The sequence below is a fragment of the Novosphingobium sp. BL-S-32 genome, from assembly GCF_056857055.1.
The window spans coordinates 958380-1189065 of record NZ_CM166477.1 but is presented as its reverse complement, the minus strand read 5'-3'; the positions used below and the strand labels follow the sequence as shown (position 1 = coordinate 1189065).

Below are 230686 nucleotides of genomic sequence, written 5' to 3'. Positions count from 1 at the left end.
TGCCGGAGGGTAGTGCTGTCGCGCCGTCCTTGCGAAGACCCATGAGCCAGGCGACGCCGAGACTGGCATCGGTTTCCCGCAGCGAAGGTACGCCAAGGCGCGGAATGCCGTGGACGTAGCCCGCGCCGATGACGGCATCGGCGGGCAGGTTCATCGGCCCCATGATCGGGACCGCCATCTGCCCGTGCGTCAGGACGGTCTTCTCCTCGGCCGACATCTGCCGAAGCGTGTTTTCGGCCCGAGCCTCCGCACTCTTAACTTCAGCATCACCACTCGGTGCCGGAGCCGCCGCTGCCCCGGTTTGGCAGGCCAGCGCCAGAGCCAACACCGAACTCAACGTCCGCAGATTATTCGCGCGCATGAGCCTCCCCCCTTTTCTTCAGACCAGTTCGAGCAACGCCACGCCTTCGGGCGGCAAGTCCACCGAGACCGAGGCATTGCGGTCCAGCCGCAGCGTCACCGGCGCGGCGATCGAGGATGCCTTGCGCAAGGTCTCGATCTGCGCAGGCGTCGGCAGGCGCGGCGACCCCATCGCGCGCCATGCCGGCATCGGCGACCCGCGCTCCTGATCGACGAAGCTAACCTTTACTTTCTGCCCCTCTCGCGCCCCGGCAAACCGCACGTCGAACCGCTTCGGAGACCCGGTGACTTTCCGTTCAGACGTCGCCCCCGGAATACCCGCCGGCTGCAAGGCTTCCGCCAAATTCCAGACGAGCGCGGATACGCCGCCCTCATCCCGCCGAGAGGCCAGCGCGGGCCCGTCCGCTTTGAGCCGCCGCGTGCCCAGACGATGCAGCAGTCGGTACGTGTTGAAGCTGGGGCGGGCGATGCCCTGCACCATCGTCGCCCAGCCCATGTCTCCCTCTTTAAGCAAATAGTCGGGTACGCCCAGTTCCTCATAGGTGCCGGAAAGCACCCAATGCGACATGCCGCGCAGCATCGGCAGGCACTGCGTCACGACTTCGGCGATCATGGCCGGACTGTCCGAAGACCACTCGCTGAGCCAGATGGGCTTGCCCGCGCAGGCCGACGCCTGCACCTGCCCATGCACCTTGCGCACTGTATCGGGAATGACCTGGTTTACCGAGAACCGGGCATCCTTGCCGTAGAGGTCTTTCTGATTTCCCCCGGCATAGGCATGCGTGGAAATGAAATCGACGGGCGCATTGCTCTGGGCGCAGAATCGAGCAAAATCGTCGACCCATTTACCACCCGAAGTCGCGGGGCCGCCCACCGCGATCGCCGGATCGATCGATTTGATCGCCACCGCCGTTGCCTTGTAGAGATCGAAATAGTCCTGCTGCTTGCCGCTCCAGAAGAACGGCAGGTTCGGCTCGTTCCAGACCTCAAAATTCCATCCGCGAACTTTGGTGATGCCGTAGCGGTCGGCAAGGGCGCCAACGAAAGTGCGGATGAAAGCGGCCCAATCCTCCATGGATTTGGGCGGAGTGATGTTCGCCTCGTAAAACCCGAATGTCGATTTTCCCGAAGCCAGCGCGCCGGGCATGAAACCGACTTCAACAAATGGATCGACACCGCGCGCCACCAGTCCGTCGTAGACTTCGAACACGTTGCGGAAGTTGGGGCTGGGCTTGCCGCGGTTGAGAATGGAAGGCGCGAAGACCCCCATCTCGTCCGCGAATATGCCGTGAAACCGCACTCTCTTGAGTCCGCAGTCACCGACCCATCGATCGAGATCGCCGCGCCAGCTTTCGCGCATCGTGATTGCCGCGCGGTCCGATCCGGCACATTCCGACCAGACGTGCTTGAGGTCCCCGGTCGCCTCACGCGTTTCGATCAGGATCGGAACGCGGTCGGACAGCTCGGCCCCCGCCGCCCTGCCCGCAAGCGACATGGCGCCGAGCGCAGCCGCGCCGCCCATGAATTCACGCCGATGCATATGCCCCCCTCAGACCGCGTTCGCGCGGATAATCTGCCGGTAAACTGCTGCGCTCGGCTTCAGCTTGCGCGCGAAGGTCTTGCGATCGACGCTCGCCAGTCCGAATTGCGGCTTGAAGCCTTGCAGCCACTCGAAGTTGTCGATCAGCGACCAGTGCATGTAGCCCATGACCGGTACACCCGCATCGATCGCGTCATGAAGTTGCTTGAGGACTTGCGGAATATACCATTCCCGGCGGCGGTCGTCGGGCGTTTCGAGGCCGTTTTCGGTCACGAAGATCGGTTTGCCCGTTTCCTTGTGGACATATTCGACCGTATTGCGCAGCGCTTCGGGCTGCTTGATCAGTTCTTCCAGATGAGCGCGGTCCACATAGGGCATGTCGGGGAAGTCCGGCAGTTTTGCACCGGCGCCCGGAATGCGGACCTGCCTGTAGGTCTGCACGCCGATGAAATCGCCTGCCCGCGCGGCGACTTCCAGCCAGGGGCCGTAAGCCGCCTTGCGCAGTTCGCCATAAGGCGAGCCCTCATTGGCCGGCTGGAAATCGACCAGATTCAGCGTAACACCCGTCGGCAGGTCTCCGCGCGCGGCCTTGATGGCGGCAAAGCCTTTCTCATGCGCGGCCATAAGCTGCGGCGTCATCCCCTTGATGTCGGGATGGTTCATGGTCACGAACCGATCGCTGCCCATGGCCCGCGCAGCGGCTGCATGCGCCACCTGTTGCGCTTCATCCAGCTTTCCGAAATAGGCTTGGGACTGCGGCATGATCCGGTAGGTCAGGCCGACTTGCGGTTCGTTGATCGTGCAGGCAACGCCGATCTCCCCGGCCAGTTGCCGCGCCGCGCGGTCGCAATAGCGTGCGAAAAGATCGGGCGATTCCGGATTGAGCCAGCCCCCGGCGGCAGCGAACCAACGCGGCGCGGCCACGTGGTAGAAAGTGACCACGGGCTCGATCCCGGCCTCGCGCAAGGCCGCGATGAAGCGGCGGTAGTAATCGAGCTGGGCCTGCGAAAACTCGCCGCGTTCCGGTTCGATCCGCGACCACTCGATCGAAAAGCGGTAGGCGTTGAGCCCGATCGCCTTCATCACCGCAATATCTTCGCGCCAACGGTGGTAGCTATCGTCGGCATCTCCCGACAGTTCGGCGAATGTCTGGGGCTTCACATGCTCCATCACCCAGAGGTCGGCATTCACGCTGTTGCCTTCGATCTGGTAGCCCGCCGTAGAGGCGCCCCAGCGAAAGCCTTTTGGAAACCGGCGGACTGCCGGTGCGGCAAGGGCCGCCGGAGCCGTCAGCCCGACAGTACCTGCCGCCAGAGCAGTGGCCGCAGCCGTGAGTGCCGTGCGGCGATCAAACCGTGTGTTCCGATCGTCCATTCTCTCTCCCCTTCGATATTTGTTGTTTGCAGCGCTGCCTGGTGAAGCGCCGCATCGAAATTCGATCATTTATTCAGCATGATGGCGGCGACGACGGCCTTGCCGCCCGCGCCGGCAAAGTCGAGCTTGAGCGTGCCGCCATGGACCTCGACAGGAAAACTCAAGGCCTTTGCCTTGAGCGCCCCGCCTGCCGACTGGGCGATGTTGAACGCGGGAACGACCACGGTGCCATTGGCCGATACTGTCATCGTTGCGCTGGCAGGAGCGGCAGGAGACGGCTGGAAGGTCAGTACGGTGACCTTCCATTGGCCGTCAGGCACCGGAATCGCGTAAGAAAAGCTTTCGCCCTCGCGCCAGAAATCAAAGAGCTCGGGCGTAGGACCATCCACACGACGCGGGTTGGCAAGCTTGCGCCCGAACCCTTCCATGTTGAGCACCATCGGCGTTCCGCCGGTCACGAAATCGTCGGAGCCGAACTGGCGGCCAGCCACCGTGCGCCCTGCCAGATCGCCCGCATCGATGGCGATGCCGGTCCGCACCGGATCCGGCCCGGTCCAGACCATCTCGTCCTTCACACCCACGCCGTTGACCGCACCTTCGACCACCGCCCGGTTGGCGCCGGGGACCAGCGCAACCGCCGGCCAGACGCAGATCCGATCCGTGCAGGGCACCTCTCCGATTGCCTTCCCATTGATCGTCAAGCGCGCCTTGGTCGCATTGGAATAGGCCTTCACCTCCATCACCGGATAGGCGCGCGACACGTATCGCTTGCCGGTCAGATGCATCATCGGTTCGGGATTCCACTGCGCCTTGTAATAGTAGAATGCATCCTTGCGCGTCTTGCGATCGAAGCTGACGAGGCCCTTGGTATTGAGATCGATCGCATCGCCCTCCTGCCGGAGGTCGCTGGGAAAATCGAACATGTTCCAGATCCAGCTCGCGAACACGAAGTCACGCTCGCGGATGACGGGCCAGGTCTCCTCATGCACGAAGGACTCGAATTCCTCCGGCTGGGGCCGCCCCGCCATGTTGACGAAGCCGGCCCGCACATTGTCGCTATGCTGCGTCAACGCGCCGCCTGCGCCATATTCCGAAACAGACAGCGGCAGGCTCGGATGATCGCCATGCAAGCGGTCCAACGCCTCACCGAACTGCCTGCGCGCGTCGGTCTGATTGGGCATGTACCAGCCGTAGTAGCGGTTGTAGCCGATAAGATCGGTGGTCCCGGCAAGCCCTTCGCCTGCCGTCTTGATCATCGTCAGCCCCTCGCAGCAGTCCGCGAACGTGGTCGGCCGCGAGGGGTCCTCCTGCTTGGCGATTGCATTGAGATGCTTGAGCAAAGCGAGCGGCTGAGGCGGCTCGCCCTGAACCCCGAAGCCTTTTGCCGAATCCACCTCGTTCCCCACCGACCACATCATGATAGAGGGGTGGTTGAAGTTCTGCCGGATCTGCTCGCGCAGTTGCTGTTCGGCATTGGCCCACAGATGCTCGCTGCCCTTGCCTCCCGAGAGCGAAGGCGTGGTGACGTACGGAAGCTCAGCCCACACGACCATTCCGGCCTTGTCCGCTTCGTCCGACCAGGCATCGGCATGCTGATAATGGGCCTGACGCACGGTATTGGCGCCCAGTTCCCTGATCATCGCCATGTCGCGCACATGGTCTTCGTCCGAGAGGGCCCAGCCCTTGCCCATGACGTCCTGATGGCGCGAGACTCCGTGGAGCTTCACGTGCTGCCCATTAAGGGAGAACCCCGCCTTGGGATCGAAGTGAAAGCTGCGCACGCCAAGCGGAACCGAAACCGTCTCTCCGGCTGCCCCTTTCTCGCGCGTTTCGACGGACACCGTATAGAGATAGGGATCGGCGACCCCGTTCCAGAGATGCGGCTTGGCAACCGAGAGGTTCACGTGCCGGGAATCCTGCCCCGGACTGAGTTCGAGGGCCTGCGATTGTTTCGCGACCGGCCTGCCTTGCCCATCCCGGATCACCGTGGTCACAGCCAGACTGCGCTTGACCGTTCCCTGATTGCGAAAGCGAACCAGCACATCGATATCTGCGCGCTCAGGCGAGATTGCATTGGCTTGTGCGTAGACACCGGGCCCGCCGAAATCGAGCAGATCGACCCCGGCATCGCGCGCCGTTACCAGCTTTACGCCTCTGTAAATGCCGCCATTGACGAAAAAGTCTCCGGAGAGCGGGATGACTTGCCCGCTCTCGTTATCGGCGCTCGGCCTCGAATTGTCGGCGCGCACGGCAACGATATTATCCTGTCCCGGCTTCCAGACGGATGTCACGTCGACGCGGAACCGTGCGAATGCGCCTTCGTGCCGGCCGACATGGGTGCCGTTCACCCAGATATCGGCGATCTTCCCCACGCCTGCAAAGTCGAGATACTGGCGATCGCGCGGCCCGGCCTTTGGTGCCGAGACATGGAGCCGGTACCAGCCTGCCCCCTGAACATTGTTCGCAGCCGGGCTTCGTTCGAGCGCATATTCGCCGATGCGGTTCCAGGTATGGGGTACGGACACGGTCTGCCATGCCGTATCCGCAAAGTCCGGCAGCACCGCCGCAGACCGGTCGAGATCTCCGAGATGAAACCGCCACCCGTTCGAAAGATCGAGCACCTCGCGCCCACTCTCGGCAGATGCGCTGCGCGAGACCTCGGCATGTGCCGGGATCGCAATGGCGCCGCAACACAGTAGAGCCGGCAACATGGCGCGAGCACCCTTTGCGAATATCGTCACGCGAGCATCCTCTGTTTTTTGGTCTGACCTCAATGGATCAATTGGACAGATTTCTGTCAGAAGGCTTGGCAATGGTCAATGAGCCTCGCTTTCCTCAACGAGAGATCGCGGTCAGGCGATCATCTTGTATCCAATTAGAAACCGAGTAGCGGCGTGCGAATCAGCCCGCCGCGCCGGACACTGGGGCGGCCGAGACGGCTTTCCCAGAAACATCCTGCTGCTCGGCATAGCTAAGCAGGGCCTTGTGGGTACGGCGGACCTGGATGGCCCAGATACGCTGCGCCAAATCGATATCCTGCTGAAGGATGGCATCGAAAAGCAACTCCCGCTCGGCACACATTGCCCGCAGCCGCCCTTCATCGACGACCGACATGCGCGCGAAAGCAGCGCGATAGCTGTAGGTCGTGTCCCATAGCCATTCGATAACATGCGCAAGCAGCGGCGCCTTGTGTCCACTGAAACACAGGATGTGAAAATCCCGCGTCAAATTCAGGTATTCTTCGTAGTCCAGCGGTCCAGCCAGACGATCTTTCAGGACCCGGAGCTGATCGATGACCTCCCGCGTCAGATTCGGAATGCTTTCGCCGAGCAGCATCGGCTCCAGAACCTCTCGTATACGATAGGAGACATCCATGTCCGCCACGGTCCGGCTGATCACTTTGGCGCTGGCATTCGCGCGCAGGGAAACCATCCCCCTCTTTTCGAGAATCCGCAGCGCATCGCGTACGGGGATCCGGCTGGTGCCAAGTTCGACTGCCAGTTCGTCTTGCTTGATCGGTTCGCCGGCCGCCAGTTCCCCGGTCATAATCCTTTCGGCGATGATCCGCGCCACGCGGTCCCCGGCAAGATCGGATCCATCGTCCATTTCTTCACTCTCCAGAACTATCTACCCTCACCCTAGAACGGGCGGATTTTTGCGGCAAGCCGCAATGACATTTGCAATCGCGCTGAACGCCTGTATGACTTATTGTATACAATCACGAGAAATGGGAGATAGGATATGTCGCTTGAAGGCAAGGCCGCGGCAGTTACCGGCGGTGCGCGCGGCTTGGGTCGTGCGATTGCGCTTCGCCTCGCAAAGGACGGTGTGGCAGTAGCGGTCTGGGACCTGAACGGAGCCGGAGCGCAGGAAACCGCCCAGATGATCATCGATCAAGGTGGCAAGGCCATTGGTCTGGCCGCTGACAGCTCGCTTGCCACCGAGATTGCCGCTGCGGCCAACGAAAGCCGGGCGGCGCTGGGCCCCATTTCGATTCTCGTGAACAATGCTGCGCTTTCGCCCTTCGCGAAGTTCGAGGATCTCGACGAAGAAACCTGGGACCGCCTGATGGCGATCAATCTCAAGGGGCCTTTCCTGTGCGTGAAGGAAATCGTTCCCGACATGCTGGCGCAGGGCTGGGGGCGTATCATCAACATTGCATCGTCTTCTGCCCAGGCAGGAACACCCAATCAGGCTCACTATGCGGCCACCAAGGGCGGTGTTCTGGGCTTCACGAAAGCCCTCGCAATGGAATTCGCGACGCGCGGGATCACGGTCAACGCGGTGCCGCCGGGCTTCGTTAATACCGAAGGACTTCAGGAATCTCCGGTCGACGTCGAGGCCTACGCGCCGATGACACCGATGCGGCGGGCCGGACGCCCCGAGAACATCGCCGCCGCTGTTGCCTTCCTGGCCTCGGAAGATGCCGACTACATCACCGGTCACACGCTCAGCGTGAACGGTGGACGCTATCTCAACTGATCGCTGGCAGGGAATGGAATGACCATGACATCGGCAATCGAGATAACGCCGCTTGGCGGCGGGACCGGCGCTTCGGTTCGGATCGAACCCGCCTGCGCATCCACTCCGCAGGCTGCACGGGCAATCCGCGACGCTCTGGACCGCTACCACGTGCTTATTTTCCCGGAGGCACACTTCTCCGATCAGCATCTTCTCGATCTGAGCAGTGTGCTTGGTTCGCTCCACGCCAACGACGTCACCGATGATGGTACCGCGCCCAGCGGAAAAGGCATCTACCGCATCGCGCTCGACAAGATGGATGCCAACCAGCTCGACTATGTCAAAGGCAATGACTGGTGGCATATGGACGGCACATCATACGACACACCGGGCAAGGCCACGCTCCTCAAGTGCGAGAGTGCGCCCGCAGAAGGCGGAGACACCGGTTTTGCGAACCTGCACGCCGCCTACGCGGCGCTTCCGCACGATCGCCGCGACCAGCTTGAGAGCCTGCGCGTCAGTCATTGCCTTGCCGCCGTCGGCAGGCTGATCCATGCCGAACCGACCGCGGCGGACTTCGCGCGGTGGAACGCAGTGTTCCCGCCGCGTGAACATCCGCTCGTGTGGCATCAGAAGGATGCGAACAGCGTGCTTCTGATCGGTTCGACGGCTGACCATGTCGTCGGAATGGAGGCATCGCAAAGCCGGCGGCTGCTGGACGAACTGCTCGAATGGTGCACGCAGGACCGGTTTACCTATCGCCACACGTGGCGCGCGGGCGATCTGGTCATCTTCAACAATCCGGCGCTCCTGCACCGGTCCTGTCCCTATCCAGCCTCGGCCGGGCGAATATTGCATCGCACGACACTGCGCGGTGAAGAAACGATCGCCTGACGCACAAAAAAGGGGCGGCAATCTGCCGCCCCTTCACATTTCTGCCCGGTCCCGCCGGACCGGGTCCGCCCGTTACTTGGCGGCAGGAATCTTGGCGAGATCGGCATCGATCTGCTTCAGCTTCTCATCCGTAAGCGCATCGCCGGCATAAGACTGAAGCTGACGCAACGTCATCGAGCGCGCCATGTCGATCTGCGGATTGCTGATCATGTCATGAATGTACTTGTCGAGGACCGCCTTGGTCTGCGGATTGTCGAGCAGGGTGCCGAGATCGGTCTGCGTCGAGTAGGCCGGCGTGGCAGGTGTTTCGGCCGCGATCGCAGGTGCGAGCGTAACCGGCACGGACAGCGCTGCGACGCTGGCGAACATGAGTTTGTGAAGAATAGTCATGAGCAATTCCTTTCAGCTTCATCCCCGGTGCCAGACGCCCGTTGTCCCGCACCCGTATCCATCTCTTGTCTTCGCCTTGCACCCGCCGGTGTCACGGACAGAAAGCGGAACCTTTGCGTCCTGTTCCGGCTAATTTGGCGCAGCGATTCAGGCCGTCACTTCAATATACCAACCATTCGGTTGTTCAACTGGATTTCCGCAGAACTCACGCCGTGTGCCAGCGCGTGAATTCTTCAGGTCCTGCACGCTCGGTGATCAGTTGGTTAACCGTGGCCGAGAGATCCTCGTATCCCATCGCCATGCCGGACAGAAGGATCTGATTGTCCGGAATATCGAGGATGCGATGCACGACCGGCCCATAATCGCACCAGGCCTGCTGCGGACATGTTTCCAGCCCCTGCGCGCGGGCCAGGATCATGACGTTCTGCATGAACATTCCGCTATCCAGCCAAGCGCCCAGTCCGTGACTGCGTTCCATCGTAAAGAACAAGCCTACCGGCGCCCCGAAAAAGCGGAAATTGCGCAAGGCCGCAGCTTGCCGTGCAGGATAATCGTCCCGCGCGATCCCGTAGAGGGAAAAGAGGTCATATCCCACCTTGCGTCGCCGCGAGAGGTACGGCTCGTCCATGGAAGGCGCCAGATAGGCATATTCAAGCTCGCGCTCTCCGGCTTCGGCAGCCGCGATGACCGCTTCGGAAAGGCGGTCCCGAGCCTCGCCGGTCACGACATGGACAAGCCAAGGCTGAATATTCGTTCCCGAGGCCGCCCGGGACGCACCCGCCAGAATGGTGCGAACAACTTCGGGATCGACATCATCGGCAAGGAATTGGCGCACGGATCTGCGCCCGACGACCGCTTCCTCGGCCGACATCGGAATGTCCAGGTCCCAACCGGTCACGCGTTCGACCCATTCATCTCTGCAAGCTCCTCCTTGCGGCGCTGCTTGAGCACGAAGCGCTGCACTTTGCCGCTTGGTGTGCGCGGCAGCGCATCGGCGAAATGAACCCGGCGCGGAAAAGCGTGAGCGGCATAGTGTGTCTTTACCCATTGCTGGATTTCACGCTCCAGTTCGGCGGATGGCTGCTTGCCCGGAGCGAGAACAATATAGGCTTCCATCACTTCGCCGCGAACCTGATCCGGCACGGCAATCACTGCCGCTTCAGAAACCGCAGGATGCGATGTCATTGCCGATTCCACTTCGAACGGTCCGATGCGGTACCCCGCCATGATGATGACATCGTCATCGCGCGCCGAGAAATGGAAATAGCCTTCCTCATCCACGCTTCCGGTGTCACCCGTCACGTAATAACGGCCATCGGCAGTAAACTTCTCGGCCGTCTTGGCGGGATCGCCGTCATAGCCGTGGAACCAGAGCAGCGGGCTTTCCTTCACGACCAGAGCCACTCGGCCGACTGTCCCGACGCCGACAGGTTCATCGCTTTCTTCGGCAAGGATCGTCGCGGACCACCCCGGCATGGCGTGCCCCATCGCTCCGGCCTTGATCGGGCGCCGCACCAGCGGATGGTGGTGATTATTGATCACCATACCCGCCTCCGTCTGTCCGTAGTGATCGTGGACTTCAACCCCCAGTGCGCCGACGGCCCATTCGTTCACGTCGGGCGTCAGCGGCTCGCCCGCACTCGATGCGCAGCGAAGATGCAGCGACCGCGCTTCCCCCAAGTCCGCTTGGCAAAGCGCCCGATAGACAGTCGGCGCAGCAGCAAAGTTGGTGACGTGCTCCCTTTCAAGGATCGCCATTGTCGCTTCCGGCGAAAAGCCGCCGGCGTAAAGGATCGATCGTACCCCGGTGGTGAAGGTGGCAAGTACACCGAAATAAAGGCCATAGGCCCAGCCCGGATCGGCCGCGCACCAGAACACGTCGTCCTCGCCAACGCCCTGTCCGAATTCCGCATAAGCCTGAAACGCCGCAAGCGCGCGCTGCGGCACGATCACCGCTTTCGGCTTACCCGTCGTGCCCGATGTATAGATGTGGATGATCGGCGCTTCGCCGCCAAGCCGCACTGCCTCGAATCCCGGAGCGCCCTCGTCCAGCAGTCTGCTGAACGACAGCACACCGCCGCCTCCTGCACCGGTGGATATGACGTGCCAGGTCGCATCTGCGGGCATGTCCTCACCGGGGGCGAGCTTGTGCTGCTGGCCGGCATCGCAGACAACGGCGACGGCACGGCTTCCCTCCAGCCGCATCGCGATCGCAGCCGGCGCGAACGCTGTGAAAAGCGGCACATGGACGGCCCCGAGCCGCCAGATCGCCATCAGAGTGACGAGATATTCCCGGCTCTTCCCCATAAGCGTGGCAACGCGGTCCCCGGGCCGGATCCCGAGTACGCTGAACGCACTGGCAAGCTTTTCGGATTCCAGGCGCAGTTCACCATATGTCAGATCCTGTCCGACAAGATCGCCATCGATGATCCGATAAGCCAGTGCTGATGGATCATGACTGTCGCACAGCAATTGCGCCGCACCGGCAGCAGGATCCCGATAGCGCGCATTCAGGAATTCCACGCGAGCGCAAATGCGATCGTCGTCGGTCTCGCCGGTCATTTCGGTTCCCCGTATTCGCGAGCAGCCTGTTTAAGCTGCGTATAGAGACTTTCCACCGCCAGGAGCGCCTCACGCGCCTGCTCGGCGGGTGACTTGCCCGCGCGTACGCGGGAAAGGCTCGGGCATTCGATACCCACGGTCGCATCGGCAGGTACGGCGCGCAGCATATCCAGTAGCGGAAATTCACCTTCGCCGGGATAGAGGCGGTGTGCAATCGCCTCGCTCGCAGCGATGTCGCTCGAAGCGATCAGGGGGCCATCGCATAGCTGTACATAGCGTATCATCCCGGCCGGAATCTCGGCGATATCGGCAATCGAGCCGCCCGCGCGGATCAGGTGGAAGGGATCGAGCGTTATCCCGACGTCCGCCCCCGAAGCCACGATAAGGTCGCGGGCCTGCTGCAAGGAGCTGGTCTTTCCGCCCGCCACCGGTTCCAGATTGGCGCCGATGCCGTATTCCCCGGCAATCTCGGCAAACTTGCCCAGAAGTTCGGCGGATTGCCCGCGATCGGGATTGGAATAGTTAAGAACCAGCGCCGTCTTACCCCCCAACCGAGCGCCGCGTTCCAGTGCCGGTCGATAGGCTTCGAGCGCATCGAAGGAATGCAGGTCGAACACCTCAAGCGTCTCGACCGCGATCCCGGTGGCCTGCAACCGTTCGGCACAGCCTGCCTCTTTTTCAGCCGTACAAGCCGCCGAAGCGTAGAGCGCCGGCGGCTGAACCCACAGGCTGATCGTCCCGAAACCGGCCTGCGCCGCTGCCTCGATGAGTTCGGTTGGCTCGGTATCGGTCAGGGTTAGGCTATCTAGCGAAAATCGCGGCATCTATCTCTCCTCTTCCCGCCTTTTTCAGGCGCGCTGCCCGGTCACCTTTGCGGAGCCGAACATTCCCATCTTGCATTTGCCCGAGACGATATCGCCTTCAATCAGGAGATCGTACTTGAGCGTGATTTTCATCGGCTTCTCGACCTTAAGGTCGAAGCGAACGCGCCCTTCATCCAGTGTTCCGCCATCGAACGCCTGACTGCCCTCAGCACTGCTGAACTTTCCCGAAACGCCGCCCGCGCCATCGGTTGCGAAAGTCACGACCATGGGTTGAGGCCCCATCGGGGTCTTGAGCACCATGTTCCAGTCGCCGTCGATGCTGCGCGCCTCGGCGGCAGACTGCCCCTGGCTGGTCTCCGGCACATGGGGCGGTGCCTCCGGCTCCTGCACGGCATCGACCACAGGCGCAGTGGCCATTTCGGAATGGCTCGAACCAAATCCGGAAACGTCTCGCTGCTCGACGATATCCAGTATGCGTGCAGGCGTCAGCGGCAGCACGAGCTTCTCGATCTCCCCGAACGGGGAAAGAGCGTCGGCAATCGCGTTCACCAGCGTAGGCGGCCCGATGATGGCCCCGCCCTCACCCACGCCGCGCATGCCTCCGATCGTCTTCGACGGCGTGTTGGCATGAATGAATTCGAACACCGGAACATCGCTGATCGCCGGCAGGAGATAGTCCTTGAACGTCGCAGCAGTGGGATTGCCGCGGGCATCGTAAGGCATTTCCTCAAGCAGAACCATACCGATCGCCTGAGCGAGCCCGCCCGAGATCTGCCCTTCGACCACGCCGGGATTGATCACGGTTCCGCAATCCTCGGACGATATCCAGCGCAGAATTTTCACGAAACCCGTGTCGGTATCGACTTCGACAACGCAAAGATGTGCGGCGCTCGTCAGGGTCATCGGAGGGGGCTGATAGCGGAATTGCGCCTCCAGTCCGGCCTCGAATCCTGGCGGCAAACGGTCCGGCTCCGCATAGGCGATGTTGGCAATCTCCCCCAGAGGCCGTGACATTTCCGGAGCGCCGGCGATGTGGACGATGCCGTCCTCGATCGACACGCTTTCAGGAGATGCGTTGAAGAGGTGCGCAGCAAGGATCTTGACCTGGTCCGCAAGCATTTCGGACGCGCGGATCGCCGCGCCGCCGCCAATAACGCCCTGCCGACTCCCGGCTGCGCCGGGTCCGAAGCCTCCTCGCGAACTGTCCCCTTCGAATACCGTGACATCGTCATAGGCCACGCCAAGCCGGTCCGCGATGCACTGTGCCATGGTCGTGGCGGTGCCGTGGCCCTGCGAATGCGTAGACATCATCGCCGTGACCTTCCCGGTCGGCTCGATCCGAACCTGAGCGAGTTCGCCTGTCATCGTGACCATGCTGCCGGCCGAGCCGGTCGGCTCGATATAAGCGGCAATGCCCACGCCAAGATAGCGGCCCTGCTCGCGCGCCTGCGCCTGCTCCTTTCTGAAAGCCGCGAAGTCGAAATGAGCGACCAGTTTTTCCAGGCATTCTCCAGGCGTGATATCGTCAACCGGAATGCCCATGCAGGAAACCGCAGGCTGGTCCTTCAGGTAGACCAGATTGCGTCTGCGGATTTCCACGGGATCTATCCCAAGCCGGCGCGCAGCCTTGTCGAGCAAGGTCTCCCGGATCAGCGATTCCATGGCCCACGGCCCGCGATAGGCGGCAAGGCCGTTGGTATTCGTGTACCACCCGCGCGAAAGGAACGCATAGGCGGGCATCTTGTAAGCCGCCCACAGGAACATGTGGACCGCAATGTTGTTGTCCGCCCCCTGAGGATAGGCACCATTGTTGCAGTCATAAACGGCGTGGCTGGCGACAAGCCGGCCATTCGCATCAAGCGCCGCAGACAGCCTCATCTGTGCTTCCCGGCACTGGTTCGAGGCAGTCAGCGCCTCGTAGCGATCCTCCGTCCACTTGAGCGGCCGACCGAACAGCATCGCTGCGCAGATGACCGCGCATTCTTCTTTCCAGGGCGTGTTCTTGAGGCCGAACGAGCCGCCGACATCCTTGGCGATGACCCGGATCGCTGTCTGCGGCAGTCCCAGTGCCAAGCTAACCCAGCGGGCAATATTGTGCGGGCTCTGGCAGGTTATGTAGAGCGTCAGTTCTTCGGGGCCCTCCCTGGTTGCAAGGATCGCGCGGTTTTCCATCGGAGCCTGCGAAATGCGCTGATGGACAACCTCCTGCGTCAGCAGGCAGTGCGCACCCTGAAGTGCCTGAGCCAGATCCTCCTCGGGCTCCTCGTCGCCGATTTCCGACGCTACGTTCGTTTCGGTGCCGGGATGGATGGGCGCGGCGGCCATGGCATCGGCAATCGTGACGACCGGGTTCAGTTCCTCATAATCGATCTCGATCAGGGATACCGCATCTTCCGCGATAGCGCGGGTTTCAGCGATCACCATGACGATGGGATCGCCGATATACTGGACAAGCTCACCGGCAAGGGGCGTGATCGGCACCTCGGACGGGGTAAAGAAGAAGCTCATCATGGTGATCGGCTGCGCGGCGAGTTCGCGCGCGGTGTAGATCGCGTGCACCCCCGGCAAATCAGCCGCCACGGACGTCTCAACCCTGGTTATCCGTCCGTGCGCAATTGTACTGCGGGCGAAAGCAACGTGGAGCATGCCCGGCGGCACCACATCGTCGGTATATTGCCCGCGCCCGGTCAGCAGGCGTGCATCCTCCTTGCGTTCCACCCGCTTGCCAATCCAGCGCGCCGCGCCCGATCCCGCCGAAGGAATAAGTGTCTGTTCGCTCATGTGTTGCTACCGGCCGAGCCGACCTCCGCTGCAAGCATGGTGATGGCCCTGCGAATGCCTTGGTAGCCCGTGCACCGGCAGATGTGCCCGCTCATCGCGGCGACCATGGACTGCTCGTCGCAGCGCCGATCCGCACATAGCGAGGCCAAAGTCATGACCACTCCGGGCGTGCAGAACCCGCATTGGAGGCCGTGCGCCTTGCGCATGGCGTCCTGCGCGGGATGAAGCGCATCCTGCGTATCTGCAAGACCTTCGACCGTAAGGACCTCACTGCCTTCGGCCTGGACAGCCAGCATCAAACAGGAACGCACGGCGCGCCCGTCCACCATTATGGTGCAGGCGCCGCACACGCCGTGCTCGCAGCCCATGTGCACGCCGGTGTATCCAAGCTTCAGGCGCAGGAAATCCCCCAGCGAGGTGCGCGCCTCCACCGCTTCGGCGACCCTGCGGCCATTCACCTTCATTTCGACGCGATATTCGCTCATGCCACTTCTCCAAGCGCGAGGGCATCGCCGATGCTTCGCGTAAACATTCGGCCCCCCACGGTTCGCCGATATTCGGCGCTCGCATGATGGTCGTCGAACGGAGCGGCATCGGAAACAGCGAGCCGCGAAAGCGATTTCAGATCGAGCGCATCCGGTGCCTTGCCTTGCAGTTCCGCCTCGACGCGGCGCATCTTCATGGGCGTGGGCCCCATACCGAACCAGGCAAGTCCGACCCTCTGGATGAGGCCACCCTCGATCACGAGGGCACCGACCATGCCAACCAGTGCGAAGTCTCCGGGCCGCTGGGCAAGTTCCTGAAACACCACCAGATGCCCTTGCGGCCAGTCCGGATAAATGATCCCTGTCACCAGTTCGTCGGGTTCGAGCACGGTCATGTAAGGGCCAAGGTAGAACGCCTCCGCGGGCACCCGTCTAGTGCCCCGGATAGACGCGATCTCGATCTCCGCACCAAGCGCCACCGCCGTAGCCGGCATTTCCGCCGCCGGTTCACCCAAGGCAACCGAACCTCCTATGGTGCCGCGGTTGCGGGTCTGATGATGACCGACATGGCTGAGCGCACGCACGAATGTGGGAAGATGCTGCGCAAGGAGCTGATCCTCAAGCGCATCGGCCTGTCGTGTCATTGGTCCCACGCGGATGCAACCGACCACCCTGTCGACGCCCCGCAGCTCCGGTATCGCGCCGATATCGACGAGAACAAAAGGCTGGCTCATCCGCAGATTCAGCAGCGGTAGAAGTGTCTGGCCGCCAGCGATGACCGTTGCCCCTCCCCCTGCCTCTGACAGGATCGTGCAAGCCTCATCAATGGAGGCAGGGCGCACGTAGTCGAAAGGTGCGGGCTTCATCGCATCGCTCCTCGCCGACCTGCCTCGAAGGCCGCTGCCGCCGTGACCACCAGCATGGCCAGAGCGACAATAAACTCGAATTGCAGGTGCGCGGCGCCCAGAACAAAGCCGGCCGTCAATGCCAAAACGAGTGCGGCGACCCACGGCCATGGCGAGCGGGGTGGCGATGTCAGTCCAGGCGTCGGTCCGGGTACCGAACCGGAAGCGGGCTGTGCGCCAGGGCCTGTGTGAACGCCTACTGTGGGCTCCGCGATACGATGATCGGCAGGGCCTTCCGTCATCACTTCCTCGAAGCGGGAAAAGAACTTTGCGGCCAGATTGCGCGCCGTCGCATCGATGATCGGACCGCCGAGTTGGGCCATTCGGCCACCCACTTCCGCGTCCACTGTGTAGGTTATCATCGTGCGTCCGCCGCCGAGGTCTGCAAGACGAACTTTTGCCTCCCCCTTGGCGGATCCCGCAACGCCGCCGTTACCGGTTCCCGTGATCGTATACCCACTCGGCGCGTCGAGATCGGACAAGCGAACGCCACCTTTGAAACGCGCGCCGATCGGTCCAATCTTCACTTCGGCCACCGCTGCGAAACTGTCGCTGCCGTCCCTCGTCAGGCTCTGGCATCCGGGAATGCATTGCGCCAGGATTACCGGATCGTTCAATGCCTGCCAAACGGCATGGCGTTCGGCAGTGACTTCCTGCTTGCCATCCATGCGCATTGTCCAATTCTCCCATTATCGCGCCGGCATGTTCCCGCCCGGCTGTATTTGCACTCAAAGCTGAGGCCCTGGATCTCCCTCTGACTTCGGCGTCATCAAGGCGATCTTTGCGGTGCAAACGGCACCAAAGCGCGGACACCCATTTCGAACTGAGCGGGAAGATCGAACCTGCCGTCCTCCAGCCAGCGGCGGGTCAGCCCCTGCATCAATGCCAGGATAAGCCGTGCCGAAAGTTCGGGAATAGCAGCCCACGGCGCGAAGAGCTTGGCAAACAGGTCTTCAGCTTCGTTCGCGCGGTCGATAAACCAGCCATGAGCGGAATGCCCAGAACTCATCGCATCGGTCTGGAATATAGTGATAAAGCGCGTCAGCTGAGGGGCATCGGACAACCGCTCAGCCATCACCCGAAGCAGCCGAACGGCCTCCTCATACGCGCGTTCATCGTTGGACGATGATCGCTCTATCGCGGCGAGAAGCGGTTCGATCGCTATTTCTTCGCCCTGCTCGATCTCGCCCATCAGAGCCAGCAGCAGATCGTCCTTGGATTGGAAATAATACAGCAGACCGGCATTAGACAGCCCACATCGCCGTGCGAGCCCCTGAATCGTGAAACCGCGTAGCCCACCCTGACCGATCATGCGAATGGCCTCACCCACAATAAGCGCGCGCCGTGCGGCTGCATCTTCCCGGTTCCGGTGGCGATTCGACATGGTCATTCAGCCATGTTACCGAATGGTTGGTAGACATTGCAAGTGCAGTTGATAACTTGCGGGTGGCGCTGATCGCGTCGGCGTCGAGCACGCCTATTGCAGCCTGCGGCCGATCAAATTACCAACCATTTGGTTTATAGAGAGCCAAAAACGAACTCATGATTGCCGCTGAAACAAGGCCAATCTCGCCAGCACAGCGGCTAAACGCACGTCCAATTCAAGTGATGCCGACTTCAAAGGCACATCGGTTACCGGGAGATCACGAATGACTGAAAATGGGCAAATCGCACTTGTCACGGGAGCGAGCCGGGGCGCAGGTCGAGGCATTGCCCGTGCCCTGGGCTCTCACGGGTGCACGGTCTACGTCACCGGACGGACGCTTAACCCCGGCGATGCCGAAGTTCCCGGAACGATCTTTGCGACTGCCCAGGAAGTGACCGAGGCGGGCGGAAAGGGCATTGCCGTAAAATGCGATCATGCAAACGACGCCGAAGTGAAAGCGCTGATCGAACGGATCATCGACGAACAGGGCCGCCTCGACATTCTCGTCAACAATGCCTGCTATCAGAGCCATGCCATCTCCGCGCCTGGACAATTCTGGGAAAAACCCCTCGAAATTGCCGAAATGATGAATGTCGGCCTTCGCAGCGGTTTCGTCGCAAGTTGGTATGCTGCGCCTCATATGGTGAAGCAGGAAAAGGGTCTGATCGTGTTCACGTCCTCACCCGGAGCCGCGCACTATTGCTTCGGACCGTGCTACGGCGCCCAGAAGGCCGGCGTCGACAAGATGGCGCATGACATGGGCGTCGACTTTTCGGATGCCCGAGCAAACGTCGCTGCCGTGTCGATCTGGATGGGGCCTCTCACCACGGAACGCCTGCTCGAAATGATGGAGGCCGCCCCCGACAAATTCAGCCATCTCGAAGGCAAGCTGGAATCGACCGAATATACCGGCCACATCGCGTGGGCCATGTTCAACGACCCTGACCTGATGGACCGCTGGAACGGGAAGGTCGTCATTGGCGCGGAAGTAGGCCGCGAAATCGGCTTGATGGACGTCGGAGACAAGTATCCGCTATCGGTCCGGTCCACGACTGCCACCGACACACCGGTCTTCGCCAAGTACAAGGTAAAATAGGTCCAGCCGGAAAATGCCGGTGAAATCCGAATGCGTGATTGCCGGCACCTTCCCGCGCTCGGATGAGCCCCCTCCCGAATTTTGGTCCATCCTATTGATAAGACCATTTCCACTCTTACCCGAACATTGAGTCAAGCCATTAAGTGTGCGATGGGATGCACATGGCAATTGGCGAAAAGCTGTATCACCGCGTTGCTGGCGCGATCGAGGAGGGAATCTGCAGCGGCCGCTATCCCGAGGGCACTCGCCTTCCGGGGGAGCGCGATCTTGCGGAGGAATTTGGCGTTAGCCGTCCGACTATCCGCGAAGCCATGATCGCCCTTGAAATTCGCGGGCTGGTTTCGGTTCGCCATGGTTCGGGGCTTTTCGTGATGCCGCAGGCCAGTCGCCCGCGCAGCGCTCCTGAACTGGACGTCGGCGCATTCGAGCTTATCGAGGCGCGCATTCTGTTTGAGGGTGAAGCGGCAGCCCTGGCCGCAAACGCAATTGACGCACCCGCGCTGGAGAGGCTCGGCCTCATTCTGGATGAAATGGACTCCGGCAGCGCCGGGCACGCACAACGCATGGATGCCGACCGCGAATTTCACTTGCTGATCGCTGAAGCGACCGGAAACAGCCTTGTTCTGAACACCGTGGAAACGCTCTGGAACGTGCGTGAACAATCGCCGCTATGCGCGCATATGTTCGACAAAGCCCGCCGGGAAGGTGTGACGCCTCGTGTCGATGAACATCGCCTGATAGTGGAAGCGCTGCGCAACAAGGATGCCGACGGCGCCAGACGGGCGATGCGCGCTCACCTCAAGCGTGTTTCCGAAGACGTATTGGAAGCCACAGAGCTGGAATTGATCGAGCAGGCGCGATCGGAGATCGAAGCGCACCGAAACCGGCTCGCTCGGCGGGTCTGAGTCTCGCCCGCGCCAGAAGCGTCAGGCGAGGTCTGACGTCGGGCGGGGACGGAACCAACATGGCCCCACCCCCGCTTGCGACATCAAGGCACAAGATCGGCCGCGTCAAGGCGATGCCCCTCGTACTCAGCGAAACCACGGGTCGCCGGCTGGCCTGAAGCATCAGGCGCAAAAATGAGCGCTGCCGGATGCTCGCCCCCGAGTGGGCCAAATGTCATCTGAAGCTCCATTGCACCAGGTTTGGGTCCCGAGACCCTTAGATCAGCATTGTACGTCGAGCGGCCGGCCGGGTTTATGACCATCGTTTCCTTGCCGCTATAAACGCTGCGCCCGTCATCGCTGAAGTTTTCGTAGATCTTCTCGATGTGTGAGGCGGTTCGGCTAAACAGAATTCGCCCCGAGGCCTGGCCATAGACTTTTACGTCTACGTCGCGATTTGTGGCGGCAAACGAGCGAACCTGCGAGAGTTCGGAACTGGCATACTTTCCCGGCTCAGGCGTGGGAACCGCGGGGACAGGCGGTCCGGGCTTGTAGTCCGGAAGGCGAACGATGCGAATGCGCTTGTCCTGGGCACCTTTCAGGCCCTCGATCCACAGACCCTTCTTGCTGCTCGGATGCCAGGACATCGGCGAGTAAAAGGCCCAATCCCCCTGCTCATTCAGGTTCGCGCCGAGATAACTCGGCGTGCTTTTCGAAACTTCAAGATCGATCAGCGCGGGCCCGATGTTGCCCGCCCGGCCAAGGCGCACGCCGGTAACGCTGTAAGTGTAGGCGAACATGGCAAGATCCATGCCGAGCGCAGTAGGATAAGGTCGCGGCATGAGCCCAAGGATTGCCGGATCGGAAGGCCGGGAGAACCTTGTCGTCATCGTCAGGCCGAGACGGCCATCAGGGGAGACGATCGTGGTCTCGTTGTATCCCGGCGTATCGGTGATCGCCTCGACTTCGCCCGTCGCGATGTCCTGGATAACGGAATCGGGTGTATCCCGCTTCAATCCACCCGCGAGCGACAAAGCCGCTCCACCGGCCACGAACTGCTTGACCTCTCCTCCCTTGATATATTCGGGAACGACACCGTCGGGATGTGCAGGATCCTGGTGGAAGGGATTCATGGTACTGACGATCCGCGGCGAGGCTATGGTGTACGTCTCGCCCGTACGCTTCAGTTCTCCGGTGAAGACAAGCGCGGAGGAAGGGAGGAGGAGCGTGGTCCAAGCGACATGCCGGTTGTCAGGCGCGACCACGATTTCCGACCACCGGTGGGAAACGTGATCCCCACCGGCAACTTCCTGTGGGTAGACGACGGGCAGAAGCTTGGGCTGCTTGCAGGTTTCCAGGCTGGTCGAACACTCCAGAACAAAATCGCCTAGAAATATCCGCTTGTTGTCTGGAAACACCATGAAGCGCAGGCCATTGTCCTATTCCCGCGCCGGGATCACGCCGGAATAGAACGGACGCAAATTCTGGCCACTGTCATCCATCGTTGCCACTGTAATGGCGCGATCATTGCTATGATCTTGTGCGTACACGACCAGAACTTTACCCGAAGGCGTATAGTTCGCCACTCTAAGCCCAAGTCTGGCGTCGAATGGGATCGTCGAGATTTCGGCACGCCCGAAAGCATGCTCCTGGCTGGGTGCTGCATGGCCGGATTGTGACGTCAGGCACATTACCAGAATTGTCAGGAGACCAGTCCTCTTGGTCATCACGCTCTCACTCCCGATGCTATTTTTCGGGTGTTGTCCGCCCCTGCAGCAATTTTGGAAAGTCGCAAAATGTGTCATCGGCCGGGCGATGCGGATTCAGGTATGATTTTCCAGCACCAGACAGAGCGCTCAGAGTCCGTGTTCGCTCTTCAAGTACCTTCATTTTACGCGCCGAAATTTCGCCAATTTTCTCGGAATTTATCGGCAACCGCTCCGCGCGATCCGAGGTTATCGGCACTCACCCTCCCAGGAATGCGGATGGGGTTACCGCGCATAATTCAACAAATTCTCTGCACCAAAGGCGTCCAGATGTGTTGCATAAATTTGGCCTGACCAATATATGACGACCAATCCCTGCGCGCGTGACGCCGTGCATAAAGTTCAGGATCCCAGATTCCCATGCTCATTCAGAACGCCAAGGTCATCGTCACCTGCCCGGGACGCAACTTCGTAACTCTCAAGATATTCACCGATCAGGGCGTGTATGGGATCGGAGACGCAACGCTGAACGGGCGTGAAAAGTCAGTCGTGAGCTATCTCGAAGACCACGTGATCCCGTGCCTGATCGGCATGGATGCCCGCCGGATCGAGGACATCTGGCAATATCTCTATCGCGGGGCGTACTGGCGCCGGGGCCCGGTCACGATGCGGGCAATCGCGGCCGTCGACATGGCGCTCTGGGATATCAAGGCCAAGATGGCCGGCATGCCCCTTTACGATTTGCTCGGGGGCAAGAGCCGCGATCGCGTCATGGTCTATGGTCATGCCAATGGCGGGGACATTGCCGAGACCGTCGATGCCGTTGGCCAGTATATCGATATGGGCTACAAGGCCATCCGCGCGCAGACTGGCGTTCCAGGCATCAAGGACGCCTATGGAGTGGGGCGTGGCAAGCTCTATTACGAGCCGGCCGATGCCGCCCTGCCTTCACAGACGGGGTGGGATACGCGCAAGGCACTCAACTATATTCCCAAGATGTTCGAGAAGCTGCGCGAGACCTACGGCTTCGACCACCATCTCCTCCATGACGGACACCACCGCTATACGCCGCAGGAGGCCGCCAATCTGGGCAAGATGCTGGAACCGTTCCAATTATTCTGGCTGGAGGACGCGACACCGGCCGAAAACCAGGAGGCCTTCCGGCTCGTGCGCCAGCATACGGTCACGCCGCTCGCGGTCGGGGAGATCTTCAATACGATCTGGGATGCCAAGGATCTCATCCAGAACCAGCTGATCGACTACATCCGCTGCACTGTGGTGGGCGCGGGCGGTCTGACGCATCTGCGCCGCATTGCCGACCTTGCCAGCCTCTATCAGGTCCGCACCGGATGCCACGGCGCAACCGACCTCTCACCCATAACGATGGGCTGCGCTCTCCATTTCGATACCTGGGTACCCAACTTCGGCATCCAGGAGTACATGCGGCACAGCGAAGAGACCGACGCGGTGTTCCCGCATGATTATCGCTTTGAAGATGGCCACCTCATCTGCGGCGAAACGCCTGGTCACGGCGTCGATATCGACGAGAAGCTGGCCGCAAAGTATCCGTACAAGCCCGCCTATCTGCCGGTAGCGCGGCTGGAAGACGGCACCATGTGGAACTGGTGAACCGCTCCGCTCAATCTTGGCCAACGCTGAAGGAAGTCCGTCCGCGAGCCCGGCACCTGCCGGGCCGCGACGGGCCCTCACATGCGCTCGGGCGCCAGCCTGCGACGCTTCTCCATGATATCAAGCTTGGCCTTTTCGATCATTTCCAGTTCGGTGACTGCGAGTAGATCCTCGGAAACCCGGCGCAAATGGTCGCGCATGGCGTCCCGAGCCATGGCGCCGTTCCTTGCCTGCAACGCCTCGTAGATGCGGCGGTGCTCGTGTGGCCGCGGATTGATGCCTTCGTGCCGCGCTTGCTCGAACATGTGGCGGCAGAGAGGTGATTGATCCCGAAGATCCCACAAATGCTCTATCGTCTGGGCGACAATGGAGCTCTGGGTACCTTCGGCTATCGCCAAGTGAAATTGCCTGTCGAGGTTGAGTTCCTCGACCGAGGATGGGTCCAGCGCCTCCATTTGGGTCAGGATGTCCCCGATATGCGCGAGTTCCTCGTCGCTCATCACCGTTGCGGCCAGCCCGGCCGCCTCACCTTCGAACATCAATCTGGCTTCGATCAATTCGAAGGCGCCGACATTCAACTCGGCCTCCGGGGGATCGGCAGGTATCTTGCCGCTTACGTAGACGCCGGATCCGTGCCTGACCTCGACAAAATTACGGATCTCCAGCGCGATTACGGCTTCTCGAATGGTGGGGCGGCTAACCTTGAAGATTTGCGCCAAATCGCGCTCCGCAGGCAAGCGGCTTCCGTGCGTGTATACACCTTCGAGGATTTTCTGCTCGATCTGGTGAGCAACGCGCTGGTACAGTTTGGATCGTTCGGTCATCGCAATTCGAATGTCACAGCCGCTTACTGACGGCAAGACGTCATACCAATCGCGAAGCAGCCAAAAAAGACACTTCAAGCCGCAACGGTGCCTAATTGCCGCGAGCAAGAATGCCATCGGCGCGCATTTCTCGTTGTCCGTGGTTCAGCTACCGGCCGGCACCCATACAGACGGGTCGTGTATGATCGCCGTTTGCCCTCCCAGGAGACCAAAAATTCCTCCTCATCACAGCCATGGACGGGGACTGAGCCAATTCACCAGTGATGTTGAACGCCGCGCTTTCATCGCCTTTCTTTCAGATTTTGTCCCTTCCCGACAATCGCATGCAGCCGCCTGCCGGGTGAGCATCACTGGCCATTGCTTGCTCGTGTTCGAGACGGCTTCTCGCCCTCGGCCTACCTTCCACCTGACATGCGGCCGCAATTCACTCCTTCATCAGCAGGCAGATGCCGCCGCCGACCAAAGTTACGATGGCAATACCAATTAACCCGGGCCCGTAGCTGCCGCTCATCTCGTGGGTTTTGGCGATGGCGAAGGGTGCAAAGGCCATGATGGGCAGGAACGCCATCGTCAGACCAAAGGCCCGACCAGAGGCCGCCGCGCCGAATTCGTTGGCAATGGCCGAGGCGATCAGGGGCCAAAGCCCTCCCCCCATGCCCACCAGTACAATACCGCTGGCCAAGCCAATCATCCCCTGCCCCAGCGCCGTGATGATCCCGCCCGTGGCCGCGATAACGGCAAGCATCGCCAAGGGACGACGATTGCCAAATCTATCCGATAGCAATCCCATCAACAGCGTCGAGCCAAGTTGGGCCCCGCTGAAGAGCGACAGGAGCAGACCCACCGCTGACTGATCGAGCCCGCGACTGCTGGCGATTGGCCCAAGGTTCTGGTTGACGCCGCCCCACAGGCCCAGCAGCGGCAAGTACGTGGCGACAACGATCCAAAACGTCCGCCGCCTGAACACCTCGCGCCAGTGAAGCTCGACGTGGGCCGCGGCGCCGGAAACGGGTTGATCGCCCGGCACACTGACGTAGTGCAGTCCATCTTCTTCTGTCGGGCGATCCCGTACCAACCAGAACGCCAGTGGCAGCATGACCAGACCGATGAGCGTCCCTGCACCCATCCAAAGCATCCGCCACTGGAGCAATGGCAGCAGTGCGGCAATGATTGGCGGCAGGACAACACCCGCACCGCTGAGGCCGAACGATGTCACCGCCAGCGCCAGCCCGCGACGCCTGACGAACCAGCGTGAAACCAGGGTATTGGTAATCACCGAGGTGGAAAGCGCCATACCCAAAGGCAGGACAACGCCGTAAAGCGCCAGGAATTGCCATGTCGCAAAGATCGCTCCGATCGCGACATGAAAAAGCGCAACAAGCCCCAATCCCGTCACCAGAAGGGTTCTTGCCGGTACTTTGTCGGCCAGCCCGCCGGCAAATGGTGCCAGGATCGCACTTCCCAAACCCAGCAGGGCAATGGCCAGTTGCAAGGTGCTGACAGGCGTGTTGAGGTTGCTCGACCAGTCGACGACGAACAGCGTAAAGGCGTTAACCGGCATGCCGTTCGATGCGACCTGCGCAAGCGTGGCGATGGCGACGATGGTCCAGCCATGATACCATCCGAATTTGCGCGGCGCTTCTGCTGCCACCGACATCCATTTTTCTCCCAGATTGATTTCGGCCGTTGCCGGCGGCTTCATGCAGGCACGCTCTGTCTGCCACTTTTTGATGGCCGGCCTTCGCTCACCGAATGCTTCACACCCATCAGGCTCGGCGGAAATCGCATTTCGACCTGCCACCGCGAATGTGCGAATGAAAACCCTCTCATTCGGCATGATGGGAAGCGTAAATCACTTCGCCGCCGCACGGGGCGGCGGCGAAGCGTGTTTCGCGGTTGGATCAGAACTGCTTGCTGACACCGAACTGTACGAAACGACCAATGGTGTTGCCGTTGATATAGCCATCCTGCGATGCAGTGATCGATTGCTGGATATAGCGCGGCGGATCCTGGTCGAAGACATTATCCACATTCAGAGAGAACGAGAGGTTCTTGAAGATCCCCTGCCCCGGAACGTCATACTTGAAGAAGAGATTGAAGACATTGAACGATTTGACACGGTCCTGTTCGCCCGCAGAACTCACGGTGGGATCGAGATCGTAGCCAGCCGTGTGGTTCCACGTCACCTGAGCACGCAATCCGCTGATTGTTGTGCCAAGGACCGTGCTGAACTTGAAACGGCTGTTGTTGGCCTCCAGCAAATCGCTGAAGGCAGCGCCCGCGATCGCCTGCTGCTTGCGGTTCAACTCGTAGTTGGCGTTGAAGCCCAGATCGAACGAGGCGAACCCGGCATCGATGCGGTAGTTCAATGCCATATCCAGGCCGTCGAGCTTCACATTGGCGAAATTCCGCTTTCGCGCATCGAGGATGGCATAGCAGCCCGTCGGACCTGTTCCCGCGACCGTACAGCCGGAACCGACGATAGTGTCCGCCTGCGCAAGATAGGAATTGATCTGCGCCTGCGTGGGATTGACGGTGATGACCGATCCGAAGTTCGTCCAGAAATCGACCTGGTTAGTGAAGTTCGGCAAGTTGATCAGATTCTTGAAGTTGATGTTCCAGTACGTGAAGCTGAGATTGAGCCCCGGAACAAACGGCGGCTCGACATCAAAGCCAAGCGACCAAGTCGTCGCCTTCTCCGGCTGGATGTTCGGTGCGCTGCCCAGCACAACTGCCACGTTGCTGTTTTGCGGCGCAGGGTAAGTTCCATTGGCGATAAGGCTGGCTGGTGGCAGCAGGAACGACAACCCATTGACCTGATTGTACGATGTAACATCGGTTTCCGGCCTGTCCGCAAGGCTGGGAGCTACGAACGACTTACCCCATGATCCGCGCAGCTTGACCCAGTTCACCGGCCGGTAGGTGACGCCGATCTTGGGATTGAAGGTATCGCCGAAATCGCTGTAATCGTCATATCGTCCGGAGAGCGAGAAGGTCAGCTCGCGCATCCCGCCAAAACCGTTGTCTGCTCCGAAAACCGGCACGACCAGTTCACCGAAAGCGGACTTTGTATTCCGCGAAACTGAGACAATCGGAAGATTAGCGTAAGGCGCGATAACTGTGACGCCGTTGTAGACGAGACCGCCATAACCGGTGTTTTCCGTACCGGGCACGATCGAGCCTTTCTGCGATCGCAGGCCTTCGGAATTGTACTCGACACCGCCTGCGAACTTCACGTCTCCGCCGGGCAGCTTGAACAGGGAGCCATCAAGGATCAGGCGGCCACTGAACAGCCGCTGGCGGGTCCGCCCGAACGATTCATAGTTGCTGAGAACATTGAGCCCCAGATCGCTGCTCGAATTGATGTCGTAGGGATTGAGAAGGCCCGTGGCGATCGCGAGAGGCACTGCGGTCGAGTTGTACTGCCCGACGATATTCTGCGTCGTGCTTTCGCCGTAGCTGCCGAGCCCGCGAAGCTGCCACCCCTTGCCCAGGTCGGCAGTGAACGTCGGCGTGACGCCCCAGGTACTGAGCGACAGGCGCTGCTGTTCTGTGTCGTCGCCGCCATAGGAATAGGAGACCTGATGGATCTCGAACGGGTTGGCGGGATTGACCTTGTGCGCCGCCATGTAGGGGCTCGGTATCAGGCCCAGGAAGGCCGGGCCGATGTACTCGGAATCGTAAATGGGCCCGAGATCGGCGGACACCTTGCGCTGGGTGAACCACGCCCGGATGTCGACTTTCAACGCATCGCTCAGGTCCTGCGAAAAGCCGGCGAACACCGAGTGGCGATTTTCGCTTGGATAGATCGGCGCCCCGTCACTTTCGTCGCACTGGTTGGCGGTATTGGCCACCGCCGATCCCGTCGAGTAGGGCAGCGCGTAGATCGTGCCCGAGGGAACAAGTTGCACGTTTCCGGGAGTGCAGCGCACGCTGGTAATGGGGAACGGAACCCCCGTGATCGTCTTGGGATACATCCGCACATAGTCGCGGTCCCGGCCGTAGATCGCGCCATGTTCAGAATAGTTGTAAGAGATATAGATCGAGCCGGTATCCCACGACTTGCCTGCCGTCGCGTTGACATCGAATGCGTGATAGTCGTCGGCAAATCCGTAGTGCCCGTCTACGTTGAACCCATCGAACTTCTTGCGCGTAATGAAGTTGATCACCCCCGCGACAGCGTCCGAACCATAGATCGCTGAGCCGCCATCGGGAACGATCTCAACGCGCTCGATGACGCCGGGCGGGATGATGTCAGGGTCGGGACTGGTCGATTGGATGCCCATGCCGACGATGCGGTGTCCATCAAGAAGGACGAGCGTGGGAGAACTGCCGGCCGTCTGGAAACCGGGAAGGTTGCGCAGGTTCGGACGGTTCGTCGTGACCTGGTTGAAAGCGCCCGCCGGCTGCTGAAGCGTGTTGAACTGGCCGAGTTGCGGAATTGTCTGAAGGAGCTGCGCGGTGGTTGTGGCACCGGTCGATTGAATGGCCTGCTGCGTGACATCGATAACATTGGTGCCGGTCGGCGCCACGCCGCGAATAAGCGTGCCTGTAACGACAATTTCCTGGACCTGCCGGTCCGTCAGTTGCCCTTTGTCGTCCGGTTGCGGAGGCGGTGGACTATCAGCTTGGGCAAAGGCAGGAACTGCAAGGCAAAGCGCTGAAATAGCCACCCCGCAGTTCAGGACTATACCGAGCCGTGAACAGCCGTTCAAATTCTTCATACAACTCCCTCTCCGTTTATATTATTTTATTTCCCATTTATATTTATCAGTATTTTCGTCATTCTCGATAAGATCGATAATCGCGCCGCGACGTCCATTTCGCAGGGCGAACATTCGGTGCTGCCCGCCTTGACAAGATTGGCGGGCATCAAAGTCGCACACGCGACTGATCTTAAGGGAACGACCAATCAATAAAACGTGACTTGGATATCAAGTAAGTCGCACACTCCCCGCCCCACCCTATGTACGGCGGTTTTCGAGGTGTTTTATCGGGCCCTCCCCTGCCCGGATTATCGAGTCGCGATCTTATATACCATACAGTCGGTAAGTCGAAAGCTGTACGGAAGGATTATTCCGGATTGGGACACTCCGGAACGAATGCTCGATAATTCCGCCCGCCCCGCGATCGACAACTTCTGCCGCCGAGGAATGTTTGACGGGCACCGCCACCCCTCCGTGAAGCGCCGGTAAAATCGCCTCTTTTGTTTTTACCGAACGGTTGGTAGATTACACGGGATTTACGGCGAATCGAATGCGCACGGCTTTCCCGGCCACGATGAGTGGTCGCGAGGGGCCCATGAAATAACGTCGCTTGGCCGAGCGGCAGTGTTGCCGAACCGGGCACAAGATCATTGGGGGAAGGATAAACACATGCACCGAATATCGCGGATCGTCCTGTCAACGGTGACACCATTGCTATGCGTCGCTGCGGCGCTAGGAAACTACGGTAGCGGGGAAACTGTCGCCTCGGCGCAGGACGCAAAGCCGATTGCGGCAGCTGCGGTTAGCCAAGGCACTGGCACTGCTATCGCCGGTGGCGTCGTCGCCGCGAGCATGGCCGAATTGTGCCAGCCCGCCGCCATGCAGGCGATTGCATCCAAGCTGAATATCAAGGTCACGGTCGAGAAGCTGCCGGCGAACGAGCAGCCGGGCCCGTTCCTCGAAGGAGGCACGCGCTTCACACCAGCCCGCGGCGATCTGCCGGCTTATTGCCAGGTTACCGGCAGCTTCGTGACCAACCCCGCGACCGGCAAGACGGCGAACTTCCTTGCCACCCTGCCAATGACCTGGAACCGCAAGTACCTCCAGCTGGGTTGCGGCGGCCATTGCGGAACTTTCGCCGTCAGCGATGCCGCTTCACCCACGATCACAATCACGAACCAGGGTAAGCCGGGCGACAGCGTTCGGAAGGGCTACGCCTCCTTCGCGACGGACGAAGGCCATGCCGGTTTCACGCAGGGCAAATGGGCCATCACCGGCCCGGGCCAAATCAGTCAGGACTATCTCGACGACTATCTCTATCGCTCGCAGAAAGTCCTTGCGACAATGGGCAAGGAATTCACGACCGCATTCTATGCTCAGGCGAGCGGAACCGCATCGAAGATCGCCTACTCCTATTTCTGCGGTTGTTCGGGCGGCGGACGTGACGCCCTTGTCGCGGCAGCATACTTTCCCGAGGCGTTCGACGGTATTGTTTCGGGATCTCCTTATGCGAACCTTTCCAATCTCGCATTCCTGACCACCGGGGCCTCACTGGCGACGGTACGCTCACCAGACGCAAACCTGCCGGCTTCGCTCGTTGCCCAGATCAGCCCGCTGGTACTCGCGAAATGCGATGCGGTGGACGGCGTCAAGGACGGCCTCATCCAGAATCCGATGGCCTGCGACTTCCGGCCGGAAAAGGACCTTCCGCGCTGCGCAGACAACAAGCCGGGCACCAATTGTTTCACCCAGGCGCAGATCGAAAGCGTAAGCACGGTTTTGACGGCAGCTACGGACCACGAAGGGCACGTCGTTCAGCCCGGCTATTCTGTAAGCGAGCTGCAAAATTCGCTCATGCTGCCGCCTGCCAATCCGGGCACCGCAACCCCCTGGCCCGATGCCGGAAATCCGGCAACCGGAGCGAGCAACGGCATGGCCTTGCTCGGCGACGCCGTCATCCGCGTCTTCACCCACCGCAACGATCCAGCCTTCCAGACGGCATCGGTGATTTCGTTCGGTTCGGGCGGTCCGGGGCCCGTCACCGGTTTCCGGGTGATCGCTCCGGCCGCGGAAGTGGCCAAGGCGAATGAAGCGCTGCGCATGGGGATCGGCGATATTCCGCAGAACGCCGCCAAACTCATCAAGAGCAATCACAAGATGATCATGTGGGTAAATCTGAGCGATCATCTCCTGACGCCCTACATGTCCGTCAACTACTACAAGAAGCTTGCGAAGACCTTCGGCGGCTACGACAAGCTGCACAAGAACATCCGCATGTTCATGCTTCCGGGAACCGCGCATTGCAGCGGCGGAGGCATTGGCGAGGGGCCCGGCAGCTTCGATGCGCTGAGCGCCATCGAGGCATGGGTTGAAAAGGGCGACGCGCCCGACAATCTGCCCGCCACGCTCTACAAGGCAAACCAGTTCGGCGTCGATTTCAAGCAGCCGCTCGGCCGCACGATGCCGCTTTGCAAGTTCCCTGAAATGGCGCGCTACAGCGGCAAGGGCGATGTGAAGGACGGTGCCAACTGGAGCTGTGTTCCCGGCGACAAGCGCATGCTCAAGATCGGGAAATCCGGACGACAGGCGGGCGTCATCGATTGACGGTCATTCGGGCGACGGTGCCGAGCCGGTTCCGTCGTCCCGCTCGACCCGAAAATCGAGACCGGCTTCGTAGATGCGGCGCGCTCAAACCGCGCCGCACATCCCTTCGCTCCCGCACGGTTGGTTCTGCGCCATTAAGGCGAGGGTCCGATGGCGGGGGCGTCTTTCGCTCCTTGTTTTGAACTGGAGTCACGATGACAATTGCCCGGTCCAAGGCGCGAAAGGTGCGCCGCCTTGCCTTGCTTCTTGGAGCTGGCGCCGCCCTGCTGCCAATCTCGGGCATCAACGCTTACGCCCAGCAGGCCGACGATCTTGAAGCCGGTTTCCGCGATCCCCCGCTCACGGCGCGCCCACGCGTCTGGTGGCACTGGATGAACGGGAACATCACCGAAGACGGCATCCGAAAGGATATCGAGTGGATGGCTCGTATTGGTATCGGGGGAATGCAGAGCTTCGATGCAGCCGTGGTCACTCCACAAATCGTTGCCAAGCGCCTCCCTTACATGAGCCCTGAGTGGAAACATGCTTTCCGCGTCGCTGCCGAAGAAGCCGACAAGCATGGCCTGGAGCTTGCCACCGCCTCTTCTCCGGGGTGGAGCGAAACCGGCGGCCCGTGGGTCAAGCCGCGTGACGGCATGAAAAAGCTAGTCTGGAGCGAGATGTCTGCAGAAGGCGGCAAGCGTTTCATGGGCAGCCTCCCTCCCATTCCGGATACCACCGGCAGCTTCCAGGACATCCCGGCCCAGCACATGGCGTTTTCGCCCGGACAGGAGGGGATCGCCTTCCCTCAATATGCCCGCGACTTTGCCGTGCTGGCCTTCCGCGTTCCCGGCGATTGGACGCCGCTTCCGATCCCATCCGTCCGCGTGGACGATCGCCCTCTGGATGCAGCGGCGCTGAACGATGGCAGGTATGCCCAAAGCGTGGACATCCTCACTGCCGGATCGAAGACACCATCTGCTGTGCTGATCGAATACGACAAGCCCAGAACCATCCGTTCCGTGACCTACCAGATTTCGGGAACCACGTCCGTGCCGCTTCTCGAAGCGGAGAGCGAACACGGCGAATGGCGCAAGGTGGCGGAGCTGTCGGCAGGGCCGACGCCCTCGACGGCAAGCTTCGCCCCGGTGACCGCCGCCCGATTCCGGCTTAGCTGGACCGCGCGTGCCAATCAGGGCGGCATGCTGCGACAGATGGGCGACATGACGCCCGGAGTCGATATTCCCGGCATGTTGCAGGCCTTCGGCGCCAAAGGTGCCGCCGAGATGATGAGCGGCGGCGCCTCCGACCGCATCAGGATCACCGAGCTGGCATTGCAGGCGACACCGCGGGTCAATGCTTTCGAACAGAAGGCCGGGTTCGCAATTGCCAATGACTACTATGCGCTTGATCGCGGTGTCGGTCCCGAGGTTCCGGGCATAGATCCAAAGGACATTGTCGACCTCACGGCCCGGATGTCACCCGATGGCAAGCTCGATTGGACGCCCCCGGCCGGGCACTGGAAGATCGTGCGTCTGGGCTATTCGCTGACAGGCACGATGAACCACCCGGCGACGGCCGAGGCCACCGGTCTCGAAGTCGACAAGTACGACGGCCACGCGGTGCGCGATTACCTTCAGACCTATCTCGACATGTATGCCAGCGCCACCGGTGACGACCTGATCGGCCGGCGCGGCCTTCGCGCAATCCTGACGGACAGTACCGAAGTCGGCCCCTCGAACTGGAGCGCCGATCTCGTAGCCCAGTTCAAGGCGCTTCGCGGATACGATCCGAAGCCCTGGTTCCCGGCCCTCACCGGTGTGATCGTCGGTTCGCGCGCGCAGAGCGATGCGTTTCTCTATGATTTCCGCCGGACGCTCGGCGATCTCATGGCAAGCCAGCATTATGCGACAATCGCGCAGGTCGCACATGAGCGCGGCCTCATTTATTACGGCGAGGCTTTGGAGACCAGCCGCGTGGTCCTCGGCGACGACATGGCGATGCGCCAGCCGACAGACATACCCATGTCAATGTCCGCCGCAGAGATCGACATGCGCGGCGCCGCCTCGGTCGCGCATATTTACGGGCAGAATCTGGTTGCCGCTGAATCGCTGACCAACGCCCTCTCGCCTTGGGCGACTTCGCCTGCAGATCTTCGGACAAAGATGGATTTCGCATTCGCGTCAGGCGTCAACCGACCGGTGATCCACACATCGGTCCACCAGCCGGTCGATGACAAGCAGCCCGGTCTCGCGCTTCTCATTTTCGGCCAGTACTTCAATCGGCACGAAACCTGGGCCGAGATGGCTAAGCCGTGGATCGACTATCTGGGGCGCACCGCATTCCTTCTCCAGCAGGGACGCGACCATTCCGATCTTGCCTACTTCTATGGCGAAGAGGCCCCGCTGGTGGGACAGTTCACCACTTCGCCCAAGGATGCACCCACGCGCTACGCCTACGATTTCGTCAATGTCGCCGCGCTGTATGATGCGCTGAAGGTGGAGGGCAAGGAACTGGTCACGCCCGGAGGCGCCCGCTACCGCGCGCTCTACCTTGGCGGCACCAGCGACCGAATGACGGTTGCGACCTTGCGCCGGATCGCCGCGCTCGCCAACGACGGCGCGACCATCATGGGGCATGCGCCCTCGTCTTCTCCGGCGCTCGGGGATGATCCGCGCGAATTTGCGCAACTGGTTAAGCAATTGTGGGCCGATGGCTCGGGCGCGACCGTCGGCAAGGGGCAGGTTATCGGCACGGGCAATGTCGAGGCAATGCTCGCTCAGTCAGGCCTGGCGCCCGATTTCAGTTACACTGGAGCGGCGAGCGACAGCAAGATCCTGTTCCGGCACCGGACGTTGCCTGAGGGTGAAATCTATTTTCTGACCAACCGCACGGATCACCGCGAAACCGGTGAAGCACGCTTTCGCGTTACTGGAAAGCTTCCGGAAATCTGGCGAGCGGACACAGGCCAACGTCTAGCGGTCACATACCGCATTGAGGATGGGCAGACAGTCGTGAAGCTCGACATGGCGCCGACCGATGCGTTCTTCGTCACCTTCGTACGGCAGGCAACGACGCAGTCTGCATCGGTTCCCGAAGTGGAACTCAAGCCGGTCAAGGATATCGGTGCGGGCGTCTGGAATGTCGATTTCCAGGCTGGTCGCGGCGCACCTGCATCAGCGAAGTTGCCCCGCCTTGCTTCCTTGAGCGAGAACGACAACCCCGGCATCCGCTACTTTTCCGGAATCGCGACCTACAGCAAGACCTTCGAGCTGCCCAAGGGAACAAGGCCGGGGCAGCCGCTGGTTCTCGATCTCGGCAAACTCGGGGACATCGCCGAAGTTACGGTCAACGGCCATCTGGCGGGCACCATCTGGCGCGAGCCACATACTGTCGACATCGGCTCACTGGTCAAGGAAGGGCGTAACACCCTTAGCGTCCGGGTAGCCGATCGCTGGATAAACCGGCTGATCGGAGATGCACAGCCCGGCGCGCACAAAGTGACCTGGACCAGCACTCCGACTTACCTGCCGAATGCGCCGCTGCGGCCTTCAGGCTTGATCGGCCCCGTTTCCTTGCTGGCCCCACAGTAAACGAAAGAAATCGATAGAACAGAGGGAGAAGGTATTGCGAGTTTTGATGAGATCGGCGCTTTTGCTGGCCATGGCTCTGGCAGTCATGTCATCGGCTGCGCCCAAGGCACTCCCCCATGTGCAGCGCAATGGTGCGGCAACGCAGTTGATGGTCGACGGTGAGCCCTATCTCGTGCTTGGCGGCGAGTTGCATAACAGCAGCCCGTCCAGCCCGGACTATATGGCGCCGATCTGGGACAAGCTGGCCCGCAATCATGTCCGCACGGTGATCGGCGCGGCCAGCTGGGAACTGGTCGAGCCGCAAGAGGGGCATTACGATTTCACCGCCGTGGACGACCAGATAAAGCAAGCGTCCGCGCATGACATGAAGCTCGTCCTGATCTGGTTCGGTGCCTACAAGAATGCGGAGTCGACCTATACCCCGTCCTGGGTGCGCAGCGACACGGCCCGCTTTCAAAGGGTCGAGCGCGATCGCAACGCCAAGCCCAAAGGGATCGCCGCCTATCTGGGCTATAATCCCACGATGAGCGTCTTCAGCGACGCCTTGCTGCAAGCCGACGCACGCGCCTTTGCCGCGCTCATGGCGCATATTCGGGAGATCGACCGCAAACATACCGTCATCATGATGCAGGTGGAGAATGAGGTCGGCCTGCTGGGTGACAGCCGCGACCGCTCGCCACTCGCGGCGGCCGCGTGGAGCCAGCCCGTGCCGCCTGCGCTGATCGCCTATTTGCGCGACCATCACGCGACCCTGCGATCGGAACTATTGGCAGTCTGGCAGCGCAATGGCTTCCGGGAAACGGGAACATGGGCGGACGTGTTCGGCACGGACAAGGCCGCCGACGAAGTCTTCATGGCCTGGGGCTTCGGCAGCTATGTGGAGCGCGTGGCAAAGGCGGGCGCGTCTCAGCTTGCGCTGCCCATGTACGCCAACGCCTGGCTCGGCCCGCAGGCCAAGTCTCCCGAACCCGGTGACTATCCCAGCGGCGGCCCGGTTGCCCGAATGATGGATGTTTGGAAGGCAGCAGCGCCGTCGCTCGCCCTCCTGGGGCCGGACATCTATGTCGACGACTATGCCGGCACGCTGGCGGACTACAAGCGGGCCGACAATCCGATCTTCAATCCGGAAGCGAAGAACGACACCGGCAATCTGTTCGTGGCAATCGGCCAATATGACGCCATCGCTTTCTCCCCCTTCGGTATCGAGGACGCGGCGGACGGCAGCGAACTCTTCCAGGCCTACAAGGTGCTGAACGAGATGTCCGGCCCGATCGCCCGGGCGCAGGCGGAGGGCAAAATTCGCGGCTTCCGCATCGCCAAAGGCGGGCAGATCAAGGAGACGCTGGGCGACTATACCCTCAGCATTGCCGGGCCGATCTCCACGGTAGGCGCCTTCGGTGCGGGCACCGGGGAAGAGGCGAAGCCACCAGAAACCGGCTATGGTCTCGCCATCGCCAGCGGCGAGGATGAATTTCTGATCATCGGTCGCGGCATCAACTTGCGCTTTTCCATACCCGGCACGCAAGTCGAGATCGATCACGTTCAGGAAGGCGCTTTCGTGAACGGCCGCTGGATCACCGGCCGAACGATGAACGGCGACGAACGCTATTTCCTTTTCCCCAATGACGGCCTGCGGATCATCCGCCTGAAGCTGCTGCGCCGCCCCTGACGATGATTTCCGGAGAACATCCATGAACAGTACACGCCGCCAGGCCTTGCTCTCGGCGATGGGTGCGGCAGGCCTCGCTGCCCTGCCCGAAACACTATCCGCCGCGCAGAGGTCCGTCTCCAATCATCCCCACACGGGAACGGACTGGGGGCGCGGCATCGAAGGGCAGCGCACCGCCGATCTGGGCGACGGCACATTTCGAAACCCCGTCATGGCGGGCGACCATCCTGATCCCAGCATCCTGCGTGACGGCGACACGTATTATCAGGTCTCCTCGTCCTTCGTTTATTATCCGGGACTGGTGATCTGGAAGTCCGGCGATCTGGTCAACTGGTCACCAATCGGCCCTGCCCTGACCGAGCCGGTCGGTTCGGTCTATGCGCCGGATCTCGTGAAGCACGACGGGCGCTATTACATCTATTTCGCGGTACGCGGCGTGTCGCAAATGCCAAGCGCGATCGGCGCGGCCCGCCGGCCGATGACCAACTATGTCATCCACGCCGAACGGATTGAGGGCCCGTGGAGCGAGCCCATCGATGTCGGCATCTACACCGCCATCGATCCCGGCCATGCGGTGGGCGAGGACGGCAAGCGTTATCTCTACGTGAGCGATGGCGTGCTCATCCCGCTGAGCGATGATGGCCTGACCCGCTCCGGACCGGACCAGAAAGCCTATGAGGGCTGGAAATATCCCGGCGACTGGGCGGTCGAGACCTTTGCTCTGGAAGGGCCGAAGATCATCCGCCGCAATGGCTGGTTCTATCTGTTCTCTGCCGAGGGCGGTACTGCGGGGCCGCCCACCAGTCATATGGTGATCGTCGCACGCGCGAAGTCCATCAAGGGGCCTTGGGAGAATTGCCCGCACAACCCCATAGTCCGCACGACTTCGATCAACGAACCCTGGTGGTCGCGCGGTCACGGCACACCGGTCGAGGATCCATCCGGGAAATGGTGGATGCTCTATCACGGCTATGAAAACGGCTATCGCACGCTCGGGCGGCAGAGCTTGCTGGAGCCCATCGAATGGACGGCAGACGATTGGCCGCGCGCGCTGGGCGGCGATCTGTCCCGCCCGTTCCGCAAGCCGGCGGGCCGTAAGCTCGGCGCAAATGGCGTGGCCTTCTCCGGCCCGTTTGACGCGGATGCACTGGGCGCGCGCATGAGCTTTTACAAACCCGGCCGCAACTATCGGGACCGGGTCCGCTTCGACAACGGCGCCCTCGTATTGACCGCCCAAGGCAAGGGACCGGCTGACGCATCGCCTCTGGTCATGAACAGCGGCGACCGACGCTACGAACTGTCGATGGAAGTGGAACTGGAGGGACAGGTAACCGCAGGGCTCCTGTTGTTCTACAACGAGAAATATTTCTGCGGCATCGCCACAGACCCGAACCGCTTTCGCGCCTATGTGCTGGGCGAGGAGAATGCCTTCGAAGCCCGAGTGCCTGCCATCGGCCCCCGCCTGTATCTTCGGGTTCGCAATGAGGATCAGGTTGGCCACTTCTATTACAGTGCCGACGGCCAGAATTGGGTGCTCCACCGCTCCTATGAAGTGAGCGGCTATAACCAGAACATGGCGGGAGCGTACCTCAGCCTGCGCCCGGCGCTGTTCGCGGCGGGTAGCGGCACGGTCAGGGTCCGCAATATGGTCTATTCTGCCGATTGACCCATTCGGGCCCGGTCACGCTGAATCGAAGCGGCCCCCGCGCGGGGATTGTTGCCCGGCCAGGGCTGCTTTGGTTCGAGATGGACGCCATTTCGGCGCCCCTTCAGGATTTACCTCACGGATTCACCAAGATGGTCCATCGCCGCGCCAGGAAGGATTGAAATATCGACACATTCCTTCGCCTTCCTTCCTGGCGTTGAACCATATTTCCTCAATCCCGATGGCGCCGTTTACGCCCGGTGAGCTCCAATCCGTTATTCCTTGGGCGTCACCCAAACTTCGACTGGCGTGATGAACTTGCCCGGAGCGGGCTTACCGACATGCACGCGATCTGCGGTCACCTGCTCGCCAGTCGAAAGATGGAAGGTAACCCACGGCTTGGGCATGCGTTCGAACTTCATCTTCTGGATGATTTGGCCGGTGGTCGTGTTCATGATTTGCGCGATGATACTCATGGGCAGCCCGCTAGCGCCGATTGCGGAGGGGCGTCCATGCCGCAAATCTGGTTATCCAGTGAAATAATATAAATGCGTATTCTATAGTTTTATTGAAATAATATGCCTAATGCCGTCGAGTTTCCGACCCTTCTTGATTTCCGGGACCATGCTTGCTGCAATCGCCTTCAGGCGCTGCTCCGCGACAACCTCCGAAGCCTCCGGCTATGAAAATTGCTCCGATAAGAGGCACGTAAAGCCGCCAACACCGGCACTCCGATCACCCTCGGGTCTTGACGTAAAGATTGGGCGGAAGTCCGAGTTCGCGGCGGAACATCGCCGTGAATGCGCTCGGGCTATCGTAACCGTGTTCCAGTGCCACTTCGAGCACAGTTGCCCCCGCAGCGAGGCGGGGCAGGCTCAGCAACAGCCGCATGCGGCGCAGCCATGCGCCGAAGCTCATTCCCAATTCGCGATGGAACATCCGGGCCAAAGTGCGCCCACTGACGTGAACTTGCGCGGCCAACCCCTCCAAAGTCACCGGCGCGGACGGATCCGCTATCATCGCCTCGCACAGCCGCATCAACCGCCGATCGCGCGGAAGTGGAACGTGCATGTGCAGGCGCGGCGCTGCGGTGATCTCATCGAGGATCAGTTCCATCACGCGCTCGTCCCGCCCGCCCGGCACATAGTTTAGGGGGATCGCCGTCGCCTCGACCAGCGCCTCGCGGAGGAAGGGGGAGATTTCTATCACCTCACACGTGACGGGTAGATCGGACCGAGCGTCGGGCCCGACGAACAGCGTGCGCATCGAGACATCGCCGGCAATGCGGATCGCGTGCTCGACTTCGGGCGGCATCCACACCGCACGCCCTGTCGGGACGACCCAGCTTCCTTCCGCGCACGTCACTGTCATCACACCCGTGAGCGTGTGGATGAGCTGCGCGCGCGGATGGCTGTGCGGGGCGATATGCTGACCATTTGGATGCTCGCTCGCAAAAGCCGCAATCGGCCGCGCCGCACGCTGGCACTCATCAACAGTCCGCAAGATGTCCATTTCACGACGATTATTGTCACACCCGCAGGAGATGGACAAGCGCGTATGCCCTAACGGAACGGGCCCAAGATGCTCTGAAAGACCCTGCTTCCGTGCCCCAGCCCTCTGCATCGCTTCCTGCCGCGATCCTGCCGCTTGCTCTGTTGGCAGGGTGCGCGGCTGCGCCGTCTGCCCCACCCCGCTCGACGATTGCGCTGCCCGAAGCGCCCTCCTCGGCCGACCTGACACCGTCGCAGTGGTGGCGCCTTTACAACGAACCCGCTCTCGACGCGCTGATCGCGGAGGCGTTGACCAATAACCGGGACCTTCAGGCGGCCAAAGCCCGGCTGCTCGAAGCACGCGCGGTGTTGCGCGAAGCGGAAGGCAATCGTTTGCCAGATACCACACTCTCCGCAGGTGCTGGCCTGGGCAGCACGTTGCAGGACCAGATCGAGGCGGGCTCTCGGCAAAGTTCGCATGTCCGCACCGGCTCGCGCTTCGATTTTGGCGCAGACCTCACATGGGAACTCGACCTTTTCGGCCAGATCGATGCCTCGATCCGGGCTGAATCGGCAGACAGCGAGGCGGAAGCCGCATTGCTCGATGCGGCGCGCGTGGCCATTGCCGCACAAGTGGTGCGCGGTTGGGTCGACACCTGCGGCCTGTCGCGCCGAATGGCGATAGCGCGGGAAGATGAAGCGCTGGCGGCACGCAACCGCCAGATCGTAGAGACCCTGCGGGATGCGGGCGCGGTCACAGAAGGCGAGGTCGCGGAAGCTGCGGCCGAGGAGGCGCGCGCCCGTACCGTGCGCCCCGCACTGGAAGCCCGGCGGCAGGAGGCGCTGGAGGCCCTGGCAGTGCTCGCGGGCCGCGTGCCGTCGGACGTGCCCGCCGCCGCTGAGGCGTGCACGCGTCTGCCGGAATTCGCTTCCGCTCCGCCGCAACTGGATGGCCGGGCGCTTCTGAACCGTCGTCCAGACGTGCGCGCGGCCGAACTGAGGCTCAAGGCCAGCACCGCGCGGATCGGCGTCGCCGTGGGCGATCTCTACCCGCATATCGCCTTGGGCGCCGGGATCGCGAGTTCGGCGAAGACGCCCGGAGATCTTGGCCTACGCAACAATATGGTCTGGCGACTGGGCCCTCTGCTCTCGTGGAGCTTTCCCAATGTGAGCGCCGCCCGGGCCCGGATCGCGCAGGCACGCGCCCGGGAGCGCGGTGAACTGGCCCGGTTCGACGCCGCGATCCTCACGGCACTTCAGGAAGCAGGTGCCGCGGCTTCCGCGCTCGATGCCGCAGCGCGAACGCGCAACGCCCGCCGCCTTGCTGCAGAGCGCAGCGATAAAGCCGCCGAACTCATGCGCGCGAACCGCGCGGCGGGCGGTGCAGATGCGCTGGAGGCGCTTGCTGCCGAGCGCGGCGCCCTTTCTGACCGGGCCGCACTGGCCGAAGCCAACCTCGACTTTGCCGCCGCACAAGTCACGCTTTTCCGCGCCCTTGGCGGAGGATGGGAAGGCGCGCCCGATCCGGCGGCGTCGCCACTGATCCGCTCGTCCCTGCCCACCACACCGCGTTCGACCTCGTGATCGACCATAACCCGATGAGTAATGAGACAATGACCGATGCAGCTTCCCCAGCCCGCACCCTTCGTCCATCCCGCAGGCATCTCACGCTTTCGGCTGCGGCCTTGGTGCTCGTCGGCGTGGCAGTCTGGGGGCTGCACTGGTGGTCGGTCGAACGCTTTATGGTCGATACCGACAACGCCTATGCTCGCGCCGACGTGGTGACAGTGGCACCGCTGGTGGCTGGGCGCGTGGTCGAATTGGCGGTAGCGGACAACCAGCGTGTGACGGCCGGACAAGTGCTCGCGCAGATCGACGACCGCGATTACCGGGCACGGCGGGAGGCGGCCGCAGGTGCCGTGGCGGCAGCCGAGGCGGATATCGCCGCGCAGCAAGCCCGTATCGCCAATCTGGGCGCACAGTTAAGCCAGCAGGACAGCGTGATCGCCCACAGCGTTGCGGCAGCCACGGCCAGCGCCGCCGATGCGTATCGCGGCAATCTGGAGTTCCAGCGCCAACGCCTGCTCACCCGGCAGGCCGTCGCCAGCGCGCAGGCCCTCGAAAGTGCCGAGGCCGATGCCCGCCGGACACAGTCTCAGCTTGCAGCCGCCAACGCATCGGCCGCCGCCGAGCGCAAACGACTCCCCGTGCTAGCCACGCAGCAACAAGCTGCACGAGCCGATCTGGACAAGGCGAGAGCCACGTTCCGTCAGGCCCATGCGGCACTGGATCTGGCTGTCCTGCAACTCACCCTCACCGTGATCCGCGCACCGGTTTCCGGCACTATCGGTCAACGCACGCTTCGTGTGGGCGAATACGTTGAGCCTGGCACGCCAGTCATGGCCGTTGTGCCGGACGCGGTTTATATCGTTGCCAACTACAAGGAGACGCAAGTCGATCGCGTGCGCCCCGGCCAACCGGCACGGATCGCGGTCGACGCTTTTGGCGGTGAGACGCTCACCGGCCATGTGGACAGCATCGCGCCCGCATCAGGCGCAGAGTTCGCTCTGCTGCCGCCCGACAATGCCACCGGCAACTTCACCAAGATCGTCCAGCGGATGCCCGTGCGTATCCATCTCGATCCCGGACAGCGCCGCGCCAGGGGCCTCCACCCCGGCATGTCGGTGGTAACGCAGATAGACACCCGGGAGAGCGGACGATGAGCGGCGGCAGCGGAGGGGAAACGGTCTCCACGCGGGCGTGGGTCGCGGTGCTCGGCGGTGTGGTCGGCTGCTTCATGGCGGGCATGAACGTCCACGTCACCAATGCTTCGCTGCCCGACGTGCGCGGTTCTCTGGGTGCTTCGTTCGAGGAAGGGGCGTGGATCACCACCGCCTACCTGGTCGCGGAAATCATTGTCATCCCGCTGACCGGCTGGCTGGTTTCGGTCTTCTCGATGCGGCGAGTGTTGATGGTGGGAACGGCCGGTTTCGTGATGTTTTCCATCGTCTGCTCGCTGGCCCCCAATATCGGTGTAATGATCGCGGCGCGGGCGCTTCAGGGTGCTTTCGGCGGCGTGCTGATTCCGCTGTCGTTCCAGATCATCGTTACCGAACTGCCGCCTTCCAAACACCCGTTCGGGATGGCGCTGTTCGCCGTCGCCAATAACGTGGCGCAGGCCGCCGGGCCCTCGCTGGGCGGATGGCTGACCGAGGCCTACGACTGGCGTTGGATCTTCTATCTGCAAGTGCCGCCGGGCTTGCTGCTACTCGCCGCGATCGGCTGGGCGACACCGCGCACGCCCATGGCGCTAAGCAAGCTTCGCAGCGGCGACTGGGCCGGAATCGCGACCATGGCCATCGGCCTCTCGTCCTTGCAGATCATGCTGGAGGAAGGCGGCAGGAAGGACTGGTTCACGTCGTCCTTCATCGTCAATTCCGCGTTGAGCGCGGCGATCTGCCTGACCGCCTTTGTGGTGATCGAACTGCGCCGCAAGGATCCGTTCATCGATTTGCGCCTCTTGGGCCGCCGGAACTTCAGTCTCGCCAGCCTGATGCAGTTCACGTTCGGAGCAGCGGTATTCGGCGTGGTGTTCTTGGTGCCGAACTACTTTGCGGAAGCCCATGGCTACAACGCACTTCAGATCGGCCTGACCATGATCCCCTACGGACTGGTCCAGTTCGCCATGTCCTTCGCATCGCCGCGCCTGATGAAATGGTTCGGCGTGCGGGTAGTCGTCATGCTGGGTTTCGCGGTGATGGCGGCAGGGTGCCTGATGAACATTCACCTTGATGGCGATGCAGCCAGCAATGTAATCGTGCCGTCGCTGGTGGTGCGCGGGATCGGGCAATCGTTCATCGTCGTCGCGCTTGGCGTCATGGCGGTGGACGGTCTGGAGAAGTCCGAACTCGGATCCGCATCGGGCCTGTTTTCGACGCTGCGCAATGTGGGCGGCGCCATCGGCATCGCCATTGCCGGACAGATCGTCGTCGACCGCGAGAAGCTCCACGCAAGCCGGATCGGCGAAGCGATCACGCCGTTTTCGCAGTCCTACCGTGATCGCATGGTGGACATGGTGCGCTTGCTTGGGCACGGACAAGTGGACCGCCACACCGCCCTCCACGGCCCGGCGACCGGTCCGCTCCGGCAACAGGCGCTCGCGCTGCTGGATGGGACAGTGCACCGTCAGGCGCTGCTGCTGGCCTATAGCGACGCCTTCCTGATCGCCGGGCTGGCCATGGGTGTCTGCGCGATTGGGAGCCTTTGCCTCAAGCGATCGCACTGAAACGGCCTCTCACGGGAAATACTGACTTTTGGCGTGAAGATTACCTGCGTATAGTTCCGGTGTCGTTTCCACACGCAGCTAGTGGAACGGCGCCGTTTTCAGAGAAGATTGCTTAAAATCGGCCGATTTCAGAGAGTATGTCGTTAGTTAATACGCATTAACCAGATATCTAAACCGCAGTTTCAGCCGGAATGCATGATGCTCCCCGCAGCAGGAGGCTAGAAATGCCAAGTATGGGAAACAAATGCGGTGCGCTGGCCATGGCGCTGCTGATCTTTACGGCGACGTCGGCCAGTGCCTATGACGGCACGTCGATCTCGGTGTCCGGTAGGGTGCCGACCGTTTGCCAGGTCAGCATTGCCGGTTCGTCCGCCCGTCCCATTCAGGCCGGCACTAATGACCTTGGCGTCATGAACGAGCTTTGCAACAACCTCGCCGGCTACACGGTGACCCTGAATCATCCGGCCGGTCTGGTGAATTCATGGGTAGAGGTCGGCAGCCAGCGCATTACGATCTCTCCGAACGACACCCAGACGGTGATCGTCGACAATCGCGCGCCCGCCTACAGAACCGAGCCGCTGCGTCTGGTCCTTTCGCAGGCCCCTGAAAGCGCGACGAACTTCAGCCTCAATGCAGAGGCGAAGGGCACCATTTTTTGAGCCGGTAGCCCCGCTTGAAAGCGGGGCCGACCTGCCGTCCGGAGATTACGGCCTCCCAGCCGAGCACCCGTCGCCGCCCGACAGCCCAAGGCGCGGCGAGAATGTCAGCGTGACGATATCGCTATACTTGCCCGCAGGCATGCGCTGGATATCCCGGCTCTGGAGTTCCACCTGCACGTTGTGGTTGCGGCCGCTGGGCGCTGGTGTCTGGCTGCACGTCACGGTCGACTGGTTCGATACCGGGAAACCCGACAACTTCAACGCATAAGGCAGCGCAGCGTCGTCTCCATCGAAGCGCTTCATCACGCCGCGATCCTGCGCGACACGGATTTCGTAAGGCACGGTGGACTGTGCAGTGACGGTCAGGCCGCGAACGGGATTACCGCTAGACCCGTCGATATCACCGAAATCGATACGCCCTCTTTGCGAACCGGCCGAGCCGACGAAGGTCGCGATGCGCTCGGGCACTGTCACATCGACGGCCACCTGACTGCCCAGTTGCGTGCCGCGATCGATCTCATCCCGACCGGCAAGGCAGACGAAGCGAAGCTCAAGCGGCTGATAGTAATTCCCGGCGACGATCCCCTGCCCCGCCGGAATCTGCAGCCGGAAGTTCTGGTTCACGTTGTCGCCCGTCGCATTGGCGGAAAATTCGATCAGCGCGCCATTGGTCGCATTCGGCTGTTCGGCACCGGACACGAGGATCATTCGCCCGGCGTCCTGAACCCAGCGGATATCGTAGCGGACCGAATTGTTGCGCCCGAGCGCCGACCCGCGATTGACCGCGCCGGGGTTGGCCAGAACCAGTCGCACCGCCGTCACGCGCGGATCGAGGCGGCGGACGTGAATGGTGAAGATCCGCTCTATCCCGGCCGGATTGAAGGGATCGTAGTCCACGCTGAGTTCGCTGGCGGAAGCGCGAAAGTCCACGCAGTTTGCCTGGGCCAATTGCGGGAATGCAACGGCGAGCAAGCTGAGCAGCGGCAGGAGAGCAGTTGCGATCTTCATTGGGTTCTCTCCGGCTTCAAGGCAGCCCCGCGCTGCAATGCGTCGCTTGTCGTCACATCGATCTCATAGACGAGCGTTCCCTCGTCCGTCGGCATTTCGATCCGCCACTTCCCTGCGCGCAGTCCTTGTACCGCGAAACGGCCGGTTCGGTTGGTGAACATGTCGACAGGCTTGCGATCCGGCTTTGAGACTTCGATCGCATGGCCGCCGACGAGTGCCAGCGGCGTACCGTCCGGCTTCAGGAGTTGACCGGCGTAAGTGACGAAATAGTCCGAACCGATTTCGATCAGATGGCCCGACCGATAAGGCGGGCGGACCTGGATGATGCCGGTTCCGACATCGTACCCCGCCGGTGCGCCGGGAACGTCGTAAGTGATGAGGCGCGGTGAATAGGCGGAAAGCTGTGGTACGACCGCCCCGCCGAAGAGTCCCGACTTGGCGACATAATCATCACCGCGTGGATCGATGTAGACGGGCGCGCCCTTCAGCGAGTCGTGCGTCTTGACGATCGCGAAGCTGTCGTAGATCGGCCGGGAAAGGGCAACCGAACCGCCCGCGTAGGCCAACGAGAAGGCTGCGCGCAGCGAGGTACGCTGATCGGTGATGGTCCCGTCGTTGTCGAAGGACGTGTAATGCGCCGCACCCAGTTCGGCCCGGTTCGTCATGTAGTTCACCGTGGCATTGAGACCGACCGAGTCGTCGACCCGATCGATATTCGCCGACGCATTGTAGGACCCGACACCGGTGCCGCTGGAACGCTGATAGCTCAAGCGGGCGCGATCGTTCTGGGTGTCAAAGTCGCTCGTGACGCTTGAATTCTGGTCGAAGCGATAGATCAGCGACACTCGGGCACCCGGACCCGAAGCGCGCTCACTCTTCTCGTAACTTGCCTCGGCTGTCAGCAGCAGCCGCTGGTTGGGCCGCCATCCATAAGTGGCGCGGAAAGTGGACTGGTCTTGCCGCGATCCGCGTCCGACCGAATAGAAACCGTCGAGGCTGAAATAATGGTCTGCGCCCAGAGACTGCGAATAGGTCGCGCCGATATCGAGCATGTAGGGATTGCTGGCGGCCAGCGTATCGGGCAACGCGAAATCCTTGCTGGTCGCCTGAATGGAGGCGGTCAACGATCGGGCGTTGTTTTCGGTCCCCACGAAGGACAGTTCGTAGCCGATATTGACCGCATAGCCGCTGCCGACCCACGTGTTGTGCGATCCGGCAAGGTTCAGCGCCAGTGTGCCGACGGGCGAGGCCCAGACCACTTCGGCACCGGCCACGGCGCCCCGGCGCTGGGCCTGGAAGTTGGCGCCTACCGTCAGTTCCTCCGTCAGACCATGGCGATAGAAGCCCGATGCGACGGGTTCGTCGCTATACGTGCGGCCATTGGTATCGAACGGCGTCTTTACGCCGCCGTAGATCCCGAACTCGCTCAATCCAGCAGCCAGCAGCGTGCGGTCGAAATTGATCGAGAACGAGATCACGTTCTCGCGGCCCGAGTCGTCCCTGATGAGCAGCTTTACGTCGTTCGAGCCTTGGGCGAACGGGAAGTCGCTGATGTCATAGGTGCCGGGATTGAGGCGCGTGACCTGCACCGACTGGCCGTTCACGATCGTTTCGACCGTGGAGGCGCGCGTCAGCGTGAACGACCTCTGTCCCTGCGGCTGCACGTTCCGCTGCGGGTCCAGATCTGCATAGACGCGCGAGAGCGAAACACCCGCCATCGGGCTCGTGCCCGAAAACCCGCGGGAGACCGGTTCAAGGTCGCCCACGGTGTAGCGCGCCGTGTGCCGCTGGTCGTCGTAAACCAGCCGGGTGCCTTCGCGGCGAAACACGTCCTGCACGCTCGCCTCGTTTTCGAGCACGACACCGCCCACCCGCACGGCACTGTCCAGCAGGACGTTCGGGGTGATGAAACCGGTTTGCGGGCCCGTGTAGACGTAATCGCTGTTGATGAAGGCCGTGACATAGGCCGAAACGGCTTCGGCGGGCTGGATCGGGCCGGCGACAGGCTCGTATCCGCTCATGACACGGAGCGACTGGCGTTGACGGACCTTGGGGTCCACCGTCATCAGCAGGCCCAGCGTGCTGGGATCGTAGGCCAGCGAAACGCCGTACTTCGGCAAATCGGCAATCGAAACCGTAGGCTGCGTGCTGACGCCATCGGCAAGGCGCTGCCAGACATCGGCGGAAAGCACATTCCGCAGCAGCGGCAGCAGGTCCTGCACATCGATCAGGATGCTGTCGTCGGCCTTCAGGGTGTAGGAGACTTCGCCCAGCACGAACCCGTTGTCCGAGAGCGGGCCGCCCATCGGAATATCCCGCCCGGTAGGGTTCAGGCGCTTGGCCGCGCTGTGCCCAGCGAGCCCGGCATCGGGGGCAGCGGCCACCACGCTGGGGGTGGCGCTGCTCATGGCCGTTCCGCTCATCAGAGCCGGCAGCGCAGTCGTACCTTCAGGCACGCTTGCCGCCAGTGAACTGAACGGAACCAGCCCCGCCAAGCCTAGCAGATAGAAGGGATAGCGGTTTGGCACGGCGTCATTTTCTTCCGGCCGAATTCAGCTCGACTGACAGGGTACCGGACGCGTCCGGCAGTTCGACGTTCATCGGAAGGATCCGGCTCGCCTTGGACGGCACGAGGCCGAGCCCCATGGTCTCGCGGATTTCTTCCGGCTCGAATGTTTTGCGATAGGCTTCGGTACCGTCACCGCGGCGTTCCACCACGGTCATGCGGTTGCTGGCCAGGTAGCCGTACGTGCCGCCGTCGTTGGTGACTTTCACGACGGGCTGCGGCTTGCCCTGGGCGTCCTTGCCGATGGTCGCTTCGACGATCTTCAGCGAAGGCGTCTCGGAAGCCGAACCGACGCTGACGAGAACCTTGAAGCGATGAAGAACCTGAATGGTGTTCTGGCCGTCCGGCATGGTAACCGGCAGCTGGGCGATGGTGACGTAGAAGTGCTTGCTCTCACCGGCGGCAGGCTGCCCGATCCATTGGACCCGGAATGCCTGCGACTGGTTGGCTGCCAGAGTGGCCTGGCTGGGGAAGACCAGCAGATCGTCACCCTCTGCGCTCTCGTCTTCCTGAAGTTCGCCGTTCACCACGTTGACAGGATGGACCGTCACTTCCACGGGAACCGTGTCCGGGAAGGTGTTCTGCAACGTGACGATGGCTGAGGCCCGGCGCCCCGTGGTTTGCAGGTCGACAACGACAGGCTGCACGTTAAGCGCCACAGCCGGGGTAGCAGTAGCCAGCAATGCTGTCAGCGACACCAGCGCGTGCGCGGCGTGTCGCGCAAAACGCGAATTCATCATCTTCATCCTGAAACGGCGCGGTCCGGAAAGGTTGGAGGCGGGCCGAAGCCCGCCTCCAGAGAAATCAGGCAGCCGGGGTCAGCTCGATCGAGACGTAACCCGTGTAGTTGCCAGCAGCCATCCGACGATCGGTGAGCGACGACCAGTTCGTGGCGGTGCGGTTGGCACCGTTCGACGAAGCAACAGCCGTACCGTCGCTGACGGCCTTCGTGAACTTTACGTGGGTTTCGACGGCGCTCAGGCTGTCGTGGCCGCCGAAGCGCTGGGCAACGGTCGAACCGGCGTCGGTCGAGGTCGAGTCAAGGGCCAGGCCGTTGATCGAGGTGTCGAGGTTGTAGCGGATGTACTGAGCGAAGTCGCCCTGTGCCAGGCCGTTGCCGGTCGCGCCGTCAAGGGCGAGAACAGCGCGCGACACCTTAACGTTGCTGCCGCCGTTGTTGCAGAAGGCAACGACGTTGGCGTCGGTCAGCTTCTGGGCGATCTCATCGGTCACGGTCGAACGGACCTTGGCGTTGGCGTCGGTCAGGTCACCGATGGTGATCGACGAAGCCTGCGACGAGATGCCGCACTTGCTGTCGACTTCAGCCTTGATGTCGATGCTGGTGGTGGTGGCAGCCTGCGCGCCACCGGCCACGAGGAAGATCGCTGCTGCGCTGGCGGTGAGAATCGAACGCTTCATAATCAATTCCTTAGGCAATATAGCGCACAATGGCGCGGATGATGTAGAACCCCATGTGCGGTTCTTGCGAATTACATCGGATCCCGCATGGGCAACCGATGGCTGAACGACACGCCGACCCACGCGCCGTCCTTCAGATGGAGAGCTGCCTTATGCGCGTGGCCCGACCACCAGAATTAGAGTGTCCTTGTAGTGACCGGCAGCAAGCCGCGGCTGAGCCGTGGACTGCGCAGGCCAATCGATCTTGACGACCGCGTTGCGGCCGATGCTGATACCGGGACCCGACTTGAGCCCGTTCCCCGGCACGAGGCTGGCGAAAGAGCATCGGCCTCCGTCGATGAGATCGCCGGATCCGCAGCGCTCGCTGCGGACCATGCCCTTGTCCGTCTCCAGAGAGATCGACACCCGGTAGGACTTGCTGAAGGCAAAGCCCGATCCGTCGTCGGAAGCATCCAGATTGGTGAGAGCACCGCGCTGCGACGTGACGCCGAGCGCATAAGGCGTGTTGCAGTCGAGACCGACCGCGAACGAGAAATCAGCAGCGCTTTCAAGATCGCGCGGCGCATTGTAGCTAACCGGACCGCCGGCGGCGAAGCCGCAGCGTTCCTTGATGCTGGCAACCACGTCGATCGAGACGGAGTCGCTGTGGGCATGTGCAGAAGTTGCAGAAAAAAGTGCCGCGACCAGCACACTGCCGGTCCGGCAGGCGGCGGACGCTCGCCGCCGTGACCACACGGAATGCATTAAGGCCCCACTTAATTTCCGAGCGCGTTCAGCCCCCTGCTGCCCGCATCCACTCGCCCTAACTAGGTATGAATGCGGCTTAGAAATGCACTGGCAGATTAGCAAATACAAAATGTTAGCTAATTGATTACTACCCATTTTGGCACAGGTCTGCGGCAGTTCCTGAACGATTCTCGCGCGTTGATGACGCCTCGAATCCCGGATTCGGGTGATTTCGACGAATTGCGACGGTCATGTTGCAGGCCATGTTCGCGACATGGAGTGGTTGGAATTCCTCGCAATTTATATCCGAATCGGACGAATTGCCGCTTGCAAGGAATACCCAAAAGGATTCGCACGCCCCGTGCGGGAGCCACGCCCACTCTGGTTTCGGCGTTCGCGAGGCGCTAAGGGGCCGGGATGTCGACCGTCAAAGATCTCGCACACCTGGGCAAGCGCATTGCCGCTCAGCATGGCTGGGCCGCAGCCAAGGCATTCAAAGCCTATGAAATGAACGAAGCCGACCGTGCCACCTTGTCGAAGTGCGCAGTGGATCTGCTGAAAGTCTTTCCGGCCATCCCGGGTGCGGGCGCGGAAATGAGCGCCGCTTTGGCGGTGGGACTGGAAAGCCGGCTGGCAGCGCCAATCCATGTCGTGGCCGGAACCCTGGCCGTGGAGGGCGTGCCAGTCTTTGGCGACCGCACACCGTTCGATGGCGCCAAGGTCTTCAGTACGCCCAATCCCGACTGGAATGGTCATGTCTGGGTGATGATCGGCCCGTATGTCGTGGATATCGCGATCTTTCGCGCTGCTTATTCGCGTCAAGGACCGGCGCGATTGGCCCACCATATCGATCTGAATTTCGGGCCGAACAAGGGGCTCTACGTCGATCTCTGGAGGCGGACGCAGCAGGTGGGCCTAAGCTACGAGCCCCACTATGTTCTCAGCGCCGATGAGGTGACCCGCTTGATGGGCGGCGCCTATCACATCATAAAGCAGGCCCAGCCCGACCAGCCCTGACCGGCCCGACTGGCTCCGTCGGACGGTTCAAAGTCAGTGCCTGCCTCTTGATCGCGGCCTTGGCAGTGCCCTAGATCGCTGGAGGCCGGTCCAATCGCCGGCAACGGGGGCTTTTCCATGATCTCTAAACGCGGGTTTCTCACGGGCGCGGTGGCCATGGCCGGCATCGCCATGACGTCACGGCTCTATGCCAGCGCTGCCACGGAACCGCGCTTGCCGACCGGCCCGGACGTCAAGCCGATTTCCCGCGAGGAGTACGCGGCCCGCATCGCCAAGCTTCAGGGCCTGATGCGCGAAGCCGGTATCGGCGCGCTCATAGTCGAATCCGGTTCGAGCCTGCGCTATTTCACCGGTATCGAATGGTGGCGCTCCGAGCGCGTGACCGCCGCGATCATCCCGGCGGACGGTGACACAGTCGTCGTCACCCCGGCCTTCGAGGAGCCCAGCGTGCGCGAAACCTTGCGCATTCCGGCGGAAGTCCGCCCATGGGACGAGGACCAGAGTCCGGAACTGCGGATGGCGAGCGTGCTGGTCGACCGCAAGGTGCCGAAAGGCAAAATCGCCATCGAGCCGACTACTCGCTTCTTCATCTTCGACGCCTTGCGCAAGCAAGCGAGCGACTGGGAAGTGGTCTCGGGCGAGGCACTGGTCAACCGCTGCCGCCAGATCAAGTCGCCTGCCGAACTGGCGCTGATGCAGAGCGCCAACGACATAACCATGGCCGCGCTTCGGTATGTCCACGGCGAGATCAAGCCCGGGATGACCCAGCAGGACATCGCCAGCCTTATGGACAAGACGTCTGCCGCGATGGGCGGGCCGCCGGAATTCTCGCTGGTACTGCTCAACGAGGCGAGCGCCTATCCGCATGGCTCGGCGCAGCCACAGGCCGTCCGCGAGGGTTCGGTGATCCTCATGGACTGCGGCGCGCAAGTACACGGCTATCAGTCCGACATCTCCCGCAGTTGGGTCTACGGCGAACCATCGGCGCGCCAGCGCAAGGTGTGGGATACCGTCAAGCGGGGGCAGGAGATCGCCTTGGATGTCGCCCGGATCGGCACGCCGGTCGGCGCGATCGACGATGCGGTGCGGGCATTCTACACCCGCGAAGGCTGGGGCCCCGGCTACCGGCTGCCCGGACTGTCGCACCGCACGGGCCATGGCATCGGGCTCGACGGTCATGAATCGCCCTATCTGGTGCACGGCGACGACACGCGCCTTGAAGAAGGCATGTGCTTCTCGGACGAGCCAGGCCTCTACATTCCCGGCGAATTCGGTATCCGACTGGAGGACTGCTGGCACATGACGGCCTCCGGACCAAAGCTGTTCACGCCCTTGGCGAAGTCGATCGACCAGCCCGTCTGAACCGCTGAACGAACACCCCGATTTTATTGGGCGGGCCGGCGCGTCCCTATGCGTTGAAAGGCAGAAAGGTTCGCTAGCCGTCGTCAACGCGCTCTTTGACGACGGCAATGCACGGTCCGTCACCATCCTGAAACTAATGGTGCCGTATCTGCACTTACCCGGCATCATGGATGCGATGTCGACATATGTGGCCCAGGACGCCCAAACGAGCGAACCGCACGGGCGCAGCCTGCGACTGCTGCGCAATGCCGCATTAATCCTCGTCGGCCTTATATTTACGGCATGGCTCATCCTGTTCGTGACGAAGGGCCGCTTTCTCAAGCATCCGTTCGAACACATCGCCAGTTCACTGTCAGACCGCCCGGTACGCGTATCCGGCGATTTCCAACTCTACTTCGCACCGCTGCGCATCAAGTTCCTCGCCGAAGGGATCGACGTCGCCAACCCCCCATGGGCCGGGCGCAAGAGCCTTTTCGCCGCCCGCCGGGTGGAAGCGCATATCGCCCCGCTTTCGCTGCTGCTCGGCCAACGCCACATCTACACGCTGGATCTCGATCAAGGCGCGGTCGATCTTGAGTGGGATGCGCGGCATCGAGCCAACACGTGGACGTTCGGTTCCGGCGGGGGCAAGCCGCTGGAATTTCCCCGCATCGACCGGGCAACGGTTTCGGGATCCCGCATCCGCTATCTTGACCCGCAGATGCCGCTGGAAGCCAACCTCCAAGTCGATCCGATCGCCTCGACCGATGCCCACATCGGCAAGGCCGTGGCCCTCCACGGCGATGGCACCCTGCGCGATACGCCGTTCCGCGTGCAGGCCCGCCTGCTCTCACCCGACGCGACGGTCAATCGCGGCGCCAATGCGCTGGAATTGCGCGCCTGGGCGGCGAACAGCGTGATCGATGTTTCCGGGCAACTGCCGTCGATTTCGCAAATCGAGAATGTACCGCTGCAAGTCCGCGCGCAGGGCCGGGACTTGTCGGACCTGCTCGATGTCGTCGACGTAGTTATCCCGCATACCCGCGACTATGTGCTGCGCTCAAAGCTGGTGAAGGACGGCACCAATTACCGCTTCACGAACCTGAGCGGCAGGTTCGGCCAGTCCGATCTCTCGGGGCAACTCACGATCGCCAATGACAAGCGGCTGCGCCTCACCGCCGCGCTGGTGACCCGCCGCCTCGACATCGTCGATGCCGCGCCATTTATCGGCTACAACCCGGACATCGTCGCCGCCAGAGGCGCGGTCGCGGCCGCCGCGGCGACCGGCGCCGGGCCCCAGCGGGTACTTCCCGACGCGCGCCTGCCGGTCGAGGCGCTTCAACGCTTCGACGCTACACTGAACTGGAAGATCGGCATGGTCCGTTCGAGGAATGTGCCGGTGCAGGACATCGCCCTTACTCTCCATCTCGACCGGGGCCGACTGGCGCTTTCGCCGCTGACTTTCTCGATGGCGCGGGGCGATGTCTCATCCGACCTCATCTTCGACACCCGCGAGCGCCCCACCGCGACCAGTTACGATATCCGGCTGTCGCCCACGCCGATGGGGCGGCTGCTTGCAGGCTACGGCCTTGCGCAATCCGGCACCACCGGCACTATCCGGGGCCACATCAGGCTGGAGGGCCGGGGCGATACCATCCACGATTCGCTCGCCGGTTCCTCGGGCCGTATCGCCTTCGTCATGCCGCAGGGTACGCTGTGGACTCAGAATGCCCAGCTTGCCGAGTTGGATATCGGGACTTTCGTGACCAAGATGTTCGAAGGCAAGCTCAAGAAGCCCATAGAGGTCAACTGCGGCCTGCTCGCCTTCACGGTGCGCGGCGGTACAGCCGCGGCGGATCCGATCCTGATCGATACTTCCAAGAACGTCGTCACCGGACGCGGCGGCTTCAGCTTCGATAACGAGGCCCTCGATCTGGCCTTCCGGGCCGACGGAAAGAAGTTCAGCCTGTTTTCCGGCCAGTCTCCGGTCGGCATCGGCGGACACTTTGCGCACCCCTCGCTCAATGTCGTCAGCCCCGCGCTGCTGGCCCGCGCCGGAGCCGGGATCGGACTTGCGGTCGTTGCCGCGCCGGTGGCCGGGCTGCTTGCCTTCGTCGATATCGGCGATGCCAAGTCCGCGGCCTGCGGCCCTATTCTGGCGGGCGCAGGAGCCGCCGCACAGCGCACCACGAAAGGCAAGCCGCGCGACGATGTCGGCAATGGCCATGTGAAGAAGATCGACTAGCTGCCGAGCCGTCTCGGCGATCGATCATGCTCTAAGAAGAGGCTCTAAACGGGATCGTCCTCATTCGCGTTCGCTTGCAGTAAGTCGAGGCCATGTTGCACATGGACGGCCGCCAACGTTTGCCCGCAGGCATCCAGGCGGTCGGGCACATCCCTGAGTGCCGCCGCTATTTCCTAACGTTCGCTGAGCCGTTGTGCCTGCGAAAACGTGATGAGTGCTGCCGTCCTGAACTGATCGGGAACTCTGCCTAATCCCATTCGGTCGCCAGGCAAGAACGATGTCCTTGCAGAAGGCAATCAAAATGTTGCGGCGACGGCGCGAAGATACTCCTCCATTTGCGCTTTCGCTTGCTCGGTCAGCATGAGGAACGATCGTCTGCCGTCTTTCGGATCGTTTTGCCGCAGCACCAGCCCCTCCGCCTCAAGAATGGCTAGCCATCGCAGCGCGGTGGTCGATGCCGCCGCCGAAGCCAATGTGGCCGAGGTCACTGAAACCCGGCGGCCGGCATGTTCCGAGACGTAAAGGTCCAGCAACATATCCCATGCCGCTTCACCGAATATATGCTGCTTGAAGAAGGCAGCCCGCTTGCGGCGGCCGCCGTAGATACGTTTTGCCAATGCCAAAGGATCCGCCGGAGCGGAATTGGCAGATTCTCTCATGACCGGCGTCGCTTCGATCCGAACATCCAGTTTTCTAATAGTTTCCTCCAAGCCGTCTTTCATGTTTTTCGGCTCTATTTCCCGATACATGTTGGATTTCCTTTCCAATCATGGCGAGCAGGCGCCATGAAGGATTCGTCTGCACACGACAAACGCCTGAAACGCGATTTAACCCAAGTTTGCAAAAAGTTAACAGAGGTCCGACCCTAAGCTTTGTGCAGCGCGGTCGGCCGGCAAACCATCACTTTATGGGTGCGCGCCGCGTTTAATGGTTAAGTTTTGTTTACTTCCGTCCGACCCATTTTCACGCAGTCTTCGGCGTAAGGACAGAACCGATCCCATCTGTCGCAATTGTCACGGTATGGAACGGCGCCCCTGCATTCGGGCCAAAGCCAGTTGGCAGCGTATTGGTCGGACATCCTGTCGGGATTTCATGCGCCGGTAGCATGAAACCTGGACGCGGCGCCGCCGTTGACACTCCGGCGCGCATTCCCCGCCTCGACGTTTCCGCAAGGAGAGCTCCATGCCCGACCGCACAATTGCCGATCTCATCGCCCGTACCCTTGCCAATGCCGGGGTAGAACGGATCTGGGGCGTCACCGGCGACAGCCTCAACGGGTTAAACGAAAGCCTGCGCAAATTGGGCAGAATCCGATGGATGATGACCCGGCACGAGGAAGTGGCAGCATTTGCGGCGGGCGCCGATGCCGCGCTGACGGGTAAACTGGGCGTCTGCGCCGGGTCCTGCGGCCCCGGCAATCTCCACCTCATCAATGGCCTGTTCGATTGCCACCGCAATCGCACCCCGGTCCTTGCGATTGCCGCGCACATTCCGTCGTCCGAGATCGGGCTCGGCTACTTCCAGGAAACGCACCCGCAGGAACTGTTCCGCGAGTGTAGCCACTTCGTCGAACTCGTCACCAATCCTCGCCAGATGCCGGAAGTGCTTCACCGCGCCATACGCACGGCAATCGGGCAGCAGGGCGTCGCGGTTATCGTCATACCGGGCGATGTTGCGCTTGCCGATGCGCCTGCAGGGGCGAACTTCCACTTTCCCGCCCTCACCCCACCGCGCCTCATCCCCCGCGATGAAGAGATCGACCGACTGGTCGGCGAGCTGGAGCGATCCAAGGCCGTCACGCTCCTTTGCGGCGCCGGTTGCGCCAATGCCCATAACGAGGTGATCGCGCTGGCCGACCGACTCGGTGCCCCGATCGTCCACGCGCTGCGCGGCAAGGAACATGTCGAGTGGGACAATCCCTACGATGTCGGCATGACGGGCCTGATCGGCTTCTCGTCGGGCTATCATGCGATGGAGAACTGCGACACCTTGCTCATGCTGGGGACCGACTTCCCCTATCGCAACTTCTACCCCGTCGACGCCCAGATCATTCAGATCGACCGGGACCCCGCCCAGCTTGGCAAGCGGACGCCGATTGCGCTGGGGGTTGTCGGCGATGTGCAGGAGACATTGACGGCGGTGCTGCCCCGTATTGCGCGCAAGGAAGACCGCCGGTTTCTCGACGCCGCCCGCGCGCACTATATAGACACGCGCAAGAGCCTCGACGAACTCGCCGTGCCCGACAAGCCGGGCCGGCCAGTCCATCCGCAATATCTTGCGCGCCTGATCAGCGAGCTTGCCGACGAGGACGCGATCTTCGCCGCCGATGTCGGCACGCCGACGGTATGGGCGGCGCGCTATCTGACGATGACCGGCAAGCGGCGGCTGTTGTTTTCCGCCAATCACGGCTCGATGGCCAACGCCTTGCCGCAGGCACTTGGCGCACAGGCGGCCTGTCCCGGGCGACAGGTCATCTCGATGTCCGGCGATGGCGGCTTCGCCATGTCCATGGGAGATCTGCTGAGCGTCGGGCAACTGGACCTGCCGGTCAAGATCGTGATCTTCGACAATGGCTTGCTGGGCTTCGTCGCGATGGAGCAGAAGGCAGGCGGCTATCTCGACGTCAACGTTCAGCTCAAGAACCCCGATTTTGCCGCCATCGCCGAAGCGTCGGGAATACGGGGGTTTGATGTCCAAAGCTCCGAAACGCTGCGGGATGCGCTAAGCGAGGCTTTCGCCCATCCGGGCCCCGCACTGGTCAATGTCAGAACCGCGCCGCAGGAACTGGTGATGCCGCCCACGATCAAGTCCGAACAGGCGAAGGGCTTCAGCCTCTATATGCTCAAGGCCGTACTCAACGGCCGCGGGAGCGAGATCGTCGAATTGGCGAGGACGAATTTGCGCCGATAGCCACTTTTGTGACTGTTCGAAGTGGGTTGCACCGCCCGAGCGATGCTGCAACTGCACATGCATCTTTCTCCATTGCGCTGCGTCGCAGCACGGCGCATAACGATCAGGCCTTTCAGGCATCCTCTCCCAAACTTCACAAGCCGGCCCCTGTGGCCGGCTTTTCTTTTTCGCGGCGTCAATGCAGCGACTGGGTGCGGATGCTTCTCCGCAATATCCGCCGGTAGATCGACAACCCGGCGATAATATCGCAAAATCCGAGATTTAACCACGAAAACGGCGGCTATGTATGAGATCGCTCTTCGGCGGGTGTCCACCGCCCGGTGGACAATTCGTTAGACCGATCGACACAATTGCAAATTACGCAATAGCGGTGGATCAGCTTGCATTTGCGTCAACCGGGGGGGGAGGGCCAAATGGTCATCGACGCTGCAACGCAGCATATTTGTCGAGGTGTCCATGTTTTCGCTGCTCTCGCTCTATTTCGCTTCACGTCGTGATGTCGTTGTTGCCGAACGCCACATGTCCGGCCTGACCAAGCAGTCCGCTCCTGCCGCAACTGCAACGCCTGCTGCGGTCGAAGTCGAAACCGCTGCCGTTTCGGAAAACCTGCCGCTGGCTGCCTAAGCAGTCTCCGCCGGCAGCATTCCTATTCCGATATTTTGAACCGTCGCTCGGCGACGGGTTCCGGAACTGCTGGCTAATGTGGGATCGCAGCCAACAGCGCGGCCCCGACAAATGGTTTGGTCTGCTGCGCAATACAAGGCGCGCCTTCCCAGACCTTGCGCTCTGATGTCATCGGCGCGCTTGCGTCGACCCCGCCGATATCGATTGACATCCACCGCGCGAACAACTCTTATTGCATCGCAACAATTTCACACATCCACGCCTGTCTCTTCACGAAGATAAGGATGGAATGCCGATGCTGATTGTAGTGCAATTTCCGCCGCAAATCCTGGCACCATTCGCACCTCGACCGCGGCTTGAGGAATCACACCTATCCATCTCATTTTTCACGAAGGTATCGCCGCGCGATGCTGGACGTGATCCTGCGTGAGTATCCCTCCGCGCAGCAGAGAACCCAAACTCGTTGACCTCGCGCTTCAGGGCGGCGGAGCCCATGGCGCGTTTACATGGGGTGTACTGGACCGGTTGCTGGAAGAGCCATGGCTCCGGATCGACGGGATTTCCGGCACGTCGGCAGGCGCCATGAATGCCGCCGTGCTCGCGCACGGATATATCACGCAAGGTGCCGAGGGTGCCCGTGAAGCGCTGGAGAAGTTCTGGCGTCAGGTGTCCGAGGCGGCCCGGCTCAGCCCGCTCAAGCGCAGTCTCCTGGATATGCTACTGGGCCGGTGGTCACTCGATTACTCGCCGATCTTCCAGTCGATGGACATCATGGCGCGGGTGGTTTCGCCCTATTACCTCAATCCGCAGGGCTATAATCCGCTGCGGGACATTCTCGCAGACAGCATTTGCTTCGACACTCTGAACGAGAGTCCGATCAAGCTGTTCATCACCGCAACGAATGTCCAGACCGGGCGGGGGCGCGTGTTCCGCAATAGCGAACTGACGCCCGAGGTTCTGCTTGCCTCGGCCTGCCTGCCGACAATGTTTCACGCGGTGGAAATCGATGGCGAGCCCTATTGGGATGGCGGCTATTCCGGCAATCCCACACTGACCCCGCTCGTGCGGGACTGCGATTCCGAAGACACGATCATTGTTCAGGTAAATCCGGTGAAGCGGCCCGGAACCCCCTGCACGGCCAGTGAAATCGCGAACCGCCTCAACGAGGTTTCCTTCAACGCGGTGCTTCTCAAGGAATTGCGGATGATGGCCCTGCTGCATCAGGTCTCCGCCGCAAACGTGGAAGGGGCGACCGGCGAAGGCGCGAAATGGGCGCATATGCGCATCCACCGGATCGCCAGCGATGCCATGCTGGATCTGGGATATTCCTCCAAGCTCAATGCCGAATGGGCGTTTCTCCTGCATTTGCGAGACATTGGCCGGGCCGAGGCGAACACGTTCCTGGCCGAACACGGCAATGCCATCGGCAAGCGATCCTCGTTCGACATCAGCGAGTTGCTCGACAGTGTCTGAAGCGCTGAGTTTTGTCGGCATCATCGTGGGCCTGGGCACCTTGATGCTGTTCGCCTTTCGCGGGTGGAGCGTCCTGTTCCTCGCGCCTGCCTGCGCCCTTCTGGCTGCGGCATTTTCCGGGTTCCCCCTGCTGGCAAGCTGGACCCAAGTTTTCATGGGCAGTGCCGCCGGCTTTTTGGGCCAGTTCCTGCCGCTCTTCCTGCTTGGTGCGACTTTCGCAAAGCTCATGAACGATAGCGGCTCGGTCAATACGATTGCCGAATTCATGTCGGCCCGACTGGGGCCCGACCGGGCCATTCTGGCCGTGGTCCTTGCCGGCGCGCTGCTGACTTACGGGGGAGTCAGCCTGTTCGTTGCATTCTTCGTGCTGGTGCCGATGGCACAAGCCATGTTCAAGGCGGCGGACATTCCGCGCCGACTGGTTCCGGCAACGATCATCCTTGGCACATCCACTTTCACGATGACGGCTCTTCCGGGAACGCCCGCCATCCAGAACGCGATCCCCATGCCGTTTTTCGGCACGACGGCATTCGCCGCGCCTGGGCTTGGCATCATCGCCTCGGCCTTGATGCTGGGAATAGGGCTGACATGGCTTCAGCGTGCCAAGTCCGTCGCGGTGGGCAGCGGCGAAGGCCACGGGCAGGCGCGCTTGTCCACGCCCGATACCGCAAAGATGCGCGAACATACGATTACGGCCTCCAGCTTCGACCCTTCCGAGGCCCAACATCCCGTGGCCGCCGCCAGCCAACCGTCGTTCGCCATTGCCCTTATCCCGTTCGCGGTGATGGTCTGCACCAACCTCATCCTGTCGCTTGTCGTGTTCCGGGGCCGCGAAGCCACGTTTCTGGCCCGGCACGAGTGGGGCCAGACGACGCTCGGCGCGGTAGCGGGCCTATGGTCCGTACTGGCAGCGCTAATATTGGCGACGGTGACCGTGGTGGCGCTGAACCGGACGCGGCTCACCAATCTGCGCGGCACGATCGACAGCGGCATGAATGCGGCCGTGCTGCCCGCCATGAGCGTAGCCAGCCTTGTCGGTTTCGGCGCGGTGATTGCGACGCTCCCCGCCTTCATCGTTGTCCGCGAATGGGTGCTGGGCCTCAACGGTGGCCCTCTGGTGACGCTGGCGGTAGCGACCAACCTGCTCGCCGCCCTGACCGGATCGGCGTCCGGCGGACTGACGATCGCGCTCGAGGCCCTTGGCTCAACGTACATGGACATCGCCCGGCAGAGCGGCATCGATCCGGCCCTGATGCACCGCGTCGCCACGATCGGCGCGGGCACGCTTGACATTCTGCCCCATAACGGCGCCGTCATCACGCTGCTTTCCCTGTGCGGAACCAACCACCGCGAAAGCTACCGGCTCATCGCCGAAGTGGGCATCATCGGCTCGCTGATCGCACTGGTGGTGGTCATTGCTCTAGGCGGATTTTTCGGCTCCTTCTGAGCGATTAGCCCCCTGCGATTACTCGACAATCGGCCCGCCACTGTGCGATGCTCCCGCCACGGAGAGTTTCACCGCACAGGAGCGGATCGTGAAGCGAAAGGTTCTGGTGTCCGAGCTGCGCCAGTATCTCCAGGATCGTAAATCCCGGCGCACGTGGAGCCTTGCCGCGCGGGACGGCATCATCGCAACGGCCGGTATCCTGCTTGGCTTCACCGGCGCGGGAGCGGGCGACAGGACCTTGATGTTGGCCGCCACTGCCGCAACTGTCGCCGGGGTGCTCGCCGCCGGAGGCGCGGAGTGGTCGGAGGCCGCTTCCGAACGGGAAGCGCAGCTCAATGCACTGGAAGTGGAAATAGCCGAACTCCAGAAGCAGAAGAGCGTCCAGGAAGCCGAAATCGTCGAATATTACCGCAAAAAAGGGCTGAGCCAGGATCTCGCGGTCAGGGTTGCCAGCGAGCTGATCGTACGCTCGCCCTTGAAAACGGCGATGGAAAGCGAGCACGGCATCCTCAAGCTGACCTCACAGGCCGAAGTCGTACTGACCGGCGTATCGGCTGCCATCGCCTACTTTCTGGGCGCCGCCATCCCGCTCGTCATGACCTTCTTCCTGCCAGTCGACATCGAAGCCGAAGTGATTTTCGTGGCGGCCCTCGTATCGCTCACGTTTATTTCATTCATCGGCGCGCGGGTGGGAGACATGGATGTCTCCCGCAACGTCATCCGTACGCTCGTGGTCGGTGTCGGGACTATCGCCATCAGCTACGCCGTGGGAGAAATCGCCTTCTGACGCTTGCCGCCGAATAGCAGTAGCAGAGTGGGCAGCAGCGTCAGCACCAGCGGCGCTCCGATCCCAAGCCCCGCGATGATGGCCGTCGCCAGCGGACGTTGCAGGCCAGAACCGCGCCCCAGCCCCGAAGCCAGCGGCAGCAAGGTCAGTATCGCGATCAGCGCCGACATCACGATCGGCCGTAGCCGCGCCCGGCCCGCTTCCAGCAAGGCAGCGGCATCGACCGGGGCGTCCGGAACGAGTTCGGCCAGATAGAAGATCGCCAGTTCCGTAATCATGCCGATCACCATCGTCAGCCCCATCAGCGCCGAGATGTCGAGTTCTGTGCCCGTCAGCCACAGCCCCACGAACACGGCCGCGGTCGATAGCAGCACCGTTCCGATCACGGCGGCGGTAAAGGCCCAGCGCTCGAACAGTAAAGTCAGCAAGAGGGCCGAGAGCAGCAAAGCGGCAACGAAGACCGTGGTCAGATCCGAAAAGCTCTGCTGCTGCTGGGCGTAAAGCCCGCCGTAATCGACGCGCACGCCGGCGGGCAGGCGCAACGCGGCCACTGCGGCCTGGACTTCGCTCATGCCCGTGCCGAGATCCTTGCCCTCAAGCCGCGCGGTAACCGGAATGAACGGCGCCAGATCCTCGCGCGTGATCTGCCGCTGTCCGGCGGCGATGCTGATCGCGGCAATGGAGCGAAGCGGCACTGTACGGCTATCCGGCGCACGCAGCGTGAGCGCACCGAGGGCGTCCGCACGCTGGCGCAGTTCCTGCGGCAGCCGAACGCGCACATCGATCACTTGTTCGCCCGCCAGTATTCGGGTGGCGATAGTGCCGCCCACTTGCGATTCCACTTGCCCGGCCACCACTGCGGGATCGAGGCCCGCCATGGCCGCAGCCGCGCGGTCGACCTTGATGATGATCGCATCGCCCGCGACCCGCAGCCCGCTTGCCACCTCGACTACGCCGTCGATCTTGCCGAGCGCGGTGACCACTTTTTCGGCGCTCGCCTCCAACTGTGCCGGGTCGTCGCCGAACAGCTTGACCTCGATGGGCTGCGGGACCGCTGTGAGGTCTCCGATCAGGTCTTCCATCAATTGCGCCGTCTCGATCTCAAGCCCCGGAACGCGCGTCTGCACTTTCTCCCGGATATCGGCCATCACCGCTTCGATGTCGCGGCGCGATCCTCCCTTGAGGCGAATGAAGAAATCGCCCTCGTCCGCCTCGGTGAGGCCGCCGCCCAGTTGGACGCCAGTACGGCGCGAATAGCTCGACACTTCGGGCGTCTCGCGGATGATCGTCTCGACCTGACGCAACAGCCGATCGGTATCGTGCAGCGCGGCGCCCGGTTTCGCCCGGTAGTCGAGGATGAAGCCGCCCTCGTCCATCACCGGCATGAAGCCGGATTCGAGGTGGCTCCAGGCCAGGAATCCCGCCGCCGCGAGGATCGCCGCGCCCACGCCGGCAACCAGCATGGGCCGCTGGAAGGCTCGCCCGGCAAGCTGATGATACCGCCGCCCGATCACTTCGGTGAAGCGATCAGCCTTGTCGGCAGCCTCGGCATCCTTGCGGGTCAGCCAGCGTTCGGCAACGAGCGGAAGCACGAAGCGTGCGTAGAGCAACGACACGACCAACGCAGAGGTCATCGTCACGGCCAGCGCCTTGAAAAAGCCCCCCGTCACGCCGGAAATGAAGGCAAGCGGCAGGAACACGACGATCGTTGCCATGGTCGATCCGAACAGCGGCCGTGCCATTTCGCGCGCGGCAGCGAGCATCGAGGGGCGCTCGTGCTCCTCACCGGCTTCCTGCAACCGGCGCATCAGATGCTCAAGCATCACAACCGCGTCGTCGACTACCAAACCGACCGCCGCCGCCATGCCCCCCAAGGTCATCATGTTAAAGCTCATGCCCAGCGCCAGCAGCGCCAGACAGGTCGCGGCCAACACGGCGGGGAGCAGCGAGGCGGTAATCACCATCAGTCGCCAGCTTCGCAGGAACAGGAACAGCACCAGTCCGGCAAGGATCGCGCCCAGCAGGATCGCATCGCGCACCGCATTCGCGGCGCCGGTCACCAGTTCGGACTGGTCGTAGAAGAAGCTGATCTTCACGTCCGCAGGCAGCGCGGCGGCGTTGAGGCGCGTTTCCACTTCGCGAACGAGCTTCACGGCATCGGCGGTCGGGGTCTGGCGGATGTTGACCAGCACGGCATCGGTGCCGTTCGAGGTAACCCGCGTCCAGGCGGGCGCAGGTGCGCGGCGGATCGTCGCGACCTGACCGAGCGTGGCAACGCCAGCACCGGCCGTATCTCCAGCCTTGATCGGGATCGCGGCCAGATCGCCCTCGCCCGTCAGCCGATTGTCGACAAGCGCGAGGTAGAGTCGGTGACGGTCCTCGATCCGGCCGACGGCGGCGACGCTGTTGGCGCTACCAAGCGCCGTCGCCACGTCCGAAACCGTCAGTCCCAGCGCCCGAAGCCGCGCGGGATCGACATCGACCGCGATCTCGGGCGAGGATCCGCCGACAACGTCGACGCCCGCGACGCCGGGCACCGTCGACAGCAGCGGCCGCAATTTGAGCTGCGCCAATTGCGCCAGCGCGACACCGTCGCGCTTGGTCGACGTCAGCGAAAGGCCGAGGACAGGAAAGATCGTCGGGTCCGAACGGCGCACGCTGAAGCGCGTGCCCGCCGGCAAATCGGGCAGGATCGTCGCCAATGCGCCCTGCGCCGCGAGCGTGGCGGCCGCCATGTCATCGCCCCATCCGAAGCCAAGCGCGATCTCGGCCGAGCCCCGACTGGTCGTCGAACGGATCTGGGTGACGCCGGGAATCTCGCGCAGCGCGATTTCGGCGGGGCGCGTGATATCGGCTGCCATCTGCCCAGCATCGCGCTCGCCCGCGTCGATGGCGACGACGACGCGCGGATAGTCGATGTGTGGGAACAGCGTTACCGGAAGCCGCGTTGCGGCGACCAGTCCGGCAAGGGTGACCAGAAATACGCTCAGCCAGATCGATCGCCGGTGGCGCGAGAGAATGCCGCTCACTTGGGGCTGCCCTCGCGCACCTTCATGTCATCCTCAAGTGCGGTTCCGCCCTCCGTCACGACCCGTTCACCCGCTTGCAGGCCCTTGAGGATGCGAATGCGATCCCCGACCGAGCTGCCGGGAAGAACGTCGCGTGCCTTGGCGATCCCACCCTGCACGACGAAGACATAGCTGCGCCCACCATCGTCGAGCAAAGCGGCATAAGGAATGGTAATGCCGGTGATCGCGGCTCCGGCCGACAGGGTCGCGCGCAGCGGCACGCCGGCGGCCGGCGCCAGTCCCTTGGGCAGGCAGACGAACAGCCCCGCAAGCCGCGTGGCGGGATCGACCTGCATATCGACGCCGACGACGCTCGCGGCAACCGAGGCCCCTCCCCCAACGGGCTCTATGCGGATCTCCTGACCCGGCCGGATACGTTGGGCCAGCGCCGGATCGACGCCGAAACGCGCGCGCAGATCGCCGGGCGCGGCTATAGTCGCAAGGACGGTACCTGCGGCAAGTTGGTCCCCGGGTCTGGCCGTGAGGCCCTGCACCGTCCCCGCAATCGATGCGCGCAAGGCAAGGCCGTTACCGGCAAGGCCGAGATTGGCCCGGGTCGCGCTCGCTGTCTGGGCAGCGGCACGGGCGGTCTCGACGTCGGCATCGCTGGCAAGGCCATCGGCCCGCAGGCGCACCGCGCGCTGGTAGGCGGCCTGCGCCGCGGCGACATCGCTGGCCGCCTTGGCGATCTCAAGCCGCGTGGCCGGACTTGCCTTTAGCGTGGCGATTTCCTGACCTGCGGCAACGGCGGTTCCGGTCGGCGAAACGACCCGCGCCACGATTGCCTCTGCGGGCACGACCAGCGCCTGAATGCTGCCGGGGCTCGCCTCGGTCGCGCCAAAGATGGTGACCTCATCGCTCGACGTACCGCTCTCGGCGGGTGCCGTACGCACTAGCGCGACTGGCTCGGGCGTGGCTCCATCGGCTCCATCGGCTCCGTCGCCACCGCTTCCGCAACCGGCGAGCAGCAGGCATGAAAGGAGCGGAATACATGCCTTCATCGGGTCCATCCTTCGCTGAGACCACCCGAAAGCAATTCAAGAGCGATGGTCTGCTCTGCGATCTGTTGATCGAGTTGGAGAAGCGCGAGGCGGCGGTCGCGCAGCGCCTGCCCAGTCGTTTCGGCCGTGGCGAGCGCGAGGTCACCCCGTTTCATGGCGCGCTCCGACGCTTCGGCATGGCGCTCAAACGCGGGCATCTCGGCAACAAGCGCTTCGCGTTGACGGCGCAGCAATGCCAGCCCCTGAACCGCCGCGTCGATTTCGGCACGCGTCTGGAACAGCCGCGCATCATATTCCGCGCGAAGCTGTTCGCGCGTCGCCTTGGCAATCGCGATATTGCCGCGATTGCGGTTCCACAGCGGCAACGTGAAGCCGATCGCGGGCCCGGCGGTATAGTTGTTGGCCGTGTCGCGCGCGCCGGCCAGTGTCAGCGACAAGTTGGGAAACTGTTCGAGCACGGCCTTGTGCAGATCGGCTTCGGCTACGCCGTAACCGGCCCGCAAGGCCTGAAGATCGAGCCGGCGGTCGAGCGCCTGCGCGACCAGAGTCTCCGAAGACGGCGGCACCGGCGCCAAAGCGGGCGGCGCGAGCTGAAGCACTGTCCCGGGCGGCAGGCCCAGCAACTGGTTGAGATCGGACTGGGCCGTGGCAAGGTCGCGTTCGGCGGAACGGGCCTTGTCGGTAGCGTCGACAAGCGCCTGACGACGGGCGTCGAGATCTCCGCCCGAAACGTCGCCGCGACCGGCGGCACGTTGGGTCGAGGCAAACAAGCGCTCCGCGGCTGCGGCACTTTCCTGCGCGATGGCGAGTTGCCGGGTCAGGGCCTGAACCCGCACCCCCAGCAGCCGCGCCTGCCCGGCCGTGTTCCATTCGGCCCAGGCCAGATCGAGGCGCACCTGCCGCTTGCTTTGCTCACCCGCTTCGCGCGCGACGCGGGCCGTGCGCAACTGGTTAAGATCGAGCCCCAGTTGCGCGCCGAAGCCGTTGAAGATGTCCGGCCCCGACAGGAGTTTGTCGAAATTGCCCTGAAAACTCGGATCCGGGAGCAGCCGGGCGGCAAAGGCCTGTGCATCCGTCACACCGGTTCCGGCGCGCTGGGCCTTTAGGTCGGGATTCTCAAGCACGGCGATCACCGCCAGCGCATTGGGCGTCAGCGGCGCGCCGAGATCGATGGCTTGCGGTGCCAGAAACGGCCGGTCGATCGCCTGCGCGTCCCGCGTCAGTACGGCCGCATCCGGTGGCGCCAGCACCTGCCCGGCCAGTGATAACGGCGCAGGTTGGTAGCTGGCGCAACCGGCAAGCATTCCGATCGCAAGCAAGGGGAGCAGACGAGTCACGGGCGCGCGGTCAGGCCGGTCGAACGACGAGGATATGGAACGACCCCGGCACCGCTGCCGGACGGCCACCAGCCTGCGCGGGCGAGGCAAACCGCGCGGTCGGCAGGTAGATATTGCCCGTTTCCGGATCGAGCGCACCGGTCCGCGCGCCGACTTCGGTCTTCACGCGGCCGACACGGGTGAAGCTCTCGAGCGAGACGATATCGAGCACCCCGTCCTTCCCGCAGGGTACGAAGACAAGCCCGCGCGCCGCATCGAGGATCACCGCATCGGGACCCTGCCCGATATCGACCAGCGCCACCAGCTTGCGTGCCTTGGCATCGACAATCGCCGCCTTGCCATTGGCACAGGCCGAAATCAGCCGCCCGTGCTTGCTATCGAGTGCAAGGCCGGTCGGCCCTTCGCAGCCCGGCATCGCGATGGCTTTTCCGGCCACGCCGTGCGCCAGATCGACCGTCTCGATCTCGCCCAGATCCTCGTCATTAATGAACAGCGTGGCGCCATCGGTGGCCGCATATTCGAGTGCCGGCTTGACCGGGATTGTCCGCAACACACGCATCGCTGTGGTGTCGAAGACAGAGACCGAGCCACTGTCGGAATTCATCACGAAAGCATGCGTGCCATCCGCATCCAGAATGGCCGCGTCGGGCTTCTTTCCGACAGGCACTTTGGCTAATTCACGGCCATCGGCGGCATTGAGAAAGCGAACCGTACCGTCCGTGCCGCTCGTGACCAGCAACCGACCGTCCGCCAGCGGCAGAACGGCGTGTCCGCGCTGCACTTCGCCAATGGAAATTGCGCTGCCGCCGGATGCCAGATCGGCAACCGTCACAGCCCCACCGCGTGCCACATAGAGCCGATGCGCCGCGGAATCGACGCGCGCGTAGTCCCAAGGACCGTCGGGGCCGGCAATTGCTCCGTCCAGTCGATATTGGGGCGCGGGCGCAGCAGGCGCGGCGGCGGTGGTCAGCAAAGCGGCAAGTAAAGCGATAGTCAGGCGCATTGCACTTCTCCTCGTTGAGGTGCATCTGCTCTGTTCGTGTCGTCAGCGCCAGTCACCGAACCATACATTGGGAAAATACAATGCGGTATAGCGCGGATCCAGCATTAACGATTTGCGCGGCAACCCAATCTCAGGGAACCGACCGGCCGGATGCATATCCTCCTCGCAGAAGACGACGACGAAACCGCCGGTTTCATTGAGCGCGGCCTTGATGAACTGGGCCATGCAACAACGCGCGTATCAACCGGCGATGGCGCTGTTCGCGCGGCCACGACCACGGCGTTCGACCTGGTCATTCTCGATCGCATGCTGCCCGGACTGGAAGGGCTCGAAGTGCTGCGACGGCTGCGCGCGGCATCGGTGCGCGTGCCGGTTCTGGTCCTGACCGCGCTGGGCGGCATCGCCGACCGCGTTGCCGGGCTGGACGCGGGTGCCGACGACTATCTCGTGAAGCCCTTTGCGCTTGCCGAATTAGCGGCGCGGATCAACGCGCTGATGCGCCGCGTACCGGTGGACGTGGTGACGCGGTACGAAGTGGGCGACATGACGCTCGACATATTGCGCCGGGAAGTGACACGCAGCGGCCGGACGATCCACCTTCAGCCACGCGAATTCGCCTTGCTCGAACAGTTGATGCGCAATGCCGGACGCATCGTCACGCGCACCATGTTCCTCGAACTGGTGTGGGGTTTTCACTTCGATCCGCAGACCAACATCGTCGAAAGCCATCTCAGCCGCCTGCGCACCAAACTGCGCGAGGGTTTTGCCGACGATCCTATCGAAACCGTGCGCGGGGCAGGATACCGGATGCGCCCCGATGGCTGAGCAGCCCCGTCGCAGCGCCGCGTACCGCATCGCCTTTATCTATTCGGCCGCGTTCGCACTGGCGATCCTGCTGCTCGGCATCGCGGTCTATTTCGCCGCGGACGCCGAATTCCGTCGCGCGCGCGACCGCGCGATTTCCGATGAAGTGACCGCGCTGCTCCACGAAGCCGCCGGCGGCAGCCTTATTGCCGAAGTCCGCGAACGCGAGACAGCCAAAGCCACCGATTCCTTCGGTTACGCCCTGTTCGACCCGCAAGGACGGCGCATCGCCGGCGCGCTCGACACGGTGCGACCGGAGCCGGGCTTCGGCATGATCATCTTCCGCGATCCGCAAGAGGGGCGCGACACCGCGCGCGCCAAGACGGTCCAACTGCCCGACGGCAACCGTCTGGTCGTCGCCATCGATTCCGAGACGGTGGAGGATATAAACGCGACGATCCTGATGCTGTTCGGCGCCGCCTTCCTTGTGGTTCTTGTCATCGGGGTCGCGGGCGCGCTGGTGCTCGGCAGCTATCTGCGCCGCCGGCTTGGCGCTATAAGCAGCACCGCGCGCGGGATCGTTGGCGGCAATCTTGACCAGCGCGTCCCAGTGGGCACGCACCGCGACGAGTTTGACGAGGTGGCCCTCGCGCTCAACACGATGCTCGACCGCATCGCCGGGTTGATGGACAATCTGCGGCAAGTTTCGAGCGACGTTGCACATGACCTGCGCACGCCCTTGCTGCGCTTGCGCAACCAGCTCGAACAGGTCGGCACCGTCGAAGGCGCGGCGGCTAGAGCGGTCGAACAGGGAGACGAACTGCTCAAGCTGTTCTCCGCGATCCTGCGCATCACCGAAGTGGAGGGCGGCGGGCTGGCCCATGGCTTCGCTCCGGTCGACCTGTCCGCGCTTGCCGAGGATGTCGGTGAGAGCTTCCTGCCCGCCGTGATCGACAGCGGCCGCAGCCTGAACACCCGCTCGCTACCGGGCGTCTCGGTTCTCGGCGATCGCGAACTGCTGGCGCAGGCACTCGCCAATCTGCTCGACAATGCGATCGTCCATACCCCGCCAGGCACACGGATCACGCTGACACTGGAGGCGAGCGAAGGGCAAGCCCGGCTCATCGTCGCGGACGACGGACCGGGCGTATCGCCCGCCGACCGAACCCGCCTTACCCAACGCTTCTTCCGCAGCGAGGCGAGCCGAACGACGCCGGGCAATGGCCTGGGGCTCAGTCTTGTCGCGGCGGTTGCGGCGGCGCATGGCGGAGACATCGCCATCGGGAGCGAACCCGGCGGCCTGCGGGTTACTCTCACACTGCCTCGAGTAACCCGCAACTCCTGAGGAGCCGTGCATTCGGGAACGCCGCGTAAGCAAAGCCCACGGCAGCGCCCCCGAACGCAATTGTCAGAACGTCAGCGTGACGTCGCCAGTGAAGGCGCGTCCGGTCTGGTAGTAATACTGGTCGAACAGCGCCGTCTTGCCCGGGCTGATGTTGGTGACAGGCCGCGCGTTGAACAGGTTGTTGACCTCCAGACCGATCCGGACCGGCCCGATATCGTAGCGAGCCGAGAGGATCGCGGTGTTGTAGCCATTGCTCTTGTAGGCATCCGGCTCGCCTTCGGCGAACCACTGGCGTCCGATATACTTGTCGATCAGCGAGAAGCGGATCGGACCCTGTTTGTAGAGCACGCCTGCCGCCGCCGTATATTCGGGCGCATTGGCAACTTGCATGCGTGGTTCGTCAGGATTGTTGGTCTTGGCATAGTTGCGCGAAGCGTTGGCAAAGACCGCGATGCCATGGTCGAACGCGTAAGTGATCTGACCTTCGACGCCCTTGTACTGTACGGCGCCCTGGTTGAAGTAGACCACGCCTTCGCTGGCCGGTGCGGTCAGGTCTTGCGCGAACTTGTTGGTGAAGTCGATCTTGTAGACATCGGCGTCGATGCTGAGGCTATGGCCGTGATAGACCGCGCCGGCCTGATAGTTGGTCGAACGCTCGGGCTTGAGCGTCGAGAGGCTGGGGTCCGCGACGTAGAGATAGCTCAGCGGCGGCGCAAGGAAACCGCGCGCATATTGGCCGTAGACCGAAAGCTGCGACGTCACCTCATAGTTGACCGTCGCGAACGGCAGATCGACCGTATAGGTGTTGCTGAGCTTCTGCGGATAGCGGGTCGTCTGGTTGTAATCCGCATCGATCCGGCGGTTGAAATTGACGTGCTTGAAGCCAGGCGTAATCTTCAGACCCGCGATCGGCCGCAGTTCGAGTTCGGTGAAGACCTCGGTGTGGTTGGTGTTCGAATTCTGATCGAACTTGATGTTCGCAGGCGTTGCAATGCCGGTTACGGGGTCCTTGACTGCCTTCTCGACGAAGTTCGGGCCGCCGGTGATCAGGTCAACGTCGCGCTGCTGGCGATAGGTGTCCGACCATTCGAGCCATGCACCCGCCGTGATCGCACCGAATCCGAAATCGACGCGGGTCTTCGCGATATTGCCGTACATCCGGTACTGGTTGGTCTTGGTATAGCCAGGAACGCCGAAGGTTTTCGCACCGCCCGGGGTTAGCGTAACCATGTTGGCCTTGGCGATATCGGCCGCGCTCGCCGTCGCGTAGAGCGTTACGTCGTTGCCGCTCAGCGTTTCGTTGTCATAGCTGTAAGTATAGGCGCGATCGTCGAAGGTCGCGAAGGACGAAAGGTTCGCTTCGAACTTCACGATCTCGAAATCGGTGGTCTTGTGGGTATGGTTGTACCCCCAATAAGTCTGCGAATTCGGATCGTTGTTGAGGCTGAAATACTTGCCGAACTGCGCGATCTGGGACTGCGTCGCCCCGTCCTTGTCGGGTTGGTTGAAGTCGTTTTCGTTATAGGTGCCAAGGATGGTTAGCTTAGCGTCCGGCCCGATCGGGATCATGATCTTGCCAAACAGGTTGTTGGACTTGAACGGGCTGTAAGTACGCGCGCCGTCGGAGCCGATGTGCTGGGCGCTCAGCACGACTTCCGCGCCGCCCAACTGCTTGATCGCGCCGCTCTGGACGACGCCGCGCAGCAGCCATGTGTTGTAGCTGCCATAGCTGCCCTTCATTTCGACGCTCGGGTCTTCTCGTGTGGCGCGTGAGAACATGTTGAGATTGCCGCCGAACGTTGCCTGGCCAAGCTGGCTGGCATTGCCAGGACCGCGATCGACCACCAGCGTTTCGACGGTGTTCGACGGGAAGAACGTGTTCGAATGGTGTGTCGGATCGTTGGTGTCGCCGAACGGCACGCCGTCATAAGTGATGTTGTATTCGCCGTCCTGGAAGCCGCGGATCTGGGCCTTGGATTCCGAGAGGCCCACGCCGTTGGCGGCGCCGTAGTTGGAGACGCTGGGCGAGATCAGGGCGATCTGGTTGAAGTCGGCCGTGGCAGGAAGCGAGTCTTCGATGAACGAGCGCGAGACGATCGATTGCGGCTGCGTTGTCTGCAAGGACGCCGTGACGGGCGCGATTTCGTTGGCGCGCGTGGAGGTCACGAGAATGTCGGAGCCCTCGGCAAGGTCGCTCTTCGCCGACGTCTGGTCTTCGTCGCCCACGGGAGGTTTGGCCGCCGTCTCCGCCCTGGCGACACCGGAAAGCATCGGAATCGAGAGGGCGAGCAGGCTCGCGCCGAAAAGGCGCAAATGCGCCCCGGTCTTGCTGGTCATCTTGTGTGTTTTCCCCACGCCGCCATGGCGTGCGACCGCCGCTATGGATGACGTGTGACAGTTTCGTTGCGGAGGCCCGCAGATTGGCGTCTTGTAATGTACATTGGGATAAGCCCCGATGTTCATACGGAATCGAGGTTGAGCCCATAACCTCGAAAAACCGCCATTCACACGCTGACATCGATGCGCCGTTGCCAATCGAGCGCGCCAAAGCTAGATGGATCGCGTCGGAAAAGGCAGACTTGGTCTGGTAAGCCCAAGTCCTTTCGGTAACGAAAGCTCTGGTCTTTGGCCTCGTGCTTGAGATTCCCGCGACGAACCTCGGATGCCATCTGGCCGTCCGACCGTTCGTCCGCGCGGGTTTCGGATTCGGGAAACGCTCCGGTCGAACATCGACATAGGAGTATTTCATGTCCGTATCCCATTCGCAGCTTTACGATGTCATCATTGCCGGGGCCGGTCCCGTCGGCCTGTTTCTTGCCTGTGAACTGCGACTCTTCGGATGCTCGGTACTGGTGCTGGAACAGGCGCATGACGCGGGCTCACCGCTCAAGCGCCTGCCGTTCGGGCTGCGTGGTCTGTCCGTGCCCAGTATCGAAAGCCTCGATCGCCGGGGGCTTCTCGCCGCGATCGAGGCGCGCATGGTCGATCGCGGTACACCGGCCGCTGCCCACTGGATGCAGCAACCCCGCACGCCCGGCGGTCACTTCGCAGGGATCCAGTTCTTCAAGGATCAGGTCGACGCAAGCCAACGGCCATATCGCCTGCCCGGCCCGCTCAGCACTATTGCGGTCGACATCGAGAGCATCGAGGCCGTACTGGCCGAGCGCGCCATCGCCCTTGGGGCTGAAATCCGGCGCGGCTGCGGCGTCCAAAGCTTCGATCAGTCGGACGAGAACATTACCGTCCGCGCGGGCACCGAGAGTTTTCATAGCCGCTGGCTCGTCGGATGCGATAGCGGGCGAAGCACGGTCCGCAAGATCGCGGGCATCGCGTTTGCCGGCACGGAGCCGGAATTCACCGGCTATTCCGCACAAGTAGAACTGGCAGATCCCGAGAAGCTCCGTCCCGGCCGCCACTACACGGCGACGGGCATGTATACTTGCGCGCCGCCCGGTACGATCGCGATGGTCGATTTTGACGGCGGAGCCTGCCATCGCGCCCAGCCTATCACGCGGGAGCACGTCGAAGCGGTGCTGCGCCGAATCTCCGGCACGGATGCCACGGTGGCGGCGCTTGAACTGGTCACCACCTGGACGGACCGCGCCTGCCAGGCGGCCGACTATCGCAAAGGCCGGGTACTGCTGGCGGGCGATGCCGCCCATGTGCACTCACCTCTGGGCGGACAGGGCCTCAATCTGGGGCTGGGCGACGCGATGAACCTTGGCTGGAAGCTTGCCGCCACTGTCCGGGGCGACGTACCGCTGGACCTGCTGGACACTTATGCGCAAGAGCGGCAGCCCGAGGGCGAACGCATTCTCGACTGGTCGCGCGCGCAAGTCGCCCTTATGCGGCCCAGCCCGAGTTCGCGGGCACTCGAGGCGATCATCCGGGGCCTGATGGAGACCGGCGACGGCGCCACCTATTTTGCCGAGCGTGTCTGGGGCACCGGACTTCGCTACGATCTCGCAGAGGACCATCCGCTTGTCGGCCGCAGCGCGCCTGACTTCGCATTGAGTGATGGTACCCGGCTGAACGAACGCCTCCGCAATGGACTAGGGCTGCTTCTGGATTTCGGAGCATGCGGGTCGCTTCAGGCACTTGCCGGTCAGTGGTCCGGGCGGATCGACTATGTGGCTGCCGATGCGAGGGATCGCTTTGGCCTGAGCGCTCTTTTGGTGCGGCCGGACGGTTTCGTCGCGTGGGCGAGTGATGACGCGGTCGATGGAGACTGTATGGCGCCCGCCCTCTCCCGCTGGTTTGGAAATCCCTGAATCCATCTCATGACATGGGGACGAGCGCGGCATCCCGCTCTCGCCCCCATGACGGTCACCGCTTCAACGGCGGCTCGTTTCAGCTTTGGATGAATTCCAGAAGATCCCGGTTGATCACATCGGCATGCGTGGTCGGCATGCCATGCGGGAAACCGGGATAGGAAATCAGCTTGCCGTGCTTCAGCAGCTTGACCGAGCGAGCGCCGGTGGTGGTGAACGGGCAGATCTGATCGTCCTCTCCGTGCATCACGAGCACCGGTACGTCGATCACCGCGAGATCGTCGTAGAACTCGGTCTCGGACAGAACGCGCACGCATTCCCACTGCGCGATCGCAGCGCCCATCATGCCCTGCCGCCACCAGTTGTCGCGGATGCCCTGCGACACCGCCGCGCCCTCGCGGTTGAAGCCGTAGAACGGGATCGTGATATCCTGATAGAATTGCGAACGATGGTACGCAGTGCCGTCGCGAATGCCGTCGACCACTTCCTTGGGAACGCCATCGGGATTGCGTTCGGACTGCATGAAGGTCGGTGGGATTGCACTGATCAGCACGGCCTTAGCCACGCGGCCCTTCCCATATTTCGCGACATAGCGGGTCACCTCGCCACCGCCGGTCGAATGGCCGATGTGGATCGCATTGGTCAGGCCCAGCTCTTCGACCACCGCGAAGGCGTCCGCAGCATAAGTATCCATGTCATGGCCATCAGAGGTCTGGCTGGAGCGGCCATGACCCCGGCGATCGTGGGCGATCACCCGATATCCCTTCGCGAGAAAGAACATCATCTGGCTGTCCCAATCGTCCGCGCTGAGCGGCCAGCCATGGTGGAAGAACAGGGGCTGAGCATCCTTGCGGCCCCAATCCTTGTAGAAAATCTCGGTGCCGTCCGTTGTCGTGATCGTCGCCATTTTCGTTTCCTTCCGCTTGACCGGGAGAACCCGCGTCCGTCCCGCAGTTGAATACCTACGTCGGATGGAACTGCATCGGCATCGGCGCTTCCGACATTATCGGAGCCAAAACCGACATTCGGGGAATAGGATCTAAAGTGGAGCCGCGCGTTAGTCCGTAAATTTACATGGTAATACAGCATCTTGCCCGACCTGATTGCGCGGACGATAGCAACGTTTGATCACGCAGAAGATGGGTAGTTTTGCCCCCAGAGTACTCCGTAGTTGGACGCCGAATGCGGGCGTTGCCGGTCAGGGGCCGCATTCATCGAGCACGGCCTCGGCAAGGATCAGCGCGTAGTCTCCGTTGCCGTCCGTCCAGAGCCGCGTTTCGTTCCAACCGCCCGCCTGAAGCAGAAGCCGCATCTGTTGCGGTGTGTACTTGTGGCAGTTCTCGGTGTGGATCGTCTCGCCTTCGTCAAGCCGGAACGGCTCGCCCGCCACTTCGAAGCTGACGGCATCCATCGCCTCAAGATGCATCTCGATCCGGGTCCAGCCTGCGTTCCAGACGGCACGGTGGCGAAACGCGCCGACCGGTATGGTCCCCTGCAATTCCCGGTTAATGCGGTGCAGGAGGTTGAGATTGAAGCGGGCGGTAATGCCTTCATCGTCGTCATAGGCGCGGATCAGGCGATCCGTGGATTTCACGGCGTCCATGCCGATAAGCAGATTGCTGCCTGCGCCCAGACTGGCGCGCATCGTTCGCAGCAGATCGACGGCGGCCGAAGGCAGGAGATTGCCAATCGTCGAGCCCGGAAAGAAGCCCAGCACCGGCCCGCCGTCCCGGCTTGGGGGGAGCCGAACTGGATCCATGAAGTTCGCCTCTATCGGTACGATCGTGACTTCGGGATAGTCACGGGCCAGCGCGGCGCAGGATTCCGCGAGAAACGCGCCGCAGATCTCGATCGGTACGTACGTCGCCTGCGGCATGGCATCCAGCAGCATCCGGGTCTTGATCGAACTGCCCGAGCCGAACTCCACAATCATCGGCGCCGTCCCGAGCCGGGCCGCCACCAGCGCCGCACACTGCCGGAGCAAGGCGGTCTCGACGCGTGTGGGATAGTAGTCGGCAAGGCCGGTGATCTGCTCGAATAGGCGCGAGCCTTCCAGGTCGTAGAACCAGCGGGCCGGGATCACCTTGCGCGACTGGGAAAGGCCGTGAAGAACGTCCTTCCTGAACGCGGGGTCGCAGTCATCGGCCTTCCTATCCGGCTGCGGAAGCGGAACGGCGGCGCTGGCCGCAAGGGCGAATTCGAAATCACGGGCATGCATGTCACATGCTCCTTGCAAGGCGCAGGCCCGTGAATTGCCAGCGCTGGTGGGGATGGAAGAAGTTGCGATAGGACGCGCGCAGATGACCGCGCGGGGTTGCGCAGCTGCCCCCCTTGAGCACGAACTGGCCGGACATGAATTTGCCGTTGTATTCGCCGACAGCGCCCGGTGCCGTCTGGAAGCCGGGCCATGGGCGGTAGGCCGATCCGGTCCATTCCCAGACATTGCCAAACAGCGAAGTGAACCGGTCCGCCCCGTGCTCGGCGCGCGGCATCACGGGCGCGGCGTGGTCGAGTTGAACGCCTGTCCCCGGATCATAATCGCGGGCAGCCGCTTCCCATTCCTGCTCGGTGGGAAGGCGGCATCCCGCCCACGCCGCAAAAGCCTCCGCCTCGTAGAACGAGATGTGTGTGACGGGGCTTTCATGATCGACCGGCAACCATCCGGAAAGCGTGAAATGCTCCCATTCCCGCCCCTCCCCGCGCCAATAGAGCGGCGACGCCACCCCCTCGCGCCGAGCCCAATCGAGACCGTCCGACAGCCAGAGCGTGGCCGTTTCGTACCCCTTGTCGAGGATGAACTCGATCCACTCACCGTTGGTTACCGGACGGCTTGCAAGAGCATGCGGGGCGAGCCACGTCGAATGCCTCGGCTGTTCGTTGTCGAAGGCAAAATCCGGTCCGTCATAGCCGGCGTCTACGCGGCCCTGAGCGCCTTCGATCCAGTGCATGGGTGCCGCCCTGCCCGGCCCTTCGCTCCCGCTCTGCACCCGATAGACGGGCCCCAGCGGATTGAGCGCAAACAGGTGCTTGATATCCGTCAGCAACAGTTCCTGATGCTGCTGCTCGTGCTGGATGCCCAGTTCCAGCAGATCACCGTGCCGTTCGACAAGCTGCGGCAGAACCGCGACCATCGCCGCGTCAACGCGGCGGCGATAGTCGACGACTTCGGCAAGCGTGGGGCGGGTGAGCATGCCGCGTTCGGGGCGCGGCAGTCTTGCGCCTTCCGCCTCGTAGTAGCTGTTAAAAAGGAAGGGCCAGCGCTCGTCGTAGAGCCGGTAACCCGGCACCTGATCGCGCAACAGGAACGTTTCGAAAAACCAAGTCGTATGCGCAAGATGCCATTTGGCGGGCGAGGCATCGGGCATCGATTGTGCAGCCGCGTCGGCCTCGTTCAATGTCTCAACCAGTTCCAGCGTCAGCGCGCGGACTGCCAGAAAACGCTCGCGAAACGCGCTGTGAGGCAATGTACCGGATCGTCCCGGCCCGGTCCGGCTCGGCAAGCTTGTCATGCACGGCTCCAATTGTAGGTGGCCTGAAACATGCCCCTCCGGGGTCATCAAAGACAAACTAAGCGCGGCTCAGTGCGTTCCCAATCACGCGCAAGTCGCGGACACTCGAACAACGCCAGGCAGCAGAATCTTTCAAAATCGAACGGCGAACATATCGCACCGATAGATCGCGAATATTACGCCTTGTCGGCACCTATCCACGCGTGTGCGTCAGCGGTCGAGCAGTTCGCGAACCTTCGAAGCAAGGTTCTTCATCGTGAATGGCTTTGGCAGAAGCTCCACTCCTTCGTCGAGACGCCCGCCGTGCATGATCGCATCGCGGGTATATCCCGAAGTGAACAGCACCGCGAGCCCTGCCTGACGTTCGCGTGCCAGAAACGCCAGCTCGCTGCCCGACATGCGCGGCATGACCACGTCGGTCATCAGCAGCCGGATCGGCTGTTCGTGCCGCGCCAGCATGCCAAGCGCCGAAGCGCCGTCATGCGCCTCGATCACGCCGTACCCAAGATCCCGCAACGCACCCACTGTATAGGCCCGCACATCGTCATCGTCCTCCACCACCAGGATCGTTTCGGATGGGCTTCCCATCTCGGCCGAGGCGATGAGCTGATCGCTGGACTGTTCCGCTTCGGCAATGCTGCGGGGCAGATAGAGCGAAACGCACGTCCCCGCGCCGGGCCGCGAGGCGATCTGGATGCCGCCGCCCGACTGCTTGGCAAAACCGTAGACCATGGACAGTCCAAGGCCGGTGCCCTTGCCGACTTCCTTGGTCGTGAAGAACGGATCGAACACCTGACCCAATGTCGTCTCGTCCATGCCGGTGCCGGTATCGACGACATCGATCGCCACATAATCACCGGCGGGAATTTCTCCGCCCGGATCGGTCGGCGACGCTGCAGCCGTATCCGACAGGGAGCGGTTCCGTGCCGTGATGCGCAGAGCCCCACCCTCGGGCATGGCATCGCGGGCATTCACCGCCAGATTGAGGAGCGCGTTTTCAAGCTGGTGGGGATCGGCCTCGATCGTCCAGATCTCGTCGGATGCATCGACGGTGATTGCGATGGCTTCGGTGATCGTGCGCAGCAGCAAGTCCGACATGCCCGCCAGCAATTCGGGTACGTTGACCGCACGCGGATCGAGTGGCTGCCGGCGCGAAAAAGCGAGCAACCTGTGGGTCAGTGCGGCAGCGCGCTCGGCGCCTTTCATCGCATTGTCCAGCGCGCGCCGAATGCGCGGGTCTGCAGAGGACTCGGTCCGCCGTATCGCCATGTCCACACTGCCCATGATGATCGTGAGCAGGTTATTGAAATCGTGGGCTATACCGCCCGTCAATTGCCCCACCGCTTCCATTTTCTGGGCCTGGCGAAGCGCCTCTTCGGCCTGCCTGCGCTCGGCCACTTCCATGGCGACGCGGTGCTCCAAAGTGTCGTTGAGATCTCTCAGCGCCGCTTCCTGAAGCTTGGCATAGGTGACGTCGTAGATAACTCCGAGGAGACGGTAACCCGAACCATCGGCATCGCGCAGGACTTCGCCGCGCCGCGCGATCCAGCGCCGTTCGCGGTCTTCCCCCCGGCAGACCTGAAACTCGCCGCCCAGACTGTCCGGCGGGGCAGCCTGACTGCCCTCGGGGATGAGCAGCGGCTCACCCTCGCACAGCACTGCATTGATGGTTCGCACCGGCAGCCGATCGGCCGGGTGCAGGCCCAGCAGCCTGCAAAACTCGCTGGAAACCGAAACCGTGGCGAACCCATCGCTATATTCGAACGTGCCGACCCCGCCCGCGCTCTGGGCGATGCGCAGCCGCTCCTCGGTGCGCTTGCGCTCGGTGACATCCACCAGCAGGCCGGTGAAGCGGACGGGCTGATCGTCATCATCCAGATGGCTCTGCCCGCGCCCATGCATCCACAGCACCGCGCCCGATGGGGAGATGACACGGAATTCCTTGGAGAACAGCGCGGCCCCCGCCAGCATCCCGGCTACGGCAATGCGGATACGTGGGCGGTCTTCGGGATGGATGGCGCGAAAGAAAGCCGAAGTCTCGAACCCGGCGGACAAGTCGTCGCCGGGCAACGCGTACAATTCGGCAAAACGATAGTCGACGTAGAGCCGCTCGCCGACGATATCCCAATCCCAGGAACCGCTGGCGCCCGCTGCCGCAAGCACCGCGCGCAGCTGATCCTGATTCAGGGATTCCCTAGGTTCAGGCATCGTCGCCAACGACGCCCGCGATGAATTCGTCAAGCAGTTCCTTCAATGTCGCCAGCGAGGGAATGTCCATCAGCATCGCGATATAGCCTCGGATGTCCCGCATCCGCACTGCAAAGTCGATATAGAGGAACAGCACCAATCCGCCATTGCCGCCGCGTTCGTCGACCTCGAACAGCATGGCGCCATTGCCGCGCAGCACTTCCGGGATCGTCATCGTCAGCGAGCGGCGCAGCATGTTGGCCATCGTGGCAAGGCAGGAGTTCAGGATGACATTGCCGGTTTCCGCCAGCGCCTCGTGCTCCATCTCCAGCACTTCCTCGGCGCTGAGTTCACCGCCGGTGACGGCGCGGACCAGTTCGAGACTGTTGGTTTCGGGGAAGATCAGCAGGGCCCGGCCTGAAAACGGCCCGGAAAAATCCTGCCGGACCGCGACAAGATCCACCACCTCCCGCTCGCTGATGAGGCGCGCCGCCCGGCTCTGGCTCACCACTTCGATCGACGGGACCGAAAGCAGGACCTGATCCCCGATCATCTTGCGCAGGCTGGACGCCGCCCGGCTGACGCCGATGTTGACGATCTCCGTCAAGGCATCGCGTTCGAGTTCAGAGAGTTCAACCTGCTCAGGTGTCATGCCTTGGCCGTTCTCAGCTTCAGCGCTGCTCCGGACACGAAGCCGGACAACGCCTCACTGGTAACCGGCTTGGCGATAAAGGCAGCGCCCACTTCGCGGGCCTGAGAGATGATCTCGTCCTGGATGTTGGCTGTGATGATCGCAATCGGCATGTCAGGCCTCATAGCGCGCAACTCGGCCGCGAGTTCCAGACCGTTCTTCTCGCTCATGTTGAAATCGACCAGAGCGACATCGACTTTTTCCGTTTCGAGCAGTTCCAGCGCCTGTGCCGCGCTGCCCGCCTCCACTTTCTGCCAATCGGGCTGAAGTTTCCCGAGCGCCTTGGCCGCCACGATCCGCGCCAATTTGCTGTCATCGACAATCATCACATTCACCGACACTTGCGACTCCTCCTTTTATAAATTCAGCTGACTATTTCGGTCTATATCCCGCCCGATTAGGGGCCGGCATTGATTTGTTCGGAAGCTGAAACCCCGAGAATGGGCAGAACGAGGTTCTTCAGAAAAAGATCCTTCGGAAAGCCCTCAAGCGCGGGGCAACATAGCAGCAGGATCTGCGCTACCGCAAAATGGGCGCCTTCCAATTCACCCAGATGGACCACGCGCCCAGCACCTTCCTGCAAGGCCACCAGCAAGGGCTCCGCATCTTCGACGGGACAGTGCCCAACAAGCCGGATCGCCGGGCCATCGACTACCACGCTCATGCCAGCAGCTCCGGCAAATCGAGCACCAGCAGCACAGTGCCGTCCGAGTGAACCGTGGTTCCGCCCACCGCCGGAAGCGCGGAAAGCAGGCCGCTGCGTTCGCGCACAGGCGCATCTAGCCGGTCCCCCAGCGCATCGACCCGAAGCGCCATCGGCTCCCCGCCGGCATCTGTCACCACCAGACGCGCCACCGGCGAGACTATCTCGTCATGCCCGAGCAAGGCGGCCAACGCCACGACCGGCACTGTGCGGTCGCGTATGATGCAGGCATTGCCCTGCCCCAGCGCCTGGATCTCGGTGGCATCGAGACGCAGCGTCTCGACGATCTGGTCCATTCGCAGACCATAGCGCTCGCCCGCCACCGAGACGGTGAGCAGGCGCGTCACAATGGCATTGAGTGGAAGTTGGATCGTCAGCCGGGTACCCTGCCCGGGTTCGCTTTCGATATCGATGGTGCCCTGAAGCCGCTCTACCGCGCGTTGCACGGCATCCATGCCGACGCCCCGCCCCGACACGTCGGTCACCACTTCGCTGGTGGAAAATCCCGGCGCGAAGATCAGCCGAAGCACCTGCCGCTCGCCAAGGTTTTCGGCCGTTTCCGCAGCGATTATGCCCTTGGCGACCGCAGCTTTTCGGATCGTGACCGGATCGATGCCCGCCCCGTCATCGACGAGCGTGGCCACCAGCCTATCCCCCCGCCGCGCAAGTTCCAGTGCCACTTTGCCTTGCGCGGGCTTGCCGCTGCGAAGACGTACTTGCGGGGTTTCGATACCGTGGTCGATCGCGTTGCGGACAAGGTGGAGCAGCGGTTCAAACAGGCCCTCGGCGATCTGCTTGTCCACCTCGATCCCGTCGCCCGACAGCTCGAACGCGACGTTCTTGTCAAGCGCAGAGGCCAGTTCGCGCGCGAGCCGGGGCAAACGCCGGAGCACCGGTTGCAGCGGCACAAGGCGCACGTCGGCCACCGTGGCCGCAAGCGTGCCGACCGCGCGCGCCAGGCCGCTCTGGATCCGCCGCAGTTCGTCGGCCAGCGCCCGGTCGACCTGCTGAGCCTGCCGGGTCACGCCTTCAAGGCCGTGCATGGCAACCGCAAGTTCCCTGACTTCCGCCGCCAACGTGTCCAGCTTGTCCGCCGGAACCCGCAGCATGGTCGCCCGGTCCGCCGAAGTGCTTGCCAGCGTTTCGGCCAGAGCCTCCGTCAGCGCGGAGCCGGACGGCCGCGCGATCTGGGCGAAAGAGACTTGATCCGGGACCATCCGGAACGCGCCCTGAACGGCCTTGAGCGTGCCCCTGGAGACACCAAGAATGCCCATAACGCACTTGAAGGGCTCGATGTCGGCGATTTCCGGCGTTTCGGTGCTGCGAACCACATCGATGGCCAGAAGATCGGGGACTCCCGCCACGAGTGCCAGCGGATCCTCTCCCCGAAAGAAGCATTCGGAATCGGGAATATAGCGAAACGCGGTTGCGGCGCCGTCCAGATCCCGAAACCTGCTGTCCGCCAGCATCGCCCCGAGCCAATCGGGCGCATCGGCTGTTTCCGACGGCCCGGTTTCGGACTCGGTTTCAGACGGCCGCTCGCCGTCTTCCGCCTCATCGTCCTGCAAGCTCTCCGCCAGAGTGGCGGCGCGCGCTTCGGCGTTCGCAGGGAGGGCGCCGCCGTGCTCCATCTCGTCGATCCAGCGGTCAAGCTGGTCGATCACCGCGACCAGCGTCTCCAGATCGTCCCCGCCCATCGCCATCCGCCCGCCGCGCGCGCGATCGAGCCGGGTTTCGGCCGTGTGGAGCAGGTGTTCCGCCGGGCCCATGTCGAACAGGGCCACCGATCCCTTCAGGGTATGGACCGTGCGGAACAGGCTGGACAGCACCTCGGATCTGGCCGGATCGCGCGACAGCAAAGCGAGGTCGCCATGCGCCTGGGCGACAAGTTCGCGTCCCTCGATCAGAAATTGTTCGAGCAGCTCGTCCATCACGGCCGACGATATACGATCGCGTGGTCAAGGCGAACGAGATTGAAGCGCGTGTCGATCCGCGCCATCGATTCGCTATGCCCAAGACACAGGAAACCGCGCGGCAGGAGCGCGTTATAGAGGTGTCCCGCAGCGCTCGCCCGCGATATTTCGTCGAAATATATCAGAAGGTTCCGGCACAGGATGACGTCGAACCGCCCTTGCGACGCCACGGCCGCCGCGTCCACCAAATTGACGTGGGTGAACTGTACGGATTCGCGCAAATCCTTGATGATGCGCCGCTGATGGTGCCGCTCGGGCTCGAAGTAGGCCTCGCGCGCGGCTTCGGGCAGCCGCGCCAGCGCCCGCTTGCCATAGTGCCCGTCCCGCGCCGAGGCGAGCGCGTGGGTATCGATGTCAGATCCCACGATCTCGACATGATAGGCATCGACCATTGCCCAGTTTTCCAGCAGCCAGATCGCGATCGAATAGGCTTCCTCGCCATGGGCGCAGGGCATCGACCAGATGCGGATGCGCCCGCCCGGCGCTTTCGTGGCTGCCAGTTCGGGCAGGATCGCATTGGCGAGCGCGGCGAACTGGTTATCTTCGCGGTAGAAATAGGATTCGTTGATGGTCACCGCGTTGATGAGCGCCTGACGCTCCGCCTCGTCGCCCATCAGGCGGCCGAAATAGGTGCGCATGTCAGCGCTGCCGGTGCGCCGGATGCGCTCGATCAGCCGCCGCTCGATATAGTAGGCCTTCTTCTCGCTGAAGACCATTCCGGTCCACATGTAGAGCAGCGTGCTGACCTGCGCGATGTCCTCATCGGTGGGCGGCATATCCGGCCGGGGCTCCCTTGGCGCGCCGATCACGTCCGTGCCCAATCGCAGAGCTGCCCGGCGATGCTTTCCAGCGGCAGCACCAGATCCGCCCCGTCCATTGCCACCAGCGCGCCCGGCATGCCCCAGACCACCGCCGTTTCCGCATCCTGCGCGATGACATGGCCGCCCTGCTGCCGCATGCGCGCCATCGCCCGCGCGCCGTCGGTTCCCATGCCGGTCATCAACACGCCCACCAGCGCCTCGGCCCCGATGACCTCGCAGGCGCTGTCCACCAGTCGGTCGGCGCTCGGATGCCATGGCAGGTCGGCGCGGGCAGGCGCCGAAAGCGCCACTACGTCCCCGAAGCGGCGCGACATGATCAGATCGGCATCGCCCCGCCCGATATAGGCTGTGCCCGGCTCCAGCGGCGTGGCCGCCGATACTTCGCGGACCGACAAGGCACATTGACGGTCAAGCCGCCGCGCAAGTGCTCCGGTAAAGCTGGCCGGCATGTGCTGCGCGATGACGATCGGCCAGGGGAAATCCGCAGGCAGCGGCTGGAGCAGCGCATCGAGCGCGGGCGGCCCGCCGGTGGAGACGCCCACCAGCACGGCGGCCACGCCCGTCAGCGGATCGTCCGCCAAACGCTGCTTCTTCCCTGCCGACCGCGCGCGGGGCTGGTCCGCCACCCGCGATATCCGTGCCCGCACGCGTTCCGTGAGGCGCCGCGATCGCGGTATCCGCGCGCCTGCCGCCATGCGTACCTTTTCGACAAGGGCCTCGGCGATCCGGTCGATCTCCAGCGAGATCGGGCCGCTGGGCTTGGCGATGAAATCCACCGCGCCGAGCGACAGCGCTTCCAGCGTCTCGTCCGCGCCTTCCGCAGTCAGGGCGGAAACCATGACCACCGGGCAGGGGTGTTCGACCATGATCCGGTCCAGGCAAGCCAGCCCGTCCATGTCCGGCATGTGGACATCGAGCGTCACGACATCCGGGAGGAAAGTGCCCAGCATCGCCAGCGCCTCGGCCGCGCTACGCGCCACGGCCACTTCGAAGCCGTGGCCGGAAAATATCTCGACCAGCAATTTGCGCATGAGCGCGGAATCGTCGACGACCAGCAGCCGCGTGTCCGTCACGCCGCACCCGCTTTCCGCGTCGCGGCCGCCAGCAAGTCCCGCGCGGCCGCGTCGATCAGCGCAAACGGGGATACCAGCAGCGCCATCCCGGCACTACTCTCCGCTGGGCCATCCCCTGGCGCATCCTCAAGTGCCGCGAAACCTTCGAACGTCTCATCGGCCCGCCCTCCGGTGGGGACTGCCGTGGCGGCTGCCTCTGCCGAGAGGCGAACCATCCCGTAGATTTCCTCGACCAGAAATGCCGCGCGGCTGCCCCCGTGCGAGGCGACGATCAGCCGCTGCCGATCACCGGCCTCGGCCGCCCTGTCCAGTCGCTCCGCAAGGTCGATCACCGGCACCGCTTCGCCGCGCAAGTTGGCGACGCCGCGCAGCCATGACGGCGCCTCGGGGATCGCCGAAATCGCGCGCGGGGCTCTGGCAACGGCGTCCACCGCCACGGCGGGAACCGCAAGCCGGTGCGCCCCTGCGCGGAACGACAGGAACGTCTGCCCCTGCGCCTCGGCTCTGTCCGGCGCCGCCGCATCCGCCCGTTCCGGTGCAGTCATGACGGCGCGCATCCGCGCGGTCACGTCCTCCGGCAGCAAGTGTGCGGCATCGAGCACGGAAACCAGACGCCCTCCTTCTGGCGGGCGGCAGATCGCCTGCACCACCGCTTCCGCCTCGCCCCTTACCAGCGCCACCGGCACCGGATCGATCCGCGCCTTCGGCGTGCGCAGCACATGGCGTAGCCGGTCCACCACCAGCCCTACCCGTGTGCCGCCGATCCGCACCACGACCACGCGGGCATTTTCCGTGAGCGGCGCATCCATCGCCAGCAATCCGGCCAGCGAGAGCAACGGCAGCAGCCCGCCGCGATAGGCCATCGTGCCCAGCGCCGCTCCGATGGCTTGCGGAAGCGCGGCCACATCGTCGGCGGGCAGGCATACTTCCTCGATCTGGTCGAGCGGCAGCGCGAAATGCTGGCGGCCGACTTCCATGACCAGCAGCAACGCCTCATCGTCACGGAAGTCTGCGGCATTTGGCGCGACGGCGGGCGTGCTGGCCGCTGCCTTGATCCCGGCGCTACGTTCGCCGACCGGAAAGGCCTCTGCCAGCAGGGCTTCGAAATCGGACGCACGGACTTCGCCGCCCGTGACCAGCCCGATCACTTTGTCGATCGCAAGCGCACAAGGCCGCTCGCCGCCCAAGAGGAGGGCTTGCCGGGCCGGCGCATCGCGGCCATCCACCAGTCTGGCAGCAGACACCACCGGAAGCACCTGACTGCGAAAGCGGGCGACACCGACAAGGCAGGCGGCGGCTTGCGGAACCACGGTTATCCGCGGCAGCGCGGCAACTTCGCGCACGCGCGCCGCGTCGATAGCCATGCGGGTGCCGCCCGACGTGAAGACAAGCAGCGCTTGCCCTGTCGCGGCGGCGGGCGCCGTCACCGCCTCAGCCCTTCCCTGCAGGCGAAACTGAGCCGGTCAATGAAACGGCGAGCGCGGCAATATCCTCGATGGCAGCCGCAAGATCTTCCGCGCCCTGCGCCTGCTGGCGTGCGGCGACCCCTGCCTCTCGCGCCGCACCTGCGGACAGTTCGGCGGCCTGCGCGATCTGCTCGCTCCCGCTACGGATTTCGCGCACCGAGCGCAGGATCGCATCGGCGCCGTCGCGGATCGTGGTGTTGTTGCGCGCGGTTTCGGCAAGGCTGCCGGTCATCCCCGCGAACCGTTCTACCGTCGCCTGATTGCGCCCCGCCTCGGTTTCGCCGGAGCTGGCAATCAGATCAAGATCGCGGCGGACTGTCGCCAGTTGATCCTGAATGCTCCGCACTGCGTCCTTGACGTCCTCGGCATTGGTCGTGGCTTCGCGCGCCAGCTTGCGGATATCGGCCGTGACTGTGGCGAACCCGGCGCCCGCCTCACCGGCGCGGGTTGCCTCGACCGCGCCGCTCACCGCCAGCATATTGGTCTGGAGCGCTATCAGCGCCAGCGCGTCTCCGATTTTCTCGATGCGGCGGCCGGTATCGCCCACATCGCCAAGCGCGACCAGAACCGTGCGCATTTCCTCCACCACGCCGGACATCCCGGCCACGAGCGCGGCGATGCGGCGGCTGGCCTCCTCGGTGGTTTCGACAATCCCAATGATCTTTTCGACTGCGAACTGCGCGCGTTCCTGCGCTGCCATTGCCGACGTCTCGATCTGGCCCATCGCCGCGCTGGCCTGCATCGTTGCCGCGCCCTGGATCTGCGCGCCGCGCGCGATCTGCTCGATGGCGACAAGGATCTGGCCAGAGGCGCCCGAAAGCTCCTGCACCGTTGCCGAGAGTTCCTCGGCCGCCACGCCGACTTGCTCGACGGCCATCCCGCCATTGGTGCTGTCGGTGAGCAGAATGGTGAGCCCCCCCAGCGCTTCGGCCGTCTGCTGGCTCTCCTCAAGCGAGGTGGCCTGCTGTTCGATGGCCTGCCGCGCCTCGGCCGCTGCTGCCGACTGTTCTTCCGCCGCGCTGGCGATCTGCTCGGCGCCCTGCTCCGCCTCGTTCGCGGCCAGATCGGCCTCACCGGCAGCGGCGGCGATGGCCTGCGCGCCTTCAGCAAGGGTGGTCAATTCCTCGCGCGCAGCGTCGAGCGAGGCGATCAGCGACTGGCTTCCTTCCGCTTCGCCGCTGGCATTGGCGGCAGCCGCGCGGACACGGTCGGCAACGGCGCGGATGGCGGCGGCGATATCGGCCGCCAGCGTCTGGATGTCGGACGCGCTGCTTTCGGACCGGTCGGCAAGCTCGCGCACTTCGTCGGCGATGATGGCAAAGCCGCGCCCGCCATCACCCGCCCGCGCGGCCTCGATCGAGGCGTTGAGCGCCAGCATGCCGGTCTGCTCGGAAATGTCGCCCACCGCGCGGCCGATGGCAACGATAGTGCCCGCCGCCTGCTCCAGTTTCGCCATCACGCCCACCGAAACCAGCTGGCGGCGTGCATTGAGCGTGATGGCGGCGGCGGAGGTTTCGATCTGCGCCGATGCCTCTCCGAAACCGGCCTGCACGAACTCGGTCTGGCGCTGCGAGGCCGCCGCGCGGTCGCTCGCCTCGCGGAAGTCGGCACGCAGGGCGGTAATGAGGCCCAGCGATTCCTGTGCGGCGCCGGCCGCCTCTTCCGAAGCGCTCGAAATCTGATCGACCGCGCGCTGAAGCTCGGCGGCGGCGGCGGCGGCTTCGGCAAGGCCGCTGGCGAGTTCCTGCGTGGACTGGTCGATCCGTTCCGCCGCGTTCGCGGAACGGCCCCGCCCGCCGCGTACCGGACGTTTCGCGGGCGCCGTCAGCGGCTTTTCCTCGGCAGCGGCCTTGCGGACCGGAGACCGGGTGCCGAGCGCGGATTTCTTTACCAAAGCCATTGCGATTCCCACGTGGTCCTGGACGAGATCGCTTGGACATATGCGACCGTGCGGGCGAACGCCATCAAACAGTTGCGCCGTTGTCAGCCGATTTAGCTGATGCCCGCTCCCATGCGGGAACCCGCCCTGTCATGGCGTGTTTTGCAAGGCATCCCCAAGGCATGCACGCGGATAAAATTCGGGGACCCGCAAAGGAGTAAGGGTCGTTGGCGTTACGGGCAGAGACTGGCGAGGGGTTCCTGTCTCACGACGGCGAACTCGCGCGCCGGATCGCAGCGCATGACTGGGCCTCGACCGCGATCGGACCCATCACCGGGTGGCCGATCAGCCTGAAGCACACGGTCGGTTTCATGCTGCCCTCCCCGGTGCCGCTGGTACTCCTTTGGGGCGAGCAGGGCGTGATGATCTACAACGACGCCTATTCCCGCTTCGCCGGTGGTCGCGACAGCCGGTTGCTGGGTTCCAATGTCCGCGATGGCTGGGAGGAAGTGGCCGATTTCAACGATAACGTGATGAAAGTCGGCCTGTCCGGCGGCACGCTCAGCTACCGCGACCACGAACTGGTCCTCCACCGCGACGGCGCGCCCGAGCATGTGTGGATGAACCTGGACTACTCCCCCGTGCCGGGTGACGACGGCAAGCCCGGCGGCGTGATCGCCGTGGTGGTGGAAATCACCGAGGCCTATCACGCGCGCCAGGCGCTGGAGGAAAGCGAAACGCGCCTGCGTTTCCTTGACGAACTGGGCCGCGCGGTGTCGGACTGCCGCAGCGCCGACCGCATTCTCGCCATCACCAGCCGCCTTACCGCCGAACACCTTGGCGTCTCTAGCTGCGCCTATGCCGACATGGACGCGGATGCGGACGGCTTCACGATCCGGGGCGACTGGCACGCCCCGGGATCGCCCTCCATCGTCGGGCACTACAGCCTTGCCGATTTCGGCGCGCTGGCAGTGCGGGAACTGGGCGCCGGACGACCGTTGATCGTCAGGGACAATGCCCGCGAACTGCCCTCCGCCGCGGCGCGGACATTCCAGGATATCGGCATTGCCGCCACCATCTGCATGCCGCTGGTCAAGGAAGGCCGGCTGGCCGCACTGATGGCCATTCACGACCGCAAGCCCCGCGACTGGACCGATTACGAGCTGGGCGTGATCCGCGAGGTCACGGACCGGTCCTGGGCCCATGTCCAGCGCGTCGGCGCCGAAGACCTTTTGCGTGAGCGCGAGGCCTACAACCGCCAGATCCTCGACAGCGCAAGCGACTACGGCATCATCGCCGCCGATCTCGACGGGAGGGTCACGCTGTGGAATGCGGGCGCCACGGCGATCCTCGGCTGGAGCGAGGCGGAAATGCTCGGCCAGCCGATGGAGCTGATCTTCACCGCCCAGGACCGCGACGCCGGCCTGCCCGCCGCGATGCGGGCGCAGGCGCTGGAAACCGGCCGTGCCCATGAGGCCCGCTGGCATTTGCGCAAGTCCCACGAGCCCTTCTGGGGCCTCAGCGAACTGATGCCCCTGCGCAGCAAGACCGGGTGCGCCATCGGCTTCGTCAAACTGCTGCGCGACCGGACCCAGGAATACCGCGCGCAGGAAGCGCTCAACCTCAGCGAGGAGCGGCTGGCGCGCGCACAGGCGGCGGGCGGCGTGGGCCTGTTCTCGATCGACATCCAGCGCGACACGATCGACGGAACCGCGGAATTCTGGCGGATCTTCGGCATCGCCCCGGAAATATCCCACTCGACCCGCGCCATCGAGGATCTGGTCATCGGTGAGGACAGCGAACTCGTTTCGAGCAGCAAGCGCCGCCAGAGTGGCGAGGCCGTTCTCGATGTCGAATACCGCATTCGCCGTCCCGACAATGGCGAGGAGCGCGTGATCGCCCGCAAGGCCAGTTTCGAATTCGACGCGGACGGCCGCCCTGCGCAAATGATCGGCGTGGTGCAGGACGTGACCGACCGCCGCCGCATCCAGCGCGCACTCGAAAAAAGCGAGGCGCAGTTCAGCACGCTTGCCCAGAACATGCCCAATCAGGTCTGGACCGCGCGCGCCGACGGGCGGCTCGACTGGTTCAACGACCGGCTTTACAGCTATACCGGCCTTCCGCACGGCAGTCTGAAGGACAGCCGGTGGTCACGGATCGTCCACCCCGAAGACCGGTTAAGAGCGGCGCGCAAGTGGGCCGCCTCGCTCGCGACCGGGCGGATCTACGAAGCCGAATTGCGCCTGCGCGATTCCCGGGCCTTGTACCGCTGGCACCTCGCCCGCGCGCTGCCGCTGCACGATGCCCATGGCGAGATCACCGCATGGGTGGGCACGAATACCGAGATCGAGGCGCAGAAGCGCGCCGAAGCTGCTTATGCGCAAGACCGCGACCGTTTGTGGACGATCAGCCGCGATTTGATGATGGTGGCCGATTACGCCGGGATCATCAGGGCGGTAAATCCCTCGGCCGAGCGCGTGCTGGGCTGGCGGGAGCAGGACATGCTGGGACAGCCGATTGCCCGGTTCGTCCATCCTGACGACATCGAGCCGACCGCCCTGGAAATCGGCAAGCTGGCGGGCGGTTCCAACACGCTGGCCTTCGAGAACCGCTATTGCACCAAGGACGGCGAATACCGGCTGCTGGCCTGGACGGCCGTGCCGGACAACGGCCGCATCCACGCCATCGGCCGCGACATCACCGAGCAGCGTGCAATGGAAGACGCCTTGCGCCAGAGCCAGAAAATGGAGGCGGTGGGCCAGCTTACCGGCGGCATCGCGCATGACTTCAACAATCTGCTTCAGGGCATTACCGGCAGTCTCGACGTCATGCACAACCGCCTTGCCAAGGGGCGGACCGACGATCTCGACCGCTGGCTTCAGGGCGCGCGGACTTCGGCCGAGCGCGCCGCCGCGCTGACGCATCGCCTGCTGGCCTTCTCCCGCCGCCAGCCGCTCGATCCCCGTCCGGTACGCGCCAATCCGCTGATCGCCTCGATGGAGGACATGCTCCGCCGTTCGCTGGGCGAGCATATCGATCTGGAATTCGTGCTGGCGGGCGGGCTGTGGCAGACGCGGTGCGATCCCAACCAGCTGGAAAGTGCGATCCTGAACCTTGTCATCAATGCCCGCGATGCCATGCCCGATGGCGGCAAGCTGACGATCGAGACCAGCAATGCCGATCTGGACGGCCTGGACCGCGCCCGCCAGCGCGAACTGACGCCGGGGCAATATGTCTGCATCGCCGTCAGCGATACCGGCGTGGGTATGAGCGAGGACACGGCAGCGCGCGCCTTCGAGCCTTTCTTCACCACCAAGCCGATCGGTCAGGGCACCGGGCTTGGCCTATCGATGATCTACGGATTTGCCCGCCAGTCCGAAGGGCAGGCGCGGATCTATTCGCATGAAGGGCGTGGTTCCACGATCAAGCTCTATCTGCCGCGCCATCGCGGACAGGGCGATATCGATGCCGAAAAGGCCGATGGGGCGAACCTGCCCGTCGCCCGCAGCGGCGAGATCGTGCTGGTCGTGGAGGATGAACCGGTCGTACGCGGGCTGATCCTCGACGTGCTGGACGAACTGGGATACCGCTCGATAGAGGCCGCCGACGGCCCCGAAGGTCTTGCCATCCTGCAATCGGACGCACGGATCGACCTGCTTGTCACCGATATCGGCCTGCCGGGCCTGAACGGGCGGCAAGTGGCCGATGGCGGGCGCAGCTATCGCCCGGATCTCAAAGTGCTGTTCATGACCGGATACGCGGAAAACGCCGCGCTCGCCTCGGGTTTTCTCGAACCGGGCATGGCCATGATTACCAAGCCCTTCGCCATGGATGTCCTCGCCCGCCGTATTCGCGAGACCATCGAATGCTGACACTGCATCCTGCCCTTTCGAGGTTCCCCAACAATGTCTGAACACGCCGCATCCGCCCACCCTGCCGACTTTCACGGTCTGCGCGTGCTGGTCGCCGAAGACGAACTGCTGGTATCGATGCTGCTCGAAGACATGCTCGATGACCTCGGCTGCCACGTGATAGGGCCCTATGCCGCGCTATCCCCCGCGCTGGAGGCGGCGCGGGCGGGTGCGTTCGATGTCGCGGTGATCGACATGAATCTTGCCGGCGAGCGATCCGATCCGCTGCTGGCAGAGCTTGCCGAACGCCGCATCCCGGTTGCCATCGCCAGCGGCGCCGGGCCGTCCGACCTTCCGGGGCAGCCTACCACCGTGTTGTGCAAGCCCTATAGCTTCGATCAGTTGGCCGATGCGGTGCGGACCTTGCACGATGCACGGACTCTGGATCGCCCGGGTAACGCCTGACGCGATTCGAAAACGGGGCGGATATCCGGCACTATAGAGACCGCGAAACGGCTGTTCCCGGCAGGTAGCGTCCGACTATTCACCTAATCAATTCATGTTGTTGTTCTTCCAGTCCAAGAGTATAGTGCGTCATCGATCACGTCCAAATCCACCTCCTGTCTGAGAGATCCGTATGAGGGGCAAGGTTACGATGATCGCGGCGACTGCTGTGCTCGCCGCGCAACCCACGAACACGCTGACCGCGCAGACGAGGCCGGCCGAACCGATCCAGACGCTTCCGGCGCCCGTGGATACGTCGTCCCCGTCGGTTCCCGGAGTGCAGCGGCCGACACCGCTACCCGCTCCCGTTCCGGGCCGGCCGCAAGTACGGCCACCCTCTGGCGGGGGACAGTCCGGAGGGGGACAGCGCCCCGTACCGCTTCCCGCGCCTGCCCCCGGACGGCCCAACGGTTTCGCGGGGCGCCTCACCTGCGAGTCACGCAACAACCGGACCGAGCGCTGCAATGCGCGGACCGAGAACCGCGTCGAACTGCTCACGCGATCCTCGCAGTGCGTTCGCGGGCAGAGCTGGGGCTACGACCAGCGCCAGATCTGGGTTTCGCGCAATTGCCGGGGCACTTTCGCTTATGGCTATGGCAACAATCACTGGCAGGATCAGGGGAATAACAACAACAGCGGCGGCGGGTTGAGCACCGGCGCGATCATCGGCGGCGCTGCCGTGGCGGCGGGGCTGGTGGCCCTGCTCAACAATCGCAACAGCCCGAGACCTTCGGGCGCTTCGCAGGGCAGCGTTCCCCCGCCGCCCACTGCAACGCCTACACCTACGCCAACGCAGCCGGAAACCCCGCCGCCGCCCACGGGCCCGTTCCAGCCGGGACCGCCTGCGACCGTCGTGGCGGATCTGTCCTCGCTACCGCCCGATGCGCGGCCCTCGATGAACACCTGCATGATGGAGGCCGCGCGGCAAGTCGGCATAACCGGCGGAACACAGGTGCGGTTCGACAGGCTGGTCCATATCGAGCCCGGCAACGGCGGCTGGCGCTTCCGCGCGCAACTGATCGGCACATATCCCGATGGCGAGCGGATGTTGCCGCTGTTCTGCCGCGCAACGCCGACGCGGGTTGTGGAGCTTGATTTCAGGAACTGAGCCGCTTCCAAACAGACAAGCCCGGCGGCCCTGCCGATCCATGATCGACAGTGACCAGCCGGGCTTTTCGATAAAGGAAGTCCGATCAGTGGTGGAACAGCAGCCAAAGAACCAGAATTACCGGAATCGGCACACCGATCAGCCACAATAAAATACCCTTGCCCATGCGACTCTCCTTACTTGTTCTCCTCTGAACAACGAGTGCATGAGCCAACTGTTCCCGAATAATGCCGGGCATGATCGCACCTAATTTGCGTTAGTGTTCCCCGGATATTCAACGGAGCCGCTCGCATCTCGAAGCACAGACCGACCTCGGGGCCCGCGAACGAATTCGGCACCAGGCCCCCATCCTCCGTCGCCCCCGCGAAGGCGGGGGCCCCGCTTCCTTGCAGCCTTTCCGCTCACACCACGTCCCGAATCTGGGCCTTTCTGCCTCAAGAGTATTCAGTGGTCATTTCCGGCGGGCCCGTGCCGGTTCTCAGCGGCGCGCAACGGCGTTACCCTTTCCCGTCGACCCGGCAGAGCGAATCGACATGACAAAGGGAGCCCGAGCATGCCTCAGGAACGGGTCACGGTTATCGTGCCTGCTTTTCATGCCTCCGGAACGATAGAACGGACGGTTCGCTCGATCTTCGGCCAGCCGCAAGTGCGGCCTCGGGTCATCGTCGTGGTCGATGACGACGACGGCAAGACCGAGGCGGTGCTATCCGAACTGGCCGATCCCCGGATCGAAGTCGTGACCAACCCGGGCAACCTTGGCGCGCAGAAGTCCCGCAACCGGGGGCTGGCGATGGTCGAGAGCGAATACGTCATGTTTCTCGACAGCGACGATTTCGTCATGGGCGATCTGCTGCACGGCCTGACCCTCGCGCTGGCGGATGGCGCGGACATCGCGTTCGGCCCCTGGCTGTTCTACGACGAGGGCCGCAATCAGGCGAGCCGCCGCAAGCCGGCCTATGCCAATGCCGCCGAATTGCTCGACCGGTGGCTCGTTCGCAGACAGTGGACCCCGCCCTGCGCGGTCATGTGGCGCACCGAATTCCTGCGGCAGATCGGCGGCTGGGACGAGAACGTCCGCCGCAATCAGGACGGCGAAGTCGTCTGCCGCGCCGCGCTCGCGGGGGCGCGGCTGGCGCATTCACCGCAGGGCTGCGGCGTTTATGTCCAACACGATTCCCCGCTGCGGATTTCCGGAAACCGATCGACGTTCGGCGATCTCGTCGAACTGGCAGAGGCCCTTCTGAAGCAGCCGACCGAGGCGCTGCCCGAAACCGAGCGTCAAAAGATCCTGGGCGACTATTTCTACTGGCTGGCCGACAGCGCCTTTCGCCGGGGCGACCGTGAGCAAGGCCGAGAGGCAGTGAAGCGCGGCGCGGAACTGGGCGGTGAACTGCGGCTCAATTCGAAGTTCCCCCGGCTTGGCGCGGCGGTCCTCGGGCTCGAAACCTATCGCGGCGTCACGTCCTGGATGCGCGGCGCGAACGACTGACGGCCCCGTTCGGCTCTTTACCCCTCTCCTTTAGAGTGATTGCGCCCGGACGCGGATATGCAGAGCATGGGCAGGTCCGCCATCCGTTCCCCCCGCACAAGGGCCGCCCATGTCCATGCCACCTTCGCGAGAGCATCATTGGGACGCAGTCAGGGGCGGGCTGATGCTGCTGGGCATCCCCTACCACGTCGCGCTGGCCTATCGGCCCGGGCGCGCATGGATGGTGCCGGTGATGGAAGGCGATCCGCTGATGACGGACATCGCCCATGTCATCCATATCTTCCGGATGCCGGCCTTCTTCCTGATCGCCGGCTATTTCAGCGCGCTTCTGCTTGCACGCCGGGACGCGCGGAGTTGGCTGCGCGGGCGGCTGGTGCGGATCGGCGTTCCCCTTGCCGTTTCGCTGGTGACCATCGTTCCGGTCCTGAACCTGCTCGCCGCCTCGGTACGCGTGGGAGACCTCACCGGCCTTCGCGCGCTCTATCCCACCACCGGCACCGTGCTGCGACACCTGTGGTTCCTGGCCGTGCTGCTCTATCTGCAATCGCTGACGGCGCTGGCCTGCACGATCCATCCGCCGCTGCGCACGCTGTCCGTCCCACGGCGCTGGGATGAACTGGCGGCAAGGCGGTTCACGCTGTTCTTCATCGTCGTCGGCATAGGCGTTGCCGCTTACTGCGGGCTCGTTCTTGGAATGGCGCGCACGTCGATGAGCGAAACGGACATTCTGCAAGGCCTGCTCCGGCTGGCCGACTTTCTGGCTGCTTTGCCCTTCTACATCATCGGCATGGTCCTCCACCGCGCACCGGCGGTGCGCGCCGCCTTCGACCGGCCGCGCATCGCCATTATCGTGCTGACCCTGCTTGCCACGGGTGTTGCAGTCCATGCCGATCATCACCGGACCTGGCTGATGGAGCGCACCTTCGGCGGCTTCGCCGCGCTCGGCTGGGCCCAGTCATTGGTCGGGCTGGGCCGGACGTTCTTCCACCGCGAGAGCGCGGCGATCCGGACCGTGGTCGATTCCTCGCTGGTGGTCTATCTGTTCCACCTGCCGATCGCGATCGCTCTCACTATCGCAGGCTACCGCGTGCAGTGGGGGGTCTGGGTCGAATGGTCGCTCATCAGCGTGGCCACGTTCCTTGCCGCATTCACGATCTGGCAGGCGATCCGGCGGGTGCCGATGCTGAATTTTCTGTTCGCCGGAGTAGTCCCCCGGCGCAGCGAGCCCAGTCCCCCTCACCCGGCCGTCCCGCAGCCGGAAGGGCCTGCCTAACCGCTGCGCAGCGGGCGGAAACGCTCCGGCAGAATGTTTGCCGCCTGCCGCAGCATCGCGGCCATCGCCTGTCGGCCACCCGGCGTGCAGGCCTGCGCGGCGGCCGCACCGCAATAGCTCGCCACTAGCGCAATCGCGATCACCGCAGCGGTCGGCAAGCCCTGCCCGACAAGCGAGACCATGCCCCAGGCGAACAGCCCTCCGAGCAGGGAGGGCAACTGGACGAAATACATGAACCGCTGCGTGACCGGCGTGCCCAGTGTGGCATAGCGATAGAGCAACGGCGCAGTGGCAAGCTGTCCGATGAAATAGGCCTGCGCCACGCCCGCCGCGCCCCAGCGCACGCCGATGATGAAGCTGACGATGCTGACAGTGCTGGAAAAGATCCCCCAGTACATCATGCGCCGGGTGTTCCCGCTGCTGATGTAGAGCCATGCGGTGGTGTTCGGCACACATTGCACGATGGCGGTGAGGCTCAGCCAGAAGAAGATCGGACTCGCTGCCGCCCAGCGCGGGCCGAGCAGGAAGGGAATCAGCCGGTCCGAGCAGATTGCCGCCGCGAGTATGCCCGGCATCGATCCCAGCGCCAGCGCGCGCAGCGCCAGCTCGTAGACGCGGCGGTAGCGTTCGGGCTCGTCGCGGACGCGGCTGAGCACCGGAAGCATGATGCGGGCAAGCGGCTGGTTGATGTTCTGGAGCGGGAACAGCATCAGTTTATAGCTGCGGTCATAGAGACCCACCGCGTCGGCGCCGTGCACTTTGGCGATGATGACGTTGTCGAGGTTGCGCGCGAAGAAGTTGACGAGGTTGAAGCCCGTCAGGTTCGCCCCGAACACCACGAGGTGGCGCACTCCCGCGAACGACGCGCCAAGGCGCGGGCGCCATCGGCAGGCCCGCCACATCATCGCCGTGCTGACCACGGCATTGAGGAAAATGCCCAGCCAGATCGCCCAATAGTTCATCAGGATCAGCGCCGCGATGGTCGTCAGCACGAAGGTCAGTATCGAAACGACGATGTCGTTGATGCTGAGGGCGTGGAAGCGCATCTCTCGGTTGAGCAGTGCCTGATGCTGGAGCTTGAGGCCGGTGACAAGAATGGTCAGGCCCGTCGCCGCCGTGACGTATCCGGCGCGCGCATCGCTGTAGAACGCGCCTGCCAGCGGCGCCAGCGCCACCATCGCCAGCGCCGCCACGATCGAGACGAGAACGTTCAGCCAGAACAGCGCGTTGGAATGCTCGTTGTCGAGTTCGCGTGTCTGCACCACCGCCTGCGTGAAGCCGAGGTTTTGGAACGTGAGCACCAGCCCCGTCAGCGGCGCCACCATCGCGGCGACGCCATAGTCGGAAGGCGATAGAATCCGGGCGACGACGATGGTGGTCGCCATCGTCCCCACCACCTTGACGAATTGGGCGACGGCAGTCGATGCCAGCCCCCGGGCGGCATGTCGGCCGATTTCGTGAGACTGTGCCATCCCCCGGCTATCCGCCTGTGGCCGTTCGCAATCGGTGCTTTGGCAATGGGATCATGATGGCCACCTTTCGCTGCAACCCCGCAAGGCAGTTCAACGGCAGACAGCGTACCTAGTGCTGCACCGCAGCACCATCACTCCAATGGCCCAAACCGCCTGCATATGGCGGCGCATCGGGATAACGGCGGCTCCGGAGCGAGGCTCAAAGAGACCGGGCGGGTGCTTTTGGGTTATTTTCCAGGTCGCCCAGTGCATGGCGTCGGATACCAGACCCGTCTCAACGGCAAGATCCGTTTGCATCCACAGCGTCGTCGCCCCCGCGAAGGCGGGGGCCCCGCTCCCTTCGCGACCTCTCGTTTTTGCGCAAGGAAGCGGGATCCGCCAAGTTCACAAACGAAGTGCAACACCAGGTTATGGTGTTGTCATGGGAAGAGCTTACGAACAGCTTGATCTGGAAGAGCGGTGTACGATTGCCCGTCTTCATGAAGACGGGCAATCGCTGCGCCAGATCGCGGCAGCTCTGGATCGCTCGGCATCGACGATCTTTCGGGAGCTGAAGCGCAACAGCGGCAGCACGGTGGGCTATCGGCCCGGCTATGCGCAAGAGCAGGCGCGCGCCCGGCGCTGGTCGGGCATGCGCCTCGAACGCGATCAGGCCTTGCGCGAGGGCGTGCTGGGCCGCCTCGCGGCCGGCTGGTCACCCGAGCAGATCGCCGGCCGCATGGCCCGCGAGGCCGGCGTGCGTATCATCAGTCACGAGAGCATCTATCGCTTCATCCATGCCCAGATCAGGCGGACGAACGATCGATCATGGCGCCATTATCTGCCCCGCGCCAAGGCCCGCCGCGGATGGCGCCGCAAGCCCGGCGGATCCTCGGTCCGCTTCATCGCCAAGCGCCAACCCATCGCCATGCGCCCGGACGAGGCCGCGGATCGGTCCCGGCCCGGCCACTGGGAGGCCGACTTCATGCTCTTCGCCCGATACGGCCAGGCCATCCTCGTCGCCCATGAACGCTCCTCGCGCTACACCCTGATCTGCCATCCGCCCGACCGAAAGGCCCGGCGCACCGCCGACCTGCTCGCCGCCATGCTGCGGCCCTGGCCCGCCGCCTTGCGCCAAACCCTGACCCTCGACAACGGCACCGAGTTTGCACAGCACCACAGGTTGCACCGTCTCGGCATCGATACGTTCTTCTGCGACCCCCATGCCCCATGGCAAAAGGGCGGCGTCGAAAACGCCATCGGCCGCCTCAGACGCGACCTGCCGCGCAAGACCAACATCGAGGATCTCTCGCCTGCCCACTTTGAGGACATCATCCAACGCTACAACAATACACCGCGAAAATGCCTCGACTTCAAAACACCCGCCGAGGCATGCTCTCTTCAACCGTTGCACTTCGAATGTGAATCCACATCCCCGCCTTCGCGGGGATGACGGGATATTTTGCGGGGCCGATATCTTGCTGACCAAGTAGGTGGGGTCCGGCCTTCACCACGCTAAAAAAAGGGGAGCCATCACGGCTCCCCTTTCCGGCTGCACAAAAAGCGCAGCGAAGTTCAGAGCGTTCCATCGGGATCCGAAAAGGCCGAACCCGACCCGATCGTGCCCGGTCCCACGCGCAAGTTGTTCTGCACATGGCGCACGCCCGATACCTCATCCGTGAGGTCCTCCGCCCGGCGCTTTTCGGCACGGCTGTCCACCGTGCCATCCAACGTCACTTCGCCGTCTGCCACGGTAACCCTCACGCGGCTGGCATCGACGCGCCAGTCGTTGGTGAGGCTGTCATGCACATCCTCGCGAATGCGCTCGTCCGAGCGGGTAAAGTCGCTCGGCCCGCGACCGCGATGATCGACGTGGCGACGGTGCGCGGCTTCCTCATTGCCGAACCAGCTGGCGATCTCGTCCCCCGCACGCTTCAGGAAGCCGCGCCGTTCGCCATATTCGCGCCAGTCGCCATATTCGTCGCGCGAAAAGCCGAATGTCGGGCGGTAGCTATTGCTGGGGTGCATGCCGCCCCCGAACCCGCCGCCGATACCGCCATGGCGTACGTAGTTATCGTGTCCGCCATAGTCGCCGCTGGTGAAGCTGGAGAACGTATCGCCGGAAGCGCCGTCGAAGTTGTGGATCGGATATTCCACATCCCTGGGCCGCTGATCGCCCCTGCCATAGGCCGCGCGCGGGTCCGACGGATATGGGTAATCCGGCCCAAGCCGACTGGCAAAGCCGCCGTCATCGATATCGGTACGCGGATCGGGAATATACCGCCCTTCCGGGTCGGGCGGGGCGGGGCGATTGTTGTCGTCCTGATCCCGGAAACCGCCGGCCTGACGGGAAGGCCCGTCCTGCCACTGCCCTGCCTGTCGCGGCACGTCCCAGCGGCCTTCATCTCCTTGATACCCGCCCGGTTGCTGACCGCGGGTGCTCGAATCGCGTCGGTTCATCGGTGCTCTCCTTGATCGCTGCGCTCGGCGCGATGTTCGCGGCGCGAACTCTCGCCCCACGCCGCACACTGCGCTCCATCAAGGAAACGAAACAAACGGCATTCCTATCCACTGTCCGCCGCCCAAACTGATGATTCTGTCGCAGGTCTGTCGCAGGCATTCGGCTTCTCTCGGGGGTTCGATCGGGAGATCGTTCTTTCGAAACAGCCCGCCGCAAGTCGGCTAGGAGTGTCTCGGAAATGACGCGCTGAGGCGCTAAACGCATGCTCCGCGACAAGGAGCGAACGCCCCGCGCGGATGGAGGAGTCTGGATGAAGATCTATACCCTGAAGTTCCTGGACGACGGGAACGGAGGCGCGCGGCGCCTCGATTTTGGCGCCAGCGATCTGGCCGAAGCGCTGATCGTGGCGCACCGCAAAGCCGCCAAGTGCACCGCCGAACTCTGGCAGGGCGCCCGCAAGCTCTGCACCATCCGCCGTGAAGGCGCCGGTGGCCCCATGCAGTCCGCGCGGTTTCTCTCCGCCTACTGAAAACCCCATCCAAGCACTGTAAACTGCACGGCAAAAGGCCGGGCCGGAAGTCCGTCTCCAGCTCGGCCCTTCGTGCGCGCCGCGAAGGCGATGTGCACCGTCTCCCTTCAATAAGACTTCCCTCTTCGCATCCGACCGCCTAGAGGGCCCCTTTCCCCGGGGGGCCGCTGACGTGCGGCTGAGAGGTGGTCAACAGGCCGCGACCCGCTGAACCTGATCCGGTTGATACCGGCGTAGGGAGGGATGGCGGTGCGTCCGTTGTCTCTCCATGTGGAGTGGATACGAGACGATGGCCGGTGGTTTTACGTATTTCGGGGGAGCGGCGCTGGCGTTCCCGGCTTTGCTTCTCGCGACCCCGGCGGCGGCCGAGGCAGACGATGCCAATCCCCGCGACATCCAGGTCGTCGGCCACCCCGATCCCGAAGGCCTGCTGCCGGACCAGACCGCGCCCAAGGCCATCAGCGCGATCTCGGCCGACTTCATCGTCAAGCAGGCGCCGACGCTGAACGCGTTCCAGCTGGTCAATCTGCTGCCCGGCGCCAATGTCTCGTCGAGCGATCCCTATGGCCTGTCGACCAGTTCCAGCCTGACCCTGCGCGGACTGGGGCAGGACGAGATCGGCGTCCTGATGGAAGGCGCGCCGCAGAACGACATCGGCTATTACTATGCCTATCCCTCGCAGTTCGCCGATGCCGAGAACGTGCGGCAGATTTCGCTCGCGCAAGGCGCGGTCGATATCGATGCCCCGCTGGTGGGCACGGCGGGCGGCCTGCTCTCGCTGTCGCTGGACGATCCCAAGGCGCAGCGCGGCGGCTTGGTCAATCTCTCGCTCGGTTCCTACAACGAACGGCGCGTGTTTGCTCGGCTGGACAGCGGCGAGATCGGCAACAGCGGGCTCAAGGCCTTCGTCTCCTATTCGAACAACCGCGCGGATAACTGGCGCGGTGCCGGCTACGACACGCGCCAGCACGTCGACGCCAAGCTGCTGGGCGAATGGGGCGACGGCAACCGCGCCAGCATCGCCCTGTCCTTCAACGAGGCCAAGACATCGACCTATCCCAGCCCCACGCTGGCCGAGTGGCAGGAATACGGGCGCAGCTTCAATTACGACAAGCGCTATACCGACGGCGACGCCAATTACTGGCGCCTCTATCGCAGCCCGTTCCGCAACTTCTATGTCGCCGCGCCGCTGCATCTCAAGCTGAGCGATGCGCTGACCTTCGACAGCACCGGCTACCTCCAGTTCGGATACGGCAATTCGCCCTACGGCACGCAGCTGACCGAGACCGGCAACTTCCTCGGCACCGAGGAACTGACGCAGCCGATCGCGCTGCCCGGCGCCGTGGACGGCGTCGCCACCGTGCTCGGCAATTACACCGGCAACCAGTTTCGCGGCGGCAATGTCAGCAAGCTGACCCTTGAGACGGGCGCGCACCGGTTCACCGCCGGGCTCTGGTTCGATTACGGCACCGACCGCGTCAGCCAGTCCTACACCTCCATCGATGCGGACGGCCGTCCGACCGACCCGTGGGGCCGACAGGCCAACGCGATCCGGACCGCCGACGGCCGCCTGCTCGCTTACGAGAACATCCGCACCGAAACGGTGACCAAGGGCTTCTTCCTGGCCGACAGCATCACGATCACCCCGCGCCTTGGCGTGGAGATCGGCTTCAAGGGCGTGAACGTACTGCGCAACGGCGACAATTACCTGCCCGGCCCGCAGCAGAAAGTGCGTCTGAACAGCTCTGCCGCGCTGCCCCGCGCCGCCGTGCATTACCGGCTGGACGACCGCCAGCAAATCTTCGCCAACGTCACCACCAATTTCCGCTCGCCGAACGAGTTCACGCTCTACGACACCTATTACGGCGATGAACTCGTCAGCCAGGGCACGAACGCGCTCAAGAACGAGTATTCGGTCTCCGAGGAACTGGGCTATCGCTACATCGGCCCCAGCCTGTCGTTCTCGCTGACGGCCTTCCACTATCACTTCCGCAACCGGCAGGTGGCGACCGTGATCGACAACGGCGGGGCGCTGGTCAACTCGACGATCAATGCGGGCAGCCAGACGTCCTACGGTCTGGACGGCGAAATCGACTATCGCCCGGCCAAGGGCGTCAGCGTCTATGTCTCGGGCGAATATCTCCACGCGCGGCTGGACGACGACCTTCCCGTCGGCGGCGACTTCCTGCCGACCAAGGGCAAGCGCGCCGTATCGAGCCCCTCGTTCCAGTTCGGCATGGGCAGCACGTACGACGACGGACGCCTGTTCGGCAGCACCGCGCTCAAGTATGTCGGACGCCAGTATTCGACGTTCATGAACGACGAGAGCATCAGGGGCTATGCCACGCTCGATCTCTCGGTCGGCGTGCATCTGGCCGGGCTGATCGATGCCCAGCGCATGGACCTGCGCCTCAATGCGATCAACGTGACCAACCCGCATGTGCTCTCCGGCGTCCAGACCGTCAGCAGCAATGCGCAGGACACGTTTGGCCGCAACGGCACGCTCATCTCCGGCTTCGCGCCGGCCTATTATATCGGAAGCGGGCGCGCCTTCGTGGTGACGCTCTCGCGCGCGTTCTGACCATGAGCGGCGCGGCGCCCCATCTCGTGCATGGCATGGGCATGGATCTGGAGACACCGGACTGGCCCGCCATCACGGCGGCCGAGGCCGAGGCGATCCTCGCCCATTTCCCGGCCGCCGGGCGCCTCGCCGCACTGCACTGGCACTCGCCGCGCCCGTTCTCGGCGGCGACACTGGTGCAGGCGAGCGAAGGGGAGTTCCTGCTCAAGCGCCACCACCGGCGGCTACGCACCCCGCTCGCGCTGGCGGAAGAGCACGATTTCATGGCCCACTTGCGGTCTGCAGGCGTGACGGTGCCGGAAGTCATGGCGGCGTCGGACGGCTCGGGCGCGGTCATGCAGGGGGACTGGAGCTACGAACTCCACCGCAAGGCGCCCGGCATCGATCTTTATCGCGACCGGCAATCGTGGACGCCGTTCCTCTCGCACGACCACGCCCATGAGGCGGGCGCGGCGCTGGGGCGGCTGCATCTGGCCGCGCGCGATTTCGCGGCGCCTGCGCGCGGGCGCCATCCGCTGATCGCGAGCTTCACTATCGTGCCCTCGCGCGATCCTCTGGCGGCGGCCGAGGCCTATGTGGCCGCCCGTCCGGCGATCGCCGGGTTCCTTGCGAACATGCCGTGGCGCGAGGAACTGGCCCTCCTGTTCGCGATGCTGGGCAGCGGACTGGCCGAACGGCTGGAGAGCCAGCCGTCGCTCTGGACGCATAACGACTGGCACCCCTCGAACTTGCTCTGGTCGCCCGAGGGCACGGTGAGCACGGTGATCGACTTCGGGCTGGCGACGCGGACCTGTGCGCTCCATGATCTGGCCACCGCCATCGAGCGCACCGCAGTTCCGTGGCTGGAACTGGGCAAAGGCGCGGCCGATGCGGGAGCCGCCCTTGCGCTCCTTGCGGGCTATCAGACGGTGCTGCCGCTAACCCGCGCCGAAATCGAGACTCTCGTCCGCCTGCTGCCGCTCGTGCATGTGGAATTCGCGCTATCGGAGATCGACTATTTCGCCGGTATTCTGGGCGATGGCGATCAGGCGATGCTGGCGTGGCAGGACTATCTTGTCGATCACGCGGAATGGTTCCGCTCCCCGCCGGGCCGGGACTTCCTGATGGCGTTGGAAAACGGAGCACTCGCCTGATGTCGGCACTGGAAATCATCGCCGTCGTCGTCAGCTTCCTCGGGATCTGGCTGACCGCCAAACGCTGGATGCTGTGCTGGCCGGTCAGCCTTCTCGCCTGTGCGCTCTACTTCAAGCTGTTCCTTGATGTCCGACTCTATGCCGACATGGTGCTGCAAGCCCTGTTCGGCATTGCCATCCTCTACGGCTGGGCGGTCTGGGCGCGGGGGAAGCACGATGCCGGAGAAGTCGTCGTGGAGCCGCTGCCTCCCTTGCAGGCCTGCGTAGGGTTGGCGGCAGGCGCCGTGGGCGCGGTCGCCATCGGCTGGTTCACCAGCCACTATACCGACGCGGCGCTGCCCTGGATGGATTCGACGCTGAGCAGCTTCAGCCTTGTCGCCCAGTACTGGACGGCGCGGCGGCATTCGGCCAGTTGGCTGCTGTGGATCGTGGCGGACGTGCTCTATGTCGGGATGTTCGTTTTCAAGGGCTTGTGGCTGACGGCGGGGCTCTATGCGGCGATGGTCGCACTTGCCGTGCTGGGTTACCAGCGTTGGCAGCAGGCCCGGCGCCCCATGGCTGCTGACCTGCCCGCCGAGTAAGTCTAAGAACCGGCATTCTCCGGCAGTTTCGGCAAGGCATTCGCGCCAAGACCGAAGCGCTGCCACACGGTCAGCACATTGCCCAGCATGTGAAGCTGGTTGCGCGTGCTCTGATCTTGCGTGACCAGCGGGTCTCGATAGCTGCGGGCATTGTGCAAATCGGGCGTCCGCGCCCGGATGCGCGCCGGGCTGTCGAGGAAATAGGATAGCCCCATGAAGCTGATGTAGAGCTGCAAGTTGAGCAGCAGTTCGTCCGCGTCGATCTCTGCACCGCTCGCAGCCTTATAAGTGGCGGCAAAATGGCCGAGCAATTCGTCGAGATTATCGATCCAGATCTCTGAAGGCGCGCCGCTCAGGCAGCCCCAGAGCGCGAAGGCGAGGTTGATCTGGCCGGCATTGCCCCAGTCCATCAACCCGCAGCGCAATTGCCCCTCCCGGTCGCGCCAGAACCAGCAATTGTCGATATTGGCGTTCCAGTGACACAGCGCGATCAGCGGTCCGGGCTGCGTCAGAAATCGGCTAATCGCCTCCTGCCGACGCAGGAATGCCGGCGCCTCGCGGGCGATCTTGGCGATGGTTTCCGAGGCGAAAGTCGCGGGCAACAAATGTCCGCACTCCTCTGCGAAAGCGGCCAGTTCGGCCAGCTTCTTGCCGAGTTCGTCCTCGCTCGCCGTGATCTGCAGCCCGGTCGAGTCGACCAGAGCCTGCGCGTCGTAAGCGAACACCGCCTCGATGGCGGATGCCTCGTCCGCCCGGCACTGGATCGCCGCGATCCGGGCCAGAGCCTCCACGATCACGCGATAGTACGCAAGCGGCTCGCCCAGCAGATGATCCATGCATTTCTGGTGCTGCGGCTCGATACCGGCATAGCCGAAGGGGATCGTCTCGGTCATCAGCATGCCCGTGTGGCTCGCCGCGTTATAGTCGGCGAAGTAGGTCCTGGGCGTGGGTACCGGCAGGGGATGGCGCGCGGCATAGCGGGCGAAGCGGACTTCGCCGACCATCTCATGCTTGCCGCGATTGTCGCGCCCGGCATCCGAGAAATCGCGCGAGAACTTCACGAAAAGCTCACTGTGGAGCGCGGGATCGGGCTGCTCGTACGTGACTGACAGGAAGCACTTCTCTCCCGTGCTGCCGCCCGCGCAAGGCTCGATCCGGACGATCTCGCGAACGGCATTGTCTGGCCCCAGCACGCCGAAGGCGCGCATGGCCTTTGTCAGGAACCGAGGGCCCGCCGCCGTGAGCGCCGCCGTATGCGCGGGGATCGTCAGCCCGGTCGCGTCGCCTTCGACATGGTCGAGAGGAGGTATCGTCATGCCCTCATCTCGCCATGTTCAGGCCCCTGCGCAATCCGGGCGCGCAGATATCGCGGCGGGGAAGCGCGCAGTCAGGAATCCGGCGATGGATCGGGAACTTCACCCTCAAGGTAATCGGGCAGGCGACCCGCCGGCACGATCCCCAGGAACGCGATCCCCGCCATCAGCAGCAGCCCGACCTTGAGCGCCCAGAGCCGCGCCTCGGTATTGATGAGCAGCGCCTTCGCACGTTGCTCTGGCGAGGCGGTGGTATCTGCCAGAACGGTTTCGAGATGATCGTTGCTCACGAAGTTGATGTTGCCAAGGTCAAGCTCCGAGGCCACCTCCTCCGTCAGAATGGGGCTTCCGGCCAGGCGGGTCATGACAGTCGCGCTGAGCAGCGCGACCAGCAGCGCCCCGGCGACGGCCGTCCCCACGGCGCTGGCCAGATTGTTCGTCGTGCCGCGCAAGGCGCCCACGTCGCCCGCCAGCGACGCGGGAGAAGCCGTGACCAGCACGTTGAACAGCAGCGTTACCAGCGCGCCCTGCCCTATTCCGAAAGCCACAAGCCCGATCAGCACCGGCCCCGAACTCCAGTCGTTACGAACCACGAAGGCCAGCCAAAGCAGCGCGGCGGTGCAGAAGCAAAAGCCCAATCGGCCGATCGTGCGCGGGGTAAGCCGCTTGTAGAAACGCACGACAAGAATCGCGGCGAAGAACACCGTCAGGTTGAACGGCAGCATCGCCACGGTTGTCGCCCAGGCCGAACGGCCCTGCACGATCTGGATGTAGAGCGGAATCGTGAAATTCAGCATCGCTTCCAGTGCGACCACCGCGAACATGGCGTAGACCGCAGCGCGCTCCAGCGGTGAATCGATGACGGCCAGCGCCAGCAAGGGCGTCTGCCCGGCCCGTTCCCGCCGGCGGGTCCAATGGAAGAAGGTCTGGCCAAGCACCACGCCCACAAGGATCAGGAACGGCGCGGGTGACAGGCCCAGCACCGCAAACGGGGCATTGGGGGTCGCCGTCACAGTGCCCCACCCGTTGAGATTGTTGAGGCCGAACGTGATCGACAGGATCGATGCAGCGGCAAGCACCACACCGACGCCGTCGATCCGGATATCGGGATCGCCCTTGTCCTTGCGCAGGCGAAAGCTCAGCAGGAAGATCACCACGGCCAGGATGACCATGAGCGCGAAAGCCGGGCGCCATCCGAAATTCGTGCCGAGAAAACCGCCGATCAGGAATGCCGAGACGCCCGCTCCTGCCCGCGCCGATCCCAACGTACCCAGCGCGATTGCCTGTTGCACGCCCCGGTAATTCTCCGCGATCAGCGCCACCAGCGCGGGAACGAGTACCGCTGCCGCCGCCCCGCTGAGCGCCTGCGCGAAGATCATGAAACTGGCCGATGGGCTCAGCGTCATTACCAGTTGTGCCAGCCCGAACAGGATTACCATGGTGCGGAAAATGAGCACCGAGCCGAACCGCTGGTTGAGCTTCGCGCCCAGCATCACGAAACCGGCCACGATCGAGGAATACATGACAATTCCGGTCGCCACCGTGGTGGGCGGCACGCCGAAGGATTCGACCATCCCGCCCATCGCGACGGGCAGCGACGCCACATTGTAGGACATCATCGCCTGCGCCAGCGCAATCGCGACCATGGGGACCCATGATCGCTTTTCGTCCTGATCGATCCTCGGCGGCGCGTCGGTCATATGCACTCCTTTGCTGCGAGAGACGAGACGAGCCCTAGTTTTCGGGCCCGGACGAAAGAAACAGGTCCATTCCAAGCTGCCCGGACAGGTATTTCGCCGCGAGTTGGCCGCGCACGCTGTTTCCCGCCGGGTCCAGCAGCGGGGAGAATGTCCCGAGCCCGCCTTTGCCCGGCGATACCGCCACGAGGCCGCCGCCGATGCCGCTCTTTCCCGGCAGGCCGATTTCGTAGAGCCAGTCTCCCGAGGTTTCGTAGAGCCCCGCCGTCGCCATTACGGCCAAAGTGTAATGGCATGTCATCTGGTCGACGACGCGCCTGCGGGTCACCGGATTGACACCCCCGTCGGCAAGCGTGGCGCCCATCACCGCAATGTCCCTCGCCGTAACATCGAGCGCGCACTGCATCGTGTAGATGTCCAGCGCCTCCATCGGATCGCAATAGACGCGCCCGTTGCTGTGCAGGAGCTGCGCGATGCCGCGATTGCGCAGATTGGTTTCGCGCGCGCAGGCCAGTACTTCGGCGTTCAGCGCAAGTTCCCGTCCGGCAAATGCCGAAAGGCCGTCCAGAACGAAGGCCCACTTCACCTCTACCGTGGCGCCGGGCACCAAACTGGTGGTGGCGATGGCGCCGGAATTGACCATCGGGTTGGTGCGTCCATCGACGTTCATGTCGAACGGCACTACCGAATTGAAGGCAAAGCCGGTCGCGTTCACGCCGATCCTGTCCCGCGCCGCCGCCGGTCCGATCTGCTGGCACACCAGAGCGAAAACGAACGGCTTGGAGACGCTCATGATCGTGAAGTCATGATCGGCATCGCCCACGGCGTGAACGGAGCCGTCGGTTCCCACCATGCAGAGACCAAACAATTCGCGGGGAACGCGTGCAAGTGCCGGATAAGTCCGCGAGCAGGCGCCATCGTCATTGTGCCGGAACAGGTCGTAAGACCGCTCGATCAGGCGCTGCACCTGCGACGAAGGAGGAAGGTGCCCGGTGGAAACAAACGGCGTGTCTGCCTCTTCCTCCATGGTATCGGATCCTGCCTGTGAACCGGGGGACGGGTTCTGTCGGTATTCAGGGAATCGAGAACTTGGATCGTAGCGCGTGTCTGCCCGACGTGTACCTGCGATCTGTCAGCACATTGGCAGTATCTGGAACAGCTTATGCGAAATTGGCAGTCTTCGCACGGCCTAAAGCCAAGATCCGTCAGCCGTACGCGCGCGGCCCGACCATCGCCGCCACTCGCGCGGCAATCGCCAGCGATGCGGTGAGCCCCGGCGATTCGATCCCGAACAGATTGACAAGGCCCGGGAGCCCATGAACCTCTTCGCCCTGCAGCACGAAATCTGCAGTTGCCATGCCGGGCCCGGCCAGCTTGGGGCGGATTCCGGCATAAGCGGGCTGCAAGCGTTCCTCCTCGACTTGCGGCCAGATCCGGCGAGCCGCCGCAAGGAATTCCGGTTTCAGCGCTGGGTCGACAGTATAGTCGATCCCATCGACCCAATGGATATCGGGACCGAACCGCGCCTGTCCGCCAAGGTCCAGCGTGAAATGGGTGCCGAGGCTGGCCGGCCCCGGCACCGGGTAAATCAGCCGCGTGAACGGAACCCGCCCGGAATAGGAGAAATAGCAGCCCTTGGCGAAGAAAAGCGGCGGGACCAGCGCCGGATCGAGCGCCTCTATCGTCTGCGCCAGCGCCTGCGCGCCCAAGCCGGCAGCATTGACGAGGATCGGTGCCGATAGCCGCGTATCGCCGATTTCCACCACCCAATGCGAGCCCACCCGGTCGATATCGCCCACCGGCGCATCGCATACCAGCATCGCCCCATGCGCTTCGGCCTCGCCCAGCAATGCCAGCATCAGTTCGTGCTGGTCGACGATGCCGCTGGACGGTGAGTGGATCGCCCCTGCGCAGTCCAGTTCCGGCTCGATCGCGCGGGCCTCTGCGGGGCTGAGCCGCACGAGATCGTCCACTCCCGCCGCCGCGCCGCGCGCCATCACGGCGTCGAGCGCGGGGAATTCCTCCTCGCTCCCGGCGATAATGAGCTTGCCGCAGCGCCGGTGCGCAACGCCGCGTTCCTCGCAAAAGTCGTAGAGAAGGCGGCGCCCCTCAACGCAGAGCGCCGCTTTCAAGGAGCCATCGGGATAGTAGAGCCCGGCGTGGATCACGCCGCTGTTGCGGGAGGACGTAATCGTGCCGAACTGCCGCTCACGCTCAAGGATCATCACCTCGTGACCGGCAAGCGCCAGTGCCCGCGCGACCGCAAGACCGACCACCCCCGCCCCTACGACAATCGCGCCGACTTCATCCATCCGCCGACTTTAGGACAAGTAGCGGAACATGAAACGCATTTTGCGAGGCATGCGGGAATTTCCGCGGATTACGCGCCCGACTGGATGATCTTCCAGCCGTTTCCGGACGGATCGCGGAAATTGGCATCGACATTGCCGTAGCGCGCGATGGGTTCCTGCGTGAACTCGACGCCCCGCTCGCGCAGCCGGGCATATGTCGCGCGGCAATCGTCAACCGCCATGACCAGAGGCGGCATCGCCCCCTTGGCCACCAGTTCGCATAACGCCTGCGCGGTGGCTGGATCATGCATCGGCGCTTGCGGGCGGAACAGGCCGAGCTGGAACGACGGCTGCTCCGGATGCTGCACGGTCAGCCAGCGATAGTCGCCGTTGCGCTGATCTGTGTGGACCTGAAAACCCAGCTTTCCCACATAGAATTCGTGGGCCTCGTCCTGATCGCGGACATATAGGCCGACTACCTGAATTGCATCACTCATGGGACCTCCATTGCTTGAGACCCGGCTGACTTATCGCTGCATTCCTGCCTGCGCTTCTCCAAAACTGCTATGGTGAGATTCGGCCGGTGCGCCGCGCTGAGATAGCAGGCTGGAATGCGCCCGAAGCCCTCCAGCGCGGCCTGTTCGCGGATCCGGAAGGCGCCCGGGTTCTCCCCCACCACGTCGCGAAACGTGCGCCCGAAAGTGCCGAGACTGTTCCAGCCCGTCTCGAAGGCAATCGCGGTGACGGCCAGATCGGTGTCACGGAGCAAGGCCTTGGCCCGCTCGATCCGCCGGGTCATCAGATAACGGTGCGGCGGCATGCCGAAGGCCTGCCGGAACGAGCGTGCGAAATGGGCTTCGGATACGCCGCTGACGCTGGCGAGCCTCTGGATCGGCCAATCCTCGTGCGACAGCGCATCCATGCCGTCCTTGGCGCGCAGAAGTCGGCGCAGCAGCAAGGCGTGGTAGTTGGCGGAGGCAGGGCGCGCGCCTGTGGGGTGGTCGGATGCCATGCACCCAACCTAGCCGTCTAACGAGATCGGGCCAATACTGGCGGAAGCTGCACGCCGCTCAGGCCAATCAGGCCTGTTCGGCTTCCTCGACCGAGAAAAAGCGCTGGATCACGTCGCGGGCAAGGCGCGCGGGACGCTTGGTGTCTGCATCGATGCAGCACCAGCTCGATTTGACTTCGGCCAGCACTTCCTCGCCGCGACGGATCACGGTTTCGTAGAAGGCGCGCGCGCCCTGCACCTTTTCAAGGAGCACCGTGGCGATCACGTCGTCTTCCAGGAAGGCAGGCCTGCGGTAGGTGATCTCGTGCTTGATCGCGACCCACAAGTGCTGGGCGATCGCCTCAGCCGGGGCAATGGCGCGCCAATGGTCCAGCACCGCCGCCTGTACCCATTTCAGGTAGCTGGCATTGTTGACATGACCCATGAAGTCGATGTCGTCAGGATCGATGCCGATCGGGAAGCGGTAGGGAATCGCGTAGTTCACCTATACGTCAATAGCACCTCGGCGATGCGCGAGATAGCGGCATTTGGAGGTAATCCCTCCGCCTTTCAGGAAGCCGCGCCGACCCGTGCCGGCGCGGCCTGAAATCAGGCAATAATCGCCGCGATACCCGCGCGCGCGATCTGCGCGTCCTGGTGCGACTTGACGCCCGACACGCCCACGGCGCCGACGAAATCGCCATCGACGACGATCGGCACTGCGCCTTCCAGCAGCGCCTCCAGCGAGGGAGCCGAAAGCATCGCCACGCGGCCATCGGCGACCATCTGTTCGTAATTCCCCGAATCGCGGCGGCCCATGATCGAGGTGACCGCCTTGCTGGGCGCCATGTGCGCGGTGCTGGCAGAAGCGCCGTCCATCCGCAGCAGGCCGAGCGGGTGGCCTCCGTCATCGACCACGGCGATGGTCACGGCCCAGCCATTGGCCTGGGCCTCAGCCTCGGCGGCGGCCAGGATCGCCTTGACGTCGGCGGCTTCGAGACTGTGTTTGGTTTTCATGCTATCCGTTTCCATTCCGGGCGCGGGCCCTGCGGCCCGGCGCATCTGTGATGAGGCAGCCGGCTCTTAGCACTGCGCACGCGCCATTCCAGAACGATTGCGTTCGCTTCGGCGCGCGCCCGCGATGCAACATCTCAATTGGCACGCTCGATCACCGGCTGCCGCTGCGCGCGAAGCCTCCGGTGAGCACGCGATTGAACTGCTCGGCGACGGGCGCCAGATCGCCCGGCTGTTCACCCAGCCATTGCTGCATGGCCACCGCGAACATCATGCCGAAGCCCGCCAGCCCGACGAATTCCGGGTCCACGCCCTCCTTGACCAGCGGTTCGAGCACGGCTCCGCGCTTGCGGATGAGCGGCTCGATGTGATCGCGGTAGAGCCGCCGCCCCCGCTCCAGATCGGAAAACAGCGCCGTCACCAGCAGCGGCAGCGTTTCCTGCATCGCCGCGAGATGCTGCATGGTGGCAGGCTGTGCCAGTTTGCCCATCTCCTCAGGCGTTTCTGCCGCCTGATAGACCTCGACCCGGCCTTGCACGACACGCAGTGCCTGGATCAACGGTTGCAACACAGCTTCCTCGAACAGCTTCTCCTTGGTGGGGAAGTGTTTGAACAGGGTGGCCTGATTGACGCCCGCAGCCTCGGCAATGTCGCGCGTGCGGGCGCCGGCAAAGCTCGACCGGACGAAGGCCTCCCGCGCGGCAGCCATGATCTCCTGACGGCGCTCGGCACTCGGCCGATAGACCCGCCGCGGCGACAATTCCCCAGCCTGAGTCTCGGTATCGCCGGGGGAAGAGAGCGGCATCGGGCATCCTGTGAGACAAGCAAATTGACTGGCGCGGCGATAGCAAACGACCCTCGCCAAAACAAGCAACCAGTCACTTGCTTTCATTCGGATGACTCGTCACCAATCGTGCAAAGCCCCCAACGGGCGGCACGATGATGGAGTGATGCATGACGACGGCTACGATCGATACGCCCGTCAAGGGCGCGCTGTTCACCGGCGGCGCGACCACCGACTGGGGCAAGGCGCGCTTCGAGCTGCTCGTGGCCGAGGATGCGCAGTTCCGCGACGCCCTGCCCCGCGCCGCCGTCACCGAAGCGAAGTGGCAACCGGGTCTGCGGCTCGCTCAAGTCGTGCAGACCGTCATGGAAGGCTATGCCGACCGCCCCGCCATCGGCCAGCGTGCACGGGAATTCGTGACGGATGCCAGCAGCGGACGTGCATCGACCCGCATTCTCGGCCATTTCGAAACCTGCACTTTCGGCGAGCTGTGGTCTCGGGTGAAAGCAACCGCGACGGAATGGCACCATCATGCCGGGCATCCGGTGAAACCGGGTGACTTCGTGGCCATCCTTGGCTTCGCCAGCGCCGACTATGCCACGCTCGCGCTGGCGAACATCTACCTCGGCGCCGTCAACGTGCCCTTGCAGGCGACCGCTCCAGCCAGCCAGCATGCCGACATCATTGCCGAGACGGAGCCGAGCGTCCTTGCCACCGGCATCGAATATATTGACTCCGCCGTTGAGGCGGTGCTGTCCGGCACCGTCCCTCCGCGCCTGATCGTGTTCGATTACGAGCCGCGTGACGACACCCAGCGCGAGCGCTTCGAAGCCGCTCGCGAGCGGCTGAAAACCGCCGGTTGCCCGATCGTCGTCGATACGCTGCAAGACGTGATCGCACGCGGCCGCTCGCTGCCCGAAGTGCCGCTCCACGTCTCGGAACAGGACGATCCGCTGACCTGGCTGTTCTATACGTCTGGCACCACCGGCACCCCCAAGGGCGCGATGATTGCCGAGCAGACCATCCGCAACACCTGGCTCTACGCGGCGGAAAAACCCTCGATCACGCTCAGCTTCATGCCGATGAGCCACATGGTCGGCTATGGCTATCTCTTCCTTGCGCTCGCGAACGGCGGGATGAGCTTCTGTTCGCCGAAGAGCGATCTTTCGACCCTGTTCGAGGATCTCACCATGGCGCGCCCGACCATGGCCTCGCTGGTCCCGCGCGTGTGCGAAATGCTTTACCAGCACTATCTTGGAGAAGTGGACCGCCGCATCGCCAAGGGCGCCGAAGAAGCCGCTGCCCAGCATGAGATCAAGCTGGAGATGCGCGAAAAACTGCTGGGCGGCCGATTGCTCTCGGTGGGCTGCGGATCGGCGGTGCTGTCGCCCGAAGTGCATCAGTTCATGCTGTCGATGCTCGGCATCCATATGGCCATCGGCTATTCCTCCACCGAAATGGCAACCGCGACCGTGCTGGTGGACGGCAGGATCCAGAGTCCGCCGGTGATCGACTATAAGCTCGCCGACGTGCCGGAACTCGGCTATTTCACGACCGACAAGCCCTATCCGCGCGGCGAATTCCTGGTGAAGATCGCCAAGTTCATGGACGGCTATTACAAGCGCCCCGATCTTACGGCGGAAAAGTTCACCGAGGACGGCTTCTATCGTTCGGGCGACGTCATGGCGTTGACCGGGCCGGACCAGCTCATCTATCTCGACCGCGTGAACAACGTGCAGAAGCTGTCGCAAGGCGAATTCGTCGCCATCGCGCGGCTGGAGGCGCTCTATACGCAGAGCCCGGCGATCCGTCAGATCTACGTCTACGGCAGCAGCGACCGCGCCTTCCTGCTGGCAGTCGCAGTGCCGTCGGCGGAACTGACGGCCCAATATGCGCGAGGTGGCGAGGCAGCCGATCGGGTCAAGTCCGCAATCCGCCGCGCCTTGCAGGAGGTTGCCGAAGAATATGGCCTTGCCAGCTATGAAGTCCCGCGCGACTTCCTGATCGAGACCGAGCCGTTCAGCTCCGAAAACGGATTGCTCACCGGCATCGGCAAGTTCAGCCGCCCCAAGTTCAAGGACCGCTATGGCGCGCGCCTTGAAGCTGTCTATGCGCAGATCGCACAGGATCAGGTCAGCGAGCTGCGGGCACTGCGCAACGGGAGCACGGATCGGCCGGTGATCGAAACGGTCGCCCGCGCGGTGAAGGCCACGCTGGGCGTTGCGGAAACGGATGTGACGCCGCAGTCGCGCTTCACCGACCTAGGCGGGGATTCGCTTTCCGCCCTCTCCTTCTCGATGCTGCTCGAGGAGATCTTCGGCGTCGAGGTGCCGGTGGGCGTCATCATCAATCCCGCCGGCGACTTGCGCCTGATCGCCGACTACGTGGAGGCGCTGCGGTCGGGCAGCACCCGCCCGAGCTTCGCGACGGTCCACGCGGCGGAGGGCACCACGATCCGTGCCGCCGACTTCAAGCTGGAGAAGTTCATCCCGGCCGAGATACTCGCCGCCGCCCCCCGCCTTCCGGGCCCGGTCGAGACTGTCCGGACCGTGCTGCTGACCGGCTCCACCGGCTTCCTCGGCCGCTTTCAGGCTATCTCGTGGCTGGAGCGGATGGCGGAGAGCGGCGGCAAGCTGATCCTCATTGCGCGCGGCGCCAATCACGCACAGGCCTTGCAGCGGGTGGAGGAAGCGCTGGATAGCGATCCCGCGCTGCTTCGCCATTTCCGGGCGCTGGCCAAGGACCATCTCGAAGTGCTTCCGGGCGATCTGGGACTGCCCGGACTCGGACTGGACGAGGCGACGTGGAACCGTCTTGCCGAAACCGTGGACCTCATCGCCCACACTGCCGCGCATGTGAACCATGTGCTGCCCTACAACCAGCTGTTCACCGCCAATGTCGGCGGCACGGCGGAACTGATCCGTCTGGCCCTGACGCGCCGCCTCAAGCATTTCGACTATGTCTCGACGCTCGGCGTGATGGCGCTGGCCGGGCGCCCGGTGGGCGAGGACGGCGATATTCGCGAGGCGATCCCCACCGCCGAACTCAGCGATGACTATGCCAATGGCTATAACATCAGCAAATGGGCCGGCGAAGTGCTGCTGCGCGAGGCGCATGACGTGTGCGCCTTGCCAGTCAGCGTTTTCCGCCCCGGCATGATCCTCGCGCACAGCCGCTATGTGGGCCAGCTCAATGTGCCCGACATGTTCACGCGCCTGCTCTACAGCCTCGCGATCACGGGTGTCGCACCTGCGACGTTCTATGCCGAGAACCTCTCCGGCGGCCGCCCCGTCGCGCGGTACGAAGGGATTGCGGTGGACTTGCTGGCGGACGCGATCACGGCGATCGCCCTTGCCAACCGGGAAGGCTTCCACGCCTACAACCTCGCCAATCCGCATGACGACGGAGTGTCGCTCGATACTTTCGTGGATTGGATGATCGAGGCGGGCTGCGAGATCGAGCGGATCGACAGCTATGCCGACTGGCTTGCGCGCTTTGAAACGGCGATGAACGCCTTGCCGGAAGAAGCGCGGCACCAGTCCCTGCTCGCGATCATGGAGCCCTACCGGCGTCCGCAGGCGGCGGTGGCGAAGTCCTTCGTGCCGGTCGAACGCTTCCAGAGCGCGTCCGAAGCGGCGGGTCATGCAATACCGGGCATTTCGGCCGGGCTCATCCACAAATATGTCGATGATCTCAAGCAGATCGGCTTCCTGAAGTGAGCGGCGCGTCCGTTCTCTGCGCGGTCGTGGACCGCGTTCATACCATCACGCTCAACCGGCCGGAGAAGCTGAACGCGCTGACAAGCGAGATGTTCACCGCGCTCGGCGAGCACCTCCGGCACGGGATCGAAGGCGCGGCATGCGTCCACCTCAAGGCCAATGGCCGCAGCTTCTGCGCGGGGCATGACCTTGACGATCTTGCCGCCACCGAAAGTTATGAGGTGGAGCGCTTTGCCAACGACGTTATCGAGCGGCTTGCCGGCCTGCCGGTGCCCGTCGTCGCCTCGGTTCAGGGGCATTGCTTTACGGGCGGGCTCGAACTGGCGCTGGCGGCGGACATCATCATCGCTGCCGAAACGGCCGAGTTCGCAGACACACACAGCAAGTGGGACCTCGTGCCGATCTGGGGCCTGACCCAGCGGCTCCCTCGCCGCGTCGGTTCATACAAGGCGATGGAACTGATGTTCACCGGACGGCGGTGTCGCGGCCCGGAAGCGGAGGCCATCGGGCTCGCCAACCGCTGCGTTCCCGACGGGGAGTTGGAGCAGCACGCCAGCGCACTGTGCCAATCGATCCTTGCCAACAGCGCGCGGTCGAACCGCGCCATCAAGAAGCTGGTGCTGGAGACGGACGGCATGTCCCTCTCGCAGGGGCTTGCGTGGGAACTGCACCGGACAGAGGGGCACGGCCCCGATTTTCAAGCGAAGCTGGCCGGGAAACGATCCTGAGGCCGTCTGCGATCATCGCGACGCACGGCGGTAACTCCCACACTTTGCCCGCGTTCGCCCGGTCCTGTGCTTCCTGACACGGTTTCCCCCCGGCAAATCGAAGTGTGCTGACTGACACAATCTCATGACACATAACGGGCGCTCTGCGGCGGCTCGCCGTAATCAATGAGGGCGGGCCGCGCATCGGCGGTCACGGAAGGATGATCGGACATGAATTTCACCCCACCTCCCGGCAAGATTGAAACCGGGCGGCGCCACTTCCTTGGCCTTGCTTCCACGGCCGTGGCCGCTGCCGCCTTCCCGGCCATATCTTCGGCCGCCGTCCCGGCAGCGGCGCCTGCTACCGGCAGCATCGGCGGATCGTTCGGACCGGTCAGGCAGATCGATGCCGGGCCGCTGAATATCGGCTATGTCGAAATGGGCCCGGCCAAGGGTAACCCGGTGCTGCTGTTCCACGGCTGGCCTTACGACATCCATGCCTTCGCGGACTCCGCGCATATTCTGGCGGCCAAGGGCTACCGCGTCATCGTGCCCCACTTGCGCGGCCATGGCACCACCCGGTTCCTTTCCGCCACCGCCCCGCGCAACGGCCAGCAGGCCGCCATCGCGACGGACGGCATCGCGCTGATGGACGCGCTGGGCATCAAGCGGGCGCTGGTGGCCGGGTTCGACTGGGGCGCGCGCACCGTCAACATCATGGCCGCGCTCTGGCCTGAGCGCTGCAAGGCGATGGTCTCTGTCAGCGGCTATCTGATCGGCAGCCCCGCCGTGAACGCCAAGCCGCTGCCGCCCAAGGCAGAGCTGCAATGGTGGTACCAGTTCTACTTCGCGACCGAACGCGGCCGTGCCGGCTATGCAGCCAATACCGAAGACTTCGCGCGCCTGATCTGGCAGACGGCCTCGCCCCGCTGGAACTTCGACGACGAGACGTTCCACCGCACGGCGGCCTCTTTCGCCAATCCCGACCACGTCGATGTCGTGATCCACAACTACCGCTGGCGCCTCGGGCTCGCGGATGGCGAGCGTCAGTACGACGCCGACGAGGCGAAACTGGCGGCAGGTCCCGCCATCACGATCCCGACGATCACCATGGAAGGCGATGCCAACGGCGCCCCTCACCCCGATCCCGCAGCCTATGCCGCCAAGTTCAAGGGGCCTTACGCCTTCCGCCTCATCAGTGGCGGCATCGGCCACAACCTGCCGCAGGAAGCGCCCGAGGCTTTCGCACAGGCCGTGATCGACGTGGACAAGATGTGATGCCGCGCATCTCGCGAATGGTGCTTGTCGGCAGCAGCGCGCTGCTCGCCGCCGTTCTTGGGGTTCAGGCCGGTGCGGAAGGTTCCGCGCCGGTCTCCCCGATCTACGGTGTCGCGCTTCCCAAAGGATACCGGAGCTGGGAGCTGATCGCCCCCGCGCAGGAAGCCCCGCCGCTGGACGAACTGCGCACGACGCTTGGAAACCCCACGGCCATGAAGGCCTATCGCGCCGGGACACAGCCGTTTCCCGATGGCACGGTGCTGGTGAAACTGGCGTGGAAGCACGTCCAGTCGCCCGAGTTCGCTCCCGCCTCGATCCCGGGTGCGGCGACGACGGTGCAGGTCATGGTCAAGGATTCGAAGCGCTATGCCGCGACTGGCGGCTGGGGCTTCGGCCGCTTCGTGAACGGTCAGCCGGTGGACGCCGCGCAGCATGAGACCTGCTGGTCCTGCCACCAGTCCCGGGCCGCCGGTCACGACTTCGTGTTCACCCGCTACGCGCCCTGATCGCGGAGCGAAAGCCCCGCGACGCGGGTCAAGACCGCCTTCGCCCGGCCATAGAATTGGTTTGCGGCAGGATGCCTCTTGCCAGCGGCGCGGGCGCTTGACGCCGCAATGTCAATTAAATAGGTTGAGAAACAGGACGAGGGGATACTGGCTCGTCTCAATCACGCTCCCATTTCGGGGAGCACATCTTCCAGTCCGCGGCTTTTGATCGGGAAGCAGCTTGCTCCGCGTTACCAACGGCTAAAGCGCGCGACGCCAAGGCGACATCGCCAGGCTTCGTGTTCCCCAGCACATAGGGGTGATGCGATGCGTATCGGCTTTTAGAAATGACGCGTGCCTGCGGGGCCAGATCCCGTTCAGGCCGCAGGCGCTCGATTACCCCCGTATTCCGTCAGCCCGGAGCAGATCACGGCATGACCATTGAAATTCGCAAGCACGGCCGCGTCGGCGCCGAAGTTCTCGGCATCGACCTCGCCCGTCCCATTCCCGACGAAGACTTCGCGCGTGTCCGCAGCGCATTCGCGGAGCACGGCGTGGTGTTCTTCCGCGACCAGTCGATCACCGAGCCACAGCACATCGCCTTTGCCCGGCGCTGGGGCCCGATCAACATCAACCGCTTCTTTGCCGCGCATCCGGACTATCCGGAAATCGCGCTGGTGGTGAAGGAGCCCGACCAGCAGCACAATATCGGCGGCGGCTGGCATACCGATCATTCCTATGACCTTGAACCCGCGCTCGGATCGATCCTGGCGGCGCGGGAATTGCCGCCAGAGGGCGGCGCGACGGCCTTCGCATCGATGTATGCGGCCTACGACGGCTTGCCGGAATCGCTCCGGGCCCGGATCGAAGGCCGCCGCGCGGTCCATTCCGCGCGCCATATCTTCGGCAGCAAGGCCGTAGCCTACGAAGCCTTGCAGGACACCCGCAGCGATGGCCGCATCGGCAATTCCTCGGCGGCGGACGTGCTGGACGATCCCGTGCACCCGGTAATCATCACCCACCCGCTCAGCGGCAAGCGTGCGATTTATGTGAATCCCAGTTTCACGCTGCACATCCTCGGGCTTGCGGAAGAGGAATCGCGCGATCTGCTTCAGGAGGTCTACGCGCACTGCCAGAAGCCGGAGTTTCAGGAAGACTTCCACTGGCGCGAGGGTTCCATTGCCTTCTGGGACAACCGCGCCACCTGGCACTATGCCTACAACGACTACCACGGTCACCGCCGCGAAATGCACCGCATCACCATCGAAGGCGTAGCGTTGGGATAGCCATCATGAGCGCGCGAGAGGAACCACAAGGCATCATCGATACGGGCGCATCCGGCACGCATGCCGGTAGCGGATCGGAGGAGGATTTCTGGCACGTGGGCGATATCGTCCGGGAGCTTGCCGATATTCGGCAGGACTGGCGCTCGGTAAACACCCAGCATGCCGAGCACGGCGTGGAGGGTTTCCCCTCCCGCGTGCGTGTCGCCAAACTGGCGGACGAGCTGTGCGGGGCACTCTTCCCCTTGCGGCTCGGCCCCGATTTCGTGCGGCGCCATAACGAGGAGACTTTCGTCACCCAGTCCTTGCAGATCGCGCTGAGCCGTCTGCAAGCGCAGGTTCGGCTCGAACTGGCCTATTCCAGCGCGCAGGACCGGCAGGCGGACGAGATCGTGCTGGCCTTTTCCCGCCAGCTTCCGGCGATCCGCCGGATGCTCGATCTCGATCTGGAGGCAGCCTATGCCGGCGATCCTTCGGCGCGCAGTCTGGACGAAGTGCTGATCTGCTATCCGGGCCTGCTGGCGATCATCCATTACCGGCTCGCCCATGCGCTCCACGGGCTGGGTGCACCTCTGGTCGCGCGCATCCTGACCGAGATCGCGCATGGCACCACCGGGATCGATATCCATCCGGCCGCGCAGATCGGCCGGGGGTTCTTCATCGATCATGGTACCGGGGTGGTGATCGGGGAGACTGCCGTGGTGGGTGACAACGTGCGCATCTATCAGGGCGTGACGCTGGGCGCGAAGGCCTATGCACCGGACGGTTCGGTCGCCGCCGCCAAGGCCAGCCCGCGCCATCCGATCGTCGAGGACGATGTGGTGATCTATGCCGGGGCGACGATCCTTGGCCGCATCACCATCGGCAAGGGCTCGGAGATCGGCGGCAACGTCTGGCTGACGCACGGCGTGCCGCCGCACAGCATGGTCTATCAGGCCCGCGAGCACGTGGTCACCGGCAAGACCCCGGCGCTCAAGGGAGATCCGCTCAACTGATAGCTTGGCAATGCAATTCGCGGGGGAAGTCTGGCCGGCTGCTCCCGCTCTGTTTCGAAACTACCGGCCCGCGGCATTTGATCGGGATGCAGCTTGCTCCGCGTCACCAACAGCTAAAGCGCACGATGCCCGGGCGACAGCGCCAGCGTCGTGAATTCCCTCCATGGATGAGGTGAACGATGCGCATGATGTCTATCCTTAGCTGACGAGCAGCGCCCGGCCGGAGCCATTCCGCCTGCCGCGCCGCACTCCCGCGCCTCCCCTTCTCCACCTCCAATTCCGAATCCGGAGCGCCTTTTCATGCGCGCCGGACACGACATCACGCGACAAACCCGAAGGATACTCCATGCGAATTTTCACCCGCGCGGCGTTGCTGCTCGCCGCCAGCGCTCTTTCTTCCGGCGGCCTGACGTCCGCCGCCGCGGCGCAGGACAGCGCCGCCCCCGCAGCCTCGATCGGCGGGCCCCAGACCTTCACCGGCCGGATCGGCCTGACCCGCGCCGATTCCGCGCCTGCCTTCCCCGCGCAGGCGCAGGCTCCAAAGGGCGCGCCCAATGTGCTGCTGGTGCTGCTCGACGATGCGGGCTTTGCCGCAACGTCCGCGTTCGGCGGCGTCCCGCGCACACCGGCGCTGGAAAAGCTGGCAGCACAGGGCGTTCGCTATAACAGCTTCAACACCACCGCGATCTGCTCGCCCACCCGCGCCGCCCTGCTGACCGGGCGCAACCACCACGAGGTCGGCTTCGGCAACCTTGCCGACATCGCTGCCGGGTTCCCGGCCTACAACTCGATCTGGAACCCGGACACCGCCTCGGTCGCCCGCATCCTGCAAGGCAACGGCTATTCCACGGCCGCTTTCGGCAAATGGCACAACACGCCCAAGTGGGAGATTTCGGCGGCCGGTCCGTTCAACCACTGGCCCACCGGCCTTGGCTTCGATCACTTCTACGGCTTCATGGCCGGTGACGACAACCAGTGGGAGCCGCACCTCTTCAACGACACCACGCAAGTTCCCGCCGCCACCACGCCAGAGCAGGGCTATCACTTCACCACCGACCTTGTGAACAAGGCCGTCGGCTGGGTGGACGATCACGAGGCGGTCGCGCCGCAGAAGCCCTATTTCCTCTATTTCGCGACCGGCGCGGTACACACGCCGCACCACGTGCCGCAGGAATGGATAGACCGCAACAAGGGCCGCTTCGATCAGGGCTGGGACAAGTACCGCGAGGAAACCTTCGCGCGCCAGAAGAAGCTGGGCATCATTCCCGCCGACGCCAAGCTGACGCCGCGCCCCGAAGGCATTCCCGCGTGGTCGAGCCTGTCGACGGATCAGAAGAAGGTCTATTCGCGCCAGATGGAGGTCTTTTCGGCCTTCATGGAGCAGACCGACTACGAAGTGGGCCGCCTGATCGACACGCTGCGCGCGCGTCCCGGCGGCGACAACCTGATGGTGATCTACGTAGTGGGTGACAATGGCGGCAGCGCCGAGGGCGGGCTCGACGGCAGCATCGGCAATGAGGCCACCGCCAATGGCGACATTCCCAAAGGCATCGACCCGCAACTGGCGCAGCTCCAGAAGCTGGGCGGGCCGGACTTGTCCAACCACTATTCCGCCGGCTGGGCCTGGGCGACGACCACGCCATTCCAGTGGATGAAACAGGTCGCCTCGCACTTCGGCGGCACGCGCAATCCGCTGGTGATCTCGTGGCCAGGCCATACCAGCGACCCGGCGCACATACGCGGCCAGTTCGGCCACGTGAACGACATCGCGCCGACTATCCTCGACGCCGCACACATCTCGTTCCCCAGTGAAGTGGACGGGGTGAGGCAGATCCCGTTCGAAGGGCACAGTCTGGTGGCAACGTTCACCAATGCCAAGGCACCGGAAACGCACACCGAGCAGTATTTCGAGATCTTCGGAAACCGCGCGATCTACAAGGACGGCTGGATCGCCGCGGCCAAGCGCAACTACCAGCCGTGGAACCTGCTCCACGACCTGCCCAAGGTGTTCAACGACGATACCACGAACGACCGCTGGGAACTCTACGACGTTGCGCATGACTACAGCGAAGCCAACGACCTTGCCGCCAAGTACCCGGAAAAGCTGGCCGAACTGAAGGCGGAGTTCGTCAAGGAGGGCCAACGCAACGGTGTGTTCCCGTTGGTGCCGCTGCCTGTCGGTGCCCCGGCGCTACTCGATCCGACGCGCAAGAGCTTCGTGTTCCAGCCGGACATTTCCGGCCTGCCGCTCAATGCCCTGCCCGACCTCGGCAACCGGGCGCATAGCCTGACGGTGAAGATCGAGGGCGATGCGGGCAGCGCTTCGGGTGTGCTGGTGGCCGAAGGCGGGCGGCTTGGCGGCTTCGTGCTCTATGTGAAGGACGGCCATCTCGCTTTCGAGAACAACGCCTATGGCCAGCGCCGTGATACCGTGGTTTCGACCGCTACTCTGCCACAAGGCCCGGTGACGGTGGGCTACGACTATGTGCCGGTGCCGAGATCGGGTGGCCCCGCGCTGTTCCCGGCGCCCGGTGCGGGCACGATCCGGCTGCTGATCGACGGCAAGCCGGTGGGAGAGGCAAAGATTACCGACTTCCCGACCTCGCCCGCCGCGTTCAGCGAGACGTTCGACATCGGGCAGGACCGCAACTCGCAGGTGAGCGGGGAGGCCGATGCCCGCAAGCCGTTCAGCGTGAAGCTCGGCGAAACGCGGCTGGAACTGAAGTAAGAAAAACCCTCGCGCGGCTGTTCGTCAGCCGCGCGAGGGTGTTTTCAGGCCCGGATCAGTCTCAGGCGGGGTTCATCGCCACGTCGTAATCGGCGCAATAGTCCGCAAAGCGCTCGCGGATGGCTCCGGCGGTCAGGCCGTAATCGGCAAGGTCGTACGTGTGCTTGCCGAAACGGTCCTTGGGCTTGGCCTCCATGTAATGCTGCATGTTAGCGGCGGCCTCGGCGCTCAATTCATCGCCGAAGTGCGCATAGAGCTTGCGCATCGTGCCCAGCGGGTCCCGGATCTGCTCGGTGTACAGGATATCGTGGATCGCATCGCGGCCATGACGCTCGCGGAAGGCATTCTGCCGGGCGATCATCACTTCGAACGTTTCGACCATTTCGCGGCCCAGCGCTTCACGGTCCACGGTATCGCTGAACATGCGGCGCACGTTCCAGACCAGACTGCATGCGGAGCCCACCACTTCCACCGGATCGCGGTGCGTCATCACCAGACAGGCGTCGGGATAGACCTCATGCAGCGCATCGAGATAGAGCGGATGCCACGGGTTCTTCAGCGTCCAGCGGCCCGGCGCGTTCGACTGAAGCAATTGCAGCAGGCGCTTCTGATAGCGGAAAGCAGGCAGATAGTCCGCCTTGTCCAGGAACCAGCGGTGATAGCTGGGAATGTTGTACTGCGAATCAAACACTTGCGAAACTAAGCTGGGCGCCATCGAGAACTGGCACTCGCACGGGCTGTCGCCATCCTCGTGATGGATTGCCGAGATATGGGGCATGACTTTCAGCGAGTGATCGATCTGCGCCTGCGCGGCTTCGTAACGCGGGCCTGCGTGGAATTCCTCGGGCTTCGGCGGCGGCACGGAGGCGAAGGCCTCCCAGCGCAGGAAGCAGCGGCGCGCGGGGTCCTCGTTGAGCAGGTTGATCGTCAGCGTCGTGCCCGTGCGTGGCAGGCCGAACACGAACGTGGGCCTGGTCACGGGCTGGTCGAGAATCTCGGGATGGCGCGCCAGCCAGTCTTCCACCCGCATGCGGTTGGCAAGGTATTCGGTGACGTTGCGCGTGAAGACGGCAAGGCCCATCGGCGTCAGGTCCGCCTCGGTCTCCACCGCTTCGGTCAGGATCCGCAGCGGTTCGCGGATTTCCGCGTCATCCCAGGTGGTGTTTTCGGAACGCTCGCGCGCGCCGGTGATGATCGTATCGGCAAGTGACATCAGGGGCTCCCCCACTTGTTCTGTGAATTTGACGCTCCATTACCACGACAGTCGCCTCCGGCATTCCGACAGGGGCAATTCATCGATAGGGCGATTGAACCGCCGCCGGAGCGAAGACCGCGCTGTCCGGCAATCACGCCCGCGGCGTTCATCCGCGCGAAATCAGATGCCCACCGTCAACGGCGAGGCAGGCCCCGGTGACGTAAGAGGCCAGATCGCTCACCAGATAGACCACGGCGCCGACGATCTCCGCCGGCTCCCCGCCCCGGCCGAGTGGCTGGTTCTTGCGGGCATGGTCGGCAAAGCCTTCGGAGCGGGACCATGCCTTGGTGCCGTCGGTATGGAACGGCCCGGGCATCACCGTATTGACGCGCACCGTGGGGCCATATTCCTTGGCGAAGCTTTCGGTCAGCGTGTTGAGCCCGGCCTTGGCGGCGGCATAGGGCGCGAAATAGGGCTCGGGCTTGCGCGATCCACTGGAACTGACGTTGACGATCGCCCCGCCCCCGCGCGCCACCATCTGCGCGCCGAACAGCGCCGAAAGCCGGAACGCCGAGCGCAGGTTGACCGCAAGGATGTGATCGAACGCGGCCTGAGAGGTTTCCAGCGAGGACGGTTCCACCGGCGACTTTCCGGCATTGTTCACCAGAATATCCGCCCCGCCCCAGCGCTCGGTCACTTCAGCGAAGAGGCGGTCGCAATCGTCCCACGAGGCCGCATCGAAAGCATGGGCGGAGGCGCGGCCGCCCAGAGCCTCTATTTCCGCGACCAGCGCCTCACAGCTCTCCCGCTTGCGGCTCGCCACCGCAACTGCCGCACCGGCCTCTACCAGCCCGAGCGCGATCGCCCGGCCCAGCCCCCGGCTCCCGCCGGTAACGACGGCGACGCGGTCGGTGAGATCCATGGTAATCGCCATGGCTCAAGCCGCCAGTTCGCGCTCGATTTCAGCCAGTTCGGCGGCATAGCGGGCCTCTGCGTCGGCCGTGCGGCTGGGGATGTGCTCGCTGGGGAACAGTCCCTGCGCCGGGGCGGTCTGCTTCAGCAGCGCATTGGCGATCTGCACCTGATGCACTTCGGTCGGCCCATCGGCCACGGAGAGCATCGGCACGCCCATCCACATGCGCGCCAGCGGCGTCTCATGCGTGGTACCAAGCGCGCCGTGAAGGTGGACGGCCCGCCGCACGATGTCGTGGTAGACGCGCGCCATCGCCACTTTGGCCATGGCGATATGCATGCGCGCGGCGCCGTGCGGCTGAGTATCGATGATCCACGCGGCCTTCAGCACCAGGAGGCGATACATCTCCAATTCCAGCGCGCTGTCCGCGATCATCGCCTTAACCAACTGGTGATCGCCAAGCTGGCGACCCTGCGTGCGGCGGGAGACCGCGCGTTCCTGCATCATCTCCAGCGCGCGCTGGCACTGGCCGACCACGCGCATGGCATGGTGGATGCGCCCGCCGCCCAGCCGGGCCTGCGCCAGCTTGAAGCCCTGCCCCGGCCCGCCCAGCATGGCATCGAGCGGCACCCGCACCTTGTCGAACCGCAGATAGGCGTGATGGCCGTGATCGACAGGATCGTTCATCCCCGCCACGTCCCGGATATCGACCAGCCCCGGCGTGTCCGAGGGGATCAGGAACATCGACATCCGCTCATGCGGCGCGTTTTCGGGATTGGTGACGACCATCGCGATCACGAAGGAGGACACCTTGAAGTTGGAGGCGTACCACTTCTCCCCCTCGATCACCCATTCCTCGCCCTCCCGCCAGGCGCGGCAAGTGAATTCCTTGGGATCGGCGCCCGCCTGCGGCTCGGTCATCGCGTAAGTCGAGAAGATTTCGCCATCGAGCAGCGGCTGCAGATAGCGCGCCTTCTGCTCGGGCGTGCCGAACATGGCCAGGATTTCGGCATTGCCGGTATCGGGCGCCGCGCAGCCGAAGATCACCGGGCCCCACGACGTGCGGCCAAGAATCTCGTTCATCAGCGCCAGCTTCACCTGCCCATAGCCCTTGCCGCCCAGTTCCGGCGTCAGGTGGCAAGCCCAGAGCCCCTGCGCCTTCACTTGCGCCTGAAGCTTCTTCGCCATGGCGCGGGCCTTGCGGTTGCGGATGTTGAACTGCTCGCTGCCCTGCGGGAACAGCAGGTCCATCGCCTCCACTTCCTCGCGCACGAAGCCGTTCATCCAGTCGAGCTTTTCCTGAAATTCAGGATCGGTCGAGAAGTCCATGTGATCCTCATCCTCAAATGTCGTGACTGTGTCTGGCGGGTCTCAACCCGCTATGATCTGGCGCGCCTTGGTCATCAGCCAGGTGGCATAGCCGTGGACCGATTCCCCCACATTGGCGGGCACCTTCCCGGCCTTGGAAGCGGCGTATGTGCCCTCCAGCAGGCAGGCGAGCTTGTAGCAGGCAAGCGCGAAGAACCACGGCATATCGCTCATGTTCCGCCCGCTGAGCGTGCCGTAGAGTTCCACCAGTTCCCGCCGCGCCAGGAAGCCGTCCCAGGGCCGCACCATCGGCGCCTTGCCTTCGGGATCGCCGGCTTCCGACCAGCTGGAAAGGATCCAGCCCAGATCGAGCAGCGGATCACCGAGCGAAACCAGTTCCCAATCAAGCACGCCGGAAATCTTCGGCGCCTTTAGCGAGAACATGACATTGGGAAACTGCATGTCGCCGTGGACCAGGCCGATCCGGCGATCGGTCGGCAGATTGTCACCCAGCCAGCGGCCCACCTCATCAACATGCGGCAACTCGCCCGGATCGTAGCCCGGCGTTGCAGCATAGCCTTCAAGCTGGGATCTCCAGCGCTCGACCTGCCGTTCGTGCCACTGGTCCGGCTTGCCAAGATCGGCAAGGCCCGCCGCGACATGATCGACCGCGCCCAGCGCCGCCGCCGCCTTGACCAGCTCCTCGCCCATAGCCCGCCGCCAGCCGGAATCGGTGGCATATTGCCCGGGCAACTCGCCCGACTGCGCAAAGCCTTCCAGCGGTTCCATCAGGAAGAAGCACGCCCCGATCACATCCGGATCGACGCAGGTTGCCAGCACGTGCGGATGCGGCACCGTGCTGCCTTCCAGCGCGGTCAGCACGCGGGCCTCGCGCAGCATGGTCTCGTTGCTCTTGGGCTTCAGGTGCTTGCCAGGGCGGCGCAGGATCAGGTCTTCGCCGCCCCGCGTAATCAGGAAAACACTGTTCTGAAGGCCGCCCGTAAGCTTGCGAACAGCCGTTACGGGGCCACTTCCCGGCACGTCCTGCGCCGCGATCCATTCGTTCAGGCGCGCCCAATCGATCTGGCCCCCGAAGTCGTCGAGCGCTTCGGCCATTTGCTCTGGCATGGCATCCTCCAGTGTTCTGTCTTGTTCGCCAGTCTGCGGATCGCGACGCCCTTCCGCAATCGGGTCGTGCATCCCGATCTGGACGCAAGGCGGAAATTTAGCCAAATTGCGACGCGGTATTGGGACACGAAGAGCATGGACGAAGCAAGCGGAAGACGCGGACGATCAAGGGCGGGCGCCGACCTCAGCTTTTCCTCGGCAGAGGTCACCATCGTCCATGGCAGCCTCTCGAACGACGGGGAGTCGATGCTGGCCAGCGATCATGCGCTGCTCGACTTGTGCGTCACCCCGCGCCCCGCCAATGCGCAGGGCGCATTCGCCCATCACCGGTTCGAGAGGTTGGGCGATATCCTCTTCGTACCGCCGGGCCATCCGCTCCAGATGAGCTGGGAGGGCGCCGACGTGCAGCATTCGATCCGCTGCGAACTCCGCGGACGACTGGCGCAGCACCGCTTTGGAGAGCGCATGAAGTGGACGGCGCCGCGCCTTTCCGCCGCGCTCGATATCGGCAGCCAGACCGTGCGCCTGCTGCTGCGCCGTCTGGCCGAGGAAGCGCGAACACCGCGCCGGGATTCCAAGCTGCTGGTCGGCTCCATCGCGACGCAACTGACGATCGAACTATGCCGCTATTTCGAGGAGATCGCCGAGGAAACCGCGCACGGCGGCCTTGCACCCTGGCGCCTGCGCGTGATCGACGAGCGGCTGGAACGCGATGCCATGCCGCCGTCGCTGGAGGAACTGGCCGGGCTGTGCAGCGTCTCGATCCGCCAACTTACGCGGGGCTTTCTCGGCAGCCGGGGCTGCACGGTGGGACAATACGTTCACCACCACCGGCTGGAAACGGTAAAACGCCTGCTCGCGACGCAGGAGAGCATCAAGCAAGTGGCCGATGCGGTGGGCTTCGCATCGACCTCCAGCCTTGCCCATGCCTTCCGCCGCGCCACTGGCCTGACACCCCGTCAGTACCAACAGCGCATCTGGCGGTCGCAGGAAGCGGCTCAGCCTTTGGTGGCCGTAAGCCCCGTACGGTAATCGGGCTGCGCGGGCTCACCGAAAGCGGCGAGAATCCGCTCCTGCCGCGCGCGCACGCCCTCGCGATAGTCGGGGTGGGTGACGATGTAAGGTTCGTCGTTCTCCACCGCCCGCACCACGGCGCGGCCGAGCCAGATCGCTTCCATCATGTTCGCCTCGATCGCGGCCCTGCGCGCGGGATCGCCCGCGCTCACCTTGCCAAGATCGGCTTCCGACATGCGGCTGCGCGTCAGCCCGGGAAACAGCGTGGAAACGCCGACGCCTTGCGGCGCAAGTTCGTCCCGCAGAGCGTCGGAAAGCGCCAGAACCGCGAATTTGCTGGCCGAATAGGCCGCGAAGCTGGCGAAGGGGCTCAGTCCGTTCATCGACGAAGTATTGACGATATGCCCCTCTCCCCGCGCCGCCATGGCCGGGCCGAACGTCTGGATACCATTGTAGACCCCGGTCACGTTGATCGCCATGACCCGCTCGAATTCCTCAGGCGATATGTCGAAAAGCGGCTTGAAGCCGGTGGAAATGCCCGCGTTGTTGCAGAGCACGTCAACGGCGCCGAAGCGAGCCTCCGCCTCCACGCGTGCCGCCTCCCAGCCTTCCAGCGACCGCACGTCGAGCGGCAGCGTGAAGACCTCGACATCACTGGGGAGTTTGGCAGCTTCCTCCTGCGCGAAGCCATGGTCGATATCGGCCAGCACGATGCGCGCGCCGCGTTCGGCGAAGGCCTGCGCCATGCCGCCACCGATCCCGCCACCACCGCCGGTGATGAAGACGGTTTTGCCCTGAAGGTTCTTCATGCCGCTGTTCTCCTGTCGGTCGCGGATCGGGTGATGTGCAGCCGATCACGCAAGGGTGCGCTCTTGATTTCGTCTGGCCCCTGAATTTCGACCGCCAGTGCGACGTGGGCCAGCGAGTACATCAGGTCCATCAACCGGCGCTCCTGCGGTGCGAGGTCCGCCATTGCGCAGCCGTCGAGCGCGGCCAGCGCAGAATCGAGCAGCGGCGCGGCCGCCGCGAAGAACGCCGCGCGCTGCTCGGGACTGGAGGCGGAGCGCATCGCCGCACGCTCGGCGGTGGTGGCAAGCGCCCATGTTGCCATGAACGGCTCCAGCGTTTCGAAGCCGGAAGGAAGCTGCGCGCTCATATCGTCTCTCCCATTTCGCGCGCATAGTCACGGACACGCTCGTTCACGCTGTTGAACAAGTGGCGGCACAGCGCCTCCATGTGCTGGAAATGGATGTGGCTGATCGCGCCGCTTTCCAGCCCGCGCTGGCCGCGTTCGATCATGTCGATATCCTCGGCATGGATGTCGCGGATCTGGCAGAGCGAATATTCGCGCGCGAAGCTCTCGCTGGCGTCGGCGTCCTCGCCCGACCAATAGACCCGCACCACCCCGCGTGAGCGGTTGGCCGCGATCGGATAGACCGTGTGCGAGAACGGCTGCGTCGGCGTGCCGATCATGAAGAGGTTGGGGAAGAACGCCAGATAATCGCGCCCATGGGGCAGATCGAGCAGCCCCCGGCGCATCAGCGCGGGAATGCCCTTCATCGAGGCTTGCCGCTGGAACGGCTTCAGGTCCGGCGCGGGGTTCGACCAGATCCGCTGCGTGCGATGCGGCCCGCAGAAGCCGACACTCGCGGGATAGCCGAACTGGTTCTCCGCCCCGATCGCCGCGCCGCCCGAGCGCGGGTGGATGAAGCGCAAATGGTAGTTTTCCTGGAAATTGTCGTACGTCAGCTTCCAGTTCGCGTCGATCTCGTACGTATACTCGCTGAAAGTCGTGGCACGGGCGACGGGCATGGCCTCAAGCCGCTCCGCATAGTCGCCCAGCCATTCGCGCAAGGGCTGCGCCTGCGGATCGAAGTTCACGAACAGCATGCCGCCGCATTCCGCAAGGCTGACCTGCGGCAGCGCGCAATCCTTCTTGTCGAGATGGAACCCCTCGAAATCGGGTGCGGACAGCAGCGCGCCGTCGGTGCCGAACGTCCACATATGATAGGGGCAGCTGAACTTCGCCTGCCGCCCTGCCGCTTCAGCCACAAGCTGGGTGCCGCGATGGGTGCAGACATTGTGGAAGGCGCGGATCGCACCGTCCCGCCCGCGCACGATTAGCAGCGAGGCTTTGGCGAATTCGAGTTCCCTTCGCACGAAACTGCCGGATTCCGGCAGCTCGCAAACGTGGCCGACGTGGATCCAGCTCTTGAGGAAAACCGCCTTGCGCTCAAGCTCGAACCAGGCGGGGTCATAATAAGGGGCGGCCGGAACGGGATCCGTTCCAAGCCATGCCACGTCATCGGCCGGAATAGGCCGATAGGCTGGTGCTGCCACATTCACAGGTCGATTCCTCTCGGTTCTTGTTTGCCACGTTTCTAACGCGGAACCGATTCGATTCTCAACACTGTTGCTTAAACTTTTTACATGCGCAGCAATCCGTCACGGCGAAGCATGCGCTGATGCTCGGCGCGGAAGCGCTCGATGACGGTCTCGTCATCAAGGTCGGGGCGGACGCTGTTGCGAAACACGCGGGGACCGATGATCGCGGAGGTCAGCAGCATCGTGCAGTAGACTTCCACGTCGATTCCGCTGTCCGACAGGGTCGCCTTGTTTGCAGCGATGAACTCATCCCATTTCGGATAGTTTTCGCGGATATCTCCGGGAGCAATGAAGTTCTCGATCCAGAGCTTTACCAGATCCGGATTTTCGAGAACGAAGCGCGCGATAAGGTCGATCCGCTCGGGCTGCGGGCGAGAGGCGGTGAAACCTTGCACGATCTGCTGGGAAGACCACGTGCTGACCGCTTCCAGCAAGGACTCGCGATCGGCGAAATGGTAATAGACGGTTGCCCGGTTCAACCCCAACGCCCTGGCCAGCGCGGTAATCGACAGCGCCTCGACGCCTTTCTCCGAAATCAACCGCACCGAAGCCTCGATCAGCGCCTGATGCGTGGATTCGTAGCTCTTGTTACGGCGGGTCCGGCCGGGCGAAGGAGGCGAAGGGGATCGGGTCATGCCTTTTGCATGCCCCAACTTGCCCTCGCGGGAAAGACCGCTGCGTCAAAGGTATCGTGCCAATTCCGAGAGTTCGAGCAGCACCTTGCGCGTTTCGGGGCTCAACTCGCCCACTGCCGCCTCCAGGTGATGCTCGATGTAATGCGATACCAGCGTGGTGCGCGCCTTGTTCAGCGCGGCAATCACGGCCTGCAACTGCTGCGCGATCTCAAGCGCGCTGCGGCTTTCCTCGATCATCGACGTGATCCGGGCAAGGTGCCCGTTCGCCCGCTTCAGCCGATTGACCAGTGCCTTATCGGTAGCATGACTCATCGATCGCCCTTCTTCGCTCTCTATCTCACGGCAGGTGGTGCCAGGCCGAGAGGGTCACATAAAGCCCGATTCCAAGGATAACGAGACCCGAAATATAGGGCGCCCTGCGCACGGCCTCTCCAAAGCCGGACCAGCGTTTCTCGACATGGCGCAGGCTCAGCGCCGCCAGTACGCCCGAGGCGACCATGGTGATGGCAAGGCCCACCGAGAAACTCAGCACTAGAGTAGCGCCCAGCGCCAGTCGCTTGAGCTGGAGGCAAAGCATCAGCACCGTGATCGCACCGGGACAGGGAACAAGGCCCCCGGTCAGGCCGAAGATCACGATCTGTCCGGTGGTAACCCGCGCATGGGCGAAACGCCGCCGGATATCCTCTGCGTGCGCGGCCTCATGCGCATCGACATAGCCGCCGGTCGCCAATTCGAGTTCGTGAACCTCTTCGTCGGACGGCTCGTGGTGATGACGGTCGTGGCCATGGTGGTGATGCCCATGCCCGTGATTATGATCGTGATCGTGGTGATGCCCGTGGCCGTGCGAGTGGTCGGCATGGAAGTGCGCAGCCGCCATCTGCTCCCGCCGCGCGCGGTGCAGCATCCAGAGCGACATGCCCACGATAATCAGACCCGAGGCAAGCTGGAACCACGGCTCGGTGTCCTCTGCCCGCAATCCGCCGAACAACCACATCCCGCCGAGCGCCACGGCCCAGACGACCATCGTATGCGACAGCGTGGCAGCCAGCCCAAGCAGCACCGCCTGACGCACGGTGCCCTTCACCGCGATAATGAAGGCCGCCATCATCGTTTTCGAATGACCCGGCTCAAGGCCGTGCAACGCTCCGAGCAGGATAGCGCTGGGGATGAACAGCCAGGCGTCGGAACCGACATGGGCGATGAGTTGGGGAAGATCGAGCATGCCGCCCAATATCCCCCCAGGGGGGATATGAAAAGACCTTGTTTGCGCGGTGACGCCCTGCCGTCGGCTAACCGATCCCGAAAAATTTCTCCGCGCAGCCGGCCACGATCCAGTCGCGCTCGGCCTTGGGTACGCCCCGGAAGTTCTCTTCGATCACCGCATGGCTGTGAGGGAAAGTGGTCTCCGAGTGCGGATAATCTGATGACCACATGATGTTCTTGCAGCCCGACTTGTGCCGCAGTTCGATGCCGATCCGATCGGATATGAACGACGCGTAGACATTCTGATCGAAGTAATGGCTGGGCGGATGCTTGATGGTGCACTCGGTCCAGTGGCGCTGCATCTCCCAGGTGCGGTCCATGTATTCGCAGGCCCATGGGATCCAGCCCACGCCGCTCTCGATCAGGCCGATGCGCAGCTTGGGAAAGCGATCAAAGACGCCGCCATAGAGCATGATGCTGACCACTTCGAGCATCGCAGTCTTCCCCATCGGGATGTCGGGCAGGAAATTGGTCTTGTCCTTGTACCGTGAAACCCGCGCGCCAAGGTGGAAGGTGATGGCTAGGTCGAGTTCCTGAGCGGTCGCCCAGATCGGATCGAACTCGGCGTCGCGATACTGGCGATCGCCGCCGGAATCGCCGGTCATCGCCTGCCAGATCGAACTCATCTTGGTGAAGTTCCTGATCGACTGGGGAAAGGCCGGGATGTTCACCGCAACGTCGCCGCGCTTCCGGGCCTCGTGCATCATCCGTACCGTAGTGGACACATCCACGGTCGGCAGGAAGGCGGCGGAGAAAAGCCGCTTGCGATCATAGGCGCAGAAGTCGGACTGCCAGCGATTGAACGCGTCGAAGCTGTCGAAAAACAGGTCGAGATTGCCCGTTTGCAGCGGACCGCCGCCGAATAGAACGGCCTTGTCCATGCCGTCCCGGTCCATGTCCTCGATGCGTTTTTCGGCCTGCCAACCGCCCAGCCGCATGTCGGAGAACTTGCCGACGTTCTTGTATTCCTCGGTCTTTCGTCCGGCCTGGCTCTGCATGAGGTGAACTTGCCTGCGCTGCCCCTCGAATACGACATAATCGACGTCGCCCACGGTTTCGACGGTCGGTGCCTGATCTCGGAATTCGGGAGATAGATACTCCTTCCACATGGTTGGCGGCGGTGTGACATGCACGTCCGCATCGACGACGTAGTCTACTACGCGCGGGGCCGCTTCGATCTCGCGATTGGCATTCGCCTCTTCCAGGATAGTCATGGCATCGGCTCCTTATTTAGAAAGGTTGGTGCGAAGAATTCGGGTCAACCGACCACGGAGTTCTGAAGCAGTTCGGCGATCGCCTCGCGGGAATACCCTGCCCCCGCCAGAAGTTCTTCCGTATGCTCGCCAAGCAGCGGTGCCCGCACTGGCTCCTTCGGCGCATAACGACCATCAAACCCGACCGGACCGGCCGCAAGCTTGACGCTGGTTCCATCTCGCACCGCAATCGGGAACAGCAGCCCATTGGCTTCGACTTGCGGATCCGTCGTGACATCGTGAATAGTGCGCACCAGTTCCCACGGCGCGTCCCAGGCATCGAAGATCGGCTTCCAGTCTTCCCAGTTTCGCGAACCGATCGTTGCCTGAATTTCCGCAATTAGTGCGGCACCATGGTCGGCACGGCCCGCATTCGAGATGAACCGGGCGTCCTGCAACAGATCGGAACGATCGATGTTGTTGCAAAGCGCCGGCCAATAGCGATCTGGGTCGAGGAACATCAGTTGGACAAAGCGACCGTCGGCGGTTTTGTAGGTATAGCGCAGGGGCGCCCGCACGGGATCGCCGACATGGGCGTGCTGCTCGGGCGTTCTGGTCTGGCTGACGACGACATCGGCCGAAAGTGACCACACCGCTGTAGACAGCAGGGATACGTCGACGACGGCGGCCTCGCCGGTCATCGCCCGCTTGAAGAGCGCGCCAGCTATCCCGTAAGCCACCGAAATGGCGCTGACGTGATCGCCCAGCGCCGGGCGCGGCTTGACCGGTTCGCTCATTTCCCTGGGCCGAAGCACGTGGGCGAAACCGCCACGCGCCCAGAAGGCGGTTGAATCGTAACCGGCCTTGTCGATTTCGTTTCCCTTGAAACCCACGCCGTTGCCGCGAACATAGATGAGCTTCGGATTGCGAGCCTGGAGATCCTCCGGCGTCAGGCGCAGCGACTTGATCGCCTTGGGGCGCAAGCTGGTCAGGAACACGTCGGCCGTGTCGATCAGTCGCAACAGGGCTTCCCGGCCGCTCTCCGTTTTCAGGTCGATTGCGATCGATTTCTTGCCGCGATTGTTCTGCTCCAGCGAAAGATTGGCCGAGCCGGTCTCGCGCCCGTCGCCGATTTTCAGTGTGCGGTAAGGATCGCCACCATCGACCGTCTCGACGTGGATGACCTCGGCGCCGTGATCGGCCAGCAGCGCCCCGGCGGCGGGAACGAACACGTATTGGGCCAATTCGATGATGCGAATTCCGGAAAATACCTCGGTCATCCCTCTCCGGCTCCAGTTCCTGTTTTTGCGGATTTGCGAATCAATCTAACATTTGTTTGGTTTTTGATATAGTCTGTTTTTAGGACATGCTTGATGCGGGAAATACCGGGAATTTGCCCACGCGGCAGCCGGTCTCTAGGAGTGTCGCAATGATCAATCGTCCGGCTTTCCCGCCCCGTCGCACCTGCGATTCGATGTCCCGCCGCAGGGCCCGATCGTGAGCACCAGAGCCGGAAAGAGACCGGTTCCGGGCGCATCCACCGAAAAGGGAACTGACCGCCGGGAGCGCATTCTTTTGGCGGCGCGGCATCGCTTTGCCGCGTCAGGCTTCGAATCCACGACGGTGCGCCAGCTTGCCGACGATGCCGGTTTGCTCGCAGGCAGCCTTTACTATCACTTCGCGAACAAGGAGCAGATGCTCCACGAAATCGTGCGCGATGTGGTCAACCGGCTGCGCGATGGTGCGCAGGAGATCCAGCAGCGCCAAACCGATCCGGAGACAAGCCTTGTCGCGCTCATCTATTTCGATGTGAAGGAGAGGACGACCGATCAGGAGGTGCATGCCATCCTCCATCAGGAGCGCGCCTATTACCGGAGCAACCCCGATTTCGATTACGTCGTGGCAGCCCGCCGGGATCACTATCTGGTCTGGCGGGCTATTCTTGAGCAGGGTATCGAACAGGGCTATTTCAGGGCCGACATCAATATCTTCCTGACGCTCACGACGATCATTCGCATGCTCAACACCGCTGCGGATTGGTACATCCACGATGACCGCGCGACGATCAGTGCCGCTGGCATCATTTCTCGCGATGAGCTGAGCGCCTTCTACGTCAACTTCGTGCTGCGCGCGGTGCGCACGTCGGAACGGATCGCAGCGCCCGTTCCATGGCCAGGTAATAACGCCGGTGCAGCCGGCGAATGATCGCGCCGGGACAGCACTGCATCGCCGCAATGTTCCTGACGCGATAGCGGCAGACTACGGCAAGGCCTGAAATCTCACCGCGTTGCGGCCCTGTTCCTTGGCACGATAGAGCGCGGAATCCGCCGTGCCTATACAGTGGGATACGACGCTGGAGTCGACCTTCCCGCCGCGCTCAGCGGACGCAACCGTGACGCCAATGCTGACCGTGACGCGGCCCGCCGGACTATCCGGATGCGCGATGGCGAGAGCCTCGATCGCCGCCCGGCAGCTTTCCGCGAATGCGACCGCCGCATCGCCGTCCGCATCCGGCAGCAGGACCACGAATTCCTCGCCGCCGTATCGGCCGACTGCCCCACCGGCCCGGGCGCCGTGGCCGCCGATGATCTGCGCAACCGCCATGAGGCAGGTATCGCCCGTCACATGCCCGAAGCGGTCGTTGTAGGCCTTGAAGCAATCGATATCGGCCACGAGCAGGCCAACCGGGCGCCGCTCCCTTGCTCCGCACCGCAGGCCCCGGCGGACTGCCGTCTCCAACCCTCTACGGTTCAGCAGGCCGGTGAGATGGTCGGTACGCAGCGAGGCCAGCAACCTGCGCCGGGATCGCCTCAGCCCTTGCTCGATCCGGGCTTCGCGCGTGATGTCGATGGCCCCGATCATCATCTCAGCCAGTTCGCCGCCGCGATCGTATGTGGCGTTGAAAGTCAGCATGTACTCGCTGCCACGCCAGGAGATCCTGAGGTCCGGCAAAGGCTGGCGACTTCCGGCCAGCCGATAGCGCTTCTCAAGGATCGGCCGGAGATCGGGAAGCAGAGCGGTGACGCAGTAACCGTCCAGATCGATCACCGGATAGCCCGCGATCTGTGCCATTTGCTCGTTCACGAACAGGACATGCCGGGCGCGGTCGAGAATGCAGAGCGCGAAGGGAACCGCGTCGAAGTACCGGCCCACCGTCTGCCCCATACCCGGCGCGCTATCGAAACGGTCATCCGGGCGTCTGGCCAAGGGCGGCGCTCCGAACGGATAGGCACCTTCCTGCGCGCATGCGGCTTTCACCATCATTCCCCAATCTCGCCACGCTTGATCGTGCCGGATTCTTCCATGGTTCTGGAAAGCGCCGATGTCATGTAAAGGAGTGCAAAATCGTCCTGACTTGTAAAACGTTGTAAAAAGTGGCCCGTGGCCTGCTATCCATGAACGGTTCCGCTGGTATGGCACTTCGGGATCCATGATTGCCTGCGGCGGAGCGTACATGCGGATTGCAATTCTGGAGGACGATCTGGCCCTTGCGGGCTATGTTGAAAAATCGCTGTCGGCGAGCGACCATAGCTGCGTGATGTTCACGGATGGCCAGAAGCTTCTGCACCATCTCTACCGTGAAACTTTCGACATGCTCATTCTGGACTGGAACGTGCCAGGCATGTCCGGGCTTCAGATCCTGGACTGGATGCGCGACAATCTCGATACCCGGCCGCCTTCGCTGATGCTCACGAGCCGGTCGGCAGAGGAAGATATCGTTGCCGGATTGTCCGCCGGAGCGGACGATTACGTCATCAAGCCGGTGTCGGCCGCCGTGCTGCTGGCCCGGGTCAATGCCGTGGCACGGCGGGTCTACCCCTCCCCGTCCAGCAATATCGAGGTTTTCGGCCCCTACCAGTTCGACAGCCGGGCGGAGACCATCGAATTCCAGGGCGAGCCCGTCGCGGTTACCGCCAAGGAGCATGCCCTTGCCACCCTGTTGTTCCGGAACCTGAACCGTGCGCTTTCCCGCGCCTATCTGCTAGAAACGATCTGGGGCGTGAAGCCGGACCTGCCGACCCGAACGCTTGACGCGCACATTTCGAATGTCCGCACCAAGCTGAACTTGCGCCCGGCGAACGGCTTCAAGCTGACGCCGATCTATTCCTACGGTTATCGCCTGGAAGTCCTGACTTGACCCCTGCACATGTCTTTCGCGCCTCCCTTGGCGCAATGTTGCTTGCCTGCTGCGCCGGCGTCAGCGCCGAAGCTCCTTCTTACGTCACATATAGCGTGAACAGGAACGACACGCTTTACGATCTGGCACAACGCTATTTCGCAGATCGCGGCGGCTATGTAGTCGTCCAGAAGCTTAACCGGGTCTCCAATCCGCGTCGGATGCCGGTGGGCAAAGTCCTGAAGATACCCCGCTCACTGCTGAGGCGCGAACCTATCGAGGCCGTGGTGCAGAACTACAAAGGTTCGGTTCTGGTAGGCACGAGAAGCGCCGCGATCGGGCTGAAAGTTCATGAAGGCGATCTGGTCGAGACCGGGGACAGGTCTTTCGTGTCGCTGCGCCTGCCGGACAACACCACGGTGTCCCTCCCCTCCGGAACACGCGTTCGTGTCCAGATGCTGCGGCGGACCCTGTTGGCGGAATCGGTCGAGCGCCAGTTCGTGATCCAGAAGGGGCAGGCGGCGGGCATAGTGACGCCGATGACCGATCCGCAGAGCACGTTCCAGTTCCTCACACCCCGCGCCATGACATCCGTGCGCGGCACGCAGTTCCGCCTGAGTTACGAGCCCGGCAACGAAAGCTCGCATATCGAAGTGACGGAGGGCAAAGTCGCCTTCCGCGAGGACCGCGAGACGGAGCAGTTCGTGGAAGCCGGTTTCGGCACCAATGACCAACTCCCTGCACCAGTGCCCCTGCTCGCCGCGCCGGATCTGGTCACGCCGGACAAGGTTCAGGACGAAGAACGGCTTGCTTTCGCCGTGAAGCCCCTCACCGGGGCCATCCGCTATCGTTTCCAGCTTGCGCGCGATGCGGGCTTCCTCGACGTGATCGACGAAGCCTTTGCCGATACCCCGCAAGCCGAATTGCCGAGCCTGCCGAACGGTACATACTTCGTGCGCATGGCGGGGATCGATGCGAACGGCCTTGAGGGCAAGCCTTCGGTCTATAGCTTCGAGCGGCGGCTCAATCGCCTGCGCACCAGCCTCGAACAGAGCCGCGCGGGCAGATATCGGCAGTTCCTGTTCCGCTGGCAGGCGCCGGACCTGACCGGGGCGCACTTCCGCTTCCAGCTTTCGCACAACGCCGACGGCTCGTCCCCGGTCGTGGACGAGACCGGCCTTGCGGGCTCATCCTTCGTCATCACCGATCTTCCCGGCGGCACCTATTACTGGCGGGTCATGAGCATTGAGGCCGCCGGCAGCAGGATCTACACGAAATGGTCGCCGACCAACGAACTGCGGGTCGGGAACACGAAGTGAATCTGGGACGGCACCTCAAGACCGAATGGTGGATCATTGCGATCCTCGTCAGTCTGCTGGCTGCGCTTCTCACGCTGGGCGACGCATTGTCGCGCATGGACAATGCCGTGTACGATCACCTGCTGCAATTCGACCGCAGCGCTCCGGACAGCAATATCGCCCTTGTCGAGATCGACGATGCCAGCCTGGCCGAAGTCGGGCGGTGGCCGTGGAGCCGCGCCGTTCACGCCGATCTGATCGCGCGGATCGGTCGCTCCGCCCCCCGCGCCATCGTCTACGACACGCTGTTTACCGAGCCCAGTGCGGCGGCCGACGATATCAAACTGGGGGATGCGATCGCGGGCGCGGGAGACGTCTTCCTGCCCTATTTCGTGAACATGCGCGCTTCGCCGCCCGGCATTGTCGCGCCCATAGCGCCCGTTCGCAGAGCGGCCGCCGGGATGGGGTTCACCGACTACCTCGTCGATCCGGACGGCGTGATGCGCTCGGCCCCCACCGGGATAGGATCGCCGCCCACGCAGATGCATCTGATGGACGTCGTCCACCAAGCCGTCGAAGGCCGTTCGGGGCCTCCCGTTCGGGCGCGATTGATACCCTATACGAAGGACGGGCCTCCGCCTCATATCAGTGCCTCCTCGATCCTCAACGGCGAGGTCCCCGCGCAAATGCTGGCCGGCAAACTCGTTCTGGTAGGGATAACCGCCGCCGGGATCGGCCCACGCTATGCGGTGCCCGGCCTTGGCACGATGTCCGGGCTGGAGATCAATGCCCAGTTCCTGCGCGCCCTGCTCGACCGCAGGATGATATCGAGGGCCGGGACAGGCCTGCGCATCGCCTTTGCCGTCGTGCCCGTCTGGCTCCTGATGCTGGCGATGGGGCCGTTTCCCCGGCTGACACCCTTGTTCAGCCTTGCGGCTGCAACGGTCGTGATGCTCGCCGCCACGAGCGCGCTGCTGCTTTTCCAGCGCCTCTGGCTTCCTCCTGGAAGCGGCATTCTGGCCTTGTGCATCGCCTATCCGATCTGGGGCTGGCGGCAACTCGCCATCACGCAGCAGTTCATGCACGGCGAACTTCTGCGGCTGGAGGCCGATTCCACGATCTTCATGCCCTCTGCTGCAAAGGCGCCGCGACAGCCGCTTCTCTCGACGATTGCCCTGCTCACGGCGGCGATCACCAGCAACCGCGACATGAAACATTTCGTCGCGGATCGGCTCGACCAGTTGCCCGACGCAACGCTGGTGACGAACGGCAAAGGCGATATCCTGCTCGCCAATACATCGGCCACGGCACTGTTCGGCGAAGAGCACGTTCGTCCCCATGGCTCGGGCAATGCCATCGCGCTGCTCACGCGTTTCCGAAAAATCGGCTCGCGAGAACCGCTGAGCTTTCCGACCTCGGCGGAACACGGCGCCCAGAGTTTCGATGCGATGACAAGCGACGGCCACTTCTTCACGATCCGCTTCGCGCCGCAGCGGTCGGTTGGCGGCAATTTCGTCGGCTGGATCGTCCAGTTCATGGACGTGAGCGAAGCCCGGGCCGCGCAGCGCCAACGCGACGATATTCTTGAGCTTCTGACCCACGACATGCGCTCGCCGCAAGCCTCGATCCTTGCGGTTCTGGACACCGCGCCGGCGGAAAACATCGCTCCTGAGGAAGCGCGAAGAATTCGCCACTATGCCGAGCGCACGCTGGGTCTGGCCGATGGTTTCGTGCAGCTCGCCCGCGCCGAAAGCCTCGAGTACGCGCTGGAAGAGGTCGCCCTTGGCGACATGGTGATCGATGCCACCGATGACCTCTGGCCTCAGTTGATGGCCAAATCCATCTCGATCGATACTTGCGACATGGCAGACCGGCTGATCGTGCGCGTGGAGCGATCGCTTATCACCCGCGCCCTCATCAACATTCTTGAGAACGCGATCAAGTATAGCCCTTCCGGAAGCCGGATCCGCTGCACCACCAGCCTGGAACATGGCGCGGACGTTGAGCCGAGGGCGATATGCACCATCTCAGACGAAGGTCCCGGTCTGGACGAAGAGCAGAAGCTCAGGATCTTCGAACGCTTCCATCGCGGGGCGCTTGGCGCCGGCCGGAGAGCGGACGGTGTCGGCCTCGGCCTCAGCTTCGTCCATACGGTTCTGGTTCGTCACGACGGCGAAATCCGCTGCACAAGCGACACGGGCCAGGGAGCGACGTTTACGCTGATCCTGCCCCTCGCCGACTGACAGGCCCGGGGGCGGATCGACTGCCTTACCCTCCCTCTCCGGCGTGCCGCGAAGATGCCGCGCCGTCCAGTTCTGTCAGCAAAGCGCGGGAGAGCCTGTCGGCGGTGTCGGGCTTTCCGATCCGCTGCGGCTGCTGTGCGACGATCCTGTAGACCTCGCGCCCGGTGGCGGCATCAGACATCACCAGAGTAACAACCCGCGTCCCTATCGCGCGGGACCGACTGGGGGCGACAAGCCATTCCGCTTTTGCTTCGCCGCTATCTTCCGGCGCAAGAAGTCCGGTCTTTCCGGGAAGGTCCGAGGCGGTCAACTGGACAAGGTAACGCCCGTGATCGGAACGGACAAAGCCATGCGAGGCAAGCCCGGCAAGAACCGCCGTCTGCCACGCATTGTCCACGTTCCCGTTTCCGACAAGCTCTATCGTGCCGCCTTGCGGCATCGTTCTGGCAGAATGTAGCGTCAGGGGCGGAACGCTTGCACATCCGGCCAACAATCCTGCCAGTCCCAACGATATCGTCCGAAGATGTGATTTCATTTCAATTCCGATTGGGCTCACGATACCGGCCCAAATGTAAATTCGGGCCACGGCCAGCTAACCGAAATCCCGTAGCAAATGGCAATCTTTGAAGTGCCGATTTTACACTGCTTTACATCGGTTCCGACGATTCTGGCCTATGGTATCCCGACCGCGACATCAGTGGCGGCCACTTCGATCGCAAAGGCGCACTACCCCCGCGCGCATTTACCCCATGTCTTGCCATCGAGGTGAGAGTCGACCCGGATCGAACCGGGCATCCCCTCCGGCCCCGCCCTGCCGCACTGCAGAGCGGGGCCTTCTTTTTCAAATATTGGACGATTGCAGGACGGAGCAAAGCATCGGCTGGCTCCGTATAATCGGTGCGGCAGCTGTAAATGCCGCCGCAGAGACCCGCTTTCCTTAAACCGTTCGTGAAAGGATCAACGCTCCTCCCAGCCGGATCCGGCGTGAGCTGCCTGGGACGGTGAGCGCGGACAACCGAGAGCGAATGTTAGATATTGCTTTACTTCATGGCGTCTAAAGAGGATTGGACAATTCAGCCTCAGGCTCCATTCGGGAGAAGAACAGATGTCCGACAACGCCCAGCCAGAACTCGCCCGACTTACAGTAGAACTCCTCAGCGCCTATTTCACCAACAACAGTGTGCCCAGCAGCGATCTGCCGGGGCTGATCGAGGCGACAAGGACCGCGCTGTCGGGTTCTGCAACGCCCGAACCTGAAGTCGCTCCCGATTTCACGCCCGCCGTTTCGGTGGAAGAAAGCCTGGCCTCGCGAGACCACATCATCAGTCTTCTCGATGGCAAACCCTATAGAACCTTGAAGCGTCATCTTTCCAACAACGGACTGACGCCGGAGCAGTACAAGGACCGCTACAAGCTGCCCGCAGACTATCCAATGGTTGCTGCAACTTACTCCGAACAGCGCCGCAGCCTTGCCAAGAAGCTGGGCCTTGGAAGCCGTTCGCCGCAAGTTGCGCCGCCTTCAAACGCAGCAAAGCCCAGCGCCAAGGCGCCGAAGGCCGCAGCGGCAACGCCTAAAGTTGCCGCCGCGAAGGCCGTGACCGCCAAGGCGGCCGAAAAGCCGGCTCCGAAGACGCCGAAAGCCCCGGCCAAGAAAGTGACCGCCAAGGTCGCCGCCAGCGGCAGGAAGCCCAAGCTGACTGCCGCGAAGGCCGTCTCCACTCCCGCAGCGTCGGGCAGCCCGGCGAGCGAGCCCACCGCCCGGAAGACGGCCGATGCAGGCGCGAAGAAGGAGCGCCGCATGGCGCGCCCCAAGATTGCGACTGAAAGCGGCGCCCAGACCAGTGCACCCGCTTCGGACGCAAAGGCCAAGTCGTCCACGAAGCCCGCGGCAAAGGCAACCACCACCGCGGCCGCCAAGCCGGTGAAAGCGCCCACTGCCGCTACCAAGTCCGCCGCGAAGCCGAAAGCCGCAGACGCCAAGAAGGCGAAGTCGACGCCTGCCAAAGCATCCGCCCCGAAGACTGCTTCGACGAGCGTGAAGGCGGCAAAGAAAACAGCGCCGAAAATCGCGGCCGAGATTGCCGTTCCAGCCGCTAATCCCGAAACGGTGGCGGCAAGCGAAGACAAACCGGCAATCGCCAACAACTGATCCGGCGGCGGGCGACCCTCGAACCAGCGGTCGCCCGCCTCCCAAGTATGGCGTATCTAAAAAGGTCTGCTTCGTGGCGGCCAACATCCAGATGAGGCTCGCGTTGCCGGCGAAGGCTATTGCGTTTCAGGCATGGCCAAGCGAGTTCAACTGGCCTCCAGCGCCTGAGCGAGATCGGCCACGATGTCGTCCGGATGCTCTATGCCGATCGACAGGCGAATGGTGGATTGCAACACACCGATCCGGTCGCGAACTTCGGCCGGAACGCCTGAATGGGTCGTCGTCGCCGGATGGCTGGCGAGCGATTCCGTGCCGCCGAGACTCACTGCCAGCTTGAATATCTGAAGCGCGTTCAGGAAGCGGAACGCAGCGGGCTGCCCACCTGCAATGTCGAAAGCGAAGGTCGATCCGGCCCCCGTGCACTGCGCGGCAAAGACCTCCGCCTGCCGCGAACGCTCCGGATAGAACGGCGGATAGGCCAACCCCTCGACTTTCGCATGAGCCTGCAGGAAATTCGCGGCCGCCGCCGCGTTCGAATTGGCGCGCTCCATCCTCAAGCCCAGCGTCTCAAGCGAGCGCCCGAGCATCCAACAACTGTGCGGATCCAGCTGCGTCCCGATGGCACTGCGCAGCAGCCGCACCTCGCGCATGAGCTTGGCCGATCCCAGCGCCGCACCGGCAACAAGATCGGAGTGGCCACCGACATACTTGGTGAGGGAATAGAGCGAAATATCGGCACCCAGCCGCAGCGGATGCTGGAAGACCGGACCCAGCAGCGTATTGTCACAGACCAGCAGCGGCCGGTGCCCCTGCATGCGCTCGATATCTTCGCACAGACGCTTCAGCATCGCGATATCGACAAGACTGTTGGTGGGATTGGCGGGCGTTTCGACCAGTACGAGCGACACCCGGCCCTGTGCGACAGCCTGTTTCGCCGCAATTGCCACCGCGTCTTCATCAAGCCCATCGCTGAATCCGACGGCCTTGATGCCGAAGTTCGCGAAAGTCTTCGCCAGCAGCGTTTCGGTTCCGCCGTACAGCGGCTGCGAGTGCAGGATTACATCGCCGGGCCTTGCGAAAGTCAGCACTGTCGTCGTGATGGCTCCCATCCCCGACGAGAAGACCACCCCGGCCTCCGCGCCTTCGTAGACCGCCATGCGATCCTCGACGATCTCGCTGTTGGGATGGTTGAAGCGCGAGTAGACCAGCCCGCGCCCCTGTCCCGGCGGCGGCTCCTTGCGGCCCGCCACATAGTCGAAGAAGTCGCGCCCGTCTTCCGCAGTTGGAAAAACGAATGTCGAGGTGAGAAAGACCGGAGGCTTGACCGCCCCTTCCGACAGGAGAGGATCGTAACCGTAGTTCAGCATCAGGGTATCCGGGTGAAGCGTGTGCCCACCGATCGCCGTCTTGCTTTCGCGAGGTGCAGTCATTTCCCTCTCCTTGGCCGGACGTGCAATCTGCCACGTTCCCTGGTGGCTAAACAAGCGATACCGGCCCAAGTTGCGGTTTGCCCTCTCCTGCACCCCGCTTGGGCCGAGCTTGTCGAAGGATGGAAGCTCGCGCCCTGACCTCGGAGGCTTCGACAGGCTCAGCCTGAGCGGATTTGGGAGGTTGGCTCTTGAACTCTCGCCCGCCCCGTCAGAAAACTACACGCGGCGCCAACTCATGCGCTCGGCAAAGTACCGGTTTGGCGCAAGGCTTCCCCCAGCGCCAAGGCCGCCGAGGTGGCAAGGTTCAACGAACGCACCTGCGGCCGCAGCGGAATGCGGATCCGTGCGTCGCATATGTCCGCAACGGCAGCCGGCACCCCCGCGCTTTCCTTTCCGAAAAGCAGCACATCGTCTGCCGTGAAATCGAACTCATAGGCCGATTGCGTGCTCTTCGTCGTGAACAGCACGAGCCGCCGCGAACCGATGGCACTCCTGAAAGCATCGAAGTCGGCATGCCGGGTAATGGTGACGTGATCGATATAGTCCATGGCGGCCCGCCGTACCCGGCGGTCGTCCCACTCGAAGCCCATCGGCTCGATAAGGTCCACATCCGCGCCCAGACAGGCACCAAGCCGGAGAATGGCGCCGACGTTTCCGGCAATTTCGGGTTCAAAAAGAGCAATGCGCATTGAGGCTGATTGGCGCCGACGAAGCATCCATGCAAGCCTGCGACGCTAACCTGGAGCCATTTACGCCCACTCTTCCCGGCCAATCGCGCGTGGGATGATCCATCCCGCGACGGATCGTCGTTCTGGACAGCGCTCTGCGATCTGGCCAGTCTCGCCCGGGATGCGGGAGGGAGATGGACCGTGCAGCAGGAGCAAAGCCGCCTCGTGAATGGAGATATCGCTCTGCAGAATGCAGATCCCGCCAGCTATCTGGCGCGCTTGGAGGCGAACGCCGATCGGAGGGAGACGCCCTGCGGTGACGGGACAATGGTCTGGCGGATCTGGGGAGAGGGTAAGCCCCTCGTGCTTGCTCACGGTGCGCAGGGATCCTGGACTCACTGGGTGCGCAATATTGAGCATCTGGCGCAGCACCGCCGGCTGATCGTCCCGGACCTGCCCGGACACGGCGATTCCGCCATGCCCGGAGAGACCGAGCATGCTGCCTTGTCAGCGGCACTGGCACGGGGGCTTGAGACCATTCTCGCATCCGGCGAACTACCGGTCGATCTTTGCGGCTTTTCCTTTGGGGGAGTGGTGCTGGCACATCTGGCTGCACTTCACCCGTCTGTTGCGCGGCGGCTGGTGATCGTTGGTTGCGGCGGGCTTGGCACACCGTTGGGGCACCCCCGCCTCGGCCGGATCAGCGGGCTGACCGGAGAGGATCGGCGGGCTGCCCTGAAGGCAAACCTGCTCGGGCTGATGCTCCACCATCCTGACAGCGCGGACGACCTGGCCATTCACATGCTGCTCCCCACCGCCAAGGCCGCGCGCCTGCACGTGCCGCCGCTGGTCCTGCCCGATCGGCTCTTGCGGATATTGCCGCAAGTGCGGGGGCCGGTAGACGCCATCTGGGGCGAGTGGGACCTGCCTCACCCCGCGCCTGCCGTGCAGGAAGCGGCGCTGCGATCGGTGCATCCGAACGCCGACTTCCGGGTCATAGCAAACGCGGGACATTGGGCGATGTACGAACAGCCCGAATCATTCGACGCCGCATTGCTCGACATCCTCGCCAAACCGCCGCGGACGGGTTGATGGGCAAAATTGCCCCTGTCTCCCGAAACGCACACATAGGTCTAGCAAGCCTTTCCGTGCGCGGCAGAAAGCCGCCCCTAGACGAAAGCCCCAGTCCAGACTTGCCCCTACAGGGTTCTGCCAATGCCATGACCGCCTTGCCCGGGTAAAATTAATCCGACCGAGTTACCTACAAAGGGCGACCCTATGTCATGAAGCACTTGAACGTGGTCCAGGGAGCGAGGGCCTTAGCCGCTGTGTTCGTGGTCATCTCACACGGAGCGGCATGGGCCGTCGGTTTCGGCTCGCTCGGGTTTCCGTTGTCAGACTTCGAATTGCTGGGTTCGATGGGCGTGCTGATGTTCTTCACCATCAGCGGCTTCATCATGGTCCACGTCGCGCGCGATGGCTTCGGCGAAAGCGGCGCGCCCGCCAATTTCCTGCGCCGCCGTATCGCTCGCGTGGTGCCGCTCTATTGGCTGATGACTCTGGTCGCCGCCGCGATCGTGGTGAAGGACGCGCGGCCACTGGACATGGGCTATTTCGTGCAAACCCTGCTGTTCATCCCTCACGCCGCTGCCGGACGGTTGATGCTGCCGGTGCTGGGCGTGGGCTGGACGCTGAACTACGAGATGTTCTTCTACGTCCTCTTCACCGCCGCCCTGTTCATGCGGAGGGGGCTGGCGATCCTGTGCATGGCACTGGCCGTGCTACTGGCCATCGGGCAAATGCTTCACCCCGTCTGGGACCACCGGGATGCGCGCAGCGTCCTTGAGTTCTGGACGGCGCCGCTGCTGCTGCCGTTCCTGCTGGGCATTGGCATCGCCGTGGTGCGTCGGGGCGCGCCGTGGCTGCGGGTCCATCGTCCCCTGCTGCTGATGCTCTGCGGCGTCGCCATCATCGGGGCCATGCAGCAACTCCTTATCGCCCCTGGGAGCGAACTGGTCTGGAAGCGCGTGGGCTTGCCGGTGGATGCGGCCATTGTCGCCGCCTTCGCGATCCTAGCCCCGAGTACCATCCCGGTACCGGCCTGGCTGGTTCTGACAGGAGATGCCTCGTTCAGCCTATACCTTGTCCACCCGCTGCTGTTCGGCGTGGCAAGCCGACTGGGGGGCAGAGCGCTGGGTCTGGAAAGCCCACCGCTTGCCATTGTGTTCTATGTGACGCTGAGCATCGCCGCAGGCATGGCACTCTACTTCATGGTCGAGCGCCCGCTCACGCGGCGGTGCGCCCGCGTGCTGGCGTCGTGGGGCCCCAAACCGCAAGCCATACCGCTTCCGGGCTAAGGGCGTTGTTTGGAAATTCGCTGAAAGCGAATTTTACGGCACCGGCCATCTCCCCGATCCGGCAACGCAAACAGATGCTCCTCAATCATTCGTCTTCGTAGTCGTCCGGATCGAAATCTTCGGACAATTCGTCCGCATCGTACTCGCCCGACAGAAACTTCAGAGGGTCCAGATCGAGATGGGTCACGACCTCCTGACGCGTCGCCACGACAGTGATTTCGTCGCCGTCTTCCATCTCGATGACCGTAATCTGATCGTCGCGCCCTTCCGTCAGATCGACCACGTCGACCGAGTTCACCTGGACTTCGTCACCATCCGGCGTTTCGAATGTGAATTTCGGCATGCGTTTGCTCCTGACTCTCAATCCGCCGAACACGGAAACGAAGATCGGGTTCCAAGGGAAATGATTTCCAGGGCCATCGAACCCATGGTTCCAGCACGCGGTCACTGCATCATGGCGTAGATGCGACAATGCTCAAGATAGCCCGCCTCATGCCTTGCCGCGAGCGCGACCACCGATCGCCACAGCCAGGACGGTGCATCAAGGCCGGACGAGTGCCCCTTCTCCATCGCCTCGACCCATGCGCGCCGCGTGGGTGGATCCATTTGCCGGGCATGCGCTTTTCCCACGACACCGGAAAGATAGCGCGCCGCTTTCAGCGCTTCTCCGTGCGAGAATTGGTCGACTTCGATCTTGAGATCCTGCGGCATAAGTTCCCGTACGAACATCGAGTGACCCAGAAGTTTCGTCGCCGCGATGCGTTCGCCCAGATAGGGCGAGAGGGCCAAGGCGGCTGTGAGTACCCGCTCGGCAGGGTCGGCGGGCATCGTCACTCCGGCAGCGGCCGGAGCGACAGGCTCGACCGCCTCCTTCATGTCGACGAGGGCGTATTCCGTGCCCTCGTCCCCTTTCATGGCGACGATAATGGCGAACCGCATCAGCCCAAGCGAACTGCACCCTTTCATCCAATAGGCTGCATCCGCCATGATCGGCGTGCGATTTTCTCCCTTCCGATCCAGCGAAAGGATCATTCGGCTCACGGGTGGATGGGTTATGACCTCGCGCAGTGCGGCCCGCTCCGCGATATCCACCGGCCAGAAGCGCTTGCCGATCGGGATCGCGGGCTCGACATCTTCCAGCCGCTCTCTCGCAAGATGGCGCCACTTGCGGCCCAGCGCCCGGCGCCGCACCGTGCGCACGGCCTGAGGCTCCGCGCTATTACCGTCCGCGCCGCCAGCCGGTTCGGCAACCGAAGCGAAGGCTTCTTCATAACCCTGAACCATCTCCTCGATCATCCGGGCAGTAACGACACCGGGCAAATCCGAGCCGCGCGCCGCGGTCGCGAGAGAGAGGCCAAGTCGAATAAGGTCATGGGCCGGATTTCCGATCACAGCCTGATCGAGATCGCGGATCTGGATGGCGACGTTACCATTGCTATCCGCAATAGGGCCGAGGTTGCCGAGGTGGCAATCGCCGCAGATCCAGATCGGCGGGCCTTCCGGGATGATCCGGGCGACTGGGGAATCGGCCAGCCACTCGTAAAATCGCGCCGTATTGCCTCTGACAAAGGCGTGAGCGGATCGCGCCATCTTAAGATCCCGGCGCGCATGGAGAAACGAGACACGATCTGCCGGGGTCAGAGCTTTCATAAACTGGAAACGAACGGGAAAAGTCCTCGTTCCTGCCGCACTGGTTTACGTCTTAAACGGAAGCGCAATTTTGTTGCGCCGATAGCAATTGTGCGAGACCGTCAGGCGCGCACGACGTCAGAGGCTGCCGCCGCCCAGCGCCGCGTAGAGTGCCACATCGTTTTGCAACGCCGCCGCACGAAGCAGGATCAGTTGCTGTTCCGCCGTGAAGAGATTGCGCTCGGCGTCGAGCACCTCAAGGTAGACCGATACGCCGCTGCTGTAGCGAAGCTCGGCCGTTTCGGCCAAAATCCGCTGATCCTGAACCGCGCGCTGCTGGGCGGCGATCTGTTCCTGGAGGCGCTGGCGGCCCACCAGCCCATCGGACACCTCGCGGAAGGCCTGCTGCACGGTGCGTTGATAGGTCGCAACGAGTTCGTCCCGGCGCGCCTTGCTTTGTTCGAGCTGGGCGCGGCGCCGTCCGAAGTCGAACAGCGGAAGGGCCGCTCCGGCACCGAAGGTCCAGGTGCCGCTGTCTCCGTTGAACAGGTTGCCGAGTTGGGGAGAGAGGAATCCGGCCATGCCGGTGAGGGAAATGGTCGGGAAAAATGCCGCGCGCGCCGCGCCGATATTGGCATTGGCGCCGCGAAGCTGTTCTTCCGCCGCCAGAATGTCCGGGCGAAGCGTCAGTAGCGTTGACGGCAGCCCGGCGTCCAGCGACGTCATCTGATGCGCATCGTTGATGCCGTATCCACTGGGAAGCGGCTGCGCCATGGGGCCCCCAACCAGAAGCAGGAGGAGGTTCCGCTGCTGATCCGTCGTGCGCTGCAAGTCCGCCAGTTGCGTCTGCGCCTGCGTGATCAGGATCATCGCTTGCTGATAATCGACCTTCGACGTGACGCCCGCATCCAGACGCAGCTTGGCGATCTCTCCGGACTTCTGGCGGCTGGCGAGCGTGCGCTGGGCAACGTCGATCCCCGCCTCGCCCGCGCGAATAGCGTAGTATACGGTTGCCACGTCACGGATGAGCGAGAGGCGCAAGGCGCGTTGCACATCGACGGTCGCCAGATAATTCCGCCGCGCCGCCTCCGTGAGATTGGCCACCCTCCCCCACAGATCGAGTTCGAAGCTGGAGACAACGAACTGGACCTGAAAGGCGCTGATCGTCTGCGGCCCGATGGCGGTCGGTGTTCGCGTCCGTCCGGCACTCGCGCCGCTGTCGACATTGGGCAGCCGTGCCGACGCCTGAACCCGGTATTGTGCCTCGGCCTGCGCGATGCGCGCGGCAGCGGCGGCAAGATCGCGATTTCGATCGAGCGCCGAGCCAATATAAGCCTGAAGCTGGGGATCGCCGAAGAAGCTGTGCCACGAAATCGCACTGGCCTGCTCGCCCGCAACCGGCGTGGTTTCCGGATAGGCGGGCGGAACCGGCGGCTCCGGCTGGACATAGGCCGGCGCCATGTTGCATCCCGCCAGCACGGCAAGCAGGCAAAGTGGCGGCAGGGTAAGGGCGAGCCGGCGCACGTCTAGCTTTCCTCGGCCTGATCGGGCTTGGCACCGGGCTTGGGCTCCTCACGCCGCGCGCCCAGCCATCTGCGCGCCGATACGAAGAACAGCGGCGTGAAGAAGATGCCAAGCACCGTCGCCGTGAGCATGCTTCCCATCACGCCGGTCCCCACGGCACGGCGACTGGCCGCGCCGGCGCCCACGGCGATAGCCAGCGGCAGCATGCCGATCACGAATGTCAGGCTGGTCATAAGGATCGGCCTCAGTCGTTGCCGCGCGGCGAGGCTGACCGCCTCGCTCGCCGTCTTTCCTTGCGACTCTTCGTCGAGCGCAAACTGCACGATCAGGATCGCGTTCTTCGCCGCCAACCCGATAATCGCCACGAGGCCGACGTTGAAATAGACGTCCGCCATCATGCCGCGCGCAAGGGTGAAGAGCACCGCACCCAGTACGCCCAGCGGAACGACCATGAGCACCGCCAGCGGAATGGACCAGCTCTCATACAGCGCCGACAGCAACAGGAAGACGACGATCAGCGAAAGCCCAAGCAAGGCGCCGATCTGGCCGCTGGCCTGACGTTCCTCGAAGGCAGTGCCGGTCCATTCATAGCCATAGCCGGGCGGCAGCACCTCCCGGGCGATCCGCTCCATCTCGTTCAGAGCGGCGCCGCTGGAATGGCCGGGAGCCGGCTGGCCGGAAATCGCCACCGCCGGGAACCCGTTGTAGCGTTCAAGCTGCGCCGGACCGGCAGTCCAATGCATGGTGCTGAACGCGCTGAACGGCACCATCTCGCCCCGGTCGTTGCGGACCCGCAGGGCGGCGATGTCGCTGGGCTCCATCCGCTGCGAAGCCTCGCCCTGCACGATCACGCGCAGAACCGTGCCGTCATGCATGAAATCGTTCGCATAGGCGGAGCCGAACGTGACGCTCAGGGCCTGATTGATCTGGCCGATCTGCAAACCCAGCGCCCGCGCCTTGACCCGATCCAGGTCGAGATAGAGCTGGGGCCGCGAAGGCTGGGTTTCGAACCGGACCCCGGCCAGTATCGGGCTCTTGGCCGCCTCGGCAATGATCGCATGCGCACGGCTAGCAAGATTGTCGCCAGTGCCGATGCGATCCTGAACCCGCATGGAAAAGCCGGTGGCATTGCCCAGCGCCGAGATCGGCGGCGGTTCGAAAGCGAACATCGTCGCCTCGGGAATGGTGAAGAATGCCCGGTTCGCGCGCGCTGCGAGGGCGCCAGCGGAATTGTCCGCCCCGGGGCGCTCTTCCCACGGCTTCAGGTCCACGAAGGACATCGCCGCGCCCTCTCCCTGTCCGAACAGGCTGAAGCCGTAGATCGAAACGACGTTGCGCACCTGGGGCTGCTTGAGAAGGAAGCCTTCGGCCTGCCGCACGGCACCTTCTGTGCGCGCCATCGTGGCGCCGGGCGCGGCGTTGTAGCCGATCATGATCGAGCCCTGGTCCTCCGTCGGCAGGAAGCCCCCCGGCAACCGCGCGAACAGCAGCCATGTCACAAGGCAGATCCCGAGAAACACGACAAACCAGCGCACCGGAGAGCGAAGCATGGTCTCCACCGCGCCGACATAATGCCCGGTTGTGTTTTCCAGACCGCGGTTGAAGCGATCGAAGAACCGTGCAGGCAGGCTACGCGGCCGATCATTCACTTCCGTTTTCTCGGGCGGTGGTCGCAGAATGCTGCCGCACAGCGCCGGCGCGAGCGTCAGCGAAAGCACTGTCGAAACGATCATCGAAATGGTGAGGGTGACCGAAAACTGGCGATAAACCCCGCCGCTCGCCCCCGGAAAGAACGCCATCGGGATGAACACGGCCACCAGTACAAGTGTAGTCGCGATGATTGCCCCGGTAATCTGCCCCATCGCCTTGGCCGTCGCCTCGCGCGGGTCGAGGCCCTCCTCGCGCATGATGCGTTCGACATTCTCGACGATGACGATGGCGTCGTCATTCAGGATACCGATCGCCACCACCATCGCGAACAGCGAAAGCAAGTTGAGCGACATCCCGAACAGCAGCAGGCCGAGGCATGTGCCCACCAGCGCAATCGGCACGATCAGCGTGGGCACCACGATCGCGCGCCAACGCTGGAGAAACAGGTAGACGAAGGCCGAGACCAGCAGCAGCGTCTCGATCATCGTGCGCATCACGTTGTTCACGGAGCGGACGATGAACGGCGTGGAATCGAACGGCGTCTCCCACGCGATGTCCGGAGGGAAACTGCGCTCCAGCTCATCCAGGCGCGCGCGCACGCCGGACGCCGTCGACAGCGCGCTGGCGCCGGAGGCGAGCTGCACGCCGATCCCGACCATTTCCTGCCCGTTCAGCGTGGCATGCATGGCATAGCTGTCCTCGCCCAGTTCCACGCGGGCGACGTCGCCGAGGCGAACAGTCGAACCGTCGGGATTGGACGCGACGATGATTTCCCGGAACTGCTGAGGCGTGGAAAAGCGGCTCTGCGTGATGATCTGGACATTGAGATCCGCCGCCGATGCGGTTGGCCGCGCGCCCAGCGTGCCGGCAGCCGTCTGGCTGTTCTGCTCACGCACCGCCTGCAAGACTTCCGCCGGGGTCAGCCCGTATCCGGCGAGCTTATCACGGTCGAGCCAGATGCGCATGGCATAGGCCGAACCGAACAGCTGCACATCGCCGACGCCGGGAACGCGGCGCAGTTCCTCGACAATGTTGTTGCTCGCGTAGTTCCCCAATTGGGCCCGCGACGTTACCCCGGACTTCGACCGCAGCGCGACCATCATCAGAAATCCGGACGAGGACGAAGTCACCCGCACACCAGCGCGGCGAACGTCCTCGGGAAGGCGTGAATCCACCCGCGCCAGACGGTCCTGAACCTGCGAAACCGCCACGTCGAGCGAGGTGCCTGGTTGGAAGGTCACGGTGACCTGCGCGGTGCCGTTGGAGCGGCTGGTCGAGGACATGTAGAGGAAATTGTCGACCGCATTCATCTCGCGCTCGATGACCGATGTCACTGTCCGGTCAAGCGTGACCGCATCGGCGCCGGGCAAGGCGGTGGAGATGCTGACCGAAGGGGGCGCGATATTCGGAAACATCTCGATCGGCAGATTGGCGATGGCAATCCCGCCGAACAGCAGGGCGAAAATGGCGATCACCCAGGCGAAGACCGGGTGATAGACGAAGAAGCGGTTCATCCCTCGCTGCTTGCCTGTTGCGCCGGCTGCTGGGCCGGTTTGAAGGGCTGTGGCGCAACCTTCTGGCCCGGCACGACGGTTTGCCACCCTTCCACCACGATCCGCTCGCCCGCCTTCAATCCCGAACGAACTATCCACATTCCGTCATGCGATTCACCGAGCGTGACGAGCCTACGCTCCGCCACGTTGTCTGTGCCGACGACGATCACGCTGGTGTCTCCGGCGCCGATCATGACCGCGCGTTCCGGCACAGAGAGCACATTCACGAAGGTTCCCGCCTGCAGGACGCCGCGCACGAACTGGCCGGGCAGAAGGTCCCGGTGCGGGTTGGGAAATACCGCCCGCAATGCCTGGCTTCCGGTGCCCGGCTGTACGACCAGACCCGCGTAATCGAGGTGGCCGACGACGCCGTAGTCCTGCCCATTCTCCGTAGTCAGGCGGACTTCGATATTGCGCAAGTCGGGGAGACGGACTTCGCCGGAACGCGTCATGCGCGCCAGATCGAGCAGATCGGAGCTGGACTTCGTGAATACGACATAGACTTGGGAAAGTTGATCGACCTGCGTCATCAACGTACCCGCTCCGGCACTGACGAGGGCGCCCTCGCTCACTTCCGCGCGACCTACCCGGCCGGCAATCGGGGCGCGCACTGTCGCATAGCTCGCGGCGAGCTTCGAACGGTCGAGCGCCGCGCGCGCGTCTTGAACGCCCGCTTCGGCCTGCCGCAAGTTGTTCCGCGCGCTTTCATATTCCAGTTCGCTGATCGCCTGCCTCCCGATCAGAGAGGAAAAGCGCTTCACGACCTGCGCCGCATCCGATCGGGCAGCGAGCGCGCGCGTCAATCCCGCGTTGGCCTGTCTCAATTGAGCCTGCACATCGCCGGGATCGATCTGGAACAGCGCGGCGCCGGCTGCGACATCCGAGCCTTCCTGATAGAACCGCCGCAGGACGATGCCATCGACGCGGGCGCGGACCTGCGCCGATCGAACGGCTTCCACCCGGCCCGGCAATTCGATGGCATTCGCCGCCGACGATCGACCGACCGTCAGAACCTTGACCGGAGTTGGCGGCGGGCTGGGAGCCGTTTCGTTGGAACACGCCTGAGTAAGAATAATACAGGCCATCGCTGCCAGACGGCCGGCATTTATCAGATTAGAGAACGATGTATACTTCTGGCGCACGAGAGCTTTCCTTAACAAAGCCTCAACACGGTCTAGTATATCGTGCAATTATGTCTCAGGTGACCCTCTCGGCTCCGCTTGAGCCCCATTCCCCGAATCGGATTGGCCGCCGTGGCAGCAAGCATGGTCAGCGCAATTCTCTGGGGAGATCATATGCAGACGGAGACGACATAAAAACCTCCCCATGACGTTCGGACTGAGGCTTCGCCGGTATGACGAAGTTCCTTTATCCCTGCCCGAGGCTGTCGTTGATAAAGCCGCTGCGAGCAGGAAAATTCCCGAAAATCGGATATGTTAGCCGAATCGAACGATAGTCCTTTGTCTCATAGCGCAGAGATCGAGGCAATACGTTGCCGATTTCAGCCCGGGCCGGGGCATAAAATTGAAGTTGCTCGACAAACGAGTACGGATTGTTTCATCGCTATTAAAGACCCGGCCTGCCCGCGTATGCGCAGTAATTAGACGGGTCTGTCGGCCGACCGGCGATAAACCCGGCCCCCGGTACTTTGTCAGAATTTGGAATCGGCAGGGCAAGCACCGGGCAACCGTTTCCGGCTGCCCGGTGCTTGTGTAACCTGCCTGTTAAAGGCTCTGGTTATCGTGCCGAGGCAAGTTGGACCGGAGCGGCGCCCGAAGCCTCTGCCGTGCGCGATTCGATCTTTGTGCGGATGTCCGCAATCACCGCCGTCCGGCACTCACGCGCCTTCTCCTCGGCAGCGAGATGGATGTTCGCCAGTCGGTCGCCGCAGACGGCGCGGGCGGCCTGATCCATGCGGATGGCCAGTCGCTGCTGGCCGTCGACCGTGGCAAGGTCGAGCCCCTTGAGCTGCAAGACAGCGCTATCCTGAGCGAAAGGATTTTGCGCGGGGGCCGCAGAAGCGGCCGTGGCGAAAGCGAAAGAGGCCAAGACCATTACACCGATCTTCATCATCTTCTCCTGAACACATATCGACGATCGCTCTCCGGCGACCTCGCTTTCATAGCGTTCAGCAGGGAAACTGACAATGAACCGTTGGATTATCTACTGACGGGCCTCAAATCGGGACTATGGACTGCCGATAACCAGCGATGCAAGGTCCGTGGAATGACCCAGCAATCCAATCGGTAGATCGACGCGCGCGCTCGCAACTTCGGTTTCGCCGACCGTGACGTCGATCGCCCGGGCCATCGGCAGGGACCATTCCCGAACGGTCTCAACCGGCAGGCGAACTCTCCAGGCATTTTGCCCCTGGACAGGTACCTCGTGCCCGTTGATGCGAACCGTGGATGCCGGGTCGGCCCGATGGCCGGAAATGAGCAGGCAACTTGCTCCGCCGCACGAGACCAGCCGCGTTTCAGCCTGCGGCGCGGCCACAGCGCAAGGCGCGAAGGTCGCGGTCCAGACCGCTGCGCTCAGCGCTATCGCCCGCGTGCCGAGATAGTATCGGATCTTCAATGTGTTGAAAGGCCATCGAGCTTGCCCGCGCCCTGTTCGGCACTGGGCGAAACACGCCGGTTCGGCACGCCCCCAACCGCCTGAGCCCGCGCTTCAACGCTTTCGAGGATCGCCCTGAACAGCTTGACGCCAATCGCCGCGACGCCGGATTTGCGCGCTGGCTGGAAATTTGTTTTCGGCCCCATTCAAAACCCTCACCTTGCCCGATCCGAAACTGGGCTTGGACAGGTGATGAAGGCAGAGGCAAATTTTCGATGAAAGGCATAGATTGGGACTATGACCTGTGCAGCGCACGGATGCGCCGGAACACCTCATCAATGAAAAGCTGCGTGGCCGTGTCGCGCGCGGGTTCGGACCGGGCTAGAAGGAAGATGTCGTAAGAGGGCTCGAATTCCGCGGGAAGCAGCGGCCACAGCAGGCCTCTCTCCACTTCGGCCTGAACCGCATGCACGGGCAGAAAACCGATGCCGACGCCATTGACGACAAGACGGCGGGCTTCGCCGGTATCCTCCACCAGTCCCGTCACTTTGCCGCCCAGTCGGTAGCGGCGACGAAGCTGCGTGATGGCTTCGATCTCCTGCTCACCCGTAAGCACGAAGCCTTCGCCGATCAGTTCCTTCAACTGAGTAACGCGATAACCGAAAAGCGGATGGCTGCGCGCGCAGTAGAGTTGCTGCCGCTCCACGAACAGCGGCTCGTAGACAAGGCTGCCACGAACGCCGCCGTCGTATCCGACACCCACTTCCACTTCACCGCGCTCCAGCGCATCCAGCACCTGACGCCAGGGCGAGACGCGGATCTGGATATGAATGTCGGGATTGCGGCGGTGAAAACTGGCGATAGCCTCGTCGAATTCACGGGAAACGACGCCCGAGACCATCTGGATGCGGACGATGCCTTCAACCCGCCGTGTCGCCTGTGCGATCTGGTGCGGCATCAGGCGGGCGGATTCCAGCATGTCCTCGCACAGCGCCATCATCGCCTTGCCCGCGCTCGTCATCTCCACGCCCGTCGCGGAGCGATGCAGCAGGGTTGCGCCGACCTGATCTTCCAGCCGCTTGAGCGCAGCGCTAATGCTCGGTTGCTGCTTGTTGAGTTGCCTTGCCGCCGCCCCGATGCCCCCGGCGCGGACGATATCGACGAATGTCCGGAGCAGGTTCCAATCGACACGCTTCGCGAACTTCTCGTCGATCAACGGCGTTCGTTCGCTCATCTGCTTGCATGTCCCCATCAAGGCAAAGCCTGCACCCGCAGTAGCCCGACATTGCTCCGAAAGCATAGACGCAATTTATGTAGAAAGCGGAATTATAGGCCATCCCGCTATGCCCCTCGCATCATCCCAAGCCCGAACGCCCGGTCCGTTTCCACGGATCGGGCGTTCGTTTAAGTTTTTTATATCAGTATATTCCGTAGGCGATCAGCTACCGGCGTCGCTTTTCGCCTTCAGCGCGGACTTCGGCCACCATGTCAGGGTGTGCTCGTCATGGGCGGTCGTCCAAAGGCCGTGGTGCGTATAGCGCAGCGCACCGCTTCCCGCCGCCTTGCCCATGCGCTTATCGACGCCCATCGTCTTGGGATCGATTACCACGAAGACCTGATCGTCTGTGGTGCGCAGCCAGACTTTGCCGCTGCCAGTGTCGATATCGCCCCATTTCAGGTTCTCGCCCACCTTGATCCGTCCGGAGAGTTCGCCAGTGTGGGGATCAATACGGGCCACGGTGCCGTCCCCCTGTTCCTGGACCCAGACGCCGCCCGCCCCGGCGGCAAGAAAGCCCGGCTCCCGCGCCAAAGGTGTCTTGCCGATCACGCTGTTCGTCTTGGGATCGATGCGTTGCAACGATTGCTGCTCGGCACTGACCGCCCACAACGATCCAAACCCGAACGCCAGATACCAGGTGCCCGGATCGACGGTAACCGAAGCCGTCACGCTATTGCTGGCAGGATCGACCCGCGCGATCTTGCCGCCCGCGTCGCTTGCGACCCAGATCGACCCGGCGCCCGCAACGACATTGAGTTCGCCTTTGGGATTGGCAATGCCGGTGGCGATGGCTGCAGTGAGTTTCGCGGTGCGGATGTCGATCCGGTTGAGCGTGCCTTCCTTGCAATCGGCAACCCACAGGGAACCATCCGCGATAGCCATGGCGCCGCAAGGGTGGGCCATCGCGACCTCCGCGAGCTTACTTTCGCGAGACCAGCGTTCGACCCGGCCCTTGTTCGTGGCCCAGACGGTCTTTCCGTCAACCGCCAGGAAATCCGCGAAGCCCGGTACCGTGATGACCTGCTCTTGCTGGGCTTGAGCGGCAGATGAGATAGCGGCCATGGCCCCGGCCGCAGCCAGAACCGTCAGTCCGAACTTGCGCATGTTTCCCCCTTTTGAACTTGCCGATGCGGGTCAGGCCGCGCGCGCGATGAAAGCGCGCCATCCGCCAAGGCTGGTGATGTCCTCCGCCCCGGTCATGGCGCGCGGTTCGGCGACGAAACCCTTCACGCTGCTGCCATCGGCCAGCGTGACGGTGCCGATTGCAAGCGGAGCCGGCACTTCGACAACGAAGCTGCCGAACTCGGCAACGCCCAGTTCGTAAACCTCGACGGCGATGGCCGCCCCATCCTCGCTATGCACGAGTGCGGGCTTGGCCGGCACGCTGTCCGCCATGGCATAGAGCCGGTAAGTCGGCGCGGTTTCGAAGGCGCCGACGAACTTTGCATCGCGCGAGGTGAGCTGCCAGTGGAGCGGCATGTCCTTGAGATGGGCACCGACGACGGCGAGTTTCACGGTCTGCATCTTTCCCTCCAGATCGAGTGATGGCGGCAGCGGGAGATCCGCAACCGAAAGGTAGGCGTCGGCCACGTCCAACAGGGCGCGGTCGGTATCGGCGGGGCCGATCAGGGTAATCCCGAAGCCCGTGGCATTGGCGCGTATCCCGGCAGGCACCGCGAGCGCGGTCATGTCGAGCAGGTTCACGAAATTGGTGTAGAGGCCCAGATTGCTGTTGAGCGCCACGGGCGCCGCCAGCAGTTCGGAGACGCGGTAGGTGGTGCCGGTGGTTGGAAACGCCAGCATCTCGATATCGGACCACAGCAGGTCGGCGTGGCGCTTGATCTCGGCAAGGCGGTACATGCCGTTGAACAGCTCCACCGCGCTGACCGCCGCGCCGGGCTCGACAATGGAGCGGACGGTCGGGTCGATGGCATCCGGGTTGTCCGCGAGCATATCGGCCACCGCCGCCGTGCGCTCCGCGACCCAGGGACCGCCGTAGAGCAGCTGCGCGGCCTCCAGCAGCGGCGCCAGATCGACTTCCACCAGTTCGCCCAACTGCGCGAGATTTTCCAGCGCTCGGTCGTAGAGGAATTCTGATTCCACATCGCCGAACCAGATCCGCTGGTCGCGGCGTGGCACACCGATGCGTGCGAGCCGGAGCGGCTTGTCTGCCAGCGGCTTGGAGTAAGGATCAGCCGGATCGAAGCGTGCGACAACCTGATCGACCAGCCGCGCATCGGCCGTGTCGTCGGTGAAGACGGTGATGCAATCGAGCGTCCGGCAAGCCGGGACGAGGCCATGCGTGCTCCAGCGCCCTTTCGTGGGCTTGAACCCGATCAGGTGGTTGAAGGCGGCCGGAACGCGGCCCGAGCCGGCAGTGTCCGTGCCCAGCGCAAAGGCCACCAGCCCCGCCGCCACGGCAACCGACGAGCCCGAGCTGGAACCGCCACTGACATAGGCGAGATTGGAGGCATTCCGGGGGATGCCGTAAGGGCTACGCGTACCGACCAGACCAGTGGCGAACTGATCGAGATTGGTCTTGCCGACGCAAAGCGCGCCCGCCGCCGTCAGGCGCTCGATTACCGTGGCAGAGCCTTCCGGGCGGTAGGCGAAGGCTGGGCAAGCCGCCGTGGTATCGAAGCCTTCCACATCGATATTGTCCTTCACTGCGAAGGGAACACCTGCCAGCGGCAGCACTTCCCCGGCAGCGATTCGGGCATCGACAGCGCGGGCCTGCTCCAGAAGCTGCTCGCGGCTGGCACGGCTGATCCAGATCTGCGGCTGCACGGCATCATAGGCGATGACCCGCGCCAAGGTCTCTTCGGCCACCGCGACGGCGCTTGTGCGCCCCGCATTGACGGCGTCGGCGATTGCAGCCGCGCTGCGACGATCGGGCGCGGTCATGCGTGCTGCCTCAGGGCCAGCATCGGCGCCCCGGGCTGCAAGGACTGCCCCTCACGCATGTAGAGAGCCTCGATCGTGCCCCGGCCGGGGCTTTCAACAGGACATTCCATCTTCATAGCCTCAATCACCGCGATCTTGTCGCCCGCTTCCACCACGTCCCCCGCCGCTACGAGCAGCATCGAGACCACGCCGCCGTAAGGCGCTTCCACCAGATTGGAGCCGATCGGAATGTCGATCACCGCGCCCTCCGGCTCCTCGACCTCGCCAGTATCGACAGCATGGTCGAACTCGCCAAGCCGCTGCCAGTCCGCGCGTTCCTCGTCGAAAGCGGCCTTGCGCTTTTCCTCGAATTCCGAGATCGACTGCGCATTCTCGGCAAGGAAGGCCCGGTAATCCGCCAGCCGAAACTCGGACGGCTCGATCCGGAGCGAACGTCGCCCGGCCGGAAACTCCCGGCGCCATTCGGTCAGTTCGTCCGCGCTCACCGGATAGAAGCGGATCTGGTCGAAGAAGCGCAGCAGCCACGGCTTGCCTTCAATGAAGGCGTCGGTCTGGCGGTAGGTGTTCCAGACCTGAACCGTCCGGCCGAAGAGCTGATAACCGCCCGGCCCTTCCATGCCGTAGATGCACATGTAGGCGCCGCCGATGCCCACGACATTGGGCGGCGTCCAGGTGCGCGCCGGGTTGTACTTGGTCGTCACCAAACGGTGCCTGGGATCGACCGGAGTGGCCACAGGAGCGCCCAGATAGACATCGCCCAGCCCCATCACGAGATAGTTCGCCTCGAAGATCAGGTTCTCGACCGCATCGCTGTCGGCAAGGCCGTTGATGCGGCGGATGAACTCGATGTTGTCCGGGCACCATGGCGCATCGGCGCGGACCGTGGCCATGTACTTCTCGATCGTCTCGATCGTTGCCGGATCGCGCCAGCTCAGGGGCAAGTGGACGATGCGCGAAGGGATCGTGAAGTCCTCAAGGTCCCCCAGCCGCTCCTCCGCCGCGATGAGCATGGCCAGCGCGGCCTGCTGGTCCAGCGCCAGCCCATCGAAGTGCAGCTGAAGCGAGCGGATCCCGGGAACGATATCGATGACGCCGGGCAGAGCCAGCCGCTCCAGCTCCGTCATCAGCGCATGCACCCGAATGCGCAGTTCGATGTCGAGCACGATCTGGCCGTATTCGACAAGGATGTTCCGGTCGCCCTGCTGGCGATAGACGGTGCGCGGCCGGCCGGGGCCTTCTGCCACTTCGGCGAGGATGGGGGACAGGGTCTCCACCGGGCGAACCGGCGACGAGGCAGGCACCACACCTGTCGCCACGTACGCGCGCTGCGAGGCATCCGCCTCCGTCGCATCGTCGATATTTACCGGCACGAAGCGCAGGCGGTCACCGGGGGTGAGCTGTCCGATCTTCCAGCGATCGGCCGCGATCACCACGAAGGGACAGACGAAACCGCCCAGCGAGGGGCCATCGGGGCCGAGGATGATCGGCATGTCGCCGGTGAAGTCGACCGCGCCGATGGCATAGGGATTATCGTGAATGTTGGAGGGATGCAGCCCCGCCTCGCCGCCGTCCGTACGGGCCCAGCGGGGCTTCGGACCGATCAGGCGAACGCCGGTGCGGTTGCTGTTGTGATGCACCTTCCATTCCGCACCGAGGAACGACTGGACGTCTTCATCGGTGAAGAAATCGGGCGCGCCGTGCGGGCCATAGAGCACGCGCAAGGTCCAGTCGGTCGAAATCTCCGGCAGGGCCACCATCGGCAGCGCCGCGTCGGTGCTCTCCCCGGCCAGATGCAATGTATCGCCCGCCAGCAGCCTGCGCGCAGCATGTCCGCCGAACTGGCCGAGTTCGAAGGTGCTGCGGCTGCCCAGATAGGGCGCCATGTCGAGCCCGCCGGCGAACAGCACATATCCGCGCATGCCGCCTGTCGAGGCCCGGCCGAGCGCCAGCGTCTGGCCTGCCTTCACGTCGGTCGGAACGCCGCGAGGAACCGGCTCGCCGTCAACCGTCGCGCCGAAGTCCGCACCGGTGATGCAGATCCGCGCCGGGGCTACAAAAGCAAGCGTGGGGCCGGTGACAGTGGCCTCCAGACCCGCCGTCCCTTCCGGATTGCCGAGCAGCCGGTTGCCGAGACGGAAGGACTGGTCGTCCATTGGTCCCGATGGCGGCACGCCGACAGCCCAGAGCTTCTGCCGCCCCGGCCAGTCTTGCACGGTCGTCGCGGTGCCGCCGCTGACCACGCGGATGGAGCGCGGTTCATAGACGATGCCGTCGAGCACGCGGGTCGAGACCTCGCCGCTGACGAACGCGGGCGAGCGCACGACATCACGCAGCCAGCGCAAGTTGGTTTCGATGCCGTCCGCGCGGCTCCGGTCTATCGCCGCCTGCGCTGCCTCGACCGCCTCGGCCCGGGTGGGCGCGTGGACGATCAGCTTCGCCAGCATCGGATCGTACCATGCGCTGACCGTGCTTCCCGCCGAACACCATGTCTCGACGCGAATGTCGGACGGGAATTCCAGCGCCGTCAGCGTGCCCGAAGTGGGACGATAATCGAGCGACGGGTCTTCCGCATAGAGGCGCATCTGCACCGAATGGCCCTGCGGGGTCGGCGGCTCACGGTCGAGGAAAGTGTAGTCCCCCGCCCCGCCGCGCACCATCCATTCGACCAGATCGATGCCCATCACCATTTCGGTGACGCCGTGTTCGACCTGAAGGCGCGTGTTCATCTCCAGGAAGAAGAACTCCTCCCGGTCGGCGTCGTAGAGGTATTCGACCGTCCCGGCCGAACGATATCGCGCGGCCTCGCCCAGTCGCACGGCCGAGGCAATCAGCTCCGCACGCACGCGTTCGGGCAGCAGTGGTGCAGGGGCTTCCTCGACCACCTTCTGGTTGCGGCGCTGAAGCGAGCAGTCTCGTTCTCCAAGGGCCATGACGCGGCCCTGGCCATCGCCGAACAACTGGACCTCGACATGGCGCGCGCGCCGGACGTAGCGTTCGAGGAAGACGCTAGCATCGCCGAAATTGCTCAGGCCCTGCCGCGCCACCGATGCGAAAGCATCGCGCAGTTCCGCCTCGTCTTCGCAGACGCGCATGCCGATGCCGCCGCCGCCCGCCGTTGCCTTCAGGATCACCGGGAAACCGATTTCGCGCGCGGCGAGTACGGCATCCTTTTCGTCGGCAAGCAGCCCGGTACCGGGCGCCAGCGGCACGTCATGCGCGGCAGCAAGCGCGCGGGCGCTGTGCTTCAAGCCGAACGTGCGGATGTTCTGGACGGTGGGGCCGATGAAGACGATGCCCGCTTCGGCGCAGGCCTCCGCGAACTCCACGTTTTCGGCCAGGAAGCCGTAGCCGGGATGGATGGCCCCTGCCCCGGTCTTGCGCGCGGCATCGAGGATCGCGGCGATGTTGAGGTAGCTGTCGGAGGCTTTCGCCCCGCCGATGCAGACCGCCTCATCGGCTTCGGATACGTGGTTGGAGCCTTCGTCTGCCTCGGAATAGACGGCGACGGACTTCAGGCCCATGCGTCGCAGCGTGCGGATGATGCGGGTGGCGATCGCGCCTCGGTTGGCGATCAGGACCGTGTCAAAGTTCATGCGGTGACAATCATCCGAACGGGGGTGGGGTTGAAGCCGTTGCAGGGGTTGTTGACCTGCGGGCAGTTCGAGACGACGACGACGACGTCCATTTCCGCTCGCAGGTCAACGGTCAGGCCCGGCGCGGATATTCCGTCGACGATGCCCAGCGACCCGTCCGGCTCGACCGGTACGTTCATGAAGAAGTTGATGTTGGACACGATGTCCCGCTTGCCCCGGCCCTCGGTGAGATTGGCTTCGAGGAAGTTCTCCACGCAGGCATGCTCGGCCTTGGTGTGATGGCCGTAGCGCAAGGTGTTGGATTCGCAGGAGCAGGCGCCGCCGATGGTGTCGTGATATTCGACCGAGGTGGCGGCGATGGTCATCATCGTCCGGCCCTCGTTGGACAGCAGCCGGGTGCCTTGGCGCAGGAACAGATTACCCTGTGCGGCAACGGTGTCCTGCGCGCTGTAGCGTTCGGCACCGTCCTCAGCCGAATAGAGCAGGAAATCCACGGCCTGATTGCCTTCAAGGTCGACGATACGAAGCGTCTGCCCTGCGGCCACGTGGTGCAGCCATGGCGCCCGGGCGGGCACGATCACGTCGTGGATCACGGCGCCGGTGAGACCGGACATGTGGGGATCGGCGTTCATTGTGGCCTGTCCTTTCAGCGACGGAAGTAGTCTTCGACGTTCTGGAAGGCGCGAAGGCCTTCCGGCGTGGCAGTGCGGATCGGGTCCGCCTCCGGCGTGACCGGGCCGCGCCAGGCCGAGACGCGCAGCGGCGTCACTGTCCAGTCGTCACGCGGGTCGAGCACATGCGGGCAGTTGGCGATCACCACGATCACGTCCATTTCCGCGCGCAGCACCACGCTGCGACCGGCCTGGAACGGACCCACTTGCGGGGTGATCGTGCCGTCCGTCTCGATCCGCGTGCCCTTGAACAGGGTCACGCAGGGGTGCACATCGCGGCGGCCGAGACCGTGCTTGCCCGCGCCCAAGAGAAAGCGGTCGCGCCCGTTTGGATAAGCGCCGCTATTGCTGCCGTCGCCGTATTTGGCCGCATTGGTGGCGGCATTGGAGGTGCCGCAGAAGGTGTCATGCGTGCCGGCATCGTCTTCCAGAATGCTCATGAGCACGCGGCCCATGTCGGACAGCAGCAGCTTGCCCGCATCGAGATAGGCGTTCCACTGGACTTTTACGGTGTCCGCGACGTTGAGCCGCTCGGTCGGCATTTCCGCATTGAAGACGAGCAGCGAGGCGCAGGCATCGCCCTTGATGTCGATCAGCCGCAGGCGCGTGCCGCGTGCCAGCCGCCGCGTCACATAGCCGCCTGCCGCAATCGTTTCCTCCCACGTGAGGTCCTGCGCGGACACACCGGCCGGGAGATCGCTCGCGACCGGCGGCAGCACCGGCATGCTCTCGATCACGGTGCCTTCCATGCCGCGTGCATGGTCGCGGGCGGCAAGCGGGTTCGCCAGAATCTGGGTCATGAATTCGCTCCGATCGACTGGGAGTTGCCGCCGTCCTGTTCGTAAAGCGGCGGCAGAAGGGCGGTGGTGGTCACGAGTTCCAGCTGCTGCATCCCGCGCACGCGCCGGATGGCATCGCACAGTTCCTTCAGCCGCACGGCCGGGCCTTGCACGAGCAGGACTTCGAGAGATTGATCGTCCTCCAGCACGACATGCTGAGAGGAAATGATTTCCTTCAGATAACTGGTCTGGGTCTGGGAAAGCTGGTGCCGAACACGGCCCTGCTCGCTGCGGTAAACAAGGGTAATCGTGCCGGCGAGCATCTCGTCCGGGTGGGTAAGCGAGCCATGCTCGGCAAGAGCGTGGCGGATCAGTTCGGCGATCAGTTGCGAGCGGGAAGGAAGCCCCCGTTCCGCCACCATCGTGTCGAGCTGTCTGAAGAGGTCTGCCGGAAGGCTCATGCTGAGCCGCGCCAGGCTTGCGGATTCGGAGCTCATATGCACCTCCTTCCAATTATTACCTATTCAGTCAATAGTAATACTCACGCGCTCGTCGGAAATCTGTTCGACCCGCTCCTTGAGCGGCAGATCGTAGACCGCGGCAGCGCCGAAACGGTGGGGCGCGTGCGGATCGTGACGGCGCTTGTCGAGCGCGATCACGCGCGTTCCAAGGCTGAAAGCCTCGCGAATATCGTGAGTGACCATGACGATCGTCAGCGCATAGTCGCTCCACAATTTCCGGATCAGCACGTGCATGTCGGCACGGATTCCGGGATCGAGCGCGCCGAACGGCTCATCGAGCAGAAGTATGCGTGGCCGCTTCACAAGCGCCTGGGCAATCGCCAGCCGCTGCTGCATGCCGCCTGACATCTGCGCGGGATAGAGGTGCAGGCTGTCACCCAGTCCCACGGCGGTCAGCATCTCGACCGCCTCCTCTTTCGCCGCACGCCGGGCGGCGCCGAACAGGCGGGCCGAAAGTGGCGCCCTTGCGCATTCCATCCCGAGGATCGTGTTGCCCAGCGCCGAGAGATGCGGAAACACCGAGTAGCGCTGGAACACGATGCCGCGATCCGGTCCGCACTCCGGCGCGAGCGGTATACCGTCGAGGAGAATGGACCCGTGGGTGGGCCCCTCCTGGCCAAGGATCAGGCGCAGAAAACTGCTCTTGCCCGCCCCCGAAGGACCAATGATCGAGACGAACGAGTGGGCTTCGATATCGAGGGACAGTTTCTCGATGACGATCCTGTCTCCATATTCGACCCAGACGTCGCGAAAGCTGAGAAGTGTGCTCAATGGTTTTCTCCGTGTGCCCACGGGAACAGCCGCCTGCTCAGGAAAGTCAGCGTCACGTCCATCGCGATCGCCAGAAGCGCGATCCAGGCGACGTAGGGAATGATGACGTCCATCGAGAGATAGCGGCGAACCAGGAAGATGCGGTATCCAAGGCCGACATCGGATGCGATCGCCTCGGCAGAGATCAGGAAGACCCATGCCGGTCCGAGCGACAGCCGCATTGCCTGCAAGAGCCGGGGCATGGCCTGTGGCAGCGCCACGCGGATCATCACTTGCCAGCTGCTGGCGCCCAGAGTCTGCGCCTTGATGATCTGTTCTCTGGGCAAGGCGGCGACATGGGCCGCGATGTCGCGGATCATGACCGGCGCTATGCCCACCACGATCAGTGCGACTTTCGCCGTCTCGCCCAATCCCAGCGCGATGAACAGGATCGGCAGCAGGGCAATCGGCGGGATCACCGCGATGCCCGTCACCAGCGGCCCGAACGTGGCACGCACCGGCGGCAGCGCCCCCAGCGCGAGCCCGACGCAGATCGCCATCAATGTCGAGATGCCCAGCCCGATCCCCAGCCGCTGGAGGCTTGCGAGCGTGTCCGCCCAGAACACCAGCTGACCCGTCAGCTGGTCGGGCTGGAACATCAGGACGGACATGCTCTGCACCATGCTGGAAGGCAGGGGCAGGATCTTGTCCGCCGGATTGGCCGCGTGGCGGCTGGCGGCTACCAGCAGATAGGCCACCGCCAGCAGCAGGATTGGCAGCGCGCCAAGGAGCAGGCGGTCGCTTCGCCGGAGTTGACGATTCACCCAACGCATTGCGTCATGTCACCTTGATGTAGCGGAATTGAAGGGCTCCGAGTGCGCTCAGAGCTTGCCGTCGGCTGCCATCTTCATGAAGCTTTCGTCGAAGCGCAGCGTCACGTGCTGGGCGTCGCCGAGCGTCTTGCCGCCGGGGAAGGCCATCCCCACCGCGTCGGCGGACGTCGCGCCCTTGAACAGCCCCTTGGAGAAGCTGAAATCGCGGACGCGTGTCATGGTGGTGACCAGCGCCGGAGACGATGCCGCCGCGACCGCCGCCTTCGGATCGGAATAGAGGAACGTGGTGGTGAGCTGGCTGTCGAACGCTTCCGGCGTCGAGCCCGCCAGCTTAGCCATCGCCGCGCGCGCGGCCTTGCCCTCGCCGTCCTGACGCTTCATCAGCGCCACCGTTTCGTACCAGATGCCCGCAAGCGCCTTGCCGAGGTTCGGATTGGCCTTCAGTGTGGCGGTATCGACCGCCAGAAGATCGAGAATTTCACCCGGAATGTCAGCCGAGCTGAACACTTCCTTCGCGCCGGGCTGTTCCTTCATGACCGAAAGCTGGGGGTTCCACGCGACGGCCGCCGTAACGTCCGGGCTGGCGAACGCGCCCACGATGTCGGCGTCCGAGGTGTTCACGGTCTTCACGTCGTTCAGCGCCAGCCCGGCCGAGTTCAGCGCGCGTGCCAGCAAGTAGTGCGAGACGGAAAGCTCGACGAGGTTGATCTGCTTGCCCTTGATGGCCTTCAGATCGCTGGCGCCCTTCAGCAGGATGCCGTCGTTGCCGTTGGAATAGTCGCCCACGATGATGGCGCTGGTGTCCTTGCCACCCGCAGCCGGAATCGTGAGCGCATCCATATTGGCAACAGTAACGCCGTCCAACTTTCCGGCAGTATACTGATTAACCGATTCGACGTAGTCGTTCACCTGAACGATGTTGATCTTGATGTGGTACTTGTCCGCCCACTTCTTCACGATGCCGGCCTGCTGCGCGTAAGGCCAGGGCATCCAGCCCGCATAGATCGACCATCCGATGTTGAATTCCTGGCGCTTCGGCGCGTCGCTCGATGTCTGTGAGCAAGCCGCGGTAAGAAGCACGCCAGCCATCAGTGCGGCCTTGGATATTCTACGGATCGATACGATCATGAGTCGGTCCCCTTTCGCAGTGCAGCATTGCCGCGAATGAAAGGGTTGTCCATCGAAAATTATTACGGTGAACCGATTCTGTAATACTCACCCCTTGAGGGGGAATCGGCACGCGGACCGAGAAGCGCAATTTCCGCCGCTGCCCGGGCTTTTTCGCCAAGTCCGGACACGGATAGGCTGCGGCGATCGGACCGGAAACCGTCGCTGCGATCTTCAAGGCACGCAGCGCGGCGAGATCGCAATCCTCGCCACAGGCGGCCGTTACACCGCCTCTTCGCTCTTGGCCCGCGGCTTGCGAGTTGGGGCGGCGTCGTCGCTCCTGGCCTTCTCCTGCTCGTGAAGCGGCGGAAGCAAGGCGGTGGTGGTGACAAGCTGGAGTTGGCGAACACCCCGAATCCCGCGCAGCGCGTCGCACAATTCCTTCAATCGCGCGGCAGGCCCCTGCACCAGCAGGACCTCAAGCGACTGATCGTCCTCCAGAAACACGTGCTGTGAGGAGATGACCTCCTTCAAGTACTCTGCCTGGCTCTGCGCAAGCTGCTGGCGCACTTTGCCCCTGTCGCCCCGGTAAACAAGGGTGATCGTGCCGGCGAGCATCTCTTCGGGACGCGTCAATGCCTCATGCTCGGCAAGAGCATGGCGGATGAGTTCGGAGATCAGTTGCGATCGCGAAGGCAGGCCACGTTCTTCCACCATGGCGTCGAGCTGGCGAAACAGCTCGGCGGGGAGGCTCATGCTGAGCCGGGCAAGACTGGCGGGATCGGTGCTCAAACTGCGCCCCTTTCTGCGATCATCACTATCTTCAAATGCAAAACCTTACGGCCGTCTCCTATCGCATGCGCCGGCAATAAGACAGTCCACGATTGCGCTCTCGGCAGGTTCTGCAAGAAGTACAAACAATCGTGCGCATCGCGCGGCCGGCAGGACAGGTCATGTGCCTGCCACGCGCGAATCAGCAACGATGTTTTCCCCGTGGGCGGCGCCCGCCTGAGCAGCGTTCATCGCGCTCACCAAACGCACGTGCGGCAAAGCTTCATAAACTCCTCCTCCAAGAATGGTGGTATTCCGCCATTTTTTTCGATTTTCCGGTAAATGCTGCACTTGCAGCATTAATACGCTTGACGAAAAAGGTAATATCCATACCGTGTGCTTAATGTCGCCGAACAGAGCGACTGAGCGGGAGGAAAGAATCTGCAATAGCAAGCCGGGTCGCCGGCTTGGATGGGGGTTTTCGATGGGACAACTGCCGGCCAGCATCACGGTTCTATCAGGCGATGAGCATTCATTCGCCGGTGGCAGCTATCCCGACGGAAATCCGGATTCTTCCGGCGCACGGAATGACACTACACTGAAGAACAAGGTCTTCGATCTGCTGCCACCGGCGTTCGTCGCGCTCACCGTTCTGTTCTGGGCGTATGGCCCGAAGTCATGGATCGATAATTCCTGGTCCCTCGTTGTCGCCACTTCGCTGACGACATTGGCGGTGTTGGCCCTGGAATGGGTCCACGAACGGCATTCGGGCTGGCGAATGAACAAGCGCGAATTCGTCACCGATCTGTTCTACGTGATCCTCGGAGCCACGGTGATAACGTGGGTTTCGACCAAACTGGCCGAAGATCCGCTGACTTCGGTGAAACACTCGCTCGGTATTACCACCCAGTGGGCCATGCACTTGCCGTTCGTCGTGCAGGTCGCGCTGGTGATCTTCGTCATCGAATTCGGCCAGTACTGGATGCACCGGCTGATGCATAACTGGACGCCGTTCTGGCTGACCCACGCCCCGCATCACCACATCACCCAGTTGAACGCAATGAAAGGCGCGGTGGGCAACCCCATCGAACTGTTCCTCATCAGCCTCAGCATAGTGGCGCTGTTCGATATTCCGCAGGCCGCCCAATTCTGCGCTTTCAATGTTCTGGCGGTGGTTTCGACTTTCGCACATGCCAATGTGCGTGCGGACCCGCCCCGGTTCTACTCGCTCTTCTTCACGACGATCCGGCATCATAGCCTCCACCATTCGGTCGATTATGAAGCCACCCGTTGCAATTACGCCAATTCGCTGATCCTCATCGACCGCATTTTCGGAACCTATCGCGAAGGCGAATCCGCGATCGTCGGGCAAGATGAACGCAAGCGACTTTCCATCCGGGAGCAGTTCCTGTTCCCGTTCCAACCGCTGATCGCGCGGATCATCGCGAAACGTAGCGAGGCGGCCTCCGCAACCCGCTGATCCACGGCGCAATACCAAGGATCGCATCGGTAAATACCTCGGCGCGCAGTGAGAGCGCCGAGTGCAGGAAACGCGCCGGCAAGACACCCCTCAAGCGGTGGCAGGGCGCGTCCAAGAGGGACTTCCAAGCAACACCCACAGGGTTCTGGCAGGGGCAAGCCAGGGCACGGGCAACGTAAACCAAAACACAGACAGGGAAGCACATGACATATCGCGCAAAAATGAAAGCGGGGCTGCTGTCCGCAACCGTGTTCACAAGCACCGCACTGGCCGTGCCGGCCATGGCGCAGGACGCCACCGTATCGGATGACGGCAATGCCATCGTCGTGACCGGCACCCGCCGCGCCACGACGATCATGGACACGCCGATCAACATTTCGGCGATCGGCTCCGAGGACCTCGCCCGCCAGCACATCGACGACGTGCGCGATCTCGCCGCTTTCACGCCTGGCCTGACGATTTCCGACACCGGCCCCGGCGGCACCGGGACGATCGTTCTGCGCGGCCTCAATGCTTCCGATGTCGACTCCGGAGGCGCCAACTATGACGATGCCCTCGGCGTCTATCTGGGCGAAGTGCCGCTCTACTACGACTTCAAGCTGCTCGACATTGCGCGCGTGGAAACGTTGCTGGGCCCGCAGGGCACGCTCTACGGCCTCGGCACGCTGGCCGGCGCGATCCGCTACATCCCGAACCGCCCCGATCTCGATAGCTTCGAGGGCGAGGCCCATGGCCGCCTCTACGGCAAGAGCCACGGCAGCCACGCAGGCTATCAGTTCGACGGCATGATCAACATTCCGATCGTCAAGGACCACATCGCCTTCCGCACCGCCACCGGCTACTATTACGACCCCGGCTTTATCGATTATCCGCTGCTGCTTCAGGAACCTGGCGTCTCTCTTCCGCAGCCGGGCGGTCCGGACGGCGTAACGCCCGAAGAAGCCTCGGCAAACCTGAAGAAGCGCAAGGATCTCAATTTCGAAAGAACCTTTACGACGCGCAACCAGTTGCTGTTCCAGACCACCGAAGACCTGAAGGTCATCTTCACTTACGCATTCCAGCGCACCAAGACCGACGGCTCCCAGTCCAACAGCGCCGGCGTGATGGGCACCGGCAAGTACGAGAACGCAGCCCGCTACGAAGAGCCGGTAAACCGCCGCGCGCATCTGGCCAGCATGGAGATCAACGCAAACATTGCCGACATCGCCGATCTCGTCTCGACAACGGCCTATACCAATGTTCGCGTGAAGTCGAAGTCCGACAATACTGACTTGCTGCTCGATCTCGACTACGACTACGAGCTGTTCCCCGCGTTTTCGAGCTGGAACGAATCCGACAATACCCGCAAGCAGTTCAACCAGGAAATCCGCCTCGTCTCGCGTCATGGCGGACCGCTCAACTGGGTGCTCGGCGCCTTCTACAACGATCAGAAATACCACAACGATTATGCCGAACACACGCCCGGCCTGTCGGACTTCTACGGCGTTCCCAACAATCCTGACGATCTCGAATATGTCAGCTACATCAAGTCCAAGGTAACCGAAAAGGCGATCTTCGGCGAAGGCACGTTCAGGATCACGCCAAAGTGGCAGGTCACAGGCGGCGCGCGTTACTTCAAGTATACGTCGGAGATCCAGGGCGCTCTCGTCCTTCCCCTGCTGGGGGATCCGCTCAGCCCCTATGACCTGACTCCGTCGGGCGGCAAGGCCAAGCAGGATGGCTGGGTGTGGAAGTTCAACACCTCGTACAACTTCACCCCTGACCTGATGGTCTACGCCACGTACAGCAAGGGCTACCGCATCGGCGGACCTAACCGCGTGGCGCCCTGCCCCGATCCCGTTCCGGCAAACCAGCAGAACGCCTGCGCACTACCGAACGAGATCCAGTACGGTCCGGACAAGACGAAGAACGCCGAAATCGGCATTCGTACGCAGCTGTTCGACCGGAAACTGTCGTTCAACTTTGACGTCTTCCATATCGTCTGGGACGGCATTCAGGTCGACTCGACCACCCTTTACGGCGCAACCGGGATCACCGTTAACGGCGGTTCGGCCAAGTCGCAGGGCTTCGAAGCCTCGTTCCAGCTCAGGCCGATCCCCGAACTGGCGATCCAGGGCATGTATTCGTACACCGATGCGAAGCTCACCGACGACGTACCCGGCATCATCACGATCCGCACGACCCCCGGCGATTATGACGCGCGGCCGAAGTTCACACAGCTCGACGCGCTGGACGGCGACCGTCTGCCGGGCTCGGCCAAGAATTCGGGCAGCCTGGGCGCCACTTACACCATGCCGTTCATGGACGGCAGCCTGATCGGCAACTGGACCGCAACCTATCGCGGAAACGTGGTGTCCCGACTGGGTTGGGACCGCGCCTATGGCGACAAGATCCCGGGCTACGTCCTCCACCGGGCCTCGATCTCTTACGAAACCGACAAGTACAGCATCGGCCTCTTTGCCAACAACATCTTCGACAAATACGCGGTCGTCTCGGTTGGCAACGATCGCTCGCGCATCGGTGTAAACGATGGCGTTGCCGTGCGCTTCTACCGGCAGACCGTGCTGAACCCACGTACAGTCGGGATCGAGGCGCGCATAAAGTACTGATCTTCATGCGAGGATCGAGGCGTTCTCGGTACAACGGAACACCTCGATCCCACCCGCTGCGTTACCCACTCCGCCATCGCTTGCCAGACGGCAGGCGATGGCGCTTTGTCAGAGCTTTACGCCCTGCGCCTCAAGCCATGCGCGCGCCGGTTCCAACGCGGCTTCGTGGGCCCGCCATTTCTGCACGGAATCGGCATTGATCGGCCGGCGCACCTGCGCCGCGCTGGGCGTCGCAACGGCGGCGCCGTTCTCATGAAACGACAGGCAGCCCTCGTCCCAATCGAGGTCGCAATGTCGCAGCAACCCCCGGGTTTGCCCCTCCTGATCCGCGACCAGCGCCTCATACGACAATTGCAGAACCCGCCCCGGCCAAATGCTTTCCCAAAGCGCCATCAGCCGGTCAAAGCGCGCATAATAGCGCGCCGTGTCCATGAGGTCGTAAGAGTAGGCGTAATAGGCCGATTGGCTGGCGAAGAGGTTCTTGTAGTTGCTCCAGATCGTATCCATCGGATTCCGGCGCAGGCAGACGATCCGGGCATTGGGCAAGGCACGCGCAATATGCCCGATGTAGAGGAAATTGGCCGGCAACTTGTCGGTAAAGCGCGCTTTCACGCCCGGACGATGATGATCGGCACGCTTCAGATAGGCGTCGCCAATCGCCGCCGGATCGATGCCCGCGCTGGCAGCAATGGTTTCCGGATCGATTACGCGCCGCGATGATGTGCCCGTAAGTTGCTTGACCGCCAACGGCATCGCCTGAAGCTCACCCGCCGCCTCGACATCGCGGTGCGACGACAGGATGCGGTCGACCAGCGTGGTGCCCGTGCGCGGCATGCCCACGACGAAAATGGGTGCCGGACCGGCATTACCCCCGCTTGCATCGAAACTGTTCGGCGGGCCGCCGAATAGCGCCTCGATCGCGTCGAATATCGCGGCGTCCTGCTGGAAATCGTAACCGAGCGCCTGTTTCTGCGCATCGTTGGCCGCGGACAAATGCCGAAACGCTTCGGCGGCGTTGCCGATGTCTTCCAGTTCCTTTGCCAAGGCATAGCGGATCCGGAGGGCTTTATCGGGCGCATCCGCCCGTGCCAGCGCCGCTTCCAGTCGGGGCACATGATTGGTCTGCGCGGTCTGTCGAGAGAGAATGGCGAGCGCATAATGCGCACGCGCATCTCCGGGATCTGCGGCCAAAATCATTTCGTATTGCGCGCGTGCTTCTTCGACGCGGCCCGTAAAACCGCTCGCCGCCGCCAGATTGTAGCGATAGTCCAGATTGTCCGGCGCGGCCGCCACTGCCTCTGCGAATGGCGCCATCGATGCCTCATGGTCCCCGAGGCGGGCTAGTACGCATCCGATAGTATCGAACGTCAGGGCGTCTTCGGGCGTCAGTGCCATGGCCTCACGCGCGGCATCCGCAGCCTCGCCGTCCCGCCGCAGCAAAATGAGCAATCGCGCAAGCTGCGCCAGATGTTCGGCTTTCGGACCTCGCTCTACCGCAGCTTCGATCAAGGGAACGGCATTGGCCAATTGACCCGCCTCTGCCGCTGCGACGCCGAGCAAAAAGAACCCTTCCGGCTGTTGCGGGCTGGCATCCGCGAGCGCCTTGGCAGCGGCAACAGCGGCCCGCAGGTCGCCGCGTTTCAGCGCCTCTCTCGCCTGCGTTTCCAGCATCAAGCCGCACCCGTCACGGAATTCGAATTATGCCCCGACGTTTGCTGGAAAGGCGCCTTGAACAGCGGGCACGGCCAAGACCGCAAGGAAGCGGGATTCCACCTGATTTCCATCATTGCTCCACGTACCCCTTCCGACCGAAGCCTAACCGTCGGCAACCATTTTGCCAACCGATCCTGGGCCGTCCAAATCGACCCCAGGCGCAATATCGGCATCGCCGGATTTTTTCCCGAAAACGGGCCGGAAACGTCCACTTTGTGTCTAGACACGATGGGTCCATTGGTATTACGTTATAACATGTTAGTATTACTGAAATGGGTAGCGAAATAATACGAGGGCAGGCGTATGGACGGAGTTCGCGTAGGCAAAAGATTAATAGGTACACAGGCGCCGGTAACCATAGGCTGGGAGAACATCCCCAAGGTGGAGGGCGGCCCGGTCAAGCAGTTCATCTTTACCTGGTTCCAGCCCACGGTGCTCTTCGCACTGCTCGCGTTCTGGTATTATGCCCCCAATTCCATCGCCAAGGCATCCACCGCAGTGGGCATCGGCATCGGCTTCAAGGTGCTATTGCTGGGGCTTGAATGGGTAAACCCGCGCCACGAGAGCTGGCGGCTAACCTGGAAGGAACTGGTCACAGACCTGTTCTATGTCGGGCTCGGCTATACGGCGCTCCGAATAGTCGACGATTACATCGGCGACAAAGTCATGGTCGAAGCCGTACAGCACTATTTCCACTGGGACAAATTTACCTGGTTTATGGGTCTGCCGCTGCTGGTGCAGGCTTTCCTGATCTCGTTCGTCTTCGATTTCGGGCAATATTGGATGCATCGCGGGATGCATAACTGGTACCCCTTGTGGTTACCCCACTCTGTACATCACTATATAACCCAGTTGAACATCAACAAAGGTGCGGTGGGCAATCCAGTAGAGCTGTTCCTGATCGGGCTTGGCATCGGCGGCTTCTTTGATTTTCTGCCGCGCGCCTTCCTGCTCGCCGGCGCCTTTGGCATGGCGATCGGCACTTACCAGCACATCAATGTCCGCTTCAACTCACCAAGATGGTGGCGCTTCCTGTTCAACACGACCGAACATCATAGCCTGCATCATTCGCAAGACTTTGAGGCCACCCGCAGCAACTATTCGGGTTCCTACATCTTCATCGACCGCATTTTCGGAACTTGCATTGACGGTGAGGCCGAACTGTTGGGCATGGAAGGCGGCCGCCGCATGTCGATCCGCGAACAGATGACCTTCCCTTTCACCGAAGGCTGGAAGTCGCTCAAGGAACGCTTTGGTCAACCGGTTGCCACGCCCGCCGAGTAATGCCTGCTCCATCCGCATAATCCGCCTGCTCCCATTTGCCATGCCCGGTCTGGGCCGCCTTGAGCGGCCCGGGCTTGAGGCTTGCCGCTAAACGGCATCGAACAGCTCTCCCAAAGGAGGTCACGTGAACTCGCGTTTCATCGACTGGATCTGGCACGTCAGGGGGAGTGTGACACTCGCTCCCGAACAATCGAGCGACGATGCCTTTGACAGGCTCGACCCGCTGTTCCGCCAATACGGCACCAGCCACGAGCGGACGAACGATACCCTAATTTTCCGCAAGAAGGATCAGGCGGCTCAGGACAAGATGTCCGTGTTCGATGGCGGCGTCTTGCGGATCGAGCAAGGCGTGTCCGGGTCCGTGCTACGCTATCATCTGACCAGCCGGGCATTGCTGTTCTGCTTTCTGGCACCGCTACTGTTTCTGGGCATGGCTCAGTTGACCATAGCCCTGGGCAAGCACGAAAAACCGTCAGCCGAGGCTGCAAGCACGCCTGCAAAAGGTCATGATGCCAAAAAAGATGCAGACGTGCCGATGAACCCGATCGACAAAGCCCTGGGCGCACCAGCCCCCGAAAAGAAGGACGCGGACAAGCCTGAAGGGCGCAACAAGAAACCCTCTGCCACGTCCGCCTATGTTTTTGCTGCGATCTTCGCCTCGCTCTATCTCGTGGGGCGGATTCTCGAAGACAGGCTGGTCAAGACATTGTTTAGAAGGAGCTTGCTGGGCTCATAGCCCCGAAGTTTCTTCGGATTTCGCCTACCCGTATAGCAAAAAAATAGAGGGCGTGACCGGCAATACCGGCCACGCCCTCGAGTGGGTAATCTTAGAACGAGCCGCGGACGCCGATCATGAACTGGCGACCAGGCTTGTAGGCCGTGTACGTGGCGTTGGTGAACTGGAAGTACGTACGCTGCGTGGCATTGCCGAAGTTCGCCACGTCGAACGTGATTTCCGGTGCGTGGTCGATCCCGAACATCTTGTAAAGGTCGAAGCTGGACGAGAAGTCCCAACGCTGCAGGTCATCCGAGAACAGCGCGGCATTGGTGATGCCGTTCTGGTTGGGGCCCGAGATCTGCGAACCCTTCTGGAAGGTCGTCGAGACGCGCAGGCTGACACCGTGGTTCTCGTAATAGCCGGTGATGTTATAGGTGTACTTGGCCACACCATATGCCACCGGCGCCGGGGTACCTTCGCCGTGCTGATCGACAATCGTGGCGTTGGCATTGAAGCCAAGACCCCGGATGCCAAACTGCTCGGTCACGAAGTCAAGCGGCTGGACCCACTGGAACTCAAGTCCGTTGACGATCATCTTGCCTGACGCATTGACCTGCTGTTGGACCACGACCGTGGCGTTGTCCGGCCCGCCGCGCGCATTGATCGCGCCTTGCTGCGTCGGGTTCAGGTTGTCGTAGGTGATGCCATAGGGTGCGAGCGACGAGAAATTGACCGTCGCCGTACCAAGCGTGGTGAACCCGCTCATTTCCTTGCGGAACGCAGCCATGCTGACCAACCCGCCCGGCCCGGTGTAATACTCGATGCCAAGATCGATGTTCTTCGAGACATAAGGCTTGAGCGCCGGATTACCGATCGTCGCGACGTCTGCAGAGGGGCTGGAGAAATTGACGCCCGGCAGCTGAGCATTCGGATCCGGCCGTGTCATCGTCTTCGACAGCGAAAGACGTGCGACAGCATGTTCACCCACATCATAGGCGAGGTTCATGGCCGGCAGCCAGTTGTCATAGCTGTTGTGAGTAGTCGCCTGGCTCACGATGTTCGGATACAGCCCGCCATCAAGCGGCGCCGGGGTGCCGGCGGGCGGCGTGTTGCGCGGATCCGGCAGCGAGACGCGACCGCTGATGGTCTGATCCGTATGAACGAAGCGTACGCCGATGTTGTAGCGCAGATCGCTACCGGCAACTTCGGCCTTACCGTTCGCCTCAATGAACCCGGCTGCCGACTTCTCACGAATATAGCCGCCGCTGGCGCCCGTATTCGCCGAACCCGTATCAGGCGCGTTATCATGGAAGTAGGCGTAATTGCTGTCCTTGGCGAACCGCTTCCAGTCAAGCGTGACAAAACCGCCCGGACCAGGGGTCAGGTAGCTGGCCAGTGCAGACTGCGGAATCAGCGAGCCACCGTAAGTCACCGCGCCACCCGTGTAGCCCGGCCAGGTCGGATAACCTGCCGGCGCCGAGCCGGGTGCGTCGAGACCCTGGCACGCCGGCTGACTGTTCGGCGAGGGAACGAAAACGCTGGGGTCATTGCCGCAGGTTGCGTTCTGCCACGCTTGGCTGTTGTCGTAGGCGGTGATCCGGCGCGAGATGTCGTCGTAATTGCCGCCAGCCTTGATGTTGAAGGACTCGTCGCCCCACGTCAGGTCGCCGCGCAGGCCCTTGTTGATATTGGTGCGGCGTTCGTCCTGAACGTTGACGCGTCCGCCGTTCCAGATGAAGTTCGCCGGATCGTTGAGATCGACGTTCGTCGTGATCGAAGGGATCGACCCGTTGTTCACGTAATCGACCGTTACGCCCGAGCTTGCCGCAGTGTTGACAAGGACAGTCGGCGATTCACGATGGAAAGTGCTGTGAAGGTAGTTGACCTGGAAGTTGAACTTCAGGTTATCCATCACCTGCCACGAAAGACCCGGATTGAAGCCGTAGTATTCGGTCGTTTCGATGAAGGGACGATATTCGAGGAAGAACTGCGAATTCGCAAAGGTGCCGCTGGTCACCGTGCAGCCGTTGCTGCAATCGTCCTTGTCCACGGTCATGTTGAGCGGGATGGCCGAGCCGTTGCGACCGACCCAGTTCATGTCGATGCGCCGGAGATCGTTCTTCTTACGTCCATACATGCCATCGATGTAGACGTCGATCTTGTCGCTGGGCTTCCACTCGGCGCTCAGGATCGCGTTGATCCGGTCACGCGTGCCGGAAGAAATCGACGGACGGCCAAGACGCGGGATAATCCCGTTGTCGATCTGCTGGATAGTCAGACCCGGGTTGTGTGCCAGCAGGAATGCCTGATCGATCGTGGTGCCGGTGACCAGACCGTTGCCGGCATTGGCAGGGACGGTCCCAGGAATGGTCCAGTTGCCGCCACCGGTGCTGTTGCAACCCGAGGTCGCGCCGCACTGCGCGGCGGAAAGGTTGGGATTGGTCCAGCCGATGGTTTCAAAGCCCTTGACCAGTGACTGGTCACGCTGCGCCGATACGCCTGCGAGAATGCCGAAATCGCCGAAAGTCGCGCTGGCCAGCGCCGATCCGCGGCCACCCCACTTGTTTGCCGGGCTGTTCTTGATGCCCTGCAAGCTATAGGAGAAGTGAGTCCCTTCGCGGTCGAACGGACGGGCGCTGCGAAGGTTGACGTTACCCGCTGCGCCGCCTTCGATAAGGCTGGCCGAATAGCTCTTGTTGACCGTCAACTGCGTGAACAGTTCGGTCGGGAAGAAGCTGAGGTCGACCGAACGGTCGGTGCCCTGCGCGTCCGTCGTGCCCGAAGACGCGACTGCGATCGGCGCGCCATTCAGGGTCACGCTGGTGAAGTTGCTGCCCAATCCGCGGATCGCGACGTTGGTGCCGGAACCGTCGATATCGCGGCTGATGGTGACGCCGGGAATGCGGTTAAGCGATTCGGCGATGTTGGTGTCCGGGAACTTGCCGATATCTTCGGCAAAGATCGAATCGCTGAACGATGTCGTGTCGCGCTTGGAGGCAATCGCCTCGGCAAGGCTGCGGCGGTAGCCGGTGACGATGATTGCCTGCGCATCGTCACTGGCGTTCTGGTCAGGCGCGGCCGCCGTTGCAGCGGGAGCGGCGCTCTGCGCATCCTGCGCCTGCGCGATGATCGGGAACGCCCCGGCAAGGATGGTTGCCCCAAGCAGTGCCCGGCGAATCATCATGGCGCGCGAATCTGTGGTGTATGTGCCCATATTCCCCTCCTAAATATGCGCTCTCTTGAGAAGCGCTTTGAAACTACCTCATGGTAGCGCTCACATTTTTGGATTGATAGGACGATCTTGAGACTTGTCAACGGCCTTTACGAAGGAGGCCCTCTTTTTGAAGATTCTATTCGGCGCAACCCGATGTCTATCCGGGAAATTTAGCCGAAAATGGAGATAGATGACCGCTAAGCCCGATCGCTATTCACAATAGTCAATCTATAAGACGATCATCATATTTACTCCGTCTAATATGCAGGACGGGCAAAGCCTCCTCCAGTGGGCCGCGCGGGAATGCAGACCTCCCGGGCAAACGATCCGATTGACCGCCCGGTTCGCGTCGACAATATGTGATAGCGATAACATGGTCGTGAGGGGGGGGTGTTGAAACAGTTTCCCTGTGAGCTGTCGAGCGATGCGGCCTTGGCCATGCCGTCCGTCCCTTCCGGTACAGCGTCGCCGCCCAGATGGTGCTGACCATCGGATCGAACAACCGAGCCTAACGGCGAGATAAAATCAGAACATAGGAAAATCAGGATGCCCGAAGCCAACACATGCGCCCTGTCGCGTCGCAAACTGCTGGGTAGCGCTGCGTGGAGCGCGGCGCTTGCTGTCGTGCCCTCGCCTGCCTTTGCCGCACTTGCCAAGGCCGATGCTGCGGACCCGCGCACGGCGTTCCCGCTGATCGTCGATGGCAAACCGGCGACAGTGCTGGTCGATGCGGGCGCCGATTCCGCCGTTCACCATGTGGGCGCCAGCTTTGCGGCGGATCTGGAGCGCGTCAGCGGCAACAAGCCTCGATTCTTGCAGAGCGCAGAAGACACGCTGCGTGGCCCCGTGGTGATGATCGGCGTCCTCGGCCAGAGCCCCATGATTGACCGCCTCGTCGCCGCCGGCAAACTGGACGCGGGCGACATTCGCGGCGAGTGGGAGGCCTTTCGCCAGATCGTGATCGACAAGCCCATGCCCGGCGTGCCCCGCGCATTGGTGATCGTCGGTTCGGATCGGCGCGGCGCAGTGTTCGGCACTTACGACATTTCCGAGCGGATGGGCGTATCGCCCTGGTGCTGGTTCGCCGATGTTCCCGTCTCGCGCCGACGCGAAGTCTTGATCCCGGCCGGCTCGCGCCGCGACCAGCCTAAAGTGCGCTATCGCGGCTTCTTCATCAACGACGAGGACCCCTGCTTCAGCGGCTGGGCCCGGAAGAAGTTCGGCGGCGTCAATGCGGCCATGTACGCGCCCGTCTTCGAGCTGCTTCTGCGGATGAAGGGCAATTATCTGTGGCCCGCCATGTGGGGCAAGGCCTTTGCCGACGACGATCCGCAGAGCATGGTGCTCGCGGATGCGATGGGCGTCGTGATGGGCAATTCGCACCATGAGCCCATGCTGCGCGCACAGGCCGAATGGCATCGCCACACCGACAAGGGCGTGACTGGCGGTGCCTGGGATTACACCGACAACCGCGACAATTTGCGCACCTTCTGGCGCGGCGGGATCGAGCGCATGATGTCGCGTGGAGGCGGCCGGGGCTACGAGTCGGTCGTCACCGTGGGCATGCGCGGCGATGGCGATCAGGCTATGGCGGAAGGCACGGCGACCGACCTTCTGGAACGGATCGTCGCCGATCAGCGCGACATCATCGCCGACGTCACCGGCAAGCCGGCCAGCGAGACGCCGCAAGTCTGGGCGCTCTACAAGGAGGTGCAGGACTATTACGACCACGGCATGAAAGTGCCGGACGACGTCACCCTGCTCTTTTCTGACGACAACTGGGGCCAGATTCGGCGCTTGCCCGATCCCGCGGCGGCGCCTCGTCTTGGCGGCTACGGCATCTATTACCACTTCGACTATGTCGGCGGACCGCGCAATTACAAGTGGATCAACACCAACCAGATCGAGAAGACCTGGCAGCAGATGGACCTCGCCTACCAGCGCGGCGCGCGGGCGATGTGGATCGTGAACGTCGGCGATATTAAGCCAATGGAATATCCGCTCGGCTTCTTCATGGCGCAGGCCTGGAATCCGGAAGCGATGACGCCTGCGGCTCTCGCGGCCTATCCGCGAAACTGGGCGGCTGCCACTTTCGGCCCCGAACAGGCCGGGCCGATCGGTGACCTGATCACGGCCTACAGCCAGTATGCGGCGCGGCGGAAACCCGAACTGATCAACGAAGCCAGCTTCGCGCTGGGCGGCATTACGCCCGACGGTCTCGATGGCGGTGAATTCGGCGCAATCATGGCCGAATGGGACATGCTGGAGGCCCGCATGCTCGCGGCGCGCGCCAGACTCTCCCCCGACAAGCTCGACGCCTATTACCAGCTAATCGAATTCCCGATTGCGGCCTTGGCGAACTTGTACCGGCTCTATTACGGCACGGCGTGGAACCGCCTGCTCGCCTCCAAAAACGATGCGCGCGCCAACTATTTCGCCGATCAGGTCGAGACCGCCTTTCGCCGCGATTCCGAGCTGGCGCAGCGCTATCACACGATCAACGGCGGCAAGTGGGACGGCATGATGACGCAGGTTCACATGAATTACGTCATCTGGAACGACCCCACGCAGCAGACGATGCCGAGCATCATGCGGGTCGGCGCCGACACGCCGAGCGACCGGCAGCGGCCGCAGCCCAAATTCGTGAACCGCGCGCCGATGCCTGCGGGCGTGATCGCAGTGGAAGCACAGGCATTCAGCCGAGCCCGCAACGGCAGCGGTCTGCACTGGACGACCGTCCCGCATCTCGGCCGTACCGCAGGCGCGGTACTTGCGCTGCCGCAGGGCCGGCCCGCCACCCGTCCTGACGACGGCCTATGCCTTGAGTACGACATCACTTTGCCGCAAGCCGGGCCGGCAACGGTAACGCTCTATCTGACGCCGACGCTCGACACGCTCGGCCATGAGGGCACGCGGATCGGCGTTTCACTCGACAATGGGCCGGTCCAGATACTGCAATCGCAGCTCGATGCTTCGGGCGGCGCACCGGATACCGCAGGCAAGCAGCGCTGGGCGGACGCAGTATGCGACAATGTCGTACGACTTTCGGCCGAGATGGGGAGCACCAGTGCCGGGCGACACACCGTCAAAGTCTGGCGGGTCGACGACAACATGGCTCTGCAAAAGCTGGTGGTCGGGACTGTCCCCGTGCCCACAACCTATCTTGGGCCGCAAGCAGGAACCGGCTAACAGCCGGGTCACTCGCATGCAAAGATTGGGCGGGAAGCGCGGTGCCCCAAATCACCACCGCCGGGGAGAATGGTGACGATGCGTTTCCCATCGGGCAAAGCTTTCGGGCTCACTCTGAGCGCGATGGTGGTGGCGGGGGCGCCGGCGGCGCCGACTGCCTCCGCTGCCACGCCCAGTCCGCTCATGGCGCCTCTCGACCTCATGGCGCCTCTCGACCTCATGGCGCCTCTCGACCTCAAGGCGCCGTTTGCCGCACGCTCGCCCTGGCGACTTACCGTCACGCAGGGCCCACAGGTAGAAGATCCCGCCGATGGCGAGATGGTGCCAGGGGCGATTTCCCTGTGTCTGACGCGGGACAATGGCCGCAACTGCGATCCCGCGCCGAACCGCGCATTGCGCCTGCCCAGCGGCGATGACCTGTTCGCCCAGCCGCACTTCTTGCGCCGCGCTCAGGTGGTCCGGCCTTCCAGCGAACGGCCGTTGCTGCTGATCGAACTCGCCAGCTTCCACTCCGGCAATGGCGATCAGCGGGTATCCTTGCAACTCTACGCCTATGACCGGGCGAATGACGCCTTCCGGCTCGCGTACGAGCGTCGCACCAACCGCAACAACAATCAGGAAATTCGCTACGTCGAAAGCGGCCCGCTTGCCGGAGCGGTGATCGCTGCCGATCCCACCGACGATGCACCGTTCGGATACTGGATCTCGGTCTCGCGCCCGGACGCGGCAGGCACATTCCGGCAAGTGCTGCGGTTTCGCAGCGCGACGGCCTATGGCGACGGCAACCCGCTCGCGGTCATCGATTCCGAGATGCCGAACATCCAGCGAAGGCTGGGAATCTGGCGCCCCGGCATGGCACTGCCCCTGCCCGCGAAACCGTGCCCGCGCCCTCACATGGTGAACGAGGCACTTTGGTGCGACTGATCGCCCACGCCGGATCACGAGAGTTCAAGCCGCCGTTTCGCCCTGCAAGGCCGAGCCGACCACGCCCAAGGCATAGTCGCTTGTCTGGGCGACATTGAACCGCACATAGCGCGCCGCGCTCTGACTTGGGCTGAACACGTTGCCCGGAGCCAAGACCACATCCTGAGCGAGGCATGTCCGGGCAAGGATCGCGCTGTCCACGCCTTCGGGCAAACGACACCACAATGTGAAACCGCCAACGGGCTCGCCCTGCGGCATGATATCCATCGATGCGAGGCGCAGCCCCACGGTCTTGCGCACCTTGGTCAATCTGCTGCGCAGAGCCTCCATGTGGCGACGATAGCCACCCCCTGCGAGAATGCGGCTTATGGCGTTCGTGGCGATAAGGTTGGGTCCGCCGAAGCCGGTTGCCAATTGCAGGTCGGTGAGAGCGTCGATCCATTCGGGGCGCGCCGCGATATAGCCGCAGCGCAGCGCCGCGGACAGGGTTTTCGAGAAGCTGCCCACGCGGATCACCCCCAAAAGACCATCGAGCGCGGCCATCGTCGGCACCCCGGGGGCAAAGTCCGCGAAGATGTCGTCCTCCACGATCACCATGCCATAAGCGGCGGCGATGCCGGGCAGGCGGTGTGCGGTAACCAAACTGAGGCTGGAGCCGGTCGGATTGTGAAGGTTCGAATTGGTGATGTAGAGGCGCGGCCGCTCGGCCGAAACGATGGCTTCGAACACGGCCGCATCGGGCCCGGTCGACGTGTAGGGCACGCTGACGGCGCGCACGTTGTGCGTGGCGATCAGCGCCTGATAGTTGAAGTAGCAGGGGTCATCGAGCAGGACCGTATCGCCCGGCTTCAGCAAGAGCCGGCAAATCAGATCGATGGCCTGCGATCCCGAATTGGTCAGCAGGATCTGGTCGGGGTCGCACTCCAGCCCCTCCGCCGCGAAACGCAGGGCGATCTGCCTGCGCAGCACCGGATCGCCCGCCGTGGTGCCGTAATGAGTCAGCAGATCGACATCACGGCTGAGGTCGCGCAGCGCCTTCTGCAAGGCGCGTTGCGGCATCCAATCGGGCGGCAGCCAGCCGCAGCCCGGCTTGTCATTAGCCAAGGGGGCATCGAGCGACTGCCGCGACACCCAGAAAGGATCGATTTCGTGATCGCGCTGCGGTGCACGTGCCGAGGGGCTTTGCGGCGCACTGGCAAGATGGCTGACGTAAAAGCCCGAACGCGGGACGGCCTCGATCAGGCCTTCGGCAACCAGCCGGTCATAGGCTTCGACCACCGTTGCCGGTGAAACGCCGAAGCTGGTCGCACTGCGCCGCACCGACGGCAAGCGATCGCCCGCACAGAGGAGACGCCCCGAAATGCGGCTGCGGATGCCCTCCATCACGCGCCCGGTCTGCGTTTCCTCCATGATCTGTATCACTCTCTATACCAGCACAAAATAATCAAACTGTACCGCTGTGTAACTGGCCGCGCCAGTCCCCTTCGCTAGATCTGCGCCTGTTGGATTTCGAGGGACCGTTGATGCAAGATACCTATCGGGGCTGGGGCAGTGGCTTGCTGGCAGTGGCCATTTTCAGCGGCTCCATGCCCGCCACGCGCATGGCCGTGCTGGGATTTTCGCCCTTGCTGTTGACGAGTATGCGGGCGCTAATCGCGGGCGGCCTGGCCTTTCTCCTTCTGGCCGGACTGCGCCAACCCCGCCCGACGCACCGGCAGTGGCAGCAGGTTGCGGTGGTCGCTAGCTGCTGCGTTATCGGCTTCCCTCTGCTCTCTGCACTGGCATTGCAGCACATGTCTTCCGCGCGTTCCCTTGTCTTCATGGGACTATTGCCGCTCAGCACAGCCATTTTCGGCGTGGTGCGCGGCGGCGAGCGCCCTTCGTCCGCCTTCTGGGCATTTGCCGTGGTTGGCGCCCTGGCAGTCGCGGGCTTCGCATTGACGAAAGAGGCGCATTCGTCCGCGCTGGGCGATGGCCTGATGATCCTGGCGATCATCGTATGCGGTCTTGGCTATGCCGAGGGAGCAGTCCTGACCCGCGAACTGGGCGGATGGCAGGTCATCAGTTGGGCCTTGCTGCTCTGCGTGCCGCTGGCCATCGCGGGTACTATCGCGTTCTGGCCCCGGGACGGCATCGCAAACGTCGGCCTGCCGAGTTGGCTGGGCCTTGCCTATGTTTCCGTCTTCTCGATGCTGATCGGGTTCATCTTCTGGTACCGTGGGCTCAGCCTTGGCGGGATTGCCAAGATCGGCCAGTTGCAGCTTCTCCAGCCTTTTCTGGGCCTTGGCCTTGCGGCCTTCCTTCTTCAGGAACACGTCGCCCCCGGCATGCTGGCCGCGACGATGGTGGTTGTCGCCAGCGTGGCCGGGGCGAAGCGCTTCGCATAGCCGATTCTGACGAGCGGGATCAGCCGTAGCGATGAATGCGGGCGCGCCGCAGGATCCTGTCTTCCAGTGAATAGTACAGCCAGATGTCTTCCCCGATCACCAGACAGGACGCGGCGAAGGCTATGTCGGTGGCGGCCCTGTCCTTCGCGGGCGGCGGCATCAGGATCGGCTCCACGCCGCGCCCGGTCACTCGGCTGAAGTCCGGCGCAAAGCTGATCCACCCGATCCGCCATCGCGCATCGGCGGTGGCCCCGTTGTAGAACATCACCGGGTCCTGCCCGTCTATCTGGACGATGGGCCCGGTGGAAAGGTGCCAGTTGTCCCAGCCATCTTCACGCACCGTAAAGGGGTCCTCGGCGACCTTCCAGGGGCCTTCCTCGGTGGGCCCGACAGCCATGCCGATGCGCGAAGCATCGTTCTTCGCGTATTCGTAGAACAGCCGGAACCGCCCGTCGGTACCCCGCGCAAGCGTGGCCTCCTTGATGTTCCCCTCTCCGGGCGGCGCCTTGAGCATGACGCGGTTCTCCCGCAAGTCGGTGAGCTTGGGCCCCTTGGCGACCAGCAGTGAACCTTGCGAGCGGGCCGCATCCACGCCCGTGTAGAAGATCAGATAGCCACCGTCCTTTCCCTGAACGACAGTCGGATCTTCACAGCCTCCGGCGTCGTCGGGGTTGGGGCCCGGCACGATCGCGGGCGCATCGGCGATGTGAAAGCAGACGCCGTCCGTGGAACTGCCGGGCCAGATCACGCCGGTTGGATCGTTCGGCCCAAGCGGATTGGGCAAGACCCTGACGAGCAGATGATAGATGCCCTCTTCCGTCCAGACGAACGGGCTCATGAGGTCGTGGCCCGCCAAGCGGCCATCGGGAGCCGCCGCATCGAGCGTGACGTCCTGCAAATCCTCCACCACATAGGCCGGCACGCGATCAGGCTCCTTGCGCAACCGTCAGCGACAGGGCACCGTCGATCGTCACGGTGGTTCCGGTGATATAGTCCGTCGCAGGTGAAAGCAGGAACAGCGCAAGTTCCGCCACTTCCTCCGGCCGCCCGGCACGGCCCCACGGAATGGCCGCCTCCTTGGCGCGCAGCTCCGCCGGATTGTCCAGCGCGCTCTGGTTCATCGGCGTAAGGATCATGCCGGGAGCGATGCCGTTCACCGCGATCCTGGCCGGCGCAAGTTCAAGTGCAAGCGTGGCCGTCAACTGCGCGAGGCCGCCCTTGGCCGCGTCGTAATCGGCGCCGCCCGCGCGCGGGGCCCGCTCGTGTATGGAGGAGATATTGACGATGCGCCCGCCCCGCCCGGCGGCCTCCAGCGCGCGCACCATCCGCCGGCAGGTCAGGAAGGGGCCGTAGAGATCCGCGCGGATAACGCCATCGAACTGCGCCAGCTCCATGTCGCGCAGCATCACGCCCGACATATTGCGTCCGGCAGAATTGACCAGAAGATCGACAGTGCCGAACGTCCTTTCCGCCAGATCGAACAGGGCCTCAACTTGCCGTTCGTCCGCGACGTCAGTTTTTGCCGCCACAGCGCGGCCACCCCCCGCCTGCACTTCGGCCAGAACCGCGTCGGCGGCCGCCTTGTCGTTGTGATATGTGATGACGACCGGCACACCGGCCTGCGCAAGCCTGACCGCGACCGCCCTGCCGATCCCGGATTCGCCCCCCGTCACGATGGCTACGGAATGTTCGGGCAGCGCTATGTTGAGAGTGGTCATACCCGCTAAACTCTCCAACGAGACAGCGGTGCCAGACGATCCTCCACCAAACCGCCTTGCTTTCCTGATCCTCCGGATGCCAAGTGGGGGCATGTTAGCTCACACTCGCGCGATGGTTGCTGCGGCGGCCTATGCCTTCATCACCGGCAAGAAGGTTGCAGGTATCTACGATCATTCGGCCGGACGGGATCTGCGCATCGCCGCCGAATGCCGGGGAGATCAACTGCAAGGCTTCGACGGCGGCCGCATGGCAAAGTTCGGCGGCACGCTTCCCGAACTCTACGATGCCGGCGACAAGACTTTCGTGTCTTTCGAGATCAACGGCACCATGGCGCAAGGCTACGACCGGGCCACATCAAGTGCCTATACGGCGCACGTCACCGACCGCGTCGTGCAGTTGTACGACCACGGCCAGGGCACATGGTTCCCGTTCGACATCCAGGACGTTGAGGCCGGCTACGATTTTGATCGCGACGCTCAGGCAAGCCGCTAACGCCGGCCCCGGCGTCAGGATTTAGGGCCGGAAAGAGCGAGCTGCCGATCATCGCAGCCCGCAAGAGGTAGTAGCTGGGCCGGGACGATCGTCACCTTGCGCAGATCGCTGCCCCGCGACACCAAAAGCGCGACGGGGCGCCCCGGCGGCACCAGCTTGAAGTAACTGCGCCAGTCGGACAGCGAGCGGTCCACGGCGCGCACGTTCGCGATGCGTTGTATGACATCGCCGTTCCGGAGCCCGGCCAAGGCGGCAGGTCCTCCCGTCATGATATCCATGACCTGAACGCCTTCTTTGGCGCCATTGATCCACATTCCGGCCCGGTCGGCCAGCGCCGTATCAGGATCGGGATTGCGCAGCGATGCGAGGTACATTGTCCGGTTTCCGTAATCGAACGTGACCTTGTAGCGCTTGAGCAAGCCGCTTCCGACATTCCCCTCGTAGTTCGGATCGCTGAAGGCCCCGCGCCGTGCCGAACTCAGGCCCGCGATCGGGCCGCAGACATCCACCGGACCCAGCGTCAGCATCGCAGCGCGCGTTACCGTCGATCGCGAAGGCCCGCCCACGCCCCACCCGTCGGTAACGGAGACCGCACCCGGATAGGCTGAGAGAAGCGCCGCTTTCTCGACGAAAGGCGCCGTCAGCGTAACGTCCGAGCGAGAGCCCGTATCGATGTTGAACCGCGCCGCCCTGCCATCGATGCTGCCCTGCACTTGCGGCATGTGCTCGTAAAACGTGAAAGGCACCGGAGTCCCGGCCCCGCGCCGCTCCTGTTCCGCGAAACAAGTACGGTCGATGATCGTCATGGTCTTGGCACCGTAATCCAGAGTGACCACGAAGCGCTCGAAGAACCCGACCCCCAACATGCCGCCCAGCCGGATCCCCTCGACATCCAGCGGACTGAAATCGAGCACGACGGCCAAGGGATCGTGCACTACCGCTCCGCCGGCGTCGAGCGTGGCAATGCGCGTGTAACCGGTCGTCACGGTCTTCTCACCGGCACCCGACGATTTGCTCTGACCAACAGCCGTCAGTCCCAATTCCTGCGCGAGCCAGGGCGTGACAATCTCATGCCCGCCGGTGTCGATGAGGAATGAAAACGGCCCGCGACCGTTCACCTTGATCTCGGCAATCACGTGATTGTTCAGCAGGCGGAAGGGGACGACCACACGTCCGGATGGGGGCAAGGACCAATCGGACGGCTGTTGAACCGGCATCGCGTAATAGGCAGAGCCCAGCGCGGCGGCGGGCTTCACCTCCAACAGGTCCATGGTCACGGGCGAAGCCTCGTCGCCATCGGTGATCGTCTCGATCCGCTGCGGGACCATCAGGCCGTTCGAGAGGGCATAGGCCGAATAGCGGACCTCTGCCGAATGTCCGAAAGTCGTTTGCTCAAGGACGGCGCGCAGCAGATGCGTCTGCGGATCGAAGCTGGCCTCAAACGGAGCGCCGCCCTTCGGCGTGATGCGCAGCCGGTCGCAGCCCAGCGATTCCACAACCGCTCCCGCGCGATCACTGCGCCACCACAGGCCGGCATTACGATAGGCCTCGTTCACCGCGAGCGGCCGCTTGTTCCCGCCGTCCTGCGGCAAGGCAAACCCGGTGAGATCGCGCGCCCATGCGCGCGCCCCGTCGAACCCCTCGGTTCCGCCGACCGGACCGGACCGGCTTTCCTCGATATACATGCCGGAGGCCCGGTCCACGGTAACGGTCGCCTCGCCGTCCAGCCCGGCATCGCTTGTGCGGTACCGGGAAACCACGGTTTCAGGAGCCGCCGTGCTCAGCAGCGTGGCTTGCCGGTTGGCATCCAGCAGTGCTGCGGGATTGGAAACGCAAGCGATTGCGGAAGCGGCAGCGAGAAGAAATTCCAATATTCGTCTCCAAACGGGCTGCCCAACTGGTAAGGTGGGGACGATGTCCGGTCTTGAACGAAATTCACCTGCACCGTGCACCTGCCTGCGCAACGCGCCGGCAGGACGAATGCGCCACCCTGCGCACCAATCGCTGGCCCGCCACCGGCACGACGCGCCCTTTGCCGCCGTCGTGATAAGCGGCAGATACGTCGAGGCGGGCGATACCGGGCGGCACGAAGTCGGGCCTGGAGAGGTCATCGTCCACCGGGCCTACGAAAATCATCTGGACCGATTTGCCGAGTGCGGCGCGGAAGTGCTGGTCCTTCCCTTGCCGCACGGCTGGAATGCGCCAGTATTGGGATCTATCGACAATATCGATGGGATCGTCCGCCTTGCCGAACGCAGCCCCGCCATGGCGGCGGAAAAACTGAAGGCGGAATTCGTCCCCAAGCCCGCAGTCGATCAAGACTGGCCGGCCTTGCTCGCCGCCGCTCTTCGAACCAGCCCGGATCTTTGCCTGCGCGATTGGGCCGAGGCGCACGGCCTGCATCACGGCAGCCTCAGTCGCGGCTTCCGGCAGGAGTTCTCCGTATCCCCCGCCCGGTTCCGGCTCATCTCGCGCATGCACAGAGCCTTGCAACTCATCGATCGCAGCACCGACAGCCTGGCGAATATTGCATGCGACGCAGGGTTTTCCGATCAGGCCCACCTCACCCGGACGGTCAAAAGCGAGACCGGCATGACTCCAATGCAATTGATGGCGCGGTCCGGAAACACTGCGGAACTTCTCGCAAAGTAGAGCAACTTGCGCCGCCACCGAAAAAAGTTTCGAGGGATCCGCCAAGCCGCCGCGTAAGCGGATCGCAACTTCGGGAATCGATTGCCATGGACGACATCGACACCATCCTATCCCGCCTCGGCAGGCTGCCGCTCGATCCCCGGCTGGGCGACATCGACGACGCCGTGCTGACCGGCCTGGCGGCGCGCGCGGCTTCGCGGGTGTCGGCACGAACCATGGCGACGGTGATTGTGCTGTCACTGGGTGTCGGGATCGTCGGCTCCGTGGTGCCCGCGCCCCCGATCCGTGCCGCCACCACGTTCCCGCTCGGCGCGCCGGCGGCACTGGCCCCGTCGACACTGCTCGGGGGCGATTGATGAACGAGCGCCTTCGTCTTGTCCTGATGGTTCTGCTGGCCTTCGGCGCGGCGATGGGCGGCGTGCTTGTCGGCCGCGCATGGATCGCGCCGCCCACGCCGGTAGAATCCGAACTGCATACCCTGCTTCATGCGCAGCTCGACCTCGACCCCGAACAGACCCGCAAGATCGACGCAATCGAGCACGAGTTCGCCTTGCGCCGTCAGGCACTCGAACTGGAACTGCGTGCGGACAATGCCCGGCTGGCCAGCGCCATCGAGGCAGAACGCGGCTACGGCCCGCAAGTCGCCGCCGCCGTCGATGCCTCGCACAGGGCGATGGGCGAGTTGCAGAAGGCCACGCTGGAGCACATCTTCGCCATGCGCAGCGTGCTGCGCCCCGATCAGGCGGCGCGTTTCGACGCGGCGGTCGTCAAGGCGCTCACCGCGAAGCAGCGCTAATGATCGATCTCGCCGCCTGCACGGACGGTGAACTGGCCGCGCTCGCGCTGGGCGGACGGCAGGCCGCCTATCGCGCGCTGATGGATCGCCATCGCGGCGCGGCGTTCCGCCTCGCCCGGCACCACTGCGGCGATGACGACACCGCGCTCGACGTGACCCAGCAGAGCTTCATCGCCGCGTTCGCCGCATTGCGGCGCTACGACGGCGCACGGCCGTTCGCGCACTGGCTCGCCCGGATCGTCATCAACAAGAGCCATGACTGGGCGCGGCGGCGCAAAGTACGGCAATTCTTCACTTTCGCGGTGCCGCTGGATAGCGCGCATGGCATAGCCGAACCCACGCCCGATGCCGAGCGGCAGACCGCCGACCGGCAGGAACTGGAACGCACGATGCACGCCATCGCCGCGCTACCGGCCAAGCTGAAGGAGGCGCTGATCCTGCGCGCCATCGAGGGGCTGAGCCAGACCGAGGCGGCCGCCGTGCTAGGCGTGAGCGAGAAAGCGGTCGAAACACGCCTCTATCGCGCCCGTGCACGGCTATCCGAAAATTTGAGCGAAAAATCAGCCGGAAAAATCTGAGGGGATAGGTGCCCGGTCGCGTATTGGGTGACGAACCGACTTTCAGGGGCATCTCTCGGCATGGAATTTCCACAAGTGACCCGCCGCAACCTCATCCGGGCGGGCGCGATCGGCGGCGGCGCGCTGGCGCTTCAGTCCTGGCTGCCGGCCTGGGCGCAGCCGGTCTCGGCCGGGCTGACGACGCTCAGCGGCGAGGACATCACCTTGCGGGTCGCCCGCGACACGCTCGACATCGACGGCAAACCGGCGCGCGCGATCAGCATCAACGGAACCGTCCCGGGCCCTCTCCTGCGGCTGAAGCAGGGGCAGAACTTGCGCCTGACCGTCGAGAATATGCTGGACGAGGACACTTCACTGCACTGGCACGGGCTCATGCTGCCGTTCCAGATGGACGGCGTTCCGGGCGTTTCGTTCCCCGGCATCAAGCCGCGCTCGAACTTCACTTACGAGTTCCCCATCGAGCAGGCGGGCACCTACTGGTACCACAGCCACTCCGGCTTGCAGGAACTGAAAGGGCTATATGGCCCGATCGTGATCGATCCGGCGGGCGCCGAGCCGGCGCCGTTCGACCGCGAGCATGTGATCCTACTTTCGGACCACAGCTTCGTCGATCCGGCGCGGATCCTGCGGAATCTCAAAGCCGAGCCGGGGTACTACAACTATCAGCGCCAGACGCTGGCCGGGTTGCTGGCCGGCAAGGACCAGGCACCTTCCGACCGGCTGGCCTGGGGCCGCATGCGGATGGACCCCACCGACATTTCCGACGTGACCGGCGCCGTTCTGCGCTATCTCGTCAATGGGCACGGGTCCAAATCCAACTGGACCGCGCTATTCAAACCCGGCGAACGCGTGCGCCTACGCTTCATCAATGCTTCGGGCATGACCGTGTTCAACATGCGCATTCCCGGCCTTGCGATGTCGGTGGTGAGCGCGGATGGACAGGACGTTCGCCCGGTCACGGTTGACGAATTCCAGTTCTCCCCGGGCGAAACGTACGACGTGATCGTATGCCCGACCGAAGACCGGGCCTTCACCATCGTCGGCGAAAGCGTCGATCGTTCGGGCATGGCCCTCGCCACACTGGCCCCGCGACCGGGCATGACGGCACCCGTTCCGCCACTGCGCGAACGCCCCGTGCTGACCATGAAGGATATGGGCATGGAAATGGAAGGCATGGACATGTCCGGCATGTCCATGCGCGACGGTACCCATGCCCCCCAAGTCAGGCTTGGGCCCGGCGTCGAGATGATCAACCCGATGCCGATGGACCGCACCGGCGATCCGGGGCTGGGGCTCGACAAAATCGGCCACAAGGTTCTCGTTTACCGCGACCTTGTAGCGCTCGACCCCAACCCGGATCCGCGCGCCGCCGAACGCGAGATCGAAGTCCATCTGACCGGCGCCATGGACCGCTACATGTGGTCGATGGACGGCAAGACCATGAGCGACGCCCATGATCCTTTGCCCATGCACACCGGCGAACGGGTGCGCATTACCCTGATAAACGACACGATGATGGCGCACCCCATCCACCTGCACGGACACTTCTTCGAATTGGCCACAGGCCACGGCGACCATTCGCCGCGCAAACACACGGTCAACGTCCTTCCCGGCGGCAAGGTCAGTTGGGACGTCACTGCGATCACCGGCGACTGGGCATTTCACTGCCACCTCGCCCTGCACATGGCGATGGGAATGATGCGCATCGTCTCCGTGCGGCCCATGGAAGGACATTCGGCATGAGGCGGTTTCTGACCATCCTGCTGCTGAGCCTTCCCGGCACCGCGCTAGCGCAAATGGCAGCCCCTCACGCGGGCCACCACATGGAGGGCGGAAGCATGCCGGGCATGTCCATGCCGGAGATGCCCATGCCGAAGACGTCGATGGCGCAGGACGGTGAACCTGCCGGCACCGACCAGTCTCCGGGCAGCGCGGCGCCGCCGGCAATGGCACACGATCGCCTTGCCGACCGCTATTGGGACCCCGCCGAGATGGCCGCCGCCGAGCGCACCGCAATGGGGGCATCGGTCACGACTTACGCCAAAGTCCTTTTCGATCTGGCCGAATACCAGATCCGCGACGGCAAGGACGGCTACCGCTGGGAGGGGGAGGCCTGGCTCGGTGATGTCGACCGCTTCGTCATCAAGAGCAAAGGTGAAGGCACTTTTGGCAGCGGCATCGACCATGCCGAGCTGCAGGCACTCTACGCCAGAGCGCTCGATCCCTGGTGGAACCTGCAGTTCGGCGTGCGGCAGGATCTCGGGCCCGGAGCCCAGCGGTCATGGGCAACAATCGGACTGGAAGGCCGCGCGCGCTATCAGTTCGAGTCTCAGGCCGCAGCCTTTCTTTCGGAAAAAGGCCAACTAACCGCACGGATCGAAACGGCCTACGATCAGCGGATCACCCAGCGCCTGATCCTGCAACCACGCGCCGAAGTAAACCTCTCGGCACAGGACATGCACGCCGAGCGCATCGGCGCAGGGCTGACCAGCGCGGAACTGGGCCTCAGGCTCCGTTATGAAGTGAAGCGCGAATTCGCCCCCTATCTGGGCATGAACTGGACATGGCTTTCGGGCCGCACCGCCGATTATGCCCGCGCCGATGGCAGAGACGCGAACGAAGCCAGCGTGGTTGCGGGCATCCGCGCGTGGTTCTGATCCCGATCCGCGCGGTGCACTGCGCCGCCGGATCAGAAGGCGTCAGAGCACTTCCCGCTCGCGTGTCTCATCGGCAATTTGCGCCAGACGCGCCGCGTGCGAGGGCATACGCTCCACCGCGCCAACAATGTTCCGCCGCAGATCATTCAGGGCAGCTTGCAATTGCGGCTTGGGCAACATGGCGGGCAACTGGTGATGCCTTTCAGGCCACACGCCCTGCCCCGTCAGCACGGCGACCCACGAATCCACCCGGAACAGATCATCCTGGCTCTGATAGGCAATGGCCGCCTCACGGAACAACTGAATGCGCGCGGCAAGGCTGTCCGGGATGGCCGCCGCTGCGCGTTCGCGCCAGAATGCCGTGTCGTCCCGATGGGTCATCGCATAGTGAAGCACGATGAAATCGCGCACATGCTCCCACTCATGGCGTGAGCGGGCGTTGAACCAATCGGCCACCGCCGTATTGTCCGGCCCGAACGGGAAGTTCTGGATCAACCAAGTCACCGCCACCATGACCAGATGGATACTCGTCGATTCCAGCGGCTCCACAAAACCGCTGGCAAGGCCGAGCGACAAGCAATTGCGATTCCACACACGCTTGCGCATCCCGGCGGTGAAACGCAGCAGGCGCGGTTCGAACAGCGGCGGCCCGTCCAGCGACTGTAGCAAACGATCGCGCGCTTCGTCGTCGGACAGGAAATTGCTGTCGTAAACGATCCCGTTGCCGACGCGGTGTTGCAGCGGGATCCGCCAGCGCCAGCCCTCTCCGTGCGCGATGGCTCGGGTATAGGGAACCGGATCGCCTGTCGCTTCGCTCTGAACGGCAAAGGCGCTGTCGGTAGGGAGCCAATGGCTCCAGTCCTCGAAACCGGTCTTCAGCGTCTGCTCGATCAGCAGGCCCCGAAAACCGGTGCAATCGATGAACAGATCGCCTTCGATGCGCTCTCCCGACGCCAGCACGAGAGCGGTGATATCGCCGCTTTCGCCATGCTGTTCGACGCTGGCGATGCGCCCTTCCACGCGCCGCGCCCCGGCCCCTTCGGCCACGCCGCGCAGGAACCGGGCATAGGCGCTGGCATCGAGGTGATAGGCATAGCCGAGCGAATTGTCTCCGGACGCGCCGAACCGGCCCGCCATCGCCGCCTGCTGTTCCAGCGAATAGTCACCGTAATCTCCGCCGAAACCGGCCTTTCTTCCTTCAAGCCAGAAGTGCTGGAAATCAGCCACGAACGTGGAGCGGCCAACCGAACCGAACGGGTGGAAATAGTGGTCGCCGAGCCGGTCCCAGTTTTCGAATCCAATGCCCAGCTTGAACGTGGCATGGGTGGCGCGAACGAAGTCATTCTCCTGCACGCCAATGAACTCGTGGAACGTGCGGATCGTGGGGATGGTCGACTCGCCGACGCCTACAGTGCCGATCTCCTCGGATTCAACCAGCGTAACATCGGTCAACCCGCTCAACTGGCGCACGAGTGCGGTGGCGGCGAGCCATCCGGCAGTGCCGCCACCGGCGACGACGACACGTTTGCGCGGTGTGTTCATCGGTTGATCCTGTTGGTAATCAGCGCCCGTAGCCGGCGGGCTATCAAAGGGTCGAGCGGTGCGAGAGGCCCGCGCGCCGCTTCCGGCAAATGGGCTGAGGCAGCCTCGGGCGGTCCGAACACGTAGTGATCGAACATACTGCGCCACGCAGCCTTCTCATGTGGGGGCCGTTCACGCAGGCTGAGCAAGCCGTGCAGCAAGGTCGTCATCGGATCGTCGACAAATGCCGGCACGGCGTTCCACCAGTAATTGATCAGCACATTGAAATCGCTCAGGCTTTCAACCTGATGCCACCACAATGCCGGATAGATGAGCACGTCTCCGGGCTCCAGTTCGGCCACTTCGCCGGCTGCGAGCGCATCCGCAAAACGCGAGTAGCGGGCAAAATCCGGAGATGCCGGGTCAACCATGCTGACGATCTGCCCGGCGGGGGTCGGTTCGATCGGCCCTGGATAAAGATTGCTCACCTGATCGGGCGGAAACAGCGTGAACCGCCGCCGGCCGGCAACGCACACGGCCATGTTGTTAGACATGTCCCAATGCGCGGCAGCGACGGTCCGGTTGCCGATCCAAATGCTGGCAATGGGAGAATGACGCGTGAATGTATCGTCGCCCAGCACGGCATCGTGCGACGCGCGGAGGCCGGGAAGATACGTGTCGAGATCGGTCGAGCCGATATAGAGCGACGGTGCATTCCCCGAGCCCCGCATGGCCAGAAGCCTGTCGAGAAAAGCCGATAGCGTGCCGCGCTCGGTGGTGAAATTCAGCCCCGTCAGTTCGGAATTGTAATGGTATCGTCCGCGAATTGCCGGATCCCCGACATAAGCGACTACGGGATGACCAGCATCGTGCTGCTTGAGCAATTCCGCGGCGTCTTCGGCGGACGCCAAGCCTGCCCTCGCAAGAGGCCAATGCAATGCGGCGCCCCGGACGATCACGGGCCGCCCGGCCTCGATCAATGCAGTCACGCCCAGCGTATTCAGCGGCAGGTCGTCGATCACCTGCGTGCGCCGCATCGACGCAGCGCCTGTCACGCGCTGATCGGCGTCAGCCACCACGGGCCAGCTTGCGATCAAGCAGCGCCGAAAGATTGTCCAGCGAAGACATCAACCACACGGCGCAGCGCAGGAAATCGCCCGCGTTGAGCCGTGCCAGTGCTGCGCCGTCCAATGCCGCAAAGCGCTCCTGCGACAGAGTCCAGACATCGGGAACCACGAAGCATCGGCCATCGGGTGCCTCCATCCGCAAAGTCACCGGTTCAAGCAGCCCGGCCTCGTCGAACGCCTCGATCATCGCCGGACCTATCTGCGTTCCGGCGTAAATCGAACGCAGCATGCCTGCGGCATAGTCGAGGTAGGGCGTATTGCCCCCATGGTCGAGGAAGATGCGCTGGCCTCGCTCACGCGAGATTCGGGGGTGATCCGGCGTGATATGGATCATCGCTTCGCCCGGTCCGCCGGCACTGGGCAGGCCGATCGAAAAGGGACCGCGAGTCATCAGGGCCGGGATGGCGCGTGCATCCCATTTTTGCCCGTCGAGATAGAGATTTTCGTCTGCCTCAAAGCCCAGCAGCGCAACAGCTCGAAAGGCTCCGGCCGCATCGCGCCGAAATACGATCGGGTATTCGCGAGACAGCGCCTCGAATTCGGGGGCGAAGACCGTGGTCTGGTTGACCGCGTCGCCCCATTCCGCGCCAAAATCCGTGATGACCCGCAGATCGTGATGATCGACATTGTTGAGAAGCACGGGGCCGGAAAGCACGGAATCGGACATTTTCAATCGCCAGTATCAGGTTCGGTATAGGCATCCTACACGAAGAAGACCGTGGCAAAACGGCCTTCTTCGCGCGGATGTTCAGGTTTTTAGAACTTGTAGCTGGCGCCCAGCAGGTAGCGGGCCGAACCTTCGGCTTCGTACCAGGTGTCCATCTTGTCGCGACCGTAGGTTCTCACGCCTTCTTCAAAGATATTGATGCCTTCGAAGCTGACGCTGATCTTCGGCGTGATGTCGTAGCTGACGCTGAAGTCAACCTGACTGTAGGGTGCCGTGAAGACCGGGTTGTGATAGCTGTCCCGGTTGAGCTGGCTGAGGTACTTGGCACGCCAGTTCCAGGCTGCACGGGCGGAAATCCCGTACTTTTCGAAAATCAGCGTCACGTTGGCCGTATCCGAGAGACCCACCAGCGCGAACTGGTTCACGGTCGGATCGGCAGCCACATCGATCCCCACGTTGCCGCGTACCAGCGTATAGCTGGCGGCAATGCCAAGGCCGGTCTCACCAAGGAAGTACTGACCGGCAAGCTCGACACCGTAGATCTCGGCGTCCTTGTTGTTGATCGGCGTATTGACCGAGAAGTTAAACAGCGGGTCGCTGCCATCGGCCGTGATATCGACCGCGGCGAGCGTGCTGTCCACGAAGCCCTGATCCAGAGCGCGGGTCTGGGTGTTGTAATGCGCCTGGAACTGGGCATCGGCGGCCGCAACGTTACCATTCGCCTGCTGGAGCAGCGCGGTATAGGTAAACAGGTTCACGTCGGTGATATCTGCACCGAACCCCTGCAATTGCGTCTTCGCGGTCCCCGAACGCGTCCCCGGCTGCCCCGAAGTCGGATCGGCCAGCCCGAACAGCGAACGGTTGACCAGGGTATTGCCAATGAAGTTGTGGACGCGCTTGTCGAAGAAGCCGATCGAGAGATAGACATCCTTGCGCGGATACCATTCGAGCGACAGATCGAAGTTATCCGAGCTCAAAGGATCGAGATCGGTGTTGTTTGCATTACCCGTCGCAACACCGCCGATCGCCGTGGGGCGAGGTGGTGAACTGACGGTGGTCGATGCGAACAGATTGCTATAAGGCGCACGCGCGATCGACTTGCCGTAGGAGAAACGCCCCTTCAGCTTCGGCGTGATGTCGATCGAGAAGTCGAACGCCGGCAGCAGGTTGTTGTAGGCACCCCGGTTCCGAACTTCCTGCTGATCGGGCGAATACTGGACATTGAAGTCGTTGTCAGCCTGCCACACGATCGCCAGCGGAATGGGCTGGAGCGAAACCGCCCTGACCTTCGTGCTTTCAAAGCGAGCACCCGCGACGAGTTGGGCGGTATGATCGCCGATCTCGCCATTCCAGGTCACCTGGCCATAGACCGACCAGATGTCTTCCTTGACGCGGTTGTCGTTATTGGCGTCGATGTTGTTCTGGTGGCCAACCTTATCGTTAGTGATGCCGCTGTAGTAGTCGTAGAGCGTGTTATAGAGCTTGGCCGCGTTCTCGGTCCGCCATGCCACTTGGGTATTGGCGTCCGCGTTCGGATTGTTGTGGTGGAACTGGCAAGCCGTGCAGAACTGGAAGACCTGGCCCGGTGCCACGGCGGCGATTTCAGGCGGAAGCGAGTTGCCCCAGTCGCCCAGAACCTGACGCGTGTTGTACTGCGTCTGGCGAGTGTCCGTGGTGCGGTAGTTGGCACCGAAATCGAAGTGGCTGTTGCCGCCCAGATCGTAAGCACCGTCAAGACGGAGTTCCTTGACCCGCTGGCTCTGCTCGGAGTCGAACTGGCGCTGGACAGCGCCGGACAGGTCGCCCTCGTCCAGCTTACCGTCGCAGTTACCCTTGGTGTAGGGGGTGCCATTCGGCGTGACGCTGTGCGCGCAATCGTTGAACGTGAATGCCTGCTGCGGGAAGCCGCCGGTCGTCCAATTGAGCGACTGCGACGTCACGACCGGCATGTTGAACGCCACTGTCGTGGAGGTCTGGCCGTTGGGGTTATCCCCTTGGCTATCGCCCTTGCCGAAGTGACCGTCGAGCGTGAACGCCAGCTTGTCAGTGGCCTGCCAGGCCACATTGGCGCCGATGTCGTAAAGGCGGTTCTTCTGGGCGCGATAGGCCTGTTCGAACGCCGTGTCCTTCACACCATTGATCGTCTCATGCAGGAACTGCGTGGTGGCGATCCCGTTCGATGCGTCGTCGAAGCCCACTTCGTCGAACGGACGGTTGAACCAGTTCGACTGGGTGGAACGACGCTCAGATTCGCGCAGCTGTGCGTAGAGGCCGTCCACCGTCACCGTCAGCGTGTCGGTCGGCTTGTACTGGAGTACAGCCTGACCGTTGATCCGCTCACGGCTGTCTTCGGAGAAGTGGTAACGGCTGTCGTTCGGAACGGCGACGAGCACGTTCGGATCGGTCGGCATGTTGGTATATTTGGTGGCCGCGTTGACGAAGCCGTTGGCCGGATTGAGAAAATCCGACAAAGTGCGGATGTTCCAGTCGTCGTTGGCCTGGCTGGGCACCGTAAAGTTGCGCTTCTGGTAGCTGCCGAACACAGTCACGCCGAACCGCTGGTCCTGATCCGTCCAGCTGGCGATGCCCGAAACTTCGGGCGTTACGTGCGAGCCGCAGCTGATGCAGTCGTCCGCGCTCGTGTCATAGCTTGCCTTGGCGCCGATGGACCCCTGAAAACCGCTGTCAGCGTTGTCGAACGGACGGCGGCTCTGGATGTCGATCGTCGCGCCGATGCCGCCCGAAGGTACCGCGGCGCGCGCCGTCTTGTAGACCAGCAAGGTCTTGACGCCTTCCGATGCCAGGTTCGAAAAGTCGAACGAACGACCAGTGCCCGATGCACCGTCGCCGCCCTGGTCACCGCCCACCGCAACGATATCCGAAGTCGCCAGCTGGCGGCCGTTCAAAGTGACGAGGTTGTACTGCGCGCCGAAGCCGCGGACCGTCACGGTCGAACCTTCGCCGTTGACGCGGTCGATCGAGACGCCCGGAATGCGCTGCAGCGATTCGGCCAGGTTGGTATTCGGGAACTTGCCGATGTCTTCGGCCGAAATGGCATCGACCACACCGTTCGAATTGCGCTTGATCTCTGCTGATCGCATCAGTGAGGCGCGCACACCGGTGACGACGATTTCATTGGCATCGACAGCACTATCCGGCGCAACCGCCGGTGAGGAAGCCGCCGCTTCCTGTGCAACGGCAACGCATGGCGCGACCAATCCCGTCAACAACGCGATTGCTGACGTCGAGCGCGCAAGCGTCGACACAAGGCCTGAACCCTTCATGATACTCTCCCCTGTTCTACTGCGTTTTATTCAGCAGCCGTCACGCAGCTTTGCACCGTCTGACGGGCGCATTGCTACAACTACCGACATCGATGTCAATTACTCTTGGTGATAGTCGCGGTTACAATTGATCCACTTTGGCGCCCGGATGGCCAATGGCCGCCATCGAGATGCACGAGTTTTTCGGCAATCACGTGTTCGGCATCGGTCGCGAGCGTCAGCTTGTAATCCCCGGGCGGCATCTGCCAGCCCTGCGCCGTCCAGCGGGCAAGCATACGCGGATCGGCATCGATCGCGAGCGATGCACTCTCACCGGGTTTCAAAACGCGGCGAGACCAGCCGACAAGTCGGGGCGTCGCGGTGCCGGGAACCGTCGCGTAAAGCTGCGGAACGACCGTTGCCGGGCGCTTGCCATCATTGCGGACATCCACAGTCGCGCGGGCAGCGGCGCCGCCGGAGAACCCGGCATTGGCGAAGGCAGGCCGGCCGTAGCTCAGCCCGTATCCGAACGGAAACAGCGGCTTCTGCTTGCTGGCGGCATACCAGCGATAGCCCACATCCGCGCCCTCCTGATAGGTCACTGGATAAGTTGGAAGCTTCGCAGCGTCGCCCATGGCGGCGTTGGCGCCCGCACCGTTGTCGGCAGGGCCGGTAGCGGCAAGCACAGGTTTCGTGCGCGGCAATTGCGCGGCTGCGACCGGGAAACTGATCGGCAGGCGGCCCGATGCATCGACTTCGCCAAACAGCACGCGCGCAATAGCCTGTCCGCCACGCTGCCCCGGATACCATGCCTCTACCACGGCCGGGACACGCTGTATCCACGGCATCAGAACCGGACCACCGGTCTCCAGAACGACAACGGTCCGCTTATTGGCGGCGGCGACCGCATCGATCAGCGCGTCCTGCCCGTCCGGAAGCGACAGTGACGGCGCGTCCTGCGCCTCGGTCTGCCACTGGGTGGCGAAGACGATCGCGATATCCGCTTCTTTTGCCGCCTGCGCCGCTGCGGCCGGATCGCTGCCGTCAACGAAGCGGACTTGTGCGCCCGGTGCCAATTCCTTGATGGCCTGCAACGGTGACGAGTTGTGATAGGTCACCCGCGCGAAGGACGCCGCGGCGCCGCTTGTCAGCGGAATTTCAATCGGCACGCCGCCCACCGAGCGGACCTGCGAGGACCCGCCGCCCGATAGCACGCCGACATCGGCGTGGCCGCCGATCACCACGATCGACTTCGCCTCACGCGCGAGCGGAAGGATATCGCCTTCGTTCCTGAGCAGGACGATGCCTGCCTCCGACACCTTCTGCGCGACTTGCGCATGCGCGTCATAGTCGATCGGCTGCGCGCTCACCGGCGTGGGGTGGTCGTAAAGGCCCGAGGCAATCACGCCCGTCAGAATGCGGCGAACCATCTCGTCCAGCCGTTCGGACGGAACCCGGCCTGCGGCAACCGCATCGGCGAGCGGTTTTCCGAAGAAGATGCTCGAATCCAATTCCTGTCCCGATTCCTGATCGAGTCCGGCGTTGGCGGCCTTCTCGGTCGAGTGGACCGCGCCCCAGTCCGACATCACGAAACCGGGATAGTTCCACTCCCCGCGCAGGACGTCGGTCAGCAGGAACTTGTTCTCACAGGCGTAATCGCCATTGATCCGGTTGTATGCGCACATCACCGAGGCCGGCTTGCCGTCGGCGATCGCGATCTCGAACGCGAGCAGATCGCTTTCCCGCAGCGCCACCGGATCGATCCGCGCATCGAGAACCATGCGGCCGGTTTCCTGGCTGTTGAGCGCAAAGTGCTTCACGGTCGCGACGATATTGTTCGACTGGACACCGCGAACCGAGGCTGCCGCCATCTTCCCGGACAGCAGCGGATCTTCGCCGTAATATTCGAAATTACGCCCGTTCCACGCGTCGCGCGTCAGGTTCATGCCCCCTGCCAGGAGGACATTGAAGGTCTTGGCGCGGGCTTCCGCGCCGATCATGGCGCCCCCGGCATAAGCCAGATCAGGATCGAACCCGGCAGCGGTGGACAGGGCGGAAGGCAATGCCGTTGCGACATCGCCCTTTCGCTGTTCCACCTGATTGGCGACGCCCAGAGAGGCGTCGCTTTCGCGCAGGATCGGAATGCCGAGGCGCGGCACGCCCGGCACATATCCGGCCGACGGGATCATGTCTGCCGGCGGGTTCTTGGTGTTCGGCGGGAACAGCCCGTGGACCAGCGAGAGCTTTTCTTCGAGCGTCATCGCCTTGACCAGCGCGTCGGCGCGCTCGGCCGGCGTGCGTGCGGTGTCTCGCCAGATCGGCATGGCAACGTTCCCCTGTGCTGGCGACGAGGTAGCAGCTGCCTGGGGAACAGTGGTCTTGGCCAATACGGACACCGGCGCAGCCGTGGCGAGCAGCGAGAGCGTGAGCCCTGCGAGCCGCGTCGACGTTGCAATAGTGCGCAGACGGCTACGCCGCCCCTGAGCTTTCGCTTGAGCTTTCATGATCCTCCCCGCCGCATCTTGGTCGGCTTGAGGGTCTGATCGCAAAGTCTGACATCGATGTCAACACGGTGTCCGTCACCCGGCTGCCACGGATCCGGTGAAAATGTAGTCATCCTGGAATTGGCGCGCGCGCGTTGCCGCGAACTTGCTTATGATTGACGCTCAAAAATAAAAATGAGGGTGCCCTTCATGACCATACAGTCCGGCGTGGCGGCGCTGGCTACGCACGCCCCGCAAACGGCCGCGCAATCGTCTGTTAAGGCCGCAGAACAATTGCGCGCTGCGCGGGTGTTCAACCTGTCCATCGGCAACTGCTTTATGGGAGGCTTCGTCGTATCGCTGGTGAGTCTGCTGGTTCCCCGGCTTAAACTTCTGATGGGGCTTGATTATACGCGCGCCTCGCTGGTGCAGTTGGCGTTCCATTCCAGCTATTTGCTGTTTGCCTTGCCGGTCACGGCATGGCTGGTGCGAATCGGCTACATGCGGGTGATGGCGCTGGGATGTGCGATCATGGCGGCCGGATGTCTCGGGTTCATCGCGGCGGCGGCGCTACACAACTATCCGCTCGTGCTGCTGGCATTGCTGGCGCTGGCGGGCGGCATTACGTTTTTGCAGATCGCCGGTAACGTCATGGTCACGCTTGTCGAACCCGCCGACCGGGCCGTGCCGCGCATTACCCTGCTGCAAGGCTTCAACTCCATCGGCACCGTTCTCGCTCCGTTGCTGGGTGCGTCGTTCCTCCTGAGCGACCGTAGCGTGGGGCACGATGCCGAAGCCTGGTTGATGGTGGCCCTTCCCTTCATCGGCTGCGTCGTCATCCTGCTCGGGATTGCATGGGCCTATGCGCACAATCGCAATCTTCTGGAAGGAACCGAGCCGCCGCAGCGGGTGCCACTGAATGCCTTGCGATGCGTGGTGGCCACGCCCCGTCTTCTGGCCGGCTCCATCGCGATGTTCGGCTATGTCGGCGCGGAAGTGACGATTGGCACGCTGTTGACCAACTATCTCGTGCTGCCGGAGATCATCGGCGCCGAGCCCGTGACGGCAGGCCGTCTGGTCAGCCTTTACTGGGGCGGCGCCATGGTCGGCCGCTTTTTGGGTGCGGCGGCACTGAGCCACTGGCCTCCTGCCCGCGTGCTCACCGCCACGGCGCTTACGGCAACGGGCCTCGTGGCCATCGCCGCTCTCGGGCACGGCATGCTGGGGGCGGCGACCCTGATTGCGGTCGGCCTGTGCAACTCGATCATGTACCCCACGCTTTTCGCACTTTCCCTGCCCGATGAGCAAGGCGCCGCACCCTATGCCTCGATGGCGCTGTGCATGGCGGTTGTGGGCGGAGCCATCGTCCCGATGATTACCGCAGCGCTTGCGGACAGCATCGGCCTCTTGCCGTCGCTGGTGGTTCCCGGCATCTGCTATGTCGTCATCGCGATGTTCGCGCTCGTCCGGGGCGGCTATCCCGCTGCGCTGGCAAGGAGAATGGCTTGAAGGTTGTTACGATCAAGGACGTTGCGGCGCGTGCGGGCGTGTCGCCCAAGACGGTGTCGCGCGTGATCAATGGCGAGCAGCATGTCCGCGCCGAGATTCGCGAACATGTGATGCGCGTGGTCGATGAACTGGCCTACAAACCCAATGCCTTCGCGCGCGGATTGTCGAGTTCGCGGTCCTTCCTGATCGGCCTTTTCGTAGACGATCCATTCTCTGGCTATGCGGCCGATTTGCAGCGCGGCGCCATCGACCAGTGCCGGATGTACAGCCACCACCTCGTCATCGAGGCGGTCGAGCGCGAAAGGCCGGATTGGCTTGCGCAGATCGATGCAACGCTGCGCGAACTGCGCCTCTCCGGCGCGATCCTGGCCGCGCCGGTCTGCGACTGGAGCGAAGTGCTGGAACTGTTCGAGAGCCATGACATCCCGGTCGTAAGGCTTTCTCCCGCCACCGATCCCGGCAGGGCGCAGCAAGTGCAGATCGACGACCGGGCGGCGGCGCGCGAAATGACCGAGCGGCTGATCGCGCTGGGCCATCGAGACATCGCCTTCGTCAGGGGCCATACCGCGCACGGTGCCGCGGCACTGCGCTGGCAGGGCTTCGCGGACGCCTGCGCGGATGCCGGGATTACCATTCCCGCGCGGCGCGTGCTGCAAGGCGATTTCAGCTTCAAGTCGGGTCTGGCCGCAGGTGAGGCCATCCTTGCCGACGATGACCGGCCGACCGCCATTTTCGCCTCCAACGATAAAATGGCATTTGGCGTCCTCATGGTCGCGATGCGTCACGGCATTGCCGTGCCCGGCGCGCTTTCCATCGCGGGCTTCGATGACGACGAAATCTCGCGCATGGCGTGGCCGCAGCTGACCACCATCAATCAGCCCAATGCCGAAATGGCGAAAGTGGCGGTGGACCTACTGATCGGCAACAATCCGCAGGTCAAAAAGGAACCGGGCGAGAGCGTCGAACTCAGCTATTCGCTGGTCGAGCGCGAAAGCTCCGGGCCAGTCATGAACGGCATGGCCTAGACGCCCTCACGTGTTCAGCAGCAGCGGCCACCGTTTCGGCCGCCGTAACGTGCCTCCTGCCGGTCGCGGAAAAATGCGGTGCGGTTCATGACCGGCCGGTCGGGGTGATGGTCGCGCATGTGGGCGAGGTAATCCTCGTAGGCGGGCATCCCAACCATCAAGTGGCACATCCGGCGCGCGGTCGAAAGCAGCCCGCTCATGCCGCCACCGCCGGGCCGACGACTTCCCGTACAGTGGGTACGGCGCTGCGACGCGAAACGAGACATGTGCGCAGCGCAAAGACCAGCAGCGCCACAACCACCGCCAGAAACGCGCCGACAAGCGCCGCATCGATACGGTCGTTGAAGATCACCTGCCGCATTTCCGCGATGGACTTGGCTGGGGCCAATAGCTGCCCCTCGTCCGCCGCCGCCGCGAACTTGGCCGCGTGGGCAAGGAACCCCACTTTCGGATCGGCGGAGAACAGTTTCAGCCAGCCGGCCGTACCCGTGCAGATCAGCAACCAGGCCGCCGGCAGCGCCGTCACCCAGACATAGCGGTCCTGCTTCATGCGGAACAGCACCACCGTCCCCAGCATCAGCGCGATGGCCGCGAGCATCTGGTTGGCAATGCCGAACACCGGCCACAGCGTGTTCACCCCGCCCAGCGGATCGGAGACGCCCTGATGCAGGAAGAATCCCCAGGCCGCGACGCATAACCCGGTCGCGACAAGGCCCGGAACCGGCCCCTCGTTACGACCGAAGCGCGGCGCGACGATGGCGATGAGGTCCTGGAGCATGAACCGTCCGGCGCGGGTCCCGGCGTCGACCGCCGTCAGGATGAACAGCGCCTCGAACAGGATGGCGAAGTGATACCAGAACGCCTTCATCGCCGGTCCGCCGACAACGTGCGAGAAGATCTCCGCCATGGCGACCGCCAGCGTCGGCGCACCGCCCGCGCGGGAGATGATAGTATGCTCGCCAAGGTCACGCGCGGTCTGCACCAGGACCTCGGCGGAGAGAGGATAGCCCATTGCGGTTACGGTGTGCGCCACCTGCTGGGGGTCGGTTCCGATCACGGCGGCGGGGCTGTTCATCGCGAAATAGATGCCCGGATCGAGGATCGAGGCACCGATCAGCGCCATGATCGCAACGAACGCCTCCATCAGCATTGCGCCATAGCCGATCATCGCCGCGTCGGCCTCGGTCGCGATGAGCTTCGGTGTCGTGCCGCTGGCGATCAGGGCATGGAAACCGGACACCGCGCCGCAGGCAATCGTGATGAACAGGAACGGGAACAGTCCGCCCGCCCAGACCGGCCCGCCGCTAGCTGCGAACGGCGTGAGTGCGGGCATCCTGAGCGGCGGCGCCATGATGACGATGCCCACCGCCAATGCGCAAATCGCACCGATCTTCAGGAATGTCGAAAGATAATCGCGCGGAGCAAGCAGGAGCCAGACCGGCAGCACCGAGGCGACCGCGCCGTAGACGATCAGAACCCAGCAGAGCTGAATGGGCGTGAGCGTGAACAGGGGCCCCCAGAACGGCGACTGCGCAATCGCCTGTCCGTAGATCAGCGCCAGAACCAGCCCGACCAGCCCCAGCAAGGAGACTTCCCCGATCCGTCCGGGCCTGATCCAGCGCGTATAGGCGCCCATCGCCAGCGCCAGCGGAACCGTGGCCGCCACGGTGAACAGGCCCCACGGGCTGGCCGCCAGCGCCTTGACAACGATCAGCGCCAGGACCGCGAGAATGATGATCATGATGAGAAACGCGCCCAGCAGCGCGATCACGCCTGCTGCCTGCCCCATTTCCATGCGGACCAGTTCGCCCAGCGAGCGCCCGTCGCGCCGCATCGAGATGAACAGGATCATGAAGTCCTGCACCGCACCTGCCAGCACCACGCCGACGATGATCCACAGCGTCCCCGGCAGATAGCCCATCTGCGCGGCCAGCACCGGGCCGACCAGCGGACCAGCCCCGGCAATCGCCGCGAAGTGGTGGCCGAACAGCACCCGTCGGTCGGTCGCCACGTAGTCCAGCCCGTCCGCGCGGTAGACTGCCGGTGTCGGGCGGGCGGGATCGAGGCGCATGACCTTGCGCGCGATGAAACGCGCATAGAAGCGATAGGCGACAAGGAACGAACAGACCGCCGCCACGAGAATCCAAAGTGCGTTCACCGGCTCACCGCGCGAAAGCGCCACAACCGCCAGCGCCACCGTGGCCGCGAGTGCCATGGCTATCCAGCCAATTCGATGCATGGCCTGCTCTTCTCCCTCAAATCCTCGATTGCGGTTTGCGCAGGATTGTAGCGCGCCTGCAAGACCTCGTGTGCCCGGCCCGGGGGTTTCGAATCAGGGCGAATGCAGATGCATCCGCCCCACTCCACTCGGCGGGGGGAGTCGGGTGAGCCGGAAAAATGAGACAGAGCACCCCTTTTGCCCCTTCGGCCACTCCCTATGATGGGGTCGTGCCGGGCTGGCCGGACGGTTAACTTCTTTGCGGGTAGGTAATATCGAGGTCCGCAACAGCAACGATGAGGTCGCAAGGGCAACTCCGTGCCTTGTTTGTCATCAACTCCCTTGCCGGGGGCGGGGCGGAGCGTGTCTTCACCACGCTGGTCAAGGAACTGAGCGAGCGCGAATGCGGCCTTGCGATTACCGTGGTGCTGCTCGACGACGAATCCGAGGAAGCCTATAGCCTGCCGCAGGATATCCCGGTCGAGCGGCTGGGCACGCGGGGCGGTATGCTCCGCAGCATCACGCAGTTGCGGCGGTTGGTCGCCCGGCTGCGCCCCGATGTGACCGTGTCGTTTCTGTCCCGCGCCAATGTCGCGGCGGTGGTCGCCATGCGCCGGATCGGACGGCCCGCGATCATCAGCGAGCGCGTCAATACGACTGCCCATCTGCGGTCCGGCCGTTTCGGCTTCCTGAGCCGTCTGCTGATCCGCAGCACTTACCCGTCCGCGCGGCAGATCATCGCCGTTTCCGAGGGCGTCGCCCGGACTCTGGAGACCGACTTTGCCATCGAGCGCGAGCGGATCTGCGTGATCTACAACCCGGTGGATCTCGACAGAATCCAGCGCCTTGCCGCTGCGGAACCCGAGATCCCGGTATCCGCGCACGATTTCGTGACCATGGGCCGCTTGGTCGCCAACAAGAACACGGCCATGGCGATCCGGGCCTTGGCAGCCTCGCAAACCGATGGCCGGCTGATCGTGATGGGCGATGGTCCCCTGCACGGCGAACTGGAGGCATTGGCCCATTCGCTGGGCATCGCGGACCGGGTCCACCTCGCGGGCTTCCTTGCCAACCCTTACGCCGTGCTCGCACGCGCCGGGTGCTACCTGCTGACGTCCGACGCGGAAGGGTTTCCTAACGCCATGCTGGAGGCCATGGCCTGCGGGTTGCCGGTGGTCGCGACCGACTGCCCCTCGGGCCCGGCGGAAATCCTGCAAGTCGCGCTTGGCGGCAGCGAGCCCGCCTTCGGCGCGGGCGGCGCGCTGGTCGCCATGAACGACCACCGGGCCATGGCCTACTGCATGGACCGCCTTGTCACGCCGCCCGCGCGCGAACGGGCCGCGCAGGAGGGCAAGGCCAGAATCGATGCCTTTTCCGTGGAGCGGGCCGTGGACGCCTTCCGCGAGACCATCCTAAAGGCGGCGGCTGGCGCCGGAGTGCCCCCTGAATGAAAGTTTGCGTAACAGGCCTTCGCGGTATTCCCGGCGTTATCGGCGGCGTCGAAACCCACTGCGAGGAACTGCTTCCGCGCATCGCCCAGATCAATCCCGATATCGAGATCGAGGTATGCTGCCGCGCGCGCTACGTCGATCCGGAGCTTGTCAGCTTCCGCCGGCTCAAGCTCATGGCGCTCTACGCCCCGCGTACGAACGCGAGCGAGGCGCTGGTTTCCACGCTGATGGGCGTGATCCATGCCTGGCGTGAGGGCGCGGACGCCGTCCATATCCACGCTGTTGGCCCCGCATTGCTTGCGCCTATTGCTCGGCTGCTGGGCATGAGCGTGCTGCTGACCCATCACGGCGCAGACTACAATCGAGGCAAATGGGGGCTTTTCGCGCGGTCCATGCTCAGGCTTGGCGAGTGGGTAGGCATGCACTTCGCGGACCGGGTCATCTGCGTCTCTCCTTCGCTCGCGGCGACCATGCGCGATCGCTATCCCGGGGCGGCCGGGAAGGTCGTGTTCATCCCCAACGGCGTCAATCCGCCCGAACCCTCCTCCGCCCCCGCCGAGGAAGTGCTGGGCAGTCTTGGCTGCGCGCCGGGCAATTTTGTGCTCTGCGTCGCGCGTCTGGTTCCGGAAAAGGGGCTCGATTACCTGATCGACGCATTCCGGATGAGCGGCGACAACCGCATCCTCGTCATCGCCGGAGCAGGCCGGAAGGGCGACCGGCATGCAGAACAGCTCATGGCGCGCGCCGACGATAAGGTGCGCATGCTGGGAATGCAGCCGCGCAGCGTTCTGGGCGTGCTCTATCGCCATGCATCGCTCTTCGTGCTGCCCTCGTTCCATGAAGGCCTGCCGATTGCCGCGCTGGAGGCACTGGCCTGCGAGTGCCCGGTGCTGCTCAGCGATATTCAGCCCAATCTCGACATCGGCCTGCCGGAAGACTGCTACTTCCCGGTGGGCGACGTGGATGCTCTGTCCGCGCGGCTGGCTGCGGGCGGCGAAGTGCCCGATGAAGCCGCCCCTTTCCATCTTTCGCTGATCGACTGGGACGAAGTGGCGATCCGCACGACCCCCTATTACCGCGAACTGGTGAAGCGGGCGAAGCTTGCCCCCGAACTGCACAATGCCGGATAAAAATCCGTTCGAAAAATGCGCTGGAGCGCATTTCTGGCGCGGCGCCGGCCCGGTCCCCCATCCCGTGGAGGTGTCCCTTTGCTTGCATTGACCGCAGGAAGCCCGCCCCTCCCCGCCTACATCGTGCTTCCGGCGCTGATGGTTTACCTCGTGCTGATCCTGCTCCTTGCCATGCGGGCCAGTGCTTCCACCAGCTTTCTGGTGGCCACGTTCGGCATCCGGCTGGCAATGTCGGCCCAGCCCCATTTCTCCTATTCCTCCTCCCCCGCCGGGTTGAGCTGGAACGCACTGGCATCGGTGCTGATCGTGGTGACCGGCGGCCTGCTACTGCACCGTACGCGGGCCGTGCCGCTCATACTCATTCCGATCATCCCGTTGACGCTGGTGGTCATCGCCAGCCTGCTGCTCAACAAGGACGTGTCGGGCGGCATTGAAAGCCTCGTCAAATATGCGTTTTTCGCCACCATCGCGCTGACCGCCTATGACGCCTTCGTCGCCGACGGGGCGGGCAAAGTGCTGTCCCGGCTGGTCTTCACGTTCACGCTGCCGCTTGTCCTGCAATGCGCCAGCCTCGTGCTCCATATCGCCAAGGCCACCGAAAGTGATGGGTCAGCCTCCTACATCGGCGGCTACAACCATGAGGCCAGCTTCTCCATCATCCTGCTCACCGGATTGCTGATCGCGCTGCTCCATCCGGCGCTGCGGTCGGGCTACAAGCTGGGCATCGCCGCCGTGTGCGTTGGCGGCATTCTCGCTGCCAATTATCGCACCGCGATCATCGCCGCCGCCCCCTTGCTGCTGGGCCTGATAATGGCGGCGATCCTGTCTGCCGTTCCCCCGCGCCAGCGCCCGGTGGCGGGCATTCTCGGCGTCCTGCTGGTGCTTTCGGTCGTGCCCGTGATTCCCAAGCTGGCGGGAGATCGCTTCGATGCCGTAACCGTCGTCGCCGATGACCCCGACGTCCTGACCAAGGCGCCGGACGAATTCCGCAAGACCGACCGCGCGCTAATGTCCGGCCGGCTCTTCCTCTGGAGCGAGTACATCGATGACTGGCGCCACGGGACCAAGCGCCAGCACGTTCTCGGCTTCGGCGCCAATTCGTGGGAAGGCCGCTATCGCTACTACGCGCACAACACGCTGATCTCCACGCTTTACGAACTCGGCACCCTCGGCGTGGCATCCATGCTGCTGCTCTGGTCGTGGATGTTCGTGATCGCGCTGTCGACGGCAGGGTCCGTGCGCATGACGCTTGTCATCGCGCACCTCAGCTTCTTCATCCTCAACATGGCAACGATGCCATTCTGGATGATCGAGGGGATCCTGTTCTACGGCCTGCTATGCGGTTTCACGGTCTATTCGCGGCTGAATCCACCGCCCAGGCCTCAACCCGTCGCAAATGGGCTTCGTCCCCACCCGGTGTGAGCGGCGCACCGGCCTCCAACGACATTTCCCCCGCGTGAGGTGCCAATCGATACGATATCGAGGAACCAGATGATCAAGACGTTCGGTCTCGTGCTCCCGCTCCTGTTTGTCGGCCCCGCCGTCGGCCCTCAATACCTTGCGGATTCGCCCGCTTCGATGGCGATGGCGCCTCTGGCCCTGACGCAATCGGCATCGTCACTCGCCTCGTTCCGGATGCCGGCGATTCTCAAGCCCGCAGTCAAATCCGCGGACTGCCCGACGATGCCCACCATCCGGCTCGGGCCAGGTACCCCGCCGCTACGGAAAGTCTGTGCCTCAAACGGCAGGATTCTGGTGAATGGCGGCAATGCCCAGGGGTTCGAAATCTCGGATGTCATCGCGAAGAACTATGGACCGGTGCTGCGCGGCGTGAACGTCCCCGGCCTTCAGGTCCTGCGCGTGTCCGCGACCGGCGCCCGCGACGACCCGAAACTTGGCCTTGGCCTCGTCAACGTCAGCAATGGGATCGGTCATGCCGTGTTCCGCAACCTCGTCTGGATTGGCGACCCTGCCTCGCCCGCCGTCAACGGCGACGACGCATGGGCCGCCATCGCGCTCAAGGGCAAGGACGCCAATGACCTCGGCACGTTCGAGATCCGGAACTTCGACTTCCAGAACTTGATCATGGCCGAGGGCGCGCATTACCGGAACGTGGACGGCATTTCGACCGAGAAAGGATATACCGGCACGATCACCGACGGCCGCGTGATGAACGCGAGCGATGCCTGCCTCGACCTCAAGGGCGACGTGCATGTGGACAACGTCTACCTCGCCGGGTGCCGTCAGGGCCTCAAGATCTGGCATAGCCAGAACCACGGCCTGATCGAGCTTGGCACCAATCGCTTTGCCGGGATTCTCGGCAAGGGTACGCCGTCTGAAACCCGGACGATCAATATCGATACGCTGATCGTATCCGGCGATCCGACGATACCGCTGTTCCGCGCCGAAGAAGGCCGGGTGGACCTCCATATCGGCCGCCTGATCGCCAAGCCCAATCAAGTCCTGCGCGGCAGCGGCAGCTATGCGGGATCACAGGTTATCGTGGATCGGCGGGTCAACAATTAGCGCCCGCAAGGCAGATCTATTTCGTGATCGGAACGCGGAGTCTGCTCAACCAGACCCGTCATCCCCGCGCAGGCAGGGATCCCGCTTCTGCTGTGCAGGGCGGAACGTCGCCAAGAAGCGGGGCCCCCGCCTTCGCGGGGGCGACGAAGTTTGGAACCGGGAACCTACCATACGCACATTCCGGATCGAATTTTCCGACAGCTTAGACCGTCAGTTCGTCGTAAAGCGCCAGCATGCGCTCTGTATGGTGCCGCGCGCTCAGGGCGTCGCGGGCTTGCCGACGCGCTTCATCCCATTGCCCGGAATCGGGCGCAGACAGACCTTGCAACACGGCCTGCGCGAAAACCTCCGGCCCGGCCTCACGCGGGACAAGGAGGCCGCCGCCGAACCGCCGCCCGGTCTCGCCAAGCCCCGCATCGTCGGTGGCGACATAGGGTACGCCCAGCATGAGCGCCTCCAGCGGCGTGCGGCCGAGCGGCTCCTCGATCGCGGTGATCGCCAGCAGGTCGAGCACGAGAATGTTCTCCTCCACCGGCATCCGGAATCCCGCGAAAATCACACGCGCGGCGATGCCCAGTTCGGCGGCATGGCGTTCGAGTGCCTCCTGCGTGTCGTCCACCGCGCGCCCGAACACCACGAACGTCGCATCGGGCCGCTGTTCCAGCACCACTTTTGCCATGTCGAGGAAGAAACGCGGCCGCTTGCGATGGGCGAAATTGCCGATGAACCCGATCAGCGGTCCGCCACCGGCGGCTTTCGGATGACGCGCCTGGAACGCACGCCGCAGCGCCGCCCTGTCCTGCCCGGTCTCCAGTTCGAAAGGATTGTCGATCCGCACCGAGCGGCGCGCCAGCCGAGGCGGCAGGCGCTGCTCGACCGCCTCCGAAATGCAGACGATCCGGTGCGCGAGGTTCATCACCATGACATTGGGCAGCGCGGTCCGGTTGAATGCGCGATTGTGGTAGACCACAGGCAATCTGCGCAGCCGCGCAGCCGGACCCCAGCTCTGCAGCGCCGACAGGTCGTTGTTGTGCACCACGGTTCCCGGCGGCTGCTCCGCCAGCAGGCGCAAGTGCCCCGGCAGCAGCCGCGCCTCCGCAACAAGGCCGTGGCGAAACGCCGGCGGCTCGGGCAGCGGCCAGACCGTGAAATCGCGCTCCCGCGCCACCTGTTCGATCAGGCTGCCACGCGGCGCGGCGATGATGACCTCGACATCGTGCTCGCTCTGAAGGCATGCGCCGAGCGTGAAGGAGGAGACATGGCTCCCCCCGATCTGCGCATTGGTAAAGGGAAAGATGACCCGGCGGGCCGACATCACTGGCAACTCCACCGGCCTGGACAGCGCTATTGTGCAGTGCAACCCAAGCACCTATCCAGTGCAATTAGGTATAGGCGCCAAGTGGCACAGGACGGGGCGAATCGCCGATGGCCGTAATCTGGTCCTTCCCGGGCGAAGAGAACCGCAGGAGCAACCCCTACACGGCCGCCCTTGTCGCGGAATTGCGCAAGCTTGGCCATTCGACAACGGTTCCGAGGTGGAGCGGCCGCCTCTTCAGGCGGTGCGACATCATCCATCTCCACTGGCCGCAAAAAGTCATTCAGCAGAGCCTGCCCGCCAGCCTGCGTTCGATCACCGCGTGGCTGGTCTTTCTTGCAGTGCAAAAGGCGAAAGGCGCGCGCATCGTCTGGACCGTGCACAACGTCGCCTCGCACGAGGGCCTGCGCCCCCGCCTCGAACGCTGGTGGATGAAGCGGCTGATGCGCCTGCTCGACGGCGTGCACGCGCTCTCAGATTCCAGTCTGCGCGAGGCCGGTGCCGCCTACCCGGCGATCCTGCAAAAGCATCCCCTGGTGGCGCCGCACTGGACCTATGACGGCGCCTATCCCGCCCCCAAGCCCGCCACCGGGCCACGATCGATCGCATTCCTGGGCGACCTCAAGGACTACAAGGGGCTTGACCTCCTCCTTGCCGCACTCGAAGCGGCCGAACCCGATGACCGCCGCTATGTCGTTCACGGATTGCCGGTGGACGGGCTCGACGCCGATGCCCTCCGTGACCGATTGCAGGCGCTGCGCGAGCGCGGATGGCATCTTGAATTCGTTCTGGAACGCCTGACCGAGCAGGAACTGGCGGACCGGCTGGCGGAAACCGGGCTTCTGGTGCTGCCATACAGGAAAGGCCAGAACAGCGGCCTTGCCATTCTTGCCGCCGAGCGGGGGACGCCGGTGCTGGTATCGCGGCTGCCCGCATTCCAGCCGCTGCTGGATGAACTGGGCCCGCCGCGTGCCGTGGCGATCGATTCTCCCCTCTCCCAAGCCCAGATTGCACACTCTTTCGACGCCGCAACGGCCGTCGCCGGATCGATAGACAGCGATTTCGTCGCCCGGCGGACGCCCGCACGGATCGTGTTGGAGATTTCGAATTACTACCTGTTTCTCATGGAACGGGGGGGTGGTTCTACTTCAAGATGACCCCTGCGACCCTGCGTTTCAGGAGCATGTGGACTTGAACATAGGATCCCAGCCCATCGATCTCCAGCTAGCGCATGACGGCAAGCCCCCGGCCGCCGAAGGGCGGCAAGGCAGTGACAAATTCATCGACCTTGCCTGGATCGCCACGCTGGCGTGGCGCTACAAATGGTTCATGCTGGGGGTGATCGCCGCGGTTCTGGCTGCGGCCATGATCGCCTATCTGCTGGCCCCGAAAGTCTATCAGGCCAATGTCGTGCTGGCGCTGGACCGGAACGACCAGCAACTGGTCCGCACCGCCCAGACCGACCCGACCGATGTGGTCAATTCGCCCGCTGTCGATACCGAAGTGCAAGTCCTGCTCTCACCCGAAATTGCCCATGCGGCGGTGGAGCGGTCCAAGCTGAATACGAACGCCGCATTCCTGCAGGCCAAGGCGCCGAAGGCAACGGCCCCCCTCACTGTCGAGCAAGCGGCCAATCTGGTCAGCTCCGGCCTCGTGGTCGAGCGCAAGGGTCTTTCCTTCGCCATCAACCTGGCCTTCAGCTCGAACGATCCGCAGGTTTCCGCGCTGGTCGCCAATGCCGTGGCCGATGCCTATGTCGGCGGGCAGGTCCAGGCCGCCCAGAACGCGCGCGGCGAAGACATCCAGCAGCTGCGCACGCGCCTCGACCAGCTGCGCGGCGATGTGCTCAAGGCCGAAGCGGCCGTGGCCGACTATCGCGCCAAGGCAGACCTCGTGGCCGTCAGCAATGACAGCACGATCCCCCAGCAGGAAATGGCGACGCTGAATACCGAACTGGCCTCGGCCAAGGCGGAACTGGCCGCCGCGCAAGGCCGCGCCAGCGCGAACGCAGGGACCAACGGCTCGCTCGTCAATTCCAGCCCGGTGATCGCCGAGCTTCGCCGTCAGGAAGCCGAGCAGGAGCAGAAGCTGGCCCAGCAATCCGCCTCGCTCGGGCCCAACCATCCCGACCGGGTCCGCACGCAGGCTGAACTCGCCTCGACGCAGGCCTCGCTCAGCCGCGAAGTGGCGCGCGCCAGCACCGGCGTGGGTCAGGACGTGCGGGTCGCCAGCGACCGCGTCGGCGCGATCGAGGGGGCCATCGGCGGCGCCAAAGGACGGCTGCTCGCCGGCAACAATGCCTCGGTTCGCCTTGGCGAACTGGAGCGCGTGGCCGAAAGCTCACGCCAGCTTTACCAGACTTTCCTCGACCGCTACCGTGTGGAACTGGCAACCCGCGGGACCGAGAAGAGCAAGGCCGACATCATCTCGCGCGCGCAAGTGCCCATCCTTCCCACCTCGCCGGACCTGCTGGTCTACCTGCTCGCCGGGCTGATCGGCGGCGTGGTTGCCGCCGTCCTGCTGGCGCTCGCGCTGGAATGGCGGGAACGCGGCATCCGCACCCGCGCCGAGGCCGAGGAATTCACCGGCCTCAAGGTCATCAGCAGCCTGCCCGACATCGCAACGATGGACGAACCGGGCTTCCACAAGGGCGAAGTCCTCGGCGTGCCGGACTTCCTAATCGACCACCGGGATTCGCCCTTCGCGGAATCGGTGCGCGCGATATGGACGGCACTGCGCATCGGCCAGAAGGGCCAGATGGCGCGCACGATCGGGCTGACATCCTCGATCCCGGACGAGGGCAAGACCAGCACCGCCATCGCGCTCGCCCGGTCCGCCGCGATGGCCGGTCGGCGTACGCTGCTGATAGACTGCGATTTTCGGAGGCTAGGTACGACCCTCGCACTTGGCCTCAGCGGCAAGCCGGGGCTGGTCGAAGTGCTTTCGGGCGAAGCCCAGCTTGAGGATGTCATTCTGCTCGACAAGGCCTCAGGCGCGCATGTCCTGCCGCTCAACACCGCCGCCGGCAACAATTTCGACGTTGTGCAATCCGATGCCACGGTCGTCCTGCTTGACCGCTGCAAGCATCTCTACGACTTCATCGTGCTCGACATCGCCCCCGCCATTCCGGTCGCCGAAGCGCGCGCGGTGGCGGCCATGGCCGATGCCGTGCTGATGGTCGTGCGCTGGCGGACCACGCCGCGCAGCGTGCTCAAGACCGCGCTGCGCGAACTCGAACGCGCAGATGCCAAGATCTTCGGTGTCGTGCTGACCCAGGTCGACACTCGATCTGCCGCCGTACTGGGCGAGGAAATGGCGTATTATCAATACTATTATACGCGCACGGCGACGACTTGATCGGCGCTACAGTTCCTCGTTGAGATCGTAGCCGAAGAATTCCAGCACTTCGCCGGCGCCGGAAAGTTCCTCCGCCACCATTCCGCGCTCATGCTCGGAGAGCAATTGCGCGTGCTCGGCATTGAGGTTGACGATGCCCTCCAGCGCCGCTTCGCCGGAATGGATGGTGGGTTCGAGGCCGAAAGCCTCCAGAATCGCATCGGGCCTCGCGCAGAAACGCTCATAGGTCACGCAAGGGTAGCCGGACTGCCGCGCTGCCGCCATGAGCCGCTCGCTCCGCCATTGCCAGATCCGGGCGAGATGCCGGATGACGAGCGCCCGGCGCGCGCCGTGGTATTCCTTGATGAGATAGCGCCGCAGTTGCGAGGCGACATTGGCCATCGGCGCGCGATTGTTCACGACCGCGCGGTGCTGCGAAAAATAGCCGAAAAGCTGCTCATGGCGAACGAGGTTGGGCGGGCTCTTCTCCAGCCAGTAGCTATAGCGCCCTTCCGCATCGAGTTCCGCGATCCGCCCGTTCCACGCGCCGAGGACGGCCTCGAAATCGATGAACTTCTCGGGCCACCAGCGGTCGGTGTCCATCAGCCCCTTGATCAGCCGCTGTCCTTCGAAATTGTGATAGAGCCCGCCAATATCGCCGCGCCGCACCATGTGCTGGGCGATCTCTGTGGACCCCGAATTGGGCGGTGTCAGCAGGAACAGGAACATGTGATCGACACGTTCCGCCCGTCCGCGCGGCCAGTAGGGACGCTCATCCAGTGCGTTGGCGCCGGCCCCCAGCGGCTTGAACAGCTTGTTGATCCATAATTTGCGTTGAGGCGTTTCGCGCATACAGCAAGCCGGTTTAACCTTTTGAATTCAGTTAGGGCGGCCTGTGCACCACAACTCCGATCCAGGGCCCAATTCCTCCAGGGACTGGGCGGCGGAGTATCACAGCATATCTGGCCAAGGATCGCTGAGCGTTCATCATGTCAGCCGCGCTCACTGCCGCAATGGCTAAAAAGGGCTAGGCGATCTTGGCACGGTGGCTGGGGCGGATTCGGAGGGACGCCGTGCCCTTCTCATCGCATCGGACCGACAGCCGGGGCAACAGGCTCGTTATCGACGGTTCCGGTTCGTCTGCGCTGCTTCAGGCGCGCCCACTTGTACGGAAATGTCATGGCTATTGTTGCCGCGCCTGACTTTCAGGTTGAGCGCTGTCCCGATTGCAGTTCGGCCAATCACGTCGCGCAGGGATGCGGCGGTGGGCGTCGCATGTCCTGAGACTTCGACGACCACATCGCCTTCCCGCACGCCTGCGCGTGCCGCAGGGCCGCCCGGCGTGACCCCGGCGATCAGCGCACCCGGTAGCGGCGCTTCGCCGCCCGGCCCGGGCACGGTATCGGTGATGGCAACGCCAATGCCGCCTCGCCGTACGGTGCCGTGGGCAAGGATTTGCTCCATCACAAATCGCGCCGTGGCAGAGGGCACGGCAAAACCGATGCCCACATTTGCACCGGGTCCGTAGATTGCACTGTTGATGCCGATGATCGTGCCATCCATCGCGATCAACGCGCCCCCCGAGTTACCCGGATTTATGGCCGCGTCGGTCTGGATATAGCTCTCGTAGCCATCCTGGCTTTGCCCTCTGCCAAGCGCACTGACGATGCCGGATGTAACCGTCTGGCCCAGCCCAAAGGGATTGCCGATGGCCAGCACCTGATCGCCCACGTTTACCGCATCGGAATTGCCGAGCGCGAGCTGAGGCAGATTGGTCGCACGAAGCCGCAGTACCGCAAGATCGGTTGGCGGATCGGTCCCCACCAGATCGGCTGCGAAAGTCCGCCGGTCGGTCAGCACCACCTGAATAGCCCGGGCATTTTCTATCACGTGATTGTTGGTGAGCACGAGCGCGCGGCGCCCATCGATGATCACGCCGGAGCCGGCCGCGAGACGGGTTTGCTCTCGCGGAGGGCCGAAATAGCGGCGGAAGAAGGGATCGCGCAGCAGCGGATTGTCGGTTGCCGGTGACGCCTGCAAGACGGCAATATTGACCACGGCCGGCGCAGCGGCCCTGACCAACGGCGCGAAGCTGGCTGTCCCCGCCCTGCCCGATGGGAGCGCGGGCGCTGGGGCAGGAATGCCAACCTGCTGTTGCTCCTTCTGAGGATCCTTGTCACGGCACCCGCTCATCATGACAAGGAGCGCAAATCCGACGGTTGCAATGGGAAATACTCTACGCAAGGTAGGCTTCCTTCCAACTGACATCGCCTTGCGCAAACCGGACAACGGCATGCGCGCCGGAACGGCATTTTCAAACGATCCGGAAGCAAGCTAACAAGAAATAGCCACTGTTCCTATTGGAATAATCCCGATTTCGGCAAATCACTTCGCCGAGCATCTTTGCCCCGTGAATTGGCTTCCTGCTACCAATCGACCACGTCGTCGCTGCCGCCGAACGCCGCCGGCATCCGCTTGTAGTGCGGGAGATCGTCGACGACCGGCAGGACCGCATCCTCGCAATGAAGATGGAATTGCGGCGCGAACTGCTCTTTCGGAAGAAGGTAGGCATTGAGGCTGCGCAGGCCCGCCACCGAGACTTCGGTGTACAAGTGCGTTCCGCAACCGCCGCACCGCATCCGAGGCGTCGTTCGCACCCGACCTGATGCGGGAGCGCCTCTGATTACCTGCACCGCGTCGGCTGCATAAACCGCGTTGAGCGCATAAGCTGCGCCGTGGGCCAGCTGGCAATCGCTGCAATGGCAGTAGACCTGAAAGACAGGACTTCCCTCGATTTCCAGCCCTACCGAGCCGCACCGGCATTCCGCTTCGATCACGTCTATCCCTCTCATTGCCCTGCCCCGTTCGGAGGAACTGTAGCAGAGCGGGTGCGCGCCGATATGACCGACCCCGCGCAGGGAGCACTATTCGCCGGTGCGCGCGCTCAGCCGGGGCTGACAGCCTCCACCCGGAACAGGAATTCGGAGACCGCACGGGTCTGGAAGTGCAACACCGCCGCGTCAGCGCGGTCCAGAGCATCGACAAGCCCGGCCGTCCGATCCGGCCCCAGCGTCAGGTCGATCTCAATTCGGTCTTCATAAATGCGCCCGCCGCCAAGAATGCCGTTGTCGAACGCGGTATCCGGCGGGTCCAGAAAGATCGTCACATCCGCACCTGCGCGCATCCACGGATTAGACGCATCGTCATCCGGAATATGGCCCTGGATCGCGGACGGGGAAACCTGCGTGACACTGACCTTGAGATCGGGACGGTTCATTTGCCCTGTTATTTCCATCTTCGCAGGTCACGCTCAAATCTCGGGCGCTTGGCCGCTGGCGACGCAGCCGCCTAGCAATCCCCACAGGATCGAGGAAGGCCCCATTTTAAACAAATCTGGTAAATGAATCCCTGCAACGCCGCCGAAAGATCACGCGGGCTCGGCCGGGAATTCCGGTTCGGTTGCCTGCGGAATACCGCATCCCGTCCGTTCAGCGGGAGATCAACGCCGGCGGCGCGCCTCGATGGCAGCGAGTTCGGCCTTGTCCACGAAGCCGTCGTGGTTCGTATCGGCCCTGTTGAAGGCGCGAGGCGGCGAGGCATCGAGTTCGGCACGGGTCACCACGCCGTCGTGATTGGTGTCGCTCTCGGCGATGAAGGCGTTGAGCTTGCTCTCCATCGCCGGATTGTGGCTGGCGCGCGGAAAGTCCGCCTTCGAGACGCCGCCGTCGCCATTGCGGTCCATGTTTGCGAAGCGCTGGCTGCGTGCCTTGATATATTCGTTACGACTGATGCGGCCGTCCTTGTTCAGATCGGCATTCGCGAAAGCGGCATCGACGCGCCCGGCGCCCTGGGCCAGAACCGGCACGGGGCTGCACAACAGCAGGATGCACACACCCCAAGCCGGGGCCGACAGGTTTTTCACAAGGATCATGACCGTTCCTTTCTCTCGATTGTGTGAGCGCCTCTCCGCGCTTCAGAAAGCCTCGCCAATGCCGAAGTAGAAGGCCGGGCCGTCCTTGCCCCAGGCAACATCGGCGCGCAGATTCACATTGGCGTCCTTCGATGCCAGATAGCGCAGCCCCACCCCGCCCGAGGTGAGCACGGTGCTGTGCTTCCAGATCGACCCGGTATCTTCGGCAATGCCGCCCACGCCGGCGAAGGCAACGCCCCCGATCCGCCAGAACAAGTGCTGGCGCAGTTCCGCCTGAAGCGCCCAGCTTGCGCCGTCGCGATAGCGGCCGGTCTCGTAGCCGCGCAGGTCGCCCTGCTGTCCGAACAGGCACAAGTCGTAATAGGGCGCGTCCTTGGAAGCGCCGCAAAGCTGCTGGCGAAGCGCCAGAACGGTCTGCTTGCCCAGCGGGAGATAGGTGTTCGCGCCCAGCTGGAACTTGTGGTGCGTGAAATCACTGCCCAGCCAATTCGCTCCCAACTCGGTAAGGGCAAAGCGCCCGCTCATAGCCATCTTCCGCGCCAGCCTCCCGGTCCAATGGAACTCTGGCGATCTTCCTCCTTGTCGGACGCGGATGGGATAGGGGAAACGCTGGCCTTGCGCGGGAGGAAACCCTTGCTCTGTCGATCCGCCGTGGCTGTGGGCATGCGGTCATGGCGGCGTTGCGCCCGAAAGCCGCGCCGCTATGAGACCGTCATGGGGCAGGCGGCCTGCATCGGCCGATCGCTTCCGCCCACGGGCCATGGGCGCTATTCGAGGATCTGATGAGCGACCTGTTCGATACCGCGACACCCCTGGGCAAGGCGCCGCTGGCGGCGCTGCTGCGCCCTGCGACGCTGGACGACGTGATCGGTCAGGCGGCTCTGGTCGGACCGGGCTCGATCCTGCGGCGGCGTATTGCGGCGCGGGCGCTGGGCAGCGTGATCCTCTACGGCCCGCCGGGCATCGGCAAGACCTCCATCGCGCGCGCGGTCGGCGCGATGCTGGGCAAGGAGTTCCGCCCGCTCAATGCGACGCGCGCCGGCGTCTCGGACTTGCGCCGGATCGCCGACGAGGCACGGATCCGACCGGTCCTGATCTTTGTGGACGAAGTGCAGCGCTTTTCGGCCACGCAGGCGGACGATCTGCTGGCGCTCTGCGAGGACGGCGTGGCCGATTTCATCGGCGCGACCACCGGCAATCCCTATCACGTGTTGCCTCCGGCGCTGGTCTCCCGCTCGACGATCCTCAAGCTCGAACCGCTGACCATTGAGGAAATGGAGCAGGTGGTCCGGCGCGGGATCGCGCATTTCGCCGCGCAGGACGTGCATGTGGAACTGACGCCCGCGCAGTTGCGCATAATTGCCGGTCGCTCCGGCGGTGATGCCCGCCGCGCGTTGACCACGCTCGAAAGCCTCGCCGTGGGTCACGAGACCGATGGCAAAGTGACGATCACTGACGAGATGCTGGCGGAAGCCTATGCCTCCGCCCCGGTCAATCACGACCGCTCGGGCGACGCGCATTACGACGTGGTTTCGGCCTTCATCAAGTCGATGCGCGGATCGGACCCGGACGCCACGCTCTACTGGCTGGCGCGCCTGATCCACGGCGGTGAGGACCCCCGCTACATCGCCCGGCGGATCATGATCCACGCCTCGGAAGATATCGGCCTGGCCGACAATACCGCATTGCAGACGGCAGTCGCCGCCGCACAGGCGGTCGAGAAGATCGGCTATCCCGAGGCGCAGATCGTGCTTGCCCACGCCGCCCTGCACATCGCCCGCGCCCCGAAGTCCGGTTCTGCATGCAGCGGCATCTCGCAGGCGATGCAATTCGTCGCCTCGCATCCCCCGGCCAGCGTGCCGCTCCACTTGCGCGATGCGCACTACAAGGGCGCAGCGGCGCTCGGCCATGTCGGATACCGTTTCCCCCACGACGATCCGCGCGGCTGGGTCGAACAGGAATATGTGCCGGGCCTGAAGAGAGGCGCCTTCTACCAGAGCGACGCCCGCAGTGCCCCGACCTTCGAACGCCGGGCCGACGAGTATTGGGAACGCACGACCGGCCAGCCCCAGCCGCGCCGGATGCCCAAGCCGGACGGCGCGGCCGATTGACCCTGCAGGCAACCATCGTTTCCCGGTTGCCCCCATCGATTGTTAGCGCTATCTTTCTTCCCATAAGCTCACACGACCGGGAGATAGATGTGTCGAGGCGAATTTACGCTGCCCTTGCAGCAACGGCTTTCTGCGGCCTGATGGCCGCTGGCAACAGCAACGTGGCTTCCGCCGAAGCCACTGCCCAGTCTTCGACGCAGGCCCCTGCCCCTAATGCCGCTGCGGCCAAGAAGTACCTTTCGCAGCCGCTGGTCACCGAAATGTACACCGCCGACCCCTCGGCCCACGTGTGGAACGGCAAGTTCTACATCTACCCCAGCCACGACATCGACGGCCCGACGCCCGAGGACGACCTTGGCAGCCACTTCGAGATGCGTGATTACCACGTGCTTTCGATGGACAATGTCGGCGGCAAGGTCACTGTTGGCCCCGTCGCGCTCGACGTGAAGCAGGTGCCCTGGGCCGACAAGCAGATGTGGGCACCGGATGCGGCCTACAAGAACGGCACGTACTACCTCTACTTCCCCGCCAAGGACAAGCAGGGCGCGTTCCGCATCGGTGTTGCCACCTCGAAAGACCCGATGGGCCCGTTCAAGCCGCAGGCCGCGCCGATCAAGGGCAGCTACTCGATCGATCCTGCCGTTTTCACCGATGACGACGGGCAGAGCTACATGTACTTCGGCGGCATCTGGGGCGGCCAGCTCCAGCGCAACACCACCGGCAAGTACGATCCCAACGGCTCGAAGACCGACCTTCAGGCCGACGACAAGCCCGCCCTGCTCCCGCGCGTCGCGCGCATGAGCGGCAACATGCTGGAATTCGCGGAAGCCCCGCGCGAGATCAAGATCGTCGACGAAAAGGGCAACCTGCTGCTCGGCGGCGACCATGACCGCCGCTTCTTCGAAGCCTCGTGGATGCACAAGTACAAGGGCAAGTACTACTTCAGCTACTCGACCGGCGACACGCATTACCTGGTCTATGCCATCGGCGATTCTCCCTACGGTCCGTTCACCTACAAGGGCCGTATCCTTCAGCCGGTGGATGGCTGGACCACGCATCAGTCGATCGTCGAGAAGGACGGCCGCTGGTGGCTGTTCTATGCCGACACGCAGCTCTCGGGCCAGACGCGCCTGCGCAACGTGAAGGTTACCGAACTCCACTACAACGAAGACGGCACGATCCAGACGATCGATCCGTTCGTTCGCTAAGCGCAATTCGAGGACCGGGGGATGGCAAGACGATCCGCACGCCTGCTGATGGCGGCACTGCTCGCCGCCATCCCCCTTCCCGCGCTGGCGGACGCGGCGCCGCAGATCGCGCTGACGTTCGACGATATTCCCGCGCACAGCCTCCTGCCTCCGGGCGAGACCCGGGTTGCGGTGATCGACAGGATCATTGCCGAGTTGAAAGCCGCCAAGGCGCCTGCGTTCGGCTTTGCCAATGCCGGCAAGGGCGAGCCGGGCGAACTCGATGCCGTGCTCGCCCGCTGGAGCGCAGCAGGGCTGCCATTCGGCAATCACGGCTATAACCACCT

At 63.4% G+C, this 230686-nt stretch carries 185 protein-coding genes and 1 riboswitch (2 of these 186 only partly in view); of the genes, 74 read left to right on the top strand and 111 right to left on the bottom strand.

Going from position 1 to position 230686, the window contains the following annotated elements:
• The 5 genes from AC1VVK_RS21805 to AC1VVK_RS21785 form a co-directional block, all read right to left on the bottom strand.
• Positions 1-361 carry the beginning of a beta-glucosidase family protein gene (locus tag AC1VVK_RS21805; RefSeq protein WP_482905289.1) on the bottom strand. Its footprint begins 1856 nt before the window's first position, so the window shows 361 of its 2217 coding nt (coding positions 1-361); the start codon lies at positions 359-361; its stop codon lies beyond the left edge, outside the window.
• A gap of 18 nt (positions 362-379) precedes the next feature.
• On the bottom strand, positions 380-1900 hold the full coding sequence (locus AC1VVK_RS21800) for a GH39 family glycosyl hydrolase (protein WP_482905288.1): 1521 nt from the start codon (positions 1898-1900) through the stop codon (positions 380-382).
• Between the two features lie 9 nt (positions 1901-1909).
• Positions 1910-3274: a glycoside hydrolase family 1 protein gene (locus tag AC1VVK_RS21795; RefSeq protein ID WP_482905287.1), complete on the bottom strand. Its 1365-nt coding sequence runs from the start codon at positions 3272-3274 to the stop codon at positions 1910-1912.
• Positions 3275-3339: 65 nt separating this feature from the next.
• The gene (locus AC1VVK_RS21790; RefSeq protein ID WP_482905286.1) at positions 3340-6015 is read right to left on the bottom strand and encodes a glycoside hydrolase family 2 TIM barrel-domain containing protein; all 2676 of its coding nucleotides are present in this window, start codon (positions 6013-6015) and stop codon (positions 3340-3342) included.
• 160 nt (positions 6016-6175) lie between these two features.
• Complete coding sequence (locus tag AC1VVK_RS21785; RefSeq protein ID WP_482905285.1) at positions 6176-6880, bottom strand: GntR family transcriptional regulator; 705 nt, start codon at positions 6878-6880, stop codon at positions 6176-6178.
• A 135-nt stretch (positions 6881-7015) separates the two neighbouring features.
• On the opposite strand from AC1VVK_RS21785, the gene AC1VVK_RS21780 reads away from it, so the two are divergent.
• Together AC1VVK_RS21780 and AC1VVK_RS21775 are read left to right on the top strand one after the other, a co-directional pair.
• Entirely contained in the window at positions 7016-7756 is a 741-nt protein-coding gene (locus tag AC1VVK_RS21780; RefSeq protein WP_482905284.1) for an SDR family NAD(P)-dependent oxidoreductase, read from the top strand.
• 24 nt (positions 7757-7780) lie between these two features.
• A complete protein-coding gene (locus tag AC1VVK_RS21775; protein WP_482905283.1) occupies positions 7781-8629 on the top strand; it encodes a TauD/TfdA dioxygenase family protein in 849 nt (282 codons plus the stop codon).
• A 72-nt stretch (positions 8630-8701) separates the two neighbouring features.
• On the opposite strand, the gene AC1VVK_RS21770 is transcribed toward AC1VVK_RS21775, so the two are convergent.
• The 9 genes from AC1VVK_RS21770 to AC1VVK_RS21730 form a co-directional block, all read right to left on the bottom strand.
• Positions 8702-9019 carry a hypothetical protein gene (locus tag AC1VVK_RS21770; protein ID WP_482905282.1) on the bottom strand — a complete coding sequence of 106 codons (318 nt, stop codon included), beginning with the start codon at positions 9017-9019 and terminating at the stop codon, positions 8702-8704.
• Positions 9020-9224: 205 nt separating this feature from the next.
• The gene (locus AC1VVK_RS21765; RefSeq protein WP_482905281.1) at positions 9225-9917 is read right to left on the bottom strand and encodes a nitroreductase; all 693 of its coding nucleotides are present in this window, start codon (positions 9915-9917) and stop codon (positions 9225-9227) included.
• Positions 9914-11581, bottom strand: a complete 1668-nt coding sequence (locus tag AC1VVK_RS21760) for an AMP-binding protein (protein WP_482905280.1) — start codon at positions 11579-11581, stop codon at positions 9914-9916. Before AC1VVK_RS21760 ends, AC1VVK_RS21765 begins: the two co-directional genes overlap by 4 nt.
• Entirely contained in the window at positions 11578-12405 is an 828-nt protein-coding gene (locus AC1VVK_RS21755; RefSeq protein WP_482905279.1) for a sugar phosphate isomerase/epimerase family protein, read from the bottom strand. The genes AC1VVK_RS21760 and AC1VVK_RS21755 overlap by 4 nt, the downstream gene beginning before the upstream one ends.
• Positions 12406-12429: 24 nt before the next feature.
• Positions 12430-15186: a xanthine dehydrogenase family protein molybdopterin-binding subunit gene (locus AC1VVK_RS21750; protein WP_482905278.1), complete on the bottom strand. Its 2757-nt coding sequence runs from the start codon at positions 15184-15186 to the stop codon at positions 12430-12432.
• Positions 15183-15671, bottom strand: a complete 489-nt coding sequence (locus AC1VVK_RS21745) for a (2Fe-2S)-binding protein (protein WP_482905277.1) — start codon at positions 15669-15671, stop codon at positions 15183-15185. Before AC1VVK_RS21745 ends, AC1VVK_RS21750 begins: the two co-directional genes overlap by 4 nt.
• Entirely contained in the window at positions 15668-16537 is an 870-nt protein-coding gene (locus tag AC1VVK_RS21740) for an FAD binding domain-containing protein (RefSeq protein WP_482905276.1), read from the bottom strand. The genes AC1VVK_RS21745 and AC1VVK_RS21740 overlap by 4 nt, the downstream gene beginning before the upstream one ends.
• Positions 16534-17244, bottom strand: coding sequence for an SRPBCC family protein (locus tag AC1VVK_RS21735; RefSeq protein WP_482905275.1), 711 nt, complete (start codon positions 17242-17244; stop codon positions 16534-16536). Before AC1VVK_RS21735 ends, AC1VVK_RS21740 begins: the two co-directional genes overlap by 4 nt.
• Positions 17245-17345: 101 nt before the next feature.
• On the bottom strand, positions 17346-17966 hold the full coding sequence (locus tag AC1VVK_RS21730; protein ID WP_132386108.1) for a TetR/AcrR family transcriptional regulator: 621 nt from the start codon (positions 17964-17966) through the stop codon (positions 17346-17348).
• 259 nt (positions 17967-18225) lie between these two features.
• Here AC1VVK_RS21730 and AC1VVK_RS21725 point away from each other — a divergent pair, with 259 nt between their 5' ends.
• Together AC1VVK_RS21725 and AC1VVK_RS21720 are read left to right on the top strand one after the other, a co-directional pair.
• Positions 18226-19098, top strand: coding sequence for an SDR family NAD(P)-dependent oxidoreductase (locus tag AC1VVK_RS21725; RefSeq protein WP_482905274.1), 873 nt, complete (start codon positions 18226-18228; stop codon positions 19096-19098).
• Positions 19099-19259: 161 nt separating this feature from the next.
• On the top strand, positions 19260-20003 hold the full coding sequence (locus tag AC1VVK_RS21720; protein ID WP_482905273.1) for a FadR/GntR family transcriptional regulator: 744 nt from the start codon (positions 19260-19262) through the stop codon (positions 20001-20003).
• 83 nt (positions 20004-20086) lie between these two features.
• Here the strand turns inward: AC1VVK_RS21720 and AC1VVK_RS21715 are convergent, their stop codons facing one another.
• Together AC1VVK_RS21715 and AC1VVK_RS21710 are read right to left on the bottom strand one after the other, a co-directional pair.
• Positions 20087-21403, bottom strand: coding sequence for a hypothetical protein (locus AC1VVK_RS21715; RefSeq protein ID WP_482905272.1), 1317 nt, complete (start codon positions 21401-21403; stop codon positions 20087-20089).
• Positions 21404-21421: 18 nt separating this feature from the next.
• Positions 21422-21709, bottom strand: a complete 288-nt coding sequence (locus AC1VVK_RS21710) for a hypothetical protein (RefSeq protein ID WP_482905271.1) — start codon at positions 21707-21709, stop codon at positions 21422-21424.
• Between the two features lie 399 nt (positions 21710-22108).
• Between AC1VVK_RS21710 and manD the strand changes: the two genes are divergently transcribed.
• Entirely contained in the window at positions 22109-23317 is a 1209-nt protein-coding gene (gene manD, locus AC1VVK_RS21705) for a D-mannonate dehydratase ManD (RefSeq protein ID WP_482905270.1), read from the top strand.
• Positions 23318-23394: 77 nt separating this feature from the next.
• Here manD and AC1VVK_RS21700 read toward each other — a convergent pair whose 3' ends face one another.
• The 3 genes from AC1VVK_RS21700 to AC1VVK_RS21690 form a co-directional block, all read right to left on the bottom strand.
• Positions 23395-24141: a FadR/GntR family transcriptional regulator gene (locus AC1VVK_RS21700; protein ID WP_482905269.1), complete on the bottom strand. Its 747-nt coding sequence runs from the start codon at positions 24139-24141 to the stop codon at positions 23395-23397.
• Between the two features lie 424 nt (positions 24142-24565).
• Positions 24566-25978: an MFS transporter gene (locus AC1VVK_RS21695; protein ID WP_482905268.1), complete on the bottom strand. Its 1413-nt coding sequence runs from the start codon at positions 25976-25978 to the stop codon at positions 24566-24568.
• A 64-nt stretch (positions 25979-26042) separates the two neighbouring features.
• Positions 26043-28673, bottom strand: a complete 2631-nt coding sequence (locus AC1VVK_RS21690; RefSeq protein WP_482905267.1) for a TonB-dependent receptor domain-containing protein — start codon at positions 28671-28673, stop codon at positions 26043-26045.
• Between the two features lie 843 nt (positions 28674-29516).
• Between AC1VVK_RS21690 and AC1VVK_RS21685 the strand changes: the two genes are divergently transcribed.
• From AC1VVK_RS21685 to AC1VVK_RS21670, 4 genes are all read left to right on the top strand, one after another.
• Complete coding sequence (locus AC1VVK_RS21685) at positions 29517-31451, top strand: tannase/feruloyl esterase family alpha/beta hydrolase (RefSeq protein ID WP_482905266.1); 1935 nt, start codon at positions 29517-29519, stop codon at positions 31449-31451.
• A 194-nt stretch (positions 31452-31645) separates the two neighbouring features.
• Positions 31646-35023: a glycosyl hydrolase gene (locus AC1VVK_RS21680; RefSeq protein ID WP_482905265.1), complete on the top strand. Its 3378-nt coding sequence runs from the start codon at positions 31646-31648 to the stop codon at positions 35021-35023.
• Positions 35024-35069: 46 nt separating this feature from the next.
• A complete protein-coding gene (locus AC1VVK_RS21675) occupies positions 35070-36692 on the top strand; it encodes a GH35 family beta-galactosidase (protein WP_482905264.1) in 1623 nt (540 codons plus the stop codon).
• Between the two features lie 22 nt (positions 36693-36714).
• Complete coding sequence (locus tag AC1VVK_RS21670; RefSeq protein ID WP_482905263.1) at positions 36715-38358, top strand: family 43 glycosylhydrolase; 1644 nt, start codon at positions 36715-36717, stop codon at positions 38356-38358.
• Positions 38359-38612: 254 nt separating this feature from the next.
• On the opposite strand, the gene AC1VVK_RS21665 is transcribed toward AC1VVK_RS21670, so the two are convergent.
• Positions 38613-38813 (bottom strand): hypothetical protein, encoded by a 201-nt coding sequence (locus tag AC1VVK_RS21665; protein ID WP_207904656.1) that lies wholly within the window; start codon positions 38811-38813, stop codon positions 38613-38615.
• 259 nt (positions 38814-39072) lie between these two features.
• A complete protein-coding gene (locus AC1VVK_RS21660) occupies positions 39073-39840 on the bottom strand; it encodes an AraC family transcriptional regulator (protein WP_482905262.1) in 768 nt (255 codons plus the stop codon).
• A 101-nt stretch (positions 39841-39941) separates the two neighbouring features.
• Between AC1VVK_RS21660 and AC1VVK_RS21655 the strand changes: the two genes are divergently transcribed.
• The 4 genes from AC1VVK_RS21655 (at position 39942) to AC1VVK_RS21640 (ending at position 44771) form a co-directional block, all read left to right on the top strand.
• Entirely contained in the window at positions 39942-41411 is a 1470-nt protein-coding gene (locus tag AC1VVK_RS21655) for an efflux transporter outer membrane subunit (RefSeq protein WP_482905261.1), read from the top strand.
• A 29-nt stretch (positions 41412-41440) separates the two neighbouring features.
• On the top strand, positions 41441-42550 hold the full coding sequence (locus AC1VVK_RS21650; RefSeq protein ID WP_482905260.1) for an HlyD family secretion protein: 1110 nt from the start codon (positions 41441-41443) through the stop codon (positions 42548-42550).
• Positions 42547-44112: a DHA2 family efflux MFS transporter permease subunit gene (locus AC1VVK_RS21645; RefSeq protein WP_482905259.1), complete on the top strand. Its 1566-nt coding sequence runs from the start codon at positions 42547-42549 to the stop codon at positions 44110-44112. The genes AC1VVK_RS21650 and AC1VVK_RS21645 overlap by 4 nt, the downstream gene beginning before the upstream one ends.
• Before the next feature lie 224 nt (positions 44113-44336).
• Positions 44337-44771, top strand: coding sequence for a hypothetical protein (locus AC1VVK_RS21640; RefSeq protein WP_482905258.1), 435 nt, complete (start codon positions 44337-44339; stop codon positions 44769-44771).
• 45 nt (positions 44772-44816) lie between these two features.
• Here AC1VVK_RS21640 and AC1VVK_RS21635 read toward each other — a convergent pair whose 3' ends face one another.
• The 5 genes from AC1VVK_RS21635 to AC1VVK_RS21615 all read right to left on the bottom strand — a co-directional run bounded on the left by AC1VVK_RS21635 (position 44817) and on the right by AC1VVK_RS21615 (position 50454).
• Positions 44817-45779, bottom strand: a complete 963-nt coding sequence (locus AC1VVK_RS21635) for a hypothetical protein (RefSeq protein ID WP_482905257.1) — start codon at positions 45777-45779, stop codon at positions 44817-44819.
• The gene (locus AC1VVK_RS21630; protein WP_482905256.1) at positions 45776-48307 is read right to left on the bottom strand and encodes a fimbria/pilus outer membrane usher protein; all 2532 of its coding nucleotides are present in this window, start codon (positions 48305-48307) and stop codon (positions 45776-45778) included. The genes AC1VVK_RS21635 and AC1VVK_RS21630 overlap by 4 nt, the downstream gene beginning before the upstream one ends.
• Positions 48308-48311: 4 nt before the next feature.
• Entirely contained in the window at positions 48312-49085 is a 774-nt protein-coding gene (locus AC1VVK_RS21625; protein ID WP_482905255.1) for a fimbria/pilus periplasmic chaperone, read from the bottom strand.
• A 64-nt stretch (positions 49086-49149) separates the two neighbouring features.
• Positions 49150-49764, bottom strand: coding sequence for a hypothetical protein (locus tag AC1VVK_RS21620; protein ID WP_132386090.1), 615 nt, complete (start codon positions 49762-49764; stop codon positions 49150-49152).
• Positions 49765-49914: 150 nt separating this feature from the next.
• The gene (locus AC1VVK_RS21615; RefSeq protein ID WP_482905254.1) at positions 49915-50454 is read right to left on the bottom strand and encodes a hypothetical protein; all 540 of its coding nucleotides are present in this window, start codon (positions 50452-50454) and stop codon (positions 49915-49917) included.
• A 453-nt stretch (positions 50455-50907) separates the two neighbouring features.
• On the opposite strand from AC1VVK_RS21615, the gene AC1VVK_RS21610 reads away from it, so the two are divergent.
• The 3 genes from AC1VVK_RS21610 (at position 50908) to AC1VVK_RS21600 (ending at position 55093) form a co-directional block, all read left to right on the top strand.
• The gene (locus AC1VVK_RS21610; protein WP_482905253.1) at positions 50908-51507 is read left to right on the top strand and encodes a hypothetical protein; all 600 of its coding nucleotides are present in this window, start codon (positions 50908-50910) and stop codon (positions 51505-51507) included.
• 117 nt (positions 51508-51624) lie between these two features.
• The gene (locus AC1VVK_RS21605) at positions 51625-52869 is read left to right on the top strand and encodes a M24 family metallopeptidase (protein ID WP_482905252.1); all 1245 of its coding nucleotides are present in this window, start codon (positions 51625-51627) and stop codon (positions 52867-52869) included.
• 175 nt (positions 52870-53044) lie between these two features.
• Positions 53045-55093, top strand: coding sequence for an AsmA family protein (locus tag AC1VVK_RS21600; protein WP_482905251.1), 2049 nt, complete (start codon positions 53045-53047; stop codon positions 55091-55093).
• 296 nt (positions 55094-55389) lie between these two features.
• Here AC1VVK_RS21600 and AC1VVK_RS21595 read toward each other — a convergent pair whose 3' ends face one another.
• A complete protein-coding gene (locus AC1VVK_RS21595) occupies positions 55390-55842 on the bottom strand; it encodes a MarR family transcriptional regulator (RefSeq protein ID WP_482905250.1) in 453 nt (150 codons plus the stop codon).
• Between the two features lie 433 nt (positions 55843-56275).
• Here AC1VVK_RS21595 and poxB point away from each other — a divergent pair, with 433 nt between their 5' ends.
• The 5 genes from poxB to AC1VVK_RS21570 all read left to right on the top strand — a co-directional run bounded on the left by poxB (position 56276) and on the right by AC1VVK_RS21570 (position 62334).
• Positions 56276-58003 (top strand): ubiquinone-dependent pyruvate dehydrogenase, encoded by a 1728-nt coding sequence (gene poxB / locus AC1VVK_RS21590; protein ID WP_482905249.1) that lies wholly within the window; start codon positions 56276-56278, stop codon positions 58001-58003.
• Between the two features lie 456 nt (positions 58004-58459).
• Entirely contained in the window at positions 58460-58627 is a 168-nt protein-coding gene (locus AC1VVK_RS21585) for a hypothetical protein (RefSeq protein ID WP_482905248.1), read from the top strand.
• A gap of 426 nt (positions 58628-59053) precedes the next feature.
• Positions 59054-60100 carry a patatin-like phospholipase family protein gene (locus tag AC1VVK_RS21580; RefSeq protein WP_482905247.1) on the top strand — a complete coding sequence of 349 codons (1047 nt, stop codon included), beginning with the start codon at positions 59054-59056 and terminating at the stop codon, positions 60098-60100.
• A complete protein-coding gene (locus AC1VVK_RS21575) occupies positions 60093-61547 on the top strand; it encodes a GntP family permease (RefSeq protein WP_482905246.1) in 1455 nt (484 codons plus the stop codon). The genes AC1VVK_RS21580 and AC1VVK_RS21575 overlap by 8 nt, the downstream gene beginning before the upstream one ends.
• A gap of 106 nt (positions 61548-61653) precedes the next feature.
• Positions 61654-62334: a VIT1/CCC1 transporter family protein gene (locus AC1VVK_RS21570; protein WP_207904653.1), complete on the top strand. Its 681-nt coding sequence runs from the start codon at positions 61654-61656 to the stop codon at positions 62332-62334.
• Here AC1VVK_RS21570 and AC1VVK_RS21565 read toward each other — a convergent pair.
• The 4 genes from AC1VVK_RS21565 to AC1VVK_RS21550 are packed head-to-tail and all read right to left on the bottom strand — an operon-like array spanning position 62307 to position 68743.
• Positions 62307-65363, bottom strand: a complete 3057-nt coding sequence (locus AC1VVK_RS21565; RefSeq protein ID WP_482905245.1) for an efflux RND transporter permease subunit — start codon at positions 65361-65363, stop codon at positions 62307-62309. The two genes, AC1VVK_RS21570 and AC1VVK_RS21565, sit on opposite strands and share 28 nt — an antisense overlap.
• Positions 65360-66403 carry an efflux RND transporter periplasmic adaptor subunit gene (locus AC1VVK_RS21560; protein WP_482905244.1) on the bottom strand — a complete coding sequence of 348 codons (1044 nt, stop codon included), beginning with the start codon at positions 66401-66403 and terminating at the stop codon, positions 65360-65362. Before AC1VVK_RS21560 ends, AC1VVK_RS21565 begins: the two co-directional genes overlap by 4 nt.
• Positions 66400-67740, bottom strand: a complete 1341-nt coding sequence (locus tag AC1VVK_RS21555) for a TolC family protein (protein ID WP_482905243.1) — start codon at positions 67738-67740, stop codon at positions 66400-66402. Before AC1VVK_RS21555 ends, AC1VVK_RS21560 begins: the two co-directional genes overlap by 4 nt.
• A 10-nt stretch (positions 67741-67750) precedes the next feature.
• Positions 67751-68743, bottom strand: coding sequence for a YncE family protein (locus AC1VVK_RS21550; RefSeq protein ID WP_482905242.1), 993 nt, complete (start codon positions 68741-68743; stop codon positions 67751-67753).
• A gap of 150 nt (positions 68744-68893) precedes the next feature.
• On the opposite strand from AC1VVK_RS21550, the gene AC1VVK_RS21545 reads away from it, so the two are divergent.
• Positions 68894-69568, top strand: a complete 675-nt coding sequence (locus AC1VVK_RS21545; protein WP_482905241.1) for a response regulator transcription factor — start codon at positions 68894-68896, stop codon at positions 69566-69568.
• Complete coding sequence (locus AC1VVK_RS21540; protein WP_482905240.1) at positions 69561-70892, top strand: sensor histidine kinase; 1332 nt, start codon at positions 69561-69563, stop codon at positions 70890-70892. Before AC1VVK_RS21545 ends, AC1VVK_RS21540 begins: the two co-directional genes overlap by 8 nt.
• Before the next feature lie 63 nt (positions 70893-70955).
• On the opposite strand, the gene AC1VVK_RS21535 is transcribed toward AC1VVK_RS21540, so the two are convergent.
• Positions 70956-73229 carry a TonB-dependent receptor gene (locus AC1VVK_RS21535; RefSeq protein ID WP_482905239.1) on the bottom strand — a complete coding sequence of 758 codons (2274 nt, stop codon included), beginning with the start codon at positions 73227-73229 and terminating at the stop codon, positions 70956-70958.
• 410 nt (positions 73230-73639) lie between these two features.
• On the opposite strand from AC1VVK_RS21535, the gene AC1VVK_RS21530 reads away from it, so the two are divergent.
• Positions 73640-75163: an FAD-dependent monooxygenase gene (locus tag AC1VVK_RS21530; RefSeq protein ID WP_482905238.1), complete on the top strand. Its 1524-nt coding sequence runs from the start codon at positions 73640-73642 to the stop codon at positions 75161-75163.
• A 79-nt stretch (positions 75164-75242) separates the two neighbouring features.
• Here the strand turns inward: AC1VVK_RS21530 and AC1VVK_RS21525 are convergent, their stop codons facing one another.
• From AC1VVK_RS21525 to AC1VVK_RS21470, 12 genes are all read right to left on the bottom strand, one after another.
• A complete protein-coding gene (locus AC1VVK_RS21525) occupies positions 75243-76070 on the bottom strand; it encodes an alpha/beta fold hydrolase (protein ID WP_482905237.1) in 828 nt (275 codons plus the stop codon).
• Between the two features lie 291 nt (positions 76071-76361).
• On the bottom strand, positions 76362-77381 hold the full coding sequence (gene egtD, locus AC1VVK_RS21520; RefSeq protein WP_482905236.1) for an L-histidine N(alpha)-methyltransferase: 1020 nt from the start codon (positions 77379-77381) through the stop codon (positions 76362-76364).
• 1 nt (position 77382) lies between these two features.
• Positions 77383-78672: an ergothioneine biosynthesis protein EgtB gene (gene egtB / locus AC1VVK_RS21515; protein ID WP_482905235.1), complete on the bottom strand. Its 1290-nt coding sequence runs from the start codon at positions 78670-78672 to the stop codon at positions 77383-77385.
• 210 nt (positions 78673-78882) lie between these two features.
• On the bottom strand, positions 78883-80880 hold the full coding sequence (locus AC1VVK_RS21510; protein ID WP_482905234.1) for a hybrid sensor histidine kinase/response regulator: 1998 nt from the start codon (positions 80878-80880) through the stop codon (positions 78883-78885).
• Positions 80873-81511, bottom strand: a complete 639-nt coding sequence (locus tag AC1VVK_RS21505; RefSeq protein ID WP_132386071.1) for a chemotaxis protein CheX — start codon at positions 81509-81511, stop codon at positions 80873-80875. Before AC1VVK_RS21505 ends, AC1VVK_RS21510 begins: the two co-directional genes overlap by 8 nt.
• Positions 81508-81891, bottom strand: a complete 384-nt coding sequence (locus tag AC1VVK_RS21500) for a response regulator (RefSeq protein WP_482905233.1) — start codon at positions 81889-81891, stop codon at positions 81508-81510. The genes AC1VVK_RS21505 and AC1VVK_RS21500 overlap by 4 nt, the downstream gene beginning before the upstream one ends.
• A 56-nt stretch (positions 81892-81947) precedes the next feature.
• Complete coding sequence (locus tag AC1VVK_RS21495; protein ID WP_482905232.1) at positions 81948-82214, bottom strand: hypothetical protein; 267 nt, start codon at positions 82212-82214, stop codon at positions 81948-81950.
• Complete coding sequence (locus AC1VVK_RS21490) at positions 82211-84184, bottom strand: chemotaxis protein CheA (protein WP_482906752.1); 1974 nt, start codon at positions 84182-84184, stop codon at positions 82211-82213. Before AC1VVK_RS21490 ends, AC1VVK_RS21495 begins: the two co-directional genes overlap by 4 nt.
• Positions 84184-85002 carry a CheR family methyltransferase gene (locus tag AC1VVK_RS21485; protein WP_482905231.1) on the bottom strand — a complete coding sequence of 273 codons (819 nt, stop codon included), beginning with the start codon at positions 85000-85002 and terminating at the stop codon, positions 84184-84186. Before AC1VVK_RS21485 ends, AC1VVK_RS21490 begins: the two co-directional genes overlap by 1 nt.
• A 29-nt stretch (positions 85003-85031) precedes the next feature.
• Positions 85032-86078: a chemotaxis-specific protein-glutamate methyltransferase CheB gene (gene cheB / locus AC1VVK_RS21480; RefSeq protein ID WP_482906751.1), complete on the bottom strand. Its 1047-nt coding sequence runs from the start codon at positions 86076-86078 to the stop codon at positions 85032-85034.
• Positions 86079-86116: 38 nt separating this feature from the next.
• Positions 86117-87547: a chemotaxis protein CheW gene (locus tag AC1VVK_RS21475; RefSeq protein WP_482905230.1), complete on the bottom strand. Its 1431-nt coding sequence runs from the start codon at positions 87545-87547 to the stop codon at positions 86117-86119.
• Between the two features lie 4 nt (positions 87548-87551).
• Positions 87552-89486, bottom strand: a complete 1935-nt coding sequence (locus tag AC1VVK_RS21470) for a methyl-accepting chemotaxis protein (RefSeq protein ID WP_482905229.1) — start codon at positions 89484-89486, stop codon at positions 87552-87554.
• A gap of 206 nt (positions 89487-89692) precedes the next feature.
• Between AC1VVK_RS21470 and AC1VVK_RS21465 the strand changes: the two genes are divergently transcribed.
• The 5 genes from AC1VVK_RS21465 (at position 89693) to AC1VVK_RS21445 (ending at position 97690) form a co-directional block, all read left to right on the top strand.
• Positions 89693-93337 carry a PAS domain S-box protein gene (locus AC1VVK_RS21465; protein WP_482905228.1) on the top strand — a complete coding sequence of 1215 codons (3645 nt, stop codon included), beginning with the start codon at positions 89693-89695 and terminating at the stop codon, positions 93335-93337.
• Between the two features lie 33 nt (positions 93338-93370).
• Entirely contained in the window at positions 93371-93781 is a 411-nt protein-coding gene (locus AC1VVK_RS21460) for a response regulator (RefSeq protein WP_482905227.1), read from the top strand.
• Positions 93782-93953: 172 nt separating this feature from the next.
• Complete coding sequence (locus AC1VVK_RS21455) at positions 93954-94928, top strand: DUF3011 domain-containing protein (protein ID WP_482905226.1); 975 nt, start codon at positions 93954-93956, stop codon at positions 94926-94928.
• A gap of 553 nt (positions 94929-95481) precedes the next feature.
• A complete protein-coding gene (locus AC1VVK_RS21450) occupies positions 95482-96417 on the top strand; it encodes a glycosyltransferase family 2 protein (protein WP_482905225.1) in 936 nt (311 codons plus the stop codon).
• Positions 96418-96580: 163 nt separating this feature from the next.
• Positions 96581-97690, top strand: coding sequence for an acyltransferase family protein (locus AC1VVK_RS21445; RefSeq protein ID WP_482905224.1), 1110 nt, complete (start codon positions 96581-96583; stop codon positions 97688-97690).
• On the opposite strand, the gene AC1VVK_RS21440 is transcribed toward AC1VVK_RS21445, so the two are convergent.
• On the bottom strand, positions 97687-99162 hold the full coding sequence (locus AC1VVK_RS21440; RefSeq protein WP_482905223.1) for a lipopolysaccharide biosynthesis protein: 1476 nt from the start codon (positions 99160-99162) through the stop codon (positions 97687-97689). The genes AC1VVK_RS21445 and AC1VVK_RS21440 overlap by 4 nt on opposite strands.
• Before the next feature lie 421 nt (positions 99163-99583).
• On the opposite strand from AC1VVK_RS21440, the gene AC1VVK_RS21435 reads away from it, so the two are divergent.
• Complete coding sequence (locus AC1VVK_RS21435; RefSeq protein ID WP_482904834.1) at positions 99584-100594, top strand: IS30 family transposase; 1011 nt, start codon at positions 99584-99586, stop codon at positions 100592-100594.
• A gap of 122 nt (positions 100595-100716) precedes the next feature.
• Here AC1VVK_RS21435 and AC1VVK_RS21430 read toward each other — a convergent pair whose 3' ends face one another.
• Positions 100717-101601, bottom strand: coding sequence for a BON domain-containing protein (locus AC1VVK_RS21430; RefSeq protein WP_482905222.1), 885 nt, complete (start codon positions 101599-101601; stop codon positions 100717-100719).
• Positions 101602-101912: 311 nt separating this feature from the next.
• Between AC1VVK_RS21430 and AC1VVK_RS21425 the strand changes: the two genes are divergently transcribed.
• The 4 genes from AC1VVK_RS21425 to pnuC all read left to right on the top strand — a co-directional run bounded on the left by AC1VVK_RS21425 (position 101913) and on the right by pnuC (position 106426).
• Entirely contained in the window at positions 101913-102131 is a 219-nt protein-coding gene (locus tag AC1VVK_RS21425; RefSeq protein ID WP_132386059.1) for a hypothetical protein, read from the top strand.
• A gap of 147 nt (positions 102132-102278) precedes the next feature.
• Positions 102279-102388: riboswitch (TPP riboswitch) on the top strand.
• A gap of 32 nt (positions 102389-102420) precedes the next feature.
• Positions 102421-104712, top strand: a complete 2292-nt coding sequence (locus tag AC1VVK_RS21420) for a TonB-dependent receptor (RefSeq protein WP_482905221.1) — start codon at positions 102421-102423, stop codon at positions 104710-104712.
• A gap of 2 nt (positions 104713-104714) precedes the next feature.
• Positions 104715-105845, top strand: coding sequence for a phosphotransferase enzyme family protein (locus AC1VVK_RS21415; protein WP_482905220.1), 1131 nt, complete (start codon positions 104715-104717; stop codon positions 105843-105845).
• Complete coding sequence (gene pnuC, locus AC1VVK_RS21410; RefSeq protein WP_482905219.1) at positions 105845-106426, top strand: nicotinamide riboside transporter PnuC; 582 nt, start codon at positions 105845-105847, stop codon at positions 106424-106426. Before AC1VVK_RS21415 ends, pnuC begins: the two co-directional genes overlap by 1 nt.
• 2 nt (positions 106427-106428) lie before the next feature.
• Here pnuC and AC1VVK_RS21405 read toward each other — a convergent pair whose 3' ends face one another.
• From AC1VVK_RS21405 to AC1VVK_RS21365, 9 genes are all read right to left on the bottom strand, one after another.
• The gene (locus AC1VVK_RS21405; RefSeq protein ID WP_482905218.1) at positions 106429-107742 is read right to left on the bottom strand and encodes a hypothetical protein; all 1314 of its coding nucleotides are present in this window, start codon (positions 107740-107742) and stop codon (positions 106429-106431) included.
• A 71-nt stretch (positions 107743-107813) separates the two neighbouring features.
• Positions 107814-109439 carry an MFS transporter gene (locus tag AC1VVK_RS21400; RefSeq protein WP_482905217.1) on the bottom strand — a complete coding sequence of 542 codons (1626 nt, stop codon included), beginning with the start codon at positions 109437-109439 and terminating at the stop codon, positions 107814-107816.
• A 34-nt stretch (positions 109440-109473) separates the two neighbouring features.
• Complete coding sequence (gene glsA / locus AC1VVK_RS21395; RefSeq protein WP_482905216.1) at positions 109474-110463, bottom strand: glutaminase A; 990 nt, start codon at positions 110461-110463, stop codon at positions 109474-109476.
• Positions 110464-110641: 178 nt separating this feature from the next.
• Positions 110642-111748 (bottom strand): NAD(P)/FAD-dependent oxidoreductase, encoded by a 1107-nt coding sequence (locus AC1VVK_RS21390; RefSeq protein WP_482905215.1) that lies wholly within the window; start codon positions 111746-111748, stop codon positions 110642-110644.
• Between the two features lie 68 nt (positions 111749-111816).
• The gene (locus tag AC1VVK_RS21385) at positions 111817-112224 is read right to left on the bottom strand and encodes a VOC family protein (RefSeq protein ID WP_132386052.1); all 408 of its coding nucleotides are present in this window, start codon (positions 112222-112224) and stop codon (positions 111817-111819) included.
• A complete protein-coding gene (locus AC1VVK_RS21380) occupies positions 112221-112739 on the bottom strand; it encodes a helix-turn-helix transcriptional regulator (RefSeq protein ID WP_482905214.1) in 519 nt (172 codons plus the stop codon). The genes AC1VVK_RS21385 and AC1VVK_RS21380 overlap by 4 nt, the downstream gene beginning before the upstream one ends.
• 67 nt (positions 112740-112806) lie before the next feature.
• The gene (locus AC1VVK_RS21375; RefSeq protein ID WP_132386050.1) at positions 112807-113223 is read right to left on the bottom strand and encodes an acyl-CoA thioesterase; all 417 of its coding nucleotides are present in this window, start codon (positions 113221-113223) and stop codon (positions 112807-112809) included.
• A gap of 104 nt (positions 113224-113327) precedes the next feature.
• Entirely contained in the window at positions 113328-113735 is a 408-nt protein-coding gene (locus AC1VVK_RS21370; protein WP_132386049.1) for a GlcG/HbpS family heme-binding protein, read from the bottom strand.
• A 151-nt stretch (positions 113736-113886) separates the two neighbouring features.
• Positions 113887-114537, bottom strand: coding sequence for a TetR/AcrR family transcriptional regulator (locus AC1VVK_RS21365; protein WP_482905213.1), 651 nt, complete (start codon positions 114535-114537; stop codon positions 113887-113889).
• A gap of 149 nt (positions 114538-114686) precedes the next feature.
• Here AC1VVK_RS21365 and car point away from each other — a divergent pair, with 149 nt between their 5' ends.
• The 7 genes from car (at position 114687) to AC1VVK_RS21330 (ending at position 125711) form a co-directional block, all read left to right on the top strand.
• Positions 114687-118235, top strand: coding sequence for a carboxylic acid reductase (gene car, locus AC1VVK_RS21360; protein WP_482905212.1), 3549 nt, complete (start codon positions 114687-114689; stop codon positions 118233-118235).
• On the top strand, positions 118232-118963 hold the full coding sequence (locus tag AC1VVK_RS21355) for an enoyl-CoA hydratase/isomerase family protein (protein ID WP_482905211.1): 732 nt from the start codon (positions 118232-118234) through the stop codon (positions 118961-118963). Before car ends, AC1VVK_RS21355 begins: the two co-directional genes overlap by 4 nt.
• Positions 118964-119173: 210 nt before the next feature.
• Complete coding sequence (locus AC1VVK_RS21350; protein WP_482905210.1) at positions 119174-120220, top strand: alpha/beta fold hydrolase; 1047 nt, start codon at positions 119174-119176, stop codon at positions 120218-120220.
• Positions 120220-120726, top strand: coding sequence for a cytochrome P460 family protein (locus AC1VVK_RS21345; RefSeq protein ID WP_482905209.1), 507 nt, complete (start codon positions 120220-120222; stop codon positions 120724-120726). The genes AC1VVK_RS21350 and AC1VVK_RS21345 overlap by 1 nt, the downstream gene beginning before the upstream one ends.
• 413 nt (positions 120727-121139) lie before the next feature.
• A complete protein-coding gene (locus AC1VVK_RS21340) occupies positions 121140-121991 on the top strand; it encodes a TauD/TfdA dioxygenase family protein (protein WP_482905208.1) in 852 nt (283 codons plus the stop codon).
• Between the two features lie 5 nt (positions 121992-121996).
• Positions 121997-122983 carry a serine O-acetyltransferase EpsC gene (gene epsC, locus AC1VVK_RS21335; protein WP_482905207.1) on the top strand — a complete coding sequence of 329 codons (987 nt, stop codon included), beginning with the start codon at positions 121997-121999 and terminating at the stop codon, positions 122981-122983.
• Between the two features lie 346 nt (positions 122984-123329).
• Positions 123330-125711 carry an arylsulfatase gene (locus AC1VVK_RS21330; protein ID WP_482905206.1) on the top strand — a complete coding sequence of 794 codons (2382 nt, stop codon included), beginning with the start codon at positions 123330-123332 and terminating at the stop codon, positions 125709-125711.
• Between the two features lie 61 nt (positions 125712-125772).
• On the opposite strand, the gene AC1VVK_RS21325 is transcribed toward AC1VVK_RS21330, so the two are convergent.
• From AC1VVK_RS21325 to AC1VVK_RS21310, 4 genes are all read right to left on the bottom strand, one after another.
• On the bottom strand, positions 125773-126924 hold the full coding sequence (locus AC1VVK_RS21325; protein ID WP_482905205.1) for a sulfotransferase family protein: 1152 nt from the start codon (positions 126922-126924) through the stop codon (positions 125773-125775).
• Positions 126925-127072: 148 nt separating this feature from the next.
• On the bottom strand, positions 127073-127828 hold the full coding sequence (locus AC1VVK_RS21320) for an SDR family NAD(P)-dependent oxidoreductase (protein WP_482905204.1): 756 nt from the start codon (positions 127826-127828) through the stop codon (positions 127073-127075).
• A 15-nt stretch (positions 127829-127843) separates the two neighbouring features.
• Positions 127844-129148: an acyl-CoA dehydrogenase family protein gene (locus tag AC1VVK_RS21315; protein WP_482905203.1), complete on the bottom strand. Its 1305-nt coding sequence runs from the start codon at positions 129146-129148 to the stop codon at positions 127844-127846.
• Positions 129149-129190: 42 nt separating this feature from the next.
• Positions 129191-130255, bottom strand: a complete 1065-nt coding sequence (locus tag AC1VVK_RS21310) for a phosphotransferase family protein (protein WP_482905202.1) — start codon at positions 130253-130255, stop codon at positions 129191-129193.
• Positions 130256-130390: 135 nt separating this feature from the next.
• Between AC1VVK_RS21310 and AC1VVK_RS21305 the strand changes: the two genes are divergently transcribed.
• Positions 130391-131287 (top strand): helix-turn-helix domain-containing protein, encoded by an 897-nt coding sequence (locus tag AC1VVK_RS21305; RefSeq protein ID WP_482905201.1) that lies wholly within the window; start codon positions 130391-130393, stop codon positions 131285-131287.
• Here the strand turns inward: AC1VVK_RS21305 and AC1VVK_RS21300 are convergent.
• From AC1VVK_RS21300 to AC1VVK_RS21265, 8 genes are all read right to left on the bottom strand, one after another.
• Complete coding sequence (locus AC1VVK_RS21300; protein ID WP_482905200.1) at positions 131254-132078, bottom strand: SDR family NAD(P)-dependent oxidoreductase; 825 nt, start codon at positions 132076-132078, stop codon at positions 131254-131256. The genes AC1VVK_RS21305 and AC1VVK_RS21300 overlap by 34 nt on opposite strands.
• Entirely contained in the window at positions 132075-132425 is a 351-nt protein-coding gene (locus AC1VVK_RS21295; protein WP_482905199.1) for a hypothetical protein, read from the bottom strand. The genes AC1VVK_RS21300 and AC1VVK_RS21295 overlap by 4 nt, the downstream gene beginning before the upstream one ends.
• Positions 132422-133615 (bottom strand): aromatic ring-hydroxylating oxygenase subunit alpha, encoded by a 1194-nt coding sequence (locus AC1VVK_RS21290; protein WP_482905198.1) that lies wholly within the window; start codon positions 133613-133615, stop codon positions 132422-132424. The genes AC1VVK_RS21295 and AC1VVK_RS21290 overlap by 4 nt, the downstream gene beginning before the upstream one ends.
• A gap of 80 nt (positions 133616-133695) precedes the next feature.
• Positions 133696-134289 carry a TetR/AcrR family transcriptional regulator gene (locus tag AC1VVK_RS21285; protein WP_482906732.1) on the bottom strand — a complete coding sequence of 198 codons (594 nt, stop codon included), beginning with the start codon at positions 134287-134289 and terminating at the stop codon, positions 133696-133698.
• Between the two features lie 45 nt (positions 134290-134334).
• Positions 134335-134601: a metal-sensing transcriptional repressor gene (locus AC1VVK_RS21280; protein ID WP_482906731.1), complete on the bottom strand. Its 267-nt coding sequence runs from the start codon at positions 134599-134601 to the stop codon at positions 134335-134337.
• A 25-nt stretch (positions 134602-134626) separates the two neighbouring features.
• Positions 134627-135511: a nickel/cobalt efflux transporter gene (locus AC1VVK_RS21275; RefSeq protein WP_482906730.1), complete on the bottom strand. Its 885-nt coding sequence runs from the start codon at positions 135509-135511 to the stop codon at positions 134627-134629.
• A gap of 67 nt (positions 135512-135578) precedes the next feature.
• Complete coding sequence (locus AC1VVK_RS21270) at positions 135579-136766, bottom strand: amidohydrolase family protein (protein WP_132386032.1); 1188 nt, start codon at positions 136764-136766, stop codon at positions 135579-135581.
• Positions 136767-136810: 44 nt separating this feature from the next.
• On the bottom strand, positions 136811-138025 hold the full coding sequence (locus tag AC1VVK_RS21265) for a CaiB/BaiF CoA transferase family protein (protein ID WP_482906729.1): 1215 nt from the start codon (positions 138023-138025) through the stop codon (positions 136811-136813).
• Positions 138026-138320: 295 nt separating this feature from the next.
• Here AC1VVK_RS21265 and AC1VVK_RS21260 point away from each other — a divergent pair, with 295 nt between their 5' ends.
• A complete protein-coding gene (locus AC1VVK_RS21260; RefSeq protein ID WP_482906728.1) occupies positions 138321-138950 on the top strand; it encodes a TetR/AcrR family transcriptional regulator in 630 nt (209 codons plus the stop codon).
• Positions 138951-139004: 54 nt separating this feature from the next.
• Here the strand turns inward: AC1VVK_RS21260 and AC1VVK_RS21255 are convergent, their stop codons facing one another.
• The gene (locus AC1VVK_RS21255) at positions 139005-140009 is read right to left on the bottom strand and encodes a GGDEF domain-containing protein (protein WP_482906727.1); all 1005 of its coding nucleotides are present in this window, start codon (positions 140007-140009) and stop codon (positions 139005-139007) included.
• Between the two features lie 190 nt (positions 140010-140199).
• Here AC1VVK_RS21255 and AC1VVK_RS21250 point away from each other — a divergent pair, with 190 nt between their 5' ends.
• The 3 genes from AC1VVK_RS21250 to AC1VVK_RS21240 all read left to right on the top strand — a co-directional run bounded on the left by AC1VVK_RS21250 (position 140200) and on the right by AC1VVK_RS21240 (position 144403).
• Positions 140200-140883 (top strand): response regulator transcription factor, encoded by a 684-nt coding sequence (locus AC1VVK_RS21250; protein WP_482906726.1) that lies wholly within the window; start codon positions 140200-140202, stop codon positions 140881-140883.
• 95 nt (positions 140884-140978) lie between these two features.
• Positions 140979-142181 carry a FecR family protein gene (locus tag AC1VVK_RS21245; RefSeq protein ID WP_482906725.1) on the top strand — a complete coding sequence of 401 codons (1203 nt, stop codon included), beginning with the start codon at positions 140979-140981 and terminating at the stop codon, positions 142179-142181.
• Positions 142178-144403 (top strand): CHASE2 domain-containing protein, encoded by a 2226-nt coding sequence (locus AC1VVK_RS21240; RefSeq protein ID WP_482906724.1) that lies wholly within the window; start codon positions 142178-142180, stop codon positions 144401-144403. Before AC1VVK_RS21245 ends, AC1VVK_RS21240 begins: the two co-directional genes overlap by 4 nt.
• A 25-nt stretch (positions 144404-144428) precedes the next feature.
• Here AC1VVK_RS21240 and AC1VVK_RS21235 read toward each other — a convergent pair whose 3' ends face one another.
• Positions 144429-144800 carry a hypothetical protein gene (locus AC1VVK_RS21235; protein WP_482906723.1) on the bottom strand — a complete coding sequence of 124 codons (372 nt, stop codon included), beginning with the start codon at positions 144798-144800 and terminating at the stop codon, positions 144429-144431.
• 708 nt (positions 144801-145508) lie between these two features.
• On the opposite strand from AC1VVK_RS21235, the gene AC1VVK_RS21230 reads away from it, so the two are divergent.
• Complete coding sequence (locus tag AC1VVK_RS21230; RefSeq protein WP_482906722.1) at positions 145509-146552, top strand: Ros/MucR family transcriptional regulator; 1044 nt, start codon at positions 145509-145511, stop codon at positions 146550-146552.
• Between the two features lie 146 nt (positions 146553-146698).
• Here AC1VVK_RS21230 and AC1VVK_RS21225 read toward each other — a convergent pair whose 3' ends face one another.
• On the bottom strand, positions 146699-147982 hold the full coding sequence (locus AC1VVK_RS21225; RefSeq protein ID WP_482906721.1) for a cystathionine gamma-synthase family protein: 1284 nt from the start codon (positions 147980-147982) through the stop codon (positions 146699-146701).
• Between the two features lie 233 nt (positions 147983-148215).
• Positions 148216-148671, bottom strand: a complete 456-nt coding sequence (locus AC1VVK_RS21220) for a tRNA (cytidine(34)-2'-O)-methyltransferase (protein WP_482906720.1) — start codon at positions 148669-148671, stop codon at positions 148216-148218.
• Between the two features lie 180 nt (positions 148672-148851).
• Here AC1VVK_RS21220 and AC1VVK_RS21215 point away from each other — a divergent pair, with 180 nt between their 5' ends.
• On the top strand, positions 148852-149742 hold the full coding sequence (locus AC1VVK_RS21215) for an alpha/beta fold hydrolase (protein WP_482906719.1): 891 nt from the start codon (positions 148852-148854) through the stop codon (positions 149740-149742).
• 191 nt (positions 149743-149933) lie between these two features.
• Positions 149934-151007, top strand: a complete 1074-nt coding sequence (locus tag AC1VVK_RS21210) for an acyltransferase family protein (RefSeq protein ID WP_482906718.1) — start codon at positions 149934-149936, stop codon at positions 151005-151007.
• An 85-nt stretch (positions 151008-151092) separates the two neighbouring features.
• On the opposite strand, the gene AC1VVK_RS21205 is transcribed toward AC1VVK_RS21210, so the two are convergent.
• The 20 genes from AC1VVK_RS21205 to AC1VVK_RS21110 all read right to left on the bottom strand — a co-directional run bounded on the left by AC1VVK_RS21205 (position 151093) and on the right by AC1VVK_RS21110 (position 173637).
• Positions 151093-151350, bottom strand: coding sequence for a hypothetical protein (locus AC1VVK_RS21205; protein ID WP_132386021.1), 258 nt, complete (start codon positions 151348-151350; stop codon positions 151093-151095).
• Positions 151351-151451: 101 nt separating this feature from the next.
• Positions 151452-152597, bottom strand: a complete 1146-nt coding sequence (locus tag AC1VVK_RS21200; protein WP_482906717.1) for a DUF2252 family protein — start codon at positions 152595-152597, stop codon at positions 151452-151454.
• Between the two features lie 177 nt (positions 152598-152774).
• Positions 152775-154160, bottom strand: a complete 1386-nt coding sequence (locus AC1VVK_RS21195; protein WP_482906716.1) for an efflux transporter outer membrane subunit — start codon at positions 154158-154160, stop codon at positions 152775-152777.
• 2 nt (positions 154161-154162) lie between these two features.
• Positions 154163-157324: a multidrug efflux RND transporter permease subunit gene (locus tag AC1VVK_RS21190; RefSeq protein WP_482906715.1), complete on the bottom strand. Its 3162-nt coding sequence runs from the start codon at positions 157322-157324 to the stop codon at positions 154163-154165.
• Positions 157321-158505 (bottom strand): efflux RND transporter periplasmic adaptor subunit, encoded by a 1185-nt coding sequence (locus AC1VVK_RS21185; RefSeq protein WP_482906714.1) that lies wholly within the window; start codon positions 158503-158505, stop codon positions 157321-157323. The genes AC1VVK_RS21190 and AC1VVK_RS21185 overlap by 4 nt, the downstream gene beginning before the upstream one ends.
• Positions 158506-159100: 595 nt before the next feature.
• Entirely contained in the window at positions 159101-159433 is a 333-nt protein-coding gene (locus tag AC1VVK_RS21180) for a UrcA family protein (protein ID WP_132386017.1), read from the bottom strand.
• A gap of 117 nt (positions 159434-159550) precedes the next feature.
• Positions 159551-159940 carry a hypothetical protein gene (locus tag AC1VVK_RS21175; RefSeq protein ID WP_482906713.1) on the bottom strand — a complete coding sequence of 130 codons (390 nt, stop codon included), beginning with the start codon at positions 159938-159940 and terminating at the stop codon, positions 159551-159553.
• Complete coding sequence (locus tag AC1VVK_RS21170; protein ID WP_482906712.1) at positions 159937-160125, bottom strand: hypothetical protein; 189 nt, start codon at positions 160123-160125, stop codon at positions 159937-159939. The genes AC1VVK_RS21175 and AC1VVK_RS21170 overlap by 4 nt, the downstream gene beginning before the upstream one ends.
• A gap of 89 nt (positions 160126-160214) precedes the next feature.
• Positions 160215-161153 carry a LysR family transcriptional regulator gene (locus tag AC1VVK_RS21165; protein ID WP_482906711.1) on the bottom strand — a complete coding sequence of 313 codons (939 nt, stop codon included), beginning with the start codon at positions 161151-161153 and terminating at the stop codon, positions 160215-160217.
• A 204-nt stretch (positions 161154-161357) separates the two neighbouring features.
• On the bottom strand, positions 161358-162302 hold the full coding sequence (locus tag AC1VVK_RS21160) for a Vgb family protein (protein ID WP_482906710.1): 945 nt from the start codon (positions 162300-162302) through the stop codon (positions 161358-161360).
• Positions 162303-162332: 30 nt separating this feature from the next.
• On the bottom strand, positions 162333-164102 hold the full coding sequence (atzF, locus tag AC1VVK_RS21155) for an allophanate hydrolase (protein ID WP_482906709.1): 1770 nt from the start codon (positions 164100-164102) through the stop codon (positions 162333-162335).
• Positions 164099-167695 carry an urea carboxylase gene (gene uca, locus AC1VVK_RS21150; protein WP_482906708.1) on the bottom strand — a complete coding sequence of 1199 codons (3597 nt, stop codon included), beginning with the start codon at positions 167693-167695 and terminating at the stop codon, positions 164099-164101. The genes atzF and uca overlap by 4 nt, the downstream gene beginning before the upstream one ends.
• Positions 167692-168327 carry an urea amidolyase associated protein UAAP2 gene (locus AC1VVK_RS21145; RefSeq protein WP_482906707.1) on the bottom strand — a complete coding sequence of 212 codons (636 nt, stop codon included), beginning with the start codon at positions 168325-168327 and terminating at the stop codon, positions 167692-167694. Before AC1VVK_RS21145 ends, uca begins: the two co-directional genes overlap by 4 nt.
• 14 nt (positions 168328-168341) lie before the next feature.
• A complete protein-coding gene (locus AC1VVK_RS21140) occupies positions 168342-169166 on the bottom strand; it encodes an urea amidolyase associated protein UAAP1 (protein WP_482906706.1) in 825 nt (274 codons plus the stop codon).
• Positions 169163-169642, bottom strand: coding sequence for a CopG family ribbon-helix-helix protein (locus AC1VVK_RS21135; RefSeq protein ID WP_482906705.1), 480 nt, complete (start codon positions 169640-169642; stop codon positions 169163-169165). The genes AC1VVK_RS21140 and AC1VVK_RS21135 overlap by 4 nt, the downstream gene beginning before the upstream one ends.
• A 27-nt stretch (positions 169643-169669) precedes the next feature.
• Positions 169670-170437 (bottom strand): ATP-binding cassette domain-containing protein, encoded by a 768-nt coding sequence (locus AC1VVK_RS21130; protein WP_482906704.1) that lies wholly within the window; start codon positions 170435-170437, stop codon positions 169670-169672.
• The gene (locus tag AC1VVK_RS21125; protein WP_482906703.1) at positions 170434-171249 is read right to left on the bottom strand and encodes an ABC transporter permease; all 816 of its coding nucleotides are present in this window, start codon (positions 171247-171249) and stop codon (positions 170434-170436) included. The genes AC1VVK_RS21130 and AC1VVK_RS21125 overlap by 4 nt, the downstream gene beginning before the upstream one ends.
• A 48-nt stretch (positions 171250-171297) precedes the next feature.
• On the bottom strand, positions 171298-172377 hold the full coding sequence (locus AC1VVK_RS21120) for a putative urea ABC transporter substrate-binding protein (protein WP_482906702.1): 1080 nt from the start codon (positions 172375-172377) through the stop codon (positions 171298-171300).
• A gap of 261 nt (positions 172378-172638) precedes the next feature.
• A complete protein-coding gene (locus AC1VVK_RS21115) occupies positions 172639-173112 on the bottom strand; it encodes a CopG family ribbon-helix-helix protein (RefSeq protein WP_132386336.1) in 474 nt (157 codons plus the stop codon).
• A gap of 195 nt (positions 173113-173307) precedes the next feature.
• Complete coding sequence (locus tag AC1VVK_RS21110) at positions 173308-173637, bottom strand: hypothetical protein (protein WP_482906701.1); 330 nt, start codon at positions 173635-173637, stop codon at positions 173308-173310.
• Between AC1VVK_RS21110 and AC1VVK_RS21105 the strand changes: the two genes are divergently transcribed.
• Positions 173612-174607 carry a sterol desaturase family protein gene (locus tag AC1VVK_RS21105; RefSeq protein ID WP_482906700.1) on the top strand — a complete coding sequence of 332 codons (996 nt, stop codon included), beginning with the start codon at positions 173612-173614 and terminating at the stop codon, positions 174605-174607. The two genes, AC1VVK_RS21110 and AC1VVK_RS21105, sit on opposite strands and share 26 nt — an antisense overlap.
• 203 nt (positions 174608-174810) lie before the next feature.
• The gene (locus AC1VVK_RS21100; protein ID WP_482906699.1) at positions 174811-177216 is read left to right on the top strand and encodes a TonB-dependent receptor; all 2406 of its coding nucleotides are present in this window, start codon (positions 174811-174813) and stop codon (positions 177214-177216) included.
• A gap of 108 nt (positions 177217-177324) precedes the next feature.
• On the opposite strand, the gene AC1VVK_RS21095 is transcribed toward AC1VVK_RS21100, so the two are convergent.
• Positions 177325-178887, bottom strand: a complete 1563-nt coding sequence (locus AC1VVK_RS21095) for a sulfotransferase family protein (protein ID WP_482906698.1) — start codon at positions 178885-178887, stop codon at positions 177325-177327.
• A gap of 345 nt (positions 178888-179232) precedes the next feature.
• On the opposite strand from AC1VVK_RS21095, the gene AC1VVK_RS21090 reads away from it, so the two are divergent.
• Positions 179233-180213, top strand: coding sequence for a sterol desaturase family protein (locus AC1VVK_RS21090; protein ID WP_482906697.1), 981 nt, complete (start codon positions 179233-179235; stop codon positions 180211-180213).
• Positions 180214-180337: 124 nt separating this feature from the next.
• Positions 180338-180949: a hypothetical protein gene (locus AC1VVK_RS21085; protein WP_482906696.1), complete on the top strand. Its 612-nt coding sequence runs from the start codon at positions 180338-180340 to the stop codon at positions 180947-180949.
• Between the two features lie 91 nt (positions 180950-181040).
• Here AC1VVK_RS21085 and AC1VVK_RS21080 read toward each other — a convergent pair whose 3' ends face one another.
• The gene (locus AC1VVK_RS21080; RefSeq protein WP_482906695.1) at positions 181041-184145 is read right to left on the bottom strand and encodes a TonB-dependent receptor; all 3105 of its coding nucleotides are present in this window, start codon (positions 184143-184145) and stop codon (positions 181041-181043) included.
• Positions 184146-184691: 546 nt separating this feature from the next.
• On the opposite strand from AC1VVK_RS21080, the gene AC1VVK_RS21075 reads away from it, so the two are divergent.
• On the top strand, positions 184692-187334 hold the full coding sequence (locus AC1VVK_RS21075) for a glycosyl hydrolase 115 family protein (RefSeq protein ID WP_482906694.1): 2643 nt from the start codon (positions 184692-184694) through the stop codon (positions 187332-187334).
• 78 nt (positions 187335-187412) lie between these two features.
• Positions 187413-188258 (top strand): hypothetical protein, encoded by an 846-nt coding sequence (locus AC1VVK_RS21070; protein ID WP_482906693.1) that lies wholly within the window; start codon positions 187413-187415, stop codon positions 188256-188258.
• Between the two features lie 24 nt (positions 188259-188282).
• On the opposite strand, the gene AC1VVK_RS21065 is transcribed toward AC1VVK_RS21070, so the two are convergent.
• Positions 188283-189668, bottom strand: coding sequence for an aminotransferase-like domain-containing protein (locus AC1VVK_RS21065; RefSeq protein WP_482906692.1), 1386 nt, complete (start codon positions 189666-189668; stop codon positions 188283-188285).
• 113 nt (positions 189669-189781) lie between these two features.
• Here AC1VVK_RS21065 and AC1VVK_RS21060 point away from each other — a divergent pair, with 113 nt between their 5' ends.
• Positions 189782-190645, top strand: coding sequence for a DMT family transporter (locus AC1VVK_RS21060; protein WP_482906691.1), 864 nt, complete (start codon positions 189782-189784; stop codon positions 190643-190645).
• A 19-nt stretch (positions 190646-190664) separates the two neighbouring features.
• On the opposite strand, the gene AC1VVK_RS21055 is transcribed toward AC1VVK_RS21060, so the two are convergent.
• Positions 190665-191567, bottom strand: a complete 903-nt coding sequence (locus AC1VVK_RS21055; protein ID WP_482906690.1) for a glycoside hydrolase family protein — start codon at positions 191565-191567, stop codon at positions 190665-190667.
• 4 nt (positions 191568-191571) lie between these two features.
• The gene (locus AC1VVK_RS21050; protein ID WP_482906689.1) at positions 191572-192363 is read right to left on the bottom strand and encodes an SDR family oxidoreductase; all 792 of its coding nucleotides are present in this window, start codon (positions 192361-192363) and stop codon (positions 191572-191574) included.
• Positions 192364-192454: 91 nt separating this feature from the next.
• Between AC1VVK_RS21050 and AC1VVK_RS21045 the strand changes: the two genes are divergently transcribed.
• Entirely contained in the window at positions 192455-192856 is a 402-nt protein-coding gene (locus AC1VVK_RS21045) for a hypothetical protein (RefSeq protein WP_482906688.1), read from the top strand.
• Between the two features lie 14 nt (positions 192857-192870).
• On the opposite strand, the gene AC1VVK_RS21040 is transcribed toward AC1VVK_RS21045, so the two are convergent.
• Positions 192871-194727, bottom strand: a complete 1857-nt coding sequence (locus AC1VVK_RS21040) for an aspartyl protease family protein (protein ID WP_482906687.1) — start codon at positions 194725-194727, stop codon at positions 192871-192873.
• Here AC1VVK_RS21040 and AC1VVK_RS21035 point away from each other — a divergent pair.
• The 6 genes from AC1VVK_RS21035 to AC1VVK_RS21010 all read left to right on the top strand — a co-directional run bounded on the left by AC1VVK_RS21035 (position 194681) and on the right by AC1VVK_RS21010 (position 199539).
• Positions 194681-195508: a helix-turn-helix domain-containing protein gene (locus AC1VVK_RS21035; RefSeq protein WP_482906686.1), complete on the top strand. Its 828-nt coding sequence runs from the start codon at positions 194681-194683 to the stop codon at positions 195506-195508. The genes AC1VVK_RS21040 and AC1VVK_RS21035 overlap by 47 nt on opposite strands.
• A gap of 86 nt (positions 195509-195594) precedes the next feature.
• Positions 195595-195864 carry a hypothetical protein gene (locus AC1VVK_RS21030; RefSeq protein ID WP_482906685.1) on the top strand — a complete coding sequence of 90 codons (270 nt, stop codon included), beginning with the start codon at positions 195595-195597 and terminating at the stop codon, positions 195862-195864.
• Positions 195864-196304: a periplasmic heavy metal sensor gene (locus tag AC1VVK_RS21025; protein WP_482906684.1), complete on the top strand. Its 441-nt coding sequence runs from the start codon at positions 195864-195866 to the stop codon at positions 196302-196304. The genes AC1VVK_RS21030 and AC1VVK_RS21025 overlap by 1 nt, the downstream gene beginning before the upstream one ends.
• Positions 196304-196882, top strand: coding sequence for an RNA polymerase sigma factor (locus AC1VVK_RS21020; protein ID WP_482906683.1), 579 nt, complete (start codon positions 196304-196306; stop codon positions 196880-196882). Before AC1VVK_RS21025 ends, AC1VVK_RS21020 begins: the two co-directional genes overlap by 1 nt.
• 60 nt (positions 196883-196942) lie before the next feature.
• Entirely contained in the window at positions 196943-198625 is a 1683-nt protein-coding gene (locus AC1VVK_RS21015) for a copper resistance system multicopper oxidase (RefSeq protein WP_482906682.1), read from the top strand.
• The gene (locus AC1VVK_RS21010; RefSeq protein ID WP_482906681.1) at positions 198622-199539 is read left to right on the top strand and encodes a copper resistance protein B; all 918 of its coding nucleotides are present in this window, start codon (positions 198622-198624) and stop codon (positions 199537-199539) included. Before AC1VVK_RS21015 ends, AC1VVK_RS21010 begins: the two co-directional genes overlap by 4 nt.
• A gap of 42 nt (positions 199540-199581) precedes the next feature.
• Here the strand turns inward: AC1VVK_RS21010 and AC1VVK_RS21005 are convergent, their stop codons facing one another.
• The 5 genes from AC1VVK_RS21005 to AC1VVK_RS20985 form a co-directional block, all read right to left on the bottom strand.
• Positions 199582-201081, bottom strand: a complete 1500-nt coding sequence (locus tag AC1VVK_RS21005; RefSeq protein ID WP_482906680.1) for a tryptophan halogenase family protein — start codon at positions 201079-201081, stop codon at positions 199582-199584.
• Entirely contained in the window at positions 201078-202136 is a 1059-nt protein-coding gene (locus AC1VVK_RS21000) for a cupin-like domain-containing protein (RefSeq protein WP_482906679.1), read from the bottom strand. The genes AC1VVK_RS21005 and AC1VVK_RS21000 overlap by 4 nt, the downstream gene beginning before the upstream one ends.
• On the bottom strand, positions 202129-202854 hold the full coding sequence (locus AC1VVK_RS20995; RefSeq protein WP_482906678.1) for a SapC family protein: 726 nt from the start codon (positions 202852-202854) through the stop codon (positions 202129-202131). The genes AC1VVK_RS21000 and AC1VVK_RS20995 overlap by 8 nt, the downstream gene beginning before the upstream one ends.
• Positions 202855-202943: 89 nt before the next feature.
• Entirely contained in the window at positions 202944-206138 is a 3195-nt protein-coding gene (locus tag AC1VVK_RS20990; RefSeq protein ID WP_482906677.1) for a TonB-dependent receptor, read from the bottom strand.
• A 95-nt stretch (positions 206139-206233) separates the two neighbouring features.
• Positions 206234-208621, bottom strand: a complete 2388-nt coding sequence (locus AC1VVK_RS20985) for a beta-glucosidase (protein ID WP_482906676.1) — start codon at positions 208619-208621, stop codon at positions 206234-206236.
• Between the two features lie 189 nt (positions 208622-208810).
• Here AC1VVK_RS20985 and AC1VVK_RS20980 point away from each other — a divergent pair, with 189 nt between their 5' ends.
• On the top strand, positions 208811-210109 hold the full coding sequence (locus tag AC1VVK_RS20980) for an MFS transporter (protein WP_482906675.1): 1299 nt from the start codon (positions 208811-208813) through the stop codon (positions 210107-210109).
• Positions 210106-211134 (top strand): LacI family DNA-binding transcriptional regulator, encoded by a 1029-nt coding sequence (locus AC1VVK_RS20975; RefSeq protein ID WP_132385985.1) that lies wholly within the window; start codon positions 210106-210108, stop codon positions 211132-211134. Before AC1VVK_RS20980 ends, AC1VVK_RS20975 begins: the two co-directional genes overlap by 4 nt.
• Before the next feature lie 14 nt (positions 211135-211148).
• Here AC1VVK_RS20975 and AC1VVK_RS20970 read toward each other — a convergent pair whose 3' ends face one another.
• Together AC1VVK_RS20970 and AC1VVK_RS20965 are read right to left on the bottom strand one after the other, a co-directional pair.
• Positions 211149-211334, bottom strand: a complete 186-nt coding sequence (locus AC1VVK_RS20970; protein WP_482906674.1) for a YbdD/YjiX family protein — start codon at positions 211332-211334, stop codon at positions 211149-211151.
• A complete protein-coding gene (locus AC1VVK_RS20965; RefSeq protein ID WP_482906673.1) occupies positions 211331-213373 on the bottom strand; it encodes a carbon starvation CstA family protein in 2043 nt (680 codons plus the stop codon). Before AC1VVK_RS20965 ends, AC1VVK_RS20970 begins: the two co-directional genes overlap by 4 nt.
• A gap of 302 nt (positions 213374-213675) precedes the next feature.
• Here AC1VVK_RS20965 and AC1VVK_RS20960 point away from each other — a divergent pair, with 302 nt between their 5' ends.
• From AC1VVK_RS20960 to AC1VVK_RS20945, 4 genes are all read left to right on the top strand, one after another.
• The gene (locus tag AC1VVK_RS20960) at positions 213676-214803 is read left to right on the top strand and encodes a glycosyltransferase (RefSeq protein ID WP_482906672.1); all 1128 of its coding nucleotides are present in this window, start codon (positions 213676-213678) and stop codon (positions 214801-214803) included.
• Positions 214800-215933, top strand: coding sequence for a glycosyltransferase family 4 protein (locus AC1VVK_RS20955; protein WP_132385981.1), 1134 nt, complete (start codon positions 214800-214802; stop codon positions 215931-215933). Before AC1VVK_RS20960 ends, AC1VVK_RS20955 begins: the two co-directional genes overlap by 4 nt.
• 78 nt (positions 215934-216011) lie before the next feature.
• Positions 216012-217355, top strand: a complete 1344-nt coding sequence (locus AC1VVK_RS20950) for an O-antigen ligase family protein (protein ID WP_482906671.1) — start codon at positions 216012-216014, stop codon at positions 217353-217355.
• Between the two features lie 69 nt (positions 217356-217424).
• Positions 217425-218459, top strand: a complete 1035-nt coding sequence (locus tag AC1VVK_RS20945) for a hypothetical protein (protein ID WP_482906670.1) — start codon at positions 217425-217427, stop codon at positions 218457-218459.
• Between the two features lie 202 nt (positions 218460-218661).
• Here the strand turns inward: AC1VVK_RS20945 and AC1VVK_RS20940 are convergent, their stop codons facing one another.
• Positions 218662-219774 carry a glycosyltransferase family 4 protein gene (locus AC1VVK_RS20940; RefSeq protein ID WP_482906669.1) on the bottom strand — a complete coding sequence of 371 codons (1113 nt, stop codon included), beginning with the start codon at positions 219772-219774 and terminating at the stop codon, positions 218662-218664.
• 110 nt (positions 219775-219884) lie between these two features.
• On the opposite strand from AC1VVK_RS20940, the gene AC1VVK_RS20935 reads away from it, so the two are divergent.
• Positions 219885-220931: a glycosyltransferase family protein gene (locus AC1VVK_RS20935; RefSeq protein WP_482906668.1), complete on the top strand. Its 1047-nt coding sequence runs from the start codon at positions 219885-219887 to the stop codon at positions 220929-220931.
• 34 nt (positions 220932-220965) lie between these two features.
• Positions 220966-223131, top strand: coding sequence for a GumC family protein (locus AC1VVK_RS20930; protein WP_482906667.1), 2166 nt, complete (start codon positions 220966-220968; stop codon positions 223129-223131).
• Positions 223132-223137: 6 nt separating this feature from the next.
• Here AC1VVK_RS20930 and AC1VVK_RS20925 read toward each other — a convergent pair whose 3' ends face one another.
• The 6 genes from AC1VVK_RS20925 to AC1VVK_RS20900 form a co-directional block, all read right to left on the bottom strand.
• Positions 223138-223962 (bottom strand): hypothetical protein, encoded by an 825-nt coding sequence (locus tag AC1VVK_RS20925; RefSeq protein WP_482906666.1) that lies wholly within the window; start codon positions 223960-223962, stop codon positions 223138-223140.
• Between the two features lie 267 nt (positions 223963-224229).
• On the bottom strand, positions 224230-225168 hold the full coding sequence (locus AC1VVK_RS20920) for a S1C family serine protease (protein ID WP_482906665.1): 939 nt from the start codon (positions 225166-225168) through the stop codon (positions 224230-224232).
• Positions 225169-225536: 368 nt separating this feature from the next.
• Entirely contained in the window at positions 225537-225947 is a 411-nt protein-coding gene (locus tag AC1VVK_RS20915) for a GFA family protein (RefSeq protein ID WP_482906664.1), read from the bottom strand.
• A 107-nt stretch (positions 225948-226054) separates the two neighbouring features.
• On the bottom strand, positions 226055-226387 hold the full coding sequence (locus AC1VVK_RS20910) for a hypothetical protein (RefSeq protein WP_482906663.1): 333 nt from the start codon (positions 226385-226387) through the stop codon (positions 226055-226057).
• Between the two features lie 222 nt (positions 226388-226609).
• The gene (locus AC1VVK_RS20905; RefSeq protein ID WP_482906662.1) at positions 226610-227041 is read right to left on the bottom strand and encodes an EF-hand domain-containing protein; all 432 of its coding nucleotides are present in this window, start codon (positions 227039-227041) and stop codon (positions 226610-226612) included.
• Between the two features lie 42 nt (positions 227042-227083).
• Positions 227084-227566, bottom strand: a complete 483-nt coding sequence (locus tag AC1VVK_RS20900) for a BamA/TamA family outer membrane protein (protein WP_482906661.1) — start codon at positions 227564-227566, stop codon at positions 227084-227086.
• A 257-nt stretch (positions 227567-227823) separates the two neighbouring features.
• Here AC1VVK_RS20900 and AC1VVK_RS20895 point away from each other — a divergent pair, with 257 nt between their 5' ends.
• The 3 genes from AC1VVK_RS20895 to AC1VVK_RS20885 form a co-directional block, all read left to right on the top strand.
• Positions 227824-229152, top strand: coding sequence for a replication-associated recombination protein A (locus AC1VVK_RS20895; protein ID WP_482906660.1), 1329 nt, complete (start codon positions 227824-227826; stop codon positions 229150-229152).
• A 140-nt stretch (positions 229153-229292) separates the two neighbouring features.
• On the top strand, positions 229293-230360 hold the full coding sequence (locus tag AC1VVK_RS20890) for a glycoside hydrolase family 43 protein (RefSeq protein WP_132386328.1): 1068 nt from the start codon (positions 229293-229295) through the stop codon (positions 230358-230360).
• Between the two features lie 21 nt (positions 230361-230381).
• On the top strand, positions 230382-230686 hold the 5' portion of the coding sequence (locus AC1VVK_RS20885) for a polysaccharide deacetylase family protein (RefSeq protein WP_482906659.1). The gene runs 571 nt beyond the window's last position; 305 of the gene's 876 nt are visible here — the first part of the coding sequence; its start codon is at positions 230382-230384; the stop codon falls past the right edge of the window.

Bases quoted from the DNA above. Each gene is read 5' to 3' on its own strand.
- AC1VVK_RS21230 (WP_482906722.1), top strand. From the start codon at position 145,509: ATGTCCGACAACGCCCAGCCAGAACTCGCCCGACTTACAGTAGAACTC.
- AC1VVK_RS21605 (WP_482905252.1), top strand. From the start codon at position 51,625: ATGATCTCTAAACGCGGGTTTCTCACGGGCGCGGTGGCCATGGCCGGC.
- AC1VVK_RS21450 (WP_482905225.1), top strand. From the start codon at position 95,482: ATGCCTCAGGAACGGGTCACGGTTATCGTGCCTGCTTTTCATGCCTCC.
- egtB (WP_482905235.1), bottom strand. From the start codon at position 78,672: ATGACAAGCTTGCCGAGCCGGACCGGGCCGGGACGATCCGGTACATTG.
- AC1VVK_RS21070 (WP_482906693.1), top strand. From the start codon at position 187,413: ATGCGTTTCCCATCGGGCAAAGCTTTCGGGCTCACTCTGAGCGCGATG.
- AC1VVK_RS21730 (WP_132386108.1), bottom strand. From the start codon at position 17,966: ATGACCATGTCGAATCGCCACCGGAACCGGGAAGATGCAGCCGCACGG.
- AC1VVK_RS21545 (WP_482905241.1), top strand. From the start codon at position 68,894: ATGCATATCCTCCTCGCAGAAGACGACGACGAAACCGCCGGTTTCATT.
- AC1VVK_RS21670 (WP_482905263.1), top strand. From the start codon at position 36,715: ATGAACAGTACACGCCGCCAGGCCTTGCTCTCGGCGATGGGTGCGGCA.
- AC1VVK_RS21795 (WP_482905287.1), bottom strand. From the start codon at position 3,274: ATGGACGATCGGAACACACGGTTTGATCGCCGCACGGCACTCACGGCT.
- AC1VVK_RS21715 (WP_482905272.1), bottom strand. From the start codon at position 21,403: ATGGTGTTTCCAGACAACAAGCGGATATTTCTAGGCGATTTTGTTCTG.
- AC1VVK_RS20905 (WP_482906662.1), bottom strand. From the start codon at position 227,041: ATGATCCTTGTGAAAAACCTGTCGGCCCCGGCTTGGGGTGTGTGCATC.
- AC1VVK_RS21445 (WP_482905224.1), top strand. From the start codon at position 96,581: ATGCTGCTGGGCATCCCCTACCACGTCGCGCTGGCCTATCGGCCCGGG.
- AC1VVK_RS21125 (WP_482906703.1), bottom strand. From the start codon at position 171,249: ATGCGTTGGGTGAATCGTCAACTCCGGCGAAGCGACCGCCTGCTCCTT.
- AC1VVK_RS21625 (WP_482905255.1), bottom strand. From the start codon at position 49,085: ATGATGAATTCGCGTTTTGCGCGACACGCCGCGCACGCGCTGGTGTCG.
- AC1VVK_RS21455 (WP_482905226.1), top strand. From the start codon at position 93,954: ATGAGGGGCAAGGTTACGATGATCGCGGCGACTGCTGTGCTCGCCGCG.
- AC1VVK_RS21100 (WP_482906699.1), top strand. From the start codon at position 174,811: ATGACATATCGCGCAAAAATGAAAGCGGGGCTGCTGTCCGCAACCGTG.
- AC1VVK_RS21635 (WP_482905257.1), bottom strand. From the start codon at position 45,779: ATGAAGATCGCAACTGCTCTCCTGCCGCTGCTCAGCTTGCTCGCCGTT.
- AC1VVK_RS21145 (WP_482906707.1), bottom strand. From the start codon at position 168,327: ATGAACGCCGATCCCCACATGTCCGGTCTCACCGGCGCCGTGATCCAC.
- AC1VVK_RS21535 (WP_482905239.1), bottom strand. From the start codon at position 73,229: ATGACCAGCAAGACCGGGGCGCATTTGCGCCTTTTCGGCGCGAGCCTG.
- AC1VVK_RS20940 (WP_482906669.1), bottom strand. From the start codon at position 219,774: ATGTCGGCCCGCCGGGTCATCTTTCCCTTTACCAATGCGCAGATCGGG.
- AC1VVK_RS21785 (WP_482905285.1), bottom strand. From the start codon at position 6,880: ATGGACGATGGATCCGATCTTGCCGGGGACCGCGTGGCGCGGATCATC.
- AC1VVK_RS21280 (WP_482906731.1), bottom strand. From the start codon at position 134,601: ATGAGTCATGCTACCGATAAGGCACTGGTCAATCGGCTGAAGCGGGCG.
- AC1VVK_RS21750 (WP_482905278.1), bottom strand. From the start codon at position 15,186: ATGAGCGAACAGACACTTATTCCTTCGGCGGGATCGGGCGCGGCGCGC.
- AC1VVK_RS20980 (WP_482906675.1), top strand. From the start codon at position 208,811: ATGACCATACAGTCCGGCGTGGCGGCGCTGGCTACGCACGCCCCGCAA.
- AC1VVK_RS21340 (WP_482905208.1), top strand. From the start codon at position 121,140: ATGACCATTGAAATTCGCAAGCACGGCCGCGTCGGCGCCGAAGTTCTC.
- AC1VVK_RS21505 (WP_132386071.1), bottom strand. From the start codon at position 81,511: ATGACACCTGAGCAGGTTGAACTCTCTGAACTCGAACGCGATGCCTTG.
- AC1VVK_RS21305 (WP_482905201.1), top strand. From the start codon at position 130,391: ATGGACGAAGCAAGCGGAAGACGCGGACGATCAAGGGCGGGCGCCGAC.
- AC1VVK_RS21115 (WP_132386336.1), bottom strand. From the start codon at position 173,112: ATGAGCCTCCCCGCCGAGCTGTTTCGCCAGCTCGACGCCATGGTGGAA.
- AC1VVK_RS21050 (WP_482906689.1), bottom strand. From the start codon at position 192,363: ATGACCACTCTCAACATAGCGCTGCCCGAACATTCCGTAGCCATCGTG.
- AC1VVK_RS21495 (WP_482905232.1), bottom strand. From the start codon at position 82,214: ATGAGCGTGGTAGTCGATGGCCCGGCGATCCGGCTTGTTGGGCACTGT.
- AC1VVK_RS21060 (WP_482906691.1), top strand. From the start codon at position 189,782: ATGCAAGATACCTATCGGGGCTGGGGCAGTGGCTTGCTGGCAGTGGCC.
- AC1VVK_RS21250 (WP_482906726.1), top strand. From the start codon at position 140,200: ATGCGGATTGCAATTCTGGAGGACGATCTGGCCCTTGCGGGCTATGTT.
- AC1VVK_RS21650 (WP_482905260.1), top strand. From the start codon at position 41,441: ATGACCGATGCAGCTTCCCCAGCCCGCACCCTTCGTCCATCCCGCAGG.
- AC1VVK_RS21415 (WP_482905220.1), top strand. From the start codon at position 104,715: ATGAGCGGCGCGGCGCCCCATCTCGTGCATGGCATGGGCATGGATCTG.
- AC1VVK_RS21640 (WP_482905258.1), top strand. From the start codon at position 44,337: ATGCCAAGTATGGGAAACAAATGCGGTGCGCTGGCCATGGCGCTGCTG.
- AC1VVK_RS21010 (WP_482906681.1), top strand. From the start codon at position 198,622: ATGAGGCGGTTTCTGACCATCCTGCTGCTGAGCCTTCCCGGCACCGCG.
- AC1VVK_RS21740 (WP_482905276.1), bottom strand. From the start codon at position 16,537: ATGAAGCCCGCACCTTTCGACTACGTGCGCCCTGCCTCCATTGATGAG.
- AC1VVK_RS21695 (WP_482905268.1), bottom strand. From the start codon at position 25,978: ATGCCGAATGAGAGGGTTTTCATTCGCACATTCGCGGTGGCAGGTCGA.
- AC1VVK_RS21525 (WP_482905237.1), bottom strand. From the start codon at position 76,070: ATGGCGACGATCACGACAACGGACGGCACCGAGATTTTCTACAAGGAT.
- AC1VVK_RS21720 (WP_482905273.1), top strand. From the start codon at position 19,260: ATGGCAATTGGCGAAAAGCTGTATCACCGCGTTGCTGGCGCGATCGAG.
- AC1VVK_RS21710 (WP_482905271.1), bottom strand. From the start codon at position 21,709: ATGACCAAGAGGACTGGTCTCCTGACAATTCTGGTAATGTGCCTGACG.
- atzF (WP_482906709.1), bottom strand. From the start codon at position 164,102: ATGACCGCGCCCGATCGTCGCAGCGCGGCTGCAATCGCCGACGCCGTC.
- AC1VVK_RS21080 (WP_482906695.1), bottom strand. From the start codon at position 184,145: ATGGGCACATACACCACAGATTCGCGCGCCATGATGATTCGCCGGGCA.
- AC1VVK_RS21275 (WP_482906730.1), bottom strand. From the start codon at position 135,511: ATGCTCGATCTTCCCCAACTCATCGCCCATGTCGGTTCCGACGCCTGG.
- AC1VVK_RS21485 (WP_482905231.1), bottom strand. From the start codon at position 85,002: ATGCCGCCCACCGATGAGGACATCGCGCAGGTCAGCACGCTGCTCTAC.
- AC1VVK_RS21420 (WP_482905221.1), top strand. From the start codon at position 102,421: ATGGCCGGTGGTTTTACGTATTTCGGGGGAGCGGCGCTGGCGTTCCCG.
- AC1VVK_RS21440 (WP_482905223.1), bottom strand. From the start codon at position 99,162: ATGGCACAGTCTCACGAAATCGGCCGACATGCCGCCCGGGGGCTGGCA.
- AC1VVK_RS21540 (WP_482905240.1), top strand. From the start codon at position 69,561: ATGGCTGAGCAGCCCCGTCGCAGCGCCGCGTACCGCATCGCCTTTATC.
- uca (WP_482906708.1), bottom strand. From the start codon at position 167,695: ATGAACTTTGACACGGTCCTGATCGCCAACCGAGGCGCGATCGCCACC.
- AC1VVK_RS20895 (WP_482906660.1), top strand. From the start codon at position 227,824: ATGAGCGACCTGTTCGATACCGCGACACCCCTGGGCAAGGCGCCGCTG.
- AC1VVK_RS21265 (WP_482906729.1), bottom strand. From the start codon at position 138,025: ATGACCGAGGTATTTTCCGGAATTCGCATCATCGAATTGGCCCAATAC.
- AC1VVK_RS21745 (WP_482905277.1), bottom strand. From the start codon at position 15,671: ATGAGCGAATATCGCGTCGAAATGAAGGTGAATGGCCGCAGGGTCGCC.
- AC1VVK_RS21095 (WP_482906698.1), bottom strand. From the start codon at position 178,887: ATGCTGGAAACGCAGGCGAGAGAGGCGCTGAAACGCGGCGACCTGCGG.
- AC1VVK_RS21025 (WP_482906684.1), top strand. From the start codon at position 195,864: ATGAACGAGCGCCTTCGTCTTGTCCTGATGGTTCTGCTGGCCTTCGGC.
- AC1VVK_RS21030 (WP_482906685.1), top strand. From the start codon at position 195,595: ATGGACGACATCGACACCATCCTATCCCGCCTCGGCAGGCTGCCGCTC.
- AC1VVK_RS21430 (WP_482905222.1), bottom strand. From the start codon at position 101,601: ATGAACCGACGCGATTCGAGCACCCGCGGTCAGCAACCGGGCGGGTAT.
- AC1VVK_RS21380 (WP_482905214.1), bottom strand. From the start codon at position 112,739: ATGGCATCCGACCACCCCACAGGCGCGCGCCCTGCCTCCGCCAACTAC.
- AC1VVK_RS21365 (WP_482905213.1), bottom strand. From the start codon at position 114,537: ATGCCGCTCTCTTCCCCCGGCGATACCGAGACTCAGGCTGGGGAATTG.
- AC1VVK_RS20900 (WP_482906661.1), bottom strand. From the start codon at position 227,566: ATGAGCGGGCGCTTTGCCCTTACCGAGTTGGGAGCGAATTGGCTGGGC.
- AC1VVK_RS20925 (WP_482906666.1), bottom strand. From the start codon at position 223,962: ATGCGCGAAACGCCTCAACGCAAATTATGGATCAACAAGCTGTTCAAG.
- egtD (WP_482905236.1), bottom strand. From the start codon at position 77,381: ATGCATGCCCGTGATTTCGAATTCGCCCTTGCGGCCAGCGCCGCCGTT.
- AC1VVK_RS20910 (WP_482906663.1), bottom strand. From the start codon at position 226,387: ATGAACCGTCCCGATCTCAAGGTCAGTGTCACGCAGGTTTCCCCGTCC.
- AC1VVK_RS21135 (WP_482906705.1), bottom strand. From the start codon at position 169,642: ATGAGCTCCGAATCCGCAAGCCTGGCGCGGCTCAGCATGAGCCTTCCG.
- AC1VVK_RS21370 (WP_132386049.1), bottom strand. From the start codon at position 113,735: ATGAAAACCAAACACAGTCTCGAAGCCGCCGACGTCAAGGCGATCCTG.
- AC1VVK_RS21755 (WP_482905279.1), bottom strand. From the start codon at position 12,405: ATGCCGCGATTTTCGCTAGATAGCCTAACCCTGACCGATACCGAGCCA.
- AC1VVK_RS21320 (WP_482905204.1), bottom strand. From the start codon at position 127,828: ATGGATCTCACCGACCGCGTCGCCGTCGTTACCGGCGGGAGCCGGGGG.
- AC1VVK_RS21065 (WP_482906692.1), bottom strand. From the start codon at position 189,668: ATGGAGGAAACGCAGACCGGGCGCGTGATGGAGGGCATCCGCAGCCGC.
- AC1VVK_RS21310 (WP_482905202.1), bottom strand. From the start codon at position 130,255: ATGCCAGAGCAAATGGCCGAAGCGCTCGACGACTTCGGGGGCCAGATC.
- AC1VVK_RS21325 (WP_482905205.1), bottom strand. From the start codon at position 126,924: ATGTCACTTGCCGATACGATCATCACCGGCGCGCGCGAGCGTTCCGAA.
- AC1VVK_RS21105 (WP_482906700.1), top strand. From the start codon at position 173,612: ATGGGACAACTGCCGGCCAGCATCACGGTTCTATCAGGCGATGAGCAT.
- car (WP_482905212.1), top strand. From the start codon at position 114,687: ATGACGACGGCTACGATCGATACGCCCGTCAAGGGCGCGCTGTTCACC.
- AC1VVK_RS20985 (WP_482906676.1), bottom strand. From the start codon at position 208,621: ATGAAAGCTCAAGCGAAAGCTCAGGGGCGGCGTAGCCGTCTGCGCACT.
- AC1VVK_RS21610 (WP_482905253.1), top strand. From the start codon at position 50,908: ATGTCGACCGTCAAAGATCTCGCACACCTGGGCAAGCGCATTGCCGCT.
- AC1VVK_RS21620 (WP_132386090.1), bottom strand. From the start codon at position 49,764: ATGAAGCGTTCGATTCTCACCGCCAGCGCAGCAGCGATCTTCCTCGTG.
- AC1VVK_RS21400 (WP_482905217.1), bottom strand. From the start codon at position 109,439: ATGACCGACGCGCCGCCGAGGATCGATCAGGACGAAAAGCGATCATGG.
- AC1VVK_RS21200 (WP_482906717.1), bottom strand. From the start codon at position 152,597: ATGGCGCGATCCGCTCACGCCTTTGTCAGAGGCAATACGGCGCGATTT.
- AC1VVK_RS21045 (WP_482906688.1), top strand. From the start codon at position 192,455: ATGTTAGCTCACACTCGCGCGATGGTTGCTGCGGCGGCCTATGCCTTC.
- AC1VVK_RS21385 (WP_132386052.1), bottom strand. From the start codon at position 112,224: ATGAGTGATGCAATTCAGGTAGTCGGCCTATATGTCCGCGATCAGGAC.
- AC1VVK_RS20990 (WP_482906677.1), bottom strand. From the start codon at position 206,138: ATGAAGGGTTCAGGCCTTGTGTCGACGCTTGCGCGCTCGACGTCAGCA.
- AC1VVK_RS21005 (WP_482906680.1), bottom strand. From the start codon at position 201,081: ATGAACACACCGCGCAAACGTGTCGTCGTCGCCGGTGGCGGCACTGCC.
- AC1VVK_RS21170 (WP_482906712.1), bottom strand. From the start codon at position 160,125: ATGGGGCCGAAAACAAATTTCCAGCCAGCGCGCAAATCCGGCGTCGCG.
- AC1VVK_RS21470 (WP_482905229.1), bottom strand. From the start codon at position 89,486: ATGGCTTTGGTAAAGAAATCCGCGCTCGGCACCCGGTCTCCGGTCCGC.
- AC1VVK_RS21725 (WP_482905274.1), top strand. From the start codon at position 18,226: ATGACTGAAAATGGGCAAATCGCACTTGTCACGGGAGCGAGCCGGGGC.
- AC1VVK_RS20995 (WP_482906678.1), bottom strand. From the start codon at position 202,854: ATGTCCGATTCCGTGCTTTCCGGCCCCGTGCTTCTCAACAATGTCGAT.
- AC1VVK_RS21665 (WP_207904656.1), bottom strand. From the start codon at position 38,813: ATGAGTATCATCGCGCAAATCATGAACACGACCACCGGCCAAATCATC.
- AC1VVK_RS21015 (WP_482906682.1), top strand. From the start codon at position 196,943: ATGGAATTTCCACAAGTGACCCGCCGCAACCTCATCCGGGCGGGCGCG.
- AC1VVK_RS21780 (WP_482905284.1), top strand. From the start codon at position 7,016: ATGTCGCTTGAAGGCAAGGCCGCGGCAGTTACCGGCGGTGCGCGCGGC.
- AC1VVK_RS21530 (WP_482905238.1), top strand. From the start codon at position 73,640: ATGTCCGTATCCCATTCGCAGCTTTACGATGTCATCATTGCCGGGGCC.
- AC1VVK_RS21460 (WP_482905227.1), top strand. From the start codon at position 93,371: ATGTCTGAACACGCCGCATCCGCCCACCCTGCCGACTTTCACGGTCTG.
- AC1VVK_RS21675 (WP_482905264.1), top strand. From the start codon at position 35,070: ATGAGATCGGCGCTTTTGCTGGCCATGGCTCTGGCAGTCATGTCATCG.
- AC1VVK_RS21255 (WP_482906727.1), bottom strand. From the start codon at position 140,009: ATGATGGTGAAAGCCGCATGCGCGCAGGAAGGTGCCTATCCGTTCGGA.
- AC1VVK_RS21775 (WP_482905283.1), top strand. From the start codon at position 7,781: ATGACATCGGCAATCGAGATAACGCCGCTTGGCGGCGGGACCGGCGCT.
- AC1VVK_RS21595 (WP_482905250.1), bottom strand. From the start codon at position 55,842: ATGTATCGGGAAATAGAGCCGAAAAACATGAAAGACGGCTTGGAGGAA.
- AC1VVK_RS21295 (WP_482905199.1), bottom strand. From the start codon at position 132,425: ATGAGCGCGCAGCTTCCTTCCGGCTTCGAAACGCTGGAGCCGTTCATG.
- AC1VVK_RS20955 (WP_132385981.1), top strand. From the start codon at position 214,800: ATGAAAGTTTGCGTAACAGGCCTTCGCGGTATTCCCGGCGTTATCGGC.
- cheB (WP_482906751.1), bottom strand. From the start codon at position 86,078: ATGCGCAAATTGCTGGTCGAGATATTTTCCGGCCACGGCTTCGAAGTG.
- AC1VVK_RS21075 (WP_482906694.1), top strand. From the start codon at position 184,692: ATGCCCGAAGCCAACACATGCGCCCTGTCGCGTCGCAAACTGCTGGGT.
- poxB (WP_482905249.1), top strand. From the start codon at position 56,276: ATGCCCGACCGCACAATTGCCGATCTCATCGCCCGTACCCTTGCCAAT.
- AC1VVK_RS21160 (WP_482906710.1), bottom strand. From the start codon at position 162,302: ATGCGCAAGTTCGGACTGACGGTTCTGGCTGCGGCCGGGGCCATGGCC.
- AC1VVK_RS21205 (WP_132386021.1), bottom strand. From the start codon at position 151,350: ATGCCGAAATTCACATTCGAAACGCCGGATGGTGACGAAGTCCAGGTG.
- AC1VVK_RS21550 (WP_482905242.1), bottom strand. From the start codon at position 68,743: ATGCGCCTGACTATCGCTTTACTTGCCGCTTTGCTGACCACCGCCGCC.
- AC1VVK_RS21140 (WP_482906706.1), bottom strand. From the start codon at position 169,166: ATGACCCAGATTCTGGCGAACCCGCTTGCCGCCCGCGACCATGCACGC.
- AC1VVK_RS21300 (WP_482905200.1), bottom strand. From the start codon at position 132,078: ATGAAGAACCTTCAGGGCAAAACCGTCTTCATCACCGGCGGTGGTGGC.
- AC1VVK_RS21700 (WP_482905269.1), bottom strand. From the start codon at position 24,141: ATGACCGAACGATCCAAACTGTACCAGCGCGTTGCTCACCAGATCGAG.
- AC1VVK_RS21350 (WP_482905210.1), top strand. From the start codon at position 119,174: ATGAATTTCACCCCACCTCCCGGCAAGATTGAAACCGGGCGGCGCCAC.
- AC1VVK_RS21315 (WP_482905203.1), bottom strand. From the start codon at position 129,148: ATGGACTTCTCGACCGATCCTGAATTTCAGGAAAAGCTCGACTGGATG.
- AC1VVK_RS20890 (WP_132386328.1), top strand. From the start codon at position 229,293: ATGGCCGCTGGCAACAGCAACGTGGCTTCCGCCGAAGCCACTGCCCAG.
- AC1VVK_RS20970 (WP_482906674.1), bottom strand. From the start codon at position 211,334: ATGAGCGGGCTGCTTTCGACCGCGCGCCGGATGTGCCACTTGATGGTT.
- pnuC (WP_482905219.1), top strand. From the start codon at position 105,845: ATGTCGGCACTGGAAATCATCGCCGTCGTCGTCAGCTTCCTCGGGATC.
- AC1VVK_RS21435 (WP_482904834.1), top strand. From the start codon at position 99,584: ATGGGAAGAGCTTACGAACAGCTTGATCTGGAAGAGCGGTGTACGATT.
- AC1VVK_RS20965 (WP_482906673.1), bottom strand. From the start codon at position 213,373: ATGCATCGAATTGGCTGGATAGCCATGGCACTCGCGGCCACGGTGGCG.
- AC1VVK_RS21285 (WP_482906732.1), bottom strand. From the start codon at position 134,289: ATGACCCGATCCCCTTCGCCTCCTTCGCCCGGCCGGACCCGCCGTAAC.
- AC1VVK_RS21735 (WP_482905275.1), bottom strand. From the start codon at position 17,244: ATGGATGGCAAGCAGGAAGTCACTGCCGAACGCCATGCCGTTTGGCAG.
- AC1VVK_RS21210 (WP_482906718.1), top strand. From the start codon at position 149,934: ATGAAGCACTTGAACGTGGTCCAGGGAGCGAGGGCCTTAGCCGCTGTG.
- epsC (WP_482905207.1), top strand. From the start codon at position 121,997: ATGAGCGCGCGAGAGGAACCACAAGGCATCATCGATACGGGCGCATCC.
- AC1VVK_RS21020 (WP_482906683.1), top strand. From the start codon at position 196,304: ATGATCGATCTCGCCGCCTGCACGGACGGTGAACTGGCCGCGCTCGCG.
- AC1VVK_RS21760 (WP_482905280.1), bottom strand. From the start codon at position 11,581: ATGACCGGCGAGACCGACGACGATCGCATTTGCGCTCGCGTGGAATTC.
- AC1VVK_RS21220 (WP_482906720.1), bottom strand. From the start codon at position 148,671: ATGCGCATTGCTCTTTTTGAACCCGAAATTGCCGGAAACGTCGGCGCC.
- AC1VVK_RS21600 (WP_482905251.1), top strand. From the start codon at position 53,045: ATGTCGACATATGTGGCCCAGGACGCCCAAACGAGCGAACCGCACGGG.
- AC1VVK_RS21800 (WP_482905288.1), bottom strand. From the start codon at position 1,900: ATGCATCGGCGTGAATTCATGGGCGGCGCGGCTGCGCTCGGCGCCATG.
- AC1VVK_RS21770 (WP_482905282.1), bottom strand. From the start codon at position 9,019: ATGACTATTCTTCACAAACTCATGTTCGCCAGCGTCGCAGCGCTGTCC.
- AC1VVK_RS21330 (WP_482905206.1), top strand. From the start codon at position 123,330: ATGCGAATTTTCACCCGCGCGGCGTTGCTGCTCGCCGCCAGCGCTCTT.
- glsA (WP_482905216.1), bottom strand. From the start codon at position 110,463: ATGGAGGAAGAGGCAGACACGCCGTTTGTTTCCACCGGGCACCTTCCT.
- AC1VVK_RS21645 (WP_482905259.1), top strand. From the start codon at position 42,547: ATGAGCGGCGGCAGCGGAGGGGAAACGGTCTCCACGCGGGCGTGGGTC.
- AC1VVK_RS21090 (WP_482906697.1), top strand. From the start codon at position 179,233: ATGGACGGAGTTCGCGTAGGCAAAAGATTAATAGGTACACAGGCGCCG.
- AC1VVK_RS21120 (WP_482906702.1), bottom strand. From the start codon at position 172,377: ATGATCGTATCGATCCGTAGAATATCCAAGGCCGCACTGATGGCTGGC.
- AC1VVK_RS20945 (WP_482906670.1), top strand. From the start codon at position 217,425: ATGATCAAGACGTTCGGTCTCGTGCTCCCGCTCCTGTTTGTCGGCCCC.
- AC1VVK_RS21560 (WP_482905244.1), bottom strand. From the start codon at position 66,403: ATGAAGGCATGTATTCCGCTCCTTTCATGCCTGCTGCTCGCCGGTTGC.
- AC1VVK_RS21225 (WP_482906721.1), bottom strand. From the start codon at position 147,982: ATGACTGCACCTCGCGAAAGCAAGACGGCGATCGGTGGGCACACGCTT.
- AC1VVK_RS21585 (WP_482905248.1), top strand. From the start codon at position 58,460: ATGTTTTCGCTGCTCTCGCTCTATTTCGCTTCACGTCGTGATGTCGTT.
- AC1VVK_RS21425 (WP_132386059.1), top strand. From the start codon at position 101,913: ATGAAGATCTATACCCTGAAGTTCCTGGACGACGGGAACGGAGGCGCG.
- AC1VVK_RS21190 (WP_482906715.1), bottom strand. From the start codon at position 157,324: ATGAACCGCTTCTTCGTCTATCACCCGGTCTTCGCCTGGGTGATCGCC.
- manD (WP_482905270.1), top strand. From the start codon at position 22,109: ATGCTCATTCAGAACGCCAAGGTCATCGTCACCTGCCCGGGACGCAAC.
- AC1VVK_RS21510 (WP_482905234.1), bottom strand. From the start codon at position 80,880: ATGCCTGAACCTAGGGAATCCCTGAATCAGGATCAGCTGCGCGCGGTG.
- AC1VVK_RS21490 (WP_482906752.1), bottom strand. From the start codon at position 84,184: ATGGACGAGCTGCTCGAACAATTTCTGATCGAGGGACGCGAACTTGTC.
- AC1VVK_RS21180 (WP_132386017.1), bottom strand. From the start codon at position 159,433: ATGAAGATCGGTGTAATGGTCTTGGCCTCTTTCGCTTTCGCCACGGCC.
- AC1VVK_RS20935 (WP_482906668.1), top strand. From the start codon at position 219,885: ATGGCCGTAATCTGGTCCTTCCCGGGCGAAGAGAACCGCAGGAGCAAC.
- AC1VVK_RS21345 (WP_482905209.1), top strand. From the start codon at position 120,220: ATGCCGCGCATCTCGCGAATGGTGCTTGTCGGCAGCAGCGCGCTGCTC.
- AC1VVK_RS21405 (WP_482905218.1), bottom strand. From the start codon at position 107,742: ATGACGATACCTCCTCTCGACCATGTCGAAGGCGACGCGACCGGGCTG.
- AC1VVK_RS21390 (WP_482905215.1), bottom strand. From the start codon at position 111,748: ATGGATGAAGTCGGCGCGATTGTCGTAGGGGCGGGGGTGGTCGGTCTT.
- AC1VVK_RS21165 (WP_482906711.1), bottom strand. From the start codon at position 161,153: ATGAGCGAACGAACGCCGTTGATCGACGAGAAGTTCGCGAAGCGTGTC.
- AC1VVK_RS21685 (WP_482905266.1), top strand. From the start codon at position 29,517: ATGCACCGAATATCGCGGATCGTCCTGTCAACGGTGACACCATTGCTA.
- AC1VVK_RS21680 (WP_482905265.1), top strand. From the start codon at position 31,646: ATGACAATTGCCCGGTCCAAGGCGCGAAAGGTGCGCCGCCTTGCCTTG.
- AC1VVK_RS21270 (WP_132386032.1), bottom strand. From the start codon at position 136,766: ATGACTATCCTGGAAGAGGCGAATGCCAATCGCGAGATCGAAGCGGCC.